Annotated in this window: 216 protein-coding genes, 1 tRNA gene, 1 pseudogene and 3 riboswitches (2 of these 221 only partly in view); of the genes and pseudogenes, 99 read left to right on the forward strand and 119 right to left on the reverse strand. The window is 74.1% G+C overall.

Annotated elements, in window-relative coordinates:
- The 11 genes from J3P32_RS06550 to J3P32_RS06600 all read right to left on the reverse strand — a co-directional run.
- A protein-coding gene (locus J3P32_RS06550; RefSeq protein WP_210439003.1) for a dipeptidase crosses the window boundary here: on the reverse strand, positions 1-535 show its 5' end (the start). Its footprint begins 830 nt before the window's first position; the window shows 535 of its 1,365 coding nt (coding positions 1-535); its start codon is at positions 533-535; its stop codon lies beyond the left edge, outside the window.
- Positions 536-579: 44 nt separating this feature from the next.
- Positions 580-1,374 (reverse strand): GntR family transcriptional regulator, encoded by a 795-nt coding sequence (locus tag J3P32_RS06555; protein ID WP_210439004.1) that lies wholly within the window; start codon positions 1,372-1,374, stop codon positions 580-582.
- Positions 1,375-1,425: 51 nt separating this feature from the next.
- Positions 1,426-2,460 (reverse strand): 4-hydroxythreonine-4-phosphate dehydrogenase PdxA, encoded by a 1,035-nt coding sequence (gene pdxA / locus J3P32_RS06560; protein WP_210439005.1) that lies wholly within the window; start codon positions 2,458-2,460, stop codon positions 1,426-1,428.
- Positions 2,461-2,470: 10 nt separating this feature from the next.
- Positions 2,471-3,574 (reverse strand): four-carbon acid sugar kinase family protein, encoded by a 1,104-nt coding sequence (locus J3P32_RS06565; protein WP_210439006.1) that lies wholly within the window; start codon positions 3,572-3,574, stop codon positions 2,471-2,473.
- Positions 3,571-4,608, reverse strand: coding sequence for a 2-keto-3-deoxygluconate permease (locus J3P32_RS06570; protein WP_210439007.1), 1,038 nt, complete (start codon positions 4,606-4,608; stop codon positions 3,571-3,573). The genes J3P32_RS06565 and J3P32_RS06570 overlap by 4 nt, the downstream gene beginning before the upstream one ends.
- A 211-nt stretch (positions 4,609-4,819) precedes the next feature.
- Positions 4,820-5,629 carry a GNAT family N-acetyltransferase gene (locus tag J3P32_RS06575; protein ID WP_210439008.1) on the reverse strand — a complete coding sequence of 270 codons (810 nt, stop codon included), beginning with the start codon at positions 5,627-5,629 and terminating at the stop codon, positions 4,820-4,822.
- Positions 5,630-5,638: 9 nt separating this feature from the next.
- On the reverse strand, positions 5,639-5,980 hold the full coding sequence (locus J3P32_RS06580; RefSeq protein ID WP_210439009.1) for a sterol carrier family protein: 342 nt from the start codon (positions 5,978-5,980) through the stop codon (positions 5,639-5,641).
- Positions 5,981-6,080: 100 nt separating this feature from the next.
- Complete coding sequence (locus J3P32_RS06585; RefSeq protein WP_210439010.1) at positions 6,081-6,815, reverse strand: alpha/beta hydrolase; 735 nt, start codon at positions 6,813-6,815, stop codon at positions 6,081-6,083.
- 34 nt (positions 6,816-6,849) lie between these two features.
- On the reverse strand, positions 6,850-9,132 hold the full coding sequence (purL, locus tag J3P32_RS06590; protein ID WP_374222527.1) for a phosphoribosylformylglycinamidine synthase subunit PurL: 2,283 nt from the start codon (positions 9,130-9,132) through the stop codon (positions 6,850-6,852).
- Between the two features lie 57 nt (positions 9,133-9,189).
- Complete coding sequence (locus J3P32_RS06595; RefSeq protein WP_210439011.1) at positions 9,190-10,419, reverse strand: hypothetical protein; 1,230 nt, start codon at positions 10,417-10,419, stop codon at positions 9,190-9,192.
- 2 nt (positions 10,420-10,421) lie between these two features.
- Positions 10,422-10,775, reverse strand: a complete 354-nt coding sequence (locus J3P32_RS06600) for a hypothetical protein (RefSeq protein WP_210439012.1) — start codon at positions 10,773-10,775, stop codon at positions 10,422-10,424.
- A gap of 205 nt (positions 10,776-10,980) precedes the next feature.
- Here J3P32_RS06600 and J3P32_RS06605 point away from each other — a divergent pair, with 205 nt between their 5' ends.
- The 3 genes from J3P32_RS06605 to J3P32_RS06615 all read left to right on the forward strand — a co-directional run bounded on the left by J3P32_RS06605 (position 10,981) and on the right by J3P32_RS06615 (position 13,968).
- Complete coding sequence (locus J3P32_RS06605) at positions 10,981-12,063, forward strand: hypothetical protein (RefSeq protein ID WP_210439013.1); 1,083 nt, start codon at positions 10,981-10,983, stop codon at positions 12,061-12,063.
- Between the two features lie 9 nt (positions 12,064-12,072).
- Positions 12,073-12,486 (forward strand): hypothetical protein, encoded by a 414-nt coding sequence (locus J3P32_RS06610; RefSeq protein ID WP_210439014.1) that lies wholly within the window; start codon positions 12,073-12,075, stop codon positions 12,484-12,486.
- An 81-nt stretch (positions 12,487-12,567) separates the two neighbouring features.
- Positions 12,568-13,968 (forward strand): glycoside hydrolase domain-containing protein, encoded by a 1,401-nt coding sequence (locus tag J3P32_RS06615; RefSeq protein ID WP_210439015.1) that lies wholly within the window; start codon positions 12,568-12,570, stop codon positions 13,966-13,968.
- A gap of 145 nt (positions 13,969-14,113) precedes the next feature.
- Here the strand turns inward: J3P32_RS06615 and J3P32_RS06620 are convergent, their stop codons facing one another.
- The 3 genes from J3P32_RS06620 to purS are packed head-to-tail and all read right to left on the reverse strand — an operon-like array spanning position 14,114 to position 15,512.
- On the reverse strand, positions 14,114-14,557 hold the full coding sequence (locus tag J3P32_RS06620; protein WP_210439016.1) for a DUF3817 domain-containing protein: 444 nt from the start codon (positions 14,555-14,557) through the stop codon (positions 14,114-14,116).
- A complete protein-coding gene (gene purQ, locus J3P32_RS06625; protein ID WP_210439017.1) occupies positions 14,554-15,234 on the reverse strand; it encodes a phosphoribosylformylglycinamidine synthase subunit PurQ in 681 nt (226 codons plus the stop codon). Before purQ ends, J3P32_RS06620 begins: the two co-directional genes overlap by 4 nt.
- Complete coding sequence (gene purS / locus J3P32_RS06630; RefSeq protein WP_210439018.1) at positions 15,231-15,512, reverse strand: phosphoribosylformylglycinamidine synthase subunit PurS; 282 nt, start codon at positions 15,510-15,512, stop codon at positions 15,231-15,233. Before purS ends, purQ begins: the two co-directional genes overlap by 4 nt.
- A gap of 142 nt (positions 15,513-15,654) precedes the next feature.
- Between purS and J3P32_RS06635 the strand changes: the two genes are divergently transcribed.
- The gene (locus tag J3P32_RS06635) at positions 15,655-16,500 is read left to right on the forward strand and encodes a DUF72 domain-containing protein (RefSeq protein ID WP_210439019.1); all 846 of its coding nucleotides are present in this window, start codon (positions 15,655-15,657) and stop codon (positions 16,498-16,500) included.
- Between the two features lie 18 nt (positions 16,501-16,518).
- Here J3P32_RS06635 and J3P32_RS06640 read toward each other — a convergent pair whose 3' ends face one another.
- The 6 genes from J3P32_RS06640 to J3P32_RS06665 form a co-directional block, all read right to left on the reverse strand.
- Entirely contained in the window at positions 16,519-16,704 is a 186-nt protein-coding gene (locus tag J3P32_RS06640) for a hypothetical protein (protein ID WP_246849954.1), read from the reverse strand.
- Positions 16,704-18,269, reverse strand: a complete 1,566-nt coding sequence (locus J3P32_RS06645) for a long-chain-fatty-acid--CoA ligase (protein ID WP_210439020.1) — start codon at positions 18,267-18,269, stop codon at positions 16,704-16,706. The genes J3P32_RS06640 and J3P32_RS06645 overlap by 1 nt, the downstream gene beginning before the upstream one ends.
- 13 nt (positions 18,270-18,282) lie before the next feature.
- Positions 18,283-18,831 carry an SRPBCC family protein gene (locus J3P32_RS06650; RefSeq protein ID WP_307807856.1) on the reverse strand — a complete coding sequence of 183 codons (549 nt, stop codon included), beginning with the start codon at positions 18,829-18,831 and terminating at the stop codon, positions 18,283-18,285.
- A complete protein-coding gene (locus tag J3P32_RS06655; RefSeq protein WP_210439022.1) occupies positions 18,720-19,613 on the reverse strand; it encodes a phosphoribosylaminoimidazolesuccinocarboxamide synthase in 894 nt (297 codons plus the stop codon). The genes J3P32_RS06650 and J3P32_RS06655 overlap by 112 nt, the downstream gene beginning before the upstream one ends.
- A 56-nt stretch (positions 19,614-19,669) precedes the next feature.
- Entirely contained in the window at positions 19,670-20,218 is a 549-nt protein-coding gene (locus tag J3P32_RS06660) for an antibiotic biosynthesis monooxygenase (RefSeq protein WP_210439023.1), read from the reverse strand.
- Between the two features lie 67 nt (positions 20,219-20,285).
- Positions 20,286-20,555: an acylphosphatase gene (locus tag J3P32_RS06665; RefSeq protein WP_210439024.1), complete on the reverse strand. Its 270-nt coding sequence runs from the start codon at positions 20,553-20,555 to the stop codon at positions 20,286-20,288.
- A 62-nt stretch (positions 20,556-20,617) separates the two neighbouring features.
- On the opposite strand from J3P32_RS06665, the gene J3P32_RS06670 reads away from it, so the two are divergent.
- A complete protein-coding gene (locus tag J3P32_RS06670) occupies positions 20,618-22,060 on the forward strand; it encodes an MFS transporter (protein WP_210439025.1) in 1,443 nt (480 codons plus the stop codon).
- A 25-nt stretch (positions 22,061-22,085) separates the two neighbouring features.
- On the opposite strand, the gene purB is transcribed toward J3P32_RS06670, so the two are convergent.
- Genes purB through J3P32_RS06690 form a run of 4 tightly spaced genes read right to left on the reverse strand, consistent with a single transcriptional unit; the run spans position 22,086 to position 26,626 of the window.
- Complete coding sequence (purB, locus tag J3P32_RS06675; protein ID WP_210439026.1) at positions 22,086-23,504, reverse strand: adenylosuccinate lyase; 1,419 nt, start codon at positions 23,502-23,504, stop codon at positions 22,086-22,088.
- Positions 23,501-24,061, reverse strand: a complete 561-nt coding sequence (locus J3P32_RS18415) for a DUF402 domain-containing protein (protein ID WP_210439027.1) — start codon at positions 24,059-24,061, stop codon at positions 23,501-23,503. Before J3P32_RS18415 ends, purB begins: the two co-directional genes overlap by 4 nt.
- On the reverse strand, positions 24,054-25,346 hold the full coding sequence (purD, locus tag J3P32_RS06685; RefSeq protein WP_210439028.1) for a phosphoribosylamine--glycine ligase: 1,293 nt from the start codon (positions 25,344-25,346) through the stop codon (positions 24,054-24,056). Before purD ends, J3P32_RS18415 begins: the two co-directional genes overlap by 8 nt.
- Positions 25,343-26,626 (reverse strand): adenylosuccinate synthase, encoded by a 1,284-nt coding sequence (locus J3P32_RS06690; protein WP_210439029.1) that lies wholly within the window; start codon positions 26,624-26,626, stop codon positions 25,343-25,345. Before J3P32_RS06690 ends, purD begins: the two co-directional genes overlap by 4 nt.
- Before the next feature lie 177 nt (positions 26,627-26,803).
- On the opposite strand from J3P32_RS06690, the gene J3P32_RS06695 reads away from it, so the two are divergent.
- Positions 26,804-27,715: a diacylglycerol/lipid kinase family protein gene (locus J3P32_RS06695; RefSeq protein ID WP_307861602.1), complete on the forward strand. Its 912-nt coding sequence runs from the start codon at positions 26,804-26,806 to the stop codon at positions 27,713-27,715.
- 49 nt (positions 27,716-27,764) lie between these two features.
- Here J3P32_RS06695 and J3P32_RS06700 read toward each other — a convergent pair whose 3' ends face one another.
- Positions 27,765-28,754 (reverse strand): helix-turn-helix transcriptional regulator, encoded by a 990-nt coding sequence (locus J3P32_RS06700; protein WP_210439031.1) that lies wholly within the window; start codon positions 28,752-28,754, stop codon positions 27,765-27,767.
- A 176-nt stretch (positions 28,755-28,930) separates the two neighbouring features.
- On the opposite strand from J3P32_RS06700, the gene lysS reads away from it, so the two are divergent.
- Entirely contained in the window at positions 28,931-30,649 is a 1,719-nt protein-coding gene (gene lysS, locus J3P32_RS06705) for a lysine--tRNA ligase (protein WP_210439032.1), read from the forward strand.
- Between the two features lie 40 nt (positions 30,650-30,689).
- Here the strand turns inward: lysS and J3P32_RS06710 are convergent, their stop codons facing one another.
- On the reverse strand, positions 30,690-31,154 hold the full coding sequence (locus J3P32_RS06710) for an acyl-CoA thioesterase (protein ID WP_210439033.1): 465 nt from the start codon (positions 31,152-31,154) through the stop codon (positions 30,690-30,692).
- A gap of 37 nt (positions 31,155-31,191) precedes the next feature.
- Here J3P32_RS06710 and J3P32_RS06715 point away from each other — a divergent pair, with 37 nt between their 5' ends.
- The 4 genes from J3P32_RS06715 to J3P32_RS06730 all read left to right on the forward strand — a co-directional run bounded on the left by J3P32_RS06715 (position 31,192) and on the right by J3P32_RS06730 (position 35,009).
- The gene (locus J3P32_RS06715; RefSeq protein WP_210439034.1) at positions 31,192-31,614 is read left to right on the forward strand and encodes a DUF3151 domain-containing protein; all 423 of its coding nucleotides are present in this window, start codon (positions 31,192-31,194) and stop codon (positions 31,612-31,614) included.
- Between the two features lie 101 nt (positions 31,615-31,715).
- Positions 31,716-31,997: a DUF3311 domain-containing protein gene (locus tag J3P32_RS06720; protein WP_307861603.1), complete on the forward strand. Its 282-nt coding sequence runs from the start codon at positions 31,716-31,718 to the stop codon at positions 31,995-31,997.
- On the forward strand, positions 31,994-33,757 hold the full coding sequence (gene mctP / locus J3P32_RS06725; protein WP_210439035.1) for a monocarboxylate uptake permease MctP: 1,764 nt from the start codon (positions 31,994-31,996) through the stop codon (positions 33,755-33,757). The genes J3P32_RS06720 and mctP overlap by 4 nt, the downstream gene beginning before the upstream one ends.
- Positions 33,758-34,013: 256 nt before the next feature.
- On the forward strand, positions 34,014-35,009 hold the full coding sequence (locus tag J3P32_RS06730) for a type IV toxin-antitoxin system AbiEi family antitoxin domain-containing protein (protein WP_210439036.1): 996 nt from the start codon (positions 34,014-34,016) through the stop codon (positions 35,007-35,009).
- Positions 35,010-35,244: 235 nt separating this feature from the next.
- Here J3P32_RS06730 and fbaA read toward each other — a convergent pair whose 3' ends face one another.
- Positions 35,245-36,279: a class II fructose-bisphosphate aldolase gene (fbaA, locus tag J3P32_RS06735; RefSeq protein WP_210439037.1), complete on the reverse strand. Its 1,035-nt coding sequence runs from the start codon at positions 36,277-36,279 to the stop codon at positions 35,245-35,247.
- A gap of 126 nt (positions 36,280-36,405) precedes the next feature.
- Complete coding sequence (locus tag J3P32_RS06740) at positions 36,406-37,050, reverse strand: TrmH family RNA methyltransferase (RefSeq protein WP_246850765.1); 645 nt, start codon at positions 37,048-37,050, stop codon at positions 36,406-36,408.
- Positions 37,051-37,169: 119 nt separating this feature from the next.
- Here J3P32_RS06740 and J3P32_RS06745 point away from each other — a divergent pair, with 119 nt between their 5' ends.
- Positions 37,170-37,931, forward strand: coding sequence for a DedA family protein (locus J3P32_RS06745; protein ID WP_307861604.1), 762 nt, complete (start codon positions 37,170-37,172; stop codon positions 37,929-37,931).
- 33 nt (positions 37,932-37,964) lie between these two features.
- Here J3P32_RS06745 and pyrE read toward each other — a convergent pair whose 3' ends face one another.
- The gene (gene pyrE, locus J3P32_RS06750) at positions 37,965-38,492 is read right to left on the reverse strand and encodes an orotate phosphoribosyltransferase (protein WP_210439039.1); all 528 of its coding nucleotides are present in this window, start codon (positions 38,490-38,492) and stop codon (positions 37,965-37,967) included.
- 193 nt (positions 38,493-38,685) lie between these two features.
- Here pyrE and J3P32_RS06755 point away from each other — a divergent pair, with 193 nt between their 5' ends.
- Positions 38,686-39,870, forward strand: coding sequence for a pyridoxal phosphate-dependent aminotransferase (locus J3P32_RS06755; RefSeq protein ID WP_210439041.1), 1,185 nt, complete (start codon positions 38,686-38,688; stop codon positions 39,868-39,870).
- Positions 39,871-39,882: 12 nt separating this feature from the next.
- Here the strand turns inward: J3P32_RS06755 and J3P32_RS06760 are convergent, their stop codons facing one another.
- The gene (locus tag J3P32_RS06760) at positions 39,883-40,677 is read right to left on the reverse strand and encodes a hypothetical protein (RefSeq protein ID WP_210439044.1); all 795 of its coding nucleotides are present in this window, start codon (positions 40,675-40,677) and stop codon (positions 39,883-39,885) included.
- Positions 40,678-40,729: 52 nt separating this feature from the next.
- Entirely contained in the window at positions 40,730-41,911 is a 1,182-nt protein-coding gene (locus J3P32_RS06765; RefSeq protein ID WP_210439045.1) for a hypothetical protein, read from the reverse strand.
- Between the two features lie 144 nt (positions 41,912-42,055).
- Between J3P32_RS06765 and J3P32_RS06770 the strand changes: the two genes are divergently transcribed.
- The 4 genes from J3P32_RS06770 (at position 42,056) to J3P32_RS06785 (ending at position 45,485) form a co-directional block, all read left to right on the forward strand.
- A complete protein-coding gene (locus J3P32_RS06770; RefSeq protein WP_210439046.1) occupies positions 42,056-42,967 on the forward strand; it encodes an ABC transporter ATP-binding protein in 912 nt (303 codons plus the stop codon).
- Positions 42,964-43,863, forward strand: a complete 900-nt coding sequence (locus J3P32_RS06775; RefSeq protein ID WP_210439047.1) for an ABC transporter permease subunit — start codon at positions 42,964-42,966, stop codon at positions 43,861-43,863. Before J3P32_RS06770 ends, J3P32_RS06775 begins: the two co-directional genes overlap by 4 nt.
- 141 nt (positions 43,864-44,004) lie before the next feature.
- Positions 44,005-44,547, forward strand: coding sequence for a cysteine hydrolase family protein (locus tag J3P32_RS06780; protein WP_210439049.1), 543 nt, complete (start codon positions 44,005-44,007; stop codon positions 44,545-44,547).
- Positions 44,544-45,485 carry a PfkB family carbohydrate kinase gene (locus J3P32_RS06785; RefSeq protein WP_210439051.1) on the forward strand — a complete coding sequence of 314 codons (942 nt, stop codon included), beginning with the start codon at positions 44,544-44,546 and terminating at the stop codon, positions 45,483-45,485. Before J3P32_RS06780 ends, J3P32_RS06785 begins: the two co-directional genes overlap by 4 nt.
- 10 nt (positions 45,486-45,495) lie before the next feature.
- Here J3P32_RS06785 and J3P32_RS06790 read toward each other — a convergent pair whose 3' ends face one another.
- On the reverse strand, positions 45,496-46,572 hold the full coding sequence (locus tag J3P32_RS06790) for a YihY/virulence factor BrkB family protein (protein ID WP_210439053.1): 1,077 nt from the start codon (positions 46,570-46,572) through the stop codon (positions 45,496-45,498).
- A 28-nt stretch (positions 46,573-46,600) separates the two neighbouring features.
- Positions 46,601-47,833 carry a cytochrome P450 gene (locus J3P32_RS06795; RefSeq protein WP_210439054.1) on the reverse strand — a complete coding sequence of 411 codons (1,233 nt, stop codon included), beginning with the start codon at positions 47,831-47,833 and terminating at the stop codon, positions 46,601-46,603.
- A 120-nt stretch (positions 47,834-47,953) separates the two neighbouring features.
- Here J3P32_RS06795 and J3P32_RS06800 point away from each other — a divergent pair, with 120 nt between their 5' ends.
- Entirely contained in the window at positions 47,954-48,544 is a 591-nt protein-coding gene (locus J3P32_RS06800) for a hypothetical protein (RefSeq protein WP_210439055.1), read from the forward strand.
- Between the two features lie 12 nt (positions 48,545-48,556).
- Here J3P32_RS06800 and J3P32_RS06805 read toward each other — a convergent pair whose 3' ends face one another.
- The 4 genes from J3P32_RS06805 to kdgD are packed head-to-tail and all read right to left on the reverse strand — an operon-like array spanning position 48,557 to position 53,307.
- On the reverse strand, positions 48,557-49,489 hold the full coding sequence (locus J3P32_RS06805; RefSeq protein ID WP_210439056.1) for an alpha/beta hydrolase: 933 nt from the start codon (positions 49,487-49,489) through the stop codon (positions 48,557-48,559).
- A 13-nt stretch (positions 49,490-49,502) separates the two neighbouring features.
- On the reverse strand, positions 49,503-50,828 hold the full coding sequence (locus tag J3P32_RS06810) for an enolase C-terminal domain-like protein (RefSeq protein ID WP_307861605.1): 1,326 nt from the start codon (positions 50,826-50,828) through the stop codon (positions 49,503-49,505).
- The gene (locus tag J3P32_RS06815) at positions 50,825-52,324 is read right to left on the reverse strand and encodes an aldehyde dehydrogenase (NADP(+)) (protein WP_210439057.1); all 1,500 of its coding nucleotides are present in this window, start codon (positions 52,322-52,324) and stop codon (positions 50,825-50,827) included. Before J3P32_RS06815 ends, J3P32_RS06810 begins: the two co-directional genes overlap by 4 nt.
- A 56-nt stretch (positions 52,325-52,380) precedes the next feature.
- A complete protein-coding gene (kdgD, locus tag J3P32_RS06820) occupies positions 52,381-53,307 on the reverse strand; it encodes a 5-dehydro-4-deoxyglucarate dehydratase (protein WP_210439058.1) in 927 nt (308 codons plus the stop codon).
- Between the two features lie 303 nt (positions 53,308-53,610).
- On the opposite strand from kdgD, the gene J3P32_RS06825 reads away from it, so the two are divergent.
- Positions 53,611-54,450 (forward strand): Rossmann-fold NAD(P)-binding domain-containing protein, encoded by an 840-nt coding sequence (locus J3P32_RS06825; protein WP_210439059.1) that lies wholly within the window; start codon positions 53,611-53,613, stop codon positions 54,448-54,450.
- A 53-nt stretch (positions 54,451-54,503) separates the two neighbouring features.
- Here J3P32_RS06825 and J3P32_RS06830 read toward each other — a convergent pair whose 3' ends face one another.
- Entirely contained in the window at positions 54,504-55,421 is a 918-nt protein-coding gene (locus J3P32_RS06830) for a glucose 1-dehydrogenase (RefSeq protein WP_210439061.1), read from the reverse strand.
- A 49-nt stretch (positions 55,422-55,470) separates the two neighbouring features.
- Here J3P32_RS06830 and J3P32_RS06835 point away from each other — a divergent pair, with 49 nt between their 5' ends.
- From J3P32_RS06835 to J3P32_RS06845, 3 genes are all read left to right on the forward strand, one after another.
- The gene (locus tag J3P32_RS06835; RefSeq protein ID WP_210439063.1) at positions 55,471-55,764 is read left to right on the forward strand and encodes a hypothetical protein; all 294 of its coding nucleotides are present in this window, start codon (positions 55,471-55,473) and stop codon (positions 55,762-55,764) included.
- Between the two features lie 176 nt (positions 55,765-55,940).
- Positions 55,941-57,047: a M14 family zinc carboxypeptidase gene (locus J3P32_RS06840; protein WP_210439064.1), complete on the forward strand. Its 1,107-nt coding sequence runs from the start codon at positions 55,941-55,943 to the stop codon at positions 57,045-57,047.
- Between the two features lie 96 nt (positions 57,048-57,143).
- Entirely contained in the window at positions 57,144-57,653 is a 510-nt protein-coding gene (locus J3P32_RS06845) for a GNAT family N-acetyltransferase (RefSeq protein ID WP_210439065.1), read from the forward strand.
- Here J3P32_RS06845 and J3P32_RS06850 read toward each other — a convergent pair.
- Positions 57,640-59,418, reverse strand: a complete 1,779-nt coding sequence (locus J3P32_RS06850; RefSeq protein ID WP_210439068.1) for a sensor histidine kinase — start codon at positions 59,416-59,418, stop codon at positions 57,640-57,642. The genes J3P32_RS06845 and J3P32_RS06850 overlap by 14 nt on opposite strands.
- An 85-nt stretch (positions 59,419-59,503) precedes the next feature.
- Positions 59,504-60,418 (reverse strand): LysR family transcriptional regulator, encoded by a 915-nt coding sequence (locus tag J3P32_RS06855; RefSeq protein ID WP_210439070.1) that lies wholly within the window; start codon positions 60,416-60,418, stop codon positions 59,504-59,506.
- Positions 60,419-60,530: 112 nt separating this feature from the next.
- Here J3P32_RS06855 and J3P32_RS06860 point away from each other — a divergent pair, with 112 nt between their 5' ends.
- Genes J3P32_RS06860 through J3P32_RS06880 form a run of 5 tightly spaced genes read left to right on the forward strand, consistent with a single transcriptional unit; the run spans position 60,531 to position 65,289 of the window.
- Positions 60,531-61,529, forward strand: a complete 999-nt coding sequence (locus tag J3P32_RS06860; protein ID WP_210439072.1) for a Bug family tripartite tricarboxylate transporter substrate binding protein — start codon at positions 60,531-60,533, stop codon at positions 61,527-61,529.
- A 25-nt stretch (positions 61,530-61,554) separates the two neighbouring features.
- Positions 61,555-62,094: a tripartite tricarboxylate transporter TctB family protein gene (locus J3P32_RS06865; RefSeq protein ID WP_210439073.1), complete on the forward strand. Its 540-nt coding sequence runs from the start codon at positions 61,555-61,557 to the stop codon at positions 62,092-62,094.
- 11 nt (positions 62,095-62,105) lie between these two features.
- Entirely contained in the window at positions 62,106-63,623 is a 1,518-nt protein-coding gene (locus J3P32_RS06870) for a tripartite tricarboxylate transporter permease (RefSeq protein ID WP_210439075.1), read from the forward strand.
- Positions 63,620-64,015 carry a universal stress protein gene (locus tag J3P32_RS06875; protein WP_210439076.1) on the forward strand — a complete coding sequence of 132 codons (396 nt, stop codon included), beginning with the start codon at positions 63,620-63,622 and terminating at the stop codon, positions 64,013-64,015. Before J3P32_RS06870 ends, J3P32_RS06875 begins: the two co-directional genes overlap by 4 nt.
- A complete protein-coding gene (locus tag J3P32_RS06880; RefSeq protein ID WP_210439078.1) occupies positions 64,012-65,289 on the forward strand; it encodes a glucarate dehydratase family protein in 1,278 nt (425 codons plus the stop codon). Before J3P32_RS06875 ends, J3P32_RS06880 begins: the two co-directional genes overlap by 4 nt.
- Before the next feature lie 249 nt (positions 65,290-65,538).
- Here J3P32_RS06880 and J3P32_RS18420 read toward each other — a convergent pair whose 3' ends face one another.
- Together J3P32_RS18420 and J3P32_RS06890 are read right to left on the reverse strand one after the other, a co-directional pair.
- A complete protein-coding gene (locus J3P32_RS18420) occupies positions 65,539-66,213 on the reverse strand; it encodes a FadR/GntR family transcriptional regulator (protein WP_210439080.1) in 675 nt (224 codons plus the stop codon).
- A complete protein-coding gene (locus J3P32_RS06890; protein ID WP_210439081.1) occupies positions 66,210-67,370 on the reverse strand; it encodes an L-talarate/galactarate dehydratase in 1,161 nt (386 codons plus the stop codon). Before J3P32_RS06890 ends, J3P32_RS18420 begins: the two co-directional genes overlap by 4 nt.
- A gap of 89 nt (positions 67,371-67,459) precedes the next feature.
- Here J3P32_RS06890 and J3P32_RS06895 point away from each other — a divergent pair, with 89 nt between their 5' ends.
- Positions 67,460-68,692, forward strand: coding sequence for an alpha-hydroxy acid oxidase (locus tag J3P32_RS06895; RefSeq protein ID WP_210439083.1), 1,233 nt, complete (start codon positions 67,460-67,462; stop codon positions 68,690-68,692).
- A 2-nt stretch (positions 68,693-68,694) separates the two neighbouring features.
- On the opposite strand, the gene J3P32_RS06900 is transcribed toward J3P32_RS06895, so the two are convergent.
- Positions 68,695-69,627 (reverse strand): 2-hydroxyacid dehydrogenase, encoded by a 933-nt coding sequence (locus J3P32_RS06900; protein WP_307807757.1) that lies wholly within the window; start codon positions 69,625-69,627, stop codon positions 68,695-68,697.
- Positions 69,628-69,719: 92 nt separating this feature from the next.
- On the opposite strand from J3P32_RS06900, the gene J3P32_RS06905 reads away from it, so the two are divergent.
- From J3P32_RS06905 to J3P32_RS06920, 4 genes are all read left to right on the forward strand, one after another.
- Positions 69,720-70,631, forward strand: a complete 912-nt coding sequence (locus J3P32_RS06905; RefSeq protein WP_210439087.1) for an AEC family transporter — start codon at positions 69,720-69,722, stop codon at positions 70,629-70,631.
- Positions 70,632-70,651: 20 nt separating this feature from the next.
- Positions 70,652-72,061 carry an FAD-binding oxidoreductase gene (locus J3P32_RS06910; protein WP_210439089.1) on the forward strand — a complete coding sequence of 470 codons (1,410 nt, stop codon included), beginning with the start codon at positions 70,652-70,654 and terminating at the stop codon, positions 72,059-72,061.
- 27 nt (positions 72,062-72,088) lie between these two features.
- Positions 72,089-73,231, forward strand: a complete 1,143-nt coding sequence (locus J3P32_RS06915) for a CDP-glycerol glycerophosphotransferase family protein (RefSeq protein ID WP_210439090.1) — start codon at positions 72,089-72,091, stop codon at positions 73,229-73,231.
- Between the two features lie 100 nt (positions 73,232-73,331).
- The gene (locus tag J3P32_RS06920; RefSeq protein ID WP_210439091.1) at positions 73,332-75,215 is read left to right on the forward strand and encodes a reprolysin-like metallopeptidase; all 1,884 of its coding nucleotides are present in this window, start codon (positions 73,332-73,334) and stop codon (positions 75,213-75,215) included.
- A 56-nt stretch (positions 75,216-75,271) separates the two neighbouring features.
- Here J3P32_RS06920 and J3P32_RS06925 read toward each other — a convergent pair whose 3' ends face one another.
- The 5 genes from J3P32_RS06925 to cobN form a co-directional block, all read right to left on the reverse strand.
- Positions 75,272-76,105, reverse strand: coding sequence for a CPBP family intramembrane glutamic endopeptidase (locus tag J3P32_RS06925; protein ID WP_307807759.1), 834 nt, complete (start codon positions 76,103-76,105; stop codon positions 75,272-75,274).
- Between the two features lie 81 nt (positions 76,106-76,186).
- Positions 76,187-77,386, reverse strand: a complete 1,200-nt coding sequence (locus tag J3P32_RS06930; protein ID WP_307861606.1) for an MFS transporter — start codon at positions 77,384-77,386, stop codon at positions 76,187-76,189.
- 75 nt (positions 77,387-77,461) lie between these two features.
- Positions 77,462-80,044, reverse strand: a complete 2,583-nt coding sequence (gene clpB, locus J3P32_RS06935) for an ATP-dependent chaperone ClpB (protein WP_210439092.1) — start codon at positions 80,042-80,044, stop codon at positions 77,462-77,464.
- A 316-nt stretch (positions 80,045-80,360) separates the two neighbouring features.
- On the reverse strand, positions 80,361-81,101 hold the full coding sequence (cobF, locus tag J3P32_RS06940; protein WP_307807762.1) for a precorrin-6A synthase (deacetylating): 741 nt from the start codon (positions 81,099-81,101) through the stop codon (positions 80,361-80,363).
- Positions 81,098-84,700: a cobaltochelatase subunit CobN gene (gene cobN, locus J3P32_RS06945; RefSeq protein ID WP_210439093.1), complete on the reverse strand. Its 3,603-nt coding sequence runs from the start codon at positions 84,698-84,700 to the stop codon at positions 81,098-81,100. The genes cobF and cobN overlap by 4 nt, the downstream gene beginning before the upstream one ends.
- 29 nt (positions 84,701-84,729) lie before the next feature.
- Positions 84,730-84,858, reverse strand: a riboswitch (cobalamin riboswitch).
- 21 nt (positions 84,859-84,879) lie between these two features.
- Between cobN and J3P32_RS06950 the strand changes: the two genes are divergently transcribed.
- The 5 genes from J3P32_RS06950 (at position 84,880) to J3P32_RS06970 (ending at position 90,257) form a co-directional block, all read left to right on the forward strand.
- On the forward strand, positions 84,880-85,707 hold the full coding sequence (locus J3P32_RS06950; RefSeq protein ID WP_307861607.1) for a nitrite reductase: 828 nt from the start codon (positions 84,880-84,882) through the stop codon (positions 85,705-85,707).
- 168 nt (positions 85,708-85,875) lie between these two features.
- Positions 85,876-85,954, forward strand: a riboswitch (cobalamin riboswitch).
- Between the two features lie 49 nt (positions 85,955-86,003).
- Positions 86,004-86,669: a precorrin-8X methylmutase gene (locus tag J3P32_RS06955; RefSeq protein WP_210439094.1), complete on the forward strand. Its 666-nt coding sequence runs from the start codon at positions 86,004-86,006 to the stop codon at positions 86,667-86,669.
- Positions 86,666-88,210: a precorrin-2 C(20)-methyltransferase gene (locus J3P32_RS06960; RefSeq protein WP_210439095.1), complete on the forward strand. Its 1,545-nt coding sequence runs from the start codon at positions 86,666-86,668 to the stop codon at positions 88,208-88,210. Before J3P32_RS06955 ends, J3P32_RS06960 begins: the two co-directional genes overlap by 4 nt.
- A complete protein-coding gene (locus J3P32_RS06965; RefSeq protein WP_210439096.1) occupies positions 88,207-88,956 on the forward strand; it encodes a cobalt-precorrin-4/precorrin-4 C(11)-methyltransferase in 750 nt (249 codons plus the stop codon). The genes J3P32_RS06960 and J3P32_RS06965 overlap by 4 nt, the downstream gene beginning before the upstream one ends.
- A gap of 200 nt (positions 88,957-89,156) precedes the next feature.
- On the forward strand, positions 89,157-90,257 hold the full coding sequence (locus J3P32_RS06970) for a carboxypeptidase regulatory-like domain-containing protein (protein WP_210439097.1): 1,101 nt from the start codon (positions 89,157-89,159) through the stop codon (positions 90,255-90,257).
- 108 nt (positions 90,258-90,365) lie between these two features.
- Here J3P32_RS06970 and cbiE read toward each other — a convergent pair whose 3' ends face one another.
- Positions 90,366-91,583, reverse strand: coding sequence for a precorrin-6y C5,15-methyltransferase (decarboxylating) subunit CbiE (gene cbiE / locus J3P32_RS06975; RefSeq protein WP_210439098.1), 1,218 nt, complete (start codon positions 91,581-91,583; stop codon positions 90,366-90,368).
- Positions 91,584-91,601: 18 nt separating this feature from the next.
- Positions 91,602-91,749, forward strand: a riboswitch (cobalamin riboswitch).
- 24 nt (positions 91,750-91,773) lie between these two features.
- Here cbiE and J3P32_RS06980 point away from each other — a divergent pair.
- The 7 genes from J3P32_RS06980 (at position 91,774) to J3P32_RS07010 (ending at position 99,640) form a co-directional block, all read left to right on the forward strand.
- Positions 91,774-93,828, forward strand: a complete 2,055-nt coding sequence (locus J3P32_RS06980; RefSeq protein WP_246849956.1) for a VWA domain-containing protein — start codon at positions 91,774-91,776, stop codon at positions 93,826-93,828.
- Positions 93,825-94,463, forward strand: coding sequence for a 5,6-dimethylbenzimidazole synthase (bluB, locus tag J3P32_RS06985; protein ID WP_210439099.1), 639 nt, complete (start codon positions 93,825-93,827; stop codon positions 94,461-94,463). The genes J3P32_RS06980 and bluB overlap by 4 nt, the downstream gene beginning before the upstream one ends.
- Complete coding sequence (gene cobO / locus J3P32_RS06990) at positions 94,464-95,078, forward strand: cob(I)yrinic acid a,c-diamide adenosyltransferase (RefSeq protein WP_210439100.1); 615 nt, start codon at positions 94,464-94,466, stop codon at positions 95,076-95,078.
- Complete coding sequence (locus J3P32_RS06995; RefSeq protein ID WP_210439101.1) at positions 95,072-97,543, forward strand: cobyrinate a,c-diamide synthase; 2,472 nt, start codon at positions 95,072-95,074, stop codon at positions 97,541-97,543. Before cobO ends, J3P32_RS06995 begins: the two co-directional genes overlap by 7 nt.
- A 67-nt stretch (positions 97,544-97,610) precedes the next feature.
- Positions 97,611-97,844: a CbtB domain-containing protein gene (locus J3P32_RS07000; protein ID WP_210439102.1), complete on the forward strand. Its 234-nt coding sequence runs from the start codon at positions 97,611-97,613 to the stop codon at positions 97,842-97,844.
- A gap of 1 nt (position 97,845) precedes the next feature.
- Positions 97,846-98,664, forward strand: a complete 819-nt coding sequence (locus J3P32_RS07005) for a CbtA family protein (protein WP_307807764.1) — start codon at positions 97,846-97,848, stop codon at positions 98,662-98,664.
- Between the two features lie 16 nt (positions 98,665-98,680).
- On the forward strand, positions 98,681-99,640 hold the full coding sequence (locus J3P32_RS07010; RefSeq protein WP_307807767.1) for a cobalamin biosynthesis protein: 960 nt from the start codon (positions 98,681-98,683) through the stop codon (positions 99,638-99,640).
- Here J3P32_RS07010 and J3P32_RS07015 read toward each other — a convergent pair.
- Genes J3P32_RS07015 through J3P32_RS07025 form a run of 3 tightly spaced genes read right to left on the reverse strand, consistent with a single transcriptional unit; the run spans position 99,637 to position 102,390 of the window.
- The gene (locus tag J3P32_RS07015; protein WP_210439104.1) at positions 99,637-100,137 is read right to left on the reverse strand and encodes a general stress protein; all 501 of its coding nucleotides are present in this window, start codon (positions 100,135-100,137) and stop codon (positions 99,637-99,639) included. The genes J3P32_RS07010 and J3P32_RS07015 overlap by 4 nt on opposite strands.
- Positions 100,138-100,165: 28 nt before the next feature.
- A complete protein-coding gene (locus J3P32_RS07020; protein WP_210439105.1) occupies positions 100,166-100,909 on the reverse strand; it encodes a cobalt-precorrin-6A reductase in 744 nt (247 codons plus the stop codon).
- On the reverse strand, positions 100,906-102,390 hold the full coding sequence (locus J3P32_RS07025) for a cobyric acid synthase (RefSeq protein WP_210439106.1): 1,485 nt from the start codon (positions 102,388-102,390) through the stop codon (positions 100,906-100,908). The genes J3P32_RS07020 and J3P32_RS07025 overlap by 4 nt, the downstream gene beginning before the upstream one ends.
- A 227-nt stretch (positions 102,391-102,617) precedes the next feature.
- Between J3P32_RS07025 and J3P32_RS07030 the strand changes: the two genes are divergently transcribed.
- The 3 genes from J3P32_RS07030 (at position 102,618) to J3P32_RS07040 (ending at position 105,171) form a co-directional block, all read left to right on the forward strand.
- Entirely contained in the window at positions 102,618-103,403 is a 786-nt protein-coding gene (locus tag J3P32_RS07030; protein WP_210439107.1) for a pentapeptide repeat-containing protein, read from the forward strand.
- A 43-nt stretch (positions 103,404-103,446) separates the two neighbouring features.
- Complete coding sequence (locus J3P32_RS07035; RefSeq protein ID WP_210439108.1) at positions 103,447-104,292, forward strand: aldo/keto reductase; 846 nt, start codon at positions 103,447-103,449, stop codon at positions 104,290-104,292.
- Positions 104,293-104,403: 111 nt separating this feature from the next.
- On the forward strand, positions 104,404-105,171 hold the full coding sequence (locus J3P32_RS07040) for a lysophospholipid acyltransferase family protein (RefSeq protein ID WP_210439109.1): 768 nt from the start codon (positions 104,404-104,406) through the stop codon (positions 105,169-105,171).
- A gap of 8 nt (positions 105,172-105,179) precedes the next feature.
- Here J3P32_RS07040 and J3P32_RS07045 read toward each other — a convergent pair whose 3' ends face one another.
- The 5 genes from J3P32_RS07045 to dnaK form a co-directional block, all read right to left on the reverse strand.
- The gene (locus J3P32_RS07045; RefSeq protein WP_210439110.1) at positions 105,180-105,443 is read right to left on the reverse strand and encodes a hypothetical protein; all 264 of its coding nucleotides are present in this window, start codon (positions 105,441-105,443) and stop codon (positions 105,180-105,182) included.
- 122 nt (positions 105,444-105,565) lie between these two features.
- On the reverse strand, positions 105,566-105,988 hold the full coding sequence (locus J3P32_RS07050; RefSeq protein WP_210439111.1) for a heat shock protein transcriptional repressor HspR: 423 nt from the start codon (positions 105,986-105,988) through the stop codon (positions 105,566-105,568).
- A gap of 106 nt (positions 105,989-106,094) precedes the next feature.
- Complete coding sequence (gene dnaJ / locus J3P32_RS07055) at positions 106,095-107,303, reverse strand: molecular chaperone DnaJ (protein WP_210439112.1); 1,209 nt, start codon at positions 107,301-107,303, stop codon at positions 106,095-106,097.
- A 50-nt stretch (positions 107,304-107,353) separates the two neighbouring features.
- On the reverse strand, positions 107,354-108,010 hold the full coding sequence (grpE, locus tag J3P32_RS17745) for a nucleotide exchange factor GrpE (RefSeq protein ID WP_210439113.1): 657 nt from the start codon (positions 108,008-108,010) through the stop codon (positions 107,354-107,356).
- Positions 108,007-109,893, reverse strand: a complete 1,887-nt coding sequence (dnaK, locus tag J3P32_RS07065) for a molecular chaperone DnaK (protein WP_210439114.1) — start codon at positions 109,891-109,893, stop codon at positions 108,007-108,009. Before dnaK ends, grpE begins: the two co-directional genes overlap by 4 nt.
- A gap of 194 nt (positions 109,894-110,087) precedes the next feature.
- On the opposite strand from dnaK, the gene J3P32_RS07070 reads away from it, so the two are divergent.
- Positions 110,088-110,381 carry a Dabb family protein gene (locus J3P32_RS07070; protein WP_210439115.1) on the forward strand — a complete coding sequence of 98 codons (294 nt, stop codon included), beginning with the start codon at positions 110,088-110,090 and terminating at the stop codon, positions 110,379-110,381.
- A 107-nt stretch (positions 110,382-110,488) separates the two neighbouring features.
- Here J3P32_RS07070 and J3P32_RS07075 read toward each other — a convergent pair whose 3' ends face one another.
- Entirely contained in the window at positions 110,489-111,304 is an 816-nt protein-coding gene (locus tag J3P32_RS07075; protein ID WP_210439116.1) for a GNAT family N-acetyltransferase, read from the reverse strand.
- A 176-nt stretch (positions 111,305-111,480) separates the two neighbouring features.
- Here J3P32_RS07075 and J3P32_RS07080 point away from each other — a divergent pair, with 176 nt between their 5' ends.
- On the forward strand, positions 111,481-112,191 hold the full coding sequence (locus J3P32_RS07080; protein WP_210439117.1) for an SGNH/GDSL hydrolase family protein: 711 nt from the start codon (positions 111,481-111,483) through the stop codon (positions 112,189-112,191).
- Positions 112,192-112,262: 71 nt separating this feature from the next.
- Here J3P32_RS07080 and J3P32_RS07085 read toward each other — a convergent pair whose 3' ends face one another.
- A complete protein-coding gene (locus tag J3P32_RS07085) occupies positions 112,263-114,206 on the reverse strand; it encodes a M3 family metallopeptidase (RefSeq protein WP_307861608.1) in 1,944 nt (647 codons plus the stop codon).
- Positions 114,207-114,288: 82 nt separating this feature from the next.
- Here J3P32_RS07085 and J3P32_RS07090 point away from each other — a divergent pair, with 82 nt between their 5' ends.
- A complete protein-coding gene (locus J3P32_RS07090; RefSeq protein WP_307861609.1) occupies positions 114,289-115,503 on the forward strand; it encodes an MFS transporter in 1,215 nt (404 codons plus the stop codon).
- Here the strand turns inward: J3P32_RS07090 and J3P32_RS07095 are convergent.
- Positions 115,490-116,023, reverse strand: coding sequence for a hypothetical protein (locus J3P32_RS07095; protein ID WP_210439120.1), 534 nt, complete (start codon positions 116,021-116,023; stop codon positions 115,490-115,492). The two genes, J3P32_RS07090 and J3P32_RS07095, sit on opposite strands and share 14 nt — an antisense overlap.
- Positions 116,024-116,127: 104 nt before the next feature.
- On the opposite strand from J3P32_RS07095, the gene J3P32_RS07100 reads away from it, so the two are divergent.
- From J3P32_RS07100 to J3P32_RS07115, 4 genes are all read left to right on the forward strand, one after another.
- A complete protein-coding gene (locus J3P32_RS07100; RefSeq protein ID WP_210439121.1) occupies positions 116,128-116,922 on the forward strand; it encodes a hypothetical protein in 795 nt (264 codons plus the stop codon).
- Between the two features lie 5 nt (positions 116,923-116,927).
- On the forward strand, positions 116,928-117,434 hold the full coding sequence (locus J3P32_RS07105; protein ID WP_210439122.1) for a DUF1648 domain-containing protein: 507 nt from the start codon (positions 116,928-116,930) through the stop codon (positions 117,432-117,434).
- 89 nt (positions 117,435-117,523) lie between these two features.
- Positions 117,524-117,823: a hypothetical protein gene (locus J3P32_RS07110; RefSeq protein ID WP_210439123.1), complete on the forward strand. Its 300-nt coding sequence runs from the start codon at positions 117,524-117,526 to the stop codon at positions 117,821-117,823.
- On the forward strand, positions 117,820-118,833 hold the full coding sequence (locus tag J3P32_RS07115) for a hypothetical protein (RefSeq protein WP_210439124.1): 1,014 nt from the start codon (positions 117,820-117,822) through the stop codon (positions 118,831-118,833). The genes J3P32_RS07110 and J3P32_RS07115 overlap by 4 nt, the downstream gene beginning before the upstream one ends.
- A 21-nt stretch (positions 118,834-118,854) precedes the next feature.
- Here the strand turns inward: J3P32_RS07115 and J3P32_RS17750 are convergent, their stop codons facing one another.
- From J3P32_RS17750 to J3P32_RS07150, 7 genes are all read right to left on the reverse strand, one after another.
- Positions 118,855-119,757 (reverse strand): sucrase ferredoxin, encoded by a 903-nt coding sequence (locus J3P32_RS17750; RefSeq protein ID WP_210439125.1) that lies wholly within the window; start codon positions 119,755-119,757, stop codon positions 118,855-118,857.
- A complete protein-coding gene (locus J3P32_RS07125) occupies positions 119,754-120,812 on the reverse strand; it encodes a JmjC domain-containing protein (protein ID WP_307861610.1) in 1,059 nt (352 codons plus the stop codon). Before J3P32_RS07125 ends, J3P32_RS17750 begins: the two co-directional genes overlap by 4 nt.
- Before the next feature lie 62 nt (positions 120,813-120,874).
- Entirely contained in the window at positions 120,875-121,156 is a 282-nt protein-coding gene (locus J3P32_RS07130) for a hypothetical protein (RefSeq protein ID WP_210439126.1), read from the reverse strand.
- 128 nt (positions 121,157-121,284) lie between these two features.
- Positions 121,285-124,215: a helix-turn-helix transcriptional regulator gene (locus J3P32_RS07135; RefSeq protein ID WP_210439127.1), complete on the reverse strand. Its 2,931-nt coding sequence runs from the start codon at positions 124,213-124,215 to the stop codon at positions 121,285-121,287.
- 439 nt (positions 124,216-124,654) lie between these two features.
- Entirely contained in the window at positions 124,655-125,830 is a 1,176-nt protein-coding gene (hutI, locus tag J3P32_RS07140) for an imidazolonepropionase (RefSeq protein ID WP_210439128.1), read from the reverse strand.
- Entirely contained in the window at positions 125,827-127,164 is a 1,338-nt protein-coding gene (locus tag J3P32_RS07145; RefSeq protein WP_210439129.1) for a formimidoylglutamate deiminase, read from the reverse strand. Before J3P32_RS07145 ends, hutI begins: the two co-directional genes overlap by 4 nt.
- The gene (locus tag J3P32_RS07150; protein ID WP_246849958.1) at positions 127,161-128,369 is read right to left on the reverse strand and encodes an allantoate amidohydrolase; all 1,209 of its coding nucleotides are present in this window, start codon (positions 128,367-128,369) and stop codon (positions 127,161-127,163) included. The genes J3P32_RS07145 and J3P32_RS07150 overlap by 4 nt, the downstream gene beginning before the upstream one ends.
- An 86-nt stretch (positions 128,370-128,455) precedes the next feature.
- On the opposite strand from J3P32_RS07150, the gene J3P32_RS07155 reads away from it, so the two are divergent.
- Positions 128,456-129,052, forward strand: coding sequence for a nitroreductase family protein (locus tag J3P32_RS07155; RefSeq protein WP_210439130.1), 597 nt, complete (start codon positions 128,456-128,458; stop codon positions 129,050-129,052).
- Here J3P32_RS07155 and J3P32_RS07160 read toward each other — a convergent pair.
- The 3 genes from J3P32_RS07160 to J3P32_RS07170 form a co-directional block, all read right to left on the reverse strand.
- The gene (locus J3P32_RS07160) at positions 128,999-129,853 is read right to left on the reverse strand and encodes a serine/threonine-protein kinase (protein ID WP_210439131.1); all 855 of its coding nucleotides are present in this window, start codon (positions 129,851-129,853) and stop codon (positions 128,999-129,001) included. The two genes, J3P32_RS07155 and J3P32_RS07160, sit on opposite strands and share 54 nt — an antisense overlap.
- On the reverse strand, positions 129,850-131,592 hold the full coding sequence (locus J3P32_RS07165; protein WP_210439132.1) for an ABC transporter ATP-binding protein: 1,743 nt from the start codon (positions 131,590-131,592) through the stop codon (positions 129,850-129,852). Before J3P32_RS07165 ends, J3P32_RS07160 begins: the two co-directional genes overlap by 4 nt.
- Positions 131,593-131,720: 128 nt before the next feature.
- Entirely contained in the window at positions 131,721-131,861 is a 141-nt protein-coding gene (locus J3P32_RS07170) for a hypothetical protein (RefSeq protein WP_210439133.1), read from the reverse strand.
- Positions 131,862-132,095: 234 nt separating this feature from the next.
- Here J3P32_RS07170 and J3P32_RS07175 point away from each other — a divergent pair, with 234 nt between their 5' ends.
- Positions 132,096-132,452, forward strand: a complete 357-nt coding sequence (locus J3P32_RS07175) for a hypothetical protein (protein ID WP_210439134.1) — start codon at positions 132,096-132,098, stop codon at positions 132,450-132,452.
- 73 nt (positions 132,453-132,525) lie between these two features.
- On the opposite strand, the gene J3P32_RS07180 is transcribed toward J3P32_RS07175, so the two are convergent.
- From J3P32_RS07180 to J3P32_RS07210, 7 genes are all read right to left on the reverse strand, one after another.
- Positions 132,526-132,768 (reverse strand): PspC domain-containing protein, encoded by a 243-nt coding sequence (locus J3P32_RS07180; protein ID WP_210439135.1) that lies wholly within the window; start codon positions 132,766-132,768, stop codon positions 132,526-132,528.
- Between the two features lie 86 nt (positions 132,769-132,854).
- Complete coding sequence (locus tag J3P32_RS07185; RefSeq protein WP_210439136.1) at positions 132,855-133,517, reverse strand: response regulator; 663 nt, start codon at positions 133,515-133,517, stop codon at positions 132,855-132,857.
- Entirely contained in the window at positions 133,514-134,869 is a 1,356-nt protein-coding gene (locus J3P32_RS07190) for a sensor histidine kinase (RefSeq protein WP_210439137.1), read from the reverse strand. The genes J3P32_RS07185 and J3P32_RS07190 overlap by 4 nt, the downstream gene beginning before the upstream one ends.
- Entirely contained in the window at positions 134,866-135,876 is a 1,011-nt protein-coding gene (locus tag J3P32_RS07195; RefSeq protein WP_210439138.1) for an acyltransferase family protein, read from the reverse strand. The genes J3P32_RS07190 and J3P32_RS07195 overlap by 4 nt, the downstream gene beginning before the upstream one ends.
- A complete protein-coding gene (locus tag J3P32_RS07200; RefSeq protein ID WP_210439139.1) occupies positions 135,873-136,850 on the reverse strand; it encodes a D-alanine--D-alanine ligase family protein in 978 nt (325 codons plus the stop codon). The genes J3P32_RS07195 and J3P32_RS07200 overlap by 4 nt, the downstream gene beginning before the upstream one ends.
- On the reverse strand, positions 136,847-138,031 hold the full coding sequence (alr, locus tag J3P32_RS07205; protein WP_210439140.1) for an alanine racemase: 1,185 nt from the start codon (positions 138,029-138,031) through the stop codon (positions 136,847-136,849). Before alr ends, J3P32_RS07200 begins: the two co-directional genes overlap by 4 nt.
- Positions 138,028-138,663 (reverse strand): M15 family metallopeptidase, encoded by a 636-nt coding sequence (locus J3P32_RS07210; protein ID WP_246849960.1) that lies wholly within the window; start codon positions 138,661-138,663, stop codon positions 138,028-138,030. The genes alr and J3P32_RS07210 overlap by 4 nt, the downstream gene beginning before the upstream one ends.
- A 103-nt stretch (positions 138,664-138,766) precedes the next feature.
- Here J3P32_RS07210 and J3P32_RS07215 point away from each other — a divergent pair, with 103 nt between their 5' ends.
- The 3 genes from J3P32_RS07215 (at position 138,767) to J3P32_RS07225 (ending at position 141,401) form a co-directional block, all read left to right on the forward strand.
- Positions 138,767-139,354, forward strand: coding sequence for a DnaJ family domain-containing protein (locus J3P32_RS07215; RefSeq protein ID WP_210439142.1), 588 nt, complete (start codon positions 138,767-138,769; stop codon positions 139,352-139,354).
- 93 nt (positions 139,355-139,447) lie between these two features.
- Positions 139,448-140,536: an HpcH/HpaI aldolase/citrate lyase family protein gene (locus J3P32_RS07220; protein WP_210439143.1), complete on the forward strand. Its 1,089-nt coding sequence runs from the start codon at positions 139,448-139,450 to the stop codon at positions 140,534-140,536.
- A 1-nt stretch (position 140,537) separates the two neighbouring features.
- A complete protein-coding gene (locus J3P32_RS07225; RefSeq protein ID WP_210439144.1) occupies positions 140,538-141,401 on the forward strand; it encodes an HpcH/HpaI aldolase/citrate lyase family protein in 864 nt (287 codons plus the stop codon).
- A gap of 52 nt (positions 141,402-141,453) precedes the next feature.
- Here the strand turns inward: J3P32_RS07225 and J3P32_RS07230 are convergent, their stop codons facing one another.
- From J3P32_RS07230 to hutH, 3 genes are all read right to left on the reverse strand, one after another.
- A complete protein-coding gene (locus tag J3P32_RS07230; RefSeq protein ID WP_210439145.1) occupies positions 141,454-142,479 on the reverse strand; it encodes a M48 family metallopeptidase in 1,026 nt (341 codons plus the stop codon).
- A gap of 78 nt (positions 142,480-142,557) precedes the next feature.
- Positions 142,558-144,276 (reverse strand): urocanate hydratase, encoded by a 1,719-nt coding sequence (gene hutU / locus J3P32_RS07235; protein ID WP_210439146.1) that lies wholly within the window; start codon positions 144,274-144,276, stop codon positions 142,558-142,560.
- Complete coding sequence (gene hutH / locus J3P32_RS07240) at positions 144,273-145,826, reverse strand: histidine ammonia-lyase (RefSeq protein ID WP_210439147.1); 1,554 nt, start codon at positions 145,824-145,826, stop codon at positions 144,273-144,275. Before hutH ends, hutU begins: the two co-directional genes overlap by 4 nt.
- 170 nt (positions 145,827-145,996) lie before the next feature.
- Between hutH and J3P32_RS07245 the strand changes: the two genes are divergently transcribed.
- From J3P32_RS07245 to J3P32_RS07255, 3 genes are all read left to right on the forward strand, one after another.
- A complete protein-coding gene (locus tag J3P32_RS07245; protein WP_210439148.1) occupies positions 145,997-146,440 on the forward strand; it encodes a hypothetical protein in 444 nt (147 codons plus the stop codon).
- 107 nt (positions 146,441-146,547) lie between these two features.
- Positions 146,548-147,045 (forward strand): hypothetical protein, encoded by a 498-nt coding sequence (locus tag J3P32_RS18425; protein WP_210439149.1) that lies wholly within the window; start codon positions 146,548-146,550, stop codon positions 147,043-147,045.
- Between the two features lie 10 nt (positions 147,046-147,055).
- A complete protein-coding gene (locus J3P32_RS07255) occupies positions 147,056-147,832 on the forward strand; it encodes an IclR family transcriptional regulator (RefSeq protein WP_210439150.1) in 777 nt (258 codons plus the stop codon).
- A 27-nt stretch (positions 147,833-147,859) separates the two neighbouring features.
- On the opposite strand, the gene J3P32_RS07260 is transcribed toward J3P32_RS07255, so the two are convergent.
- Genes J3P32_RS07260 through J3P32_RS07280 form a run of 5 tightly spaced genes read right to left on the reverse strand, consistent with a single transcriptional unit; the run spans position 147,860 to position 151,336 of the window.
- Entirely contained in the window at positions 147,860-148,621 is a 762-nt protein-coding gene (locus tag J3P32_RS07260; RefSeq protein WP_210439151.1) for a hypothetical protein, read from the reverse strand.
- A 16-nt stretch (positions 148,622-148,637) separates the two neighbouring features.
- Positions 148,638-149,366, reverse strand: a complete 729-nt coding sequence (locus J3P32_RS07265; protein WP_210439152.1) for a hypothetical protein — start codon at positions 149,364-149,366, stop codon at positions 148,638-148,640.
- On the reverse strand, positions 149,363-149,536 hold the full coding sequence (locus J3P32_RS07270; protein ID WP_210439153.1) for a hypothetical protein: 174 nt from the start codon (positions 149,534-149,536) through the stop codon (positions 149,363-149,365). The genes J3P32_RS07265 and J3P32_RS07270 overlap by 4 nt, the downstream gene beginning before the upstream one ends.
- On the reverse strand, positions 149,536-151,011 hold the full coding sequence (locus J3P32_RS07275) for a putative T7SS-secreted protein (protein ID WP_210439154.1): 1,476 nt from the start codon (positions 151,009-151,011) through the stop codon (positions 149,536-149,538). The genes J3P32_RS07270 and J3P32_RS07275 overlap by 1 nt, the downstream gene beginning before the upstream one ends.
- Before the next feature lies 1 nt (position 151,012).
- Positions 151,013-151,336: a hypothetical protein gene (locus tag J3P32_RS07280; RefSeq protein WP_210439155.1), complete on the reverse strand. Its 324-nt coding sequence runs from the start codon at positions 151,334-151,336 to the stop codon at positions 151,013-151,015.
- 137 nt (positions 151,337-151,473) lie between these two features.
- Between J3P32_RS07280 and J3P32_RS07285 the strand changes: the two genes are divergently transcribed.
- From J3P32_RS07285 to J3P32_RS07305, 5 genes are all read left to right on the forward strand, one after another.
- Positions 151,474-151,794: a WXG100 family type VII secretion target gene (locus J3P32_RS07285; RefSeq protein ID WP_210439156.1), complete on the forward strand. Its 321-nt coding sequence runs from the start codon at positions 151,474-151,476 to the stop codon at positions 151,792-151,794.
- The gene (locus J3P32_RS07290; RefSeq protein WP_210439157.1) at positions 151,791-152,090 is read left to right on the forward strand and encodes a WXG100 family type VII secretion target; all 300 of its coding nucleotides are present in this window, start codon (positions 151,791-151,793) and stop codon (positions 152,088-152,090) included. Before J3P32_RS07285 ends, J3P32_RS07290 begins: the two co-directional genes overlap by 4 nt.
- A gap of 128 nt (positions 152,091-152,218) precedes the next feature.
- Positions 152,219-155,932: a heterodisulfide reductase-related iron-sulfur binding cluster gene (locus tag J3P32_RS07295; RefSeq protein ID WP_210439158.1), complete on the forward strand. Its 3,714-nt coding sequence runs from the start codon at positions 152,219-152,221 to the stop codon at positions 155,930-155,932.
- A gap of 236 nt (positions 155,933-156,168) precedes the next feature.
- Positions 156,169-156,708: a toxin-antitoxin system HicB family antitoxin gene (locus J3P32_RS07300; RefSeq protein ID WP_210439159.1), complete on the forward strand. Its 540-nt coding sequence runs from the start codon at positions 156,169-156,171 to the stop codon at positions 156,706-156,708.
- A 157-nt stretch (positions 156,709-156,865) separates the two neighbouring features.
- Entirely contained in the window at positions 156,866-157,699 is an 834-nt protein-coding gene (locus J3P32_RS07305; RefSeq protein ID WP_210439160.1) for a DUF4097 family beta strand repeat-containing protein, read from the forward strand.
- Positions 157,700-157,999: 300 nt separating this feature from the next.
- On the opposite strand, the gene J3P32_RS07310 is transcribed toward J3P32_RS07305, so the two are convergent.
- From J3P32_RS07310 to dcd, 6 genes are all read right to left on the reverse strand, one after another.
- Positions 158,000-158,938 (reverse strand): siderophore-interacting protein, encoded by a 939-nt coding sequence (locus J3P32_RS07310; RefSeq protein WP_246849964.1) that lies wholly within the window; start codon positions 158,936-158,938, stop codon positions 158,000-158,002.
- Positions 158,935-159,870: an ABC transporter ATP-binding protein gene (locus J3P32_RS07315; protein ID WP_210439161.1), complete on the reverse strand. Its 936-nt coding sequence runs from the start codon at positions 159,868-159,870 to the stop codon at positions 158,935-158,937. The genes J3P32_RS07310 and J3P32_RS07315 overlap by 4 nt, the downstream gene beginning before the upstream one ends.
- Positions 159,867-160,949: a FecCD family ABC transporter permease gene (locus J3P32_RS07320; protein ID WP_307861611.1), complete on the reverse strand. Its 1,083-nt coding sequence runs from the start codon at positions 160,947-160,949 to the stop codon at positions 159,867-159,869. The genes J3P32_RS07315 and J3P32_RS07320 overlap by 4 nt, the downstream gene beginning before the upstream one ends.
- Positions 160,946-161,980, reverse strand: a complete 1,035-nt coding sequence (locus J3P32_RS07325) for a FecCD family ABC transporter permease (RefSeq protein ID WP_307861612.1) — start codon at positions 161,978-161,980, stop codon at positions 160,946-160,948. The genes J3P32_RS07320 and J3P32_RS07325 overlap by 4 nt, the downstream gene beginning before the upstream one ends.
- 4 nt (positions 161,981-161,984) lie before the next feature.
- Positions 161,985-163,016: an iron-siderophore ABC transporter substrate-binding protein gene (locus tag J3P32_RS07330; protein WP_210439162.1), complete on the reverse strand. Its 1,032-nt coding sequence runs from the start codon at positions 163,014-163,016 to the stop codon at positions 161,985-161,987.
- A gap of 106 nt (positions 163,017-163,122) precedes the next feature.
- Positions 163,123-163,698 (reverse strand): dCTP deaminase, encoded by a 576-nt coding sequence (gene dcd / locus J3P32_RS07335; protein ID WP_210439163.1) that lies wholly within the window; start codon positions 163,696-163,698, stop codon positions 163,123-163,125.
- A gap of 56 nt (positions 163,699-163,754) precedes the next feature.
- Between dcd and J3P32_RS07340 the strand changes: the two genes are divergently transcribed.
- From J3P32_RS07340 to J3P32_RS07365, 6 genes are all read left to right on the forward strand, one after another.
- Positions 163,755-164,516 carry an SGNH/GDSL hydrolase family protein gene (locus J3P32_RS07340; RefSeq protein ID WP_210439164.1) on the forward strand — a complete coding sequence of 254 codons (762 nt, stop codon included), beginning with the start codon at positions 163,755-163,757 and terminating at the stop codon, positions 164,514-164,516.
- 42 nt (positions 164,517-164,558) lie between these two features.
- Positions 164,559-164,634 (forward strand) — tRNA-Gly (locus J3P32_RS07345).
- A 194-nt stretch (positions 164,635-164,828) separates the two neighbouring features.
- Positions 164,829-166,067, forward strand: coding sequence for a hypothetical protein (locus tag J3P32_RS07350; RefSeq protein ID WP_210439165.1), 1,239 nt, complete (start codon positions 164,829-164,831; stop codon positions 166,065-166,067).
- Position 166,068: 1 nt separating this feature from the next.
- Entirely contained in the window at positions 166,069-167,163 is a 1,095-nt protein-coding gene (locus J3P32_RS07355) for a hypothetical protein (protein ID WP_210439166.1), read from the forward strand.
- A 9-nt stretch (positions 167,164-167,172) separates the two neighbouring features.
- Positions 167,173-167,805 carry a DUF2461 domain-containing protein gene (locus tag J3P32_RS07360; RefSeq protein ID WP_210439167.1) on the forward strand — a complete coding sequence of 211 codons (633 nt, stop codon included), beginning with the start codon at positions 167,173-167,175 and terminating at the stop codon, positions 167,803-167,805.
- Between the two features lie 95 nt (positions 167,806-167,900).
- Entirely contained in the window at positions 167,901-168,437 is a 537-nt protein-coding gene (locus J3P32_RS07365) for a hypothetical protein (RefSeq protein WP_210439168.1), read from the forward strand.
- Between the two features lie 47 nt (positions 168,438-168,484).
- On the opposite strand, the gene J3P32_RS07370 is transcribed toward J3P32_RS07365, so the two are convergent.
- Positions 168,485-168,943, reverse strand: a complete 459-nt coding sequence (locus J3P32_RS07370; RefSeq protein WP_210439169.1) for an RrF2 family transcriptional regulator — start codon at positions 168,941-168,943, stop codon at positions 168,485-168,487.
- A gap of 129 nt (positions 168,944-169,072) precedes the next feature.
- The gene (locus J3P32_RS07375; protein WP_210439170.1) at positions 169,073-169,975 is read right to left on the reverse strand and encodes a sulfite exporter TauE/SafE family protein; all 903 of its coding nucleotides are present in this window, start codon (positions 169,973-169,975) and stop codon (positions 169,073-169,075) included.
- 301 nt (positions 169,976-170,276) lie between these two features.
- On the opposite strand from J3P32_RS07375, the gene J3P32_RS07380 reads away from it, so the two are divergent.
- The 5 genes from J3P32_RS07380 (at position 170,277) to J3P32_RS07400 (ending at position 175,705) form a co-directional block, all read left to right on the forward strand.
- Positions 170,277-172,151 carry an acyl-CoA dehydrogenase gene (locus tag J3P32_RS07380; RefSeq protein ID WP_210439171.1) on the forward strand — a complete coding sequence of 625 codons (1,875 nt, stop codon included), beginning with the start codon at positions 170,277-170,279 and terminating at the stop codon, positions 172,149-172,151.
- Between the two features lie 188 nt (positions 172,152-172,339).
- On the forward strand, positions 172,340-173,251 hold the full coding sequence (locus J3P32_RS07385) for an ABC transporter ATP-binding protein (protein ID WP_210439172.1): 912 nt from the start codon (positions 172,340-172,342) through the stop codon (positions 173,249-173,251).
- Positions 173,248-174,048, forward strand: a complete 801-nt coding sequence (locus J3P32_RS07390; RefSeq protein WP_246849966.1) for an ABC transporter permease — start codon at positions 173,248-173,250, stop codon at positions 174,046-174,048. The genes J3P32_RS07385 and J3P32_RS07390 overlap by 4 nt, the downstream gene beginning before the upstream one ends.
- The gene (locus J3P32_RS18430) at positions 174,045-175,103 is read left to right on the forward strand and encodes a sensor histidine kinase (protein ID WP_210439173.1); all 1,059 of its coding nucleotides are present in this window, start codon (positions 174,045-174,047) and stop codon (positions 175,101-175,103) included. The genes J3P32_RS07390 and J3P32_RS18430 overlap by 4 nt, the downstream gene beginning before the upstream one ends.
- Positions 175,100-175,705: a response regulator transcription factor gene (locus J3P32_RS07400; RefSeq protein WP_210439174.1), complete on the forward strand. Its 606-nt coding sequence runs from the start codon at positions 175,100-175,102 to the stop codon at positions 175,703-175,705. The genes J3P32_RS18430 and J3P32_RS07400 overlap by 4 nt, the downstream gene beginning before the upstream one ends.
- Before the next feature lie 24 nt (positions 175,706-175,729).
- Here the strand turns inward: J3P32_RS07400 and J3P32_RS07405 are convergent, their stop codons facing one another.
- Positions 175,730-175,939 (reverse strand): DUF6458 family protein, encoded by a 210-nt coding sequence (locus J3P32_RS07405; RefSeq protein ID WP_210439175.1) that lies wholly within the window; start codon positions 175,937-175,939, stop codon positions 175,730-175,732.
- A 154-nt stretch (positions 175,940-176,093) separates the two neighbouring features.
- Here J3P32_RS07405 and J3P32_RS07410 point away from each other — a divergent pair, with 154 nt between their 5' ends.
- Positions 176,094-176,909 carry a maleylpyruvate isomerase family mycothiol-dependent enzyme gene (locus J3P32_RS07410; protein WP_210439176.1) on the forward strand — a complete coding sequence of 272 codons (816 nt, stop codon included), beginning with the start codon at positions 176,094-176,096 and terminating at the stop codon, positions 176,907-176,909.
- Positions 176,906-177,832 (forward strand): oxidoreductase, encoded by a 927-nt coding sequence (locus tag J3P32_RS07415; RefSeq protein ID WP_210439177.1) that lies wholly within the window; start codon positions 176,906-176,908, stop codon positions 177,830-177,832. The genes J3P32_RS07410 and J3P32_RS07415 overlap by 4 nt, the downstream gene beginning before the upstream one ends.
- A 6-nt stretch (positions 177,833-177,838) precedes the next feature.
- Here the strand turns inward: J3P32_RS07415 and J3P32_RS07420 are convergent, their stop codons facing one another.
- The 4 genes from J3P32_RS07420 to J3P32_RS07435 all read right to left on the reverse strand — a co-directional run bounded on the left by J3P32_RS07420 (position 177,839) and on the right by J3P32_RS07435 (position 182,620).
- The gene (locus J3P32_RS07420) at positions 177,839-179,335 is read right to left on the reverse strand and encodes a PQQ-binding-like beta-propeller repeat protein (RefSeq protein ID WP_210439178.1); all 1,497 of its coding nucleotides are present in this window, start codon (positions 179,333-179,335) and stop codon (positions 177,839-177,841) included.
- A gap of 92 nt (positions 179,336-179,427) precedes the next feature.
- Entirely contained in the window at positions 179,428-179,679 is a 252-nt protein-coding gene (locus tag J3P32_RS07425) for a hypothetical protein (RefSeq protein ID WP_210439179.1), read from the reverse strand.
- A gap of 543 nt (positions 179,680-180,222) precedes the next feature.
- Positions 180,223-181,461 (reverse strand): fatty acid desaturase family protein, encoded by a 1,239-nt coding sequence (locus J3P32_RS07430; RefSeq protein ID WP_210439180.1) that lies wholly within the window; start codon positions 181,459-181,461, stop codon positions 180,223-180,225.
- A 40-nt stretch (positions 181,462-181,501) separates the two neighbouring features.
- On the reverse strand, positions 181,502-182,620 hold the full coding sequence (locus J3P32_RS07435; protein WP_210439181.1) for a ferredoxin reductase: 1,119 nt from the start codon (positions 182,618-182,620) through the stop codon (positions 181,502-181,504).
- A 102-nt stretch (positions 182,621-182,722) separates the two neighbouring features.
- Here J3P32_RS07435 and J3P32_RS07440 point away from each other — a divergent pair, with 102 nt between their 5' ends.
- Positions 182,723-183,904, forward strand: a complete 1,182-nt coding sequence (locus J3P32_RS07440; RefSeq protein ID WP_210439182.1) for a PucR family transcriptional regulator — start codon at positions 182,723-182,725, stop codon at positions 183,902-183,904.
- A 326-nt stretch (positions 183,905-184,230) separates the two neighbouring features.
- Here the strand turns inward: J3P32_RS07440 and J3P32_RS07445 are convergent, their stop codons facing one another.
- The 3 genes from J3P32_RS07445 to J3P32_RS07455 are packed head-to-tail and all read right to left on the reverse strand — an operon-like array spanning position 184,231 to position 187,656.
- Entirely contained in the window at positions 184,231-184,911 is a 681-nt protein-coding gene (locus tag J3P32_RS07445; RefSeq protein WP_210439183.1) for an alpha/beta fold hydrolase, read from the reverse strand.
- Between the two features lie 7 nt (positions 184,912-184,918).
- On the reverse strand, positions 184,919-186,403 hold the full coding sequence (locus J3P32_RS07450) for an amidohydrolase (RefSeq protein ID WP_210439184.1): 1,485 nt from the start codon (positions 186,401-186,403) through the stop codon (positions 184,919-184,921).
- Between the two features lie 23 nt (positions 186,404-186,426).
- The gene (locus tag J3P32_RS07455; RefSeq protein ID WP_210439185.1) at positions 186,427-187,656 is read right to left on the reverse strand and encodes an amidohydrolase family protein; all 1,230 of its coding nucleotides are present in this window, start codon (positions 187,654-187,656) and stop codon (positions 186,427-186,429) included.
- A gap of 86 nt (positions 187,657-187,742) precedes the next feature.
- Between J3P32_RS07455 and J3P32_RS07460 the strand changes: the two genes are divergently transcribed.
- Positions 187,743-188,396, forward strand: coding sequence for a hypothetical protein (locus J3P32_RS07460; protein WP_210439186.1), 654 nt, complete (start codon positions 187,743-187,745; stop codon positions 188,394-188,396).
- A gap of 69 nt (positions 188,397-188,465) precedes the next feature.
- Positions 188,466-189,098 (forward strand): hypothetical protein, encoded by a 633-nt coding sequence (locus tag J3P32_RS07465; protein WP_210439187.1) that lies wholly within the window; start codon positions 188,466-188,468, stop codon positions 189,096-189,098.
- A 67-nt stretch (positions 189,099-189,165) separates the two neighbouring features.
- On the opposite strand, the gene J3P32_RS07470 is transcribed toward J3P32_RS07465, so the two are convergent.
- Positions 189,166-190,623 carry a serine/threonine-protein kinase gene (locus J3P32_RS07470; protein ID WP_210439188.1) on the reverse strand — a complete coding sequence of 486 codons (1,458 nt, stop codon included), beginning with the start codon at positions 190,621-190,623 and terminating at the stop codon, positions 189,166-189,168.
- A 21-nt stretch (positions 190,624-190,644) separates the two neighbouring features.
- Here J3P32_RS07470 and J3P32_RS07475 point away from each other — a divergent pair, with 21 nt between their 5' ends.
- From J3P32_RS07475 to J3P32_RS07485, 3 genes are read left to right on the forward strand one after another with little or no spacing between them, the layout of a single operon-like run.
- Positions 190,645-191,223 (forward strand): RNA polymerase sigma factor, encoded by a 579-nt coding sequence (locus J3P32_RS07475; RefSeq protein WP_210439189.1) that lies wholly within the window; start codon positions 190,645-190,647, stop codon positions 191,221-191,223.
- Positions 191,220-192,737: a M1 family metallopeptidase gene (locus J3P32_RS07480; protein ID WP_210439190.1), complete on the forward strand. Its 1,518-nt coding sequence runs from the start codon at positions 191,220-191,222 to the stop codon at positions 192,735-192,737. Before J3P32_RS07475 ends, J3P32_RS07480 begins: the two co-directional genes overlap by 4 nt.
- Before the next feature lie 40 nt (positions 192,738-192,777).
- The gene (locus J3P32_RS07485) at positions 192,778-194,250 is read left to right on the forward strand and encodes a carboxyl transferase domain-containing protein (RefSeq protein ID WP_210439191.1); all 1,473 of its coding nucleotides are present in this window, start codon (positions 192,778-192,780) and stop codon (positions 194,248-194,250) included.
- Positions 194,251-194,802: 552 nt separating this feature from the next.
- On the opposite strand, the gene J3P32_RS07490 is transcribed toward J3P32_RS07485, so the two are convergent.
- Together J3P32_RS07490 and J3P32_RS18435 are read right to left on the reverse strand one after the other, a co-directional pair.
- Positions 194,803-195,846 carry a coiled-coil domain-containing protein gene (locus tag J3P32_RS07490; protein WP_210439192.1) on the reverse strand — a complete coding sequence of 348 codons (1,044 nt, stop codon included), beginning with the start codon at positions 195,844-195,846 and terminating at the stop codon, positions 194,803-194,805.
- Positions 195,839-197,332: a coiled-coil domain-containing protein gene (locus J3P32_RS18435; RefSeq protein WP_210439193.1), complete on the reverse strand. Its 1,494-nt coding sequence runs from the start codon at positions 197,330-197,332 to the stop codon at positions 195,839-195,841. The genes J3P32_RS07490 and J3P32_RS18435 overlap by 8 nt, the downstream gene beginning before the upstream one ends.
- A gap of 235 nt (positions 197,333-197,567) precedes the next feature.
- Between J3P32_RS18435 and J3P32_RS18440 the strand changes: the two genes are divergently transcribed.
- A complete protein-coding gene (locus tag J3P32_RS18440) occupies positions 197,568-198,530 on the forward strand; it encodes an NAD-dependent epimerase/dehydratase family protein (RefSeq protein ID WP_210439194.1) in 963 nt (320 codons plus the stop codon).
- Between the two features lie 186 nt (positions 198,531-198,716).
- Here J3P32_RS18440 and J3P32_RS07505 read toward each other — a convergent pair whose 3' ends face one another.
- The 4 genes from J3P32_RS07505 to J3P32_RS07520 form a co-directional block, all read right to left on the reverse strand.
- Positions 198,717-200,324 (reverse strand): dihydrolipoamide acetyltransferase family protein, encoded by a 1,608-nt coding sequence (locus J3P32_RS07505; protein ID WP_210439195.1) that lies wholly within the window; start codon positions 200,322-200,324, stop codon positions 198,717-198,719.
- A gap of 13 nt (positions 200,325-200,337) precedes the next feature.
- Complete coding sequence (locus tag J3P32_RS07510) at positions 200,338-201,318, reverse strand: alpha-ketoacid dehydrogenase subunit beta (RefSeq protein ID WP_210439196.1); 981 nt, start codon at positions 201,316-201,318, stop codon at positions 200,338-200,340.
- Positions 201,315-202,487, reverse strand: a complete 1,173-nt coding sequence (gene pdhA, locus J3P32_RS07515) for a pyruvate dehydrogenase (acetyl-transferring) E1 component subunit alpha (protein WP_210439197.1) — start codon at positions 202,485-202,487, stop codon at positions 201,315-201,317. The genes J3P32_RS07510 and pdhA overlap by 4 nt, the downstream gene beginning before the upstream one ends.
- Positions 202,488-202,646: 159 nt before the next feature.
- A complete protein-coding gene (locus J3P32_RS07520) occupies positions 202,647-203,636 on the reverse strand; it encodes a glutathione S-transferase C-terminal domain-containing protein (RefSeq protein WP_307861613.1) in 990 nt (329 codons plus the stop codon).
- An 82-nt stretch (positions 203,637-203,718) separates the two neighbouring features.
- Between J3P32_RS07520 and J3P32_RS07525 the strand changes: the two genes are divergently transcribed.
- Together J3P32_RS07525 and J3P32_RS07530 are read left to right on the forward strand one after the other, a co-directional pair.
- Positions 203,719-204,285, forward strand: coding sequence for an ArsR/SmtB family transcription factor (locus tag J3P32_RS07525; RefSeq protein ID WP_210439198.1), 567 nt, complete (start codon positions 203,719-203,721; stop codon positions 204,283-204,285).
- Positions 204,282-205,532, forward strand: a complete 1,251-nt coding sequence (locus J3P32_RS07530) for an MFS transporter (protein ID WP_210439199.1) — start codon at positions 204,282-204,284, stop codon at positions 205,530-205,532. Before J3P32_RS07525 ends, J3P32_RS07530 begins: the two co-directional genes overlap by 4 nt.
- A 309-nt stretch (positions 205,533-205,841) precedes the next feature.
- Here the strand turns inward: J3P32_RS07530 and J3P32_RS07535 are convergent, their stop codons facing one another.
- Positions 205,842-206,936 (reverse strand): histidinol-phosphate transaminase, encoded by a 1,095-nt coding sequence (locus tag J3P32_RS07535; RefSeq protein WP_210439200.1) that lies wholly within the window; start codon positions 206,934-206,936, stop codon positions 205,842-205,844.
- 10 nt (positions 206,937-206,946) lie between these two features.
- Complete coding sequence (locus J3P32_RS07540; protein ID WP_246850815.1) at positions 206,947-207,504, reverse strand: VanZ family protein; 558 nt, start codon at positions 207,502-207,504, stop codon at positions 206,947-206,949.
- A 40-nt stretch (positions 207,505-207,544) separates the two neighbouring features.
- Between J3P32_RS07540 and J3P32_RS07545 the strand changes: the two genes are divergently transcribed.
- From J3P32_RS07545 to J3P32_RS07570, 6 genes are read left to right on the forward strand one after another with little or no spacing between them, the layout of a single operon-like run.
- Complete coding sequence (locus J3P32_RS07545; protein WP_210439202.1) at positions 207,545-207,934, forward strand: phage holin family protein; 390 nt, start codon at positions 207,545-207,547, stop codon at positions 207,932-207,934.
- Positions 207,935-207,938: 4 nt separating this feature from the next.
- Positions 207,939-208,439 carry a low molecular weight protein-tyrosine-phosphatase gene (locus tag J3P32_RS07550; protein WP_210439203.1) on the forward strand — a complete coding sequence of 167 codons (501 nt, stop codon included), beginning with the start codon at positions 207,939-207,941 and terminating at the stop codon, positions 208,437-208,439.
- Positions 208,439-209,302: a fructosamine kinase family protein gene (locus J3P32_RS07555; protein WP_210439204.1), complete on the forward strand. Its 864-nt coding sequence runs from the start codon at positions 208,439-208,441 to the stop codon at positions 209,300-209,302. The genes J3P32_RS07550 and J3P32_RS07555 overlap by 1 nt, the downstream gene beginning before the upstream one ends.
- 51 nt (positions 209,303-209,353) lie before the next feature.
- Positions 209,354-209,992, forward strand: a complete 639-nt coding sequence (locus tag J3P32_RS07560; protein ID WP_210439205.1) for a UdgX family uracil-DNA binding protein — start codon at positions 209,354-209,356, stop codon at positions 209,990-209,992.
- Positions 209,993-210,039: 47 nt separating this feature from the next.
- On the forward strand, positions 210,040-210,735 hold the full coding sequence (locus J3P32_RS07565) for a response regulator transcription factor (protein WP_210439206.1): 696 nt from the start codon (positions 210,040-210,042) through the stop codon (positions 210,733-210,735).
- 10 nt (positions 210,736-210,745) lie between these two features.
- A complete protein-coding gene (locus tag J3P32_RS07570; RefSeq protein ID WP_307861614.1) occupies positions 210,746-212,137 on the forward strand; it encodes a HAMP domain-containing sensor histidine kinase in 1,392 nt (463 codons plus the stop codon).
- Between the two features lie 269 nt (positions 212,138-212,406).
- Here the strand turns inward: J3P32_RS07570 and J3P32_RS18445 are convergent, their stop codons facing one another.
- The 9 genes and pseudogenes from J3P32_RS18445 to J3P32_RS07620 all read right to left on the reverse strand — a co-directional run bounded on the left by J3P32_RS18445 (position 212,407) and on the right by J3P32_RS07620 (position 223,598).
- On the reverse strand, positions 212,407-213,744 hold the full coding sequence (locus tag J3P32_RS18445) for an anthranilate synthase component I family protein (RefSeq protein ID WP_210439207.1): 1,338 nt from the start codon (positions 213,742-213,744) through the stop codon (positions 212,407-212,409).
- Positions 213,741-214,301: an anthranilate synthase component II gene (locus J3P32_RS07580; RefSeq protein ID WP_210439208.1), complete on the reverse strand. Its 561-nt coding sequence runs from the start codon at positions 214,299-214,301 to the stop codon at positions 213,741-213,743. The genes J3P32_RS18445 and J3P32_RS07580 overlap by 4 nt, the downstream gene beginning before the upstream one ends.
- A gap of 15 nt (positions 214,302-214,316) precedes the next feature.
- On the reverse strand, positions 214,317-215,891 hold the full coding sequence (locus J3P32_RS07585) for a sulfatase-like hydrolase/transferase (RefSeq protein WP_210439209.1): 1,575 nt from the start codon (positions 215,889-215,891) through the stop codon (positions 214,317-214,319).
- Positions 215,892-216,155: 264 nt separating this feature from the next.
- The gene (locus tag J3P32_RS07590) at positions 216,156-218,048 is read right to left on the reverse strand and encodes an anthranilate synthase family protein (RefSeq protein WP_210439210.1); all 1,893 of its coding nucleotides are present in this window, start codon (positions 218,046-218,048) and stop codon (positions 216,156-216,158) included.
- Positions 218,049-218,102: 54 nt separating this feature from the next.
- Positions 218,103-219,044: pseudogene (locus tag J3P32_RS17765) on the reverse strand (NAD-dependent epimerase/dehydratase family protein).
- A gap of 2 nt (positions 219,045-219,046) precedes the next feature.
- Complete coding sequence (locus J3P32_RS07605) at positions 219,047-219,883, reverse strand: hypothetical protein (protein WP_210439213.1); 837 nt, start codon at positions 219,881-219,883, stop codon at positions 219,047-219,049.
- Positions 219,884-220,016: 133 nt separating this feature from the next.
- On the reverse strand, positions 220,017-222,194 hold the full coding sequence (locus J3P32_RS07610; RefSeq protein ID WP_210439214.1) for a HelD family protein: 2,178 nt from the start codon (positions 222,192-222,194) through the stop codon (positions 220,017-220,019).
- 180 nt (positions 222,195-222,374) lie between these two features.
- Positions 222,375-222,803 carry a hypothetical protein gene (locus J3P32_RS07615; protein ID WP_307861615.1) on the reverse strand — a complete coding sequence of 143 codons (429 nt, stop codon included), beginning with the start codon at positions 222,801-222,803 and terminating at the stop codon, positions 222,375-222,377.
- Between the two features lie 42 nt (positions 222,804-222,845).
- Positions 222,846-223,598, reverse strand: a complete 753-nt coding sequence (locus J3P32_RS07620) for an enoyl-CoA hydratase-related protein (protein ID WP_307861616.1) — start codon at positions 223,596-223,598, stop codon at positions 222,846-222,848.
- A 73-nt stretch (positions 223,599-223,671) separates the two neighbouring features.
- On the opposite strand from J3P32_RS07620, the gene J3P32_RS07625 reads away from it, so the two are divergent.
- The 4 genes from J3P32_RS07625 to J3P32_RS07640 all read left to right on the forward strand — a co-directional run.
- Complete coding sequence (locus tag J3P32_RS07625; protein WP_210439216.1) at positions 223,672-225,213, forward strand: molybdopterin-dependent oxidoreductase; 1,542 nt, start codon at positions 223,672-223,674, stop codon at positions 225,211-225,213.
- A 149-nt stretch (positions 225,214-225,362) separates the two neighbouring features.
- A complete protein-coding gene (locus J3P32_RS07630; RefSeq protein ID WP_210439217.1) occupies positions 225,363-226,031 on the forward strand; it encodes a fasciclin domain-containing protein in 669 nt (222 codons plus the stop codon).
- Between the two features lie 25 nt (positions 226,032-226,056).
- A complete protein-coding gene (gene sigK / locus J3P32_RS07635; protein ID WP_210439218.1) occupies positions 226,057-226,671 on the forward strand; it encodes an ECF RNA polymerase sigma factor SigK in 615 nt (204 codons plus the stop codon).
- Positions 226,668-227,315, forward strand: partial view of an anti-sigma factor gene (locus J3P32_RS07640; RefSeq protein ID WP_210439219.1) — the 5' portion only. It continues 84 nt past the right edge of the window; the window shows 648 of its 732 coding nt (coding positions 1-648); it begins with the start codon at positions 226,668-226,670; the stop codon falls past the right edge of the window. The genes sigK and J3P32_RS07640 overlap by 4 nt, the downstream gene beginning before the upstream one ends.

Below are 227,315 nucleotides of genomic sequence, written 5' to 3' on the forward strand. Positions count from 1 at the left end.
CGTCGGCGGCGAGCCGCTCCTTGTGCGCCTCCAGCAGCTCGACGAGGGTGTCGGAGCCGACCTCCTCCTCGCCCTCGATGAACATGACGAGGTTGACCGGCAGGTCGTCGCCGAAGATGCGGACCGCGCCGAGGTGGGCGGCGATGCCGGCCTTGTCGTCGGCGGCTCCGCGCGCGTACAGCCGGACGTCCCCGCGCCCGTCCTCACGCTCCGTGGGCTCCCACGGCGGGGAGTCCCAGTCGGCGTGGTCGTTCTCGGGCTGCACGTCGTGGTGGGCGTAGAGCAGCACCGTCGGCGCGCCCTCGGGGCCCGCCTTGCGCGCGATGACGGCCGGGGGCGCACCGTCGTGGGCACGCACGATCTCGGCCTCGAACCCCTCGGCCGCGAACAGGTCGCGGGTGGCCTCTGCACTGCGCTCGACCTCGCCGGCCCGGGCGGGGTCGGCGGAGACGGACTCGATGCGGATCAGGTCCTCGAGGTCGCGGCGGATGCCGGGCATGACCTCGGCGAGGCGAGCGGCGATGTCGACAGTCATGCGCACACCCTAGGAGCAGGTGACGGGACGACGGCGAGGCGGGCTCAGCGGAGCGTCTCGAGCTCCTCGAGCAGCTGGCGGGCGGTCCGCGCGAGGCGGTCGATCCGCTCGTCCGCGGCATCGGGGCGCGCCGACGGCGGGACCGACTCGACGTCGAAGGCGGCCAGGTCGCCGCGGTGCCAGGTCGAGAACTCCTCGAGCGCCCGGCCCTCCCGATCCACGCTGCGACCCTCCAGCAGGAGCAGCGGGGCGCCCACGGCCACGCCGAGCAGGTCGGCCAGCGCGGCGGTCGCCGGGACCGCCCGCACCTGGTGGTGGCCGCCGACCACGTGCCGGTCGAGACGGTCGGCCAGCAGCTGGTGCAGCGAGGCGTCGACGAGGTCGTCGCGGCTCACCGCGTCGGCGACGTCAAAGGGCAGCCACGTGCGAATGTAGCTGAGCACCACCCCGCCGACCGACCGGACGCGGCCGAGCTGCAGCACCCGCTCGTCGGGGATCGACCGCAGGTGGTCGGGGCGCGCGACGACGTCGTACGACACCACGCGCGTCGACACCTCGCCGGCGCCGCCGGCCACCAGTCGCAGCCCCGGGCGCCGGACGTCGCGGTGCACCTCCCGGTGCTCGGCGACGACCGAGCCGCGCCCCCGCACCTTCCGGATCAGGCCCTCGGCCTCCAACGTGGCGAGCGCCTGGCGCACGACGGAGCGCGAGACGTCGAACTCCTGCTGCAGCGCCGCCTCGCTGGGGAACAGGTCGCCCGGGCGCAGGTCGCGGCTGTCCAACCGCTCACGCAGCGCCCGCTCGACCTGGGCGTGCAGGGGCAGGGGGCGCTCGCTCACGGCCGCAACCCTATGCGCCGTCTTGGACCCCGGCCGGGCCGAGGCCCGACCTCAGACGGTGACCCGCTGCGCGGTCCGCCACACCGAGTCCCACCCGGGCGCCAGCGCCGCAGCCCGCCGCGTCGCCAGCACGAGGCTGGCCTCGCGGGCGACGCCCGTGCCGGCGATGTCGAAGGCGGTGCCGTGGTCGACGGACACCCGCACGACGGGCAGGCCGACGGTGATGTTGACGCCGTCGTCGCCGTAGACGGCCTTGAAGGGAGCATGGCCCTGGTCGTGGTAGCACACGACCACCAGCTCCCACTTGCCTCGCACCGCCTGGGGGATCAGCGCGTCGGCCGGGAGCGGGCCGTGGGCGTCGATGCCCCGCTCCCGCGCGCGCTGCACCGCCGGCTCGAGGACGTCGGCGTCCTCGTCGCCGAAGAGACGGTTCTCCCCGGCGTGCGGGTTGAGGCCGGCGACCCCGACGGGGGTGTCGGGACGGCCCATCGCCCCGGCGAACGCGTGCACGAGGTCGAGGACGTCGTCGGTGCGCTCGGGGGTGATGCCCGCGATCGCCTCGGTGAGCGAGACGTGCGTGGTGAGGTGGAAGAAGTAGAGGTCTCCGGCCGACAGCACGAGCGAGAAGTTCTGCACGCCGAACTGCTCCGCGAGGAGCTCGGTGTGCCCGGGGTACTTGTGCCCGCCGGCGTGCATCGCCGCCTTGTTGAGCGGAGCCGTGACGATCCCGTCGATCGCGCCCTCCTTCGCGAGATCGCAGGCGGCGACGACGAAGCGGTACGACCCGTCGCCCGCCACGGCGCTGAGCTGGCCGAGCGGGACCTCCTCCATCGGCTCACCGACCTGGAACACCTCCACGAGCCCCGGGTCGTTGGTCGCCTCGGACGGGTGGTCGACGGTGACGACCACCTCGGGGTCGATGCCGACGAGCGCGGCCGCGCGTCGCAGGGCGCCGGCGTCGCCGACGACGACCGGCACGCACTCCTCGCGCAGGTCGGGGTGGTCCAGCAGGGTGCGCAGGGTGATCTCGGGGCCGATGCCGGCGACGTCGCCGAGGGTGAGGCCGAGGACGGGCAGGGTGCTCATGGTGTGCTCCTCAGGCGCCGCGCACGGCGCCGATCAGTTGGGTCAGGGTCTGGGTGTTCCCGAAGCCGCCCGCCTTCGTGGCGACGACGAGGCCCTCGCGGGGCCCGCCGACCAGCGTGCCGACGGGCACGCCCTCGACGGGCGCGTCCAGGACGCCGATGCCGGTCGCGCCGAGGGCGCGCAGGACCTGCGCCGCCCCGTCGCCGCCGACCAGCACGAGCAGGTCGTGGGACCGGTCGGCGAGGACCTCGGCGGCTCGGGCGCCGAGCTCGCGGGCGCGGCGGTCGGCGGTGCCGTCGACACGCTCGGCGGGGGTGACGAGCAGATCGACCGACGCGTCGGCCGCGCGCTCCAGCTCCGCGACCTGGTCGCGGGCCACGGGGTGGAGCGACGAGACGACGACCAGCGTCCGGCCGTCCGCCGGGACGCTCACGTGACCGAGGGTGGCCGGCGGCGGACCGGCGCGCCAGGCCCGGCCGAGGGCGCCGGCCAGGCCGGCCGAGCCGACGGGCACGGCGTCCGGCCCGATGTCGGCGATGGCGGCGGCGAGCCGGTCGAGGTCGGCCTGGTCACGCGCGTCGACGAGGACGACGTCGTGGTCCTCGGCGGCCCGGCGGATGGCCGTCCCGAGGTCGTCGCCCGTGGCGAGCGCCGCCCCCGGGACGAGCGCGCGCAGGTCGGACTGCTCCACCGGTGTGACCGGATCGTCGCCCGCGGCGCTGCGGTGGACCGGCACGCCCTCGACGAGCACGTGCCCGTCCTCGACCGTGCGGCCCATCGCGGGGTAGGCGGGGCAGAGGACGGCGTACGCCCCGGGGCGCGAGCGCCGGCGACCGGCGACCGCGCCGTGCACCTGCTCGGCCACGCGGCCCCGCACCGTCGAGTCGATCTTCAGGTAGAGCAGGTCGGGAGCGAGGTCGCCCACGGCCTGCGCCGTCACGGCGGCGGCCCGCGGGTCGCGGCGGCTGTCCAGGGTCACGGCGACGGCGTCCTGGGCAGGCTCCTGGCGCCACCCCCCGCTCAGCGAGAGCAGGGAGGACCAGCCCGACCGGGCGAACGACACCACGCTGTCGCCCGCTCCGGTCAGGTCGTCGGCGAGGACCAGGACCTTCACAGGCGAGGTTCCTTGACGCCGAGGTCCATGTCGTCGAGGCGCTCGATCTCCTCCTCGGTGAGGAGGCCGCCCTCCTTCTTGAGCACCGCGGACGCCAGCAGCGGCGCCACGATGGCGGTCACGAGCACGGCGGCCGCGACCTGGGCGGTGGCCGTCTCGACGTACGGCGCGAACTCGGGGTCGGCGAGACCGATGATGGCGGGCGTGGCGATCGCGTTGCCCGCCGTCGTGCCGGCGGCGAAGCCGATGCCGGACCGGTAGCCGCGGCGAAGCAGGAAGCGGTAGCCGAGGTAGACGAACAGGCCGGTGACCGGGGCGACGATGACACCGACGACGAGGCCGCTCAGGCCGCCCTTGACGATGTTGTTGAGGTCGATGCCGGTGCCGAGCGCCAGCGCGAAGAACGGGATCACGATGGCCGGGGTGGGACGCAGGACCTCACGCCAGTGCGGGTTCAGGTTGCCGACCAGCATGCCGAGGAGGAACGGGACGATGGCGGCGACCATGGCGCTCACGGGGATGTCCGCGAGGCCCGAGGCGCCCAGGAAGAGCATCGAGAAGAAGGGGCCGTCGTTGAGCGCCGAGGCGATGTAAGCACCGCGGTCGCGCTTGTCGCCGTAGCGGCCGGTGAAGGCCAGCCACAGCCCGCCGTTGCTGTTGTCCACGGCCACCAGCAACGCCAGGATCGAGACGCCGAGGACGCCGTCGATCCCGACGACCTGTCCCAGCAGGATCACGATCGTCGCCGGGACGATGCTCTTGCAGAGCAGCACGACGCCCGCGGTAGCCACGACCGGCCCGCTCGTCTTGAGCGTCACCTGCGTGCCGGTGGCGAAGATGAGCAGCGCGATCAGCGGCAGCGCGCTGTCCTGGAACAGGGCCGTGGTGAAGGAGCCCATCTCCAGGAAGCCGGAGGCGAACGTGCCCAGCAGCGAGCCGATCACCAGTGGGATCAGCATCAGTCCGCCGGGGATGCGCGCCATCCACTGGTAGAGCGGGGCGATCTCGCGGTCGCCGGTGGTCGGGTCGGTCATGTCGGTGTCACCTCGGGGGATCCGTCTTGTACGTACAACTTGTACGTACAAGCAGAGTCGCACGTGGACGCGACCGTGTCAACCGTCACAGGGGCACGGGTTGGGGTCAGGGCCCCCCGGGACACGGGTGCGGACCCCGGGCCGAGGCGGGCGCGGCAGGGCTGGGGCGGCAGGCGGCGGGAGCCGCGAGGGGAACGGGCGGCGGACGGCCTCAGCGGTCGTCGAGCGACGCCCACTCGCCGCCGCGCTTCTCCATCATCAGCTGCCGCTCGGCGTCGACGAAGCCCAGCCGGCGGTAGAGGCCGATGGCCTCGCCGTCGGTGTCGGCGACGATGACGAGCGTGCGTACGCCGAGGCGGTCGAGCGCGTGCCGGCCGGCCGCGTGGACGACGGCCGCGGCGAGCCCCCGGCGCCGGTGGTCGGGATGGGTCTCGACGCTCTGGAAGCGGGCGACGCCCTCCTCGGTGACGAACACGCCGGCGGTGGAGACCAGCGCCCCGTCGACGAACGCGCCGAAGCGCCGGCCGCGACCGGCGTCGACGAGCCGTCGCTCCTGGACGTTCTTGTTGCGGGCGAAGGCCAGGAACGCCTCCTCGGAGGTCTCCGGGTAGAGCTGCCGGCTCAGCGGCGCGCGCGCCTCCCAGTCCTCCTCGGACTCCAGCGGCCTGACCTCGGCCTCGACCTCGCGGGGAGCGCGGAGCTCGGTGGCGGTGAGCACGGTCGCGACGTCCACGGTCAGGCCTGCGGCCTCGAACGCGGCGCGGGCCTCCTCGGTGAGGTCGGCGGTGTCGATGCCGATGCTGACGTGGTCGGCGTCGGGGAACTCCGTGTGGAACGCCCCCACCACCTCCTTCTCGCCGCCCGGGACGGGAGGTCGGGCGAGCAGGAAGAAGTTGCCCCAGAAGTACGACGGGTTCTCGGGCGAGCGGACCACGAGGTGGGTGCCCCGGTCCTCGACGAGGCTGCCGGACGCGGTCAGCAGGGCCAGGTCGGTGCGGAAGCCGAGGGAGCCGACGTTCATGGGCGGAGGTTAGCCCGACGTCAGCGGGAGGTAGGGCGACAGGTCGGTGCGCTCGCCGCTGGCGACGGCGGCGCCCGAGCCGAGCGCCTCGGCCCACGTCGTCCGTCCGGTCGCGAGTGCGAGCCAGGTCTCCGCGTCGGTCTCCACGACGGCCGGCGGCGTGCCTCGCGTGTGCCGGACGCCGGGGACCACCTGGACGGCGGCGTAGGGCGGGACCCGGACCTCCACGGACCGTCCGGGCGCGCGCTCCTCGAGCACTGCGAGGTAGTGCTTGACCAGCGCCCGCGTGTCGGAGTCCCTCCGGGCGGCGTCGAGCTGCTCGGGGGTCAGGACTCTGAGGCGTGCGGGCACGACCCGAGGCTAGACCGGCGTCGTGCAGGCAGTTCGGACGAGGTGGGCCGGCGGCGAGCGTGGAGCCTCGGCGGCGGCACGCGAACTGCCTTCAGGGTGCTCAGCCGATCGAGTCGAGCACCTCGACGCACGCGTCCCACGCCGGGCTGCTCGGGTCGATGATCCCGAAGTGGCCGCCGGTGACCTCGACGAGGGTGGCGTCCGCACCGGCTGCCGTCGCGGTCTGGACGTAGGTCGCGGCCTGCTCGAACGGCACCGTGTCGTCGTCGCGTGCGTGCACGGCCCACAGGGGCACGTCGAGGGGGACCTGGGCCAGCGGGTCCGCCTCCGCGTACGCCGGCTCCCCGGCGTCACCGAGGAACGCGAGGGCGGCACCGTCGCCGAGGTGCTGGGCGACGGCGGAGCGCAGGTCCAGCACGCCGGCCTGGCTGACGACGTGGGTCAGGGGCGGCCCGTCGGCCCACCGCTCGAAGCGGGTGCGGGCGCCGGCCCAGGCGGCGAGGTGCCCCCCGGCGGAGTGCCCCAGGGCAACGAGCGGACCCGCGGCGCCCGTCGGATCCTGCCGGGCAGCCGCGCCGATCGCTGCATCGACGTCGTCGAGGGTCGCCGGAAAGCCGCCGCCGATGCCGACCCTGCGGTACTCCACGTTGGCCGCGGTCCAGCCGCGCCCGACCAGGTCCTTCGCGAGCGGGGCGCCGTACTCCGCGCCGTACTGCGCCTTCCAGAAGCCCCCGTGGACCACCACCACGAGGCCGCGGCTCCGACCGGCGGGGACGTGCAGGTCGAGCCACTGGCTGGGGTCCTCGCCGTAGGCGATCCTCGTCGGCGCGGTCACGCGGCGAGCCTACGGTGAGCCCACCCGTCGCCCGTCAGGAGCCGAGGACCGCCGGCAGCGTGGCCCGCCAGGCGGCCTTCGCGTCCGCCACCGGGAGGTCGAGGACGCCCTCGACGGCGAGGCTGTCGCCGCCGGTCCGCCCGAGCGGCGTGAGGGGTACGCCGTGCTGCTGCGCCAGCTCGACCAGCGCGTCGGCCCGGTCGTCGGCTACCGTGACGAGGGCGCGGGCGGTGGACTCGGAGAAGAGCGCGACGAACGGGTCGTCGGCCACGCCCGCCAGCGAGACCGAGGCCCCGATGTCGGCGCGGAACGTCGACTCCACCAGCGCCTGCGCCAGACCCCCGTCGGACAGGTCGTGGGCGCTGGTCACGACGCGGTCGCGGGCGGCGTCCTGGAGCAGCGCGGCCAGCGCCTGCTCGGCGGCGAGGTCGAGCCGCGGCGGGAGACCGCCGAGGTGGCCGTGGACGACGTGGGCCCACTCGGAGCCCGACAGCTCCTCGCGGGTCTCACCGAGCAGGAACACCCGCTCCCCCGCCGCGCCGAAGCCGGTCGGCGTACGCCGGGTGACGTCGTCGATCACGCCGAGGACCGCCACGACCGGGGTGGGCAGGATCGCGGTCTCGCCGGTCTGGTTGTACAGGCTCACGTTGCCGCCGGTGACCGGGATGCCCAGCTCGAGGCACGCGTCCTTGAGGCCGCGGCACGCCTCGGCGAACTGCCACATCACCGCCGGGTCCTCCGGGGAGCCGAAGTTGAGGCAGTCGGAGACCGCGAGCGGCCGGGCGCCGCCGGTGGCGACGTTGCGGTAGGACTCGGCCAGCGCGAGCTGGGCGCCCGTGTAGGGGTCGAGCTTGGCGAAGCGACCGTTGCAGTCGGTGGCGACCGAGACGCCGAGGTTGGTCGAGGGGTCGACGCGCACCATGCCGGAGTCGGCCGGCTGCGAGAGCACGGTGTTGCCCTGCACGTAGCGGTCGTACTGGTCGGTGATCCACGACTTGTCGCAGAGGTTGGGGCTGGCCACCAGCCGCAGCAGGGTCTCGCGGAGCTCGGCACCGGTCGTCGGCCGCGGGAGCCGCTCCGCACCGTCGGCCTGGAGCTCGTCCTGCCAGTCGGGGCGGGCGTAGGGGCGCTGGTAGGTGGGTCCGTCGTGGGCAACGGAGCGCGGGGGCACGTCGACGACCCGCTCGCCGTGCCAGTCGATCTCCAGGCGACCGGAGTCGGTGACCTCACCGATCACCACGGCCTCGACGTCCCACTTCGCGCAGATCGCCATGAACGCCTCGACGTCGGCGGGCTCGACGACCGCCATCATCCGCTCCTGCGACTCGCTCATGAGGATCTCCTCGGGCGCGAGCGTGGAGTCGCGCAGGGGCACCCGGTCGAGCTCCACGTGCATGCCGCCGTCGCCGGCCGAGGCGAGCTCGGAGGTCGCGCAGGACAGGCCGGCGCCGCCGAGGTCCTGGATGCCGGCGATCACGCCGGCGGCGAACAGCTCGAGCGTGCACTCGATGAGCAGCTTCTCCATGAAGGGGTCGCCGACCTGCACGCTGGGCCGCTTGGCGGGACCCGTCTCGTCGAAGGTCTCGCTGGCCAGCACCGAGACGCCGCCGATCCCGTCGCCGCCGGTGCGGGCGCCGTAGAGGACGACCTGGTTGCCGACGCCCGACGCCTTGGCGAGGTGGAGGTCCTCGTGGCGCAGCACACCCACGCACAGCGCGTTGACGAGCGGGTTGCCGGCGTAGGTCTCGTCGAAGACCGCCTCGCCGCCGATGTTCGGCAGGCCCAGGCAGTTGCCGTAGCCGCCGACGCCGGCCACGATCCCCGGCAGCACCCGCGCGGTGTCAGGGGCCTCGAGCGGGCCGAAGCGCAGCGGGTCCATCACGGCGACCGGCCGGGCACCCATGGCGAGGATGTCGCGGACGATGCCGCCGACGCCGGTGGCCGCCCCCTGGTAGGGCTCGACGAACGACGGGTGGTTGTGGCTCTCGACCTTGAAGGTCACCGCGTAGCCCTGGCCGATGTCGAGCACGCCGGCGTTCTCGCCGATGCCGGCGAGCATCTTGCCGACCGGGGTCTCCTGCGGGATCTCACCGAACTGCTTGAGGTGCACCTTGGTGGACTTGTAGGAGCAGTGCTCGCTCCACATCACCGAGTACATCGCGAGCTCGGAGCTCGTCGGCCGACGGCCCAGGATCTCGCGGATCCGGGCGTACTCGTCGGCCTTCAGGCCGAGGTCCGCCCACGGCTGCTCGCGCGTGGCGTCGGTGGACGCCAGGGCCACCGTGTCCAGGGTGCCGGTCGCGCCGGACGTCGTCAGTCCGGCGGTCGTCAGGGAGGGGGACTGCGGGGCGCTCGTCTCGGGCACGACCCCAATCTACCGGCGCTGTTGCGCGCGCCCCGCCTCGGGAGTCGGCTCGTGGACGCCGTCGACGACCTCGCGGCGCTCGTCATCGGCACGAGCGGCGCGGCCCACCCCGGTGCGGCCCTCCGCCCGGCCCTCCGCCCGGCCCTCCGCCCGGCCCTCCACCCGACCCTCTGCCGGGCGATCCGACCGGCCGCCCGCGAGGCGCTGCGCCTCGCGCTCGGCGCGGCGGGCAGCACGCTCCGCGCGCTTCTCCCCCAGCACCGCCCGCTTGGACTCCCTGGCCGCCTCCCTCGCTGCTTCCGCGGCCGCCTTGTCCCGGGCGGCGCGCGCGGCGGCCTGCTCCGCGGGAGCCCGCTCCGGGCGTGGCGCCGCCGTCGGTGACGGCCCGGTGCGGCCGCTCGGGGTGCCGCGCGACGTCGTCCCGGCGCGCGCGGCCACGGCGCCGGCGCCCACGCCGCCGATGGGCGGCGCGACCGTGGACGCGGGCGTGCCCCCGCGTCGCCGGGCGGGCAGCCCGCCGGCCGCGGCCGCGGCGGCGCCCAACGGCGCGACGGCAGCCGCGGAGATGCCGGTGAGGTCCGGGAGCGACGCCGCGACCCGGCCCAGGGGCGGCAGTGCGGTCGCGACGCCGCCCTGCGCAGCGCCCGGCACGGACGTGGCGACGGCCGGGGCGGTGCCGACGCCGGACGCCTCCGGCACCGGACCGGCGCCGGGGAACGTGCCGCCTGCGAGCGTCGTCAGCTCGGTGCGCACCGTGACGAGATCGGCCCGCGCCGACCGCAGCCGTGCGCCCTCCTGGTCGAGCGCCAGCGTCAGGCGGCGACGGATCTCCTCCGCCTCCGCCTCGCCGGCCGTGACGGTGCCGCGCTCGTCGTCCTCCGCGGGCGCGAAGACCAGGTGGCGCGCCTCACCGACGACCTCGTGCGGGACCATCGCGACCTTCGTCCACGCCTGGTCCAGCTCCTTCTGCGCCTCGGTGAGGAGGGAGCTCACGGCGCAGAGGAGGCGGGAGACCTGGGCGGCGAGCGTGGTGAACCGGTCCAGGTTGTCGAGCACCCGGCGGCGGTGGTCCTCGTAGCTCTCGGCGGACGACGCGTCCCAGCCCTCGGTGGTCCGCCGAGCCGCGTCGACGAGCTCGTCGCCGTGGCGCGCCATGAGCGTGCCCACCTCGGCCCACCGCCGGGCGGCGGTCTCGAGCGGCCGGACGTCGGCACGCAGCTCCCAGGGGTGGGCCGGCACGGTCAGCGACCCCCCTGCCCCGGCGGGATGGCGGGGACGTCCTGGCCCAGCAGGTGGACGGTCCGGTCGAGGTCGGACGCGACGGCGTCGTCGGCCCGTACGGCGTCCTGCGCCGCGTCGACCAGCCCGGAGACGCCGAGGTCGAGGGCGTCGGTCAGCGCGAAGACGACGTCGCCGGCGTCCGTCAGCGAGTCGAGGTAGGACGCCGTGAGGCCGGCAGCGCCCGCAGCGTCGCCGAGGCGGTCACAGGCCGCGGACAGCTCGGGGAGGGCGTCGACCCAGTCCTGGCGCATGGCCGCCAGGATGCGCTCCGACGAGGCCGCCAGCTCGACGAGCCTGGCCGGCTCGACCTGCATCAGGGAACGCCTGCCGCTTCCGCTCACCTCACCTCGATACCCGCGCGGACGACCGGCGAAACACCCACCCGGCGGTCCTGCGGACGAGTCGATCCGCAACCGTCGGTTTCGCCCGGGCGGGATCGGGGAAGTCGACCAACGACGCGCTGAGCGCCACCTCCTCGCCCAGCCACCGGAACCCCCAGGAGCCGCGATGAACGCCGTGATGACCGTCGACCTTTCGGAGCTCGACGCCTGGACCGTCCAGGTGCAGCGAGCCGGCGACGACCTGGCCGGCATCGCGCGCAACGGGGGTCACAGCCTGGTCCAGGCCGACTTCGGCCCCATCCTGGAGACCATGACGGGCGCCTACCACGCGCTCCTCCCGTCGCTGCACCAGTCGCTGGAGGACAACGGCGCCGGGATGCGCGACCACGCCGAGGCTCTGCGCGCCACCGCCCGCGACTTCACCCTGACCGAGGACGGCATCGTCCGTCGCCACCAGGCCCGCGGCGTCGACGGTCGGGACGGATCCGCCGGGTTCTGGGACGTCGCCGACACCACGATCCGCCGTGCTGCTCCGACCGAGACCAGCCTGCCCCGCATCAGCCTCGGGTTCCCCTACGACACCGTGTGCGACCTGGTGCGGATGCTCACCGGCTTCGACATCCGCGCCGAGCTGGCCGACAGGATCGGTGGTGACGTGGTCGGCGCGTCCAGCCAGGGCTCGTGCCTCGGGAACCTCGGTCAGTCGATGCAGGGTGTCGCCGCCAACCTGCAGAGCGGCGGGCAGACCATCTCCCGCACGTGGCAGGGCGGCGCCTCCGACGCGGCGATCAGGCAGATCGGCACCTGGGTCGGGTCGCTCGACGCCCAGGCCGGCCAGCTCGTCCAGATGGGTCAGACCGTCGTCCAGATCTGCCGCGACGCCTGGCAGACCGCGCTGTCGGTGGTGCAGTGCGTGCAGTCCGCGGTGCAGACCGTGTCGTCCGCGCTCGCCACCATGAGCATCCCCGGCGTCGGCTGGGCCCGCGTCGTGCAGGCGGTGTGGCAGGCGTTCGAGGCGGTGATGAAGGCGTACAAGGCCCTCGTGAAGCTCATCGACGTCCTCACGCAGGTGCGCTCGCTCATCGAGAGCGTGAAGGGCTTCTTCGACGGCGATAGGGCGCCCGTCTCCAGGCCGACCGCGCCCGCCGCGACCGGTGCGCCGAGCAGCCTCACACGCGACCCCGGCACCGTCACGACGCCGACCATCGGCCAGCGGCCGGCACCCGTCGCGCCGGCCGCCCCCGCGGCCGTCACGGCGTAGGCGCCCGGCATGGACGAGCCCCGCAGCCAGGCCGAGATCCTCGCGGCCATCGCCGCGGCCCGCGAGGACCTGACGGCCGGCCTCGCCGACCTCAGGGCGACCGTCGAGGAGCTGAACGCCCGCCCGCTGCTCACCGAGGACGAGAGGGAGGCCCTCGAGGAGCAGGCGCGGTCGGGCGAGCTCGGGGAGGACATGCAGGCGCTGGTCGCGAGGATCACGAGCGGGGAGGACACCTGGGAGCGGGTGTTCTCGGGCGAGTCCCCCAACGGCGCCCTGCTGCAGGGACACCTCTCGAGGATGGTCGAGGAGCACCAGGAGGACATCGCCCTCGCCTTCGAGGAGCTGGTCGAGCAGGAGGAGGCGAGGGGCAACTACCTCCTCGACGAGGTGCCGGACCGCGGCTCCGGAACTACCGCAGTGTAGTTCACGCGAACCACTGTTACGGCTGTGACTGGTGTGGTTTCGTGGCGCCCGCCCGCCCACACCCCGCCTGCTGGAGTCCTCATGCGACGCCTCGCCCTCGCCGCCCTCGCGCTCGTCCTCGTCCCCGTCGTCGGACCCGCTCCCGCGACCGCTGACGGAGCCGGCTCCCGCGCGGCCGGCACGCCTGCGGCCGGCGCGCCTGCGGCCGGCGCGCCTGCGGCCAGCGCCCGGAAGCTGGCCACCCAGCGCCAGATCGCCCTGGCCACCCCGGGCGACTTCACCGGTCACGGCTTCGACCAGTGCCTGGCGCCGACGCAGGCGGCGATGGACACGTGGTGGCGCACGTCCCCGTTCTCCGCGGTGGGCATCTACATCTCCGGCGACTCGCGCGCCTGCCGCTCCCAACCGAACCTCAGCCCGACCTGGGTCGCGACCCAGGTCGCGCGCGGCTGGCGGCTGCTCCCGATCGCCCTCGGCCCGCAGGCCTCCTGCCAGCCGCGGTTCCCCCGCTACAAGGACGACTTCTCGATCTCGCCGAACCCGACGGGCGGCTACGCCCAGGCGGCCCGGCAGGGGGCGGCCGAGGCCGACGAGAACGCCGCCGACGCGGCGGCGTACGGGATCGGGCCCGGCAGCACGATCTGGTACGACCTCGAGGGCTTCGACCTCGGCAACACCCACTGCCGCGAGTCGGCGCTGGTCTTCACCTCGGCGTGGGTGACGCGGATCAAGGCGCTCGGCTACGTGGCCGGCTTCTACTCCAGCGCCAGCTCCGGCATCAAGATGCTCGACGACGCGCGGCGGCTGCGGCCCGGCCGGTTCGCGCTCCCCGACCGCATCTGGATCGCCCGCTGGGACGGTGCGGCCAACACCTCCACGACGTACATCCCCGAGGACGGCTGGCGCCCGGGCGGCCGGATGAAGCAGTACCGCGGTGGCCACGACGAGACGTGGGGCGGCGTCACGATCAACATCGACAGCAACTTCATCGACCTCGGCGCAGGCTCCCAGCCCCGGCCGGAGGGCCGCTGCCCCGGCACCCGGCTCGGCTACTGGAAGTACCCGACGCTCTCGCCCGCCTCGGCGCAGGCGACGCGCGTGAAGGTGCTGCAGTGCCTGCTCGAGGAGCAGGGCACCTACTCCGGTGCGGTGAGCGGCTCGTACGACGCGGCCACGATCGCCGCCGCCCGGGCCTGGCAGGCCGCCCGCAGGTTCACCCCGACCGACACCTTCGAGAAGCGGCACTGGGTCGCCCTGCTCTCCGCGGGGGCACGTACGACGGTCAAGCGCGGCTCCTCCGACGAGGCGGTGCACCGGCTGCAGCGCGCGCTCAACGCGGCCGGCGCCGGGCGGTTCCGCGCGACCGGCGTGTTCGACGCGAAGACCGAGTCGGCGCTGCGGGCGTACCAGTCCCGCCTCCGGATCGCGGTCTCCGGGGTCGCGACGCGGCAGACCTGGAACAAGCTCCAGCGGGGGTTGTGAGGGCGGCGGCCTTCTCGAATCCCCCGCTTAAGCGGGGGATTGCGAACTTCCGGGGGCCTGCACACCCCGAGAAGTTCGCAGAGCCCCGCCTAAGCGGGGGATCAGGGAGTGGGTGGGGTGGGTGGGGCGGACCGCCGCCCGCGCGTCAGGCCGGAGGACCGACGAGGAGCGCCACGCCGGTCAGGCCGGCGACGGCGACGAGGCCGACCAGCAGGCCCTGGGCGGGGCGCCGCAGGAGCCACGCGGTGACCGTCTCCAGCGGCCCGCGGGGGTGCTCCGAGCGCAGCCGCCAGGCGTCGCCGAGCAGCCTGGAGCGCTCGGCGTACCTCTCGAACGGCACCGTCGCGAACGGCGGCACGGCGGCGACCAGGCCCAGCGCCAGGCGGCTCACCGGCCACCGCTGGTCGACCCACAGCAGCACCGTCGCCAGGCAGTACGCGATGAACACGACGCCGTGCACCATGCCGAAGACCCGGACCCCGAGCTCGGTCGTCTCGGTGACGTACTTGAGGAACATGCCGGTCAGGAGCAGCGCCCAGGTGACCGCCTCGGCGACCGCGACGACGCGGTGGAGCCGGCGTGGGGTCACGCGGAGGCTCCGGCGAAGGCGTGCTCCACCAGCGAGGTGAAGAAGCCCAGTCCGTCGGTGCCGGGGCCGGTGAGGTCCTCCACTGCGTGCTCGGGGTGCGGCATGAGCCCCACGACGTTGCCGCGCTCGTTGGAGATGCCGGCGATGTCGCGCAGCGAGCCGTTGGGGTTGCCGTCGAGATAGCGCGCGACGACGCGGCCCTCGCCCTCGAGCAGGTCGAGGGTGTGCTCGTCGGCGACGAAGCCGCCCTCGCCGTTCTTGAGCACGATGGTGACCTCCTGGCCCGGTGCGTACGCCGAGGTCCACGGGGTGTCGACGCGCTCCATGCGCAGCCGCTGGTCGACGCACACGAACCTGCGGTGGTCGTTGCGGATCAGCGCACCGGGCAGCAGGTGCGACTCGCACAGGATCTGGAAGCCGTTGCAGATGCCCAGCACCGGCATGCCCTTGCCCGCGGCCTCGATCACCGAGGTCATCACCGGCGCGAAGCGCGAGATGGCCCCGCAGCGGAGGTAGTCACCGTAGGAGAAGCCGCCGGGCAGCACGACCGCGTCGACGCCCTTGAGGTCCTCGTCGCCGTGCCAGAGGGCGACGGCCTCGTTGCCGCCGATGCTCACCGCGCGGCGGGCGTCGACGTCGTCGAGCGAGCCGGGGAACGTGACGACGCCGACCCTCATCGGCCCGCCCCCTGGGCGACCTCGGCCACGGAGTGCTCCTCGACGTGGACCTCGAAGTCCTCGATCACCGGGTTGGAGAGCAGCGTCCCGGCGACCTCCTCGATCCGGGCCAGCACGGCGTCGGTGATCTCGCCGTCGACCTGCAGCTCGAACCGCTTGCCCTGACGGACGTCGGTGACGAGGTCGAACCCGAGGCGGGGCAGTGCTCCGAGCACCGCCTTGCCCTGGGGGTCGAGGATCTCTGGCTTGGGCATGACGTCGACGACGACTCGGGCCACGAAGTGCTCCTGGGGACAGGCTGGAGGGGGCGAGCACGATTCTAGTGACCGGGCGGCCGGGTCCGAAGTCGGCGACGCATGCCCGGACGCCAGGCGGGTACGCGGGGTGCTCACCGTGCGACGGAGGTGGCAGGAGGTGCCCATGATCCGGGTCGGCATCTCCGGCTGGAGGTACGCCGGGTGGCGCGGGCAGTTCTACCCGCCGGGGCTTCCGCAGCGGCTCGAGCTGGCCCACGTCGGCGAGCGGATGACCAGCGTCGAGATCAACGGCTCGTTCTACTCGCTGCAGCGGCCGTCGAGCTGGCGGACGTGGGCCGAGCAGGTGCCCGAGGACTTCCTCTTCGCCGTCAAGGGCCCCCGGTTCATCACGCACATGAAGAAGCTCGTGGACGTCGAGGTGCCCCTCGGCACGTTCCTCGCCTCCGGCGTGCTGTCGCTCGGCGACCGGCTGGGGCCGATGCTGTGGCAGCTGCCGCCCAACCTGGGCTTCCACCCCGACCGGCTGGCGTCCTTCTTCGACCTGCTCCCGCGTCGCACCACCGACGCCGCCGCGTACGCCGCCGCCCACCACGACCCCGACCGGCTCAAGGAGCCCGCCGACCCCACGACGCCGGTCGACCGGCCGCTGCGGCACGTCCTGGAGGTCCGGCACCGCTCCTTCCGCACCCCCGAGTTCTGCGAGCTGCTCCGCGCCCACGACATCGGCATGGTCGTCGCCGACTCGGCGGGCACGTGGCCGATGTTCGACGAGGTCACGAGCTCGCTCGTCCACGTCCGCCTGCACGGTGACGAGGAGCTGTACGCCAGCGGGTACTCCGACGCCGCCCTCGACATGTGGGCCGACAAGGTCCGGGGCTGGGCGGCGGCCGGCCTCGACGTGCTCGTCTACTTCGACAACGACGCCAAGGTGCACGCCCCGTTCGACGCGATCGCGCTGCAGGAGCGGCTCGGCATCACGCCCGCGGGGCCGAGGCCCCCGCCCCGGTGACGCTCCGTCGGCCGTAGGTCACCTGGGGCGGCGCGACGCCGCGATCACCAGCGCGACGCCGAGCCCGGCGACGAGCGGCCCGATGATCGCCCACACGGCCTCGTCGGTCATCGGGCTGCCGCCGACGTAGCCGAGGCCCTGGCCGGTCCACAGCGCGCCGACGAGGACCATGAGCACACCGAGGGCGACGAGCAGTGCACGCATCAGGCCAGCTCCCGCTTGAGGATCTTGCCGGTGGCGGTCATGGGCAGCGCGTCGACGAACTCGACGATCCGCGGGTACTTGTAGGCCGCCATCTGGTCCCTGGCCCACGCGACCAGCTCGTCCTCGGTGAGGTCCGCGCGCTCGGCGCGGATGACGAAGGCCTTGATCTCCTCGCCGTGGCTCTCGTCGGGCACGCCGATGACGGCCGCCAGCGACACGCCGGGGTGGGTCAGCAGGACCTCCTCGATCTCGCGGGGGTACACGTTGTAGCCGCCGCGGATGATCATGTCCTTGGACCGGTCGACGATGTAGTACCAGCCGTCGGAGTCCTTGCGGGCCAGGTCGCCGGATCGGAACCAGCCGTCGACGATCGCCTCGGCGGTCGCGTCGGGGCGCCCGTGGTAGCCCTTCATGACGTTGGGGCCCTTGATCGCGATCTCGCCGACGACGTCCTCGCCCTCGTCGAGGTCCTCGCGCACGCCGGGCTCCGGGCTGATCAGCTTCATCTCGACCCCGGGGATGGGGACGCCGATCGAGCCCACCCGCACCGGCTCGCCGTACACCGAGAAGCTGGCCACCGGCGAGGTCTCCGATAGTCCGTAGCCCTCGAGGATCGTCACCCCGAAGCGGCGCTCGAACTCCTTGTGCACCTCCACCGGCAGCGCGGAGCCGCCGGCGACAGCGACGCGCACCCGCTCGGCCACCGTCCGCACGTCGACGCCGGAGTCGTCGAGGGCGCCGAGCAGGCCCCAGTACATCGTGGGGACGCCCGCGAAGAAGGTGACGCCCTCCTTCTCCATCAACGACAGCGCGGGGCCGGCCTCGAACCGCGGCAGCAGCACGATCGTTCCGCCGAAGGCGAACCCGGCGTTCATGATCACCGTCTGGCCGAAGGAGTGGAAGAGCGGCAGGACGCAGAGCAGGGTGTCGGGGCGCTCGGCGTCGGCGTCGAACAGCTGGTCGCTGACGAGGGCGTTGGAGATCATGTTGCGGTGCATCAGCTCGGCGCCCTTGGGCTGGCCGGTGGTGCCGGAGGTGTAGAGGATGACCGCGGTGTCGTCGCCGTCCACGTCGCGGGTCTCGAAGACCGGCGACCGGCCGACGAGCGCCTGACCGAGCGTCTGGGCCCCCGGGATCGGCGACTCGGCGGCCGGGTCGGCGGTGATGACGAAGAAGTGCTCGCAGCCTGCGGCCTGCTCGAAGCCGGCGTGCCCCTCGGCGCCGATCGGCAGCTCGGCGGTGCCCTGGAAGCAGAAGTACGCCTTCGCGTCCGAGTCGTCGAGGTGGTAGGCCACCTCGCGTCCCTTGAGCAGCACGTTGAGCGGCACCACGGTCGCCCCGGCCTTGAGGATCCCGTAGTAGACGATCGGGAAGTGCGGCAGGTTCGGGCAGCTCAGCGCCACCTTGTCGCCCGGCTCGATGCCGCGGGAGACCAGCAGGTCGGCGACCTGGTTGGCGGCGGCGTCCACCTGTGCGTACGTCAGGCGCGTGTCGCCGAGCACGAGCGCCGTGCGGTCGGGGTGGGCCTCGGCGGAGCCTTCGAGGAGCGAGGAGAGGTTCGGCATGGCGCCAACCTACTCAGGGCGCCTGCCGATCGGCGAGGATCCGGCCGGCCTTGCGCAGGTCCGCCGCGATGGCGCCGGAGGCCAGCACGCCGGCCGCCACGGCCGGCAGCGCCCACAGCCCGCGCCCGTCGACCTCGCCCTCCGCGCGCACCCGGCAGCCGCCCGGCAGCTCGGTGAAGTGCAGCGCGAGGGTGGCGGTCACCCCGCGCCAGCGGCCCCGCTCGGCCCAGACGCGGAACGGCACCAGCTCGGTCGTCTCCAGGTGGGGGCGCACGCCGACCGTGGTGGTGTCGCGCCACACCTGCCCGAGGTGCGGCTCCTCGTCGGCGGGCACGTCGACCGAGCGCAGCGAGGACTGCCACTCGGGCCGGTTGCGGGGGTCGCAGAGGTAGCGGAAGGCCGTCTCCGCCGGGACCGGCAGCCGCACGGCCGCCTCGATGCGACGGGCGCTCAGAACCGCTCCCCGGTCAGCAGCTCGTAGGCCTCGACGTAGCGGGCCCGGGTGCGCTCCACGACAGCGTCCGGCAGCGGCGGCGGCGCCTCGCCCGACGTGCGGTCCCAGCCGGACTCGCCGGTGAGCCAGTCGCGCACGATCTGCTTGTCGTACGACGCCTGCGCGCGGCCCGGCTGCCACTGGTCGGCCGGCCAGAAGCGGCTGGAGTCGGGGGTCAGGACCTCGTCGGCGAGGATCGTCGTACCGTCCGGCCGCCGGCCGAACTCGAGCTTGGTGTCGGCCAGGATGATGCCGCGGCCGCGCGCCAGCGCGTGCGCCCGGTCGTAGACCTCCATGGTGAGCCTGCGCAGCTCCGCGGCGGCATCCCCACCGACCGCGTCGACGACGGCGGCGTAGTCGACGTTCTCGTCGTGGTCGCCCAGGGCGGCCTTGGTCGCGGGCGTGAAGACGGGCTCCGGCAGGCGGCTGCCGTCCTCGAGACCCGGCGGCAGCGCGATGCCGCACACCTCGCCGGTGCGGCGGTAGTCGAGCAGGCCGGACCCCGTGAGGTAGCCGCGCGCCACGCACTCGACGGGGAACATCTCGAGCCGCTCGCAGATCACGGCACGGCCGGACACGGCGGCCGGCACGTCGGTCGAGACGACGTGGTTGCCCACCAGGCCGGACAGCTGGTCGAACCACCACAGCGACATCCGGGTGAGGATCTCGCCCTTGTCGGGGATCGTGGAGTCGAGGACGAAGTCGTAGGCCGAGATGCGGTCGCTGGCGACCATCAGCAGCCGGCCCTCGTGCTCACCGCCGTCGATGCGGTAGAGGTCGCGCACCTTGCCGGAGTGCAGGTGGGTGGTGCCCTCGACCACCGGGGCGGCGGGGATGTTCAGCTCGGCCACGCGCCGAGCCTAGTGCGCGCGGCCCGGTCAGGGGACGGCCCGCCGCCGTGCGGGACCTACCGGTGCAGCCACCAGCTCATGCGCCTGGTCATGAACGGCAGGAAGACGTAGGTCATCAGCGGCGTCATCACCGTGGTCACGAGCGCCACGCGCGGCACGAGCGGCCAGTCCGAGATGGTGCGCGAGGCGACGAAGTTGGCGAGCAGGCTCAGCGGCAGGAACACCATGAAGATGACGATCATCTGCTTCCACCGCGGGGGCGCCACCGGTGCGGCGCTGAGCATCTCGACGGACGCCGGCTCGTCGAACCAGCCCTCGATCCCCGTACGCCGCTCACGGCTCTTCTCCTCCACGCTGCCCTGGGCCGCCTCGAGCCACCACGCGCGCTGCGGGGAGGCCTCCCAGGCGGCGAGCGAGTCGGCGTCGGCGAAGCGGTAGAGCATGTGCCACTCCGAGGAGTCCTCGCTGGGACGCACCCAGCCCGACCCGAGGAAGCCGTCGAACCGCTCGGCCAGCGACGTCCCCGCCTGCACCCAGGCCAGCATCTCCGTCGTCCGCGACGGGTCGACGTGGCGGGTGACGGACACGGTGACGGGGGCGGTCATGGCGCCAGTGTCGTGGGCACGGACCGGCCGCGCGAAGCCGAGGACGACGAGATCCCGGCCACGTCGTTCAGCCGACGACCTCGAAGCCGCCGGCGCCGCCGACCTGCGCGTCGCGGACCGCGACGTGCTCCACGCGCGCCGTGGCCGGGCCGTCGTGGCACCACGCGACGAGGGCGTCGACCGCCTCGTCGTCGCCCTCCGCGTGCAGGAGCACCGAGCCGTCCGGCTCGTTGCGCACCCATCCCGCGACGCCGAGCCGGCGCGCCTGCTCCTGGGTGTACCAGCGGAAGGAGACGCCCTGCACCCGTCCGGTCACGCGCACCTGGACTGCCTTCACACCACCATGATGGACCCTCCCGGATGGTCCGCGGCGTGGCACCGGATGGAAGGCTGGCGTCGATGACCCGGAGCGAGGAGACCGACGCCGCCTCGGCGGAGGCGTCGGCGTACGAGCCGGACCCGCGCCGCTGGCGCGTGCTGGCCGTGTCGCTGGTCGTCGGCTTCATGTCGCTGCTCGACGTGACCATCGTCAACGTCGCCGTCCCCTCGATCCGCTCGAGCCTGGACACCTCGGCCGCGACCATCCAGTGGGTCGTCTCGGGGTACGCCCTCGCGTTCGGCATGACGCTGGTAGCCGGCGGGCGGCTCGGCGACGCGCACGGCCGCCGCCGGCTGATGACGATCGGCCTCGTCGGCTTCGTGGTGTCCAGCGCCGCCGTCGGGCTGGCGCCCAACGCCGCGGCCATCGTGCTCGCCCGGCTCGTGCAGGGCGCCAGCGCCGGGCTGCTGACACCGCAGAACTCCGGCCTGATCCAGCAGCTGTTCCGGGGCGAGGAGCGCGGGCGCGCCTTCGGCATGTTCGGCTTCACCGTGGCCGTCGCCTCGGCCACCGGACCGCTCATCGGCGGTGCCCTCATCGGCCTGCTCGGCGAGGAGGACGGCTGGCGCTCGCTGTTCCTCGTGAACGTGCCGATCGGGCTCGTGGCGCTGGTGCTGATCCGGCGGATGGTGCCCGACAACGACGCGGGGGCGGAGGCCGAGAAGGACCCCCGCGTCGACCTCGTCGGCGCGGTGCTGCTCGGCCTCGCGGTCCTGGCCGTGCTCTTCCCGCTCATCAGCCTCGAGGGCGGGGCCGGGCTGCCGCTGGTGCTGCTGGCGGCCTTCCCGCCGCTGGCCTGGGCGTTCGCGCGGTGGGAGCGGCGCACCGTCCGGCTCGACCGCCCGCCCCTGCTCGACGTCTCGCTGCTCAGCGGACTGCCGGGCTACGCCAACGGCCTGCTCGTCGGCACGCTGTACTTCACCGGCTTCACCGGGATCTTCCTCGTGCTGTCGGTGCACCTGCAGGAGGGCGAGGAGTTCGCACCGCTGCACGCGGCGCTGCTGATGACGCCCTTCGCCGTCGGCGCCGCCACCACGTCGCCGCTCGCCGGCCGGCTGGTCGGCCGGATCGGGCGGCGCGTGACGCTCCTCGCGCTGTCGGTGATGATGACCGGCACCGCCCTCGCCGCGTGGCTGGTCACCCAGCCCTCCGACCGGCTCTGGTGGACCTTGGCGCCGGCGATGTTCCTCGCCGGGGTCGGCGGCGGGGGTGTCATCTCCCCCAACTTCACCCTCACCCTCGCCGACGTGCCGCCACGCATGGGCGGGGCGGCGGGCGGCGCCCTCCAGACGGGCCAGCGGATCGGCTCCGCGCTCGGAGCTGCCCTGCTGATGACCGTCTACCAGGCCGTCGACGCCGTGGCCTCGGCGCCGGTCGCGGCGCGCTCGGCCCTGGTCGCTGCGCTCGCCGTGCTGTCGGTCGCGCTCGCCGCCGCTGTCCGGTCCTGGCGGCTCGGGGACTGACCGGTCCGCGCCGACCGGTCCGGCGTCAGAGGATCGCGCCGGGGGCGTACGCCGCCGCGCCGGGGTGCCGCTGCGCCAGCGCCTCGACCCGGGCCACGACCGCGCGGGTCTGGGCCACCGCGGCGCCGGTGAACTCGATCGGGTCGGCGACGAGCGTGTCGATCTGGTCGCGGGTGAGCCCGAGCCGCTCGTCGGCGGCGAGCTTGGCGAAGACGTCGTTGTCGGCCTGGCCCGAGCGCATCGCGAGGGCGGTGCCGACGGCGGCCTCCTTGATCGCCTCGTGCGCGGCCTCGCGGCCGACGCCGTTGCGCACCGCCGCCATCAGCACCTTGGTGGTGGTGAGGAACGGCAGGTAGCGGTCGAGCTCGCGCTGGATCACCGCCGGGAAGGCGCCGAACTCGTCGAGCACCGTGAGGAAGGTCTGGAAGAGCCCGTCGGTGGCGAAGAACGCGTCGGGCAGCGCGACCCGGCGCACGACCGAGTCCGACACGTCGCCCTCGTTCCACTGGTCGCCGGCGAGCTCGCTGATCATCGACAGGTGGCCGCGCACGACCACCGCGAGGCCGTTGACCCGCTCGCACGAGCGGCTGTTCATCTTGTGCGGCATCGCCGACGAGCCGACCTGGCCCTCCTTGAAGCCCTCGGTCACCAGCTCGTTGCCGGCCATCAGCCGGATCGTCGTCGCCAGGTTCGACGGGCCGCTGACCAGCTGCACCAGCGCCGACACCACGTCGAAGTCGAGCGAGCGCGGGTAGACCTGGCCGACGCTGGTCAGCACCTGCTCGAAGCCGAGGTGGCGGGCGACCCGCTCCTCCAGCGACGCGAGCTTCGCGGCGTCGCCGTCGAGCAGGTCGAGCATGTCCTGCGCCGTGCCCATCGGCCCCTTGATCCCGCGCAGGGGGTAGCGGGCGAGCAGCTCCTCGATGCGCTGGACCGCGATGAGCATCTCGTCGGCGACGGTGGCGAAGCGCTTGCCGAGGGTGGTGGCCTGGGCGGCGACGTTGTGCGAGCGTCCGGCCATCGCGGTCGTCTCGTGCTCGGCGGCGAGCCTCCCGAGGCGCACCAGCGCGGCCACCGCCCGGTCGCGCACGACCTCCAGCGAGCGGCGCACCTGCAGCTGCTCGACGTTCTCGGTGAGGTCGCGCGAGGTCATGCCCTTGTGGATGTGCTCGTGCCCGGCGAGCGCGGAGAACTCCTCGATGCGCGCCTTCACGTCGTGGCGGGTGACCCGCTCGCGGGCGGCGATCGAGTCGAGGTCGACGCGGTCGACGACGCTCGCGTAGGCCTCGACGACGCCGTCGGGCACCGCGATGCCGAGGTCGCGCTGCGCCTTCAGCACGGCGATCCAGAGCTGCCGCTCGAGGACGATCTTGTGCTCGGGCGACCAGATCTCGGCGAGGTCGGCACCGGCGTAGCGGGTGGCCAGCACGTTGGGGACGTTCACGACCCGATCCTCCCATCCTGCGGCGCCCAGCCGTCCCACGGCGCCCACCAGCGGTCGTCGCGGTCGAGCAGGTCGGCGACCTCGCTCGCGGCGGCGAGGACGGCGAGCAGCTCGTCCTGCGTGATGCGGCCCGATGCGAGCGCCGGCGCCAGGTGGTGGACGTCCTTCCACCGCCACGACCCGTCGGGGTCGATGACGACGTCGAGCTGGAGGTCGTCGACGTCGACGCCGTCGGCGGTGCGCACGACCGGTGTCTCGAAGTTGACGTACCAGGAGAGGAAGGAGAGGCCGTCGGCGCTGAAGAACTTCCACACCGAGTACCAGTCGCCCGCGCGGCGCAGCTTGAGGACGGTCGTGCCGGTCCACGCGGCGAGGTGTCCCCACGGGTGCGGGAACGGGTGGTCGGCGAACGCCAGGGGCGTGCCGTCGGCCACCACGCTCGCGAGGAGGTGACCGTCGTCGGAGACCACGCGCTCGTCCCACGAGGCCCACTCCGCGCCGTGCAGCACCTCGCGCACGTGCAGCGCGACGCAGGGCGGGAACGGGGCGTCAGCCACGCGAGGCGGCGCCCTCGACGACGCCGAGCGGCTCGGCGGCGATGTCGGAGCGTCGCTGCAGGCCGTCGAAGGAGATCAGGTCGGCGGCGGCGTACGCGCGCGCTCGGGCGTCGGCGACGTCGTACCCGACGGCGCGTACGGCGAGCACCCGGCCGCCGGCGGTGACGAGGTGGCGGTGGTCGGGGTCGCCCTCCTCGGGTGCGGCGACGATCGCCGTGCCGGCGTGGATCACGTCGACGTCGTGGACGCCGTTCGCGCTGCCGACCCCGCGGATCACGTCTCCCGTGGACGAGGTCTCGGGGTAGCCCGCGCTGGCCAGGACGACCGACACGGCCGCGCCGTCGGCGAACGTCGGCTCGGGTGCGGACGCCAGGTCGCCCTCGGCCGCCGCCAGCAGCAGCGCGCCCAGCGGGGAGGTGAGCAGCGCGAGGACCGGCTGGACGTCGGGGTCGCCGAAGCGGCAGTTGAACTCGATGACCTTCGGGCCCGCGGCGGTCAGCGCGAGACCGACGTAGAGGCAGCCGACGAAGGGCGCTCCGCGGCGCCGCATCTCCGCCAGCGTCGGGGCGACGACGTCGGCCATCACCGTGTCGACGACGCCGTCGGGCAGCCAGGCCAGCGGGGCGTACGAGCCCATGCCGCCGGTGTTGGGTCCGCGGCCGCCGTCGAAGATGCGCTTGAAGTCCTGGGCGGGCAGGAGCGGGCGGCCGACGGCGCCGTCGCAGACGACGAACAGGGAGAACTCCGGACCGTCGAGGAACTCCTCCACCACGACCCGGTCGCAGCCGGCCGCGTGGGCCAGGGCTGCCTCGCGGTCGCCGGTCACGACGACGCCCTTGCCGGCGGCCAGCGCGTCGTCCTTGACGACGTAGGGGGCGCCGAAGGCGTCGAGCGCCGCGGCGACCTCCTCGGGGGTCGTGCAGGTGCGCGAGCCCGCGGTCGGCACGCCGGCCGCGGCCATCACGTCCTTGGAGAACGCCTTGGAGCCCTCGAGCCGGGCGGCGGCGCGGGAGGGACCGAAGACGGCCGCGCCGGCCGCCCGCACGGTGTCGGCGACGCCCGCGACGAGGGGCGCCTCGGGGCCCACGACGACCAGGTCGGCACCGACGGCGGTGGCGAGGGCGGCGACGGCCTCGCCGTCCATCGGGTCCACCTCGTGGAGGGTGGCGACCTCGCCCATGCCCGGGTTGCCCGGAGCGGCGTGCACCTCGCTGCCCGGCTCGGCGGCGAGGGCGAGGACGAGCGCGTGCTCGCGCCCGCCGCTGCCGACGACGAGCGTCCTCACCCGCGCACCACCACGGTCTGCTCGCGGCCCGGGCCGACGCCCACGCCCCAGATGGGGGCACCGGACATCTCCTCGAGCGCCTCGACGTAGGCCTGCGCGTTCCTCGGCAGCTCGTCGAAGGTGCGGCAGCCGGAGATGTCGCTCTGCCAGCCGTCGAAGTACTCGTAGACGGGCGTGGCGTGGTGGAACTCGGTCTGCGTCATCGGCATCTCGTCGACCCGCTCGCCGTCGACCTCGTAGGCCACGCACACCGGGATGCGCTCCCACGCCCCGAGGATGTCGAGCTTGGTGAGGAAGAACTCCGTCAGGCCGTTGACCCGGCTCGCGTAGCGGGCCACCACCGCGTCGTACCACCCGCACCGGCGGGTGCGGCCCGTGGAGACGCCGACCTCGCCGCCGAGCTGCTGCAGGCGCGCGCCGTCCTCGTCGAACAGCTCGGTCGGGAAGGGCCCCGAGCCGACGCGGGTCGTGTAGGCCTTGATCACCCCGATCACGCGGTCGATGCGGGTCGGGCCGACGCCGGCGCCGACGCACACGCCGCCGGCGACGGGGTTCGACGACGTCACGAACGGGTAGGTGCCGTGGTCGACGTCGAGCATGGTGGCCTGCGCGCCCTCGAACAGCACGGTCTGGCCGGCGTCGAGCGCCCGGTTGAGCAGCAGCGAGGTGTCGCACACCATCGGCCGCAGCCGCTCGGCGTACGACGTCAGCTCCTCCACGACCGCGTCCACCTCGATGGCCCGCCGGTTGTAGACCTTGGTGAGCAGGTGGTTGCGCACGTCGAGGGCCGCCTCGACCTTCTGCGTGAGGATCTTCTCGTCGAACAGGTCGGCGATGCGCACGCCGACGCGGTTGGTCTTGTCGGCGTAGGCCGGCCCGATCCCGCGTCCGGTCGTGCCGATCTGGTTCTTGCCGAGGAAGCGCTCGGTGACCTTGTCGATCGTGGCGTGGTAGCTCGCGATGACGTGGGCGTTCGCGCTCACCTTGAGGTCGGCCACCTCCACGCCGCGGGCGAGCAGCCCGTCGAGCTCGCGGAACAGCGCCTCCGGCGAGACCACCACGCCGCCGGCGATGACGGAGGTGGCGCCGGGCGTGAGGATGCCGCTGGGCAGCAGGTGGGTGGCGTACTTCTCGCCGTTGACGACGATGGTGTGGCCGGCGTTGTGGCCACCGCTCGTGCGGACCACGTAGTCGATCGGGTCCGTGGTGGCCAGCAGGTCGGTGGCCTTGCCCTTGCCCTCGTCGCCCCACTGGGCGCCGAGCACGACGATCGCGGGCATCTCAGCCCTCCTCTGTCTCACGGCTCTGCCTCACGGCGGGACCACCGGATGGAGCCAGCACATGGGAACAGCCCCGGCACGAGGCACGGGGCTCTTGCGGCCCCACGCTACCGCACCCGGGCGGTGTGCCCCGGCGGGCGTCCCGGGGGCGGGGCCGCGGTGGGCTATGGTCCGGCCGTGCGATCCCTCCTCGTCATCACCAACGCCGAGGCCGGCACCTCCGACGAGGTGCGGCTCAACTCGGCGCTGTCGGTGCTGCGCGACAAGGCGTCGGTCGAGGTGGAGCGGACCTCCAACCCCGGCGAGCTCGACGGCGTGCTGCACCGCGCCGGCGGGCGCACGGTCGTGGTGGCCGGCGGCGACGGGAGCCTCCACGCGGTCGTGACGGCGCTGCACAAGCGCCACGAGCTCGCCGACGCCACGCTCGGGCTGCTGCCGATGGGCACCGGCAACGACTTCGCCCGCGGCAACGACATCCCCCTCGACATCGAGGACGCCGCGCGCCTGGTGCTGTCCGGGCGTCCGCGCCGGGTCGACCTCATCGTCGACGAGACCGGCAACGTGGTGGTCAACAACGTGCACGTCGGCGTGGGCGCGCAGGCGAGCCGCAAGGGCGCGAAGTGGAAGACCCGGCTCGGCGCCGTCGGCGTCGGCAGCGTCAACCTCGGCCGCCTCGGCTACCCGATCGGCGCGCTCCTGTCGGCCTTCCACCCACCGAGCTGGCGCCTGCGCGTGGAGCTCGACGGGAAGGTGGTCAACGACGTCGACCGGCCGGTCCTCATGGTCGCCATCGGCAACGGCGCGCAGGTCGGCGGCGGCACCGAGCTCAACCCGGACGCCGACACCGAGGACGGCCTGCTCGACGTGATGATCAGCCGGGCCGTGTCGTCGACGGCCAAGCTCGGCTACGCCGCGGGCCTGCGCAAGGGCGAGCACGACGAGCGCGACGACGTGGTCACGCTGCGCGGCACCTCGGTGAAGGTCAGCGGCGACGAGTTCTGGCTGTCCGCCGACGGGGAGGTCTCCGGCCCCGAGCGCAGCCGCAGCTGGCGCCTGGAGCGCGCGGCGTACTCGATGATCCTGCCCTGAGCAGGGGGACCCCGCCCAGGCCCGCCCGGGGCCGCCCGGGGCCGCCTGCCTAGAGCCAGCCGCGCCGGACCGCCTCGGCGCCCGCCTGGAACCGGGTGTCGACGCCCAGCTCGGTCATCAGGCTCGCGACGCGGCGACGCACGGTGCGCAGTCCGAGCCCCAGCTTGCGGGCGATGACCTCGTCGGTCGCACCGGCCATCAGCTGGTCGAGGAGGAACTGGCGCTCGTCGGGGTGCCCGGTGCCGGTCTCGAGCTCGGGGACCGGCGCGGCGCGCGACCACAGGAGCTCGAACCACATGGTCAGTGCCGCCACGATCGAGCGCTGCCTCACGTGGACGCGCGGCTCGTCGGTGTAGCCGATCGGCTCGGGCAGCACCGCGTGGGCGTCGCCGAGGATGAACATGCGCGTGGGGAGCTCCGACATCACCCGCACCTGCTCCCCGAGCCGCGCCCGGGCGCGCAGCGCCTCGGGCGCCTCGGTCAGCGCGCGGACCGGGTAGATCGCGCGCGAGCGTCGTCCGCTGGCGATCGCCTCCCCGAGCAGCTCGCCGACCCGGGACTCACGAGGCAGGGCCCACGCGTCGGGCCGCAGCCACAGCATGTCGCCCCGGCTGGTCCGCATCATGAGGTGCAGCAGCTCCAGCGGGTCGCCGCCCGAGCTCAGCTCGCCGTCGAGCGGGCGGATGTCGCTGAGGTCGCCGACGTCGGGGCGGGTCGCGGCCGCCACGAGGTGCGGCAGCGCGCGGGACAGCTCGTGCAGGCGGGACGCCGAGGTGGCGGCGAGGCGTGACTCCTGCTCGACGAGGTCCGAGAGCACCTCCGCGAGCGGCGGCACGACCAGCCTGTCCTCGTCCAGCACCACCAGGCCGAGGGCCTGCAGCGGGGCGAGCCGCCCCAGGAGGCTGGCGGGCGGCTCCTGCACGAGCCGGGCGACGCCGACGAGGGTGTGCCCCGAGACCGGCACCAGCCGGAAGTACAGCTGCTCGGCCCGCCGGTCGAGGCCCAGCGCCGCGAGGACCGAGGACGGGTCTGCTGCCATGCTGGCAGGTTACTGCCAGCGGCACTCATGACCACGGTGGCAGCGACCGGCCACTTCATACTGGTCCCGGCCGGTCGCGGACGGGGGTGCGCGGCGGCCCGCTCCCTGGAGCACAGCGTCGGAGCCGCCACGGGGGACGGCTCCGACGCCCCGGCAGCCCCGATAGCCTTGCACCCATGGCACGAGGTGGACAGCAGGGCGATCCGGTCGACTGGGTGACGCGGGCGGCGGACGACGCCGTACGCCACGCCGGCGACGGCCCGGTCACCGTCGCCTCCGGCGCCTCCCCCAGCGGCCCGATCCACCTGGGCAACCTGCGCGAGTTCATCACCCCGCACTTCGTCGCCGAGGAGCTGAGGCGCCGCGGCGTGCCGGTGCGCCATCTGCACTCCTGGGACGACTTCGACCGCTTCCGCAAGGTCCCGGCGGGCGTGCCGGCCGAGTGGGCCGACCACATCGGCCGCCCGCTGACCGCCGTGCCCGACCCGTGGGAGTGCCACGTCAACTGGGCCGAGCACTTCAAGGCGCCCCTGCAGGCGGCGCTGCGCGACCTCGGCGTCGAGATGGAGGAGATCTCCCAGACGCAGATGTACACCTCCGGCGCCTACCGCGAGCAGGTCCTCCGGGCGGTCGCGCGGCGCGACGAGATCGAGGCGGTGCTCGCCCGGCACCGCACCAGGAAGGTCACCGCCGGAGAGGACGCGTCCGCCCAGGAGGCCGCCGACCTCGCCGACTCGGTCGCCAACGAGGACGCCGAGCCGGCCGCTTCAGGCACCGGCGACGCGATCGCCCGGTTCCCCTACCGCCCCTACTGCCGCCAGTGCGGCCGCGACACGGTGACCACCACGGCGTACGACGACGCCACCACGACGCTGTCCTACACCTGCTCCTCGTGCGGCTACGAGGGCACCACCGACCTGTCCACCGACACCGACGGCAAGCTCGTGTGGAAGGTCGACTGGCCGATGCGCTGGGCCTACGAGTCGGTCAACTTCGAGCCGGCCGGGCGCGACCACATGACCCCCGGCTCGTCCTACACCGTCGGCACCGAGATCGTGTCGTCGATCTTCGACTGGCGCGCGCCGGCACGCGTCATCTACGCGTTCGTCGGGTTCGCCGGCGTGCAGAAGATGTCGTCGTCGGCCGGAGGCGTCCCGACCGCCGCCGACGCGCTGCGGATCCTCGAGGCGCCCCTGCTGCGCTGGCTCTACGTCCGCCGGGCCCCCACCCAGGCCTTCGACATCGACTTCGGTCCCGCCGTCGTCCGCCTCTACGACGAGTGGGACGCCCTCGGCCGCAAGGCCGCCGACCCCGCGAAGGCCGACGTCGCCACCCTGGCGTGGCACCGCGCCTCGGCGACCGCCTCGGCGGGGCGCCTGCCGACCCCGGCCGTCGCGGTCCCGTTCCGCACCCTGTCGTCCGTCGCCGACGTGACCGCCGGCTCGGCCGAGCTCATCTCGCGGGTCATCGAGTCCTCGGGCTTCCCCCACGACTCCGTCGCCGACCTCGAGCCGCGGCTGTCCAAGGCGATGCAGTGGACCGCCGAGCACGTGCCGGCCGACGAGCGCACCACGGTGCGCGAGACGCCCGACGCCGAGCGCCTCGGCTCGCTCACCGAGGACGAGCAGCTGTGGCTGCGGATCTTCCTCGACCGGCTCCCCTCCGAGCCGGACCTCGACAGCGTGACGTCCGTCGTCTACGGCGTCCCGAAGGTCGCCCGCGGCCTCGGGTTCGACGACGCGCCCACCGACGAGGTGAAGGCCGACCAGAAGGACTTCTTCCGCCTGCTCTACAACCTGCTGGTCTCCGCCGACCGCGGGCCGCGCCTGCCCACCCTGGTGCTGGCGCTGGGGCCGGCGAGGGTGCGGCAGCTGCTGGGCGCGCCCGAGTCCTGACCTTGCGTCGCCCGGGCCCGGGAGGGGCTCGACCGGAGGTTCAGCGGCGGAAGCCCACCGGGTCGCCGAGGTAGCGCTCGAGATCGGTGCGCACCGCGTCGCTGATCGTCCACGCGGACTGGGCGCGGTGGTCCCACAGCACGTTCACGCACTCCCAGACCGCCGCCGGACCCCCGCCCGCCTCGACGCGGAGCTCGGCGGCGACGGTGAACGACGAGCGGCCGAGCCGGGAGACCCAGAGGGAGGCGAGGAACGGCTGGTAGGGCACGAACCGCATCTCGGAGTGGTACTCGATCGTCTGCGAGGCGACGAGCTCAGAGACCCCGGGATCGGTCCCGTGGAGCAGCCCGGTCGCGCCGTCCGGCAGGCCCGGCAGGCGGGCGAACCGCAGGAACTCGTAGCGCGCCTCGTCGAGCACCCGGACCGCCTCGACGTTGTCGACGTGCCCGGCGAGGTTGATGTCGCGGTAGCGCGCCTGGATCTCGGTCGTGAAGGTCTGGCCCATGGGGGAAGTGTGTCGGACCCCCGCCTAGGGTGGGGCCATGACCTCCGCCTTCGGCCGTGACCTGATGGCCGGTCCGCCGCCCACGCACCTGCCCGCCGACCCCGCCGACGCCGAGCTGTCCGGCGGCGACGCACCGGCAGCCGTCGTACGCCGCCACCCGGCGTCGCCGGCCGCCTGGGCCGCGCTCGCCCAGCAGGCGCTGGACGCCGGGGCCGACGACGTGACCGTCTACGCCTACGCGCGCGTCGGCTACCACCGCTCGCTCGACATGCTGCGCCGCAACGGGTGGAAGGGTCACGGCCCGGTGCCGTGGGAGCACGAGCCGAACCGCGGGTTCCTGCGCGCCCTCGCCCTGCTCGCGCTCGCGGCACGCGCCATCGGTGAGACCGACGAGTGGGAGCGCTGCTCGACGTTCCTGCGCGACTCCAGCCCCGCGGCGGCCGACGCGCTGCTGGGCTGAGCCGCCGGCCGCTCGTACCGCTCGGCGCGCCGGAGCGACCGCTGGCCGCGTCACCGCTGAGGGTGGGTGACGACCGTCACGGCGGGAGTAGTGTCTCGCGCGTGAATTCCGGGAACACACCGCCGCCGCGCCCCGACCAGGGCCCACCCCCCACCGACAAGCGCAAGATGGCCCTCGCGGCCGTCCTGCTCGCGATCCCCGTCGTCGTGCTCCTCTGGGTGCCGCACTACGCCCGGGTCGAGCCGAGGCTGTTCGGCTTCCCCTTCTTCTTCTGGTACCAGTTCCTCTGGGTCTTCCTCTGCTCGGCGATGACCTACGCGGCCTTCCGCCTCACGCTCTCCGCGCGCGGCAAGACCTCGCACGAGGCCGGTGAGGACCGATGACCCCCCAGCTCACGGGGCACTCCCTCGCGGCGGCGGCCGACACCGGCGGCGTCAACGGCGTCGCGCTGTCGGTGCTGATAGCCCTGTTCCTCCTCGTCACCGTGGCCGGGTTCATGGCCACGCGGTTCAAGCGCGCGGAGTCCATGGAGTCGCTCGAGGAGTGGGGGCTCGGTGGGCGCACGTTCGGCACCTGGATCACGTGGTTCCTGCTCGGCGGCGACCTCTACACGGCGTACACCTTCGTCGCCGTGCCCGCGGCGATGTTCGCGACCGGTGCGGTCGCCGGCTTCTTCGCGGTGCCCTACACGATCATCCTCTACCCGATCATCTTCATCTTCATGGCGCGGCTCTGGTCGGTGAGCCACCGCCACGGCTACGTCACCCCGGCCGACTTCGTCCGCGGCAGGTACGACGACCGCGGGCTGTCGCTGGCCGTCGCGATCACGGGCTTCGTGGCCACGATGCCCTACATCGCCCTGCAGCTCGTCGGCATCCAGGCGGTGCTCGAGGTGGCCGGGCTCGGCGGCGGCGACAACATCGTCGCCAAGGACGCGCCGCTGTTCATCGCCTTCGCCGTTCTCGCCGCCTACACCTACTCCAGCGGCCTGCGGGCGCCGGCGGTGATCGCCTTCGTCAAGGACATCCTGATCTACCTCGTGATCATCGTCGCGGTGATCTACCTGCCCGGGCAGGTCGGCGGCTGGGAGGCGATCTTCGGCGCGGCCGAGGAGAAGATGGCCGCCAACAACGCCGCCGCGACCGAGGCGGGGCTGAGCCCGACCTCGTCGTTCGTGCCCGGCTCCGGCGCGTTCTGGGCGTACGCCACCCTGGCCCTCGGGTCGGCGATGGCGCTGTTCATGTACCCGCATTCCGTGACGGCGTCGCTGTCGTCGAGCTCGCGCAACACCATCCGTCGCAACGCCTCGATCCTGCCGGCGTACTCCTTCGTGCTCGGGCTGCTGGCCCTGCTCGGCTGGGTGGCCATCGCGGCAGGGACGCTGCCGATCGGGCTCGACGGCGAGCCCAACGCGCAGCTGGTGATCCCGCAGCTGTTCGAGGACATGTTCCCGTCGTGGTTCGCGGGCGTGGCCTTCGCCGCCATCGCGATCGGCGCGCTGGTGCCGGCCGCGATCATGTCGATCGCCGCGGCCAACACGTTCAGCCGCAACATCTACAAGGAGTGGCTGAAGAAGGACGCGACCCCGGCGCAGGAGGCGAAGGTCTCCAAGCTGATGTCGCTGCTGGTCAAGGCCTTCGCGCTGGTGTTCGTGCTGACGCTCGACAAGCAGAACGCGATCAACTTCCAGCTCCTGGGCGGCATCTGGATCCTGCAGACCTTCCCGGCCATCGTGTTCAGCCTCTTCACCCGGTGGTTCCACCGCTACGGCCTGCTGGCAGGCTGGGCCGTCGGCATCGCGTACGGCACGATCGAGGCCTACCAGGTCGTCAACCCGGTGACCGGCAAGCACTTCGGCGGCTCCACGGCGCTGATCCCGGGCATCGGCGAGCTGGGCTACATCGCGGTGACCGCGTTCGTGATCAACGTCGTGGTCGCTGCCGTGGTGAGCGCGATCCTCCACGCCACGAAGGTGTCCAACGGTCGCGACGAGACGATCCCGTTCGACTACTTCGCCGACGCCGACGACCCGCGGGTGCAGAAGGACCTCGCCGAGCACGACGCGCACGACGAGACAAGCTCCCGGGCCCCGCACCACGAGGCCGACGGCGACGACGTGACGGGCGGCGCGCCGGCGCGCTGACGTTCGGGGCTGACCCCGTCCGCCGCCCGCCGACCGCGGACTCCCCCGCCGACCGCGGGTAACGCCTCCGTCCGCGCACTCCCGCCCCCACCAGTGGGGGCGGGAGTGCCGGCGTGGTGGCGTTACCCGGGCGCAAACAAGCCGACCGGCCCCTGAGGGGGCCGAAGGACGTCCACAGGCGGTCGACCGGACGCGCCCTCCACAGCGCCGGCGCCCACCTCGGGCACGGGGTGATCGCCGGACACAGACTCCCGGGGTGGACCTCCTCAGCCACCGGACCGCTCGCACACAGCACGGCCTCCTCACGCACCAGCAGGCCGTCGCGACGGGCCTGTCCCCGCGCGACATCGCCCGGCTGGTGCGCGCCGGGGCATGGGCGAGGATCCGCAAGGGCGTGTACGCCGACGCGGAGGCGTACGCGGCCGCCGATCCCCACCGCGAGGCGCCGATGATCCGCATGCGGGCCGTGGTCCTGTCCCTCGCGCGGACCCCGGTCTTCTCCCACGACTCCGCGGCCATCGTGCTGGGCCTGGGGGTCCCCGACGCGGCGCGCGCGGCCGTCCACGTCGCCCAGCCCGAGCACCGAGCGAGCAGGAAGGCCGGCGGCGTCGTCACACACGGGGCGCCGTTCCGCGACGACGAGGTGCGGGTCGTCGACGGCCTGCGCGTGGTGGGCGCGGCCCGGACCGCTCTCGACATGGCGCGCTTCCACGGGTTGTGGCCCGGGGTGGCGGCCTGCGACGCCGCGCTGCGGTCGGGCGTCACGCGCGCCGATCTCGAGGCAGCGGCCGCGGTGATGCGCGGCTGGCCGTACAAGGCTCGTGTCGACCGAGCCGTGGGGCTGGCCGATGCCGGGTCCGAGAGCTACCTGGAGTCGCTCGCCCGAGGCCTGGTCGTCGACCTGGGCATCGGGACACCGCAGACGCAGTTCGGCCTCACCGACGGGCACCGCGTCGCGTGGTGCGACATCCGCGTGGACCGGCACGTGTTCGAGGCCGACGGCCTCCTCAAGTACGCCGCCGACCCCGACCGGGCCCTCAGGGAGGAGAAGAACCGCCAGGACTTCGTCTGCGGGTTCAAGCTCGGGGTCTCGCGCATCACCCTGCACGACTGCCTCGCTGGACGGCGGGCCGCGCTGCGCCGCCTGGCGCGGGAGTACGCCGACACCTGCGCCCGCTTCGGCACCTCCATCGACGACCTGGCCCCGTACGTCCTCCCGAGCTCGGCCCGGCTCGCCCGCCGCAGCGGCTGAGGCGTCCTGCCGCACGGCGGCGTACCTCCTCGAGGTGCCGTCCTGCGGCCCGGCCGGCGCCGGTAACGCCACCATCCGCGCACTCCCGCCCCCGTCAGTGGGGGCGGGAGTGGTCGCGGGGTGGCGTTACCGGGGAAGCCGGGTGTCGCGCGGTGGCGTTACCCGGGCAGGGGCCAGGCGGGGGCCGGGGGCAGGGACCCGGGGCCGGTCCGGCGGGACGGGAGCCGTACGCCGGTCAGCGGCCGAGCGAGGTACCCGCGGAGCGGAGGTTCTCGCAGGCCTCGACGACGCGCTGCGCCATGCCGGCCTCGGCGGCCTTGCCCCAGGCGCGGGGGTCGTAGGCCTTCTTGTTGCCCACCTCGCCGTCGACCTTGAGGACGCCGTCGTAGTTGCTGAACATGTGCGCCGCGACCGGGCGCGTGAAGGCGTACTGCGTGTCGGTGTCGACGTTCATCTTCACCACGCCGAAGTCGACCGCGTCGCTGATCTCCTGCGCGGTCGAGCCCGACCCGCCGTGGAAGACCAGGTCGAACGGACGGGCGTCGGCGCCGAGGCCGAGCTCGGAGGCGGCGGCCTCCTGGGCGGCCTTGAGGATCTCCGGGCGGAGCTTGACGTTGCCGGGCTTGTAGACGCCGTGCACGTTGCCGAAGGTGAGTGCCGTCATGTAGCGGCCGCGCTCGCCGGCGCCGAGCGCCTTGACCGTCGCGATGGCGTCCTCGGGGGTCGTGTAGAGCTGGTCGTTGATCTCGTTGGCGACGCCGTCCTCCTCGCCGCCCACGACACCGACCTCGATCTCGAGGATGATGTTGGCGGCCGCGCACTTGGCGAGCAGGTCCTCGGCGATCCGCAGGTTCTCCTCCAGCGGCACGGCCGAGCCGTCCCACATGTGCGACTGGAACAGCGGGGCCTCGCCGCGCGCCACGCGCTCGGCGGAGATGTCGAGCAGCGGCCGGACGAAGCCGTCGAGCTTGTCCTGCGGGCAGTGGTCGGTGTGCAGCGCGATGTTGACGGGGTAGTTCTTGGCGACCTCGGCGGCGTACGCGGCGAAGGCGACGGAGCCGGTGACCATGTCCTTCACGCTCGGACCGGACAGGTACTCCGCGCCACCGGTCGAGACCTGGATGATGCCGTCGGAGCCGGCGTCGGCGAAGCCCTTGAGCGCGGCGTTGAGCGTCTGCGAGGACGACACGTTGATGGCCGGGTAGGCGAAGGACTTCGACTTCGCCGCGTCGAGCATCTGCGCGTACACCTCGGGGGTGGCGATGGGCATCGGGAATCTCCTCTGAAGCGGTCAGGCGAGCGCTGCCAACCCTAGTGGCTACCCACCGGTCCGGGACGACGCGGAACGTCGTCTCACGACGTGGCAGCCGACGTGCAGCCGGTGCGGTCGCCGGCGCTAGCCGCGCCAGGCGTCCTCGCCGGTGAGGTCGGCGTGCGCCCGCACCCAGCCGTGCATCGCGATCGCGGCGGCCGAGCTGGCGTTGATCGAGCGGGTCGAGCCGAACTGCGCGATCGAGAACGTGCCGTCGCACACCTCGCGCGCCGCCTCCGACAGGCCCGGTCCCTCCTGGCCGAAGAGGAAGCACACGTCCCGCGGCACCTCGGTCGTCTCGAGGTGCATCGACCCGGGGAGGTTGTCGATGCCCAGGAGCCGCACCGGGGGGTCGAGCGCGTGGAGGTACGCCGCCAGGCTCGCCGGGTCGGGATGGTGGCGCACGTGCTGGTAGCGGTCGGTCACCATCGCGCCGCGGCGGTTCCATCGGCGGTTGCCGACGATGTGCACCTCAGCGGCGAGGAACGCGTTGGCCGTGCGCACGATCGTGCCGATGTTGAAGTCGTGCTGCCAGTTCTCGATGGCGACGTGGAACGCGTGCCGGCGGGTGTCGAGGTCGGCGACGATCGCCTCGAGCGTCCAGTAGCGGTAGCGGTCGACGACGTTGCGGCGGTCGCCCTCGCGCAGCAGGTCGGGGTCCCACTGCCGGCCCTCGGGCCACGGCCCCTGCCACGGGCCGACCCCCACCTCCGGCGGTCCGTGCGGCATCGGGTCGTACGGCGCCCGCTGCTCCTCGTCCCGCGGATCGTGCATGAGAGCACCCTAGGCACCCCCGGCGCGACGGGAGCTGTCGGGAGCCGCCGGGAGCGCTGGCTAGGGTGGCGCCCGTGAGCGCTCCGTGGGTCGACGTCCTCGCCCAAGCACCCCTGCACGCCGTCCAGCCCCTGCTGCTCGGCATCGACTGGATGGACCCCAACTGGCTGCTGGACAGGTTCGGGGCGGAGCTGTTCTGGATCAGCCTGCTGATCGTCTTCGTCGAGTGCGGGCTGTTCTTCCCGATCCTGCCCGGCGACACCCTGCTCTTCGCGCTCGGGCTCTTCATCGCCACCGGCCAGCTCGACCTGTTCCCCGGACCGCCGTTCGCCGAGCTGCTGCTGGCGATGGCGGCGCTGTCCGCGGCGGGGTTCCTCGGCAACGTCGTCGGCTACGAAATCGGCCGCAGGATCGGTCCCCCGCTCTACGAGCGCGACGGCCGCATCATCAAGCGCAAGTACTTCGACCAGACCACGGCGTTCTTCGACCGCCACGGCAGCAAGGCCCTCGTCATCGGCCGCTTCGTCCCCTTCGTGCGCACCTACATCACCGTGGTGGCGGGGGTGACCCGGATGGACCGCCGCCGGTTCTTCGTGTGGAGCCTGGTGGGCGCCGTGCTGTGGGTGCTCTCGATCTGCCTGCTCGGCTACTTCCTCGGCGACGCCTTCCCCCACCTCGGCGAGAGCATCGACAAGCTGATCATCGTCATCGTGGCGTTCTCGCTCGTGCCGATCGTCATCGAGTGGTGGCGGCACAAGCGCACGAACGCGCCCGGCGCGGAGGTGGGGCCGCACGACGGCGGCCCGGACCGGGACATCACCGGCCGCGACCTCTGACGCGGGCCTCCGGGCTCGTACGACGCCCGCGCGTCAGCGGTGGACGGCGTCCAGGTCGGCGCGGGTGAGCACCGAGCGGACCTCCAGGCCGACGTCGGCCAGGGGCTCCTCCCCCGCCGGTGAGCGGTCGATCGCGCAGACGACGACCTCGACCGTGGCGCCGGCTGCCCGCAGCTCACGGGTGGCGTCCCGCACGGCGCCGCCGGTGGTGACCACGTCCTCGATGATCGTGATCCGCCGGCCGGCCACGTCGGGACCCTCGGCCAGCTTGCAGGTGCCGTACTCCTTCGCCGACTTGCGCACGAACAGAGCGGGCAGGCCCGTCTTCGCCGACACCATCGTGGCGATCGGGATGCCGCCGAGCTCGAGGCCCCCGAGCAGCTCGGTGTCCTCGGGCAGCAGGTCCAGCATGCGGGTCGCGACCCGGTCGAGCAGCGCCGGCTGGCTCTCGAAGAGGTACTTGTCGAAGTAGGTGTCCGCGACCTGGCCGGACCTCAGGGTGAACTCCCCGGTCAGGCGGCAGGCCGCGTCGATGTCGCGTGCGAGCGTCTCGTCAACCACGACCGCAGCCTAGTCACGGCCCGCGCCGGCGCGCGTCAGCGTCCGGCGCGCTCGCGCGAGACCAGGTGCCCGAAGGTGACGAGCCGGTCGTCGGTGCGGAACAGCTCCCAGCCAGCGCGCCTTCGGGGTGTCGGCCATGCCTGCAGGGTGCAGCCCGCTGACCCGGACGGCCCTCCCGACTAGCCTCGACGGCATGCCCGCGACCGTCCCGCTGTCCGCCCGCCTGGCCCACGTCCCGCCCACCGTCTTCAGCGAGATGTCGGCCCTCGCGGTGCGCACCGGCGCGCTCAACCTCGGCCAGGGCTTCCCCGACGTCGACGGCCCCCCGTCGGTCATCGCGGCGGCGGTGGAGGCGCTCGAGGCGGGCGCCAACCAGTACGCCCCCGGCATCGGCGTGCCGGCGCTCCGGGAGGCCGTCGCGCGGCACCAGCAGCGCCACTACGGCCTCGCCGTGGACCCCGACCGCGAGGTCGTGGTGACCACCGGCTGCACCGAGGCGGTCGCCGCGGCCCTCCTCGCGCTGGTCGACCCCGGCGACGAGGTGGTCGTGCTCGAGCCCTACTACGACTCCTACGTCGCGATGCTGGAGATGTGCGGCGCCGTACGCCGCCCGGTGACGCTGCGGGCGCCGCACTTCCGGCCCGACCTCGACGAGCTCCGGGCGGCCGTCGGCGACCGCACCCGCGCGATCCTGCTCAACTCCCCGCACAACCCCACCGGCACGGTGCTGAATCGCGACGAGCTGCAAGTGGTCGCCGACCTCGCGACCGAGCACGACGTCCTCGTGATCACCGACGAGGTCTACGAGCACCTGGTCTTCGACGACGCCCGCTCCGCCGAGGGCCACGTGCCGATCGCCACGCTGCCCGGCATGTGGGACCGCACGCTGACGCTGTCGAGCGCCGGCAAGTCGTACTCCTTCACGGGCTGGAAGGTCGGCTGGGCCACCGGCCCCGCGCCGCTGGTGCAGGCGGTCCTCGCGGCCAAGCAGTGGCTCACCTTCACCTCCGGGTCCCCGCTCCAGCCCGCCGTCGCGCACGCGCTCGACCACGAGCCCGACTGGCCGCGGGCGCTGGCCCGGGACCTGCAGGTCCGGCGCGACCTGCTCTGCGAGGGCCTCACCGCCGCCGGGCTCGTGCCGCGCGTGCCGGAGGGCACCTACTTCGCCACCACCGACGTCAGCCACCTGGGCTGGGCCGACGGCCGTGAGCTGTGCCTGGCCCTGCCCGAGCGCGCCGGGGTCGTCGCGATCCCGGTCCAGGGGTTCTACGACGACCCGCACGAGGGCAGGCAGCTGGTGCGGTGGGCCTTCTGCAAGGAGCCCGACGTCATCCGCGAGGGCGTGCGCCGGCTGGCCGCGGCCGACCTGCACCCCTGACGGACCGCCCGGTCAGCGCCCCGAGCCCTCGGGGCCGTCGCCGCCCGAGGGCGGCCGGCCGTACGGGTCCTGGCCGTAGGGGTTGTCCCGCCCGTAGGGGTTGTCCTGGCCGTACGGGTCGGGCGAGGCGTCGGAGCCGGTGGCCCCGCTGCCGTGGTGGCCGGTGCCCGGGTGCTGCTGGCCCTGGTACGCCGGCACCCCGCCGGAGGCGGGTCCCCTGAACCAGTCGCCGGCGCCGCCGACGAAGAGCAGCACGATCACCGCCAAGGCGGCCACGAGCGGCACGACCGAGATGCCGCTGGCGATGCCGATGAGCGAGAAGAGCGCCGTCACGGCGCTCGAGATGACGAGCAGCACACGGGCGACGTTGGACCGGCGCAGCACGAAGACCGCGAGCACGAGGGCGATCAGCGCCCAGATCGCGAAGGCCACGAGCACCGCCACGATCACGCCGGCCAGGGACTCGGCGTCGACGTCGAGCTCGGAGGCGCCCACGCCGTTGCGCATCTCCTCCTCGAAGGCGGTGACGAAGTCCTCGCGGGCGACCACGAAGACGACGGCCACCAGGGCGAAGAGGATCGCGGTCAGCGCCGAGAAGACGATGGTGATCCACGCCGCCGCGGTGACCGTGCCGGGGCGCCGGTCACCGGCGGGCTGCTGTCCGTAGGCCTGCTGGCCGTAGGTGGGCGGCTGGCCGTAGGAGGGCGGCTGCCCGTAGGGGCTCTGGCCGCCGGTGGGCGGGACGCCGTAGGGGTCGGACTGGCCGTAGGGCCGGTGCGTCGGGCCGGGCTGCTCCTGGTCGCTCATGGCTACATCTCACCACGCCGGCCCACGGCCCGGCCCGCGTCGCGGCCGCGGCTCAGCGCGCGTCGAGGGCGAACCAGCGGCGTACGTCGCCGCGCCGCAGGCACACCACCGTCGCGACGGCCGCCGCGGCCGGGACGAGCACGATGGGCGCCGTCAGCACGAGCACGAAGCAGGTGCCGGCGCTGAAGGCCGCGCTGGCCATCAGTCCCCGCCGCGCCCACTCGCGCCGGGCCATCGCGAAGCCGGCGAGCACCAGCGCGACGGCGCACCAGACGATGAAGGCGCCGGAGACGGCGACGACCACCGCGCGCACCTCCTGTAGCGTCATGCCGTCCTCGACCAGCTGCGGCTGCTCCTGCTCCAGCACGCTCATCAAGAAGTCGGGCGACAGCCCGGCGATCGCCAGCCAGAGCAGGGACATCGCGAGCAGCCCCCCGGCGGTGACGACCGTGATCACGAAGGCGGCGACCAGCGCACCGGGACGCGCCTGCGGACGCGCGGGCTGGTGCCAGGGGGCCGCCGCGCCCTGGGCGTGCCCGGGAGGGTACGGCTGGCCGTAGGGCGAGGTCGACGCGTGGGGCGCGACCGGTCCCTGCGCCGGCGCGCCCGGCTGCCCGGGTCGGCCCGGCTCCCCCGACGGCTCCGGCTCGCCGAACGGGCGCGAGGCCGGCGGCGGGGTCGTCGGCCCCTGCGGGGCGTCCTGCGCCGGCCGGGCCCAGGGGTCCGGGGGGCTCGCCGGGTCCGCCGGCGGCGCACTCCTGCCCGCCCCGCGGCCCCGTCCGGCGGCGGGGTCGGGCGGGGTCCACCTGCCGGTGGCGAACCACTCGCGGGCGGGCTGCAGCCAGAGCATCGCGGCGCCGGCCGCGACGAAGGAGCCGGCGAGGCCCCCCGCGGCCATGCCGGTGACGAAGACCGGGACGGCGAAGAGCGTCAGTCCCAGCCGGGCGGCGCGGTCCGGCCTGCGGGCGTACCACCCGAGGATGGCGGTCGCGCACGCGCACGCCGCGGCGACCATGCACATGACCCGGATCAGGTCGGTCGTGGCGTTGACGGTGAGGTCGAGGGAGGAGAACGGCGCCTCGGCCAGCGCGTCGCGGACCGCCTCCTGCGTCTCGAGCGAGCCGAGCGTGGTCACCCGCTCCCAGACGGACAGCAGCACCACCACCGACGACAGCACGACGATGCCCACCGCCAGGGTGACCTGGGGTGGACGCTGGCTGGTCGGCTGGCTCACGCGCCCATTGTCCCAAGGTCGTCCCAACGGCCCGCGCGGGCACCCCCGAGCACCGGCTGCGGGGTTCCTCGGGGTCGACCTCAGGGGCCGGCGGGGCCCTGTCCCCGATGCGCCGGCGCCTGCCCGGCCGGGACGCTGGGACGCATGATCAGCGTCGAGCACCTCACCAAGCAGTACGGCTCCTTCACAGCCGTCGACAACGTCTCCTTCACGGCCGCGACCGGTCGGGTCACCGGCTTCCTCGGTCCCAACGGCGCCGGCAAGTCCACCACCATGCGCATCATGGTCGGCCTCACCCGCCCCGGCTCGGGCCGCGTGACCATCACCGGCCGCGACTACCGCGAGCTCGTCAACCCCGGCCTGGAGGTCGGCGTGCTGCTGGACGCCTCGGCCCAGCACGCCGGGCGCACCGGCCGCGAGATCCTCGCGATCGCGGCGCAGACGATGGGCCTGCCCAAGAGCCGCGTCGCGGAGACCCTGGCCCGGGTCGGCCTCACCGAGTCCGAGGCCGAGCGCCGCGTGCGCAACTACTCCCTCGGCATGCGCCAGCGCCTCGGCATCGCCACCGCCCTCATCGGCGACCCGCAGGTGCTGATCCTCGACGAGCCCGCCAACGGCCTCGACCCGGCCGGCATCCGGTGGATGCGCGACCTGCTCCGCGGCTTCGCCGACGAGGGCGGCACCGTCCTGCTGTCCTCCCACCTGCTGCACGAGATCGAGGTGATCGCCGACGACATCGTGGTGATCGGCCAGGGCCGCATCGTGGCGCAGGGCAGCAAGACCGAGCTGCTCGCCGCCGCCGGCACGCTGGTGCGCACCGCCGACGTCGACCGCCTCGCCCGCGCCCTCCACGAGGCCGCGGTCGTCACCACCCCCGTCGACGGCGGCCTGCGCGTCGACGCGGACCCCGAGCTCGTGGGCGCGACGGCCCAGCGCGCCGGCGTCGTCCTCCGCGAGCTGCGGCCCGCCGACGGCGCCGGCCTCGAGGAGATGTTCCTCGAGCTCACCGCCCAGACCTCCCGCGACGAGACCGCCCCCGAAGGAGCAGCAGCATGAGCACCAGCACGAGCACCGCCACCCGCACCCCCGACCACACCGCCGGCCACACCGCCGGCCACACCGCCGGCCACACCGCCGGCCCGCACCCCGCCCCGGGCGTCGCGCGGGCGAGCGCCGGGGCACCCCGCCCGGCGCGCGCCGTACGCCCCATCCCGACCACCCGCCTCGTCGGGGTCGAGCTGCGCAAGATGTTCGACACCCGCGCGGGCTTCTGGTTGATGGCCAGCGTGGGCATCGTCGCGGTGCTCGCGTCGGCGGCGGTCATCCTGTGGGCGCCCGACGAGGCGATCACCCTCGAGACCTTCGCGTCGGCGATGGGCATGCCCCTGTCGGTCGTGCTGCCGATCATCGCGATCCTGTCGGTCACCAGCGAGTACAGCCAGCGCACCGGCCTCACGACGTTCACGCTCGTCCCGTGGCGCGGCCGCGTGGTCGCCGCCAAGCTCGTCGTCGCCGTCGCCATCGGCGTGGCCGGCATGGCGCTCGCGCTGGCCGTCGGCGTCGTCGGCAACCTCCTCGCCTCGGCCGTCACCGGGCTCGACCCGGTCTGGGACGTCTCCGCCCTCGAGTTCGGGCGCATCGTCCTGGCCAACGTGCTCGGCATGCTGATCGGCTTCACCCTCGGCGTGCTGTTCCGCAGCTCGGCCGGCGCCGTGGTCGGCTACTTCGTCTACTCGCTGGTGCTGCCCGGTGCCTTCGCCGCCCTGGCTGCGTTCCAAGAGTGGTTCCGCGACCTCCAGCCGTGGGTCGACGTCAACTACGCCATCACGGGCCTGTTCAACGACACCGTGACCGCCGAGCAGTGGCAGCACCTCGGCGTGACCACCCTCGTGTGGCTCTGGATCCCGCTGGCCCTCGGCCTGCGCGCGGTCCTCCGTGCCGAGGTGAAGTAGCCGCTTCCCTCGTGCCCACCAGCGGCCGCCGGTCGGGGGACCGGCGGCCGCTGCCTGCCGTGGCGGGGGGCGGGCGCCCGCGTGCGGGTGGCCGCCGCAGGGCTGCGCACCCGACCCGCGGCTTCTGACAGGGTGGTCGCCATGCACCCCGACGCCTGGCTGGTCGTCATCGACCCGCAGCGGATCTTCGCCGATCCCGCCAGCCCCTGGGGCTCGCCGATGTTCCCCGCGGTCGTCGAGCCCGTACGACGCCTCGCCGCCGCGGCGGCCGAGCGCACCGTGGTGACGCGCTGGGTGCCGTCGGCGGAGCCGGAGGGCAGCTGGCAGGCGTACCTCGACGCATGGCCGTTCGCGCAGGTGCCGGAGGACGACCCGCTGCTCGAGGTGGTGCCGGAGCTGCATGACCTCACCGACACCGTCGTCTCGCTGCCGACCTTCGGCAAGTGGAGCGAGGAGCTGCAGGCGGTGACCGGCCCGACGCCGCACCTCGTGCTGGCGGGCGTGTCGACCGACTGCTGCGTGATCTCCACGGCACTGGCGGCTGCGGACGCCGGGGCCACGATCACCCTGGTCACCGACGCGTGCGCGGGGTCGACCCCCGAGAACCAGCGGGCCGCCCTGGACGTGATGGCGCTCTACCCGCCGCAGATCACCCTGGCCACCAGCGAGGACGTGCTGCGGTGAGCCGGGTGGTCCACACCGGCCAGGCCCTGGTCGACGTGGTGGTCGAGGTGCCCGACCTGCCCGCCCGCGGCCAGAACGTGATGGCGTCCTCGGCCACCGACTACGCCGGCGGGGCGGTGACCGTGCTGGTCGCCGCGGCGCGCTTCGGCGCGGACTGCGTGCACGCGGGAGCCGTCGGCACCGGACCGCACGGCGACCTGGTCCGCTCCGTCCTGGCCGCCGAGGGGATCGCCGCCTCCGCGGCCCCGGTGCCGGGGCTCGACACCGGCATCTGCGTCGTCATGGTCGAGCCGAGCGCCGAGCGCACCTTCGTCACCACGCTCGGGGCCGAGCGCCGGATCTCCGTCGCCTCGTTGGCGACGTCGGTCCCGCAGCCGGGAGACCTGGTCTGCGTCACCGGCTTCTCGCTCGCCCTCGCGAGCACCCGCGACCCGCTGCTGGCCTGGCTGCCGCAGCTGCACCCGGACGTGGTCGTCGTGCTCGACCCCGGCGCCGCCTTCGCCGGTCTGCCGGACGACGTGCGCCGCGAGATGCTCGAGGTGACCGACGTGTGGTCGAGCAACGCCGAGGAGGCCGAGGACCTCCTGCGCGTCACGGGCCGCACGCCGCCGGCGGGTCTGGCCGACCTCACCACCGCGGTGGCGCCGCTGCTGCGCGGCGACGCGGTCGCCGTGGTGCGCGACGGACCGCAGGGGTGCGCCGTGCGCGTCGCCGGCGCGACGACGTACGTCCCAGGGTTCCCGCAGACGCCGGTGGACACCAACGGCGCGGGCGACACCCACACCGGCGCGCTGCTGGCGGAGGTCGCCGCCGGCACGCCCTGGGTGGAGGGCTGCCGCCGCGCGAACGCCGCGGCGGCGATCAAGGTCACCCGCCGCGGCCCGGAGTCCGCGCCGACGGTGGCGGAGGTCGACGCGTTCCTCGCGGCGGCGGGCTGACCGCCGCTCGTCAGGACTCCTTGCCGCGCGACGCGCGCAGCCGCCGTCCCCGCTCGATGTCCTCCTGCTCCTTCGCCGCCGCCTTGTCGGACTTGCGCGTGTCGCGCGGCGGGAGCTGGAGCTCCTCCTCGGCAGCAATGCCGGCCTGCAGCTGCCGGCCGCGCTCGAGCTCGGCGTCGAGCTCCGCCCCGAACAGCAGGGCGAGGTTGGTGATCCACAGCCACAGCAGGAAGGCGATGACACCGGCCAGCGAGCCGTAGGTCCTGTTGTAGTTCGAGAAGTTCGCGACGTAGAAGCCGAAGGCCGCCGAGGCGATGACCCACACGATGATCGCGGCCAGGGCGCCCACGCTGATCCAGCGGAACTTCGGCTGCTTGACGTTCGGGGTGGCGTAGTAGAGCAGGGCCACGATGAGCACCACCACGGCCAGCAGCACCGGCCACTTCGCGATGTTGAACACGGTCACCGCGGTGTCCCCCAGCCCGATAGCCCTGCCGACGGCCTCGGCGGCCGGACCGGTGAGGACCAGGCCGACGGCGACCACCGCGGCGAGCAGCACGGTGACGAGCGTGATGAGCAGCATGACGGGACGCAGCTTCCAGACCGGTCGCCCCTCCTCGATCTCGTACACGCGGTTCATGCCGCGGCTGAAGGCGTTGACGTAGCCGGACGCCGACCAGAGGGCGGTCGCCAGGCCGATGACCAGCGCGAGGCCGGCGCCCTGGCTGCCCGCCAGCTGGGTGAGGGTCGGCTCGAGGGTGTCGGCGGCCGAGGACGCGCCGATGTCGCGCAGGATCTGCAGCAGCGTGTCGACGGTCTGCTGCTGCTGCCCGACGAGGCCGACGAGCGACAGCAGGGCGATCATGCCGGGGAACAGGGCGAGGACGGCGTAGTAGGTGAGCGCCGCGGCGAGGTCGGTGCACTGGTCGTCCAGGAACTCGCGCAGGGTCTTGCGCAGGGAGTAGCCCCAGGTCGGCTTGCGCAGGTCGTCGGGCGAGTCGGGCTTGCCGGCGTCCTCCGGGTCGGGGGCCGAGCGGTCGCGCTGGGCACTGTCGGATGCGGGCTCGTCCTGTCCTCGGTGCGTCATGCGTTCTCAGTGCCCGGGGCCGTCCGCGTCATGCGCTCCGGGCGACGGCCACGTCGACCGGCGTGAGCCGCACCCGGTCGCTCCCGTCGGGGAGGGTCGGCATGCGCGCGGCGTCGATCCGGACGCCCGGGAAGTGCGCGTCGAAGCCCGCGAGCACGCGCGTCGTCTCGCTCAGCAGCCGCAGGGTCAGTGACTCGCCCGGGCACCGGTGACCCGAGGGGTGCCCGCCGCCCTGCGGCACGAGCTCGAAGGCCAGCGGCGCCGGGACGGTGCCGTGGTCGAGGAAGCGGTCGGCCACGAACCGGTGCGGCTCGGGCCACCGCGACGGGTGGTGGTCGATGCCGATGACGTCGAGCAGCAGCCGGTTGCCCCGGCGCACGCGGACGCCCGACACCGTCGCCCCGCGGAGAGCCGTGGCCGTCAGGACCGGCACGAAGGGCGAGGTCCGGCGCACCTCTTGTGCGAACGCGAAGCGCTGCCGGTCGCCGGTGGCGGAGCGGAGCACGGCGCGCTGCTGCGGCGTGGTCGCGGCCAGCGCCACGGCCACGAAGGTGCCGAGCCAGCTGACGGCGACCGTCGGCCGGAGCACGTTGAGCAGCTCCACCCCGGCCGTGCGGGCGTCGAGGTCGCTGTCGGCGAACGCGCGCACCGCGGTCCCGGGCGGCGCGTCGATGCGCCCCCGCCGGGCGTCCGAGACGACCCCGCGCGCCCAGCGCTCGGCCCAGCGCCGTCCCCGCCAGCCCCGGACGTAGGCCCGGCCGGCGAAGCCGAAGCCGTCCACGATCTCGGACAGGCGCCGGCTCACCAGGTCCGCCTCCCGGCGGGGCAGGTCGAGGCCCGCCCAGCGCAGAACCGCCGAGCCGTAGACCGACACGAGCTCGCGGTGGAGGTCGGCCTCCCGGCCGGCCCAGCCGGCCGATCGCGTCACCAGCGCGCCGCGGACCTCGTCGAGGAGGAGGTCGAACCCGGCCGGGTCGAGGACGTCGAGGAAGAGCCGCTTGCGGTCGCGGTGCGGGGTGCCGTCCATCCCGTGCACGGCGCCCCGGCCGAACAGCAGCCAGGCGAGGGGCGGCGGGATGGCACGGGCGCGCCGGGCCAGCGACTCGTCGTAGAAGGCCCGCGCCCCCTCGGGCTCACCGAGGACCACCGTCCGGCGGCCGAGGAGCCGCGAGACGTAGGTGTCCCCGCCGCTGCGGGCGGCACGGTCGCGGGCGACCGCGGTGTAGCCGTGGCGGGCGAGGAGGAGTCCGAGGTCGGTCACCACCACCGGTGCCCGAGGCGGCGCCGAGCATGTGCGGAACGGCGGCCAACCTGAGGTGCGCCGGAGGTCGAGGCCCGTGAAACCCACCGCGGACCTCGAAGCACGCCGTAGGCTGCCGCCATGCCGCAGTCGCGTTCGCCGGAGTCAAGCGACGCCGACCCTCTTCCCGTCGTGGTCCACCTCAACGCGCGGGTACAGCCGGCGCACCGCGGTGAGATCTACGAGGAGCCGCTGCAGGCGGCGTTCGACCGCTACGTGCCGGGCTGCGAGGTCGTGGGCGGCGGCTCCGAGCTCGACCCGACCGACGGCGCGAGGTCCTGCGACATCGAGGTCGAGCTCCGCGGCGACCGCGACCGGGCGCTGACCGTCCTCGTCACGGCCCTCGAGCACTTCGGCGCACCGGTCGGCTCGTCGTACGCCGTCGACGAGGACGCACCGGTCCCGTTCGGCCGCACCCACGGTGTCGCCCTGTCGCTCGACGGGACGTCCCTGCCCACGGACGTCTACGCGACCAACGACGTCAACGAGCTCATCGACGGACTCGCCGCCGAGCTCGGAGACTCCGCGACCCTTCAGTCGTGGTGGGAGGGCCCGGAGCGCACCAGCCTCTACTTCTACGGCGAGGACCCCGCCCGCATCAGGGCGGTCCTCGAAGCGGCGCCGGAGCGGTGGCCGCTCGCTGAGCGCAGCCGCGTCGAGGACCTCACCTGACGCTTGCGGGCCTCAGCGCACGCGCTCGAGCAGCCGGGCGAAGCGCCGGTGCACGTCGAGGGTGGCCGCAGCGGCCGCCGCGCTGACGTGGCCCTGGTCCAGGAACCCGTGGATCATGCCGTCGTGGCGCACCGCGTCGACATGCACGCCGGCGGCGGCCAGCGCGGCGGCGTACGCCTCGCCCTCGTCGCGCAGGACGTCGCACTCGGCGGTCGCGACGACCGCCGGCGGCAGCCCCGCGAGGTCGCCGTGGAGCGGCGAGTGGCGCCAGTCGCCGGGGACCGGCTCCTCGCCGGAGAAGTAGAGGCCGTTGACGTGCTCGAGCATCGACCGCGACAGCAGGTGCCCGGTGCCGAACTCGTCCTTCGACGGGTGCTCGCCGAGCATGTCGGTGGCCGGGTAGACCAGGAGCTGGGCGGCGATCGGCACCTCGCCCCGCAGCTCCTGGGTGGCGATGGCGGCGAGGTTGCCGCCCGCCGAGTCGCCCGCGACCGCGAGGACGTCCGAGCCGCCGTAGGACCGCAGCCGCCGGGCGATCCAGCGCACCGCGCGTCCCGCGTCGTGCGTCGCGGCGGGCCACGGGTGCTCGGGGGCGAGCCGGTAGTCGACGCTGACGACGACGGCGCCGGTGTCGCGCACCAGGCGCCGCACGACCTGGTCGTGCGTGTCCAGGTCGCCGCGGAACCAGCCTCCGCCGTGGAAGTACACGACGGTGGGGACGGGACCGACCCGGCCCGTCGGCCGGTAGACGCGGACCGGCAGGTCCTCGTCGACGACGTCGTCGGCCACCGCGCCGACCGGTACGACGTCCTCCGGGCGCACGCCGTCGACGCGCAGCGCGCGCATGCCGGCGCGCGCCTCGGCGACCGTCTGCTCGGCCACCGGTCGGCCGCGCTGCCGCTCGACCTCGTCGATGAAGGCGGCGAGGTCCGGGTCGAGGGGCATCCTCAGCGTCCCGTCACCGGACCAGGCACGGCCGCTTGGGGTCGAACGCCCAGTCCTCCACGAGGTACTGCATGGCCACCGCGTCGTCGCGCGCGCCGAGGCCGTGCTCGCGGTAGAGCTCGTGCGCCTCGGCCAGCCGGTCCCGGTCGAGCGTGACGCCCAGGCCGGGGGCGGTGGGCACCTCGACCGCGCCGTCGCGGATCCGGAGCGGCTCCGTCGTCAGGCCCTGTCCGTCCTGCCAGATCCAGTGGGTGTCCAGCGCGGTGATCTCGCCGGGCGTCGCGGCACCGACCTGCGTGAACATCGCCAGCGACACGTCGAAGTGGTTGTTGGAGTGAGAGCCCCACGTCAGGCCGAAGTCGTGGCACAGCTGCGCGACCCGGACCGAGCCGGCCATCGTCCAGAAGTGCGGGTCGGCGAGCGGGATGTCGACGGCGTTGGTGCGCACGGCGTCGGCCATCTGGCGCCAGTCGGTGGCGACCATGTTGGTGGCGGTGCGCAGGCCGGTGCGGCGCTTGAACTGCGCCATCACCTCCCGACCGGAGTAGCCGCCCTCCGCGCCGCACGGGTCCTCGGCGTAGGCGAGCACGTCGTGCGTGCCCGCCAGCAGGCGCACCGCGTCCTCGAGCAGCCAGCCGCCGTTGGGATCGAGGGTGATCCGGGCGTCGGGGAAGCGTTCGTGCAGGGCGGTGACGGCCGCGACCTCCTCCTCACCCGGCAGCACACCGCCCTTGAGCTTGAAGTCGGCGAAGCCGTAACGGGCCTGCGCGGCCTCGGCGAGACGGACGACGGCCTCGGGGGTCATCGCCTCCTCGCGGCGCAGGCGCTCCCAGTCGTCGGCACCGTCCGGCTCCCGCAGGTAGGGCAGGTCGGTGCGGTCGGGGTCGCCGACGTAGAACAGGTAGCCGAGCATCGGCACGCTCGCCCGCTGCTGTCCGTCGCCGAGCAGCTCGGCGACCGGCACGCCGAGCGCCTGGCCGGACAGGTCGAGCAGCGCCGACTCGAGCGCGGTGACCGCGTGGATCGTCGTGCGGAGGTCGAAGGTCTGCAGGCCCCGACCGCCGGCGTCGCGCTCGGCGTACGCCGTGGCGACCCGCCGCAGCAGGCTGCGGAACGCCGCGACCGGCTGCCCGACCAGGATCCGCGCGGCGTCGGCGATGGTCTGCCGGATGGCCTCGCCGCCCGGCACCTCGCCCAGGCCCTCGCGGCCCTCGGAGTCGGTGACGATCGCGATGTTGCGGGTGAAGAACGGGCCGTGCGCGCCACTGAGGTTGAGAAGCATCGAGTCGTGCCCGGCGACCGGGACGACGTCGACCTTCGCGATCGTCGTGGCGCTCACTCGAGCTCTCCGTCGATCCGGCGGCGCAGGCCCCAGGGGTTGTCGTCGCTGACCGCGGCCGGCAGGAGCGCGGGCGGGACGTCCTGGTAGGCGACGGGACGCTGGAAGCGCTCGATGGCGAGGCTGCCGACGCTGGTGCTGCGACCGTCGGAGGTGGCGGGGAACGGGCCCCCGTGCACCATCGCGTGGCCCACCTCCACGCCCGTGGGCCAGCCGTTGAACAGGATGCGTCCGGCTCGCAGCTCGAGCACCGGGAGCAGCGCCGCGGCGTCCTCGCCGTCGGTGTCCGGGTCGGCGTGGACGGTGGCGGTGAGCTGGCCCTCGAGGCCCTCGAGGCGCGGCAGCAGCTCGGCGACGTCGTCGAAGCGGACCACCACGCCGGACGCACCGAACACCTCGTCGGTGACCGTGCTGTCCTCGAGCGCGAGCAGCTCGGCCGGCGCCTCGTAGATCACCGGCGCCGGGGCGTGGTCGCCGGAGGCCGTGCCCTCGCCGACCACCCGGATGCCCTCGGTGCCGCGCAGGCTGGCGGTGCCGCTGGCGTACGCCTCGGCGATGCCGGGCGTCAGCATCGGCTGCCCGGCGGCCGCGGCCACCGCGTCGCCGGCGGCGCGCAGGAACGCGTCGCCCCGGTCACCCGACGGCAGGAACAGCAGGCCGGGGTTGGTGCAGAACTGGCCGGCGCCGAGCGTCAGGCTGGCGACGTACGCCTCAGCGAGCGCGGTGACGTCGCCGGCCAGCGCGCCGGGCAGCACGACCACCGGGTTGATCGACGACATCTCGGCGTAGACCGGGATCGGGACCTCGCGGGCGGCCGCGGCCTGCACGAGGGCGAGCCCACCACCGCGGGAGCCGGTGAAGCCGACCGCGGCGATGCGGGGATCGGCGACGAGCTCCTGGCCGGCCTCGATGCCGCCGAGCACGAACGAGAACGTGCCCGCGGGCAGGCCGCACCGCTCCACGGCGCGGGCGACCGCTCGCGCGACGAGCGTGCCGGTGACCGGGTGGGCGGGGTGGCCCTTGACGACGACCGGGCAGCCCGCCGCGAGCGCGGAGGCGGTGTCGCCGCCGGCGGTCGAGAAGGCGAGCGGGAAGTTGCTGGCGCCGAAGACCGCGACCGGGCCCAGCGGCACCATCCGCTGGCGGATGTCGGCGCGCGGCAGCGGCGCCCGCTCGGGCATCGCGGGGTCGATGCGGACGCCGAGGTGGTCGCCGCGGGCCACCACGCCGGCGAACATGCGCAGCTGGCCGGTCGTGCGGCCGACCTCGCCGGCGATGCGCCCCTCGGGCAGTCCGCTCTCGCGGACGGCCTCGGGGACGATGGCGTCCTTGTCCGCCTCGATCTCGGCGGCGACCGCCTCGAGGAAGGCGCTGCGCTCCTGCGGCGTGGTCGAGCGGTAGGCGGCGAACGCCGCGGCCGCGGCCGTCGTGGCGGCGGCGACGTCGGGCTGCTCGGAGTCGGTGCCGGCGATGATGCTGGTGGCCTGATCGGTCACGGGGGTGTTCCTCCCAGTTGTCCTGCTGGTGCTGGCGGGCTGCGGGTTGGAGACGCTCAGGCCTTCGAGCCTGCCACCTTGTCCACGAGCGTCTGGAGCTCGGAGCGCTCGGCCTCGGTGAGGTCCGACAGCGGCGGGCGCACCGGGCCCGCCGGGCGGCCGACGGCGGCGAGGCCCGCCTTCACGATCGACACCGCGTAGCCCGACTCGCGGTCGCGGATCTTGGTGTAGGGGATGACGAAGTCGTTGAGCATGGCGTAGACCGTCGCCTGGTCCTGGCGGCGCACCGCGTCGTAGAAGTCGAGCGCGAACCGCGGCACGAAGTTGAAGATCGCCGAGCTGTACGTGGTGACACCGAGCTGGAGCAGCGGCAGGGCGAACACCTCGGCGGTCGGCAGCCCGCCGACGTAGACGAGGCGGTCGCCGAGCTGGGCGTAGGTGCGGGTCATCTGCTCGATCGAGCCGACGCCGTCCTTGAACCCGACGAGGTTGGCGTTGCGCGCGCAGGCCTGCTCCAGCGCGTCGGTACCGAGGACGGCGTTGGCGCGCGAGTAGTAGATGACCCCCAGGTCGGTGGCCGCGCAGACGGCGCTGATGTGCTCGACGAGGCCCCGCTGGCCCGCCTCGGTGAGGTAGGGCGGCATGAGCAGGATGCCGTCGGCGCCGGCCTCCTCGGCCGCCCGGACCTGCGCCACCGCGTTGACCGTCGAGCCGGTGGCGGGCGCGAGCACCGGCACCTTCCCGCCGGCTCCGGCGATCGCGGCCCGCACCACGCGGTCGGCCTCGTCGGCGCTCAGCGAGAAGCCCTCGCCCGTGCCTCCGGCGGCGAACAGCCCGGCGACCGGGTAGCCGCTGAGCCACTCCAGGTGCTCGCGGTAGGCCGGCTCGTCGAGCTGCAGGTCGGCGTCGAAGTGGGTGACCGGGAACGACAGCAGTCCGCCGCCCAGGGTCTCGACGAGCTCGGTGGGGCTGTACTTCGTCACGCTGCGTCCTTCGGTCCGAGGCGGGTGCACGGTGTCGTGCCACCGCCGGGATGTGGCGGTGCTCACCAACCTAGGAAGAGGTGACGATGCCTGTCCAAGCCCCATTTTGTATCTGGTGATGCTCCTCCGGCATCCAACCGCGGGTAACGCCACCAACGCCGCGCTCCCGCCCCCACCGGTGGGGGCGGGAGTGTCGGCGTGGTGGCGTTACCTGGGGGCGGGGGTACGGACGGACGGCCCGGCGGGAGCGGAGGACGCCCACGGAGGTGCGAGGTCGTGGTCGTGGGCGGGTACGTTCGCCGCATGACCACCGACGTCCTGCTCGTCGGCTGCGGCGACCTCGGGGCCGCGGTCGGGCTGCGGCTTGCCGGACTCGGCCACGGCGTGCTGGCGCTGCGCCGCAACGCCGACCGGGTGCCTGCCCCGCTGGTCGTCCGGTCGGTGGACCTCTCGCGCGAGGCGCCCGACCTGGGCGACGTACGCCCCCGCCTGGTGGTCGTCGCGCTGACCGCGCGGCCGCGGACCGAGGAGGCCTACCGGGCGACGTACGTCGAGGGGATGGCGCGCGCGCTCGACGCGCTGGCCGCCCCGCCGGAGCGCGCCGTCCTCGTCTCCTCGACCGCCGTGCACCCGAGCGGTGCACGCCCCGACCTCGAGGACGAGACGACCCCGGCCGCACCGGCCGACGGGCCCGGACGGGTGCTCGTCGAGGCGGAGGAGGCGTTCCACCGGCGCCTTCCGCGGGGCACGGTGCTGCGGCTCTCGGGGCTCTACGGCGGCAGCAGCACCCGCCTGCTCGACACGGTCCGGGAGGGGCGCGTCGACGACCCGCACCGCTGGACGAACCGCATCCACCGCGCCGACGCCGCCGCGGCGGTCGTGCACCTGCTGACGATGGACGCCGAGCCCGAGCGCCTCTACCTCGGCACCGACGACGAGCCGGCGCAGATGGGCGACGTGGCGGCGTACCTGGCGCAGCGGCTCGGGGCGCCCGCGCCCCCGCCGGCCGACCCGGAGCAGGGGCACGGCAAGCGGCTGACCAACGCCCGGCTCCGGTCGACCGGCTGGGCCCCGGGCTTCCCGACCTACCGCGAGGGGTACGCCGCGCTCACCGCGCGCCGACCCCACGCGACGACGTCATGAGGATCTCCGGCCCGGAGCGGAGATCCTCATGACGTCCGGTGCGCGGGTGGCGCTCACATCGTGACCGGCTGCCCCCCGGTGACCGCGATGACCTCGCCGGTGATGAAGCTCGACTCGGGCGAGGCCAGGAAGACGAAGGCGGTCGCGACCTCGGCCGGCTGGCCCGCCCGTCCCATCGGGGTCTGCTCGCCGAACGTCTTCACCTTCTCGGGCGGCATCGTGGCCGGGATGAGCGGCGTCCAGATGGGCCCGGGCGCGACGGCGTTGACCCGGATGCCCTTCTCGGCGACGGTCTGCGCGAGGCCGCGGGTGAAGTTCACGATCGCGGCCTTCGTCGCCGCGTAGTCGAGAAGCTCGGGCGACGGCGAGGACGACTGCACCGAGGAGGTGTTGATGATGGAGGCGCCCTTCTTCATGTGCGGCAGCGCCATCTTGGACAGCCAGAACATCGCGTAGACGTTGGTGCGCATCACCCGGTCGAGCTGCTCGGTCGTGATGTCGGCCAGGCCGCCGGGCTGCGCCATCTGGTACGCCGCGTTGTTGACGAGGATGTCGATGCGCCCGAGCTCCGCGACGGTCCTGTCCACCAGCGCCTGGCAGGCCTCCTCCTCGACGAGGTCCGTCGGCACGAGCACGGCCCGGCGTCCGGCGTCCTCGACGAGGCGTCCGGTCTCGCGGGCGTCGTCGTCCTCCCCCTCGAGGTAGGCGATCACCACGTCGGCACCCTCGCGCGCGAACGCCAGGGCGACCGCGCGGCCGATGCCGGAGTCGCCGCCTGTGATCACGGCGACCTGGTCGAGGAGCCGGTCGTGCCCCCGGTAGGTCTCCTCGCCGTGGTCGGGCTTCTCACCCATCTCCGCGGTGACCGACTGGTCGTCGCCGGGCTTCGGGAGCTGCTCGCCCTCGGTGTCGGGCTGCTCGTGCACCTGGGTGGGGTCCTGCCGGGTCTGGTCTGCCTGTCCGTCGCTCATGCTCGGCGGTACCCGGCATGGAGGAGTCGATGCGGGGCACCGGGGGCCCATGGCACCCAAGGACGCAGCGGTCGCGGCCACCGACCGGTGGACCGACCCCGACGGCTTCCGCGCCCCCGCCGGCCTCGTCCACGCGTGGCTGCGGGGCACCAACCAGACGCTGTGCGGGATCCCCCTCAGCAAGGCGCGCCTGCACCGCTTCCCGCACATCCAGTGGGTCGACGCCCAGCCCGCCACCGGCCGTGACGCCGACCGGGTCAGCGAGGTCTGCCGTCGCTGTGCCGCCGGCATGGGCGAGAAGCGCGACAGCCGGCCGTGGAAGCGGACGAACCCGCGGCCCTGACCGGATCCGGCCACGTCGGCCGGGGGGCTCTGGTGCCGTGTCGGACGATCGACGTACGGTGCGTGCACCTGTCGATCGCTCGGCTCGCCGGGCACAACTGATGTGGAGAACGCATGTCTGCACGACGTTGGACGGCCGTCCTCACCGGACTGGCCCTCCCTCTCGGGATCGTCGCCATGACCACCTCGTCACCCGCGACCGCCATCCCGCCGGAGTCGCACTGCGGCACCGAGGCCTCGGGCTCGGGCAACAACGGCTTCGTCAACCACGCGCAGCTCACCCGGACCCTCGAGGGCATCGAGCGCTCGACCAAGGGCGTCGTCGACGTCGAGGTCGTGGGCGAGAGCAACCAGGGCCGCGAGATCTACACCGCTCGCGTCGGCGAGGGCGACACCGTCGTCTTCGTCCAGTCGCAGATCCACGGCAACGAGAACCACGGCACCGAGGCGCTGCTCGACCTGCTCCGCCGCTGGGGCGGGGCGACCCCGGAGGCCGCGGCGCTGCGCGAGGAGGTCACCATCGTCGCGATCTCCCGGCTCAACGTGGACGGGGGCGAGCGCGACACGCGGCAGAACGAGATGACGTGGGCGGACGTCGTGGCGGCCTTCCCGCAGCTCGCGGGCGTCGCCCCGGCGTGGAACTACAACACCCGCGTCGGCGGCTTCGACGTCAACCGCGACTTCAACCCCGACCTCGACTACGTCCCGCAGCCGGCCGACTTCCCCGGCAACAGCGCCGACACCGGCTGGTACATCACGCCGGAGGCCCAGACGGTCCGTGACGTCTACCGCGGGCTGGAGGCGGAGTTCGGCACGGTCGACTACTTCGTCGACCTCCACAACCAGTGGTCCTGCTACGCCACCGAGGACCTCGAGAGCATGTCGCCGCTCTCGATCTCGGCGAAGTTCATCGACGACCCGAGCGAGTTCGGCACGTGGCCGGAGTTCGACATGGAGGCGTCCAAGCGCGCCAACGTCGCGGTCTACGAGGCGCTCCAGGACTACGGCCGGTCCGGCTACGGCGACCTCACGCTGTACCCGCAGGACACGAACCTGCCCGGCACCGCGCTCGGCTCGTTCGCCCTCCGGGGCAGCGCGGTCGTGCTCTTCGAGACGTCCAGCCAGACGCAGTACGACGGCATGAAGCGCAACGGCATGCTGCGCAAGCAGATCGAGATCGGGCTCGGCGGCCTGGTCGACGCCGTCGCCGACGGCTCGATCGCCACGCTCGACCCGTCCGTCTACGACACCATCCCGCAGCGGGTCTACCTGCCCGCCGACTGACCGGACGCGAGCGCGGTGGCTGGGGCGCACCACCCGGTGCGCCCCAAGCCACCGCGACGTCACCTCTGCGAAACATCGCTGTCCCACACTGGCCCCGTGCACATCTCCCGCGCCGACTTCACCGATCCGCGACTCGCCGCGTTCCTCCAGGCGCACCTCGACGACATGGAGCCGACCGCCCCTCCCGAGAGCCGCCACGCCCTCGACCTGACCGCGCTGCAGGCCGACCACGTACGGCTCTGGGTCGCGGTCGCGACGCGGGACGACGACGGGGCCGACGGGGCCGACGGTGACCGCAGCGCCGGCGCCATCGTCGGCACGGCCGCCCTCGCCGGGCTCACCGAGCGGCACGAGGAGCTCAAGAGCATGCGCACCGAGCCACGGTCGCGGGGGCGGGGCGTCGCGACCGCCCTGCTGGCGCACGTCCTGGACGACGCACGGGCGCGCGGGGTCGAGCGGGTGTCGCTGGAGACCGGCAGCATGGCGTTCTTCGAGCCGGCGCGGAGGTTCTACGCCGCAGCGGGCTTCGTGCCGTGCCCACCGTTCGGGTCCTACGTCGAGGACCCGAACAGCACGTTCATGACCCTCACGCTCAGCCGTCGCTGACGTCGCCCTCGTAGGCGGGCAGCGAGACCGTCACGGTCGTGCCCCGACCCCGCTCGGAGTCGAGCTCGATGGTGCCCGCGTGGCGGTCGACGATGCGGGCCACGATCGCGAGCCCCAGTCCGGTCCCGGGCCGCACGAGCGCGGCGGGGTTGGTGGAGCGGAAGAACTCACGGAAGAGCTGCTCCTGGTCGCGGCGGGAGATGCCGATGCCGGTGTCCTCGATGCTGATCGAGACCCGGCCGTCGCACTGCTCGACGCGGGCGGTGACCCGGCCGCCCGGATCGGTGTACTTGATGGCGTTGGAGGCGAGGTTGGTCAGCAACCGGTGCAGCTCGTCGGGCTGCCCGGCCACGAACGCCGGCTCGTTCGGCAGGTGGGCCGCGCACTCCACGCCGCCCGCCGACGCGGCGGCGTGGCACTCGTCGTAGACGTCGTGCACGACGCGGCGCAGGTCCACCGGGACGGGATCGAACTCCCGGCGCGGGTCCGACATCTGCGCCACCGTGAGCATGTCCTCGATCACCGCCCGCATGCGGGTGGCGCCGCGACTGGCGGCCGCCACCGACCGCCGGCTCTCCTCGTCGAGGTCGCCGACGTCGAGCAGCTCGAGGTTGGCGCTCATCGAGAAGAGCGGGTTGCGCAGCTCGTGGCCCAGGGTGTTGACCACCTCGACGCGGTAGCTGTCGAGCCGGCGGAGCCGGTCGGCGACCGCACGCTCGCGTTCGAGCTGCCGGGCGTTGGCGACGGCGCGACCGAGGTCGCGCCCGATGTCCATCGCCGCGTCACGTTCCACGTCGGTCCACGCACGCACGTCCGAGACCCGGGTCAGCACGAGGAAGCCCAGGCACCGCGGTCCCGCGCCCAGCGGCACGAACAGCACGGACCCGATGCCGATGCGGTCGAGGAAGGCGAGGAGGCGCTCGGCGTCCTCGGGCGGCAGGCCGGGCTGGGCCGCGTTGGCACGCGAGAAAGGGGCGACGTACTGGTCGGCCCAGTAGCGGTGCGCCAGCCGCACCACGACGTCGTCGATCTCGGAGAAGGGCGGCGCGACGTCGCTGCCGCGGGAGTAGGAGATGGTGGAGGTGGCGCCGTCGTCGTCGAACGCGGTCAGCCAGATGCCCGCGGCGCCGAAGCACGACACCAGCGTCGACCGGCAGGCCTCCAGGACCAGGTCGAGCGTCGGCTCGCCCGACGCCTGGCGGACGATCTCGCGGGCCTCGGTCGCCATCCGCACCCGCTCGGCGAGCTCCTCGCGCTCGAGCGCGAGGAGGACCAGCGTGCGGGCGAGGCCGGCGTACTTGGTGAGCACCGCCAGCTGGTCGGGGCCGGGGACGCGGCCGTTGTGCGGGCTGTCGACCGACAGCAGGCCGCGCAGCCGTCCCTCCTCGTCGTGGAGCGGAGCGGCGAGCAGGTTGTGGGGGTGCCAGGCGTCGTCGCCTTCGAGGGGCGTCACGTCCGGGACGTAGCTGTACTCCAGGACCTCCGCTGTCGTGCGGTCGTGCGGCACGAAGCGCCACACTCCCCAGTCGTCGGCGCCGGCCAGGTCCTCCTCGATGGCCCGGGTCGGCACGAGCCGTCCGACGAAGCCCTCCTCGACGCCGGCCGCGGCGACCACCTCGAAGTGCCCGTCGCGGCGCAGGCTGATGGCCGACTGCTCGAAGCCGGCGAGCGTGGCGACGCCCTCGACGAGCACCTGCAGGTGCTGGCGCGTCTGGTCGTCGGCCCACGGGACTCCCGTGTCCCGGCCTGCTGTCTGGTCCTGCATCGCACCCCCTGCCGCACCTCGGCAGACGGCACGTCCCTCCAACTGTCACACGGGAGCGGGCGCCATGGAACCGAAACGGCGCGGATCAGCGGTCCGCGGCCGTGGCCACCACGTCGAGCACGCGGCGCACGACCGGGGTGACCGCCTCGCGGGACCAGATGGCGTGCAGCTCCACGGGCCGGTCCGGGTCGGCGTCGACGCGGGTGTCCCCGCCGTGGTGCGCCAGCTCCTTGAAGACCACCCCGTCCACGTGCAAGGACTCCGCGGAGGCCGGCGCGAGGGTGACCCCGCGCTCGGCGCTGACGAGCAGCATCGCCGTGAGCACCTGGTGCACCCGCTGGTCGATGCGCGGGTGGGCGTTGGCGAAGAAGCGCACGGACAGCTCGTGGAAGTAGCGGGACTGGTCGGGGTTGTAGCCGATGACCGTCGCGCCCTCGAAGTCGTCGGGCGTGAGCGGCCGCTCCACCCCGGCCAACGCGTGCGAGACCGGCACCACCGCCATGAACGGCTCGCGCAGCACGACGCGCGAGCGCAGCAGCGAGGTGTCGAACGGCGGTCGCGCCAGGCCGATGTCGAGCTCGCCGCGGCGGATGCCGTCGACCTGTGCGTTGGTCACCCGCTCCGAGAGCACCACCTCGACGTCGGGCAGCTCGGCGGTCAGCCGGCGCAGCAGCGGGCCGAGGATCGAGATCGCCGAGACGGCGGTGAACCCCAGGCGGACGACGCCCGCGGCCCCGGCGTCGACCCGGCGGGCGAGGTCGCCCGCGCCCTCGACGAGGTTGAGCAGGCGGTAGGCCTCGTCGAGGAACGCCAGACCGGCGCCGGTCAGCTCGACGCGACGGTTGTCCCGCTCGAGCAGGCGCGCGCCGACCGACTTCTCGAGCTTCTGGATCTGCCGCGACAGCGGCGGCTGCGTCATCCGCAGGCGCTCCGCGGCGCGCCCGAAGTGCAGCTCCTCCGCGACCGCGACGAAGGAGCGGACCTGGTCCAGGGTGATCACGCGGCGAGGGTACGATGCACGGGATGGATCAGTCCATGCCGAAACGGGCTTGGACCGGCATCGTCGTCGAATCCTAGTGTCGGTGGTCACACCCCGAACAAGGAGCACCACCATGCGCAAGCAGACCCTCAGCCTGGCGGCCGTCGCCACTGGCGCCGCCCTTGCCCTGTCCGCCTGCGGCGGCGTCTCCACCACCACCGGCGGGGACGACGGCGGCGCGTATCCCTCCGGCTCGGTCGAGATGTACGTCGGCGCCGACCCGGGCGGCTCTTCGGACCTCATCTCGCGCCAGATCGCCGGCGGCCTGTCCGACGAGCTCGGCGAGACCTTCTCGGTGCTCAACCGCTCCGGGTCCAACGGCGCTCTCGCGGCGGCCGAGGTCCAGCAGGCCGAGCCCGACGGCTCCATCATCTCGATCCAGAACGCCTCGCTCTTCGCGATCACGCCCCTCGCGGTGGCCGAGGACGAGGTCACCAGCATCGACGACTTCGACGTCGTCGGCGGCGTCTCCCGCGACGACTACGTGCTCGTCACCAACTCCGAGAACCCGTGGACGAGCATCGACGACCTGAAGGGCGCCGGCAAGAAGCTCACCTACGGCACCACCGGCGTCGGCACGGGCGCCCAGCTCGCCTGCGCGCTGACCTACGAGAGCGGCGACATCGACTCCGAGGCGGTGCCCTTCGACGGCGGCGCCCCGGCCCTGACCGCGCTGCTCGGCAACCAGGTCGACACCGCCTGCCTGCAGACCGGCGAGGCCATCGAGAACATCGAGAACGGCAAGCTCACCGCCCTGTCGGTGTACGCCCCCGAGCGCATCGACTTCCTGCCCGACGTCCCGACCGCCACCGAGCAGGGCCTCGACGTCGAGGTCTACCAGTACCGCTTCATGACGACCCCCAAGGGCACGCCCCAGGACGTCAAGGACACGATCTGGGAGGGCATGCAGGCCACCTTCGAGACCGAGGACTACCAGGCGTTCAACGAGCAGAACAGCCTCACTCCGCTCGAGGTCCCCGGCGACGAGGTCGTCGAGATGCTCGAGAGCGACCGCGAGCGCTACGCCTCCCTGGTCGAGGAGTACGGCATCGACCTCGGCGACGCCAGCTGACCACCCCCACCCCGGAGGAACGACGATGAGCGACGAGCGCACCACCGCGCGGCGGGTCGGCGAGGGCGACATCCTCGCCGAGCTCGAGGCCGAGGTGGCCCACGAGCTGGAGGAGCAGCGACCGCCCGCGGGCGGCCCGGCCTATCAGGTCGTCGCCGCGCTCGTCACGCTCGGGGTCGGCCTCGCCGGCGCGGTGCTCGCCCAGGGCTACGGGCTCGGGTCGCTCGCGCGACCCGGCCCGGGCCTCTGGCCGATGGTCGTCTCGGTGGTCGTCGTCGTGCTCTCGCTCGCCCTGCTCCTCGTCGGTCGTGGCCTCACGGACAGCGAGCGGTTCAGCCGCGCCAGCGCGCTGCCGCTCGTCGGGGTCGCGACCTTCGTCGCGCTCGGCCTCCTGATCCCGACCCTCGGGTTCGAGATCCCCGCCTTCGCCCTGTGCGTGGTGTGGCTGCGCTTCCTCGGCGGCGAGTCCTGGCGCTCCACGATCGCGGTCTCGCTCGGCACCGTCGCGGCCTTCTACGCCCTGTTCCTCTACGGCCTGCGCATCCCGCTGCCGCACCTGTTCTGAGAGGCGGACACATGGACGCGTTCCTCGACGGCTTCTCCGTCGTCACCCAGCCGGGCAACCTGCTCTACTGCCTGATCGGCGTGCTCATCGGCATGCTCATCGGCGTGCTGCCCGGCCTCGGCCCGGCCGCGACGATGGCGATCCTGCTGCCCATCGTCGTGACCGTCGACCCGGTGGCGGCGGTCATCATGCTCGCCGGGATCTACTACGGCGCCCAGTACGGCGGCACCATCACCTCCGTGCTCCTCCGGCTGCCCGGCGAGGCGTCGTCGGTGGTGACCGTCTTCGACGGCTTCGCCCTCGCCAAGCAGGGCAAGGCCGGCACCGCGCTCGGCATCGCCGCGATCGGCTCCTTCGTCGGCGCCACGGTCTCCATCGTCGCGCTCAGCCTCACCGCCCCGATCGTGGCCGGCTGGGCGCTGGACTTCGGCCCCGCCGAGTACGCCGCGCTGGCGCTGCTCGGCGTCCTGCTGATCGCGACCATCGGCAGCGGCCACCCCGTCAAGGCGCTGATCGCCGCGTCGGTGGGCCTGCTCCTCGCGACCGTCGGCCGCGACAGCTTCAACAACTCCCAGCGCTTCACCTTCGACAGCCTCCAGCTCGCCGACGGGCTCGACTTCGTGGTCGTCGCGATGGGCCTCTTCGGCGTCGGCGAGATCCTCTACAACCTCGAGGAGCGGCACGGGAAGGTGCACGTGCCCGCCGCGGTCGCCAACGTCTGGCCCTCGCGCACGGAGCTCCGGCAGGCCGCCCCCGCCATCGGGCGGGGCTCGGCGCTGGGATTCTTCCTCGGCGTGCTGCCCGGCGGCGGCGCCGTGATGGCCTCGCTCGCGGCGTACGCCACCGAGAAGCGCGTGTCGAAGACGCCCGAGCGGTTCGGGCGCGGTGCGATCGAGGGCGTGGCGGCGCCGGAGACCGCCAACAACGCGGCGGCGACGTCGTCGTTCATCCCGCTGCTCACCCTCGGCATCCCGGCGAACGCCTCGATGGGCATGCTGTTCGCCGCCCTGCTCGTCCTGGGCATCACGCCGGGACCGCAGCTGCTCGAGGAGCGGCCGGACCTGTTCTGGGGCGTGGTGAACTCGATGTACATCGGCAACCTGCTGCTGCTGGTCCTGAGCCTGCCGCTGGTGGGGATCTTCGTGCGGATCCTGCGGGTGCGTCCCGCGATCCTGGCGCCGATCACCGCCCTGATCACGATCCTCGGCGTCTACACGATCAACAACTCCGTGTTCGACATCTTCGTGATGATCGTCTTCGGCGTCCTGGGCTACCTGATGAAGAAGGTCGGCTTCGAGCCCGGCCCCATGGTGCTGGCCTTCGTTCTCGGCGCGCTGCTGGAGAACAACGTCCGGCGGGCCCTGCTGATCTTCGAGGGAGACCCCACCGGCTTCGTCACCCGACCGATCTCGGGCACCATCCTGGCTCTGTTCGTCCTCGCCGCCGTGCTCCCGATCGTCCAGGCCGTGCGCCGCCGCCGCACCGCGACCCCCCACCCGAACACCCAGCGAGAGGACTCCCTGCGATGACCATCGTGATCGGCTACGTACCCAGCGCCGTCGGCGCGGCGGCCCTGGAGGCCGGGCTCGCCGAGGCCGCCGCCCACGGCGAGGAGGTCGTGATCCTCAACAGCCCGCGCCGGCGCAGCACCGTCGACGCCGACCTCATCGACACCGCCGCGGCCGACGAGCTGGTCGCCCGCGCCGCCGCGGTCGGGGTGACGGCCAGGGTCGACCACGCCGACCACGGCGACGACCTCGTCGAGACCTTCGAGCGGGTGGTGGCGGCCGCCTCCGCGCGGCTCGTGGTCATCGGGCTGCGCCGGCGCTCGCCGGTCGGCAAGCTCGTCACCGGCAGCGACGCCCAGCGCCTGCTGCTCGACCTCGACGTGCCGATCCTCGCCGTGAAGCCGGCGAAGTGACCCCCGGGGTCAGCCGCAGCCGCATCTCCCGGGTCGTCGTCACCCCGGTCGCCTTCGAGGACCCGCCGCTGCTCAACGTCGTCGGCGTCCACCAGCCGTACGCCCTGCGCGCCATCCTCGAGCTGCACACCGACTCGGGCCTGCTCGGCCTGGGCGAGACGTACGCCGACGAGACGCACCTGGCCCGGCTGCAGGCCGTCGCCGCCGCGCTGCCCGGCCACGACCCGTACGACCTGCACGGCCTGCGCCGCCTCGTCACCGACGTGCTCGGGCGGGAGACCGGCGGAGGCGGCGCGTCGTTCGGAGGCATGCTCGACGTCGGCTCCGCCGTCGACACCGTCTGCTCCCCCTTCGAGGTCGCCTGTCTCGACCTGCAGGGACGCGCAACCGGCGTGCCGGTGAGCGACCTGCTCGGCGGCGCCGTTCGCGAGCGCGTCCCGTTCAGCGGCTACCTGTTCTACAAGTGGGCCGGTCATCCCGGACGTCCCGACGACGCGTGGGGCGAGGCGCTGACGCCCGACCAGGTCGTCGCGCAGGCACACCGGATGGTCGACGGCTGGGGGTTCGGCTCGCTCAAGCTCAAGGGCGGCGTCCTCCCGCCCGAGGAGGAGTGCGCCGCCGTCGAGGCGCTGCGCGACGCCTTCCCCGACCTGCCGCTGCGACTGGACCCCAACGGCGCGTGGACCGTCGAGACGTCGGTGGCGGTCGCCGACCGGCTGACCGGCGTCGTGGAGTACCTCGAGGACCCCACGCCGGGCATCGAGGGCATGGCCGCCGTCGCCGCGCGCACCGACGTGCCGCTGGCGACGAACATGTGCGTGATCGCGATGGAGCACCTGCCGCCCGCGATCGCCCAGGACGCCGTCCAGGTCGTGCTGTCCGACCACCACCTGTGGGGCGGGCTGCGGAAGTCCGCGCTGCTCGGCGGCATCACCGAGGTCTGGGGGTTGGGGCTGTCGATGCACAGCAACTCCCACCTCGGCGTCTCGCTCGCGGCGATGGTGCACCTGGCGGCGGCCACGCCGAACCTCACCTACGCCTGCGACACCCACTACCCGTGGAAGACGCAGGACGTCGTCGCGGGCGACGCCCTGGCGTTCGCCGGAGGTTCGGTCGCCGTGCCGACCTCGCCGGGTCTCGGCGTCGAGCTCGACCGCGACAAGCTGGCCGAGCTGCACGAGCTGTACCTCTCCTGCGGCGTGCGCCGCCGGGAGGACACCGTCTACATGCGCTCGATCCGGCCGGACTTCACCCCGAACACCGCCCGCTGGTGACGAGCAGGCGCCAATGTCCCGGGATCTCCCGTCGAGTCGGCGCCAGTGTCCCGCCACCCCGGGGCGAGTCGGCGCCAGTGTCCCGCCACCTTGCGGCGAGGCGGCCCCAGTGTCCCGTAGTTCGCTGGGACACAAGCGCCCACTCGGCCCCCAATGCTGGGACGCACGCGCCCACTCGGGCCGCGATGCTGGGACGCACGCGCCCACTCGGGCCGCGATGTGGGGACGCAGGCGCCCAGTCGCCCCTGCTCAGGTGACGCGGCGGCGGGTGTTCCCCAGGTGCAGCCGCATCGCCGCCCGTGCGGTCTCCGCGTCGCCCGCGAGCACGGCTGCGGCGACGTTGTCGTGCTCACGCTGGACGCGCTCGACGTGGGTGGCGTCGGTCATGGAGTACGCCTCGCCCAGGCGGGTGCGCGGCAGCATGATCATCATCGGGCCGAGCGAGCCCATCAGGTCGACGTAGAAGCGGTTGCCGGTCGCTCGGGCGACGGCGAGGTGGAAGGCGAAGTCCGCCTCGACCGCGCCCTCGTGCCCGGAACGGACGAAGCCGGAGAGCGCCTCCTCGATCGAGGTGGCGTCGGCCGACGTGTGGTGCACCGCCGCCAGCGCGGCCGCCTCGCTCTCGACGCCGATGCGGAAGTCGAGCATCGCCAGCACGTCGGCGTGCGTGCGGATGGCGGACGCCTCGACGCTGAACGACGAGGCCTCGGGCACCGCGAGCACGAAGGACCCGCGGCCCTGCTGGGTCTCCACCAGCCCCTCGGCCCGGAGCCGGGTCACCGCCTCGCGCACCACGGTGCGGGAGACGGCGTACTCCTCGATGAGCTCGGCCTCGGAGGGCAGCTTGGCGCCCGGGGCGAGGTCGCCGGCCAGGATCTTGTCCTTGAGGCCGGCGACCACGCGCTGGGCGAGCGTGGTGGTCACGCGCCGAAGGTAGCGGTCTCCACGGTGAGCGAGCGCATCTCCTCGGTCAGCGTGAAGCCGAGGCCCGGGCGGTCCGGCACGAAGATCCGGCCGTCGCGGATGTCGATGCGCTCCTCGAAGAGCGGGTTGAGCCACTCGAAGTGCTCGACCCACGGCTCGGTGGGGTACGTCGCCGCGAGGTGGAGGTGGATCTCCATCGCGTAGTGCGGCGCGAGGTCGAGGCGGCGGTGCGCGGCGAGCGTGGCGAAGCGGAGGAACGGCGTGATGCCGCCGATGCGCGGCGCGTCGGGCTGCACGATGCCGCGGTAGCCGGCGTCGACCAGGCCCATGTGCTCGTCGACCGAGGTCAGCATCTCACCCGTCGCGATCGGGGTGTCGAAGGCCTGCGACAGGTCGGCGTGGCCGGTGTGGTCCCAGGCGTCGAGCGGCTCCTCGATCCAGACGAGGTCGAACCGCTCGAGCTCGCGGCACATCCGGCGGGCGCGGGCGCGGTCCCACTGCTGGTTGGCGTCGACCATGAGCGGACCGTCGCCGAGGTGCTCGCGCAGGGCGGCCACCCGGCGCAGGTCCTCGCGCCAGTCGGGTTGGCCGACCTTGATCTTGATGCCGCCGATGCCGGAGGCGAGCGAGGCGGTGGCCTTGTCCTTGATCTCCTCGACCGAGGCCTGGAGGAAGCCGCCCGAGGTGTTGTAGACGCGGCACGAGTCGCGGTGCGCCCCGAGCAGCTTGGCCAGAGGCAGGCCGGCACGGCGGGCCTTGAGGTCGTGGAGCGCCACGTCGAGCGCAGCCACGGCCTGCGTCGCGACACCCGAGCGGCCCACCGAGGCCCCGGCCCACATCAGCGACTCGTAGATCTTCGCGATGTCGCTCGGGTCCTGACCGATGGCGACGTCGACGACCTCCTTGAGGTGGGCGTACTGCGCGCGGCCGCCCGCCCGCTTCGAGTAACTGAACCCCATGCCCTCGAAACCCTGCTCGGTGGTGAGCTCGACGAAGAGCATGACCGTCTCGGTGAGTGGCTTCTGGCGACCGGTGAGCACCTTGGCGTCGCTCACCGGGGTCGGCAGGGGGAGCACCACGTGGGAGAGCGTAATGCTCCGGATGCGGTCACCGGTGCCGGTCGGGGTCGGTGCCGGCGGGGTGGCGGTCTGGGTCATGGGGGTTCCTCGGGTCGAGCCTGACTTGTATGATGAGTGTGCAACTTGTTACATGAGTCAGTCAACCCCGTCCCGCGAGGAGCCCACCGATGACGCAGCTCAGCAGCCGCCGCCAGGTCCCGCGGTGGCGGGACCTCGAGCCCTTCCTCCGTCCGCGACCGCTCGAGCGCGACGTCGTACGCCGCCGGCTCGCGCGCTGCCTGTCGGTCGACGACGTCGAGCGCCTCGCGCGCCGCCGGGTGCCCGGCGCGGTCTGGGACTACGTCGCCGGCGGGTCGGACTCGGAGATCGCCATGCGCCGCAACCGCGACGCCTTCGACCGCGTCGAGCTCCGCCCGACCGCCTTCAGCCAGGTAGCCGAGCCCGAACTCGCGACCACGCTCCTCGGGCGCCCGGCAGCGGCCCCGATCGCGCTGGCCCCGACCGGGTACACGCGCCTGGGCCACCACACCGGGGAGCGGGCCGTCGCGGCTGCGGCGGAGCGCGCCGGGCTGCCGTACACCCTCTCGACCTACGCCACGACCTCGATCACCGACGTCGCGCGGGCCGCACCGGGCGGTCGCAACTGGTTCCAGGTGTACCTGATGAAGGACCGCGCGGTCACCGGGGCGCACCTCGACGAGGCGCGCGCCCAGGGGTTCGAGGCGCTGGTGCTCACCATCGACACGACGGTCACCGGGATGAAGCGCAAGGACAAGCTGAACGGCTTCGCGATCCCGCCACAGCTCACGGCGCGCACGATGGCCGGGATGGCCAGGCACCCTCGCTGGGTCGCCGACATACTCACGACCGAGCCGCTGAGCTTCGCGACCTTCCCGGCGGGCTCGGAGTACGCCCGCTGGGGCATGTCCAACCAGCTGCGCGAGCAGCAGATCCGCCCCGCGGATGTCACGTGGCTGCGCGAGCGGTGGGATGGCCCCGTCGTGGTCAAGGGCGTCCAGTCGGTCGGCGACGCTGTCGCCGCGGTCGACGCCGGGGCGGACGCCATCGTGCTGTCCAACCACGGCGGACGCCAGCTCGACCGCGCCCCGGTTCCCCTGGAGCTGCTGCCGCAGGTCGTCGAGGCGGTCTCAGGCCGCACGGAGGTCTGGCTGGACTCGGGCGTGCGCAGCGGGGGCGACGTGGTGGCGGCGGTGGCCCTCGGCGCCACCGGCGTGATGGTCGGCCGGGCCTACCTCTACGGCCTGATGGTCGGTGGGGAGCGCGGCGTGACCCACGTGCTCGACCTGCTCGCCGAGGAGATGCGCCGCGCGATGTGCATGCTCGGCACGCCCACGATCGCCGACCTCACGCCCGAGCACGCACGGCTGCGGGACCGATGAGCTCATCCGACGGGGGTGACCAGCTCGCCGCGCTCGAGGAAGGCGTCGATGTTGGCGAGCACGAGCCGGCCCATCGCCTCCCGGGTCTCGGTGGTCGCACTGCCGACGTGCGGCAGCAGCACCACGTCGTCGCGCCGCAGCAGCGCCTCGGGCACGTGCGGCTCGTCGGCGAAGACGTCGAGCCCGGCCCCGGCGATCCGGCCGTCCTCGAGCGCGGCCACCAGCGCGTCCTCGTCGACGACCGAGCCCCGCGCGACGTTGACGAGGTAGCCCTCGGGGCCCAGCGCGTCGAGGACCGCTGCGTCGACGAGCTTGTCGGTACCCGCTCCGCCGGGCGTGAGGACCACCAGCACGTCGCTCGCGGCGGCGAGCTCGACGGGGCTCGGGTGGTAGGCCCACGCGACGGCCTTGCGGCTGCGGGAGTGGTAGTGGATCTCGGCCCCGAAGGCCTCCAGCCGCTCGGCGGCGGCGGTGCCGATGCGGCCGAGGCCGAGCACGCCGACCACCGAGCCCCGCACGTCCCGGGTCAGCGGCACCCGCTCGCCGCGCGACCACGCGCCGCTGCGGACGAACCGGTCCGCCGCGGTGATCCCGCGCAGCACGTCGACGACCAGGGCGGCCGCCAGGTCGGCGACGGCGTCGGTCAGCACGTCGGGGGTGTTGGACACGACGATGCCGCGGCGGGTCGCCTCGGCCACGTCGACGTTGTCGTAGCCGACGCCGAAGTTGGCGATCGCCCGCAGGTCCGGCAGCGCGTCCAGCTCGGCCGCGCCCACCTTCGCGCCGCCGCCCACGACCGCGACCTCGACGCCTGCCGGGTCGGCGAGGTCGGCGAGCCGCGGGGCGGCGTACCGCTCCGTCAGCCACTCGCGCACGAACGGCATGAGCCCGCCGAGCTGGACGACGCGGACCTGGTGCGTGGTGTCGGTGGTCACCGCGCCATCCTTGCCGTGCGGCGGTCGTCGCGTCCAAGACGAGCTCGACATCGCGCGATACCCCGTGCGGCGCAGAGGGAGAGGGAGCCCGCGTGGGTCTGCTGATCGGCTTCACCACGATCCTCCTCGTCATCGCCGCCGGCGCCGCCCTGGCCCACGTCGGCGTGCTCGACAGCCGCTCGCAGCGCACCCTCGGCGAGATCGCGTTCTTCGTGGCGTCGCCGGCCCTGATGGTGGTGACGATCAGCGAGGTCCACCTCGAGGCGGCCGCGGCCAACCTAATCGCCTCGAGCGTCTCGCTCGGCGCGTGCTTCTGGGCGTACGTCGCCATCGCCCGGCTGCGGTGGCGCCTCGACACCGGCGCGCTGCTCATCGGGGCGCTGTCGGCGTCCTACGTCAACGCCGGCAACCTCGGCATCGCGATCGCGGCCTACGTCGTCGGCGACATCACGGTCGTCGTGCCGACGCTGCTGGTGCAGATGCTGCTCGTGCAGCCCGTCGCGCTGGTCGTCCTCGACCGGGTCACCGGCCGCGGCGACGGCGTGCGCGCCGCCGTCCGCCGCCTCGTCACCAACCCCCTCACCGTCGCCGCCCTCCTCGGCCTGGTGCTCGCGGTCACCGGGTGGCGCCTGCCCGCCCCGGTGCTGTTGCCGCTCGAGCTGCTCGCGGGCGCGGCGATCCCCCTCATGCTGATGTCGTACGGCGCTGCGCTCCGGCTGAGCCCGCCCGTCGGCAGGGCCGGCCACAACGGCGAGGTCCTCCTCGTCACAGGCCTCAAGATGGCGGTCATGCCGGTCGTCGCCTGGCTCGTCGGCGTCGGCCTCGGGCTCGACGGCCCGGTCCTGCTCGGCGTGGTCATCACCGCCGCCCTGCCCACCGCGCAGAACATCTTCCTGCACGCCACCCGCTACCGCGTGGGCGAGGACGTCGCACGCGAGACCATCCTGATCACCACCCTGGCCTCGCTGCCCACCGCGCTGCTCGTCGCGGTGCTGCTGGGCTGAGACCCACCGAGGAGACCACCGTGACCGACCTGCTCGAGCAGCTGCGCGCCGCTGTCGGCGACGCCCACGTCCTGACCGACCCCGAGGACGTCGCGGCGTACGTCGTCGACTGGACCGGCGTCCACACGGGGCGCGCGCTCGCGGTCGTGCGCCCCGGCTCCACCGACGAGGTGGCGGCGGTCGTGCGCGCCTGTCGCGGGGCACGCGCGCCGATCGTCCCGCAGGGCGGCAACACCGGACTGGTCGGCGGCGGCGTGCCGGACGGCTCCGGCAGCCAGGTGGTGCTTTCCCTCGGCCGGATGCGGACCGTCCGTGCCGTCGACCCGGTCGCGGGCACGGTCACCGTCGACGCCGGGGTGGTGCTGGCGGACGTGCAGGCCGCGGCGGAGGCGGCCGGTCGGCTCTTCCCGATGTCACTGGGCTCCGAGGGCAGCTGCACGATCGGCGGCAACCTCGCCACCAACGCGGGCGGCACCGCGGTGCTGCGCTACGGGATGACCCGCGAGCTGGTGCTGGGCCTGGAGGTCGTGCTCCCCGACGGGCGGGTGTGGGACGGGCTGCGAGGCCTGCGCAAGGACAACACCGGCTACGACCTCACCCAGCTGTTCGTCGGGTCGGAGGGCACGCTCGGCGTGATCACCGGGGCGGTCCTCCGGCTCTTCCCGGCCACCCCGCGGCACGCCACCGCCTGGGTGGCGGTACCCGACGTCGCGGCCGCGGTGGCGCTGCTCGCGGTCGCCCAGGAGCGGGCGGGGGCCCACCTCACCACCTTCGAGATCGCCAACCGGCAGGCCCTCGACCTCGTCCTCGCCCACCTGCCGGGCGCCGTCGACCCGCTCGACGAGCCGAGCGACTGGTACGTCCTCGTCGAGCTCGCCGCGACCGAGGCGGACCACGGGCTCGACGACACCCTCGAGGCGGTCCTCGGGGAGGCGGTCGAGACGGGGCTGGCCACCGACGCCGCGATCGCCGGCAGCCGCGCGCAGCGCTCGGCGCTCTGGTCGCTGCGCGAGGGCATCTCCGAGGTGCAGAAGGTCGAGGGGGCCACCCTGAAGCACGACGTCACCCTGCCGATCGCCGACCTCGCCGCCTGGACCGACGCCATGGGCCCGCGGCTGCAGCAGATCCTGCCGGGTGTGCGGCCGGTGACCTACGGCCACGTCGGCGACGGCAACCTGCACTACAACCTGAACGCGCCGGTGGGTCGCGACGACGACCTCCGGGCGGCGGCCGCCCAGCTGTCCACGGCGATCTACGACGCGGTGGCCGCGGCCGACGGCTCCATCAGCGCCGAGCACGGCCTCGGCCGGACGAAGGCGGCGGCCGCGGCGTCGTACAAGTCCGACGTCGAGGTCGACCTGATGTGGGCGGTCAAGCGGGCGCTCGACCCGGAGGGCCTGATGAACCCCGGGGTCCTGGTTCCGGACTGATCCGCGCGCCCTCCTAGGATTCGCGCCGTGAACGACGCGCACGTCCTGGTCTACTTCGGCGAGGACCCCTCCCGGGCCTACCAGCTCGTCCAGTGGCTCGACGTGCTGGCCGTGCTCGACGCCACCCGCCCGGTCACCGTCGTGCTGCGCGACCCCGCCGTCGCCAGGCTGCTCGACGGCAGCACCCGCCTGCCCGTGGTCACCGCGGAGTCCTACCCCGAGCTGATGGAGGCCTACGCCGAGCTCGACGCGAAGGTGGTGCTCTACGTCAACAACTCCCCCACCAACTTCGCCTCCCTCGTCGACAGCCGGATGCTCCACGTGCACATCAACCACGGCGAGAGCGACAAGCACAGCATGGCCAGCAACAACGCCAAGGCCTACGACCGCGTGCTGGTCGCCGGCGAGGCGGCCGTGCGCCGGCACACCGAGGCGCTGATGGAGCTCGACACCTCCCGGCTGGTGCGCGTGGGCCGACCGCAGCTCGACCTGCCCCGACGGCCGCTGATCGAGCGCTCGGACCGGCGCACGATCCTCTACGCACCGACCTGGGAGGGGGACGCCGACTACAACGACTACACGTCGCTCGACGTGCTCGGCGTGGAGATCGTCCGGGCCGCGCTCGCGGTGCCCGGGGCCCGCCTGGTCTACAAGCCGCACCCGAAGATCGTCACCAGCCTCACCCCCGCCGTCGCCGAGGCGCACCTGGCCGTCCTCGAGCTCGTCGAGCAGGCCGCCGCCGCGGACCCGGCCGCCGGGCACACCGCCGTCGTGTCGGGCGACATCCTGGCCGTGATGTCGGACTGCGACCTGCTCGTGTGCGACGTCTCCTCGGTGGGGCTCGACTGGCTCTACCTGTGCACGGACCGGCCGCTGGTGCTCACCGACCGGCACGACGACGCCGCCCTGTTCGCGCGCGACGTGCCGGTGAGCCGAGGAGCCGACGTGGTCACGGCGCGGACCGTCGCCGACCTCGCCGACCTCCTGGCCGACCGCCTGGAGCAGGACGAGCACCTGCTCGCCCGCCATCAGCTGCGCCGCTTCTACTTCGACGACCTGGCGGTGGGCGAGAGCACGGTGCGCTTCGTGCGCACCGTCTCCGACCTGTGCGACCGGCGCGACCGGCTGCAAGGGCTCGGCACCGACGAGGCGCTGCCCGTCCCGTCCTAGCCGGCCGCACGACCAGCAGGACCGGCAGGACCGGCAGGACCGGAGGGTTTGGGCCCGCCCACCGGGGGCACGAAGGGCCCGAGAGAGAAGGGGGACTCCCATGTCCAGCACCACGAAGCTGTCGGTCGGCGTGGCCGGCCTGTGCGCCATCGCACTGGCCGCCACCACCGCACCCGTCACCACGGCCACCGCATCGGCCGACGAGGACGCCCGTCCCGTCGCGCTGCTCAGCGCCGCGCCGGCCGCGCGCGCCACACCGGGCGCCGCGGGTGAGCGGTCCCGGGCCGTCCGCATCGACACCGCCGCGCTGCGCGGCGTGCGAGCCGGCGACCAGGTCAGGCTCGACCTGTTCGGCGACGCCAGCGTCGTCGCGGCCGTCGCCGACCGCGACACCGCGGACGGCGTCACCTCGTGGACGGGCGCGCTCGTCGGCACGGCCGGCACGTTCAGCGCCGTCGAGGTCGACGGCGTCGCGCACGTCAGCGTGACGTCCGCCGAGGACGGCTCCTTCGAGGTGCGCAGCACCGGCAGCGGCGGCTACGAGGTCGTCGAGGTCCCGGCGAACCCGGCGGCCGGTGACGACGCCGTACGACCGGGCGACGAGCACGCGCTCCACGCCGCCGAGGACGCCGGGCACGCGGGGCATGCCGGGCACGCAGAGGACACCGGGGACGCCGGCGCGCCGGACGGTCGGGCCGCGCGCAGCACCGACGCCTCCGAGGCGCCGGTCGCCGCGGACGCTCCGTCGGTGATCGACGTGGCCATCGTCTACCCGGCCTCGCTCCCCGCGCAGTTCGGCACCCCCGCCATGGAGGCGATGTTCGCCCAGGGCATCACCCAGACCAACCAGGCCCTCGCCGCCTCGGGCGTCGGCACCACGGTGCGCCTCGTCGGGACCCGCCAGGTCGCCGCTCCGCAGGCGTCGACCCTGATGGCCAACTACACGGCGCTCGGGACGCCCCGTGACGGCGTCTTCGACGAGGCGCAGGCACTGCGCGAGGAGACGCACGCCGACCTCGTGAGCCTCTGGCTCGGCGGCACCTACCCCTCCGGGACGTCCTGCGGGCTCGGGTCGCTCGGCGGCTCCAGCCCCCAGCACGACCCCGAGCGCGCCGCGTGGACGGTGGTGTGGGCCGACAGGTGCGCCGTCGGCAACCTCACCTTCGCGCACGAGATCGGCCACAACCTCAGCGCCGACCACGACGCCAGCGCCTCCGCTCCTCCCACCGGCGGCAAGCCGTACGCCCGCGGCTACGTCGACGTGGCGGGGAAGTTCGTGACGGTGATGGCGTACCAGAACAGCTGCAGCGACTGCACCCGCATCGGCTACTTCTCGAACCCCGGCGTGTCCTACGGCGGCCGGCCCACCGGCACCCCCGCCGCACACAACGCCCTCGCCATCAGCGAGCAGGTCGGTGCCGTCGCGAACTACCGGCAGTCGCAGATCTACCCGGGGCAGGTCAGCATCGCCGGGCGCGCCCGCTTCAAGGGCACCGCCTCGGCCGCCTCGACCCCCTGGGCGCCCGCCGTCACGCTGGGCTACCAGTGGCTGCTCGACGGGGTCGCCGTCCCGGGCGCCACGGGCAGCACCTTCAGGCTCTCGCGCCGCGACATCGGCAAGGTCCTCACCCTCCAGGTGTCCGGCTCGGCGCCCTGGTACCAGACCGTCGCGGTCACCACGCCGCCCGTCGTCGTCGGCAAGGCTCAGTTCAGGACTTCGCGACCCAGGCTGAGCGGCGTGCCCCGCGCCGGGCGGGTCCTGTCGGTGACGGTGAAGGGCTGGAAGCCCAAGCCGGCCAAGAAGAGCGTCAAGGTGCGCTACCAGTGGCTGAAGAACGGGAAGAAGATCAAGGGCGCCAGGAAGGCGGCCTACCGCGTCCGCGCCAAGGACCGCGGCAAGAAGATCTCCGTCCGCGTCACGACCAAGGCCACCGGCTACGAGAAGGCCTCACGCACCTCGAAGAAGGTCAAGGTCCGCCGCTGAGACGCGGACGTCCTACGGACGCGCGAGGCATCGCGCGTCCGTGGGACGTCCGGACATCACAGGGTCGGCAGCCAGTCGACCCGCCCGGCGAGCGCGGCGTACCCCACGAACGCGCCCACGTCGAGCAGCGTGTGCGCCACCACGAACGGCAGCACCCGTCCCCAGCGCCGGAAGAGCCAGCCGAAGAGCAGCCCCATCGCGAGGTTGCCGACGAAGCCGCCGAGCCCCTGGTAGAGGTGGTAGCTGCCGCGCAGCAGCGCCGCGAGCCCGATCGCCGCGGAGTCGCCGAAGCCGATCTGGCGCAGCCGCACCTGCACGAAGCCGAGCACGACGAGCTCCTCGAGCACCGCGTTCTCCGCGGCCGCGAGCACCAGCACCGGCACCTGCCACCACTCCCCCGGCAACGACTGGGCGACGACGGTGAGGTTGGTGCCGAGCGCGAAGGTCGCGAGGTAGAACACCACGCCGAGCGACCCGACGCCCGCGGCCAGCAGGGCCCCGCGGCCCCAGTCGGCCCCCGTGCTCCAGCCGCCGTCGCGGGCCCAGACGTCGCGCAGACGGGTGCCGGAGCGCACGAGGAGGTACGCCGCCAGGGCGACGGGCACGAGCGCGAAGGCGATGCGCAGCAGCTGGTAGGTCAGGTCGAGCCACGGCCGGTCCGGCGCGAGCGAGTTGTTGAGGGTCGCCGCCTGCGCGGACAGCGGCCCGGGCGCGGTGAGCGCCGAGACGATGCTGACGACCGAGTAGACCGCACTGCGGCCGAGGGAGAGGAGCAGCACGAGCGCCAGCTCCGTCCAGAGCAGCGCCTTAGCGAGGTCGGGCACGCCGCCCGGCACCGGCGTGTCCCGCAGCTTCCACCACGGGCGCGCGGCGTCGGTCAGGGTGCTCACCGGGACAGCATCCCCCAGCGGCCAACTGCGCACCGGCCGCCCCGGCACGCGCCCGCGCCCGACTGCACCGCTCGAGGGGCTTCAGCCCAGCGGTCGCTCGTGGACCACGGGCACGAGGGCCACCGCCACCAGCGGGAAGAGCGCCGCGAGCGCGAAGGTGCCGGCGTACCCCGCACTCGCGACGGCGAGCCCGCCGATCGGCGGCACGAGCGCCGCCGCGAGGAACTGGGCGGTGTTCTGCACGCCCAGCGCGCGACCTGACCAGCTCGGCCCGGCGCGCTCGGCGACGGCCGTGAACGCCAGGCCGTTGTCGGCGACGGTGATGATCGTGGCGACGACGAGGAGCGGCACGGCGACCGCTGCGTCGACGCCGGCCGCGAGGCCGAGCAGCGCCATCGACAGGCCCGCTGCGATCGCGACCCACCGCAGCGGGCGCATCCGCGACGCCACGTGGTCGGAGAGCTGACCCGCCCCGATGCGGCCGAGCGCCGCGAGCAGCTGGGTGCTCGCGACGAGCGACCCGGCCGCGGCGGGCTCCCAGCCGCGCTCCTGGATGAGCCACACCAGCGCGAAGGTCCAGACGACGAACTGGGGCACCACGAGCAGGACCGAGACACCGTGGATCCGGGCGAGGTAGCGGTCGCGCTGGTAGGGATTCGGGGCGGCTCCTGCCTCCGGAGCGGTCCGCGGCGGATCCAGCACGACCAGCGCGACGACGACGGTCGCGGCGGCGCAGGCGATCGTGGGCACCCAGAGCGCGGCACGCACGCCCTCGGCATGGGCGACGACGGGCACGGTGAGGGCAGCGACGCCCACGCCGACCGGCTGGGCCATCTGGCGGATGCCCACCGCCAGCCCGCGCCGCCGCGGCGGGAACCAGCCGACCACGACGCGTCCCGACGCGGCGTTCGTCGAGGCAGCGGCAGCCCCGCCGAGGAAGAGCGCAGCGGCGAGGAGCGCGCCGTCGGACGCCGCGACGGCCAGCAGGCCGGCCAGCGTCGCGAGGCCCAGGCCGGCGAGCAGTGCCAGCCGTTCACCGCGCCGGTCGGTGAACCAGCCCCAGGCGACGAGCGTCAGCATCACGCCGACCATCGGAGCCGCCGTCACGAGGCCGGCCTCCGCGATGCCCATGCCGCGCTGGTCGTGCAGCGCCGGGATGAGGAAGACCGCGCCGTTGGTCATCACGGCTGCGGCTGCCTGCGCCACCGTGCTCGCCGCGAGCATCGCCCATCGCCGGGCGGTGCCGACCGGGCTGCGGTCGACCAGCCTGCTTCCCGTCACGGCTGCACGCTAGGCGCCGGCGCGGACCGGCGCCCAGCGTGTTCCACCGCCCGAGACCCGGACGGCGACCCGGGATCAGGTCAGGACCAGGCCCTCGTCCCCGACGTCGACCGTGACGGAGCCTCCGTCCGTCACCGTGCCGGCGATCAGCATCCGGGCGAGCGGGTCACCGATCGCGGACTGGATCAGCCGCCGCAGCGGCCGGGCGCCGTACGCCGGGTCGTAGCCCGTCTCGGCCAGCCACGCCCGCGCCGCGTCGGTCACCGAGATCGTGATCCGCCGGACGGCGAGGCGCTTCTCCAGCAGCGCGAGCTGGAGGTCGACGATGTGGGCGAGGTCGTCCTTGGTCAGCGCCTCGAACATCACGACCTCGTCGAGCCGGTTGAGGAACTCGGGCTTGAAGTGCGCCCGCACCACGCCCATCACCGACTCCTTCTTCACCGTCGGCTCCATCAGGGGGTCGACGAGGAAGTTCGAGCCGAGGTTGGAGGTCAGGATGAGCAGCGTGTTGCGGAAGTCCACCGTGCGGCCCTGGCCGTCGGTGAGCCGGCCGTCGTCGAGCACCTGCAGGAGGATGTCGAAGACCTCCGGGTGCGCCTTCTCGACCTCGTCGAGCAGCACCACGCTGTAGGGCCGGCGCCGCACCGCCTCGGTCAGCTGGCCGCCCTCGTCGTAGCCGACGTAGCCGGGCGGGGCGCCGACGAGCCGCGAGACCGAGTGCTTCTCGCTGTACTCGCTCATGTCGATGCGCACGATGGCGCGCTCGTCGTCGAACAGGAAGTCGGCGAGCGACTTGGCGAGCTCGGTCTTGCCGGTGCCGGTGGGTCCGAGGAACAGGAAGGACCCGGTCGGCCGGTTGGGGTCGGAGATGCCGGCGCGCGAGCGGCGTACGGCGTCGCTGACGGCCTCGACCGCCTCGCGCTGCCCGATCAACCGCTGGCCGATGACCTTCTCCATCTCGAGCAGCTTGGCGGTCTCGCCCTGCAGCATCTTGCCGGTCGGGATGCCGGTCCACGCCTCGACGACGTCGGCGATCTGCTCGGCGCCGACCTCCTCGCCCACCAGCGGCTCCAGGTCGGCCTGCTCATTCTTCTCGACCTCGGCGATCTGCTTCTCGAGCTCGGGGATCTTGCCGTACTGGATCTCGGAGGCGCCCGCGAGGTCGCCCTCGCGCAGCTTCTTCTCGGCCTCGATCTTCAGCTGGTCGAGCTGGCGGCGCAGCTCGCCCTCGCCCTGCAGCTGGTCCTTCTCGCGCTCCCAGCGGGCCTCGAGGCCGCGCAGCTCCTCCTCGCGGTCGGCGAGGTCCTTCTGCAGGACCTGCAGCCGCTCGACGGACGCGGGGTCGGTCTCCTTCTCGAGCGCGAACTGCTCCATCTTGAGCCGGTCGACCTGGCGGCGCAGCACGTCGATCTCCTCGGGCGAGGACTCGTGCTCCATCCGCAGCCGCGACGCGGCCTCGTCGATGAGGTCGATGGCCTTGTCGGGCAGCTGCCGGCCGGTGATGTAGCGGTCGGACAGCGTGGCGGCGGCGACGAGCGCGGCGTCGGTGATGCGCACGCCGTGGTGGGCCTCGTACTTCTCCTGGATGCCGCGCAGGATCTGGATGGTGTCCTCGACGCTGGGCTCGCCGACGAAGACCTGCTGGAAGCGGCGCTCCAGGGCGGGGTCCTTCTCGATGCGCTCGCGGTACTCGTCGAGCGTCGTCGCGCCGATCATGTGCAGCTCGCCGCGGGCGAGCATCGGCTTGAGCATGTTGCCGGCGTCCATCGCGGAGTCGCCGCCGGCGCCCGCGCCGACGACCGTGTGCAGCTCGTCGATGAACGTGATGACCTGACCGCCGGCGTCCTTGATCTCCTCGAGCACGGCCTTGAGCCGCTCCTCGAACTCGCCGCGGTACTTCGCGCCCGCCACCATCGCGGCCAGGTCGAGCGCGAGCACGCGCCGGCCCTTCAGCGAGTCGGGCACGTCGCCGGCCACCACGCGCTGGGCGAGGCCCTCGACGACGGCGGTCTTGCCGACGCCGGGCTCGCCGATGAGGACGGGGTTGTTCTTGGTGCGTCGCGACAGCACCTGGATGACCCGGCGGATCTCGGCGTCGCGACCGATGACGGGGTCGAGCCGGCCGTCCTCCGCCGCCTGGGTGAGGTCGACGGAGAACTTCTCCAGCGACTCGTACGACGCCTCGGCGCTCTCGCTGGTCACCCGCCGGCTGCCGCGCACGGCGGTGATCGCCTCGCGCAGCCCGGCGGCGGTGAGGCCCGCGTCGGTGAGCACCCTCTGCGCCGGCGACTCGACGGTCGCGATGGCGACGAGCAGGTGGTCGGTGGCGACGTAGTCGTCCTTCATCGACCCCGCGAGGTCGAGCGACGACGCGAGCACACGGGTCAGGGCAGCGGACGCGGCGGGCTGCTGGACGGTCGAGCCGGTCGCGCGGGGCAGCTGCTGCTGGACGCCCTCGGCCTGCGCGAGCAGCGTGGCCGGGTCCACGCCGGCCTTCTGCACGAGGCTGCGGGTGGCGCCGTCCTCCTGCCGGAGCAGGGCGACGAGCAGGTGGATCGGCTCGGTGGTGCTGTTGCCGCCGGTGGTGGCGGCGAGCTGGGCAGCCTCGATGACCTCGCGGCTGCGGGTGGTGAACTTCTCGGCACCGAACTGGCTCAACTCAGTCTCCTGGGTCACGGACGGATCTGCGGGGACCACTCTGGTCCCACCTCGGTCAACGCGCCAGGAGTTGAGTCGATTCCCCTCAACTTTGAGAATTTGGGCGAGCTCGGGCTGCCGGCCCCCCTGCCGCCGCCGCCCCCTGCGTCATACGAACCCGCACGCATAGGTGCCGATCCGCATGACGCTCGCCCCGGGTACGGCCCAGCGTCATACGAACCCGCACCCATAGGTGCCGAACGGCATGACGCTGCGCCCCGGGCCCCCTGCGTCATACGAACCCGCACCCATAGGTCCCGGTCCGCATGACGCACGGTCACCGGCGCCGGAGCAGGTAGGTGTCCATCACCCAGCCGTCCGCGTCCTTCGCGCGCCGGCGGGCGGCGCGGACGTCGTCCACCACGTCGCCCAGCCGCCCCGCGACGAGCTCCTCGTGCGGGCTGCCGAGGTTGGCACCCCACCAGATGTCCCACGCGCCGGGGAGGGAGGCCGCCTGCAGCCCGCCGTCGAGCATCACGACCAGGTTGTCGTGGCCGGCCGCGACCTCGCCGTGCAGGCGCCGGCCGGTCGTCACCAGCACCGGCCGGCCGACCTCGTGCAGCACGATCCGGTGCCGGGCCGCGAGGAGCGAGAGCGCGGAGACCCCAGGCAGCACGTCGTACGGCAGGTCGAGGCGGTCGACGACGCGGATCGTCGAGTCGTAGAACGCCGGGTCGCCCCAGACCAGGAACCCCACCGTCCCGGGCCGACTCGCGATGAGGCTGCCGTACGCCGCCGCGCGGGCGTCGTGCCAGTCGAGGACCGCGCCGTCGTAGTCGGCCGGGTCGTCGCGGTCGCGCGGGGGGTCGGGGACGGCGACCAGCTCGACGCCGAGGTCCGCGCAGACGGCGCGGCGCAGCGCGAGCAGCGGGTCGTCCGGACCGTCGCCGGAGCCCTTGTCGGCCGCGATGACGTAGTCGCACGCCGCGATCGCCTCGCGCGCCTCGGCGGTCAGCTGACCGGGATGGCAGCCGATGCCGACGATGCGGATCCGCGACACCGCGCCGACCTCGATCACCGGTCCTCCAGCTCGCCCTCGACGTCGAGGTAGACCTGCTGCAGCGCTGCCATCACCTCGGCGTCCGGGTGCTCCCACAGCCCCCGCTCGGCCGCCTCGTGCAGCCGCTCGACGATGCCGCGCAGCGCCCACGGGTTGGAGGTGCGCAGGAACTGCTGGGTGGTCTCGTCGAGGACGTACTCCCTGGCCAGCGCCTCGTACATCCAGTCGTGCACGACCCCGGCGGTGGCGTCGAAGCCGAAGAGGTAGTCGACGGTGGCGGCGAGCTCGAAGGCACCCTTGTAGCCGTGGCGCTGCATCGCGCCGATCCAGCGCGGATTGACCACGCGAGCGCGGAAGACGCGGGTGGTCTCCTCCTGCAGCGTCCGGGTGCGGACCGCGTCGGGCGTCGTCGAGTCGCCGACGTACGCCCTGGGGTCGCTGCCGGTCAGCGCGCGCACCGTCGCGACCATGCCGCCGTGGTACTGGAAGTAGTCGTCGCTGTCGGCGATGTCGTGCTCGCGGGTGTCGACGTTCTTGGCCGCGACCTTGATGCGCCGGTAGTTGGTGCGCATGTCGTCGGCGGCCGGCGCCCCGTCGAGGTCGCGGCCGTAGGCGAAGCCGCCCCACGTCGTGTAGACCTCCGCGAGGTCCTGGTCGCTGCGCCAGCTGCCGGACTCGACGACCTGCAAGATGCCGGCGCCGTACGACCCGGGCTTGGAGCCGAAGATGCGGGTGGTCGAGCGCCGTTCGTCGCCGTGCTCGGCGAGGTCGGCGCGCGCGTGCGCCCGGACGTGGTTGTGCTCGTCGGGCTCGTCGAGCCCGGCGACGAGGCGCACGGCGTCGTCGAGCATCGCGACCACGTGGGGGAAGGCGTCGCGGAAGAAGCCCGAGATGCGCACGGTGACGTCGATGCGGGGGCGGCCGAGCTCGTCGAGCGGGATGACCTGCAGGTCGTTGACCCGGCGGGAGGCCTCGTCCCACACCGGGCGTACGCCGAGCAGGGCGAGCACCTCGGCGACGTCGTCGCCGCTCGTGCGCATCGCGCTCGTGCCCCACACCGACAGCCCGACGGACTCTGGGTAGCCGCCGGTCTCGGCGACGTACTTCGCGACGAGCGACTCGGCCATCGCCTGCCCGGTCTGCCACGCCAGCCGCGACGGCACCGCGCGCGGGTCGACGGTGTAGAAGTTGCGGCCGGTCGGCAGCACGTTGACCAGCCCGCGCAGCGGCGAGCCCGACGGCCCGGCGCTGACGAAGCCGCCGTCGAGCGCGTGGAGCACGGCGTCGAGCTCGTCGGTGGTGCGCGCGAGGCGCGGCACGACCTGGGTGGCGGCGAACTCCAGCACCCGCCGGACCTCGAGGTCGTCGTGGAGCTCGGCGGCGCGTGCCGGGTCCCAGTCGGCCTTGTCCATCTGCTCGACCAGCTCCCGCGCGAGTGCCTCGACCCGGTCCACCTCGCCCGTGCCCTCGGTGGTCGTGTCGAGCCCCAGGCCCAGCGCGGAGCGCAGCCCCGGCACCGCCTGCGCCTGTCCGCCGAACACCTGCGCGGCCCGCAGGATCGCGAGCACGAGGTTGACCCGCGCCTCACCTTCCGGGGCCTGGCCGAGCACGTGCAGGCCGTCGCGGATCTGCGCGTCCTTGATCTCGCACAGCCAGCCGTCGACGTGCATGATGAAGTCGTCGAAGTCCTCCGCGTCCGGCTGCTCCTCGAGCCCGAGGTCGCGGTGCATCTTCGCGGCGTGCATCAGCTGCCAGATCTCCCCGCGGATCGCCGGGAGCTTGGCCGGGTCCATCGCGGCGATGTTGGCGTGCTCGTCGAGCAGCTGCTCGAGGCGGGCGATGTCGCCGTAGGACTCCGCGCGCGCCATCGGCGGCACGAGGTGGTCGATGATCGTCGCGTGCGCGCGGCGCTTGGCCTGCGCGCCCTCGCCCGGGTCGTTGACGAGGAACGGGTAGATGAGCGGCAGGTCGCCGAGCGCCGCGTCGGTGCCGCAGCTCGCCGAGAGCGCGGCGTTCTTGCCGGGCAGCCACTCCAGCGACCCGTGCTTGCCGAGGTGCACGACCGCGTCGGCGCCGAAGCCGCCCTCCTCGACGGGACTGCGGAGCCACCGGTAGGCGCCGAGGTAGTGGTGGGTCGGCGCGAGGTCGGGGTCGTGGTAGATCGCGATGGGGTTCTCGCCGAACCCGCGCGGCGGCTGGATGAGCAGCACGACGTTGCCGGCGCGCACGGTCGCGAGCACGAGCTCGCCGGCGTCGTTGACGAACAGCGACCCGGGCGCCTCGCCCCAGGCCTCGACCATGTCGGCGCGGAGGTCGGCGGGCAGGTCGGCGGTCCACGCGGCGTACTGCTCCGGGGTGATCCGCGCGTGCGCGTCGGTCAGCTGGGCGTGGGTGAGCCACTCCTCGTCCTGGCCGCCGGCCGCGATGAGGGCGTGGATGAGCGCGTCGCCGGCCTCGGTCTCGTCGGCCATCTCGAGGATCCGCGTCACCTCGTTGTCGCCGCCGAGGTCGTAGCCCTCCGCCCGCAGCCGCCGCAGCAGCCGGACCGCCGAGACGGGGGTGTCGAGGCCGACGGCGTTGCCGATGCGGGCGTGCTTGGTCGGGTACGCCGACAGCACCAGCGCGAGCCGCTTGTCCGCGTTCGGGACGTGGCGCAGGCGCGCGTGCCGCACCGCGATGCCCGCGACGCGGGCGCAGCGCTCGAGGTCGGGGACGTAGTGCGGCAGCCCGTCGGCGTCGACCTCCTTGAACGAGAACGGCGCGGTGATGATGCGGCCGTCGAACTCCGGGATCGCGATCTGGGTGGCGGAGTCGAGCGGGCTGACGCCGTCGTCGGACGACTCCCACTCCGCGCGGCTGCTCGTCAGGCAGAGCCCCTGGATGATCGGGATGTCGAGGGCGGACATCCGTGCGACGTCCCACGACTCGTCGTCGCCACCGGCGCCGGCGCCCGCCGGGACGCTGCCGCCCGCGGCGAGGACGGTGACGATCAGCGCGTCCAGCGTGCCGAAGGCGTCGTACAGCTCGTCGGGCGCGGCACGCAGCGACCCGGCGAAGATCGGGACGCCGACCGCCCGGCCCGTCGCGTCGACGGCGTCGGCCAGCGCGTGGACGAAGGCGGTGTTCCCGCTGGCCTCGTGGGCGCGGTAGTAAAGGACACCGATGCGCGGCAGGTCGCTCGTCGCCGCCGGCCTCGCGGCGTACCCCCACTGCGGCAGCACCGTCGGCGCCTCGAACCCCTCGCCGGTGAGCAGCACCGTGTCGCTGAGGAACGCGTGGAGCTGGCGGAGGTTGTCCGGCCCGCCCTCGGCGAGGTAGCGGTGCGCCTCCGCGGCGACCCCCATCGGCACCGACGACAGCTCCATCAGCTCGGCGCTCGGCGTCTGCTCGCCGCCGAGCACGACGACGGGCGTGCCCGTGGCTGCGATGCGGGTGAAGCCGGAGCATAGGTCCTGCGGCGAGCCCAGCAGCCGGCCGACGACGAGGTCGCAGCCCTCGAACACCTCGGCCATCGACTGGTGGCCGGGCCGCGCCGGGTTGGCCAGGACGTAGTCGGCGCCGGACGCTCGCGCGCTCAGCAGGTCGGTGTCGGACGTGGACAGCAGCGCGATGCGCACGGTTTCCTCCCGGGGGTTCTCGCCCCTCGTCGTCGGATCCCGCGTGGACCAGTGTCTGGCTGGGACCGGTGATGCTGGCCCTCACAGTGGCGGAACCGCCCCGGACTCGCACCGGGTTCCTGGGTTCCACGCAGGTGGCCCGCGCAGCCTAGCGGGTCGCTCGTGCCAAGATCGCCGTCGTGACCGCGCGGACCCGAGGCGACCTCTGCCCGGGCGTCTTCCGTCCCTGGCCGGCCGACGACGGAGCGCTCGTCCGCCTCCGCATCCCCGGCGGCCACCTCACCCGGACGACGCTCCTGGCGCTCCTCGACGTCGCCGAGACGTACGGCGACGGCCGGGTGCACCTGACCAGGCGCGCGAACCTCCAGCTCCGCGGCCTTCCTCTGTCAGACGGTGCCGTCCCCGCCGAGGTCGTGTCCGCGGTCCGCGGCACCGGACTCCTCCCGCACCCGGACCACGAGCTGGTCCGCAACATCCTCGTCTCACCGCTGACGGGGCTGGCCGGGGGCCGCGCCGACCTGCGGCCGGTGACCGCCGAGCTCGACGAGCGCATCTGCGCGACCCCGTCGCTCGCCGCGCTGCCCGGCCGCTTCCTCGTCGTCCTCGACGACGGTCGCGGCGACGTCGCCGGGCGCTCGTGCGACCTCGGACTGGTCGCCCTGTCACGCGACGAGGCCCAGCTCCGCATCGGCTTCACCGGCTGGGGACCGGTGGTCGCACTGCACGAGGCCGCCGCCCGGCTCACCGGCCTGGCTCGCGCGTTCCAGCAGGTTCGCGGCCGCGGCGACGACGCCGCCTGGCACGTCGACGAGCTGCCCGTCCCGCCGGCCTGGCAGCCGCCGGACCCGCGCGCCCTGGTCGGCTCTGCTCCGCCGGCGTACGGACACCTCACGGGGGACGTCGTGCACCTGGAGGTCCCGGGCGGGGTCCTGGACCGCGGACGTGCGGCCGACCTGCCCGAGCAGCTGGTCGTCACACCCTGGAAGTCCCTCGTCACCACGGGTTGACCACCGACACCGGGAAGGCAGTTCGGGTGCCGCCGGGCGACGGCGACGCTCAGCCCGCACGCTCGCGCCGCGAGCTGCCCGCCGTCACGCCAGCGCGTACGGCGGGACCAGCAGCGCCGTGTCGGCCGCGCGGACCCGCCTGCCCTAGGCTGCCCCCGTCACGCGACGCAGGAACCCGGTGCGAGTCCGGGGCGGTTCCGCCACTGTCAGTCCCTCCAGCCGGATCGGAGGGGCGAGCCAGACACTGCGCGCGCGGCGTACCTGCCACCCAGGGGCGCGAACCCCGAGGAGCCGTGATGACCCTGCTTGCCCGCCCGACCCGGCGCTACGACTACGTCGCCGACGGGGCCGCGATCTACGACGAGTCGTTCGCGACCATCCGCCGCGAGGCCACCTTCGACCACCTGCCGGCCGACGCCGAGCGCGTCGCCGTCCGGATGGTGCACGGCACCGGCCAGACCGACCTCGCCCACGACCTGGTCGTCCACCCGGGCCTGGTGGCCGCGGCCCGTACGGCGCTCGAGGCGGGCGCGCCGATCCTCACCGACGCCCACATGGTCGCCAGCGGCGTGACCCGCGCCCGCCTCCCCCGCGACAACGAGGTGCTCTGCGCGCTCCGGGACCGGCGTACCCCCGAGCTCGCGCTGGCGTTGGGCACCACCCGGTCCGCCGCCGCGCTGTCGCTGCTGGCCGACCGCCTCGAGGGCTCGGTCGTCGCCATCGGCAACGCCCCCACCGCGCTCTTCCACCTCCTGGAGATGCTGCTCGACGGCGCGCCGCGACCGGCCGCGATCATCGGGGTCCCCGTCGGCTTCATCGGCGCCGCCGAGTCCAAGCAGGCGCTGGAGGACGCCCCGGCAGACTGGGGGCTCGACATCCCGTTCCTCACGGTGCGCGGCCGCCGCGGCGGCTCGGCCATGGCCGCCTCCGCCCTGAACGCCCTCGCCCAGGAGCGGGAGTGACCGGGCGGCCGGAGGGCCGGCTCTACGGGGTGGGCCTCGGCCCCGGCGACCCCGAGCTGATCACCCGCAAGGCCGCGCGGCTCATCGGGTCGGCCGACGTGGTCGCCTTCCACGCCGGCGTCGGCAAGACGTCGAACGCCCGCACGATCGCCGCCGACCTCGTCCCGGCCACGGCGATCGAGGAGGAGCTGCGCTACCCCGTGACCACGGGCACCACTGCGCACCCGGGCGGGTACGCCGGCGCGATGGCGGAGTTCTACGAGGAGTGCGCGTCCCGGCTGGCCGCCCACCTGTCGGCCGGGCGCACGGTCGTGGTGCTGGCCGAGGGCGACCCCCTCTTCTACGGCTCGTTCATGTACCTCCACGACCGGCTCTCGCCGCGCTTCGAGACCGAGGTCGTGCCCGGCGTGCCGGCCTTCGCCGCCGCGACCGCCGTCCTCGCCTCGCCGCTCGTGCGGCAGACCGACGTGCTGACCGTGCTGCCCGGCACCCTGCCGGTCCCCGAGCTCGCCCGCCGCCTCGCCGACACCGACGGCGCGATCATCATGAAGCTCGGCCGCCGCTTCCCCGGCGTCGTCGACGCCCTGCGCCAGGCCGGCCGCCTCGAGCACGCGCTGTACGTCGAGCGCGCCTCGATGCCCGCCGAGCGCTGGATGCCCGTCGTCGACGTCGACCCCGCGTCCGTCCCGTACTTCTCGCTGATCGTCGTCCCCGGCGACTCCAGGGCCGCCCACCCCCACGGCCGCCGCCGATCCGGGTCGAGTGCGCGCGCGGTAGCGGTCGACGCGGAGCCGCGCACTCGACTCCTCGTCGTCGGCCTCGGCCCCGGACCCGACCGCTGGCTCACCCCGGAGGCGGCCGAGGCGCTGCGCACCGTCGACCACGTCGTCGGCTACGCCCCGTACGTCGACCGCGTCCCGCAGCGCGAGGGCCTCACCCAGCACGCCTCGGGCAACACCGTCGAGGTCGACCGCGCCCGCCTCGCCCTCGACCTCGCGAGCGCGGGCGAGCGCGTGGCCGTCGTCTCCGGCGGGGACGCCGGGGTCTTCGGGATGGCCAGCGCGGTGTTCGAGGCCGCCGCCGCCCGAGCAGAGGAGGGGCTGCCGGACGTGCCCGTCGAGGTCCTTCCCGGCGTCAGCGCGGTCCAGGCCGTCGCGGCCCGCGCCGGCGCCCCGATCGGCGCGGACTTCGCAGTGGTGTCGCTGAGCGACCGGCTCAAGCCGTGGCCGGTGATCGAGAGGCGCCTGCGCGCGATCGCCGAGGCCGACCTCGTGCTCGCGGTCTACAACCCCGCCTCGCGCAGCCGCACGACCCAGGTCGCCGACCTGCAGAAGCTGTTCCTCGAGCACCGCAGCCCCGACACGGTCGTGGTGGTCGGTCGCGACGTCGGCCGCGCCGAGGAGTCGCTGACCGTGACCACCCTCGCCGAGCTCGAGGCCGACACCATCGACATGAAGTGCCTGCTGATCGTCGGCGCCTCGTCGACCGCCGTGACCGCGGCCGGCCGGGTCTGGACGCCTCGCTTCGTGGAGGAGCGGTGAGCGTCCACTTCGTCGGCGCCGGCCCGGGCGCGGCCGACCTGATCACCCTGCGGGCGGCGTCGCTCCTCGCCGCCGCCGACGTCGTGCTCTACCCGGGGACCTACCTCGACGCCGAGGTCCTCTCCCACTGCCCGGACGCCCGCCTCGTCGACACCCAGACCCTCGACCTCGACCGGATCACGTCGGTGATGGTCGACGCCTCGGCCGAGGGCTTCGAGGTCGTCCGCCTCACCTCCGGCGACCCGTCCCTCTACTCCGCCCTCGCCGAGCAGACCGCCCGCCTCGACGCCGCCGGGGTCGCGTGGGACGTGTGCCCGGGAGTCCCGGCGTACGCCGCCGCTGCCGCCGCGGTCGGCCGCGAGCTCACCGTCCCGCTGGTCGCGCAGTCGGTCGTGCTGACCCGCACGCAGGCCCGCTCCACCGCGATGCCGGAGTCCGAGTCGCTGGCGGCCTTCGCCGCCACGCGCGCGACGCTCGTGCTCCACCTCGCGATCACCAGGACCCGCGAGCTCGCCGCGTCGCTGGTCGACGAGTACGGCGCCGACTGCCCCGCCGTCGTCGTCCACCACGCCTCGCAGCCCGACGAGCTCGTCCTCCGCGGCACGCTCTCCGACATCGCCGAGCAGGTGGAGGCGGCCGGCCTCAGGCAGGCCGCCGTGATCCTCGTCGGCCGGGCGTTGGCCCGCGACGGCGCCGAGTCCTGGCTCTACCAGGCCGACCGCCCGCGGGCGTCAGCGGAGTCCTGAGCCGGACCTCCGACGGAGCCGAGCGGCGTAGCGGCGGCGGCATGGTCTGGTCCAGTTCCCAACCACTCGGCAACAGGACAGCCACCGCGCGGCGCGCAACGGACACAAGAGATCCATTCGTCGTGGGTGGGAGTCCCCGCCGACCGAGTGTGCGGACATACGCATCGTGTCGCGATGCCCCGCACTCCTTCGGAGGAGACATGCACAAGCACAGCAAGCTGGGAGGCGCCGCACTCGCCGTCACCGTGGGGATCACGTCGGCGCTTCTCGTCGCCGCGCCGGCGGAGGCCGCCAAGCCGACCCGCATCAAGGGTCTCGTCGCCACGGCGGACGGGGTCGGCCTCGCCGGCATCGTCGTGACGACCCTCGCCGACCCCACGGGCACCGGCCAGTGGGTGCCGGTGGACGACGCGGTCACCGGCATCGACGGGAAGTACAACGTCGGCAAGCTCGACGACGGCTGGTACCGCGTGCGGTTCGACGACCCCACCGGCGCCTACGCCACGGAGTTCCACCACGACGCCACGCGCATCGAGTCCGCGACGCCGGTGGACCTGACGAACGGCGGCATGCCGACGCTCGCCACGGCGTACCTCGACGGAGCGGCCCACCTGCTCGGGACGGTGTCCGGCAGCGACGGCAACCCCGTCGCCGGCGCCGAGGTGACGGCGTACGTCGTCCAGGGCGCCGCCTGGACGTCCTTCCGAACCGTGGTGGCCGGACCCGACGGCGCCTACGACGTGGGCGGCCTCCCGGCGGGCGACTACACGCTCGGCTTCCGCGACCCGGCCTCGGGCGTCACCGAGTACTGGAACGACCGGCACACGATCAGCGAGGCCGACCCGGTGACGGTCCCCAGCGTCGACCGCTACGACGTCGAGCTGGCCACGCCGGGCACGCCGCAGGAGCCCACGCCGGAGCCGGACCCCGCGCCCACGACGCCGGACCCGGCGCCCGCGCCGACCGTCGCGGCGACGCCTATCACGACGACCACCGCGACGCCCGCCACCACGTCCCCGGCCCCCGCCGCGTTGAGCGTGGTCAGGAAGCCGCGGATCAGGGGGCTGGTCAAGGTCGGCCAGCGCCTGCGGGTCACCAAGGGGACCTGGAACGCCCCCTCGGTCACGCGCAAGGTGCAGTGGCTGGCGAACGGCAAGGTGATCACGAAGGCGACCAAGACCCGCCTGCGCCTCACTCGCAAGCTCCTCGGCAAGCGGATCTCCGTGCGCGTGGTCGCCACGGCTGCCGGGCACACGCCCGTCACCGTCACGACGCGGCGGACCAAGAAGGTCGCGGGCTGACACCGACGAGCTGCCGTCCCGCCGTCCCGCCGTCCCGTTCCCGGGGAGCGGGACGGCGGCGACGCGGACACCTCTCGCCGCCCCGAGGCGGCGGCGTGCCGCTGCCGGTCATCGGCCAGGCGTGCCGGTCCAGGCCCACTGCGTCACCGTCCGGGCGGGCGTCCAGCCGGTGAAGGTGCCGATGGGAGCGGCGGTCTCGACGCCGATCCGGGTGAGCTCGCCGCCGTGGTCGGCGTACGCCTGGGCCAGCAGTGCCTCGGTCTCCACCGTGACGCCGTGGACCACCAGGCGGCCACCGGGCCTGATCGAGGCCAGGCAGCTCTCGAGGACGCCCTCGCGTGTGGCGCCGCCCCCCACGAACACCGCGTCCGGGCGTTCGAGGCCGGACAGCGCCGAGGGGGCACGGCCCTGCACGACCTGGAGGTCGGGGACGCCGAGGGCTGACGCGTTGCGGGCGATCCGGGCGGCTCGTCCCGGGTCGGACTCGATGGCGATCGCGCGGCAGGTGGGGTGCGAGCGCATCCACTCGATGCCGACCGAGCCGGCTCCGGCGCCGACGTCCCAGAGGAGCTGGCCGGGGGCGGGCATGAGGCGGGCGAGGGCGGAGGCTCGCAGGTCGCGCTTGGTGAGCTGGCCGTCGTTCTCGTAGGCGTCGTCGGGGAGTCCGGGCGACCAGGAGGCGAGGCCGTCCCCGGAGACCTCGACGGCGACGACGTTCAGCGCCGGGGAGTCCAAGGACCACGAGGACGCGACGCCCGACACCGAGGCTTCCGACGACGAGCCGAGGTCGCCGAGCACGGTCATCCGTGACGCACCCCAGCCGGAGGACGTCAGCAGCGCAGCCACCGACGCGGGGGTCGAGGCGTCCGACGACAGCACCAGGACCCGGCGGCCCGGCGCCAGGGCCGGCACCAGCCGCTCCAGGGGCCGGCCGACCAGCGACACGACCTCGCACGACTCCGCCGACCACCCCATCCGCGCCCGGGCCAGCGCGACCGACGACACCGCCGGCACCACCCGCACCGGCGCGCCGAGGGCGAGCAGGGTCGAGGCGATCCCCGACACCAGCGGGTCGCCCGACGCCAGCGCGACGACGCGACGCCCGGCGTACCCAGCGAGGAGGCCGGGGAGAGCCGACGACAGCGGCGACGGCCACGGCACCCGCTCCTGTCCGTCGACGGACGGCACCAGCGACAGGTGCCGCGCCCCGCCCCACAGCACCGGCGCCTCCAGCACCAGCGAGCGCGACGACTTGGGGAGGCCGGCCCAGCCGTCGGCGCCGATCCCGACGACCACGACCTCGCTGGGCACCCCGCTGGCGGACATGGCCGCAGACGCTATCGTGACGCGCACCAGGCGAGAGGTGCCCCGAACTCTGGGGAGAATCTGGGAAGCCGGTGAGAATCCGGCACAGGGCCCGCTGCGGTGACTCGCGACGTCGAACATGGCGATGACGAGAAGTCCGAAGACCGGCCTCCCGCCGTCCATGAAGCTGGCAACGAGAGCGGGAGCCCCCATGCCACTGCAGTACCCCCTGTCCGCCGTCGTCCCCTCGCGGGACACCGGGGACGACATGACCCTCGCCCTCGTGCTCACGACCATCTCCCCCGAGGTCGGCGGCGTCCTCGTGCGCGGCGAGAAGGGCACGGCGAAGTCCACGACCGTCCGGGCCCTCGCGTCCGTGCTGCCGCCGATCGAGGTGGTCGCCGGCGACCGGTTCTCCAGCGCGCCCGGCGAGACCTCGCCGGACGGCCCGGCGCCCGATCAGGCATGGCCGCTCGACGCCGAGACCGAGACCCGGCCCGTACGCCTCGTCGAGCTGCCCGTCGGCGCCACGGAGGACCGGGTGCTCGGCTCGCTGCACCTCTCCAAGGTCCTCGCCGACGGCGTCGCCGAGTACGAGCCCGGCCTGCTGGCCCGCGCCCACCGGGGCATCCTCTACGTCGACGAGGTCAACCTGCTGCACGACCACCTCGTCGACCTGCTGCTCGACGCCGCCGCGATGGGCCGCTCCACCGTCGAGCGCGACGGCGTCTCGGTCGCGCACGCCGCCCGCTTCGTCCTCGTCGGCACGATGAACCCCGAGGAGGGCGAGCTCCGCCCCCAGCTCCTCGACCGCTTCGGCCTCACCGTCGAGATCGCCGCGCCGCGCGACCCGCGGCTGCGCGCCGAGGTCGTGCGCCGCCGGCTGGCCTTCGACGCCGAGCCCGAGGCCTTCGTCGCGTCGTACGCCGACGCCGAGCGCGCGCTGACCGACCGCATCGCGGCCGCCCGCACGCTGCTGCCCGAGGTCGCGCTCACCGACGCGGTGCTCACCAAGGTCGCCGAGGTCTGCGCCGCCTTCGAGGTCGACGGGATGCGCGCCGACATCGTCACCACGCGTACGGCGATCGCGCACGCCGCCTGGAACGGACGCACGCACGTCACGAGGGCCGACATCCGGCAGGCCGCGCTGCTCGCGCTGCCGCACCGGCGACGGCGGAACCCGTTCGACGCGCCGGGACTCGACGAGGAGCTGCTCGACGAGGTGCTGGGCGACGAGGAGCCGGACCCCGAGCCGCCTGCACCGGACCCGGAGCGTCACGAGGACGGGTCGTCCGAGGAATCGGGCTCCCCGACGTCCGAGGGTCCCGCCGACGGCAGCCGAGCCGACAGCGACCCGGGACGTCCTGAGGATCCGCGGTCCGAGCCGGATCCCATGACGTCCGGCGAGCCCCGCGACGTCGAGCCGCCGAGCGAGCCCCGTGCGGGCTCGCCTGCGCCGACGTCGGTCATCGGGGTGGCCGATCCGTACAAGGTCCGCCGGCTCGAGGTCACCGGCACCGGAGCCGGGGAGGCCGGCAGGCGGAGCCGCGCGCTCACCACGAACGGCCGCCGAGCCGGCGTCGACCCCACCGGCACGGGCGGGCTGCACCTCGTCGAGACGATCCGCGCCGCCGCGCCGCACCAGCCGAGCAGGGGCCGGAGCGACGGCCGACTGAGGTTCGAGACGAGCGACCTCAGGACCGCCCGGCGCGAGGGCCGCGAGGCCAACCTCGTCCTCTTCTGCGTCGACGCCTCCGGATCGATGGCCGCGCGCAAGCGGATGGAGCAGGTCAAGACCGCCATCCTCAGCCTGCTGCTCGACGCCTACCAGCGCCGCGACAAGGTCGGGCTGGTCACCTTCCGCGCCGACTCGGCCGACGTCGCGCTGCCGCCGACCCACTCGGTCGACATCGCAGCGTCGCGCCTCGCCGAGCTGCCGGCGGGTGGGCGTACCCCCCTCGCCGAGGGCCTGCTGCGGGCGGCGGAGGTGCTGCGCGTGGAGCGGGTCCGTGACCCGAGGCGCCGTCCCCTGCTGATCGTCGTCACCGACGGGCGGGCGACGCACGGCCCGGACGCGGTCGGACGGAGCCGGCAGGCAGCCGCCTGGATCGCCGAGCAGCAGACCACCACCGTCGTCGTCGACTGCGAGCAGGGCCCGATGCGGTTGGGTCTCGCCGGACACCTCGCGGCGACCATGCGGGCCACCCACCTGCCGCTCGCCGACGTCAGCGCCGACGCCCTCACCAGCGTGGCGCGTGTCGCATGAGCTTCCCCCCGAGCACGGACCTGTACGACGTCATCGCCCGCCGGCGCGACGTACGCGCCGAGTTCAGCGGTGAGGCGATCGACTGCGACGTCCTGCGGCGCGTGCTGGACGCCGCGCACAGCGCACCGAGCGTCGGGCACTCCCAGCCGTGGGACTTCGTCCTCGTCGCCGACGAGGGCAGGCGGAGCACGTTCGCCGAGCACGTCGAGACCGAGCGGCGGGTCTTCGCCGACCAGCTGGCGGGCGAGCGGCGCGAGAGGTTCGAGCGGATCAAGGTCGAGGGCATCCGCGAGTCCGGCCTCGGTGTCGTCGTCACCTACGACAGCAGCCGCGGCGGGCAGCACGTGCTCGGCCGCCACGCGATCGCCGACACCGGCCTCTACTCCACCTGCCTGGCCATCCAGAACCTCTGGCTCGCCGCGACCGCCGAGGGCCTCGGCGTCGGGTGGGTGTCGTTCTACCGCGAGGAGTTCCTCGCCGACCTCGTCGGCCTGCCCGACGGCGTACGCCCCGTCGCCTGGCTCTGCCTCGGGCCGGTCACGCAGCTGCAGGACGTCCCCGACCTCGTGCGCCACGGCTGGCGCACGGGCCGGTCCCTCGACGACGCCGTCCACCTCGAGACCTGGAGGTCCTGAATGCCGCAGGGAGTGCCGACCACCGTCCCCGACGACGGCCTGACCACCCGCCAGCGCCGCAACCGCCCGCTGCTCGCCGTCCACACCGGCGACGGCAAGGGCAAGTCGACCGCTGCCTTCGGCCTCGCGCTGCGCGGCTGGAACCAGGGCTTCGACATCGGGGTGTTCCAGTTCGTGAAGTCGGCGAAGTGGCGCATCGGAGAGCAGACCGTCCTCGAGCGCCTCGGCCGGCTCCACGAGGAGACCGGCGAGGGCGGGCCCGTCGCGTGGCACAAGATGGGCTCCGGCTGGTCGTGGTCGCGCAAGGGCGGCACCGACGAGGACCACGCCGCCGACGCCGCCGAGGGCTGGGCCGAGATCACCCGCGCGCTCGCCGAGGAGCGGCACGACCTCTACGTGCTCGACGAGTTCACCTACCCGATGAAGTGGGGCTGGGTCGACGTCGACGAGGTCGTGGCCACGCTGACCGACCGGCCCGGGCGGCAGCACGTCGTGATCACCGGCCGGTACGCCGACCCGCGCCTCCTCGACGCCGCCGACCTCGTCACCGAGATGACCAAGGTCAAGCACCCGATGGACGTCGGGCAGAAGGGTCAGCGGGGCATCGAGTGGTGACCCGCCTCCCCCGGCTGGTCGTCGCCGCGCCCGCCTCCGGACACGGCAAGACCACCGTCGCCACCGGGCTCATGGCCGCGCTCGCCCGCGCCGGTCACAAGGTGAGCGGCCACAAGGTCGGCCCCGACTACATCGACCCCGGCTACCACGCGCTCGCCACCGGCCGCCCCGGCCGCAACCTCGACCCGCACCTCGTCGGCGAGGAGCGGCTCGTGCCGCTGCTGCTGCACGGTGCCGCCGGCGCGGACCTCGCGATCGTCGAGGGGGTGATGGGGCTGTACGACGGCCGGATCGGCGGGGACGGGTTCGCGTCGACGGCGCACGTCGCGGCGGTCACCCGCACGCCGGTCGTGCTGGTGGTCGACATCTCGTCGGCGTCGCGCACCATCGCCGCGACGATCCACGGTCTCTGCACCTGGGGCGCGCCCCCGGTCGACGTCGTGGGGGTGGTCCTCAACAAGGCCGGCTCCGAGCGGCACGCGCAGGAGGTCGTCCGGTCCATCGGCGACCGGGTACCGGTGCTCGGGATCCTGCAGCGCGACGACGGCATCGAGGCGCCGTCGCGGCACCTGGGGCTGGTGCCCGCCGCGGAGCGGGCCGACGCGGCGGCGGCGCTGGACCGGCTGGCCGCGCAAATCGGCGAGGCCGTCGACCTCGAGCGGGTCGTACGGCTGGCGTCCGCCGCGCCGGACCTCCCCGAGGCCCCGTGGCACCCCTCGGTAGTCCACCGGGAAGTGGCTGCCAGCGAGGGTCCGGGACGACCGTCTCCCGGTGGACTACCCGGGAGGGGGGCGAGGATCGCGGTCGCCGGCGGACGCGCGTTCACCTTCCGGTACGCCGAGACCGTCGAGCTGCTGGAGGCCGCCGGGGCGGAGGTCGTCGACCTCGACCCCCTCACCGACACCCGGCTGCCGGAGGGCACGACCGGGCTCTACCTCGGCGGCGGCTTCCCCGAGATGCACGCCGTCGAGCTGGGCGCCAACGAGCGCCTCCGGCGCGACATCCGTACGGCGATCGCGCGGGGCCTGCCGACCGTGGCCGAGTGCGCCGGGCTGCTCTACCTCTGCGAGTCGGTGCAGGGCCCCGACGGCCCGCCCGTGCCGATGGTCGGCGCGATCGACGCGACGGCCGCGATGGCGCCGCGGCTCACGCTGAGCTACCGCACCGCCACCGCGCCGGCCGACAACCTCCTGGCCCGCGCCGGCGACGTGGTCACCGGTCACGAGTTCCACCGCACCCACCTCACCCGTCTCCACCAGGGCGACCCGGCGTGGCTGGTGCCCGACCCGGCGGGCGTCGCGACCACCCGCCTGCACGCGTCGTACCTCCACACCCACTGGGCCGGCCATCCCCGCCTCGCGCGGCGGTTCGTCGAGGCGGCCGCCGCGTTCCGGGGCCCCGACCTCCGCCACCACGGCGACAGGGACGCCGCGCCCGGACTGGTCGACCTCGCCGTCAACGTCTTCGACGGTCCGCGCCCCGCCTGGCTCGACCGGGCCCTCGCCGACAGCCTCGCCGAGGCCGGGTCCTACCCCGACGCCCGCGACGCCGAGGCGGCGGTCGCGCGGCGCCACGGCCGGAGCGCCGACGACGTCCTCGCCACCGCCGGCGCCGCGGAGGCGTTCACCCTGCTCGCCCGGCTCCGCGAGTGGCGCCACCCGGTCGTCGTGCACCCGCAGTTCACCGAGCCCGAGGTGGCGCTCCGCAGCGCCGGACACACGCCGGGCCAGGTCCTGCTGACCCGGAAGGACGGCTTCCGGCTGCGGCCCGAGGAGGTCCCCGACGACGCCGACCTCGTGGTCATCGGCAACCCGACCAACCCGACCGGCGTACGCCACCCGGCCGAGGCGATCACGGCGCTGGCGCGGGACGGCCGGCTGGTCGTCGTGGACGAGGCCTTCCTCGACGACGACGTCGAGACGCTGGCCGACCGGCGGCTCGAGGGGATCGTGGTCCTCCGCAGCCTCACCAAGCTGTGGTCGATCCCCGGGATCCGCGCCGGCTACGTCCTGGCCGAGCCGGCGGTCGTACGCCGGCTGCGCGACCTCCAGACGCCGTGGTCGGTCTCCGCGCCGGCGATCGCCGCCCTCGTCGCGACGAGCACCCCGCACGCGCAGGACGAGGCCCGCAGGAGGGCCGACGAGCTGGCGACGCGACGCGCGCACCTCGAGGCCGGGCTCCGCGAGCTCGGGATCGAGACCGTCGCCAGCACGGCGCCGTTCGTCCTCGCCCGCACCGGTCCGGGCAGCCGGGAAGCCCTGCTGCGCCGCGGTCTCGCGGTCCGCAGGGCCGACACGTTCCCCGGGCTGGGCGAGGAGTGGGTCCGCATCAGCGCCCGCCGGGCGGCGGTGACCGACGAGCTCCTCGGTGCGCTACGCTCGCTCCACCCAGTCCCGAGGAAGCCGGTGGGAATCCGGCGCAGTGGCGCTACTGTGACATCGCTCCGAGGCAACGCGGAGCGGTGAAGTCAGACCCGACGGACTGGAAGTCACTCCCATCGACCCGGGACGCTTTCATCCCGAAGGAGGAACCATGGCGCACGCCATCTCCAGCCCTGCCTCGATCTCCGGTGCGGGCTCCGCGCCGTCCGACCTCGCCATCCCCGTCCGCGAGCTGGCCCCCTGGCTGGTCCTGGGCGCCCTGCTCGCCCTGTCGGTCCTCGTGCTGATCAGCTCGGTGCAGGGCGCGATCACGATCCCCGAGGGCACCGCGATCCACGAGTGGGTCCACGACGGCCGGCACCTGCTCGGCTTCCCCTGCCACTGACGTGCGCGGGTTGAGCACCCGGACCTTCCTGGTCCACGGTCTGCTCGCTGGTCTCCTCGCCGGTCTCGCCGCGTTCGTCGTGGCGTACGCCGTCGGCGAGCCGCACGTCGACAGGGCCATCGCGCTCGAGACCGGTGCCGCCGACGAGGCCGCCGGCGCCCCGGCGCCCGACGGGCACGACCACACGCACGAGCACGCCGCCGCGGACGGCCACTCCCACGGCGAGGACGCCGCGGTGTCGCGCACCACCCAGTCGACCTGGGGCCTGGCCACCGGCACCCTCGCCATCGGCGTCGTCCTCGGCGGCCTCACCGGCCTCCTGTCCGCAGCGGGGCTGGGCCGCCTCGGCTCCCTGCGGCCGGCGGCCAGCACCGCGCTGGTCGCCCTGCTGGGCGCGGTGTCGTTCAGCCTCGTGCCGTTCCTCAAGTACCCCGCCACCCCGCCCGCCGTCGGCTCCGGCGAGACCGTCGACAGCCGCACCGCGCTCTACTTCGGGTTCGTCGCGGTGTCGCTGGTCGCGGTCGTCGCCGCCGTCGCCGCCGCCCGGCGGGCGATGCACCGGTGGGGCGCGGTCCCCGCCGTCGTCGCGGGCCTGGCGACGTACGTCGCTGCGGTGACGGTCGCGGCGCTCGCGTTCCCGAAGGTCGACGAGCTGGGCACCTTCCCGGCCGGCGTCCTGTGGGACTTCCGCGTCGCGTCGCTGCTGACGCTGCTGGCGACGTGGGTGGTGATCGGCGCGGCGCTCACGGTGCTGGTCGACCGCACGTGGCGGCGGCAGGCCGCGGTGGAGGCGCAGCGCGCGTTCGCCGCGTCGCTCTGACGGCGGGCTGAGAAAGGTGAGCCGCGCGCCAGCCGGCCGGGCCGTCGGCATCGTGCTCGGCCACCTCGCCGACCGGCGCTTCGGCGACCCGCGCCGCGGGCACCCCGTCGCGCTCTTCGGCCGGGTCGCGACCGCCCTCGAGGAGCGGACGTACGCCGACGCGCGCGGCCGTGGCGCCGTCCACCTCGCCCTCCTGGTCGGGGCCGTCGCGGGAGGCGGCCTCGTCCTGGAGCGGCGAGTGGCGGAACGCCCGCTCACCCACGCGCTGGTCACCGCGGCGGCGACGTGGACGGTCCTCGGCGGCACGTCGCTGGGGCGCGAGGCCCGAGCGGTCCACGGCCACCTCGACGCCGGCGACCTGCCGGCCGCCCGGCGGCGGCTGACGCACCTCGTCGGCCGCGATACCTCCGTCCTCGACGAGGCCGAGGTCAGCCGGGCGGCCGTGGAGTCCGTCGCGGAGAACACCTCCGACGCCGTCGTCGCCCCGCTGGTGTGGGGAGCGGTGCTCGGCGTGCCCGGCCTCCTCGGCTACCGCGCCGCGAACACCCTCGACGCCATGGTCGGCCACCGCGGGGCGCGCTACGGCCGCTTCGGGTGGGCCTCGGCGCGCCTCGACGACCTGCTCAACCTGCCCGGGGCGCGGCTCAGCGGCCTGCTGGCCGCGGTGCTCGCCCCGGTCGTGGGCGGGCGACCGGCTGCCGCCGTCACCGCCTGGGCCCGCGACGCGCGGCGCCACCCGAGCCCCAACGCCGGCGTGGTCGAGGCCGCGTTCGCCGGCGCGCTCGGCGTACGGCTCGGGGGGCGCAACCACTACGCCCACGGCATCGAGGACCGCGTGCTGCTCGGCGACGGGCCGGCGCCCGGCCGGGACGACATCGCCCGCGCGGTGCGGCTCGCCGACGCGGTGGGCGCCGCGGCCGTGGCGGTCGCGGCGCTGGTCGCGTGGCGGGCCCGACCGGGTCGGGTGCGCGTCTAGGCGAACGGGTTCGGCAGGGCTCCCGGCAGCCCGGCGAGCAGCTCGCGCGCCCGCGCGGCGTGCTTGTTCTCGACGAGCACCTCGTACTTCGTCGCGACCACCTGGGTGACCGAGGAGAAGTCGCGCTGCCCGCGGGTGAAGGCGTAGCCGATGAGCGCCCAGACCAGGCCGAAGGTCGCGCCCATGAAGGCGGTGCTCAGCAGCACCTGCCACAGGTCGGAGGTGGTGAACAGCGCGAAGATCAGCCCGACGAAGACGCCGAACCAGAGGCCGGACAGGATGCCGCCGACCGCAATCCGGGCCCACGTGAGCCGGCCGGTGATGCGCTCGATGCGCTTGAGGTCGGTGCCCACGATCATCAGCTGGTCGACGGGGAACTCCGCGTCGGCGAGGAAGTCGACGGTCCTCTGCGCGGCGGCGTAGTCGTCGTAGACCGCCAGCGACTGCGGGAACTGCAGCTTCAGGGGCGAGGCGGGGGTGAGGCCCGGTGTCGACATGTCACCACGATACGTGCGGCACGCAGGCTCAGGACGTCCGGCGCAGGACCCACTCCGCGGCGGCGGCCGCGTCGGGCACGGTCGCCACGCCGGGCACCTCCGGCTGCCGGCGTACGACGACCACGGGCACGCCCAACTGCCCGGCCGCCTCCATCTTGGGCCAGGTGTGGCGGCCGCCGGAGTCCTTGGTCACCAGCACGTCCACCCCGTGCTCGCCGAACAGCTCCAGCTCCCCGGCGAGGTGGTACGGCCCCCGGTCCAGCAGCACCAGCCACGACGCCGGCACCTCGACCTCCGGCGGGTCGACCACACGGGCGACGGCGCGGTGCCCGGCCAGCGGCCCGACGAGCTCGGCCAGGGGCTGGCGCCCGACGGTGAGCAGCGGGCGGCGGCCCAGCGACGCGGCGAGCGCGGCCGCGGTCGCGTGGTCGTCGACCCAGTGCCAGTCCTCCGCGCCGGGCGCGTCGCCCCAACCCGGTCGCGCCAGCCGGAGCAGCGGGACGCCGGAGGCCGCGCACGCCGCGGCGGCGTTGGCGGAGATGCCCTCGGCGAACGGGTGGGTCGCGTCGACCACCGCGGTGGCGCGGTGCTCCGCGAGCCACGACCTGAGGCCGTCGACCCCGCCGAAGCCACCCGAGCGCACCTCGCCGACCGGCAGCCGCGGGCGCTCGACCCGACCCGCGAGCGACGACACGACGCGCACGCCCGCCTCGTCCAGGAGCGCCGCGAGCTCGCGCGCCTCCCCCGTGCCGCCGAGCAGCAGGACCGTCATCGCGACGCCCCCGGCTCGAGCGCCGGCAGCCCGGCAGGCGCTCCGGACGTCGCGAGGTCGAGCAGGGCGTCGAGGTCGAGGTGCTCCTCGGCCAGGTCGCCGAGCAGGTCGAGCCGGCGCTCGCGCATCTCCGCGAAGCCGACGTCGCCCGGCTCGTACGCCGCCCCGGCCGCGGTGGCGACCTCGGTGAGCAGCGCCCGGCGGAAGTCGTCGCCCTCCAGGCTGCCGTGCCACATGGTCCCGAAGACCGCACCGGCCCGGGCGCCGCCGAGGAACTCCTCGCCGCCGTGGCGGGTGGTCCGGCCGTGGTGGATCTCGTAGCCGTGGGCGTCGGCGCCGAGCGCGGTGCCGGTCGGGAGCCGCAGCACCTTGTCCGCCGCGAACGTCGTCGTCACGTCGAGCAGGCCCAGGCCCGCCTCGTCCGCGCCCGTCGCGCCCTCCACGCCGTCGGGGTCGAGGATCCGCCGCCCGAGCATCTGGAAGCCGCCGCAGATCCCGAGCACCGGCCTGCCCGCGCGGGCGTGGTCCGCGACCGCGCGGTCGAGTCCGCGGGCGCGCAGCCACTCGAGGTCCGCCAGCGTGGCACGCGTGCCCGGCAGGACGACGAGGTCCGCGCCGGCGAGCGCGCGGGCGTCGGACGCGAACGTGACGTCCACCCCTGGCTCGATGCCCAGCGCGTCGACGTCGGTGAAGTTGGAGATCCGCGGCAGGCGGACCACCGCGACGCGCAGGCGCGCGTCCGCATCGGTCGCGCGGCGCCCGCCGAGGTCGAGCGCGTCCTCGGAGTCGAGCCAGAGGTCCGGGTGCCAGGGCAGCACGCCGTACACCTCGCGCCCGGTCAGCGACGTGAGCTCCTCGAGGCCCGGGCGCAGCAGTCCCACGTCGCCGCGGAACTTGTTGACCACGAAGCCGGCGACGAGCGCCTGGTCGGCCGCGGACAGCAGGGCGAGGGTGCCGAACATCGCCGCGAACACGCCGCCGCGGTCGATGTCGCCGACGACCACCGTGGGGACCGCGCCGTGCCGCGCCAGCCCCATGTTGACGTAGTCGCCGGCGCGCAGGTTGATCTCGGCCGGGCTGCCCGCCCCCTCCACGACGACGAGCTCGTGGCGCGAGCGCAGGTCGTCGAAGGCGGCGTACGCCGCGTCGCGCAGGTGGGTGCGTCCACCGACGAAGTCCGTGGAGTCGATCGTGCCGGCCGGCCGGCCCATCACCACCACGTGGCTGCGCCGGTCACCGCCCGGCTTGAGCAGCACCGGGTTCATCGCGGCCTCGGGCTCGGCGCCCGACGCGACGGCCTGGACCCACTGGGCGCGGCCGATCTCCGCGCCGTCGGCACAGACCATCGAGTTGTTCGACATGTTCTGCGCCTTGAAGGGTGCGACGGCGAGCCCCCGGCGCGCGTACGCCCGGCACAGGGCCGTGGTGACGATGGTCTTGCCGGCGTCCGACGTCGTCCCGGCGACCAGCAGCGCACTCACGCCGCCAGCCTAGGCGTCCCCAACGCGGGCGAAGTTTTACCTCCGAGCTGTTTGATTCCGCGGACGAGCGGGCACAGTGGGTGCTATGAGCAAGCTCCTCCTCGACAACCGGTTCGTGGGGGCCGCGTTCGTGTTGCTGCTGGTCGTCAACGCGTTCGCGATCCAGCACGGCTGGTACGCCTGACGCCTCGTCCGCGAGGCGCCCACGTCCGTGCGACGATGCCCGCGTGGCGACACCCGGGCTGACTTCCGACTGCGCACGGTGCTTCGGCCTCTGCTGCGTGCTGCTCCCGTTCTCGGCGGCGTCGGGCTTCGGGGTCGACAAGCCGGGCGGGCGGGCGTGCCACCACCTCGCCGACGACGACGGCTGCCGCATCCACGCCACGCTGCGCGAGGACGGCTGGCCCGGCTGCACCGTCTTCGAGTGCTTCGGCGCCGGCCAGCAGGTCTCGCAGGTCACCTATGGAGGGGTCTCCTGGCGGGAGCAGGGCAACCTCGGTGAGATGGCCGCCGTCCTGTCGGTGATGCGCCAGCTCCACGAGATGCTCGCGCACCTCGTCGAGGTCGCCCGTCGCTGCCCGGACGCCGTGGCGGCCGCGGTCCGCGCGGACGTGGAGGACCTCACCGGTGCCGATCCGGAGACGCTGCTCCTCGCCGACGTCGACGACCTGCACGCGCGGGTGGGCGGGGTGCTGGCCGACGCCAGCGCCCGGGTACGCCGAGGGTGGCCGGCCGCGCGGGACTCCTCGCGGGCCGACCTGGCCGGGCGGCGGCTCGCGGGCGACCACCGCGGCTGGACGTTCCGCGGCGCGCTCCTGCTCGGCGCGGACCTCCGTGAGGCCGCGCTCGCCGACGCCGACCTGCTGGGCGCCGACCTCCGCGGGGCCGACGTACGCGGCTGCGACCTCTCGAACGTGCTCTTCCTCACCCAGCCGCAGGTCAACGCCGCGAACGGCGACGCCACGACCGTGCTGCCGGCGGGACTGGACCGTCCCGGCCACTGGACGGGCTGAGCCCGGCCGGAATACGTCCCGGCCGCCCTGCGCTGTGCCTGGCATGACCGTTCCCACCATCAAGCTCCACGACGGCACGTCCATCCCGCAGCTCGGCTTCGGGGTGTACCAGATCCGTCCCGCCGAGACCGCCGAGGCCGTGACCCAGGCCCTCGAGGTCGGCTACCGCCACATCGACACCGCCGAGATGTACGGCAACGAGAAGGAGGTCGGCGAGGCGCTGCGCGCCGCCGGCCTGCCGCGCGAGGAGGTCTACGTGACCTCCAAGCTCAACAACGGGTTCCACCGGCCCGACGACGCCGAGCGCGCCTTCGAGCAGACCCTCACCGACCTCGGCCTGGACCGCATCGACCTCTTCCTCATCCACTGGCCGCTCCCGACGCGCTACGACGGCGACTTCGTCTCCACCTGGCGCACGCTGGCGTCCTTCGTCGAGGACGGCCGGGCCGCCTCGGTGGGCGTCTCGAACTTCCAGCCGGCCCACCTGCAGCGCATCGTCGACGAGACCGGCGTCGTGCCGGTGATCAACCAGGTGGAGGTGCACCCCTACTTCACCAACGAGGCCGTGCGCGCCGCCAACGCCAGGCACGGCGTGGCCACCGAGGCGTGGTCGCCCATCGCGCAGGGCGCGGTGCTCGACGACGCGGTCCTGACCGAGATCGCCGAGGCGACGGGCAAGTCGACCGCCCAGGTCGCGCTGCGCTGGCACGTGGAGCGCGGCGACATCGTCTTCCCGAAGTCGGTGAACCCGGGCCGGATGAAGGAGAACTTCGACATCTTCGACTTCTCCCTCAGCGACGACGACGTCGCCCGCATCTCCGGCCTCGACCGCGGCGAGGCGGGCCGCACCGGCCCGAACCCCGACACCTTCGACTGGATCCCCGCCTGATCCACGCACCCGCACGGGCCCGGCTCCTCGTAGGAGCCGGGCCCGTGGCGTGTGTGGCAACACGGTTCGCGTACTCAGGCGCGCCCTCGCCCGGTGCCCCACACTCGGCGCATGGACACCAGCACCTGGCAGCGCCCCGGCCTGCGCGCCGCCCTCCTCTACGCCGTCGCCGCCGGCCTCCTCGGCGCTGTCGTCTCCGCCGTCAGCCGGCTCGAGCTCACCCGCCGCGGCGTCCCGGACGGGGAGCTGCCGGACGGCCCCGTCATCGTGGTCGCGAACCACACCAGCTTCGCCGACGGCGTCCTGCTCGCCCTCGTCGGGCGCCGCCTCGGCCGCTCGCTGCGGCTGATGGCGACCGGCGGGGTGTTCCGCTCCGGCCTCGTCGGGCCCGTCGTGCGACGGCTGGGCTTCATCCCGGTGCTGCGCGGCACCAGCTCCGCGGCCGGCTCCCTCGACGCCGCGGCCACGGCCCTCGAGGCGGGCGAGGCCGTCGGACTGTTCCCGGAGGGACGGATCACCCGCGACCCGCAGCACTGGCCCGAGCGCTCGAAGACCGGCGCCGTGCGTCTCGCGCTGCGCACCGGGGCCCCCGTCGTCCCGGTCGCCCTGGTGGGAGCGCAGCAGGTCGTGGGGAGGACCGGCATCGTGGCGAGGCTCCTGCGCAACACCGTGCTGCGCCCGCGCGTCGCCGTCGCTGTCGGGGAGCCGATCGACGTACGCCGGCTGGCGGGCGTCGTCGGCGACGCTCCCGTCGACGAGGCGACCGTACGCCGCCTGGCCGACGAGGTGATGTCGGCGCTGGTGGCGCAGGTGGCCGAGCTGCGGCAGGAGCCCGCGCCGTACGCGGCCGGGGTGCCGGAGGAGGCGCTCAGCGCCTGAGCCGGGCGTCAGGAGTAGCGGTGGGTCTTCGCCGCGTGGCCCCGCTCGCGGGTGCACGTGCGCCCGCCCATGTTGCGGTGCCCGCAGAGCTCCTCGGCGGCGGGGGCCTCGCCCCGGGCGGCCCGGCCGGCCGGGGCTGCCGTGCTCGCGCTGCCGCCGGCAGCCGGTGGCGCCACCGGGGCCTTAGGCCGTGCCGGCGCCGAGGCCGCGCGCTTCTGCGCCTCGGCGTAGCGGGCCTCGCGCATCGCCCGCAGGTTGTCCATCTTGCTCATCGCTCACTCACGCCCCCGACCCTAGGCGGCGGGACGGACATCCGCAGACTCAGCGCCCGAGCCGGGACGCCGGTCGGGCGAGCCAGGGGCCGGACCCGCCGCCGGCGGGTCCTCGGCGTCGGTCAGCGACCTCGCCGCCAGACGACCAGGGACTGGCCGGCGGCCTGGTGCAGCACCGGCAGCTTGTTGGCCGGCTGCGCCGCGGCGGCCCGGGCGGCCAGTCCGCGACGGACGGCGTCGAGCTCGGCGACGAGCTCCTCGTTGCGGGCGCGCAGCGCGTCGACCTGGTGCTCGAGCTCCATGATGCGCCGCACCCCCTCGATGCCGATGCCGGCGCTGGTGAGGTCGGCGATCTCGCGCAGCCGCTCGATGTCGCGGTGGGAGTAGCGGCGACCGCCGCCGCCGGTGCGGCCGGGCTGGATGAGGCCCATCCGCTCGTAGGCCCGCAGCGTCTGCGGGTGCAGGCCGGTGAGCTCGGCGGCGACGGAGATGACGTAGACGGCCGCTTCCGGATTCGGTTCACGTGAGAAGTGGGATCGACTCATGCGACGGCCCCGCGGCGTCGTCCGGCGGAGGAGCGAAGCGGAGACGGGGAGCGTCGTGGGGTGCACTGGACGGCCGCGTCGGGGGACGGCGCTCCGAACGGGCTGCTCATTCGAACAGCCCTGCCCGCAACGGCTTGCCGGCCGTCGCCGCGCGGTAGGCCTCCAGGGCCTCACGGGCGGTCTGGTCGAGGCTCGCCGGCACCTGCACCTCGACGGTGGCCAGCAGGTCGCCCTTGCTGCCGTCGCGCTTGGTGGCGCCCTTGCCGCGGACGCGGAAGGTGCGCCCGTTGGGCGTCCCCGGCGGCAGGCGGAGCGTCACCGGCGCGCCGCCGAGCGTGGGGATCTTCACCTCGGCACCGAGCGCGGCCTCGTCGAAGGAGACCGGCACGGTGAGGGTGAGGTTGTCGCCGGACCGGCCGAAGATGCGGTGCGGCGTGACCTTCACCGTGACGAACAGGTCGCCGGCCGGTCCGCCGTTCTCGCCGGGCGCGCCCTTGCCCTTCAGGCGGATCCTCGCCCCGTCCTTGACCCCGGCCGGGATCCGGGCCTGGATGGTGCGCGCCGACGTCCCCCGGCCGCTGCCGTGGCAGGTCGGGCAGGCCTCGTCGTAGACGAGCTGCCGGCCGCCGCAGGACGGGCACGTCTCGTTGATCGAGAAGGCGCCGCCCGTGCCGGACACGACGAAGCCGGCGCCCTCGCACTCGGGGCAGATGTGCGGCCTGGTGCCGGGCTTCCCGCCCGTGCCGGAGCAGGTCGGACAGGCCGTGTCGGACGTGAGCCGCAGCGACACCGTCACGCCCTCGAGGGCGTCGGTGAAGCCGATCGTGGCCGAGCTCTCCACGTCGGCGCCCCGCCGCGGGCGTCCCTGTGTCTGCGTACGCCCGCGCTGGGCGCCGCCGAAGAGGTCGCCGAACATGTCGCCGAGGCCGCCGCCGCCCGCGCCGCGGTCGCGGAGCAGGTCGTCGAGGTTGAACCCGCCCCCGCCGGCGCCCCCGCCGCCGAAGCCGCCGCCGAAGCCGCCGCCCATGCCGGGTCCGAAGCCGCCGCGCGCCGAGAGCGAGCGGAGCTCGTCGTACTTCGCGCGCTTGGCCTCGTCACCGATCACGTCGTAGGCCTCGGCGACCGCCTTGAACCGGTCGTGCTTGGCGTCGTCACCGGGGTTGGAGTCGGGATGGTTCTCCCGGGCGAGCTTGCGGTAGGCCTTCTTGATGTCGGCCGCGCTCGCGTCCTTGGCGACCCCGAGGACCTGGTAGAAGTCCTTGGTCGCCCAGTCGTTGCGCCAGCCGTCGTTCCGCTGACCGTCGTTGTCAGCCATGGGTGAACCCCCTCTCCAAGATCGGCGTGGTCATCGCTGCGCGGCGGGCGTCAGGCGTCGGCCGGGTCGACCACGAGCACCTGGGCGGCGCGGACGACGCGCTCGCCGAGGCGGTAGCCACCCTTCGCGACGTGCTTGACGGTGGTCACCTCGACCTCCGGGTCGGTGCCGAGGTGGCTCAGCGCCTCGTGCAGCGTCGGGTCGAAGGCGTCGCCCGGCTCGCCGAAGCGGACCAGCCCGGCGGCCGTGACGACCCGCTCGAGCTGGTCGGCGACGGCCTTGAAGCCGCCCTCGAGCTCGCCGTGCTCCTTGGCCCGGTCGATGGTGTCGAGCACCTCGACGACCGGGGTGAGCGCCTTGTAGGCGGCGGTCTCCGCGACCAGCTGGCGGTCCCGGTCGACGCGCTTGCGGTAGTTGGCGTACTCGGCCTGGAGGCGCTGGAGGTCGTTGGTCAGGTCGGCGATCGCGTTCCTCAGCGAGGACTGCTCGTCGTCCTGGGGGCGCTCCTCCGGGGTGCCGGGCTCGTCGCCCGCGACGGCGTCGCCGGCGACCTGCTCCTCGACCTCCGTCTGGGCCGGTGCCTCACCGGCGGCCTCGCCGAACCCCTCGGCGGGACCGCCCTCCGGAGAGGGAGCCGCGGTGGGCTCCCCCTCCGGGAGGTCCTGCGCCTCGGCGCCCGTGGTGGGCTCGTCGGGGCGGTCGGTCACTTGGACTCACCCTCCGAGCCGGCCGTGCCGGTCGCGTCGCCGGAGCCGTCGACCGTCTCGTCGACGATCTCGGCGTCGACGACGTCGTCGTCGGCCTCGCCCGTGGCGCCGGTGGCACCGCCCGCAGCGGCCTGGTCGGCCTCGGCGGCGGCGTACATCGCGGCGCCCATCTTCTGGCTGGACTCGTTGAGCTTCGCCACCGCGGTGGTGATCTCCTCCGCCGAGGCGTCCTCCTTCTCGAGGACGGCCTTGAGGGCGTCGACGTCGGTCTGGACCTCGGTCCTGACGTCCTCGGGGAGCTTGTCGGCGTTGTCGGCGAGGAACTTCTCGGTCGTGTAGACCACCTGGTCGCCCTGGTTGCGGGCCTCGACGGTCTCGCGGCGCCGCGCGTCCTCCTCGGCGTACTGCTCCGCCTCCTTGACCATGCGGTCGATCTCGTCCTTGCCGAGCGCGGAGCCGCCGGAGATGGTCATCGACTGCTCGCGGCCCGAGGCCTGGTCCTTGGCGGAGACGTGCACGATGCCGTTGGCGTCGATGTCGAAGGTGACCTCGATCTTCGGCACGCCGCGCGGGGCCGGCGGGAGGCCGGTCAGCTCGAAGTTGCCGAGCGGCTGGTTCTGCGACCACATCTGGCGCTCGCCCTGCGCCACCTTGATCTCCACCGACGGCTGGTTGTCGTCGGCGGTGGTGAAGATCTCCGACCGCTTGGTGGGGATGGTGGTGTTGCGCTCGATGAGGGTGGTCATCACGCCGCCCTTGGTCTCGATGCCGAGCGAGAGCGGGGTGACGTCGAGGAGCAGCACGTCCTTGACCTCGCCCTTGAGGACACCGGCCTGGAGCGCCGCGCCGACCGCGACGACCTCGTCGGGGTTGACGCCCTTGTTGGGCTGCTTGCCACCGAGCAGCTCGGTGACGAGCTCGGTGACCGCCGGCATGCGGGTGGAGCCACCGACGAGGACCACGTGGTCGATGTCGGCAACCGCGACGCCGCCGTCCTTGAGCACCGACTGGAACGGGGCCTTGGTGCGCTCGAGCAGGTCGGCGGTGAGCTTCTGGAACTCGCTGCGGGTGAGCCTCTCCTCGAAGTGGAGCGGACCGGACTCGCCGTGGGTGATGTAGGGCAGGTGGACGGTGGTCTCGCTCGAGGAGGACAGCTCGATCTTGGCCTTCTCCGCTGCCTCCTGCAGCCGCTGCTTGGCGATCTTGTCGGCGCCGAGGTCGACACCGTTGTTGTCCTTGAACTTCTTGACCATCCACTCGACGACGCGGTTGTCCCAGTCGTCGCCACCGAGGTGGTTGTCACCGGAGGTCGCCTTGACCTCCACGACGCCCTCACCGATCTCGAGCAGGGACACGTCGAACGTGCCGCCACCGAGGTCGAAGACGAGGATCGTCTGGTCCTCGCCCTTGTCGAGGCCGTAGGCCAGGGCGGCCGCGGTCGGCTCGTTGACGATGCGGCTGACGTTGAGACCCGCGATCTCGCCGGCCTCCTTGGTGGCCTGGCGCTGGGCGTCGGAGAAGTACGCCGGGACCGTGATGACGGCGTCGGTCACGGTCTCGCCGAGGTAGGCCTCCGCGTCCCGCTTGAGCTTCTGCAGCACGAACGCGCTGATCTGCTGCGGGGTGAAGGTCTTGTCGTCGATGTCGACCTTCCAGTCCTCGCCCATGTGGCGCTTGACGGACCGGATGGTGCGGTCGACGTTGGTGACCGCCTGACGCTTGGCGACCTCGCCGACGAGGACCTCGCCGGACTTGGTGAAGGCGACGACGGACGGGGTGGTCCGGGCGCCCTCGGCGTTGGCGATGACGGTGGGTTCGCCACCTTCGAGGACGGCGACGACGGAGTTCGTCGTACCGAGGTCGATGCCGACGGCTCGAGCCATGGTGTGTTCCTCCTGCTGGGATCTCGCGTGGATGCCTGGGTTGTCGCCATCCTGCCGCGCTGCGGATCAGGAGGCAAAACAGTTGAGTCGATCTGACTCAAGTCTGCTCATGGGGTTCAACGCAGGGGCGGTCCGGATGTTCCCGGATCCGGACACTTTTTCCGACGAGTTCGCCCGCGCCCTAGCCTTGCCGCATGATCCGGCACACCGTCGCCTTCCGGCTGCACCACGCCCCCGGCTCGAGCGAGGAGCAGGACTTCCTGACCGCTGCTCGCGCGCTGGCCGACATCCCCGGTGTCGAGGCGTTCGAGCAGCTGCGGCAGACCAGCCCGAAGAACGACTTCGCCTTCGGCTTCTCGATGGAGTTCGCCGACCAGGCGGCGTACGACGGCTACAACGAGCACCCGGTGCACACGGCGTTCGTCGCCGAGCGCTGGGTGCCGGAGGTCGCCGACTTCCTCGAGATCGACTACACGCCGCTGGGCTGACGCCGACTTCCCGAGGGTTGTCGGAACTTCCGGGGGCGTGCAGGCCCCCGGAAGTTCGCAATCCCCCGCTTAAGCGGGGGATTCGCGACAGGCACAGACGGCAGAAGTCAGGAAGAGGCGGCCGACCGCTCCCACACGTACGGCGTCGTGGTCGTCACGGCCCGCAGGCCCGCGCGCTGCAGGATCGGACGCGACATGTCGGTGCAGTCGGAGTGGATCAGCCGGATGCCGCGCGACACCGCGGAGCGGGCGCGCGCGGCGACGAGGGCCCGGTAGATGCCGCGGCCGCGGAGCTCCGGCAGCGTCGAGCCGCCCCAGATGCCGGCGAAGTCGGTGCCCGCGACGGGCGTGAGCCGGCCGCCGGAGACCACCCGGTCGCCGACCTCGGCGATCCAGAACTCCGACTCGCCGGCCTCGAGCTCGGCCAGCGAGGAGCGGACGGAGGGTCCGCGACCGGTGCCGAAGACCGCCTCCTGCGCCTCGAGCATCCGGGTCACGTCGGCCTCCGCGCCCGGACCGGGCTCGATGCGGCGTACGACGACGGGGCCGGCCGGGGTGTCCTCGAGGGGCACCTCGACCGCGAGCTTCGACGCCTCGCCGACCATCACGGTCTCGACCGGCTCGGGGACCAGCCCGTGGGCGACCAGCCGGTCGCCGAGGTCGGCGGGCCGGTCGTGGCCGCGGGTCTTCCACTCGAACGACGCCACGTCCGTGTCGTCGCGGTAGTGCGCGACGGTGCGCGCGACGAGGTCGTCGAGCTCCTCGCCCTCGAGGCCCCCGAGGTCGCGGTAGGACACGAAGCCACCGTGGTCGAACACGCCCCACAGCAGCGGCCCCTCCCGCCGCACGTCGAGGGCGCGCGCCATCTCGGCGTCCGTGCGCAGCTGCTCGTCGTAGGCGGCCAGGAGGGGGTCCGACGTCATGGCGGGGAGCCTAGGACGAACCGGCTCCCGGGCGCCGCCGGTTTTGTCCGCACCGCCTCGCCCGTGCGCGGGTCCCCTCACGCGGGGCGGGCGCGGGACCACCGCCGCCGGATGTCGGGGAAATCTCAGGGGGATTCCCCTGCCAGGGGCGAGGCGCAGGCCGCACACTTCTTCTCGTGGTCCTTCGGGGAGACGTGCGCCGGGTCGTCGGCGCCGCAGCGGTCGTGACGCTGCTCGCTGCCCTGATGGCCTTCTACGTCGCCGGCACCGCCGACGCCGGCCCGACGCGGTGCCAGCAGCACCGCCTCGACGCGCGCGAGCGCGCCGGCACCGTCACCGGTGAGGGGGCGCCGGTCCTCGTCATCGGCGACTCGTGGTCGGTCGGCCTCGGGCAGGACGACCTGGCACGGTCGTGGCCCAGCCGGCTGCCGGGCGCCGTGCACGTGCTCGGCTTCTCCGGCTCGGGATTCAGCGCCGGGGCGAGCCGCTGCGGCGCCGTGTCGTTCCACGACCGCGCGCCGACCGCGGTCGGCGTGCGGGCCCGGCTCGTGGTGGTCCAGGGCGGGCTCAACGACTACGACCAGCCCGGAGCGGCGATCGACCACGGGTTCCGGTCCCTCATGGCCGACCTCGCGGGTCAGCGCGTGGTGGTCGTCGGCCCCGCCGACGCACCCGCTCGCTCCGGCGCCGTGCCGCGGGTGGACGCGCAGCTCGAGGTGCTCTCCGAGCTCTACGGCGTTCCCTACGTCCGCACCAGCGACCTCGACCTCGACTACCTCCCCGACCGGCTGCACCTGACCGAGGAGGGCCACCGCGCGTTCGGCGACGCCGTGGCGGCACGTGTCGCCGAGGCCGTCCCGGCCCGCCCCGCCGCCCTCGGTCGCTGAGCCGCACCACGGAGAGCCCGGCGCCCACCGGACGGGGGGCCGTCCGCGCGGCGGGGGCCGGTGCCGGTCCGCTACTCCGCGAGCCAGGCAGCCCAGCTGTCGAAGGAGTAGGGCCGGCCCAGGAAGTCGGCGACGAGGTCGGCGGCGTCCCCGCGACCGCCCATCGCCAGCACCTTGTCGCGGTACGCGTGGGCCACCTCGGGGGCGAACAGGTCGTCGGTGTCGAAGGCGGAGAACAGGTCCTTCGCGATGACGAGCGACCACATGTAGGTGTAGTAGCCCGACGAGTAGCCGTCGAGGTGCCCGAAGGCGCAGTGCATGTGCGCGCCGTCGAGCGGCGGGAACACCGAGTAGCGCCGCTGGAGCTCGTCGCCGTAGGCGGTGAGGTCGTCGTGCGGGACGGCGTGGAACCAGTAGGACCGGGCGGCGTACGACATCTGCTGCACCGCGTAGGTCCCCTTGCCGAAGTGGTCGGCCCGGCGCATCCCCGCGACCAGCTCGGCGGGGATCGTCTCGCCGGCGCCGTTGCGGGCGAAGGTCGCCAGGACGTCGGCGTCCCAGGCCCACTCCTCGAGCATCTGGCTGGGTGCCTCGACGAAGTCCCACTCGGTGGCCACGCCGGAGAAGCGTGCCCACTCGCCCTGGCCGGCCAGGACGTGGTGGACGAGGTGGCCGAACTCGTGGAAGAGGGTCACCACCTCGTCGTGCTCCATCAGGCCCCGGCTGAAGTTGCACACGAGGACGCCCTCGGGCAGCTGCGCACCGGCGATGCCCTTGACCAGGTCGAACTGCGCGGCGTGCTTGTACTTCCCCTCGCGCGGGTGCAGGTCGAGGTGGATCCGGCCGATCCTCCTGCCCTCGAGGCCGACGTCGTAGCTGGCGACCTCCTCGTGCCAGGTGCGCGCGTCCTGGGGCGACACGGGCGTCCACTCGAGGCCGAAGAGGCGACCCGTCACGTCGAGCAGGCCCTGGCGGACCTGCTCGAACGGGAAGTAGGTGCGCACGACCTGCCCGTCGACGTCGTACTGCTCGCGGCGGACCAGCTCGGAGTAGTAGCGCGCGTCGTAGGTGGCGACCGAGTCGGCCGACGGGTCGTCGCGGCGCTTGCGCTCGAGCAGCACGGCGACCTCCTCGGCGGCGCGCTCCTTGGCGGCCTCGCCGACCCGGTCGATGAAGTCGGCCACCGCCTGGCCGGTGCCGATCATCTTGACCTCGGTGTCGTAGTCGGGCCACGAGTCGTAGCCGAGCAGGCCCGCGGTCTCCCGGCGCACCGCCAGCAGGTCCTGCAGGACGCCGTCGTTGACCGGCCACGCGACGTTGTTCTGCGCGAGCGCGAGCTCGTGCCGGGCCTCGGCGTCCGAGCCGAAGGTGAGGAACGGCACGAGGTCGGGGTAGTCGGTGGTGATGGTGACCAGGCCGTCGTCGTCGGGCCGGTGGGCGTCGCGGTAGTCGTCGGGGAGCCCGGCGAGCCGCTCCGGGGCGATCCGGATGGAGCGCACGTCGTCGCGGATGTTGCGGCCGAAGTCCTGCGACAGCCGGACCCCGCGCTCGCTCAGCTCCCGCAGGCGGTCCCGGGTGGCCTCGTCACGGTCCACGCCGGAGCGGCGGAAGTCGCGCAGCGTGTGCTCGAGGACGCGGCGGCCGTCGTCGTCGAGGCCGGTCGTGTCGCCGGACAGGGAGTCGAACGCCGCGTAGAGGTCACGGTCGAGTCCCAGCTCGGTGACGTACTTCTGCACCTGCTGGCTGAGGTCGTCGGCCCGGTCGCGCACCCCCGCGTCGGGGTGGACCTCGGCCCACAGCGCGACGGCCTCCGCGTTGGCGAGGGCGGTCTCCGCCTTGTTCCACGCCGCGAGCACCACCGGCGCGTCGGAGGAGCCGGCCTTCACCAGGCCGACCTGGCGCCGTGCCTCCGCGAGCTGGCCCTCGCAGTGCTCGGAGACCCAGGCGAGCCAGTCGCCGGTCCCCGGCAGGTCGAGGGGTGCGGGCTGTATGTCGGTGCGGGGTTCGGAGGCCACGCCCGCGAGCCTACGGGCGAGCGGTGTGGCGCTCCACCGGGTTGCGCGTCGAGCGGTCGGCCGGCGCCCGTAGCGTGTGTCCGTGAGCACCTCGGGGGACGCCGCGTTCCGCTTCCGCGACATCTGGCTCGTGGCGTACGGCCCCTCCATCGTCTCCGCCGTCGGGCACGGCGCGATCATGCCGGTGCTCGCCATCCGCGCGCGCGACCTCGGCGCGGACGTCAGCACGGCGGCCGCCGTCGTCGCGCTGACCGGGGTCGGGATGCTGCTGGCGAGCCTGCCGTCGGGCGCGCTGGTCGCCCGGATCGGCGAGAGGCGGGCCCTGGTGGCGGCCGGCCTCGTGGACGCCGTGGCGATGGCCTTCGCGGCGCTGACCGACTCGGTGCTCGGCCTCGCCGTCGGCGTCCTGCTGAGCGGGGTCTGCTGGACCCTGTTCCTCATCGCCCGGCAGGGCTTCATGATCGACGTCGTCCCGGCCACGCACCGCGCCCGCGCCATGTCGCTGCTGGGCGGGTCCTACCGCGTCGGCGTCCTCGTCGGGCCGCTGATCGGCGCGGGACTGATCCACCTCACCGACCTCACCAGCGTCTTCTGGCTGGGCGCCGCGATGTCGGTCCTCGCCTCGATGCTCGCCGCCACGATGCCCGACCTCGGCGAGGAGAAGCGCGCGGCGGCCCGGGCGAGCGGTCACCTCCGCGTGTGGGCCGTGATCGCGGCGCACCGCCGGGTGCTCGCCACGCTCGGCTCCGCCGTGGTCATCCTCGGCACGAGCCGCTCGCTCCGGCTCAGCCTGCTGCCGCTGTGGGCCGACCACCTCGGGCTGGCGGCGTCGACGACCTCGCTCATCTTCGCCGGCGCCGCGGCCCTCGACGTGGCCTTCATGTGGCCGGGCGGGTGGCTGATGGACACGCGTGGGCGCATGGTCGTCGCCGTGCCGGTCGTCCTCTCGATGGCGGTGGCGTGCCTGCTGCTGCCGCTGGCGACGGACGCCGTCTCGGTCGCCCTCGTCATGGCCCTCATCGCGTGCGGCAACGGCCTCGGCTCGGGGATCGTGATGACGCTCGGCGCCGACGCCTCACCCAGCGACGGACGGCCGCAGTTCCTCGGCGCCTGGCGACTGTGCGGCGACATCGGCAACACCGGCGGCCCGCTGCTGGTGGGCGCGGTCGCTGCCGTCGCACCGCTCGCGACGGCCTGCCTGGTCGTCGGCGTGCTCGGGCTCGCCGGAGCCGCGTGGGTGGGCTACTGGACGCGACGCGTCGACGTGGCCCGCGAGCAGCAGCTCAGCCGACGGTGACCGTGACCTCGTTGGAGACCACGTCGGAGTCGGTGTCGACGACGCGGAACTTGTTGGGTCCCGTGCGGCTGGTCTGGACGTACGTGGCGAACGTGCCGCCGCTGACCGACATGGTCACCGGGAAGTCCGACCACGTACCGTTCTCGAGGCGCTGCACCTGCAGGATCGCGCCCTCGCCGGCCTGGTAGGTGCCGGTCAGGTCGATCTGCTGCATCGGGCTCACCGACTGCTGCGTGGCCGACAGCGAGATGCCCTGCGCGGGGGCGGCCTCGGACGAGGTCTCGGTGCCGGGACCGGGCTCCACGGGGTCGGTCGGCACGGTCTCGGTGCTGGTCTCGCTCGGCTTGGGCAGGCTGAAGGTCGCGGGCGTGCCGCCGCCACCCCCGGCCGACGAGGTCTCGCCGATGCCCGTGGCCTTGACCCCGACCAGCACGGCGAGCCCTGCGAGCAGGCCGATGGCCACGGCGACGCCGACCAGGGCGACGAGCCCGGTCAGGACGGGGCGGTTCTCGGTGTCCATGGAGACCTCTCACGCGGGTGCTGGGGCCCGAGGTGCTGGGCCCGGCCATTGTCCAAGACGGGTGGTGAGGAGGCCAACCGAGGCCCGTCGGGGAGGATGGGCGCATGCAGTCCCCGTTGCGACACGGCAAGGCCGCCCTCGGCACCACGATCGCCGGCGGTGCGCTCGCCGCGCTGTCCCAGGCCCCCGAGCGCGCGTCCCGCCTGCTCCGGCACCGCTACCCGACGGTCGCGGTCACCGGCATGACCGGCGTCGGGAAGACCCGCCTGGCCGACCGGCTGTCCCGCCGTGCCGGGTCGCAGGCGGCCGCCGGCGGCGGGCCCGACGTGGGTTCGGCGGTGATGGAGCGGCGTACCCGCCGCACCTCCCGGTTGCGCGGCTACCGGTTCCGCGTGGTCCCGGGGGAGAACGCCGCGACCCGCCTCGGAGCGCTCGACGAGGTCTTCCACGACGAGCCCGTCGACGGCGTGCTGCACGTCGTGGCGTACGGGCACGCGACGCCCCGGCGCACGGCCGGCACCACCGGCGCGGCGGTCGCCTCGCGTGAGGAGCAGCTCGCCGCCGAGCTGGACGACTGGGCCATCACGGCCCACCGGATCGCGAGCATGGCGGTGCGGCGCGAGCGCCCGACGTGGTTGGTGGTCGCCGTGACCAAGGCCGACCTCTTCGCCGACGACATCGACGCGGCCGTGCGCTACTACTCCCCCGGCAGCGGGTCGCCGTTCGGCGACAGGCTCGACGAGCTGCGCGCCCTCGCCGGCGGGGCGAAGCTCTCGATCGACGTGCTGCCCGTGTGCGCGCAGGGCGGCGACAAGCGGTCCGCCATGCCGGAGAAGGGGTGCACCGACCTCCTCGACCGGCTCGAGCTGCGCCTGGCGCAGCTCAGCGGCCACGTGTGAGCGCCGTGCGACGAGGCCGTCTCGCACTGCTCGTCGTGGCAGGGACGTACGCCGTCGCGCTGGCGTGGGCGGCCGCCGTCCTGCCCGCCCGCGCACCCGCGCACTTCGACGCCGCGGGGCGGGTGGACGACTGGTCCAGCCGCGGCGGCCTGCTGGCGCTGTGGACCGTCGTCGGCCTGGTCGTGCTGGTCGGCGTGCCCGTCCTGACCCGCCTCGGGCTGCGCGGCGACGGCACGTGGGTCAACCTGCCGCAGGCCACGAAGGACCACTGGCTCGCCCCCGAGCGGCGTGCGGAGCTCCGGGCGCGGTTCCAGGACGACATGGAGGAGTTCAGCGCCCTCACCGGCGGGCTCCTGCTGGCCGTCCTGGCGGTCACGACGTGGGTCGGCACCACCGGGCGCGACGACGCGCCGTGGTGGGTCCTCGCCGGGCTCGTCGGCGGCTACCTCGTCATGGCGGGGGTGTGGGCGGTGAAGACGCGCCTGGCGTACCGGCCACCTGGCGCGGGCTGACGCACCGCGCGGTCCAGACCAGCGCGCGAAGTGGTTCACAACTTCACCACTTCGGGTTTCGGCTCCGTACATCGGGGCAGGAGGTCGCCATGAGGCCGATCGCGATCAACCAGCGGGCGCTGCGCGGCGCCAAGGAGGAGCTCGACTCCGCCCGGGAGGCGCTGCGGGCCGCCCTCGGCGAGATCGACCACCCCGCCGACGACTTCCCCTGGCGCGACCTCGTGGTCGAGGGCGTCCGCAAGCTCGTCGAGGACGCCGAGCAGGTCGCAAAGCGGTGCCGCACCATCGCCAGTGCCATCGACGACTCGGTCGTCGACTTCGACGAGCTCGACGTCATGGTGGGCGAGGCTGCGCGGGCGGCCGCGCGGCTCGACCAGGTGACGCCATGACGAGGACCGCGGCCGACCGTCTGGAGACCCAGCGCGACCAGCTCCGGTTCGGCGACCCGATCGGCTGTCACTACCACTGGCTCGAGCCGAGCGCGATCGAGGGCTACGGAGACTCCGTGCGCCGTCTCGCCGGCAAGGTCGACGGCGCCGCCGACGGCTTCGAGCGGACCGCGACGATCTCGGAGGAGGTCTTCGCCGGCGAGGCGGCCGACGCCCTGCGCGCGCGAGCCGCCCGGCGCCACGAGGAGTCGGTGACGGTCCGTGACGACCTCCGCGGCCTCGGTCGCGCGATCATCGCCTACGCCGACGTCCTGCGGCAGCACCGCGAGGGCCTCGAGCAGCTGCGCGCGTTCGCCACCGGCCAGGGCCTCGAGGTGCGCGACCACCGCATCTGGCCGCCGGTCGCCTCGTTGCCGGGCGACGCCACGCAGGGCCAGGCCGATGCGTGGGAGGCCGACTGGAAGGCCTACCAGGCGTGCTTCGAGACCAAGGTCGAGCTGCGCGACACCCGCCGGGCCGGCACGCGTGAGCTGGTCGAGGCGCTCGCCGAGCACGCCGGCGTACACCCCGACGAGGCCGAGAGGAGGCTCGTCGCGGTCGGCGCCGGCCAGGTGCGCTTCGGCGACCTGCGGCGGGAGGCCGCCGAGGAGGCCAGGGAGGCAGTGGACGCCGCTGGTGCCGCCGACGCCGCCCGGCGCACGGCCGAGGGGCTCAAGCGCCGCGAGCTGGCCGCGCTCGACGGCCTCGAGGCCCTGGTGATCGCCGAGGCGCCCGCGGAGGAGATCCAGGCGCAGGCCGCCCGGGTGCAGGCGCTGCACCGCGAGCTCACCGAGGCGCGCGTCGAGCTGTGCGACGCCGAGGCGGTCGCCGAGCGTGAGCAGGCCCAGGCCAACCGCGCGGCGCGCCACCTCGAGGCGGCCCAGGAGGGCGGTCCGCGGGAGCGGGTCGCCTGGCAGCAGGCCCCCGAGACGGCCTCGCGTCCTGTCGACCTCCGGCACCGGCTGGGCTGAGCCCGACGGCCCACGCTCGGCTCAGGGCACCTCGCGGACCTCGACGACCTCGTGGCGCCACACGGCGCTCTCGCGGCGCGCCGAGCAGGTGAGCTGGTACGTCGCCTCGTCCGGGACCCGGCGCACGACCACCTCGCGCCGGCCCAGGCCGCGCACCTCGAACCGGGCGGTCGTGAGGTCGCCGTCGGAGCGCACCGCCTCGGGACGTACGTCGTCGAACCCGGTCAGTCCGTGCTCGCGCCGCACCGCGATGTCGGCGGCCTGCGCCGCCATCGGCAGGTCGGAGCGGCCCCGGAGGTGGTCCAGCAGCAGCTCGTCCGCGGCCGTGGCCGCCGCGACGCCGAGAGCGGTCTCGGGGTCGAGGCCGCCGTAGTAGTAGCCGCGCGGCAGCACGACCAGGTTGCCGGCGAACCGGTCGCCCCCGACGTGCGAGACCTCCCACACCGCGGCGGCGTGGGGGCCATCGGCCAGTGCCCGGGCCACGGGGCGGCCGAGCTCGGCGCAGCAGGCGTCGTGACGGCCGTGCGTGCAGACCGCCATCAGCGGAGCGTCGTGCCGCTCCAGGCCGGGCGAGCGTCCGGCGCCCAGCGCGGCCAGGTCGAGGTCGCGCACGTCGTCGATCCGGTCGAGCAGCGCCGTCTCGAGCCACGAACCCGCCCCTGCTGCCCGCGCCGCGAACACGCGGGTACCTCCGCCGGCGGCCTGGCGCCCCGGGCGTCGCACGAGGAGGACGCGGACCCGGTGGCGGCCGGCCGCCTCGCGCAGGTGGGCGCCGAGCCCGTCGGGCATCCGGGCGTCACGGAGGGCCTCGGCACCCCACGGTCCCGGGTGCTCGACGAGCAGGAAGCTGCGCACGGTCGAGGCGGTGCCGGCCAGCTCGTCGGCGCGCGCCCGGCTCGCGACCGCACAGCGGAAGTCCGTCACCGGGCGACCTCGAGCAGCCCCTCCCGGACCAGTCGGCGACACAGCACCACCGCGCTCTCGGCGTCGGTCGAGGGGAGCTCGCCCGGCGTCAGCCGGGTGTGCGTCGCGACGTGCTCCAGCGCGGGCCGCACCCGGGAGGGGATGCGCAGGACCCGGTCGCCGATCAGCACCCGGACGGCGTCGCCGTCGTCGAGCAGCACGCACGGGTGCCCGGACCGACGCCTCAGCGCGGTGTCGGCGGTGATGCCGGTCGTCAGGGCGTCGCGGTCGAGCAGCGCGCCCGCCACGCGCGGCGGGCGCCCGCTGAGGAACGCCTCGGCCTGGCCCGCCGCCAGCCCGGCGGGGTCGAGTCGGCGTACGTCGCCGGCGAGCGCGGCGAGGTGGTCGGCGAGCCCGTCGGCCAGGCGGGCCGGGTCGTCGAGGTAGCCCGCCGGGAGGTGCTCGTCGGGCACCTCGGCCAGCAGGCGGCCGACCTCGCGCTGCAGCAGCGTCCGCCACGTCAGCTGGTTGATGCCGATGGTCAGGTGCAGGGACACCGATTCCTGCGCGCGGGCGGCGTGCGGCGTGCCGGTCGGGAGGTAGGCCACGACGCCCGGCTCGAGGAGCAGGTCGCCGGGGCCGCCGTCACCGTGGACCTCCCACATCTTGGTGCCGTGGGTCTGCATCACGAAGACGTCGTGGGAGTCGGAGTGGACGGCGAATCCCTGGGCTCCGGGAGGGGTGAGGTAGGCGTTGGCCTGGCACGGGTGGCCGAGCTCGAGCTCCAGCTCCGCGACCAGGTCGCCGACGGGAGACCAGTAGCGCTGCAGCCCCTGGAGCACGATGGTGGCGCCCTCGTCGAGCAGGCGCATCAGCTTGACCGGGTCCACCAGGCCGGTCAGCGGCTTGCCGGCGAGGCTGCCGCCGCGGGTGTACGACGCCTCCGGCAGCACCGACCCGTCGCGCGCCACGCGGACGGCGGGCGTCCGGATCGCGGTCTCGGTCAGCAGGTGGTCGACGTGCGCGAGGGACAGGACCTCGGCACCGTGGCCCGGGTCGGTGCGGTGCACGTGCACGCGCGACGCCCAGACCTTGTCGAGGAAGGTCTGGGCGTCGCCCGTGAGGCGGTCGAGAGCGCTCAGAGCGCGGTCCCGTCGGTGCCGTCGGCGTCGGTGGAGTCGCCGTCGGTGCCGTCGGCGTCGCTGCCGTCGGCGTCGGTGCCGTCGGCGTCGGTCGAGTCGCCGTCGCTGCTGTCGGTCGAGTCGCCGTCGGTGGAGTCGCCGTCCGTGCCGTCGGCGTCGCTGCCGCTCGCGTCGGTGCCGTCGGCGTCCGTGCTGGGCCCGGCCGACACACCGGTCGGGTCGACCCCCTCGGTGGTCATCTCGTCGTCGCCGAGGGGGTTGTCAGGAGTCGTCGTCATGGATCCTCCTTGTCGTGCCGCGACGGACCGTCCGTCCCGGGTGCGCCTCGAGTCTGGTGGCGTGGCACCCACGGTCCCACACCCCTGGGGACGGGTCGCCCGCCGCCCGCGCGGCTGCGCGGCGGACCTCAGACCAGGCCGCGCCGACGGGCGACCGCTGCCGCCTCGGTGCGCGAGGCGGCGGCGAGCTTGGTCAGGATGTTGGAGACGTGGACCGATACCGTCTTGGTGCTGATGAAGAGCTGTTTGCCGATCTCGCCGTTGGAGCGCCCCTCCGCCACGAGCGCGAGGATCTCGGACTCGCGCGGCGTCAGCGCGGCGACCTCCGACACGGCGACCGGAGCCGGGGCCGAGCCCTGGGCGGTCAGCTCGGCCAGGAGCGCGCGGGACCGCAGCGCGTGCGCCGCCTCGCGCGCCTGGTCGCCTACGGCTCGAGCGGCCGCGGCGTCGCCGGTCGCCCGCAGGACGCCCGACAGGCGCACCCGCACCTGGGCGACCTCGGGGACGCTGCCGTAGGCCACCGCCGTCTCCTCGGCGGCCCGCCACGCCTCCACGAGCTCGTCGGAGGACGGCGGGTCGACCTGGGCGAGCCACCGCCACCGCAGGTGCTCGGCGGTGCGGCGGGCGACCCACATGCGGTACTCCGGACCGTGGCTGCCGTCGTAGGGGGCGTAGAAGTCGACCACCCGGGCACCGTCGGCCATCATCCGGTCGACGACGGCGGCGGACGCCTCCCGCTCCTCCACGGACTGGTGCGGCGCCGCTGCGGCGAAGGCACTCACGACGATGGTGGCGAGACGCATCCGGGCCTGGAACCACTCGTGCCAGAGGGGTACGACGGCCGCGAGCACGTCGTCGTAGACCGAGACGGCGGTGGCCGCGTCGCCGGCCGCTGCTGCGCGCAGCAGCTCGGCGGTGCCGGCCGAGATCGCGGTCAGGCCGTCGGTGCCCCAGTAGTCGCGGAGCCGCTCGAGGGCCTTGGGCTTCGCCTCGCCGCGGATGCCGATGGTGATGAGCATCTGGTGGGCGAAGTAGAGCCACTCGAAGACCATGGGCGGGTTCTGTCCGCTGACGTCGAGCAGCTCCCACGCCTCGTCGAGCAGCCCCTGGTGGGTCAGCGCGACGGCGAGCAGCAGGCGCGCCTCCGCCGGGTAGGGCGACCACGTGAGGCCGCCCACCTCGCTGCGGGCGATGACCTCGCGGTAGACCGCGACGGCCGCCCCCAGGTCGCCCTCGTCGTGGTGGAGGCGGCCCAGCAGGTAGAGGGCGCGCAGCTCCGGCTCGATCAGTCCCGCGCGACGCGCCCGGTCGGCGGCGGCCCGCCATCCCGCCACCGGGCTGGAGCCCGACGTGGGATCGAGGCCGGCGATCGTCGTGTGCAGCTCGACGGCGAGGCTCTGGAGGTCGTGGCGCTCGGCCAGCTCGAGCGCCTGCAGCGCGACGCTCCGCGCCTCGTCGCCGTGCCAGCTCCCGAGGCTCTGGGCCAGCACGAGGAGCGCCCGGGCCAGCAGCTTGGGCGGCCCGTCCTGCAGCAGCGCGACGGCCTCCTCCGCGGCCTCGCGCGGCGAGTCCGTGGTGTCGGTGAGCAGCAGCGCCGACGCCAGGGCGGTCAGCAGCTGGCCGCGGTCGACGTCGGACGCCCCCGGCGGGAGGGTCGCGAGCCGGGCGCGGAGCACCTTGACGGCCTTGGGGACGCGGCCCGCCGCGATGAGCGCCTCCGCGCACCGGCGGGCGAGGGCGTGCACGTCGACGTCGGTGACCGGGGTGCGCGCGGTGTCGATGAGCTCCAGGGCGTCGAGGAAGTGCGTCGAGGCCTCCGACGGCCCACCCACCGCCAGCGCCTCCTCGCCGGCCTCGATCGAGGCGCGGATGGCCACGGGACGGTCGTCGGCGCGGCGGGCGTGCTGGGCGAGCTCTGCCGCCGTGCCCACGGCCCGGCCCTCCCCGAGCGCCGCCACGAAGTCGGCGTGCAGGCGCATCCGCTCGCCGGGCAGCAGGTCGTCGTACACCGCCTCGCCGAGCAGCGCGTGCCGGAAGGCGTAGGTGCCACCGCGCGAGGCGACCAGCACGTGGGCGTCGACGGCCGCGCGCAGGGCGGCCTCGAGCTCGGTGGAGCCGAGGTCGGAGACCGCGGCGAGCAGCGCGTGGCTCACCTGGCGTCCGGCGACCGACACGAGGCGGACCACCTGGCGGGTCGTCTCGTCGAGGCGGTCGAGGTGCACCAGCAGCACGTCGGCGAGCTCGCCGGGCACCTGTCCCGACCACGTCGCGCCGACGAGCTCCTCGATGAAGAACGGGTTCCCCTCCGCGCGGTCGACGATCGAGACGTACTCCGCCTCCGACAGCGTGGTGGGGTGCAGCGCGCGGACGAGGCGGCGTACAGCGTCCTCGGCGAGCGGCTCGAGCTGGAGGCGGTCCACGCCGCGCAGCCGCATCCACTCCGCGACCTGGCGGCGCAGCGGGTGGCGACGGTGGAGGTCGTCGGCGCGGTAGGAGACGGCGAGGGAGACGCCGGGCAGGGGACGGGAGAAGAGGAAGCTGAGCATGTCGCGCGTCGACTCGTCGGCCCAGTGGGCGTCCTCGACGACGACGAGGAGCGGCGCCTGCTCGGCGACGGCGGAGAGGAGGTCGCCGACCGCGTCGTAGACGTTGCCGCGGTCGAGGGCCTGGTCGCCCGACGCGGTCTCGCTGGTGCGGATCCGGCGGCCCGGCTGGAGGCGGGCCAGCGTGGGGTGCACGTCGAGCACACGGCCGGCGACGTCGGGGAGGTCGGCCATGACGCGGCCGAGGATCTCGGAGAAGGGGAGGTAGGGCAGGGAGGAGTCGGCGAGGTCGAGGCAGTGGCCGGCCACCACCTGCCAGCCGGCGTCGAGGGCGGCGTCGCGCAGCGCCATCAGGACGCGGGTCTTGCCGACTCCGGCGTCGCCGGCGACGAGCACCGCCCGGGCGGTCGCCTCATGCGGGTGGCCGGCCCCGGACGTGCGGATGCCGAGCTGGGCGGTGAGCTGCTCCAGCTCGGCATCGCGTCCGATGAGATCGGTGGTCCGCAGCGCCGGCACGGACGACATTGTGTCGTGCGCGTCGGACGACGGCGGGTCGATCGCGGTGCGGGTCACTTCTGGGTGGCGTCGGAGCGGACGCGGGTCCAGCGGCGGAGCCCGTAGTCCTTCCTGATGCGGTCCTGTCGGTAGGCGATCTCGGCACCCAGGAAGCTGTCGGTGGTGAACATGTCCTTCTCCTCTTCTCGGCACGGTCCTCGTCGACCGTGGGACGAGGTTCCGTCCGTGAGGTAGGGGCGGACATCGGGCGGGTGCCCTATTCGCGCGCGGGCGGCTACCTCAGACGCGCGCCCGGCGGCGTACGACGCCCGCCTGAGGTAGCCGGTAGTCCACCGGCAGACGGTCGTCCCGCGGCCGCCGCGGCAGCCACGTGCCGGTGGACTACCGGGGGACGGCCGGGGACGACCGGGGGACGGCCGGGCAGCCACATCCCGGTGGACTACCGCGAGACGACCGGGCGGCCGGCCTGCCACACCCCGGCGACGAGCGGGACGCCGGGCCGGTAGGCGAGGTGGAGGTACGACGGCGCGTCGAGGAGGACGAGGTCGGCGGCCTTGCCGGGGGCCAGCACGCCGACGTCGTCGCGGTCGAGCGCGGCCGCGCCCATGGCGGTGGCGGCGTGGAGGGCCTCGGCCGGGCTCATCCGCATCTCGCGCACGGCGAGCGCGATGCACAGCGCCATGGAGGAAGTGAAGCACGAGCCGGGGTTGCAGTCGCTGGCGAGGGCGACCCGGACGCCGGCGTCGACCAGCCGGCGGGCGTCGGGGTAGGGCTGCCGCGTGGAGAACTCGACGCCCGGCAGGAGCGTCGCGATGGTGCCGCTGGCCGCCAGCGCGGAGACGTCGTCGTCGGCGAGGAACGTGCAGTGGTCGACCGCCACGAGACCGAGCTCGCAGGCCAGCCGCACGCCGCCGCCGTAGGTCAGCTGGTTGGCGTGCAGCCGTCCGCGCAGCCCGCTGGCGGACCCGGCCGCGAGGATGGCGCGCGCCTGGTCGACGCCGAAGGCGCCCTGCTCGCAGAACACGTCGATCCACCGGGCGTGCGGTGCCGCCGCCGCGAGCATGGGGCCGGTGACGAGGTCGACGTAGTCCTCGGGGGTGGCGCCGGCGGGGACGACGTGGGCACCGAGGAACGTCGTCTCGTCGGTGAACTGCCGGGCCACCGCGAGGCTGCGGGCCTCGTCGTGGACCGTCAACCCGTAGCCACTCTTGATCTCCAGCGAGGTGGTGCCCTGTGCCCGCATCTCGGCGACGAGCCGGGCGACGTGGGAGGTCAGCTGCTCGTCGGTGGCGGCGCGGGTGCGCGCGACCGTCGTGCGGATGCCGCCGGCGGTGTAGGGCTCGCCGGTCATCCGCGCCTCGAAATCGGCGGCCCGGTCACCGGCGAAGACGAGGTGGCTGTGGGAGTCGACGAAGCCCGGGATGACGGCCCGGCCCCCGGCGTCGACCTGCACGTCCGCCGCGGGGGCGTCCGCGGCGGGCCCGACCCAGGCGACCCGGCGGCCCTCGACGACCACGGCCGCGTCGCGGACGAGGCCCAGCAGGCCGCCCTGCTCCGCACGGGCGGGGTCGTTGGTGACGAGCTCGCCGATGCCGGTGATGACGGTGCTGCTCATGCGAGGGCCTCCCAGGTGCGCGTGACGGCGTCGTCGAGCTCGCGCCCGATGGCGGCGCGGTCACCGTCCTCGACGATCCAGCGTCCGTCGGCCATCACGCGCCGGACGTCCTCGGCCGCGGCGGCGAAGACCGCGGTGAACTCGTCACGGCCGGTGCCCGCCGTGCGCGGGGTGCCGGGGTCGATCACGACCAGGTCGGCGCGCCGTCCGACCGCGATCGCCCCCGCGTCGGGCCAGCCGAGCGAGGCGTGCCCGTCGGTGGTCGCCGCGGCGAGGAGCTCCGCGGCGGTCCAGTGCCCGCGTTGCTGGGTGGCGAGCCGCTCGTCGAGCTCGACGGCGCGCATCTCCTCGAAGGGGTCGATCACGGCGTGGCTGTCGCTGCCGAGGGTGAGCCGGGCGCCGGCGTCCCGGAGCCGGCGGCTGGGACCGATGCCGTCGCCGAGGTCGCGCTCGGTGGTGGGGCAGAACGACACGTGGGCGCGCGCCGCGCCGATGAGGTGGATGTCGTCGTCGGTCAGGTGGGTGGCGTGGACCAGCGTGGTCCGGTCGTGGAGCAGGCCGTGCCGGTCGAGCAGCCGCGCCGGGGTCACGCCGGAGGCCGCCAGGCAGCCCTCGTTCTCGGCGACCTGCTCCGAGAGGTGCACGTGGAACGGCTGCGAGGGCTGGTCCCTCATCGTCGCGGCCACCGCGGCCAGCTCGGTCTCGGCGACGGCCCGCACCGAGTGCACCGCTCGTCCGACCCGCGCGGCGGCGGGGTCGACGCCCGCCTCGAGCCCGGCCACGCGCGCGGCCCAGCGGGCGACCGAGCCGTCGCTGTAGCGCACCTGCACGCCCTCCGCGGGCGCGCCGAAACCCGACGACAGGTAGAGCGTGTCGAGCACGGTGACGCGGATCCCCGCCTGCCGGGCCGCCTCGACCAGCGCCAGCCCCATCGCGTTCGGGTCGTCGTAGGGCGTGCCGTCCGGCCGGTGGTGGAGGTAGTGGAACTCCCCGACGCAGGTGATCCCGGCCGCCGCCATCTCGCGGTACGTCGCCCGCGCGAGCGCGAGGTAGGCCTCCGGGTCGAGCCGCGCGGCGACGTCGTACATCTGGTCGCGCCAGGTCCAGAACGTCCCGCGCCCCCGCTGGGTGCGACCCCGCAGCGCACGGTGGAAGGCGTGGCTGTGGGTGTTGGCGAGGCCCGGCACGACGAGGCCGCGGACCGGCACCGCGCGTGCCGGGTCGGCGTCCGGCGTGACCGCGGTGAAGCGACCGTCCTCGACCTCCACCAGCACGTCGTCGCGCATGCCGCCGGACTCCGGCAGCCAGGCCCGTTCGAGGAGGTACGCCGTCACGCCGGGGCCCCGGTCAGCTCGGCCAGCACGTCGGCCAGGGCCTCGACGCCGGCCAGGCAGTCGCCGGCCTCGGCGTGCTCGTCGGGCGAGTGCGAGACGCCCGTGGGGTTGCGGACGAAGACCATCGCGGTGGGGATGCCCGCGGCGGAGAGGATGCCGGCGTCGTGGCCGGCCTGCGTGGGGATGACCGGCCAGTCGCCGAGCGCCGCGAGGCGGGCGGCCAGGCCCGGGTCGAAGGCGACGGACCCGGACACCGACTCGGCGGTGACCGCGAGCGAGGTGCCGTCGCGGCCCGCGCGATCACCGGCCTGCCGCTCGATCGACGCGACCAGCTCGGCGAGCGCGTCGTCGGACGACGCGCGGGCGTCGAGCCACGCCGTCACGAGGGACGGCACGGCGTTGGTGCCGTTGGGCTCGACGGCGAGCCGGCCGAACGTGGCGCGCTCGCCGGACAGCCGGGCCTGCTTGTTCGCGGCGAGGGCCGTCATGGCGTAGGTCAGCATCGGGTCGTGCCGGTCCTCCATGCGGGTGGTGCCGGCATGGTTCGCCTGGCCGCGGAAGTCGAAGCGCCACCGCCCGTGCGGCCAGATCTCGCTCGCGAGTCCGACGGCCGCGCCCCGGTCCACGAGGTCGCGACCCTGCTCGACGTGGAGCTCGACGAACGTGCCGACCCGGTCGAGCGACAGCAGGCCCCTCGACGGGTCGAGCCCGGCGTCGGCGACGGCGTCGGCGAGGAAGACCCCGTCGCGGTCGCGGAGCTCCTTCGCCTCGTCCCACGTGGTCGCGCCGGTCACGAGGCGCGAGCCGAGGCAGGCCCGGCCGAAGCGGGAGCCCTCCTCCTCGACGAAGACGCCGATGCCGAGCGGCCGGGCGGGCGTGACGCCGCGGTCGCGCAGGACGTCGACCGCCGCCAGCGCGGAGGCGACGCCCAGCGGACCGTCGTACGCCCCGCCGTCGAGGACGGAGTCGAGGTGCGAGCCGGTGAGCACGCCGGGCACGTCGGCGTCCCCCCACCAGGCGACCTGGTTGCCCAGCCCGTCGGTCTCGACGGCGAGGCCGCGCGTGGCGCACTGCTCGGCGAACCACGAGCGGAGCTCGGTCTCCGCCGAGGTCCACGGCTGACGGAAGTATCCGCCGGAGGAGGCCGACCGGCCGACCGGGGCCAGCTGGCGCCACATGTGCTCGAAGTCGGGTGGCGCGGGCATGCGAGCAGTCCACCGGGATCGCCCCGGACGGTCAACGCGCCGCGGCGGCGAGTCGTCTCGGATCCGAGACGTGGTTGGCTCGGCGCATGGAGTTCCGCGAGGTCGTCCGCCGCCGCCGGATGGTGCGCCGCTACTCCGGCGACCCGGTCGACCCCGCCGTGGTCGACCGGATGCTCGAGCACGCGCAGCGCGCGCCGACTGCCGGGTTCACCCAGGGATGGGCGTTCCTCGTGCTCGACAAGGCCGAGGACGTCACGCGCTTCTGGGAGTCGACGGGCGCCGACCCGGAGACCCACAACGCCTGGCTCGACGGCATGCGCACCGCCCCGGTGGTGATCGTCCCGCTCGCGTCCAAGGCGGCCTACCTCGAGCGCTACGCCCAGCCCGACAAGGGCTGGACCGACCGCAGCGAGGAGCGCTGGCCGGTGCCCTACTGGTACGTCGACGCCGGGATGGCGGCGCTGCTCGTGCTGCAGACCGCGGTGGACGAGGGCCTCGGGGCCTGCTTCTTCGGCATCCCCGGGGAGCACCTGGCGTCGTTCCGCGCCGCGTTCGGCGTCCCCGACGACCACGCGCCGGTCGGCGCGATCACCGTGGGCCACCGGGTGCCCGACGCCGGCGCGGCGGGGTCACCGGCGCGCCGCGAGCGACGCACGGACGTCGTCCACCGCGGGCGCTGGTGAGCACAGCGGCTCGAGCGCCGAGCGCACCTGGCCCAGCAGCGGACGCGCGGACGGGTCGAGGTTGACGCACGCGGTCAGCACCTCGCGCACCTCCTCGGGCAGCTCGTCGACGCCGTCCGGTGTGCGCGGCATCCGGCGGTGCACGAGGGGCCAGCGGCGGCGACTCTCCCACGTCGCCTCGTCGCCGTACGGCGCCGTCCGGGCGAGGGCGTCGATGAGCGTCATGCCGAGCCCCCAGACGTCGGTGGCGGGCGAGAGCCCTCGGCCCGTCGCCTGCTCCGGCGCCAGGTAGCCCCGCGTCCCGGCGCCCGGGCGACCCCGCCCGGGGCGGCCGGCGAGGCTGAGGTCGATCAGCACCGCCAGGCCGTGGTCGACGACGACGTTGTCGGGCTTGAGGTCGAGGTGCAGCCAGTCGTGCCGGTGCAGGTAGCCGAGCACCGACGCGAGCTGGCAGCCGAGCTGCGCGACGTCGGACAACCCGAGCGGCTCCTCCTCGACGAGGGCCGAGAGGGTGGCACCGCGCAGCGTCTGGAGGACCACCGCAGGAGGGTCGTGGAGGACGTCGTAGCCGCGCACGAGGTGCGGGTGGGCCAGGGTGGTCGCCAGGTGTCCCTCGAGCAGCACCGCCTGGCGCACCCGCGGGTCGTGGCGGCGGTCGGCCCGCAGCAGCTTGACGACGCAGCGGGTGCCGCGCGCCTCGTCCCAGGCGTCCCACGTCTCGAGCCGCCGCCCGTCTGCGAGCAGCGCCAGCGGCCGGTAGCCGGCGGGGAGGTCGCCGGTCGGCGTACGTCGCCGGGTCACGCGGTGACCTCCGCCGGGGTGCGGTCCAGCGACACCACGCGGTCGACGTGCTGGAGGACGGCCGGGTCGTGCGTGAGGACGAGGACCGTGCGGTCGCGCGGCCCGGTCGTCAAGGCGACCATCAGCCGCCGCGCGGCTTCCGGGTCGAGGCCCGTCGTCGGCTCGTCGAGCACGAGCACCCGTCCCGGGCGCAGCAGCGCCCGCGCGAGCGCCAGCCGTTGGCGCTGTCCGCCCGAGAGGGACCGGCCGCGCTGGCCGATGCGTGTCTCGTAGCCGCGCGGCAGGGCCTCCACGAACTCGTGCGCACCGGCGTCGCGCGCGGCCGCGCGCACCTCGGCGCGGGTGGCGTCCGGACGGCCGAGGACGAGGTTGTCGTGGACCGAGGCGTCCAGCATCAGCTGCTCCTGGTGCACGACGGTGACCGCGTCGCGCACCGATGCGGCGGTGTGCCCCGCGACGTCGTGCCCGTCGACCGCGACGACGCCCGCGTCGGCGACGAGCTGTCGCGACAGCAGCCGGCCGAGGGTGGACTTTCCCGAACCGCTCGGTCCCACCAGGGCGACCACCTCGCCGGCCGCGACGTCGAGGGAGAAGCCCGCGAGCGCGGGAGCGGCCGCGCCGGGATAGGCGTACGACACCTCGCGCACCGAGACGGCACCGGGCCCGGGGGGCAGCGGCGCGGCACCGTCGCGGTCGCCGCCGGCCGGCTCGTCGAGGAGCTCGACGACCCGCTCCACGCCGGCGCTCGCGGAGTAGAGCGCCGGCACCAGGTCCGCCAGCGTCCGCACGGGTCCGAAGCACTGCAGGAGCAGCGTCAGGAACGCGAGCAGGCCACCGAGGGTGAGCCGGTCGGTCGCGAGCGACCAGACGCCGAGGCCCACGACGAGGAGCACGCCGACGAGCTCGGCCAGGTCGACGAGGGGCAGGAACAGCGCGCGGATGCGGCTGGCGGCGAGCTCGGCGCCGGCGATCGCGCGGTTGTGCCGGTCGTACGACGCCACCGCGGCGTCCTCCCCGCCGTAGGACTGGACGAGTGCGGCGTTGCCGAGCGCCTCCTCGGTCACGCTGCCGAGGGAGCCACCACGGCGGCGACGTTCCCTCGAGACGTCGCGGGTCAGCCGGGCGAACCGGGTCGAGACCCACCAGAACAGCGGCGCCACCACCAGCGAGGCGAGCGCCAGCTGCCAGTCCATCCAGACCAGCGCCCCGACGAGGACGAGCAGGCGCACGAGCGCGCCCACCCCGTCGCCGACCTGGGACACCATGAAGCGCTCGACCGCGGCGACGTCGGAGGTCAGCCGGGTGAGCGTGTCCCCGAGCCGTCGGCGGTCCGAGGCGGCGGCCGGCAGGGACAGGACGTGGGCGAACACGTCACGGCGCAGGGCGACGAGGAAGCGCTGCGAGACGTACGTCCCGAGGTAGTCCTCGGCGCCCGACACCACGCCGCTGACGAGGTTCAGCCCGATGTAGAGGAGCGCGAGGAGGACCAGCGGCTCGAAGGCGGCCGGGACGAGCACGTCGTCGACGAGCCGCTGGTAGAGCACGGCCTCGGCGACCGAGACGGTCGGGGCGGCGAGGAGGAGGACCAGGCCGAGCAGGAGCCAGCCGCGCAGGGGGCGCAGCCGCGGCCAGAAGCGTCGGGCGATGTCGACCAGCCGGAGCGTCGCGGCGACGTCGACGAGCGCCGACTCCTCCGGGGCGGCGCGCAGTGCCTCGGCGAGGCGGCGGCGTACGGACATCGGCTCTCCCCCTGGGCTCGTCGGCGGGTGGTCGGCGGGTGGCGCGGGTGGCGCGGGTGACGCGGGTGACGCGGGGACGGGTGGGCAGCCCGGGCGGGCGCCCACCCGTCGTGGTGGCGCTGCTCGGCTCAGTCGGTGCGCGAGCGCGAGCGGCTGCGGTTCCGGCGCCGACGACGGCGACGGCGACGGCGGCCGTCGTCGCTGGAGGAGTCGTTGCGACGAGCCTGGACGGCCGGCGCGAGGGCGGTGAGGATTCCGGAGCGGGCCATGGCGGCCTCCTTCGGTCTCGGTTCCCGGGTCTTCCCGGCTGACGTCGATGACTCTGGTCCCCCGACGTGATGCGGGGATGAGCTGCTCGTGAGAGCGCCCTCATGGACCGGCGGGCGACGTCACCGTGTCGCCCGGGAGCGACGCACCGGCCGGCTCGCGCACCCGCGCGCCCCGGCGCGTCTAGTGTCGGGGCAGGCTCCGGCGACCGGCCGGACGAGCAGGCGGGGGACCAGATGAGCGAGACGACGACCGGACCGGGCACGACTGCGGCAGTCGACGACGGCGCGAGGTTCCGGGCCTTCACCGGGCTGGGCCTGGCACTGCTGGCGCTCACGGGTGGCGGCGTGGTCGCCAACGGCGTCCAGTGGCTGGTCATCGGCCGGTTCCCGGCCGGCGACGACCTGACCTACTGGTCCGTGGTCGGTGGCGTGCCGCTGCTGATGGGCCTCGTGGGGCTGTGGCTGGGCACCGGTGCGGCCTCCTCCGCGGACGCGCTCGCCCGGCCGCTGGGCCGAGCGACCCAGGCCCTGTCCGCCCTCGCTGTGCTCGGCGCGGTCGTGCTGGTCGTCGCGCTCGTCCTCGGGCAGTGAGCGCGCGCACCCGCGGCTGCTCGTACGCCCGCTCCGTCGACGTCACGCCGGCGCCGACCGCGGCCCTCGCCCCTCAGCGCGTCGGGTACGCAGCCGCCGCCGGGCTGTCCTCGCTCGGCATGAGGAACCACAGCAGCGGATAGACCAGCAGCTGGCTCCCCGGGATGGCGAAGAGGGTGACGACGAAGAGCAGCCGCGTCGTCCACGGCGTGAGCCCGAGGCGCCGGCCGACGCCGGCGCAGACCCCGCCCAGGACGGCACGGTCGGCGGGGCGGACGAGTCCCTGGCGGGCGAGCGAGGTGCGGATCTTCTCCATGCCCCCAGCCTGCGCCGTCCACGTCCTGGCGACCATGGGGATCGACCCCGGCCCGACCCCGAGCCGCCCCGAGCCGCCCACGGGTGCTAGTCGGCGCCCACCAGCCCGTGCTCGTGCGCGAAGACCACGATCTGCACCCGGTCGCGCAGCGACAGCTTCCGCAGCACCGAGCCGACATGGGTCTTCACCGTCGACTCGGAGGCGAAGACCAGCCCGGCGATCTCGGTGTTCGACAGCCCGCGGGCGACGGCGGCGAACACCTCGCGCTCCTTGTCGGTGAGGGAGAGGTACACCGCGGGGGCGGGCGCCCGTGCGACGAACTGGCCCTGCAGCAGCAGGGACAGGTCCGCGGGGGCGAGCACCGCGTTGCCGGCGTGCACCGTGCGGATGGCGTCGCGCAGCATCACCGGGGTGGTGTCCTTGAGCAGGAAGCCGCTCGCGCCGTAGCGGATCGCCGTGGCCGCGCGGTCGTCGAGGTTGAAGGTGGTGAGGACCACGACGCGCAGGGGGCTCTCGCGCCTCGACACCCGGTCCGGGGCGAACAGCTGGCGCGTGGCCTCGACGCCGTCCATCTCGGGCATCCGGATGTCCATCAGCACCACGTCGGGCTGCAGCTCGTCGCAGACCGACACCGCCTCGAACCCGTCGCCGGCGACGCCCACGACCTGCATCCCGTCCTGGGCGTCGATGATCGTGCGCACGCCCTCGCGGAACAGCTCCTGGTCGTCGACCAGCACGACGCGGATCACGCGCCGCCCCGCACGGGCACCCACGCGGTGGCGGTGAACGTCTGGCCGCCCGCCTCGTCACGACGACGTACGTCGAGCCTGCCGCCCACCGCCTCGAGCCGCCGGCGCATGCCCTCGACGCCCTGCCCGGCCGCCGGGGCGGTCGCGGAGGACGCGTCGGCGGGCACGGCGCGGATCGGCTGGGTGACGTCCTGGACGGCGTCCTGGGTGACGGCCTGGGTGACGGTCGGGGTGGCGTCCTGAGTGGCGTCCCTGCCGGCGTCCCGGGAGGCGTCCGGTCGGACCACGTTGCGCACCTCGAGGCGCAGCTCGCCCTCCCAGTGGCGCTCGACGGCGACCGGGGTGTCGCGGCGGCCGTGCTTGATGGCGTTGGTCAGCATCTCCTGGAGCACCCGGTAGGCGACGGTCTCGAGCTCCGGTGGCAGCGGCTGCGGCCGGCCCACGACGGTCGACACCACCTCGTGCCCGCTCGTCCGCACGCCCTCCACGAGGCTGTCCAGGCTGCCGCTGCGCCCGGACGACGTCGCGCCCTGCGTGGTGGTGAGCACCTGCCGGACGTCCTGCAGCGAGGTCCGGGCGGACGACGCGATGGTCGCCATCGTCGCCTTCAGCCTCTCGGTGTCGGCGTCCTCGATGTACTGGGCGGACTCGGCCTGGGCCAGGATCACCGCGAGCGAGTGGCCCACGACGTCGTGCACGTCGCGCGCCATCCGCGTCTGCTCCTCGCGCAGCCGGGCGATCTCGCGGGCCTGCTCCGACTCCTGCACCGCGCGGGCGGCATCCTGCTCGGCCGCGACCTGCGACACCCGCGACTGCTCGGCCCGCGAGCCGAAGCGCAGCGCCAGACCGGCCAGCCACGGCGCGCCGAGCACGAGCATGCCGAGCACCGCGGCCCCCACCTGCCAGGTGGGACCGAACCGGTAGGCGTTGTTGATCACGCTGTTGTAGTCGATGACGTCGGTGACGACGCCGAAGATCTCGAACGCGGCGAAGCCGACGGCGACCACCGCGGCGGCCGGGATGGAGAGGGCGCTCAGCCACAGCGTGGCCGTGCTGCCCCACCGGGCGGTGCCGAAGGCGACGAACGCGACCGTCAGCTGGGTGATGAGCACCGGGGTCCCGCTGGCGACCTGGAGCAGGCACGTCACCCACACGATCGCCAGGGACACGCCCGGCGCCCGCCGGCTCAGCCCGACGGCGCCGGCGAAGGCCAGGACGACGAGCACCAGCGGGACCTGGCTGCCGTACGCCTGCACCGTGTTCACGCCCTCGAGGAACCCGAGGAGCAGCACCAGCCCGGCCAGGGCGAGGTCGGGCGCCGAGGCCCGCAGGCGCTCGAGGTCCGGGCTCATGCCGCCACCGCCTCGGGCGTACGCCGGACCGGCTGCGCGCGGACCTCCACGAGGTGCCAGCTGACTGCCGCCATCACGAGGGTGAGCGCGGCGGAGACCGGGCCGGCGAGGCCGTCGAGCGACGGGCGCAGCCACAGGGTCAACGGGTAGTTCCACAGGTACGCGCCGTAGGACACCGTGCCGAGCACGACGAGGGCCCGCAGCGGTCCGGTGACCGTCGTCCAGGTGCGCCACGACAGCAGCAGGACCACGGTCAGCGCGGCGATGGCGGGGCCTCCTGCCAGGTAGGTGAGGGCGTGACCCCGCAATGGAACCACGCTCAGGACCGCGAGCCCGACCAGAGCAGCGGCTGCCGGCCACGTGCCCCGGACCGGCGCGGCCTCGCCCGCCGGCCGGGCGAGGAGCCGGGCCGCGCCCCCGACCACGAAGCAGAGCGCCCACGAGGTCGGCAGAACGTACGCCAGGTCGGGATCCTCGCGCAGCCACAGCACGGTCGCGACACAGGCGAGCAGGCAGGCCACGCCCGCCGCGAGCAGCGCGAGCCGCACCCGTCCGCGGACCAGCGCCAGCACCAGCACCGCGGGCCACAGCAGGTAGAACTGCTCCTCGGTGGCCAGCGTCCAGAGGTGGAAGGTCGCCTCGCTCGTGTGCCCGACGGGCAGGTTGGCGGTCCAGGTGAGCGCCACCAGCACGGTGCGGCCGAGCTCGTCGCGGTCGCCCAGCGGGTCGAGGAGCAGCGTCACGACCACCACGCCGGCGACCAGGAGCAGCAGCGCGGGCACCAGCCGCCGGGCCCGGCGCGCGTAGAAGCGGCGCAGGTCCACCCGGCCGGTGCGAGCGGCCTCGTCGGCCAGCACCCCGGTGATCAGCCAGCCGCTCAGGGCGAAGAACATCACGACGCCGACCACTCCGGCGCCCGGGAACAGCGACGGCCAGGCGTGCCGCAGCATCACCAGGCCGACGGCGATCCCGCGCAGCAGGTCGACGCCCTCGATGCGTGCGCTCACCGGGGCAGGACGTCGCGGACGAGCCGGTCGAGGAGCTCGGCGTACGACAGGCCGGCCGCGGCGAACATCTTCGGCACCTGCGACTGCGCGGTGAAGCCGGGCATCGTGTTGACCTCGTTGAGCACCGGCCCGTCGGGGGTCACGAAGAAGTCCACGCGGGCGACCCCGGCGCAGCCGAGGGCGTCGTAGACGGCGAGCGCGGCCTCCTCGAGGGCCTTGCGCTCGACGTCCTCCAGAGGCGCCGGGATCCGGAAGTCCGCTCCCCCGCCGTACTTCGCCTCGTGGTCGAACCACCCGTCGACGACCACCTCCAGGGCCGGCGGGACGAGCCGGCCGCCGTCGGCCGTGCCCAGCACGGCGACGTCGACCTCGCGACCGATGACGACGTCCTCGACGAGGACCCGGTCGTCGAGCGCGAGCGCGGCCTCGAGGGCGTCAGGCAGCTGCGCGGCCTCGCGCACCATGCTCACGCCGTGGCTCGACCCGGCGGCGACCGGCTTGACGACGACGGGGTGGGTCCACGCGTACGTCGCCGCGCCGGCCGCGGTGAGCAGCACCGCAGGGGCGGTGGCGATGCCGAGCGCCTGCGCCACGAGCTTGGTCGCCCACTTGTCCATCGCGAGCGCGCCGGCCGCGACCCCGGAGCCGACGTAGGCGACCCCGGCCAGCTCGCAGAGCGCGGCCAGGGTGCCGTCCTCGCCGCGGGGTCCGTGCACCACGGGCAGCACCGCGGCGCAGGACTGCAGCACCGCGACGGCCTCCCCGAGCGGGAGCGCGCGGTCGCCGACGCGCCAGGCGCCGTCCGGCCCGATGGTCAGCCGGACGACGTCGTACGACGCGGGGTCGAGGGCGTCGGCGACCGCGACGGCGGACGCGAGCGACACCTCGTGCTCGCAGTTCTGCCCGCCGCCGACCACGGCGACGCGGGTGGGAGCCGGCGGCGCGGTGGCGGCGGTGGCGGCGGTGGCGGTCATGGCAGGCTCCTGAGACGAGGGGACGGGCTGGGGGCGGGGGCGGGGGAGGTGGCGCGTCGCACGCGCGAGCCGATGCCGGTGACGACCTCGTGCTCGATCGTCCCCGCCCAGGCGGCCCACTCGGCCACCGTCGGCTCGCCGGCGTCGCCGGGGCCGAAGACGACCGCGACGTCGCCGGGGTCGACGTGGTCCTCGCCGAGGTCGACCACGAGCTGGTCCATCGAGATGCGGCCGACCACCGGCCGGCGGCGACCGCGGAGCAGCACCTCGGCACGGCCGGCGGCGGCGCGCGGGACGCCGTCGGCGTACCCGAGGGGCAGGAGGGCGAGGTTCGTCGCGGCGGGCGCGGTCCACGTGTGGCTGTAGCCGACGCCCGACCCCGCTCGAACCCGCCGCACCGTGACGACGGGCGCGGTGAGGGTGAGGGCGGGGCGCAGCGGCGTCGTGCGGGTCGGGTCGATGCCGACGAGGCCGGCCCCCAGCCGGACCGTCGTGTGGTGGCTGCGGACGTCGAGGAGCGTCGCGGCGGTCGCCGCGAGGTGACGCTGCGCGGGCCGGAGACCGGCCGCACGGGCGGTCTCGACGCCCCGCGCGAAGCGGCGGCGACCCAGCACGTTGCACACGTCGGCGGGGTCGTCGGCACAGCCCAGGTGGCCCATCACGCCGACGACCCGCACCAGGCCGGCCCGCTCCGCCCGGCGGGCCGCCCGGCAGAGCGCGGGCCACGCGGCTGGTTCGGCACCGTCCCGGGACATGCCGACGTCGAGGTGCAGGTGCACCCGGGCGGAGCGCCGGCGCGGCTTCGCCTGCTGGGCCCGCACGACGGCGTCGAGGTGCTCGCGGGAGGGAACGGCCAGCTCGACCCGGGCGGCCAGGGCGGCGTCGTACGCGGCTCCGAGCGGGTTGAGCCAGCTCAGCACGGGGGCGCCCACCCCCTCGCTGCGCAGGGCGAGCGCCTCGTCGATGCTGGTGACGCCGAGCGACGTCGCGCCGTGGGCGAGGGCGGTGCGCGCCACGTCGGCGGCGCCGTGCCCGAAGCCGTCGGCCTTGACGACCGCCATCACCTGAGCCACGGTGCGGGAGGCGAGCCTGCGGGTGTTCGCGGCGACGGCCGAGAGGTCCACCTCGAGCCGCGGGCCGGTCGCGGTCGACCGGGTCGCGACGGCGGCGAGCGCGCTCACGCCGCCGTCTCCGCGTCCACGCCCGGGTCGACCGGTCCGTAGCACGCCGCCTCGGCACCGGTCGTGAGCGCCCAGTAGCGGTCCCCGTGGCTCCAGTGCCACCACTCGGTCGGGTAGTTCACCAGTCCGGCACCGGTCAGGGCGCGGGCGAGGAGGTCGCGGTTCGCGCGCGCGTCGGCGCTGATGCCGGTGGCGGCAAAGTAGCAGGCACCGGCGGACTGCTCCGGTGTCGCGTCGATCGGCGTGCCCATGTCGAGCTCGTGGCCGCACGCGTCGACCAGCGTCAGGTCGACGGCGGCGCCGGCGACGTGGGGCGCGACCTCCACCGGCGAGACGAAGCGGCTGGTGAGGCGGTGCAGGTCCGCGGGCGAGATGCCGGGATGGGCGGCGCACACCTCGGCGGCGTAGGCGGCGATGATCGCGCGCTGGTCGGCCACCGACCGGTGTCCCTCGACCACCCGCAGCCGGACACCCGCCGGGAGTGCGAGCTGCGCCGCGGCGAGGCGGTCGGCCAGGCCGAGCCGCACCACGACCCGCTCCGGGCCGAAGGAGGCGTCGAGGCGTGTCAGGGCCTCGCCGGACTCGCGGACGGGGACCGCGGCGACGCGCGGGTCGGAGAGCAGGATGACCATGACCACGAGGTTCGTCGTCCGTGAGGTGCCTGCACCTCCACCTCAGGTGCCGGACCGCTGTCCTCGAGGACGAGACGTCCTGGCCCTCCGTAGACTCGGGGCCATGCCGGAGCGAGACCGGGACGACGCCTTCGACGTCGCGGACACCGAGTCCGTGCGCCGCGAGGCCGAGCGCGACGACCGCACCGGACGCTCGGCCGCCGCGGCCCGCATCGCCCATCAGGCCAGCTGGGTCGACCTGCAGGTCCGGCAGGCGATGGAGCGCGGCGAGTTCGACGACCTGCCCGGGCAGGGGAAGCCGATCGCCGACCTCGGGGTCGAGCACGACCCGGACTGGTGGGTGAAGAAGCTCGTCGAGCGGGAGAACATCGCGCTGCTGCCGCCCGCCCTCGCCCTCCGCAAGGAGGACGCGGAGCTCCACGACCGGCTCGACGCGATCACCGTCGAGGCAGAGGTGCGGCGCGAGCTCGAGGACTTCAACCGCCGCGTGGTCGAGACGCGCAGGCAGCTGCAGGGGGGTCCTCCGGTGATCACGCCGGTGCGCGACGTCGAGGCCGAGGTCGCGGCGTGGCGCGAGCGCCGCACGGCCAGGATCGAGGCGCAGCGCGCGGCACTCGCCGCCGAGGGCGAGCGGCCCGCCGCCGTGAAGCGGAGCTGGTGGCGACGACGGCCCGGCGCCCGGCGCGGGTGACGTCCGCGGCCCCTCTCCCCTTGCCGGTGGCCGGCCGCGGCGCGAGACATGCGTCATATCCGCTGCCCGCTACGCGGCGGTAGTTTGCGGGCCATGACTCGTTCCGCCAAGGACTTCTTCGCTCCCCTGGCCGTCGGAGCACCGGCGCCGCTGCGGGAGATCCCGGCCCGGCCGAGCCGTGCCATCCACTTCTTCGACCCGGGCAACCCGAAGATGGCCGCCAAGGTCCCGGGCATGGTGGGCACGGTCGACGTGCTGCTCGGCAACCTCGAGGACGCGGTCAAGGCGGAGAACAAGGAGGCGTCGCGCCAAGGCCTGGTGGAGATCGCGCGCAGCACCGACTTCGGGCCGACGCAGCTCTGGACTCGGATCAACTCCCTGGACAGCCCGTGGGTGCTCGACGACCTCACCACCCTCGTACCGGAGATCGGCCACAAGCTCGACGTCATCATGGTCCCGAAGGTGCAGGGCGCCGAAGACATCCACTACGTCGACCGGCTGCTCGCGCAGCTCGAGGCGAAGGCCGGGCTCGACCGGCCGCTGCAGGTGCACGCCATCTTGGAGACGGCCCGAGGAGTGGCCAACATCGAGGAGATCTGCGCGGCCAGCCCGCGGATGCAGGGCCTCTCCCTCGGCCCGGCGGACCTCGCGGCCGACCGCCGCATGAAGACCACCCGCGTCGGCGGGGGCCACCCCGGCTACCTCGTCCGGCAGGACGCCCCGCGGGACGAGGCCGGTGGGACGCGGTACGACGCCGCGCGGGCGACGTACCAGCAGGACCTGTGGCACTACACGATCGCCCGCATGGTCGACGCGTGCGCGATGCACGGCATCTACCCCTACTACGGGCCCTTCGGCGACATCGCCGACACGGTGGCCTGCGAGGACCAGTTCCGCAACGCGTTCCTCCTCGGCTGCGTCGGCGCGTGGAGCCTGCACCCGGTGCAGATCGCGATCGCGAACAAGGTCTTCTCCCCCAGCGTGGAGGACGTGGCCCACGCGCGTCGCGTCATCGCGGCGATGGGCGACGGCACCGGTGCGGTGATGATCGACGGCAAGATGGAGGACGACGCCTCCGTCAAGCAGTGCCGGGTGATGGTCGCCCTCGCCGACGAGCTCGCCGCGATCGACCCCGACCTGAGGAAGGCCTACGACGCCATCCCCGACCAGCCGGAGGCCTGACATGAGTGACTTCACCCCCCTGCGCTCCGTGCTCTACATGCCGAGCTCCAACGAGCGGGCGCTGGAGAAGGCCAAGACCATCGCCTGCGACGCGCTCATCCTCGACCTCGAGGACGCCGTCGCGCCCGACGCCAAGCCGGCGGCCCGCGACGCGGCCGCCGCCGCAGCCGCGAGCGGCGCGTACGGACGGCGCGCGGTCACCATCCGCGTCAACGGCATCGGCACCGAGTGGCACGACGACGACATGGTCGCCGCCAGCCAGGCCGGGCCGGCCGCGATCGTGGTGCCGAAGGTGAGCAGCGCGGAGCAGGTCGCCGGGCTGGTCGCGGCGATGGAGCGGGCGGGCGCCCCGGACCACACCCGGCTGTGGGCGATGGTCGAGACCCCGGTCGCGGTCCTCGACGCCCTCGCGATCGCCCGCGCGTCGGAGCGTCTCGGCGCCTTCGTGCTGGGCACCAACGACCTCGTCAAGGAGCTGTACGCCGAGCACGTCCCGGGCCGCGCGCCGATCCTGCCGAGCCTCCACACCGCGCTGCTGGCGGGGCGCGCCGCGGGGATCGCGGTGATCGACGGCGTCTACAACGACGTGTCGGACGTCGAGGGGTTCCTCGCGGAGTGCGAGCAGGGCCGCCAGATGGGCTTCGACGGCAAGACCCTCGTCCACCCGCGCCAGGTCGAGGGCGCCAACGCCGCGTTCGCGCCGAGCGAGCGGGCCGTCGCCGACGCGGAGGGCCTGATCGCGGCGTTCGAGGAGGGCAGCGGCGCCGGCGTCGTGACCTACAACGGCCGGATGGTGGAGAACCTGCACGTCGAGTCCGCCCGCCGGACCCTCGCCATCCACGAGGCGATCCGCGCCCTCGGCTGACCTCGCCGCCCCCTCGGCCCACCGGCAGGGCCGCGCCACGTCCCGCCGGGGCTCAGGCGCTCTCGCCGCGGCGGAACCGGTCGTTGAGCCAGGTGCTCGCGGTGCCCATCCAGCCGGCGAGGTCGTGGACGAGCCGGCCGAGGGTGTCCTGGGTGCGCTCGAACGCCACCGCGTAGCTCGCGGCTGCCTCCTGCGCGGCCTCGCTGACGGAGGCGCTGTCGTCGTCGGCCCGGCGCGGGTAGTCGCCGCCGAGGATGGCGGTGTAGGCGCCGGAGTCGATCCAGCGCCGCAGCTCCGTGGCCTGGACGACCGCGAAGGGGTGCGACTGCTGCTGGAGCAGGGACAGCTTGATCAGCGACTCGCGGACGTCACCGCCCTCGTCGTACTCCGCACCCTGCGAGAGGAACGAGGTGACGTCGAGCTCCTCGAGCGTGCCGCCGCTGGCGATCTTCATGTGCGTGCGCAGCACGGCGGTGGGGTCCTGGGTGGCGAGCAGGCCGGCGCGGTCCGCGGACAGCTCGGCCTTGCGCGACCACTCCAGCAGCGCGACGGTCACCATCCGGATGCCGAGCGCTCCACCGGGGACCGCGTTGAGGAGCCCGCCCAGCCCGAGCAGCCGCAGCAGCAGGGTGCGGTAGACCGCGTGCCCGCTGACGGCGTGCCCGAGCTCGTGGCCGATGACGAACCGCAGCTCGTCGTCGTCGAGGTGGTGCACCAGGCCGGACGACAGCACGATGATCGGTCGGTCCATGCCGATGGTCATCGCGCTCAGCGCCGGGTCCGCCTGGACGTACATCTCGGGCAGGTCGGTGGCGTCGAGGCTCCGGCCGACCTCGGCCAGCAGCCGGTGCAGCCGCGCGAACTGGCGCTCGTCGACGCGGACCGCGGAGCCGAGCAGCGTCAGCCGCCAGGCCCGCTCGCGGAAGACCCCCGACATGGTCTTGAGCAGCACGTCGAAGCCCTTGAGCTTGCGAAGCGCGACCAGTGCGCCCTTGTCGGCGGGGTGCTCCCACGCCCGCGAGCTGATGTCGGTCAGCACGACGCGCGAGCGCGCCGGCTTGTTCTCCCCCGTGGCCATGGAGGGATCCTGACCTACGGGGCCGGGATTGTCAGCCGTTCGAGAGTCTCCCCCGCGCCACCGACCCGCGGCCCGGCCTCAGCCGCGCCGCATCGGGATCGGCACCCCGCGCTCCTCCGCCACCTCGACCGCGCGGTCGTACCCTGCGTCGACGTGCCGGATCACCCCCATGCCGGGGTCGTTGGTGAGGACCCGCTGGATCTTCTCGGCGGCGAGCTCGGAGCCGTCGGCGACGGTGACCTGGCCGGCGTGCAGCGAGCGGCCGATGCCGACGCCTCCGCCGTGGTGGAACGACACCCACGTGGCGCCGGAGGCGGTGTTGACCAGGGCGTTGAGGATCGCCCAGTCCGCGATGGCGTCGGAGCCGTCGAGCATCGCCTCGGTCTCGCGGTACGGCGAGGCGACCGAGCCGCAGTCGAGGTGGTCGCGGCCGATGACGATCGGCGCGGACAGCTCGCCGCTGGCGACCATCTCGTTGAACCTCGCGCCGGCCTTCGCCCGGTCGCCGTAGCCCAGCCAGCAGATGCGCGCCGGCAGGCCCTGGAACTGCACCCGCTCGGCCGCCATGTCGAGCCACGTGTGCAGCCGTGCGTACTCCGGCTTCTCGTCGGCCGGGAAGAGCTCCTTGATCGCCCGGTCGGTGGCGGCGATGTCGGCCGGGTCCCCGGAGAGGGCCGCCCAGCGGAAGGGACCCTTGCCCTCGCAGAACAGCGGCCGGATGTAGGCCGGCACGAAGCCCGGGAACTCGAACGCCCGGTCGTAGCCGCCCTTGCGCGCCTCGTCGCGGATCGAGTTGCCGTAGTCGAACACCTCGGCGCCGGCGTCCTGGAGCTCCACCATCGCCCGGACGTGGCGCGCCATCGACTCCTGGCTGCGCTTGGTGAAGCCACGCGGGTCCTCGGTGCGCTCGCGCTCCCAGTCCTCGTACGCCGTGCCGGACGGCAGGTAGAACAGCGGGTCGTGCGCCGAGGTCTGGTCGGTGACGATGTCGACGAGCGGGCCTCCGCCCTCCTCGCCGGCCCGGCCCGCGCGGTCGAGGTGCCGCTCGAGGATCTCGGGCAGCACGTCTGCGGCGTTGCCGAGCAGGCCGATCGAGAGGCCGCGGCGGGCCTCGCGCGCCTCCAGGGCCAGCTCGATCGCGTGGTCGAGGTCGCGGGCCTGGACGTCGAGGTAACGCGTCTCGAGGCGCCGGTCGATGCGGTGCTGGTCGCACTCGACGCAGATCGCGACCCCGTCGTTCATGGTGACCGCCAGCGGCTGCGCACCGCCCATGCCGCCGAGCCCGGCGGTGACGGTGATGGTGCCGGCGAGGGTCCCCCCGAACCGCTTGTCCGCGATCGCGGCGAAGGTCTCGAACGTCCCCTGCAGGATGCCCTGGGTGCCGATGTAGATCCACGAGCCCGCCGTCATCTGGCCGTACATCGTCAGGCCGAGGTCCTCGAGGCGGCGGAACTCCTCCCAGTTGGCCCAGTCGCCGACGAGGTTGGAGTTGGCGATCAGCACGCGCGGCGCCCACTCGTGGGTGCGCATGACCCCGACCGGCTTGCCCGACTGCACGAGCAGCGTCTCGTCGTCCTCGAGGTCGCGCAGGGTGCGCACCAGCGCGTCGTACGCGTCCCAGCTGCGGGCGGCCTTGCCCGTGCCGCCGTAGACGACGAGGTCCTCGGGACGCTCGGCGTTGTCGGGGTCGAGGTTGTTCATCAGCATCCGCAGCGGCGCCTCGGTCTGCCACGACTTCGCGGTCAGCCCGGTGCCGCGCGCGGCGCGGATGGGCAGGCGGGGGTTGGTCTCGGTCACTTGAGCTCTCCGATCACGGACTCGGCGGCGGCGAGCACCGCGCCTGACTGGACGAGGTCGACGGTCGCCTCGATCTCGGGTGAGAGGTGGCGGTCGGGGCCGGGGCCGGCGACCCCGTTGCTGCGCAGCAGCTCCACGACCGCGCCGGTGGCGGGTGCGGGGGTGAGCGGCGCGCGCAGGTCGAGGGCACGGGCCGCGGTGAGCACCTCGACGGCGACCACGCGGGAGAGTCCGTCGACCGACCGGCGCAGCTTGCGGGCGGCGTTCCAGCCCATCGACACGTGGTCCTCCTGCATGGCGCTGGAGGGGATCGAGTCGACCGAGGCCGGCACGGCCAGCCGCTTGAGCTCGGAGACGATCGAGGCCTGGGTGTACTGCGCGATCATCAGGCCGCTGTCCACGCCGGGGTCGTCGGCCAGGAACGGCGGCAGCCCGTGATTGCGGGCCTTGTCGAGGAAGCGGTCGGTGCGGCGCTCGCTGATGGAGGCGACGTCGGCGGCGACGATCGCGAGGAAGTCCAGGACGTAGGCCACGGGCGCGCCGTGGAAGTTGCCGTTGGACTCCACCCGGTCGCCGACGACGACCGGGTTGTCGATGGCGCTGGCGAGCTCGCGGCCGGCCACGAGCGCCGCGTGCTCGACGGTGTCACGGGCGGCGCCGTGCACCTGCGGCGAGCACCGCAGCGAGTAGGCGTCCTGGACGCGGTTGCACTCCACGGTGTTGCCGGGCCCGGTCCGGTGCGAGGCGACGACCGCCGAGCCGGCCATCAGCGCGGTGAGGTTGGCCGCCGACAGCGCCTGTCCGGGGTGCGGGCGGATGGCCTGCAGCTCGGGTGCGAAGACGCGGTCGGTGCCGAGCTGGGCCTCCACGCTCATCGCCGCGGCGATGTCGGCGGTGCGCAGCAGCATCCGCAGGTCGGCGATCGCCATCACCAGCATCCCGAGCATGCCGTCGGTGCCGTTGATCAGCGCCAGTCCCTCCTTGGCCGCCAGCTCCACGGGCTCGAGACCGGCGGCGGCGAGCGCCTCTGTGGCGGGCAGGAGGGTGCCCGACGCGTCGCGGACCTCGCCCTCGCCCATCAGCGCGAGCGCGCAGTGCGACAGCGGCGCGAGGTCGCCGGAGCAGCCGAGCGAGCCGTGCTCACGGACCACGGGCGTGATGCCGTGCGAGAGCAGGTCGGCCAGCAGCATCGCGGTCTGCCGGCGCACGCCGGTGTGCCCGGTCGCGAGCGTCGACAGGCGCAGCAGCATCAGGGCGCGGACCACCTCGCGCTCCACCTCGGGGCCCGAGCCGGCGGCGTGCGAGCGGACGAGCGAGCGCTGGAGCTGGGCGCGCATCTCGGCCGGGATGTGACGTGTGGCGAGCGCGCCGAAGCCGGTGCTGACGCCGTACGTCGGCGTCTGCGCCGCCGCGAGCGACTCGACGACGCCGCGGGCGCCGTCGATCGCCGACAGCGCGTCCTCGGCGAGGCTCACGGGAGCGCCCTCGCGGGCGACGCGGACGAGGTCCTCGAAGGAGACGGGGCCGACCCCGACCTGGATCTTCTGCATGCCTCCATGCAACACGCGCCCGAGCCGGTCCACCAGCGGTCCGCAGCCCAGAAGGGTCTCACATACGAGACACCGCGCTCACCCGTTCGGAGGGCACCCGTCGCGCCCCGGTTGTGGCACCGTGGACGGAGGAGCGACCCGCCCCGGGTCGCCGGAGGAGGGAGGTCCCCATGGACACGACAACCTGGATCATCGTCCTGGTCGTCGTCCTTGTCGTGGCGGCACTCGTCGCCTGGCTCGTCGTGCAGCAGCGCAAGAAGAAGCAGCACGAGCACGCCGAGCGGCTGCGGACGGAGGCTCAGGAGCACGCGAGCGGGATCCCGGAGGCGCAGGTGCGCGCCAAGGAGGCCGAGGCCGAGGCCGAGCGGGCCCGGCTCGAGGCGGAGCGGGCCCGGGAGCGTGCGCAGGAGGCCCAGGTGGCCGCCACCCAGCAGGAGGCGGTGCACGAGGACCGCCTCCGCACCGCGGACCGGGTCGACCCGCACGTCGACACCTCGTCCGACGACTACACGCCGGGCAGCACCGGCGACCCGGACACGGTGCTCGATGCCGACGACCCCCGTCGCACCGGCGGCGGCGGCACCGGCGGCACCGGCGGAGCGCACTCCGCCTGACGCCGAGCCACCCGAGGGAGCGGCCGTCCAGCACCGCGACGCGGTGCTGGACACCGCCGCGCCCACTGACACACTGAACGCTCTCCCTGCCCTACGAGAGGTGCCTCGTGACCGCGCTCATCATCATCGTCGTCGTCCTCCTCGTCCTGCTCGCCGCCGGGGCCCTCGTCGTCCGGCGCAGGAACAGGGAGGCGAACATCCAGCGGGCCGACGAGCTGCGCCAGCAGGCCGCGTCGCGCGCCCAGGCGACGATCGCGCCGGCGCAGGAGCGGGCGGCGGCCGCCGAGGCGCAGGCGGCCCAGGCCCGCGCCGCCGCGGAGCGGGCCGAGGCCGAGGCGGCCGAGGCCCGCGTGGCGGCCCAGCAGGTCGAGGCGTCCCACGAGGGCCAGCTGCGCGCCGCCGACCGGCTCGACCCGCGGGTGGACCACACGGCCGACGACTACTCCCCGCAGGTCCCCGGCACGGCCGACCAGCAGCCAGCGGCTGGCCAGCCGCCGCTGCCGCGCCGCACGCCGGGCGCCAACGAGATGCCGGGCAAGCCGATCGAGAAGACCGACGGCGGCGGGGGCTGGTTCACCAAGGGCTCGGACCACGACCGGTCGTGACCGGGCGCCGGTGAGCCACGTCCCGGCGGCGACGCGCGCCCTGCGGGTGCTGCGGTTCCTCGCCACCCAGGCCGACCCGGTCCCGCTCGACCGGATCTCGCGCGCGTGCGACCTGCCGCGCAGCACGGCGTACCACCTGCTCAACACGATGATCGACGAGGGCTTCGTCGTGCACCTGCCCGACGAGCACCGCTACGGGCTGGGAGTGGCGGCGTTCGAGGTCGGCAGCGGCTTCACCCGCCAGGAGCCCCTCGCCCGCCTGGCCCGGCGGCCGCTCGCCGAGCTCGTCGACCGCACCGGCCACGGCGCGCACCTCGCCGTGCTGCACGGCCGCGACGTGCTCTACGTGATCGAGGAGCGGGCTCCGGGTCGACCGCCGCTCGTCACCGACGTCGGCGTCCGCCTCCCCGCCCACCTCACCGCCTCCGGCCGGGCGATCCTCGCGGCGCTCCCGGCCAGCCAGGTCCGGGCGCTCTATCCCGACCGCGCCGCGTTCGTCGACCGCCACGGCAAGGGGCCGGCCTCCCTCAGCGCACTGCGCACGGTCCTCTCCGCGACCCGGCAGCGCGGTCACGCCACCGAGGACGGCGAGGTGACCCCGGGCCTGCGCAGCGTGGCCGCCGCCGTGCTCGACCACAACGCCCACCCGGTGGCCGGGGTGGCCGTGACGTTCCCGGGCGAGGCCGGCGACGACGACGCGACGGCTCAGGCGATCGCGGCAGCCGTGACGGCGACGGCCCAGCGGCTGACCCGGCGGGTCAGCGGCGCGGCCGCGTCGTCGCGCTGAGGCGCCGGCGGTGCCCGAAGGCCCGGCTCAGCCGGCGCTCGCGGCGGCGTCCAGGACGGCGAGGTCGACCGCGTGGGCGTCGAGGTGGAGCACCTCGGCGAGACCGGCCGGACGGCCGTCGACGAGCAGGACCAGCGGCACCCCGGCCGCGCGCTGCACCGCAGTGCTCAGCACGATCGGGTCCGGGCCCCCGCCGAGGACCGAGTAGACGGGCCACGTGCGGCCGCCGATGCCGACGAGGGTCGCGACGGCGCGCCGCACGACCGCGCCGTCGCCGTGCTCGAGCACGGCCACGCGGACGCGCCGGTCCAGGTCTGTCATCGACTCCGGCCCTGCCTCCACCCGCAGCTCCTCGCCCTCGGCCGCGGTGAGCGCGGCCGGCACGGGAAGGCCGTCGGCCACCGCGAGCACCTCGCGCACCATGGCCGGCGGGACGACCTGCTCGGACGCCAGGCCCGGGTCGATCCTCACCCCGAGCGGCCCCTCGACGCGGTGGACGAGGTCGGCGACGAAGGCCTCGCGGATCGTCAGCTCCTCGACGTCGGCCCCGACCCCGGCCGTGAGCCGCACGGGCGTGGAGTACGCGTGGACGTAGGACTCGCCGTCGGCGCGCGACGTCTCGGCGCGGCCGCCGTCCCCCACCCGGAGGTAGACCGGCGTGACGGCGAGCGCGCGCACGAGGATCGGCCACGGGGAGGTCGCGGCGGCCACGTTGCGCACGACGTCGAGCATCGAGGCGGTCGTCGACGACGTGGCGAGCGCCTGCCAGCGGGCGTACGCGTCGCTCACCGGCGCCCCGGTCGCGTCACCCAACGGCCGGCCCCCGGTGCGCCTCCACCGCGAACCGCATCGAGGACAGGCGCCAGGAGAGTGCGTCCACGCCGCTCCGGACGAGGTCGGCTGCCGGCCGCAGGGCCTGCCACTCGACCTCGGAGTAGCGGTGCTCCTCGACCGCCCGCTCGACCATGCCCAGGCCGAGCGGGTCGGCGTAGCCGACGGAGGCTCTGGTCTCGCAGCCGGGGTACCAGCGGACCTGGCCCAGCGCGCGGCCGGGGTGCAGCTGCACGGCGCGCCAGGGCTGGACCGCACCGGCCGCGGCCCGCCACGCCCGCTCGGCCGCCAGGTGGCGCTCGTCGCGCTCGGGCAGCACCTCGCGGGCCGCCGGGTCGGTCAGCGCCGCCTCCACCAGCCGACCCCACCGCGCGCGGGTGCCGGCGGCCGGCTCCCCCGGACGGCGACCGGACAGCTGCGCCTCGGCGTCGAGCAGCGGCGCGGCGGCGGAGGGCTCCTCCCCCAGCGCCGTGAACAGGTCGTCGAGGCCCGTGGGCGTCGGCTCGTGGCCGAACCACGGCGAGGTCGGCCCGTCGACGAGCGACTCCCCGAGGAGGGCGACCGCGAGCCGGCCCCCGGGACCCAGCCCCGCGGACACCGCCTCCGCGGTCGCGGCCCAGCGCTCGAGCGCCTCGTCGGCGGGCGCTGCCTGCGGCGCGGGCGGCCGGGCGGAACGACCGAGCAGCCGGTCGACCAGGCTCACGGGCCGCCGTCCTCGGCGGCGGCACCGACCAGCAGGCTTCCGCCGAGGCCGGCGGCGGCCCCGTGGCCGAAGCCGGCCCACGCGCCGTCCGGGACCGCGCTGACCCACGGAGCGGGCCCGGTCCACTGCGACGCCTGCCCCTGGGAGTAGAACGGCTCGTCGAGACCCATCACGTGCTGGGTCGCCCCGCCAGGGGTCGTCGGCTGGGGCCCGATCGTGCCCTCCTGGACCCGCATGCCGTCCCCCTCGGTGAAGTCGCGCACGGTGATCTCGTCACGCGGCTTGTAGGTGCCGTCCCCATTGTCGTACCAGCTCTTCTCGAGCGCGAGCCGGTCCATCGCCTGGGCCTCGGTGCGCAACGACGCCGCCTCGCGGGTGTCGGTCCAGAACGTGCCCGACCCGGGGTCGCCCGCGCCGTGCAGGTTGACCAGGGTCTCGCTGCGCGGGACCGCGTCGTACGACGTGACGGGTCCGTCGAACGTGTCCGCCACGCGGCCGTAGTCGGTGTCCCACCTGTGCTCGCCGAAGACGTCCTCGAACGTCCCCAGCTGCGGCTCCGACCCGCGGCGCAGCAGCCGCGCCTGGTCCTCCGGGAGAGGGAGTCGAGGTGGCGCCCCAGCTGCACGTCGTCCATCCGCGACAAGCCGGTCAGGTCCCCGAGGTCCATGCCGCGCAGCGACCGCAGCCCGTGCAACGGGCGGGCGAGCGTGGAGATGTCGTGCAGTCCGTCGAGACCGCGCAGCGCCTTGAGGCTGGCGCCGGCACCGCCCGTGGCGATGGTCGCGATCGCGTCGGGGACCAGGTGACCGATCGCGCGGGCAGGGTCGTCGGCCCAGGTGTCCCAGTCGAGCAGGCTCTTGCCGAGGTTCTTGCCGAAGCCCACGGGGTCGGTGGTCAGCCCGGTGTAGATGGCCTGCGCCATCGTCCAGGCGTTCTCGGCGGAGAGCTCGTACTTGGTGCTCAGCTCCTCCGGCGTGATGTCGCCCGTCGCGAGCCGGTAGGAGTCGATGACCAGGTTCACGGGACTGAAGGGCACCATCGTGAGCAGGTCCCAGACGGCCTCGCCGGCTCCCTCGAGGATGCCGCCGACGAACTTCAGGCCGGACTCCAGCCAGTTGGGCTCCTCCGGCGCGTCGGCGCACCCCGCGCGCACCTCGCCGGCGCAGGTCGCGGCGGCGACGTCGAGGTCGGCGCGGGCGGAGGCGAGCGCCCGCAGCGCCTCCTGCTGGATGGGCTCGCCCCAGTCGACGAACGGCTCCGCCTGCTCGGTGCCGCCGCTGCTCCAGTAGGAGCGCATCCGGTCCATGTAGGTGCCGTACTGCGCCCGGGCGTTCTCGGACTCGCGCCGCCCACGCTCGTGCTCGGCGCCGGCCTCGGCGGCGCGCCGCTGGACGTCCTCCAGCACGCCGGCGTACGCCGTGAGGGCGGCGGCGGCCCTCTTGAAGCCGTTGCCGGACGCGACCCAGCGCTCCGGCTCGAGGTCGTGCGCCTCCCGGAACTCGTCGGCGGCGCGGCCCATCCAGCCCGAGACGTCGATCCTGCCGAGCGCGTCGCCGGTGTCGTAGAAGAGCTGGCCCTTCTGCTCCAGGGTGAGGGCCTTGGCCCGGATGTTGCCGGGACTGCCCTCGATCTCGAAGTCCGGCACGTCACATCACCCTGATCGCGGCGATGGTGCCCTTGAGCGCCGAGAGGGCGTCGTGGCCGGCCTTGTCGGTCTCGAAGTAGTTCATCGCGATCTTGCCGAGCCGCCCGGCCATCTCCTCGACGTCCTGGCAGAGGTTGTTCACGCCCTCCTCCCAGCGGTTCTTGAACTCGTCGAGCGCGTCCCACACGACGTCGCTGCCGACGTCGCCGCGGGACGGCACGAGGTCCTCGACGTCCTTGTCCTTGAAGAGCTGGAGCGTCTCGCTGAGCCCCTGGGCCGCCTTGCCCATGCTCTCGAGGTCGACTTCGTAGTCGTAGGACGGCATGGCAGGAGGCTTCCCCAGCGGCTGCGCCCTCAAACTGCGGAGTTTCCTCCGCGGCACGCGTGTAGATGGCCGGCGCGGAGGGTAGGAGGGCGCCGATCGACCAGCGAAAACCCAGCGACCCGAGGAAGGGGGCGGCCGTGGCCGTCGGACTTGTCTACGCCGAGGTGCAGGCGGCGGCCCAGGCCGCGGCCGAGGCTGTGGAACCGCTGCAGGAGACCCTGCGCACGCTCGGGGCCACGATCGAGTCCGAGGCCGGCACCGGGTTCCGGGGGCAGGCGGCCGCAGGCTTCGGCGAGGCGATCAACGCCTGGTTCGACGTCGCCGTCACCCTCGGCCCGATCCTCGAGGCCTACTCGCAGGACCTCGTCCACCTCGCCCAGGAGCACGCCACGAACGACGTCGCGCAGGCCGAGCGCGCCGGACTGCTCGCCGACCGTCTCGGAGGCGGTGCCCGGTGAGCGAGCGCGGACTCGTCGTCCACCAAGGCTCCCTGTCGAGCATCGAGTCGGCGCTCGCCGACGCGACCACGTCGATCACCGGCCAGGTCCAGGACCTCCTCGAGCGGGTGGAGGCGCTCACGCCCGGGTGGGACGAGACCAGCGACTCGCACGCGGCCCACCTCGAGCACCAGCAGAAGCTGCGCGACGGCGTCGAGCGCCTCACCGACGCGCTCGACCAGCTGCGCACCCGGCTCGCGGCACACCGGGAGGACGCCCGGGAGATCGAGGTCGAGAACGTCGCGCTCGTGAACTGACCCTCACCGCGTCCCGGTCACAAGTTACCTGCGGGTAGGATCTTTCTCACTCGGCAGAGCCCTGCCGTCGGTCCGTGGGGCCGACCTATGCTCCGGCTCTGTACGCCCCGACCGAGGAGCCGCACCTCATGCAGACATTCGCGATCGTCGTCTCGTTCGCACTGACCGCCGTCGCCGTCGCGATGCTGGTGCCGGCCGTGCGCCGGATGCTGGGCGTGATCCGCGCGGCCCAGCCGGCTCCCGGCCGCGCGGACAACCCGGTCGGGCGCACCGCGACGATGCTCAAGGAGACCTTCCTCCACACGCGGATGCTGCAGCGGCCGTGGATCGGCGTCATGCACTGGTTCGTCTACGCGGCGTTCCTGTTCCTCAGCACCGCCGTGGGAGCGGCGTACTTCCAGCTCTTCGAGCCGTCGTTCGCGTGGCCGCTGATCGGCCACTGGTACCCGTACGAGTGGTTCAGCGAGCTCATCGGCGTGCTCAGCACCGTCGGCATCGTCTTCCTCATCCTCGTCCGCCAGCGGCACCACCCCCGCACCGAGGGACGGGGCAGCCGCTTCTTCGGCTCGACCTTCTGGCAGGCCTACTTCGTCGAGGCGCTGGCCCTGCTCGAGGGCGCAGCGATCCTCTTCGTGCGCGCGGCGGAGTGGAAGCTCGACGAGGACGCCGGGCGCAGCCACTACCCGGTCGCGTCCTGGATCGGTGACGCGTTCTACCCGAGCTCGACCGAGGCCCTCGAGAACACGATCTACGCCATCGCCGCCTTCAAGATCGTGCTCGCGATGATCTGGCTGATGGTGATCGCCCGCAACCTCACCATGGGCATCGCCTGGCACCGCTTCACCACCTGGTTCAACATCTGGTTCAAGCGCGAGGCCGACGGCAGCACCGCCCTGGGCGCGATGAAGCCGCTGACCTCCGACGGCAAGCCGGTCACCCTCGACGACATCGACGACCTCGACGAGGAGTCGGTCCTCGGCGCCGGCAAGGTGGAGGACTTCTCGTGGAAGGGCATCCTCGACTTCACCACCTGCACCGAGTGCGGCCGCTGCCAGTCGCAGTGCCCGGCGTGGAACACCGAGAAGCCGCTGTCGCCGAAGCTCGTGATCACCAGCCTCCGCGACCACGCGTACGCCAAGCACGACGGCGACCCGGCGCACGCCGAGCGGCAGCTGGTCGGGGCCGGCTCCAAGGGCGAGACCCACGGCGCCGGCACCGACGTGCTCGACTACTTCTACAACCCCACCGACGGCGACTTCGTCATCGACGAGGACGTGCTTTGGAGCTGCACGACCTGCGGCGCCTGCGTCCAGCAGTGCCCCGTCGACATCGAGCACGTCGACCACATCATGGACATGCGGCGCTACCAGCTGCTGGTGGAGTCGAACTTCCCCGCCGAGCTCAACCAGCTGTTCAAGGGCCTGGAGAACAAGGGCAACCCGTGGAACATGTCGGCCTCGGCCCGCATGGACTGGGCCAAGGGCCTCGACTTCGACGTGCCGGTCGTCGGCGAGGACCTGGAGTCCCTCGAGTCCGTGGACTGGCTCTTCTGGGTCGGCTGCGCGGGTGCCTACGAGGACCGCGCGAAGAAGACCACGCGTGCGGTGGCCGAGCTGCTCGACATCGCCGGCGTCTCCTTCGGGGTGCTGGGCAACGGCGAGACCTGCTCCGGAGACCCTGCCCGGCGTGCCGGCAACGAGTTCGTCTTCCAGGGCCTCGCGCAGCAGAACGTGGAGACCTTCAAGGAGTACAAGGTCAAGAAGGTCGTCTCGACCTGCGCCCACTGCTTCAACACCCTCAAGAACGAGTACAAGGACTTCGGCATCGAGCTCGAGGTCGTGCACCACACCCAGCTGCTCAACCGCCTCGTGCGCGAGGGTCGCCTGACCCCGGTCAAGGACGGCGCGGGCGCCGCGAAGCGCTCGATCACCTACCACGACCCCTGCTACCTCGGTCGCCACAACCAGGTGTACGAGCCCCCGCGCGAGCTGCTCCAGGTGCTGCCCGGCGCGGAGGTCGTCGAGATGGAGCGCAACAGCGAGCGCTCCTTCTGCTGCGGCGCCGGCGGCGCGCGCATGTGGATGGAGGAGAACCTCGGCGAGCGCATCAACGTCAACCGCACGAAGGAGGCCGTCGGCACCGGCGCCGACCAGATCGCGGTCGGCTGCCCGTTCTGCCGGGTGATGCTCTCCGACGGGCTCACCGCCCAGCAGGCCGCGGGCGAGGCGCGCGAGGAGGTCGAGGTCCTCGACGTCGCGCAGATGCTGCTCGCATCGGTCAAGGGCGAGCAGGCGACCAAGGCCGCGCCGGGCTCCGCTCCGACCGCAGCTCCGGCCGCAGCTCCGGCTGCCGCCTCCGGCGCCGCTGCCGCTGCTCCGGCCGGCGACGTGGCCACCAAGGACGAGCCGGAGGCCGGCGACGTCACCGTCACCGACGACACCGTCACCTCGACCGCGGACGCCGGCCCCGCCGCCAAGGCGTCCGGCGGGACCTCGCTCTTCGACACCCCGGCCGACTCCGCCGGCTCGTCCGACACCACCCCCGCTGACTCCGCCGGCTCGTTGTTCGACACCCCGGCCGACTCCGCCGGCTCGTTGTTCGACGTGCCGGCGCCCGAGGCCGCGGCGACGACGGACGCCGGAGCGCGGGCCGGGTCCTCCGCCGAGGCGACCCCCGGGCCGGCGTCGGGCGGCTCGCTGTTCGACGTACCCGCGCCCGAGCCGGAGCCGGCGCCCGAGCCGGCGCCCGAGCCGGCTGCGTCCGTGGACCTCGGCGCGGGCGGCTCGCTCTTCGACCTCGGCACGCCCAGCGAGCCCGAGACCGCTCCCGCCGCGGAGTCCGCTGCTGCCGCGACGGTCGGCGAGCCCGACGAGGCAGCTCCTCCTGCCACCCCGGCCCCTGCGCCGACCGCCGGCCTGGGTGGCGGCGGATCGCTCTTCGACATCGCAGCCCCCGAGCCGACCTCGTCGAGCACTCCCGCAGACGCACCGGAGGCCTCTTCGGCAGCGGGGACGCCCGTATCGGGACCGGCCGCTGAGCCGGAGGCCGAGGCCAGGGCGGGCGCTGCGGAGGCTGCCCCGCAGGTCGCACCCGCACCGGAGGCGGCCGCGACCGGCACGACGTCGACACCCACCACGGACGCCGACATCTCGAGCCTCGGCTCGCTGTTCGACCTCGAGGCGCCAGCCGCCGACGCCACGCCGGCCGCCGGTCAGCAGCCCGAGTCGGCCCATGCGCCCGCAGCCGCCCAGCCGGAACCGGTCGCCGAGCCGGAGGCCCTGCCGACGGCCGCGGAGGTCCGAACCCCGGCCGCACCGCAGCCTGCGACCGGCCCGAGCGCCGGGGCGACCCCGACGCCTCGGACGGACACCGACATCTCCAGCCTCGGCTCGCTGTTCGACCTCGAGGCTCCGGTTGCCGAGCCCGAGCCGGTCTCCGCCGCCGCCGACCCGTCGGTCGAGGACTCCGGGGTCGAGGACTCGCGGGTCGAGGACTCCGGGCCGGCGGGGCCCCCGAGCGGCGCCGACCTGAGCCAGGCGGCGACGTTCAGCGACGCGGAGCCGGACGGCGAGGCGGCGGTGAACGGCGAGGCGGCGGTGAACGGCGAGCCGGAGGCCGAGGTCGGGTCGGCGCAGGAGGCCGAGCCGGAGCAGGAGGCTGAGTCGGAGCTCGAGCCGGAGGCCGAGTCGGAGGCCAAGCCGGAGGCCGAGTCGGAGGCCGAGTTCGAGGTCGAGGACCGAGAGGAGCCGAGGACGCCCAGCGCCTCGTCGCCCGACGCCCCCGCGCACACGCCCAGGACCGACGCGGACATCAGCGGAACCGGTTCGCTCTTCGACCTCTGAGGGGTCGGGGACCGGCGACGAGGGGCAGCCCCGCCGCCCATCCGACGTCCCTGCGCCTCGTACGCCCCGGCCCGTTCAGCGTGGCCCGGCCTGCCCCTCCCGCCCCGAGCGTCATACGGACTCGCGCCAATAGGTGCGGGTCCGTATGACGCACGCCCCGGAGGGCCCGCGGCGCGGCACCGCGTGACGCCACTCCGCCCTTGACGTGATGTCACGATGATGTCATCGTGGTGCACATGGACATCACGCCGTACGTCGACTCCCTCCGTCGCGACCTCGTCGCGGCGGCCGAGGCCGGGGGCGACGAGCTGAAGCAGGCGGCCGAGCGCCTCGCCTTCGCCCTCGACCCCAGCGCCCGGCTGGCGCTGATGGAGGCCATCTCCCACGCCGCGGCCGAGATCACCGCCGAGCTCCCGGACGGCAGCGTCGACGTACGCCTGGCGGGCCGCGAGCTCGACTTCGTGGTCGAGGTCGCCCCGCAGGCCGCCATGCCCGCGCCGCCCCCGCCGCCGGCACCGCCGGCTCCCCCCGAGGAGGACGGCGAGCTGGCCCGGATCACCCTCCGCATCCCGGAGGCCGTCAAGGCCCGTGCCGAGGAGAAGGCGGCGGCCGCCGGGCAGAGCCTCAACACGTGGATGGTGGCGGTCGTGCGCCAGGCCACCAGCGAGCACGCCGTGAACATCGACATCGACCTGAGCAGCGTGCCCTTCGTGAGCTACGACCCGTTCGCCGCCACCCGCAAGCAGGGGAGCCGCCGGATGACCGGCTGGCTGTGACGCCCAGAGGCTGACCGGCCCGGCCGCCCGGCCCGAGTCCCGCCCGCACCCCCCCAACGCACCGGCCGCGCCGGCGCGTCGGACGAGCACACCCTCGACGACTCACCTGCACCCCCACCCGCCCCCGACCTGCACCCGACCACGACTGGAGACCCGGATGAGCAACCAGCTCGACCTCACCTTCGACACCCCCGAACCGGTCGACCTCTACGTCGAGAACCGCCGCGGAACCGTCGACGTGACCGCCACCGACACCACCGAGACGACCGTGCGCATCACCGGCGAGCGCGCCGAGGAGTTCGACGTCCGCGACCTCGGCGACCGGATCGCGATCATCGCCCCGCCACGCTCGAGCGGGCTCCTGGGCAGGGACCCGCACGCCACGATCGCCGTGGAGGTGCCCGTCGGCAGCGGCCTCACCGCGAAGGTCGGCAGCAGCGACGTCGTGGCACGCGGCCGCTTCGCCGACAGCCGCGTCGACAGCGGGTCCGGCGACGTCACCCTCGACGTCGTCGAGGGTGACGCCGTCGTCCATTCGGGCTCCGGCGACCTGGTCGTCGAGCACCTCGTCGGCGAGGCGCAGCTCAAGTCCGGCTCCGGCGACGTCGTCGTGCGCCGCGCGGAGTCGTCCCTCGTGGTCGCGACCGGCAGCGGGGACGTACGCGTGGAGTCCGCCCGCGACGACCTGGCGATCAAGACCGGCTCCGGCGACGCCATGGTCCGGTCGCTGGGCGGCGAGGCCGTCTTCACCACCGGCTCGGGGGACCTCGTGGTCACCGAGGTCGCCTCCGGGCGGATCACCGCCAAGACCGCCAGCGGCGACGTCCGGATCGGCGTGGTGCCGGGCACCCCGGTGTGGACCGACGTGCGCACCGCCAGCGGCCGCCTGGCCTCCACCCTCCCGAGCACCGGCGAGCCCGCACCCGACCAGCCCTACCTGGAGGTGCGCGCCACCACCGCATCAGGCGACGTCACGCTCCACCAGAGCTGACCGCACCGCGACATCCCCACCGCGACATCCCCACCGCGACACCCACCACCGCGACGCCGAACTGAAAGGAGAAGGCCGTGCACGACTCGTTCACCGACCTCGAGCTGATCGCCCGCCACCGCATCGCGGAGCGCGTGCGCTACTCCCCGCGCACCCCGAAGCGCCGCTGACCGCGACCCTCGACCTGCCCCACCGCCGCCGGTAACGCCCCGGAACCGGCACTCCCGCCCCCGTCAGTGGGGGCGGGAGTGCCGGTTTCGGGGCGTTACCTGCAAGGGGCCGGGCGGGAGGGGTCGGGCGTCAGGACCTCATCGCGACGCCGCGGCGCCAGTAGCCCATGAACGCCACCTGGCTGCGGTCGAAGCCCAGCTCCTTGACCAGGTGCCGGCGCAGTCCCGTCACCACCGTGGACTCCCCCGCGATCCAGGCGTACGTCCCGCCCACGCCCGTCACGTCGCCGGGCACCTCCTCGCCCGACGAGGAGTAGAAGGGCGTCTCCCACAGGTCGGGGTCGACCTCGTCGGCGGAGACCTCGACCCGCGCGCCCGGGATGCCGAGGTGCGCGACGACCGCGTCGTGCAGGCCCTGCCCGAGCTCGGCCCCCTCGCGGGCCAGCCACACGACCTCGAACCCGGCGGGCGCGCGTACGTCCTGGACGTCGCCGGCCTCCGGCACCTCCATGAACGCCGTGCCGCGGGCGTCGGCCGGCAGCTGCTCGAGCACGGTGCAGATCGCGGGGACCGCCGTCTCGTCGCCCACCAGCAGCAGGTCGGCGCCCGGGGCGGGCCTGAACTCGATCCCGCCGTAGGGGTAGCCGCGGCGCGGCGCGAGCATCACGATCCGGTCGCCCACGGCCGCCCGCGAGGCCCAGGTCGAGCCCGGCCCGACGAGCTCGCCCTCGAGGTGCAGCACGATGTCGACCACGAACCGGGTGTCCGCGCCCGACCCGACGACGTCGCGGATCGTGTACGTGCGCATGTGCCCCCGCTCCTCGGCCGGCTGCTCGAGCCAGGTGGCGAGCCACGAGTCGTCCGCACCCTCGGTCGAGGTGATGCCGCCGGTCACGGGGTCGGGGAAGATCAGCTTGATCCGCTGGTCCCACCGCTGGCCGTCGACACCGAACTCGGCGAGCTCGGCGCTGCCGAGCTCGAGCCGGACGAAGCTGGGCGAGATCCGCTCCACGGAGACCACCTCGACCTCGGTGAACAGCATGGGCAGGACGGAGGTGGTCACGGTCATCGGGTCTCCTGGAGCGGGGCGGGATGCTGGTCGGTGGGCGGCTGCGGTGCGGACGGCTGCGCGCCGGACCGGCGCCGGAGCCGGGGCTGGTGGCGGCCGACGGGGACCACCATCGGCGTGTGCGAGACGGGGTCGTCGATCACCCGGTTCTCGAGGCCGAAGACGGTGCGGACGAGCTCCTCGGTGACCACCTCGCGCGGCGTCCCCTCGGCGACGACGCGGCCGGCGTGGAGGGCTACGAGGTGGTCGGCGTAGCGGGCGGAGAGGTTGAGGTCGTGCAGCACCATCACGATGGTGGTGCCGCGGCGGGCGTTCAGCTCGGAGAGGAGGTCGAGCATCTCCACCTGGTGGGCCACGTCGAGGTACGTCGTCGGCTCGTCGAGCAGGAGGAGGTCCGTGCCCTGCGCCAGCGCCATCGCGATCCACACCCGCTGGCGCTGGCCGCCGGAGAGCTCGTCGACGACGCGGTCGGCGAGACCGAGCGTGTCGGTGAGGGTGAGCGCCTCGGCCACGGCGTCGTCGTCGGCGCTGGTCCAGCGGCCGAACGTGCCGTGGTGGGGGTGCCGGCCCCGGGCCACGAGGTCCGCCACCGTCACGCCCTCGGGGGCGACCGGGTTCTGGGGCAGCAGCCCGAGCGTGCGGGCCACCTGCTTGCTCGGCAGCCGGTGGATGGCCTCGCCGTCGAGCAGCACCGCCCCCGAGGCTGGGCGGAGCAGCCGCGCCATGCCGCGCAGCAGCGTCGACTTGCCGCAGGCGTTGGCCCCGACGATCACCGTGACCTGTCCGTGCGGCACCTCGAGGTCGAGGCCGTGGACGACCGCCGTGTCGGCGTAGCCCAGCGTCAGGTCGCTCGCAGCCAGCCGGGTGGTCGGGGTCGGGCCACCGGTGCCGGTCGTTCCGGCGGAGCCGGTCCTGCCATCGGTGACGGTCATGCCACCCTCCTTCCGGTGTGGCCGCGGGCGAGCAGCCAGAGCAGGAACGGCGCGCCGAAGGCGCCGGTGACGACGCCGACGGGCAGGTTGAGGTCGGCGAAGGCGTAGGCGCCGACGTGGTCGCCGACCAGGACGATCACGGCACCGACGAGGCCGGCGGCCAGCAGCGTCGTGCGCCCACGGTTCAGCGCGCGGGCGATGGGACCGGAGAGGAACGCGACGAACGCGATCGGTCCCGCGGCGGCGACGCCCACGGCGACGAGGAGCACGCCGAGCAGCATCAGCACGTCGGTGCGGCCGCGACCCACGCCGAGTCCCGCGGCGGTGTCGTCGCCGAGCTCGGTGGCCGGCAGCGACCGGGCGGCCCACGCCGTGGCGGGCAGCAGCACGGCCAGGGAGAGGGCGAGCAACCCGATGCTCGGCCAGGCCACGCCGTTGACGCTGCCGGTCAACCAGCGCAGCACCAGCTGGACGTCCCACTCGTCGACGCGGGTGAAGACGTACTGGATCACCGACTGCATGGCGGCCGCGAGCCCGATCCCGGCGAGGACGAGGCGGAACCCGCCGTGGTCGCCGGCCACGCCGCGCACCGCGAGGGCGACGCCGAGCGCGCCGACGACCGCCGCGGCCGACACCGGCCAGCCGGACCACCCGGCCAGCGTGATCGCGGAGACGGCCGCGGCGCTGGCGCCCAGGCTGACGCCGACGATGTCGGGGCTCGCCAGCGGGTTGCGCAGCGTGGTCTGGAAGATGGCGCCGCCGATGCCGAACGCCAGGCCCGCCAGCACGGCGAGGACGGCGCGCGGCAGCTTGGACTCCATGACGATGTAGGTGGCACCCGGGATCTGCTCCCCGCCGAGGATGCGGACGAAGTCGGGGATCGTGACCGTGTAGTCGCCGAGCAGCACCCGTGCCGCGAACGCGCCGACCAGCACGACGACGAGCACGCCGACGAGCCGGAGGAGGTGGCGTCGGGGCGCCCGGCGCGCGCGTCGTACGACGGCGCGGGCCTCGGCGGCGTCGGCCGCCCCGCCGGGCGCGGGGGAGGCGGTGACGGGGCGGTGCACCGTGAGGCTCACAGCGCCCTCCCGGTGCGGCGGACCAGGGCGAGGAAGACGGGGACGCCGACGGCGGCGGCCATGATCCCGACCTGCACCTCCGAGGGCGGCAGCACGACGCGGCCCACCGTGTCGGCGACGACGACCAGTGCGGCGCCGGCCAGCATGGAGAACGGCAGCACGCGGGCGTGGTCGGGCCCCACGAGCCCCCGGACGACGTGGGGCACGACCAGGCCGACGAAGGCGATCGGCCCGGCCAGCGCGGTGGCGGTGCCGGCCAGCAGCACGATGGCCAGGGCGATCACGAGCCGGTCGCGGGTCGTACGACGCCCCAGGCCGCGTGCCAGGTCGTCGCCGAGCGCCAGCGTGTTCAGCAGCCGGGCGCCCGTCAGCGCCAGCAGCGTGCCGGCGGCGAGGAAGGGCAGCCCGGAGAGGAGGACGTCGAACCCGCGCCCCCCGATCGTGCCGACCTGCCAGTAGCGGAAGGACTCCATCGTCCGGCGGTCGGCCAGCAGCAGGCCGGTGGTCCAGCTCGACAGGCCCGCGGTCAGGGCGGCGCCGGTGATCGCGAGCTTCATCGGGGTGGCGCCGTCACGGCCCAGCGAGGCGATCGTGTGCACGAGCACGGCGGCCAGCGCCGCGCCCGCGAAGGCCATGGGCAGGAACTGGCCCATGGTGGCGAGGCCGAACGTCGACATCCCGACGACCATCGCGAACGTGGCGCCGGCGTTGACGCCGAGGATGCCCGGGTCGGCGAGCGGGTTGCGGGTGAGCCCCTGCATGAGGGCGCCGGCCAGGCCGAGCGCCGCCCCGACGGCGAGGCCCAGGACGGTGCGCTCGAACCGTGCCTGCACGACCGGGGCCAGCGGGTGGCCCGGGTCCCAGAGCGCCTCCAGCGGCACCGCCCGAGCCCCGACGACCAGCGAGAGCACGCCGGCACCGGCCAGCACCGCGACCGTGATCGCGGCGCTGGCCGGCAGGGCGAGCCGTCGCCTCGGACCTCCCCCCGGAGGGTCCGTGGCGGCGTCCCGCGTCGGAGCGAGGGCGGACACGGGCCTAGCCCTCGAGGGCCTCGACGACGTGGGGCACGAAGTCGCTGATGATCGTGGGGATCGAGAGCGGCGTCGGGTTGGTCGACGCCATGGCCGTGGCCTTGTCGGTCTCGGCGTACCAGTGGCCCTCGGCGATCGCCGGGATCCTGCCGAGCAGCTTGTCGTCCTCGATGGTCTCGACCGCGTCGGCGGAGTCGACCCAGGTGAGGAAGACGTCGGAGTCCAGCTCGCTGGACTGCTCGGCCGAGACGCTGCCGTAGAACGCACCCGGCTCGATGGCGCCGGCGACGGCCGGGGCGTCGACCATGCCGAGGTCGCGCAGGAACGCGACGCGCGGGTCCTCCGGCGCGTAGATGCCCACCGACGAGAGGTCGGCGGGGGTGAGGTAGCCGTAGATGAGCTCGGCGCCGTCCAGCTGCGGGTTGGCGGCCCTGGCCTCCTCGATCGCCGCGTCGGTGTCGGCGAGGACCTCCTCGGCCAGGGCGGTGCGCCCCAGTGCCTCGCCGACCATCTCGAGCGAGGTCTGCCACGGGGTGGTCCACGGGTCCTCGGGGTAGGCCACGACCGGCGCGATCTTGGAGAGCTTGGCGTACTCGGCCTCGGTGATCCCGGAGTTGGTCGCCAGGATCAGGTCGGGGGCGAGCTCGGCGATCTCCTCGACCGGCGCGCCGTCGGCGTCGTCGTACCGGACCGGCGCCTCGGCACCGGCCTCCTCGACCGCGGCGTCGAACCACTCGGTGGAGCCGCCCGCATTGCCGCCCCACGCGATCTTGGTGGCGCCGACCGGCACCACGCCGAGGGCCAGCGCGTGGTCCTGGTCGGTCCAGCCGAGCGTCGCGACGCGGGTGGGCTCGGACTCGATCGTCGTCTCGCCCAGCGCGTGCTCGATGGTGACGGGGAAGGCGTCGGCGTCGGCCGTGGTCGTGGCCGTCGGCTCCGATGCGGTGTCGCCGGTGGTCGAGCCGGTGCTGCAGCCGGTGAGGGCGGAGAGCAGCAGGGTGGCCGCGGCGACGGGCGCGGCGAGACTTCGCTTCATGAGGACTCCGTGTGCGGGGGTGACGTCAGGCTTACTTAGGACAGCCTAACCACACATCGTCCGCATTAGGTCATGCGGGTGTGCCGTAATTCGGGCGACCGCGCCCTCAGATCTCCGTGCGGTGGAAGCCCTGGAAGGACCTGCTCGGGGTCGGCCCGCGCTGGCCCTGGTAGCGCGAGCCGTACCTCTCCGAGCCGTAGGGGTGCTCGCTCGGCGAGGTGAGCCGGAAGAAGCAGAACTGACCGATCTTCATGCCCGGGTAGAGCTTGATGGGCAGCGTCGCGACGTTGGCCAGCTCGAGGGTGACGTGGCCGGAGAAGCCCGGGTCGACGAAGCCGGCGGTCGCATGGGTGAGCAGCCCGAGCCGGCCGAGCGACGACTTGCCCTCCACGCGAGCCGCGATGTCGTCGGGCAGGGACACCACCTCGTACGTCGAGCCGAGGACGAACTCCCCCGGGTGCAGGATGAACGGCTCGTCGCCGACCGGCTCGACCTCGCGGGTGAGGTCGGACTGGTCGGCCGCCGGATCGATGTGGGGGTAGCGGTGGTTCTCGAAGACGCGGAAGAAGCGGTCGAGGCGCACGTCGACGCTCGAGGGCTGCATCATCTGCGGGTCCCACGGCTCGAGGGCGATCCGGCCGGCGTCGATCTCAGCGGTGATGTCGCGATCAGAGAGCAGCACGCGGCCGACCTTAGCCCTCGTGCCGGGTCGCGTGGCGCCCTGATCACAATGGACCGGTGACCTTCCACCGCTACGTCGCCCTGGGCGACTCGTTCACCGAGGGCGTCGGCGACCCCGACCCCGCGCGCCCCAACGGCCTGCGCGGCTGGGCCGACCGGGTCGCCGAGGTCCTCGCCGTCCAGACCGACGACTTCGGCTACGCGAACCTCGCCATCCGGGGCCGCAAGCTCGGAGCCATCGTCGCCGAGCAGCTCGAGCCGGCCATCGCGCTGGAGCCCGACCTCGTCACGATCCACGGCGGCGGCAACGACGTGCTCCGACCCCGGGTTGACCTCGATGCGCTCGCGCGGACGTACGACGACGCCGTCGCGCGGCTCGCGGCGACGGGCGCCCGGGTCGTGATGTTCACGCTGTTCGACCCCGGCGCCGGCGGCATCTACGGTCCGGTCCGCGGCCGGATGGCCATCTTCAACGAGTGGGTCCGCGAGGTCGCCGACCGGCACGGCGCCACGATCGTGGACATGTGGCGGATGCGCGACGTCGAGATCGACGGCGCGATGGACACCGACCGCATGCACCTCAACCCTTTCGGCCACGCCTACATCGCGCGCGCCGTGCTCGAGGCCGTCGGCGTCGAGCACGGCCTGGGGGACGTGGCCATCGAGCCGCTGCCGGTCCTCGGCCGGCGCCAGGCCTGGGCGGCGAACGCCCGGTGGACCCGCGAGTTCCTCGTGCCGTGGGTGCACCGTCGCGTCACCGGCCGCTCCTCTGGCGACATGGTCTCCCCCAAGCACCCGAGCCTGTCGCGGCTCCGGTAGCCCGGTCCGGTAGCATCGCCCTCGCCGTCTCCGGACGGCACTGCGGATGTAGCTCAGTTGGTAGAGCGCGACCTTCCCAAGGTCGATGTCGCGAGTTCGAGTCTCGTCATCCGCTCCACCTGCTCGACTGCTGCCCACTGCCGCTTGCGGCCGCTCCTCGACGAGCACACCCGCCGTCCAGGTGGCGCGTCCCTCACCTCGCCGGTTCGCCCCGCCGCCCGCCCGTGCGCGCCGGATGGGGGACTTGCATACTCCTGTGACCAGAGGGGACAGTGGGACGTCCGTCTGACTCGGATCGAAGGTTCCTTCCCCATGCCCGCTCCCCGTTTGCTGCGCCGTTCGGTCGCCCACCGCATCGCCACCGAGGACGGCTCGCGTCCGCTGTGGCGCCACCCCGCCGCCATCGCCCTCGCCGCGCTGGCGCTGGTCCTCGGCACCGGCCGGCTCCTGCCCGACGCCCCGCAGGAGCCGGACCGCGACGACCACGGCGCCATCGCGCCGGCCGCCACGTCCGCCGCCGCGCCGCGCGCGGTCGCCCGCGGTGGGCTCACCCCCGCGATGCAGGCGGAGATCGACCGCGTGCTGGCCGAGGGTGCCGCGCTCGACCGCGCACAGGGGCGAGCGGCGCTCGCGCGGTCGTCCGTGCGGTGCGCCGTCTTCGAGGGCCAGCGCTACTGCCTCGGCTTCGGGTGGACCGACCAGTCGCGCGAGGACCTCGCGGCGCGCCTGGCGAGCCGTCCGCCGCGCCAGCTCGAGCGCACCGGCGACCTCGACGCCGGCGGCCTGCTCGCCCGTGCCGAGCGGCGGACGCCTGCCGCGCGCACCGAGGCCGAGCGCGCCGAGCTCGAGATGGCTGCCCGCTCGGTCGACAAGGTCTGGCTGCTCCGCCACGAGATCCAGGGCGTCCCGCTGCCCGACGGCTTCACCGAGCGCCACCCCGAGGCCGCGGCCGGCCTCGACGCCCGCGGCGGGTTCGGCGCGTCGTACCCGACCCGGTCGAAGATCCTCACGAGCACGGTGGCCCGCGCCCAGCGCCGGACCTGGTGGTGCGGACCGGCCACGATGCAGGCGATCGGCTGGTCCGCGCAGGGGGAGCGTCGCACGCAGTCCTACTGGGCGCGCCGCCTCGGCACCACCACCGCCGGGACCGCCATCACCGACATCGTCCGACAGGTCAACGAGACGACCGACTACGACGACGAGTCCCACGCCGGGCCCTACGTCGTCCTCGACATCGGCGACTTCACCTTCAAGCAGTGGTACCGCCTGATGATGCGCCACGTGCACGACTACCGGGCCCCGGTGGTGCTGCACCCGGTGCTGCTCAAGCAGTACTACCCCTACCTCGACGACGACGCGAGCGGGCACTTCCAGGTCGGCCGCGGCTTCGACCAGGACCCGGGCGGGAACCGCAGGATCGGCTACTTCGAGCCGTGGGACCAGTCGCGGTTCGACCCCAGCGAGCCGGCCATCGGTCGCGTCCAGTGGCGCAACGCGTACCGGTCCTACCGCGCCAACCTCGACCACTTCCAGCACAACGTCGGGGTCTGAGGTGCGGACGCGTACGGCGGTCGCACTGGCGCTGCTGCTCGCGCTGGCCGCCTGCGCCGACGGCGACGAGCGGCCCGAGCTGCAGCCGGACGGGCCCTCGCCCACCAGCGAGCCGGCGCAGCCGCCGACCGACGGACCGGAGACCCCCGGGCCGACCCCCGAGCCGACCGTCGCGCCGCTCGACTGGCGAGACACCGGCGTCGAGGCCGGCACGAGGTACGTCCGGGGCACGGACTGGGAGGCGGTCGTCGACGCCGGCGGGAGCCGCGTGGAGCTGCGCGACGGCGACCGCTCCGTCACCGTCGCCGCCGGCCGGGGCCGCAGGATCTCCGAGGTCCTGATGAGCGAGGACTGGGCGGTGGTGGTCCGGCAGGACCGGGCCGAGACCGCGCCCAGCCTCGTGGTCGCGGTCGACCTCGCGACCGGCGAACGACGCGACGTCACCACGCCGCCCGCCGCGAGCGGCGGCTCGTGGGCGCTGAGCGGCGGTGACCTCCACTACCCGACGTACGGCGACGACGGGGCGTACTGCCTCGCGACGGCCGCGCTCGCCGACAGCAACGGCGAGGACGGCTGGTGCGCGCCCAGCCGGTCAGGCTTCTCGGGCCTCACCGCGAGCGAGCACGGTGTCGGGCTGATGACCTTCGACGACGCGCGACCGGTCGCCTGCCGCACCGTCAACCTCCTGCAGGCCGGTGTGCCGCAGCCGGTCGAGGGGCCGAGCGGCTGCCTCGCCTGGGACGTCGCCGCCACGGCCGACGGCGCGGTGTGGTCGGAGGTCCCCCGGCCCCGCCGGCAGGAGGAGGCGGTCGTCCACGCCGACGCCGACGGCACGGTCGTCGACCTCGGCCCCGGCACCACCGGCACGGTGACGCCCTGCGGCGACTCCGTCTTCTTCGTCCGCGATCCCCAGTCCGCTGACGAGCCGGCGCGCCTGATGCGCTGGACGCCCGACCACACGCTGGAGGTCGCCTACGAGTCCTCCTCCACGGGCAACGCCTTCCTCGGCGAACCGACCTGCGGCGGCGGCGTGCTCACCGTCGCCTCCTTCGGCGACGAGGGCGACGAGCACGTGTGGGCGCGCGTCATGCCCTAACGTCGCGGCGTGAGCTTCACCGGATTCCCCGTTGCCGCGCTGGACTTCTACGACGACCTCGAGATGGACAACTCCAAGTCGTTCTGGGAGGCCCACCGCCAGGTCTACAAGGACGCCGTCGAGGCACCGATGAAGGCGCTGACCGCCGAGCTCGAGCCCGAGTTCGGTCCGGCGAAGGTCTTCCGTCCCTATCGCGACGTCCGGTTCGCGAAGGACAAGACGCCGTACAAGACGCACCAGGGGGCGTTCGTCGCGGCGGGGCCACGCACCGGGTGGTACGTCGAGATCTCCGCGCGCGGCACCCGGGTAGGCGCCGGCTTCTACGACGCGGACGGCCCCACGCTGGCGGCCATCCGCGCAGCCATCGCCGACGACACCACGGGCACGGCGCTCGACCGGCTGCTGAGGCGGCTCGAGAGGGACGGCTTCGAGGTGGGCGGTGAGCAGCTCAAGACGTCGCCGCGTGGCTACGACGCCGCTCATCCGCGCATCCACCTGCTGCGCCGCAAGCAGCTGTTCGTCGGTCGGTCCTACGGCTTCGAGCCCGACGCCATCGACGCCGGCCTGGTCGACCGGGTCCGCGCCGACTGGACGGCCCTGCGCCCGCTCGTCCGCTGGATCGCCGCGGTCGAGGTCGACTGAGCCGGCGGTCGGCGGCGGCCTGCGGACCGGCGGAGTTCCGCGGGACGACAGCCCGGGTTCACGCGCCCGACGCCCGGCCGCAGCAGGCTGGCGCCATGGCCAAGAGACTGTTCCTGCTCCACCTCGGCCCCGGCGCGGTGGACGTGTCGGCGATGACCGAGGCGCTGGCCCTGGGCGGCGTCACCGTCCCGACGGCCGACTCCGAGGTCTTCGAGCACGCGGAGATCGAGATCCTCCGCTCCCACAAGGCGGCCGGACTCAAGCGCAAGCCGGTCGAGGGCGCCTGGGCACGGGTGTGCCGTCGCGCGCGCAAGACCAGGTCGCACTGCTTCGTCAGCATGCCGGCGCTCTTCACCGCCACGCCCGAGCAGGCCGCGCTGGCCCACGACGCGCTCGCCGAGTTCACCGTCGTGCTCGTGGTGACCAGCGGCTTCACGGTCGAGCCGCCGGCGGCGTGGACCTCGCTGGTGAAGGAGGGGCGCACGCACGTGCTGCCCTCGCGCCTCGACGCCGAGAGACTGGCCGCCCAGGTCGCCCGGATCGCGCTGATCGAGGAGGAGGCGCGCCTCGACAAGCGGCTGGCGAAGCTCGGCCGACGGCGCACGCTCGTCAACCGCAGGCTCGCTGCCTGAGCGCGGACGGCGCCGGTGCCGGCCTCGGCCGGACGGCACGGTGGGCGTCAGTGCGGCTGCCAGGCGTCGTCGTCCTCGGTGAGGGCCGCGACGCCGCTCGGCAGGGTGCCGTCGGCGAGGTCCTGGATGGTGACCTGCTCGAAGACCCCTCGCAGCGAGCTGCGCGCTGCGATCCACACGTGCTGCAGGACCTTCGCCGAGTCGTCGTACTCCACCGCCTCGGGGCGCAGGCCGTAGACCGAGACGAGGGGGCCGTCGACGGCGCGGATCACGTCGGCCACGCTCACGGCCTCGGGCTTGCGGGCGAAGCGCCAGCCGCCCGACTGGCCACGCTGCGACACCACGACGTCGGCGCGACGCAGGTCGGCGAGGATGGCCTGGAGGAAGCCGTGCGGGATCCCCTGCGCCTTGCCGAGCTGCTCGGCGCTCACGGCCGCCCCGTCGCTGCGCACCGCGATCTCGATCAGTGCCCGGAGGGCGTAGTCGGCCTTGGCGGAGACGCGCATATGGCCAGTTTGTCAGATATGTCGGCAGAGTCAGTGCTCTTGGGGGGCGGCGGCCCGGGACGGGCCGAGGCGGCTGCGCGCCGCCGCGCCGGCCGAGGAGAGGCCGGGGCGGCGGCGTGCGACGCGCGATCAGGCGGTGGCGGGCTCCATCTCGGGCTCCTCGAGGCGGGCCGCCCTGGCGGCGCGCTCCTGCTTGACGGCCCACGTGATGGCCGAGATCCACAGCACGAAGACGACTGCAGCGGTCACCGCGACGCCGATGCCCGGCACACCGACGGCCTCGAGCAGGGTCTTGGAGTTGGTCAGGATGATCAGGCCACCGGCGGCGGTGCCGAGGACGCGGGCGGCGAGGTGCTTGACCAGCCACGCGGCGATCGGGGCGGCGACGACGCCACCGGCGAGGAGGGCACCGGCGTACCCCCAGTTGATGCCGGCCGCGCCCAGCCCGAACAGGAAGCCCAGCGAGCCGCCGACGGCGACGACGAACTCCGAGGTGTCGATCGAGCCGACGACCTTGCGGGGCTCGAGGCGGCCGCTGGAGAGCAGCGACGTCGTGCCGACAGGACCCCAGCCGCCGCCACCCACGGCGTCGAGCGTGCCGGCGACGAGGCCCATCGGGGCGAGGAACGCGGCCGACGGGTGGCCCTTGAAGCTCGGTCGGGCGCCGCCGAGGCGCAGGAAGCGGTAGACGACGTAGAAGCCGAGGCTCAGCAGGATGACCGCGACGACGGGCTTGGCGACCGCGGCGTCGAGGTTGGAGAGCAGGGTGGCGCCGAGGAACGCGCCGACGAAGCCGGGCACGGCGAGGATCGACACGGTGCGCCAGTCGACGTTGCCGAGCTTGTGGTGCGAGGCGCCGGAGACCAGCGACGTGCCGATCTCGGAGAAGTGGACGGCGGCGGACGCGGCGGCCGGGGCCACCCCGGCGGCCAGGAGGAGCGTCGAGGACGTCACGCCGTAGGCCATGCCCAGGGATCCGTCGATGAGCTGGGCGATGAGGCCCACGACACCGAGAACGATGAGCTTGCGCATGGGGGTCCTTCCGGGGTTCCTCCGGCGCTCGCGCCGGGTAGTCATGTGACTGCGGTATGTCGCGTCAAAGAGTAGACATACTCTGGGTGATTGACAAAACCGACGAGATGGTCGGCGTGTCCTGCCACCTCGTTTCCGCTTCCTCGGACCCTCGTCGGGAGAAGCCGTGATGCCTCGCCACCGGCGACATCCCCGAGTCCGTGTTGCGCGCACGTCCGCGCCGAGGCATGATTTGTTACCGGCGAGTAGCCGCACCGCCCCTCGCCCCTACGACCGCCCGCACACGGAACAGGTGGAAGCTGTGAGCCACTACAAGACCAACCTCCGCGACATCGAGTTCAACCTCTTCGAGGTGCTCGACCGGGACGCCGTGCTCGGCACCGGCCCGTTCGGCGAGGTCGACGGTGAGAGCGCGCGCGAGATCCTGCGCGAGGTCGAGCGCCTCTCCCGCGAGGACCTCGCGTCGTCCTACGAGGACAGCGACCGCAACCCGCCGGTCTTCGACCCCGCCACGCACACCGCCCCGGTGCCGCCGTCGTTCAAGGCCAGCTACCAGGCGTGGATGGACTCGGAGTTCTGGCGCCTGCAGGTGCTCGAGGAGATGGGGGGCACGCCGGCGCCGTCGTCGCTGATCTGGGCGATCGGCGAGATGGTCCTCGGCGCCAACGCCCCGGTCTGGATGTACGCCGCCGGACCGGCGTTCGCCAACGTCGTGCACCGCAACGGCAACGAGCGCGACAAGCGCATCGCCCAGCACATGGTCGAGCGCCAGTGGGGCTGCACCATGGTCCTCACCGAGCCCGACGCCGGCTCCGACGTCGGCGCCGGCCGCGCGAAGGCCGTCGCCAACGACGACGGCTCGTGGAGCATCACCGGCGTCAAGCGCTTCATCACCAGCGCCACGCACGACATGAGCGAGAACATCATGCACCTCGTGCTCGCGCGCCCCGAGGGTGTCGAGGGCGCCGGCGGTCCGGGGACCAAGGGCCTGTCCCTGTTCTGGATGCCCGAGCACCACTTCGACCACGAGACCGGCGAGCTGACCGGTGAGCGCAACGGCGTCTACGTCACCAACGTCGAGCACAAGATGGGCATCAAGGTGTCCAACACCTGCGAGGTCACCTTCGGCGACCCGCAGGTCGGCGGCGGCGAGCCGGCGCGCGGCTGGTTGCTCGGCGAGGTCCACGACGGCATCGCGCAGATGTTCCAGGTCATCGAGAACGCCCGGATGATGGTCGGCACCAAGGCCATCGCCACGCTGTCCACCGGCTACCTCAACGCGCTGGACTACGCCAAGGAGCGGGTGCAGGGCGCCGACCTCACCCAGGCCGCCGACAAGACCGCGCCGCGCGTGACGATCACCCACCACCCCGACGTACGCCGCTCGCTGATGACGCAGAAGTCCTTCGCGGAGGCCATGCGCGCGCTGGTGCTCTACACCGCCACCTGGCAGGACCAGGTCATGCTCGCCGAGCACGCGGGCACCGCCGACTCCGACGAGGCGCGGCTCGCCGCGGCCGTCAACGACCTGCTGCTCCCGATCGTCAAGGGCTACGGGTCCGAGCGTTCGTGGGTGCTGCTGGGCACCGAGTCGCTGCAGACGTTCGGCGGCTCCGGCTTCCTGCAGGAGTACCCGATCGAGCAGTACGTCCGCGACGCCAAGATCGACACGCTCTACGAGGGCACGACCGCCATCCAGGGCCAGGACTTCTTCTTCCGCAAGATCGTCAAGGACCAGGGCCGTGCCCTGGGCCACCTGGCGAAGGAGATCGAGGCGTTCATCGCCTCGGAGGGCGGCAACGGGCGCCTCAAGAACGAGCGGGCCCTGCTCGCGACCGCGCTCGAGGACGCCAACGCCATCGTCGGTCACATGATCAACGACCTGATGAGCTCGCAGGACGACGTGCGCAACATCTACAAGGTCGGCCTCAACACCTCGCGCCTGCTCATGGCGCTCGGCGACGTGGTCTGCGGGTGGCTGCTGCTGCGCCAGGCCGACGTCGCGCTGGGCAAGCTCGCCGGCGAGGTGTCGGCGAAGGACAAGGCGTTCTACGAGGGCAAGGTCGCCGCCGCGCAGTTCTTCGCGCAGACGAACCTGCCGCGGATCAGCGCCGAGCGCGCGATCGCCGAGGGCACCGACCTCGACCTCATGGACCTCGACGAGTCGGCCTTCTGACAGCCGTCCTCCGGGTAACGCCCCGATCCAGGCACTCGCGCCCCCACCAGTGGGGGCGGGAGTGCACTTTTGATGGCGTTACCGGGAGCGGGGGCCGGTGTCGCCGGATGACGGGGATGACAGGTGTCACGGGGAGGTCGTGACACTTCCGTCAGGGACCGGGGGCCGTACGTCGGCAGGCTGGGCGCATGACCTCCCCAGCCGCCGTGCCGGCGATCCGCGCGACGGGGCTGCGGAAGCAGTTCCGCGGCTCCGACCAGAGCACCGTCGTCGCCGTCGACGGCATCGACCTCGTCGTCCAGCCGGGCGAGATCGTCGCGTTCCTCGGCCCCAACGGGGCCGGCAAGACGACGACGGTCGACATGATGCTCGGGCTCACCCGGCCCGACGCCGGCAGCCTGGAGGTCTACGGCACCTCCCCCGGCGAGGCCGTGCGCCGGGGCCTGGTCTCCGCGGTCATGCAGACCGGCGGGCTGCTCAACGACTTCACCGTCGAGGAGACGGTCCGCGCCATCGCGGCCCTGCACGGCCGGACGGACCGGGTCGAGGTGGTCCTCGAGCGTGCCCGGCTCACCGACCTCGCCCGCCGCCGCGTCGAGGCGTGCTCGGGCGGGGAGCAGCAGCGGCTGAAGTTCGCCCTCGCGCTGCTGCCCGACCCGGACCTCGTCATCCTGGACGAGCCCACCACCGGCATGGACGTCGGCGCCCGCCAGGAGTTCTGGCAGGCGATGCGCGCGGACGCCGCCCACGGCCGCACGATCGTGTTCGCCACCCACTACCTTGCCGAGGCCGACGAGTTCGCCGAGCGCACGGTCTTGATGAACCGCGGGCGCATCGTCCACGACGCGGCGACGACCGACGTGCGAGCGGCGTACGGCGGACGCACCGTGACCTTCCGGCCGCCGCCCGAGGTGGAGCGGGCCGGCGGCATCGACCCGGCCTGGCTGGCGCAGGTGCGCCGGGTGCTCGAGCCGCTCGGCGCCACCGATGTGGAGGTCTCCGCCCCCAGCCTGGAGGCGGCGTTCCTCGCGCTGACCTCGGGAGCCGGCCACCCCGACCGCCCCGGCCACCGCGACCACCTCGCCGGAGCCACCCGATGACGACCAGCAGCCTCCGCGCCGCGCGGCCGGCCGCCGGCCCACGACCGGTGCCCCGCCCCGCGATGCTGCGCTACGCCCGCCTCGACCTGCGCCGCCAGCTGCGCGAACGCATCGGGATGTTCTTCATCGTCGGGCTGCCGACGTTCATGTACCTCGTCTTCGGCCTCGGGTCGCAGGACCCGGTCGGCAGCGGCAACGTCGCCATGTACGTGATGATCTCGATGGCCTGCTACGGCGCCGTCACCGCGACCACCGGCGTGGCCGGCAGCGCGGCCACCGAGCAGGTGATGGGCTGGGGGCGCCAGCTCGGCCTGACGCCCATGCGCCCGCTCGCGTTCGTCGCGGTCAAGGCGGCGCTGGCGATGGTCGTCGCCGCCCTGCCCGTCGCGCTCATCTTCGCGATCGGCGCGGCCACCGGCGCCCGCGGCGCGTGGTCGGACTGGCTCACCTCGGCCGTCGTCGTCTGGGCGGGGTCCGCGCTCTTCGCGGTCTACGGGCTGGCCGTCTGCCTGGTCCTCCGCGGTCCGAACGCACCCGGGATCGCCTCCGGGATGATCGTCGTGATGGCCTTCCTCGGCAACGTCTTCACGCCCATGAGCGGGTTCATGCTCGACCTCGGCCGGCTGACGCCGCTCTACGGGTACGCCGCCCTCGCGCGGTTCCCGCTCACCGACGGCTGGCTCCCGTCGGGCGTGCGCGACCCCCTGTGGCTGCCGGTCGCTAACGTGCTCGCGTGGACGGTGATCTTCGCGCTGCTGGCGCTGTGGGGCGTACGCCGGAGCCGGGCGCGCACGTGACCACCGACCCGGCCGGGGCCGCGCTGCCCGCGAACCCGTGGGAGAAGTGGGGGTGGGCGTTCGCGTCCGTCTGGCTGTTCTTCCTGGTCTTCCCGATCGTGGCCGTCGCCGAGTCCGCCGTCCCGACCTGGGCCAAGGCGGCCGCGCTGCTGTGCATCGTCGGCTTCGCTGTCGCCAACGTCCTGGGCTACTCGCAGCGGCACAGCACCTGGCTGTCCCTGGGTGCGATGCTGCTGCTGGCCCTCGCCACGGTGCCCGTCATCGGCATCGGGGTCATCTCGTTCACCCCGTACCTCGCGATCCTCTCCGCCCTCGAGCTGCCGGCCCCCGCCTGGAAGTGGGCCGTCGGGTTCTGGGCGGCGGTCCCCCTGCTGTCGCTGCTGGGCATCGACGGCTTCCCGACGTACTTCTTCCTCATGCTCTGGCCGATCATGATCGGCGGCGTCATGCTGCGCATCTTCGGCGAGCGCGAGCACGCGGCCCACGAGGCGCGCCGCTCGTACGCCGTCGTCGCCGAGCGCGAGCGGGTGGCGCGCGACGTGCACGACGTCCTCGGCCACTCCCTCACCGCGCTCTCGGTGAAGGCCGAGCTCGCGGCGCGCCTGGTCGACCTCGACCCCGAGCGCGCCAAGGCCGAGCTGGAGTCCATCCAGGCCACGGCGCGCCAGGCGCTCGCCGAGGTGCGCGCGACCGTCGGCGGCCTGCGGGCCGGCAACCTGGAGGCCGAGCTCGCGGCGGCGCCCCGGGTGCTGGCCGACGCCGGGATCTCCACGACCGTCGTCGGCGGCATCGCCGACACCGACCCGCGCCACCGCACGCTGCTGGCGTGGGTGCTGCGCGAGTCGGTGACCAACGTCGTGCGCCACGCGCGGGCGCACACGGTCGTCATCGAGCTCGGCCCGCACGGCATCACCGTCACCGACGACGGCACCGGGTGCTCCGGCGCCGAGGGCAACGGCCTGCGCGGGATGCGCGAGCGGGTCGCCGGGGTGGGCGGCACCCTCCACGTCAGCGCGGCCGGGCCCGGCACCCGGGTGGAGGTGGCCCTCCCGTGATCCGGCTCCTGCTGGCCGACGACCAGGCACTCGTCCGTGGGGCGTTGGCCGCCCTGCTCGACCTGGAGTCCGACCTCGAGGTCGTCGCGCAGGTCGGACGCGGCGACGAGGTGGTCACCGCCGCGCGGGACTCCGGCGCCGAGGTGTGCCTGCTCGACATCGAGATGCCCGGCCTCAACGGCATCGACGCCGCGGCCGCCGTCCGGCGGGAGCTGCCCGGGGTGCGCTCGCTGGTCGTCACCACGTTCGGGCGGCCCGGCTACGTGCGGCGGGCGATCGAGGCGGGGGCGTCCGGCTTCGTCGTCAAGGACACCCCCGCCCGCCAGCTGGCCGACGCCGTGCGCCGCGTGCACTCCGGGCTGCGGGTCATCGACCCGGACCTCGCGGCGGAGTCGCTCGTCGACGGCCCCAGCCCGCTCACCGGTCGGGAGCGGGAGCTGCTGACGCACGCCCTCGACGGGTCGCCGGTAGCGACGATCGCGGCGCGCGTGCACCTCTCGGAGGGCACGGTGCGCAACCACCTGTCGGCCGCGATCGGCAAGACCGGCGCCACCACCCGCAGCGAGGCGGCCCGGATCGCGCAGGAGCGCGGCTGGCTGTGAGCCGCCGGGAGCCCGTCGGCCCGCTCAGATGTCCCGCCGCTCCTCCACGTGGGTGGTCCGCGCCCGCTGGTTCATCACCAGGGCCAGCACGAGCGACAGCACGCCCGCGATGACGAGGATCCAGCCGACCGTCGTCGGGTCGACGACCTCCTGCACCGAGGCCGGGAACTCCTTGATGGCGAACAGGAGGATGAGTCCGATGACGAGCAGCAGGATGCCGATTCCGATACCCATGACGACTCCTTTGTCGGGTGGTGCGGCCCGGGTCGGGTCCGGGCCGTCCCGAGCAGGGTAGGCCCGCCCGGCCGGGGATCGGCGTACCTGCGGGTCGGCGCCACCCGTACGGGTGCGCGGCGCGGCGACGACTCCGAGCCCTACGCTCGGCACCATGACCGAAAGGGAGCGGCTCGCCGCGCTCGTCGCCGTGTGGTGGGAGGCCGTGGACTCGTTCACGCGCGTGCTCGAGCACGTCGAGGTGGACCAGTGGAGGACTCCCACCGACCTCCCCGGCTGGGACGTGCACGCGGTGGCGGCGCACACCGCCCACCTCGAGGCGCTCCTGGCCGGGCGGGACCACGAGGAGGTCGAGATCGGGCAGGTCCCGCACGCCCGGGGCGTGATGGGCCGGTTCACCGAGCAGGGGGTGGTCGCCCGTCGCACGATGACGCCCGACGCGCTGATCACCGAGATCCGCGAGTCGACGACCGCTCGGCACACGCGGCTCCTCGCCGACCCGCCGACCGACCCGTCGGCGCCGGCGCCCGGCGTCTTCGGGGCCCTCGGGTGGACCACCGGGCTCCTGCTGCGCAACCGGCCGCTCGACGTGTGGATGCACGAGCAGGACGTCCGCCGCGCGCTCGGGATGCCGGGCAACCTCGACTCGGCGCCGGCGGTCCACAGCGCCGACTACCTGATGGAGAGCCTGCCCTACGTCGTCGCCAAGCGCGCGCAGGCGCCGGCGGGCAGCGTCGTCCGCGTGGAGGTGGCCGGTCACGAGCCGGCGACCGTCGTGGTGGGCGACGACGGCCGCGGGCGCCCCGGCACTGCGGAGGACGGGGAGCCGGCGGTGGCCCTGGCGATGGACCGGGAGACCTTCGTGGTGCTGGCCGGTGGTCGGCGGCCGGTGGAGCCGGGCGTCGTCGCGGTGGACGGTGACGCCGCGCTCGGCGAGCGGGTCCTGGCGTCCATGGGCGTCACGCCGTGAGCGTCGCGTGGACGACCTCCGACATCGGAGACCTCACCGGGCGGACCGCGGTCGTGACCGGCCCGACCCGCGGCGGCCTCGGCTTCCACACCGCGCTCGAGCTGGCCCGCCACGGCGCCCGGGTCACCCTCGCGGGACGGACGCCGGCGAAGCTCGACGGGGCAGCCGAGGCGGTCCGCGCCGAGGTGCCGGGCGCCGCGCTGGAGACCCTGGTGGTGGACCTGTCCGACCTCGCCTCGGTGCGGTCGGCCGCCGAGGCGGCGAGGGGTCTCGGCCCGATCGACCTGCTGGTGAACAACGCCGGCATCATGGCCCCTCCCCTCCGCCGGACGGCGGACGGCCTCGAGTCGCAGATGGCGACCAACCACTTCGGACCCTTCCTGCTGACGGGCCTGCTGCTCGAGCAGCTGGTGGCCTCCGGTCGGGGCCGCGTCGTGACCCTCTCCTCCCAGATGCACCGGGTGGCGCGCTCGGCCCCGGTGGGCGACCCGCGGGAGCGGCGGCGCTACCGGCGGTGGCGGGTCTACGGCGAGACCAAGCTCGCCAACCTGCTCTTCACCTTCGAGCTCGACCGCCGGTCGCGGCAGGCGGGGCTGCCCGTCACGGCGCTCGCCGCGCACCCGGGCCTCGCCGGCACCCACCTCGTCGTCAACGGCCAGGTGGGCACCAGCCGGGGGCGCCGCGCGTCGATCCTCGACGCCGCCGTCAAGGCGGTCTCGCAGCCTGCGGCTGCCGGTGCGTGGCCGACGCTCATGGCCGCCACCGCCGACCTGCCGGGCGGGACCTACGTCGGCCCCGGCGGTCCCGCACAGGCGACAGGGCGCCCCCGCGTCGTCGACACGGCGCCTCTCGCCCGGGACGAGGTGGCGCAGCGGCGCCTGTGGGAGACCAGCGAGGCCACGGTCGGGCTCGCCTGGCCGTGAGCGTCGTCAGCTGCGGTCGCGCACCCGGACCAGCCCCGCCGCCGTGCCGACGAACGCGGAGCCGTCCCTGCCGAGGGTGATGCGCGACCCGCCGCTGCGGGCGAGGGAGCCGGTGCCGGTCCGCACTCCCCACATGGCGCGCCCGGAGGACGCGTCGATCGCGGTGAGGTACCACGCGCTGACCCCGGTCAGCGAGGGCCGCTTGGTCCACGCGTAGACCAGGCCGTTCGGGCGGCTGGCCACGGCGCCGGAGCCCGGCGAGACGGTGTCGCTGGTCCAGGCGACGACGCACCCGCCGTCGGCGAGGTCGACCCGCGCGACCCCCGGGGCGGGGGTGAAGCCCAGCAACGTGCGGCGTGGTGAGGCGTACCCCCCGTCGTTGGTGACGACGACACCGCCGCCGAGCGCGGCGAGGTCGCTGTCGGTCGAGCCGCCGTCGTCGAAGACCGGCTGGCGGCACAGCTCGCGGCCGTCGTCGCGGGCGAGGAAGAGGACGCCGAGCCGGTCGTCCGCCTCGTCGGTGATCGCCACGGCCCCGCCGTCGAGGAGGACCGGGGCGGAGCCGCTGGAGCCGGTGTACGCCGTGCGCCAGACGGGCTGCGGCGTGCCGTCCTCGGCGGCGACCAGGCGGTGGAGCGCCTCGTCGGTGACGACGTACGCGCCGGCCTCGTCCGTGGCGATGCCGCGACGGACCTGCTCGCCGAGGTCGGCGACGCCCACCTGCCCGCTCGCCGGGTCGAGGGTGCCGACGAGCCCGGCGCGCGACGCCCACCAGACCCGACCGGACCATCCCGGGGCCAGCGCCACCAGGCAGTCGCCGTAGGGCACGTAGGGCTTGAGGTCCCAGGTGGCGTCGGGCGCGAGGTCCGGCTCGCCCTTGCTCGCGGTGCGCACGGCCAGCACCTGCCGGTCGCCGGCGGCGACGACGGCCCGGTCGGCGGCGTCGAGGTAGACCACGTCGCCGGGGCAGGCGGAGCCCTCGGGGCGTTCGGGCAGCTCGTGCGTGGCCGTCGGCCGCAGGGAGTCGGGGTCCACGACCCGCAGGCTCTGGCCGCCGCGTCCGGTGCAGAGCGCGACGAGGCGGTCGGCCGAGGTCACCTCGAGCCGGCCGCACCGCTCGAGGCCGTACCAGGCGGTCGCGACCTCGGGCTGGCGCCCGAGCGGGCCGGGCCGGTCCGCGGGGTCCTCCGCGGCGAGGTGGGGGTTGCGGGTCGGCGCTGCGGCGACCGGACTCGGCACGGCCGGGCGGCCGACGTAGGACGGACCGGCCCACACCCCCGGCGCCGGCGGGATCGGGAGCCAGCCGTCGGGCACCGCCACGACGGCGGCTGCGAGGACGGCGGCGGCGCCCGCCAGCCGGGCGGCGCCGCGGCGGCTGACGTACGCGCGGTCGCGGGCCCACCAGCGGACGCGGGGGACGCAGAGCGCCGCGGCGGCGACGAGCAGGACGACCGGCCCCCAGGCGAGCCAGAGCAGCAGGAGCGCGCCGACCAGCCAGACCACCGGGCGACTGTAGGCGAGGCGCGACCCCGCTCAGCGGAGGCGCATCGGGCCGCTTCGCGACGCGTGCGTCACACGACGCCGTGCCGCTCCGGTCAGTCGGCGCTCGCGCGGGGCCGTGGCGCGGTGACGGTGAGCTCGGCGAAGGTGCCCAGTCCCCCGCCGCCGCGCAGGAAGACGCGCGCGCGGCGAGGTCTCAGCACGCGCGAGGGCGGCGCGTCGTCGGCCGGTGCGTCGTCGTGGCCCGCGCCGGTCCGCGGCCGGGCGACCAGCGACCCGCGGAACTGCTCGAGCGAGGTGATGCGCGCGCTCAGGTCGATCGACCCGTCGCCCGTGTGGTTCTTCATCGTCGGGCTCCTCTCGTCCCCACGCGGCGGGCCCCACGGACCGCCTGGACGCAGACTAGGAGCGGATGCGGGGACGCAGCCCCGGCTGCGAGAAGCCTGCGGGAAGTCTGCGGAAGACGGTCCAGACCAGCCGGGTCCTTCCTCGGTCCCGCGCGGACCCGCGGGACGCCCGTCCGGGAGACGGCAGAGGGCCGGACGCCGGCGTGGACCCCTCCCACGCGGACGTCCGGCCCGGTGACGGACCGGCGACCCCCTGCGCTGCCGGTCTCGCGTACCTCAGCCGGCCTGCGCGCGCGCCACGGACCCCACGTCCGCAGCGGCACGCGGCCGTGGCAGTGACGGCCGCGCCACCTCGGGGCGGGCGTCGTGCGCCGGCTCCCCCACGGAGCCGATGCGGATCATCGGGACGCTCCCGACGTGCCTGCCGTGCTCGTGCTCATCGCTGTCTCCCCGTGTCGGATGCTCACGACTGGAAGGATGCGCGCGAGGCGGTCCTGATACATCCGTGTTTTCACGGAGGTCCAGACCGCTGGCCGGTCGGAGTCAGGCGGCCTTGGCCCGCGCCTCGCTCTCGAGCTTGCGGCCGAGCAGGCGGCGCGTACGACGGTCGCCCGTGGCCATCTTGTAGAGGATGCCGAGCTGCTGCGGCACGTTCTTCTTGTTCGTCGTGGCGAGCCAGCCGTTGGGCAGGGAGAGCCGGATGACCTTGTGCCAGGCCGAGGCGACCTGCGGGACCAGCGGACGCGCGCAGTAGGTGAGGTCGTACTTGTCGAACAGCGCCTGCACCTTGGGGGCGATCTCGGCGTAGCGGTTGGACGGCAGGTCGGGGAAGAGGTGGTGCTCGATCTGGTGCGACAGGTTGCCGGTCATCAGGTGGAGGAACTTCGAGCCGGAGATGTTGGCGCTGCCGAGCATCTGGCGCACGTACCACTCGCCCTTCGTCTCGCCCTCGATCGAGCGCTTCTCGAAGGTCTCCACGCCCTCGGGGAAGTGACCGCAGAGGATGACCGAGTTGGACCACAGGTTGCGCACGACGTTGGCGGTGAAGTTCGCCGCGAGCGTCGGGAGGAACGAGCCGGTCGGGATCGACAGCGCCGGGTGCACGACGTAGTCCTTGGTGGCCTGGCGGCGGATCTTGCCCAGCACCTGCTTGGCGCGGCGACGGAACTCCGGGTCCTTGGTCTGCTTCTTCGCGATGACCGCACCGAGCTCGAGGTCGTAGGCCGCGATGCCGTACTCGAAGAACACGGCGTTGATGAAGCACCACAGAGGCTGGCCCAGGTGCGCCGGCGTCCAGGTCTGGTCCTCGTCGACGCGCATGATGCCGTAGCCGAGGTCGTTGTCCTTGCCGATGACGTTGGTGTAGGTGTGGTGGAGCTCGTTGTGGCTGTGCTTCCACTGCTCGGCCGGCGAGGCCATGTCCCACTCCCAGGTGCTGGAGTGGATCTTCGGGTCGCGCATCCAGTCCCACTGGCCGTGGAGGATGTTGTGGCCGATCTCCATGTTGTCGAGGATCTTGGAGATGCTCAGGCCCAGGGTGCCGAGCACCCACGCGGGCGGGAAGGCGCTGAAGAGCAGCACCGCGCGCGAGCCGAGCTCGATCTTGCGCTGGGTGTCGATGACGCGCCGGATGTACGCCGCGTCGCTCGCGCCGCGGGTGTCGATGACCTCCTGGCGGATCGCGTCGAGCTCGTAGCCGATCTGCTCGATGTCGGCCTCGGTGAAGTGCGCGATGGGGTTGGACTGGCCGGGGAGCGCGGCCTTCTTCTGGATGGTCGTCATGGCGATCTCCTGGGGGGTGTCGGGGAGGTCGGGCGTCTGGTCAGTGGTCGATGTGGCAGGGGCCGGCGGCGGCGTTGATGCAGGTCTGCACCTTGAGGTCGCCGGTCTCGCCGGGGACGGCGGTGGTGATGGCGCCGTTGCGCAGGTCGCGGACGCTGCCCTCGCGGAGCGGGATCACGCAGCCCATGCAGATGCCCATGCGGCAGCCGCTGGGCATGAGCATCCCGGCCTCCTCGGCCGCGTCGAGGATCGGCGTCGCGCCGTCGAGCTCGAGGGTGGTGCCCGAGGTGAAGGTGACGGTGCCGCCCTCGCCCGGCTCGACCCGCGCGGTGCGGAACTGCTCCGTGGTCAGGCTGAGCCCGGCGGCCTCGTGGTGCGCGGCGAGCGCGTCGAGCAGACCGGCCGGCCCGCACGCCAAGGTCGCCCGCTCGGCGATGTCGGGCACGAGGTCGCCGAGCCGGTCGACGTCGAGGACGCCGTGCTGGTCGTCGTACCGCGCCACGAGCCGGATCGCCCCCGCGGCGTCGAGGGCCTCGAGGTCGCGGATGAAGATCGAGTCGGGGTGGCTGGGCGCCACGTGGACGACGACGATGTCGTGGTCGGCGCTGCGTGCCGGGCGCAGCACGCCCTCGTCGGTGCTCGGGAAGAGGTTGCGGAGCATGCCGATGACCGGCGTGATGCCGGACCCGGCGGTCACCATGAGGAACTTGCCGCCCTCGGGCGGCAGGACGAACTCGCCGGCCGCCTGCTCGAGGTGCACGAGGGTGCCGGGGCGGGCCTCGCGCACGAGGTGGTTGCTCACCATGCCGTCGGGCACGGCCTTGACGGTGATGGAGATGCGGCCGTCGCGGCGCGGGCCGTGCGTGAGGGAGTAGGCGCGCCACTGGCGCACCCCGTCGACGTCGATGCCGATGCGGAGGTACTGGCCCGGCACGTGGCCGGCCCAGTCGGCGCCGGGACGGATCACGATGGTGGCGGCGTCGGCGGTCTCGGGGATGACCTGCTCGATGCGCCCGCGCAGGTCGGCCCCCGAGCGGAGCGGGGCGAAGATGTCGAGGAAGTCGGCCGGCAGGTAGGGGGTCGTGGCAGCCTCGGCGACGCGGACCAGGTGGTCGCGCATGCGGCTGCCGCGCACCGGCGGCTCGAGAGTCGTGCTCATGACACCAATCTCCCCGAACCGGACGCCGCATTCATGGTCCCGGCACGTGAATCGGGCCTAGACTCTTGTTCGTCACGAACAAAACCGACCACAGGAGACGCGATGCCCAGTCGTGACGTGCGCCCGGCCACACAATTGCCCACCGTCGTCGCGTTGGAGGCGCAGGTGGCCGAGGCGTTGCGCGCGCAGCTGGCCGAGGTCGCCGACCGCGCCGTCCTCACCATCATCGACGAGGTGCCCAGCTATGCCGGCGCGTTGAGCGGCCGGATGGGCGAGGTGATCCGCAACGCGGTGCAGCTCGCGCTCGGCGGGTTCCTGACGCTGGCCACCCGCCAGCACGGCAACGCCCCCAAGGCGCCGGCGATCGAGGGCGCCTACCAGCTCGGCCGCGGCGAGGCGCGCAGCGGCCGGACCGTCGAGGCCCTGCTCGCCGCCTACCGCGTCGGTGCCCGGGTGGCGTGGCGCGACATGGCCGACGCAGCGGTGGGGGCGGGCATCGCTCCCGCCCAGCTGGCCCGCTTCGCCGAGCTCGTGTTCGCCTACATCGACGAGCTCTCCGCCGCCTCGGTCGCGGGGCACACCGACGAGCTGGAGAGCAGCGGGCGGGTGCGCCAGCGCAACCTCGAGCGCCTCGCCCGCGCCCTGCTCACCGGCGCGCCGGCCGATGCCGTCAACGCCGCGGCCGAACGCGCCGACTGGGTGCCGCCCGGCGCCCTGACGGCGGTGGTGCTGCCGGAGTCGCAGGTGTCCCACGCCCTGACCGCGCTCGACCCGCTCACCCTCCAGCCCACCGACGACGTGGCCGGCCTCCCCGATGGCCACGCACTGCTGCTCGTCCCGACCACCGGGTCGGCCACCGCCCGTCGCACGCTGCTGCAGTCGCTGCGCGGCACCGACGCGGTCGTGGGCCCGGGTGTGCCCTGGCTGGAGGCCGCGGCGTCGTACCGCCGGACGCTGCGCTGCGCGGCGCTCGGCCTCGACGGCCTGGTCGACTCCGACGACCACCTCGCCGCGCTCGTGCTGTCCGCCGACCCCTCGGCCCGCGAGGACCTCCGCGCCCGCGTGCTGGCACCGCTGGCGGACCTGCGGCCCGCCACCGCCGAGAAGCTCACCGACACGCTGCGCAGCTGGCTGCTCCACCACGGGCGCCGGGAGGCGGTCGCCGAGGAGCTGTTCGTGCACGCGCAGACCGTCCGCTACCGGGTCGGGCAGCTGCGCGAGGTCTACGGCGACCGGCTCGAGGACCCGGCGTTCGTGCTCGACGCGACCCTGGCGCTGGCGTGAGCGGTGCGTGAGACAGCTTCTGCCGCCGTAAAACCTGCGTCGCGCACCGCCGTACGACCCACGCCCGGCCCAGCGGTGCGTGAGGCAGTTCTGCAGCTCGAAAACCTGCGTCACGCACCGCCGCTCGCGCAAAGCCCGGCCCAGCGGTGCGTGAAGCACCTTCTGCAGCTCGAAAACCTGCGTCACGCACCGCCGCTCGCGCAAAGCCCGGCCCAGCGGTGCGTGAGGCAGCTTCTGCCGCTCGGAAACCTGCGTCACGCACCGCCGTACGACCTCCGCCCGGCCCAGCGGTGCGTGAGGCACCTCCTGCAGCTCGAAAACCTGCGTCACGCACCGCTCGCGCGGAGCCACGACGCGACGGCGTCCGACAGCAGGTCGGGATGGGTGAGGGGCACCATGTGCCCGCCGCGCGCGAGGGTCACGGCGCGCGACCCGTCGGGCGCGAGGGAGGCGAGGTGGCCCGACCAGTCCTCGGGGCAGATGCGGTCGTGCCGTCCGCGCACCACCAGGACGGGGCACGTCAGCGACCGGAGGTCGGCGCGGACGTCCTCGCGACGGGCGGCCTCCATCGCCCGGGCCATCCACCCGAGCCCGGTGCGCGAGTAGCTGCGGGTCAGGACCGGGACCTGGTGCGGGCGCTCCCACGCCGCCGTGCGCAGCCAGCGCGCGGCCAGGCGGGGCCAGGAGGCGGCGCGGGGGTCGGTCGTCGGGCCGACGAGGACGAGCGCGGAGACGCTCCCGGGTGCCAGCGCGGCCGCCCGGGTGACGACCTGGCAGGAGGCGGAGTGGCCGAGCAGCACGGCGCGCTCGGGGAGCTCCGCGGCGAGCCGCTGCGCGAGGGCGCGCGGGCGGAGGTCGTCGCCCACGCCCGGGCGCAGGCCGTAGCCGGGCAGCGGCCGCAGCGTCGTACGCCGAGCGCCGACGCGCCGGCCGATCGCGTCACCGGCGGCTCGCCACTCGGCGGCCTCCAGCCCCAGACCGGGGACGCACAGCAGCTCGACGGGCATCTCGAGTTCAGTCGCGCGCGTACGCCGTCGACCCGGCGACCCAGGTCGCCACGACGTGCTCCGCGAAGGACCTCAGCCGCAAGGCGTGGTCGCGGTCGGACCCGCCGTCGAGCGGGTCGGCGTCCAGCAGGACGAGGTCGGCGGGGTGGCCGACGGACACCGTGCCGCGGCCGTCGGTCGAGGCGGCGAGCGCCTCGCGGGCGGTGATCGACTGCTCGGGGTGCCACGGCTCGCGGTCGCCCGCGGAACGGTGGACGGCGCAGGCCACGGCCAGCCACGGGTCGAGCGGCGAGACCGGGGCGTCGGAGCCCAGCACGACCTCGACCCCCTCGTCGAGCATCCAGCGCAGCGGGAAGCAGCGCTCGGCGCGACCCGGCCAGAGCCGCTCGGTGACGTCGCGGTCGTCGAGCAGGTGCGCCGGCTGCACGCTGGCACGGACGCCGAGCCGCGCCATCCGGCGTACGTCGTCGCGGGTCGTGAGCTGCACGTGCTCGATCCCGCCACGAGCGCCGGTCTCCTCGAAGGCGGCGAGCGCCTCGGTCACCGCGCGGTCCCCGATGGCGTGCACGGCGACCTGGAGTCCTCCCGCGGCGGCGCGCGCCAGGAGGGTGCGCAGCTCCTCGGGCGTCTGGTTGGGCTGGCCCTCCTCGAAGCCGGGCATGGCCTTCTCGGCGTAGGGCTCGCAGCACCAGGCCGTCCGGGTGTTGAGCGAGCCGTCGCTGATGATCTTCAGCGGTCCCATCGTCAGGCGCGGGTCGTCGCCGAGCGGGTCGCCGGTGCGCAGCCCGCGCGCGAGCACGTCGTCGAGCCCGTCGGCGTAGCAGGCGTGCCGGACGCGGATGAGGTCCGCGCCGCCGGACCACCGCTCGAGCCAGTCGGCGACGCCGCCGCTGAACTCGAGGTCGGCCACCCCGACCACCCCCTGCGCGGCGGCCGCCTCCATCGAGCGGCGGTAGGCGTCGGGGCCGGTGCCGTCGGTGCCGAGGACGCTGGCCAGCCGGCCGTAGGCCATGAACCACTCCACCTCGCTCACCACGCTCTCGCGGATGGGCAGCGCCAGGGCGTGCAGCGCGACGGTGTTGAGCCAGCCGTGGTGGCCGTCGCCGGCGATGAGCACGATCGGCTGGTCGGTCGCGATCGCGTCGAGGTCGGACACCACGGGGTTGTCGGGCCAGGCGGTCGGCCGGTGGCCCCAGCCGATGACGGGCAGGTCGGGCCACTGAGCGAGCCGCTCACGCACGAGCGCCACCGCCTCGGCGCTGGACCGGGCGGAGCCGAGGTCGAGCCGCGCGGACGCCAGCGTCCACTGCCCGAGGTGGACGTGCTGGTCCCAGAGGCCGGGCATGAGCCAGCGCCCGCCGGCGTCGTGGACGGCCTCGTCGCCCGCGAGCCGCGGGCCGACCTCGACGACGCGACCGTCGTCGACCCGTACGTCGACGAGCCCCGGCACGGCGTCGGTGAGGGCCACCAGGCGGGTGTTGCGGATCAGCACGGGACCACCGTAGGAGGTGCCCGTCACTGCATGACGGCGACCCCGCCCACCCACACCGCGGACGGCCGGGACAGCGCGGTGACGTCCGCCGCGACGTCGCCGTCCACCACGAGGAGGTCGGCGAGCCGGCCCGCCGCCAGGCGTCCGGCCTCCACCCCGCAGTCCGCGGCGGCGACCGACGTCGCCGTGGCGAGCGCCTCGTCGACCGGCCAGCCGCCGCGGACCAGCTCGGCCACGGAGCGCCACAGGTGCCCGTGCGGCTTGGCGGGCATCGCCCCCGCGTCGAGGCCGGACACCACGCGGATGCCGTGCTCGCGCAGCCGCAGCGAGCCGGCCGCGACCCGGGCGAAGTGCTCGTCGCGGTCGGAGATGCCGAGCCGCTCGAGCATCTGCAGGATGTGCGGCGGCATCGCGGACACGGGCGGGAACCGCGAGGGGTCGTTGCCCAGGGTCGGGCAGACCGTCACATCCGCTGCGGCGACCCGGTCGAGCAGCGCCTCGGGCGCGTGGGCGCCACCGGGCGCCAGGCAGGTGAAGTGCTCGATCCCGTCGACACCGGCCGCGAGGGCGACCTCCGCACCGACGACCGAGTGGCTGTGGGCGACGACCCGCAGGCCCGCGGCGTGGGCGCGGTCGACCAGGCGGCGCAGGTGGGCGGCCTCGAACTGGGCACCCAGCTGGTCGCTGCCGGGCGTCAGGAAGCCGCCGCTCGCCATCACCTTCACCAGGTCGACACCGCGCTCGACCCGCTCCGCGACCGCCCGGTCCAGCGCACCGGGGTCGTGGACGTCGACGGCGCCGCCGAGGAACCAGCAGTGCCCCTGCGGGGTCGTCACCGGCGGCCCGGCCGCCACCACGCGCGGCAGGCCCTCGGCGTGGCGACCGCGGTGGGACAGCGCCCGGTACGCCACGTCGCCGAGGTCGCGCACGGTCGTCACACCGGCGGCCACCTGCTCGCGGAGGCTGGCGACGACGACCGCGTCGACGGCGTCGGCGGCCGCCCCGCCGGCCCACTCCAGGCTCCCCGGCGTACCGGGGAAGGAGCCGGACCCGACGAGGTGGACGTGGCAGTCGACGAGCCCGGGCAGGAGCGTCCCCGCGACGTCGGTCACGGGCACGTCCCCGGGCAGGGCGAACGACGCCTCCTCCACACCCACGACGCGCTCGCCCTCGACCACGACCGTCGCACCGCCCGGCCGGAACCGCGCCCCGTCGAAGGCACGGCCCACCCGGAGTGCCCACCGCGACCGCATCCCCCGATGGTGCGCCCACCGGCGCAGCGGCGCACCCGTCGTCGTCCGTGGACCAGACCATCCGGGCGGACTGACATGATGGGCGCGTGGAGTGGCGGGGGCCCGCGGTGCTGGTGGCGCTCCTGGCGGTGGGCGCCGGGAGCGGGTACGCCGCGTCCGCGCAGAGCCGCGACACCACGCTCGGCACCGGCGTGCCCGCACCGGTCCCGGCGCAACGGCCCGAGATGCCGGTCGAGGCGCCCCGGCCCTACAGGACCGACCCGGACGACCCGCCGCTGCGACCCGGCATCCCGCTCGCACCCGAGACCGTCGGCACGGGCAAGTTCGAGATCTCCTTCCCCGCTCCGGTCGGGTGGAGCACGAACGCCAACGCCACCAACGAGTGGAAGTGGAAGCAGCCCGGCACGTCCAACAACACCTACGTGATGCGCGTGGAGCAGATCCAGAGCCAGGACATCACCATCGAGGACGCGATCGACATCCGCATCGACCGCCTGGGCGCCGAGCAGGAGGACGTCGTCATCGTCGACCGCGGCGCCGACTCGCTGGAGTACACCTACCGGAGCAACGAGGGCAACGCCCGCCACAGCTTCATGCGCTGGCTCGACCTCGACGCCAGCGGACAGGCCGACGTCGAGATCGTCGTCCACGGCCGCGAGCGCGACGTCCCGGGCACCCGGGACCTCATCCGCCGCGTCGCCGAGGGCATGGGGGGCGCCGGCGGACGTCCTGTCGACTGATCCGTCCGCTGCCCAGTCGGCTGGCGCACCCACCCGCCGGCACGGCGAGGATGGCCTAGATTGGCGGCCGTGACGTGGCGGGGGACGGCCGTGCTCGCGCTGCTGCTCGTCGTCGGCGCAGCGGGCGGCTTCGGTGCGTCCCTGCTCGCCGGGGAGAACCCGCGTGCCGAGGGCAGGGCCGCTCCGGTTGCGGCCGCCTCGCCGAGCCTGCCCGTGGACCCGGTGCCTGACCTCCTCCCCGACCCGCCCACCCCTCCGCTCGCCCCGGGCCTGCCGCTCGAGCGGCGGGTCGTCGGCAGCGGGGACTTCCGGATGACCCTGCTCGCACCGGTGGGCTGGGACTTCTCCGAGAACTCGCTCAACGAGTGGCAGTGGCGCCCGCCGGACCAGCCGGACTTCGGCTACGTCATGCGGGTGGAGCAGGTGCTGAGTAGCCGCCGCTCGATCGACTGGACCCTGGACCGACGGATCGACGAGCTGCGCGAGGACGAGAGCAACGTGGAGGTCCTCGGCCAGACCGCCGACAGCCTGCACTTCTCGTACGTCACCTCGAACCACCTGCGCCACGGCTACCTGCGGTGGGTGGACCTCACCGGCTCCGACAACGCTCAGGTCGAGATCGCGGTGACCGGGCGCGAGGTCGACGACGCCGGCATGGCCGACCTCGTCGCGCGGGTGGGCTCGGGGATCAGGCTCGGCTGACGGCGACTGCCGGGCGGCTGACGGGTCGGCGACTGGCGGCTGAGGGGTGACGGGCGGCGCCCTGCACTCAGATGCCGAAGGTGTCCACCGACTCGAGCACCCGGTTGGCGGTGCGGGGGTCCTCGCTGCGGACCTGCACCCAGAGCAGCTGGCTCTGGTTGACCCGGATCACGCGCTCGACGGTCACGTCGGCGCCGGGACAGCCGGTGAAGACCACCGTCATGGAGCTGTCCCCCTCCTTCTCGTCGTAGATCGGCGAGCGGGACTCCGCGCAGTCGGCGTGCTGGGGCACCCGCGAGGGGAGCTCGTCGCCGGCGAGCACCCCGATGAAGACCCCCGGCGCCGGGTCGTCGGCGCTGTTCCAGCCGGGCCGGGTGCCGGCCGCGAGCGACGGCTGCTCGCGCTGGCCGTCGACGGGGGTCCACTGCTCGGGGTCGACCTGGGTGGTCCAGTCCTCCGGGACCGTGACGGCCAGCGTCCCCGTGGCGTCCTCGACCGTGCGCTCCGCCGTCACGGCGCGCTCGACCGACCAGCCGGCGCCGGCGCCGACGGCGAGCGCGAGGACCGCTGCCACCGCGGCGGGCCACCTGCGGCGGCGCCGCGGCGGGCCCGGCGGGTCCGGCAGGCCGTCGGCCACACCCGTCCCCTCGGGGCGCGGAGCGGTGCGGGTGAGGTCGGGATCGACCGGGATCCACGCCTGCGGTGCCTCGTCGACCGGGCCGCCCATGGCCTCGGCGAGCGCCGCGGTGAAGGCCTCGACGTCCTCGAACCGGCACTCCCGGTCCTTGGCCAGCCCCCGCAGGACGACCGCCTCGACGGCCGGGTCGACGCCCATGGGCGGCGGCGGTGCGGGGTCCTCGGCCGCGGCCAGCGTCTTGTGGTCGAACGGCTGCCGCCCGGTCAGCAGGTGGTAGGTCAGGGCCGCGAGGGAGAACTGGTCGGCCCGCGGGTCGAGACCCTCCCCGAGCGCCTGCTCGGGCGCGACGTAGGTCGGGGTGCCACCGACCATGGTGAGCCGCGACGACATGTCCATCGCCTTGCCGAGGCCGAGGTCGCCGAGCATCGCGACGACCCGCGACCCGCGACCGTTCTCGACGGTGCGGAACAGCACGTTGGCCGGCTTCACGTCGCGGTGCAGCACGCCGCGGTCGTGCAGGGCGCTCAGTCCCCTCCCGACCTGCACGAGCACGGCGAGCGCCTGCGAACGCTCCAGGGCGGACAGCTCGAGGCGGTCGGCCAGCGTGCCCTGGTCGGCGTACGCCATCACGAGGTAGGGGCGGTCGTCGGCCAGCTCCCCGGCGTCGTAGACGGGCACGACGTGCGGGGACTCGACCTTGCGCAGGAAGCGCCCCTCCTCGAGGAAGCGCTGGCGGATGTGGAGGTCGGTCGTCCAGTTGTCGGCGAGCACCTTGATCGCCACCGGGCAGTCGAGGTGCTCGTCGTGGGCGAGCCACACCGTCGCGAACGCCCCCGACCCGATGCGGCGGCGCACCGGGTACCGACCGAGACGAGAGGGAGCGGACACCCGGGCATTATCGTGCAGTCCGTGAGCTATTCGGGGGACCACGGCGACGCGCTGGGGCCGGACGACATCGACGACCTCGCCCGGCGCGCCCGCGACGGGGACCGGGACGCCCTCGAGCTGCTGCTCGCCGCCGTCCGCAGCCGGGTGCTCAACATCTGCCGCGGCGTGCTCCCCTACTCCGGCGACGCGGAGGACGCCTGCCAGGAGGCGTTGCTCAACGTCGCGACCAAGATCGGCACGTGGGGCGGTCGCGGCCGGTTCACCACCTGGCTGCACATCGTCGCGGTCAACAGCGCCCGCTCGACGTACCGCCGGCTGCGGAACCTGGCAACGCCGACGGACTTCGAGGACGGCTCGCACGATCGTCCGGACCCGCGCACCACCAGCGTCATCGCCGGCACCCGGCTCGACCTGCTCGAGGCGATGGAGACCATCGAGAAGGACCACCCGCAGTACGTCGAGCCGCTGCTGCTCCGCGACGTCTACGGACTCCCCTACGACGAGATCGCGGACCTCGTCGACGCACCCCTCGGCACCGTCAAGGCGCAAATCCACCACGGCCGCAAGCTGGCCCGGCCGCTGCTGCGGGGCGAGAGATGACCCGTCGGCGGGCCCTCCCGGCGCTCGCCGTGTGCCTCTCGCTCGCTGTCGCCGGGTGCTCCGAGGACGCCGCCGACCCCGCACCGGCCCGGCCGGCAGGCTCACCGAGCGGCGCGGCGCCCGCCGACGATGCGGCGTCCGGCGCGCCGTCGCGCGGACCGGTGGTGGGCGACCGGGTCGAGCCCGACCTCGACCTCGCCCGGTCCACGCCGGTCGAGGACAGCGTCTACCCCGACGTCGGCGACCCCCGCGTCGACGCCCTGCACTACGACCTCGACCTGACCTGGGACCGCGACGCGCGGCGCCTCACGGGGCGGGCGGTCGTCACCTTCCGGGCGGCCCGCTCGGCGCCGCGCTTCCAGCTCGACCTCGGGGCACCGCTGCGCGTCGGCGAGGTGACGCTCGACGGACGTGCCGTCCGCACCGCCCACCGCGGCAAGGACCTCGTCGTCCGCGCGCCCATCGAGGAGGACCGGCACTACGAGTTGGCCGTCGCCTACGCCGGCACGCCCGAGCCGGCGGCCGCGCCGACCACGCGCAGCGACCTCTCCGAGACCGGCTTCACCGTGACCCGCACCGGCGAGGTGTGGACGATGCAGGAGCCCTACGGCGCCTTCACGTGGTACCCCGTCAACGACCAGCCGGCCGACAAGGCGCTCTACGACATCACGGTGCACGCGCCGCCGCGCTGGACCGGCGTCGCCAACGGCACGCTGACCGAGCTCGCCACGGACGACGAGGGCACGACCACGTCCTGGCAGCTCGTGGAGCCGGCGTCGTCGTACCTGATCACCCTCGCGATCGGCGCCTACGACCACAGCAGCAACACCTCGCGGAGCGGCCTGCGCGTCGACTACTGGACGCCACGCCGCTTCACCCGGCCGCTCCAGGGCGTCCGGACCGCCGCCGACACGGTCGACTGGATCGAGTCCCGGCTGGGCGACTACCCCTTCGACACCCTCGGCCTCGTCGTCACCGACTCGATGAGCGCGATGGAGACGCAGACGATGATCACGCTGGGCAGCAACGACTACGTGCTCTCCCCCCAGGTGGTCGCGCACGAGCTCGTGCACCAGTGGTACGGCGACCAGGTCTCGCCGTCGGACTGGCGCGACGTGTGGCTCAACGAGGGCATGACGATGCTCCTGCAGTGGATCTACGAGGACGAGCACGACATCCGGCCGCTGCGGCAGAGCCTGCGGGCGGCGCGTGCCGCCGACCAGCAGCTGCGCGACCAGTACGGCCCGCCCGGCGCGTACGACCGCCGTCAGTTCGGCAGCTCGAACATCTACTGGACGCCGGCGTTGATGTGGGACGAGCTGCGGGTCGAGCTGGGCGACGAGGAGTTCTTCCGCATCGCCCGCTCCTGGCTGGAGGCGAACGACAACGCGTCGGCCTCGCGCGAGCAGCTCTACGAGCACTGGGAGCGGGAGACCGGCCGCGAGCTGTCGGCGTTCTTCGACGGGTGGATCACCGGCGACCGCACCCCCGAGCCGGGGGTGCCGGCGCGCTGACGCGCCGTCCGCGGCGACGCGCCGCGGCTACCCTGCCCGCATGACCCGCCTCTCCGCGCGCGAGCTCATCGACCTGGTCCTCGACGAGGGCTCGTGGTCGTCCTGGGACAGCCCGCCGTCGCGCGAGGACATCAGCGAGGCGTACGCCGCCGAGCTGGCCGCCGCCGAGGAGCGCTCGGGCGTCGACGAGTCCGTGCTCACCGGCGAGGCCCGGATGCACGGGCGTCGGATCGCCGTGCTCGTCGGGGAGTTCGGCTTCCTGGCCGGCTCGATCGGCCGGGCCGCCGCCGACCGGATCGTGGCCGGCATCGAGCGTGCCACCCGGGAGGGGCTGCCGCTCGTCGCCGCCCCGGTCAGCGGCGGCACGCGGATGCAGGAGGGCACCCCCGCCTTCGTGCAGATGGTCCGGATCTCGGCCGCCGTGGCGGCCCACCGCACCGCGGGACTGCCGTACCTGGTCTACCTGCGCCACCCCACCACGGGCGGCGTCATGGCGTCGTGGGGCTCGCTCGGGCATGTCACCGTCGCCGAGCCCGGCGCGCTCGTGGGCTTCCTCGGGCCGCGCGTCTACGAGGCGCTCTACGACCGGCCGTTCCCCGCCGGCGTGCAGACCGCGGAGAACCTCTACGCCCGCGGCATCATCGACGCGGTGCTGCCGCCCGAGGAGATCGCCGCGATCCTGGACCGCGCGCTGACCACGCTCATGGCCGCCCGCGAGGGCGTCGACGCGGTGCCGGACCCCGGCCACGAGGACGTGCCCGACGTCGACACCTGGGAGTGCGTGACGCGCTCCCGGCGGCCCGACCGACCCGGCGTACGCCGGCTGCTGCGGTACGCCGCGAGCGACGTCGTGCCGCTCAACGGCACGGGGCAGGGCGAGTCCGACCCCGGCCTGCTGATCGCGCTGGCCCGCTTCGGCGAGGCGCCGTGCGTGTTCCTCGGGCAGGACCGGCGCGGGCAGACCACCGACCATCCTCTCGGCCCCGAGGCGCTGCGGGAGGCACGGCGCGGCATGCGCCTGGCCTCGGAGCTCGGACTGCCGCTGGTGACCGTCATCGACACCCAGGGCGCCGCCCTGTCGGCGGACGCGGAGAACGGCGGGCTGGCCGGCGAGATCGCCCGGTCGCTGGCCGACCTCGTGACGCTCGACGCGCCGACCCTGTGCCTGATGCTCGGGGAGGGCAACGGCGGTGGGGCGCTGGCGCTGCTGCCGGCCGATCGGGTCGTCGCCGCCCAGCACGCCTGGCTCTCGCCGCTGCCGCCCGAGGGTGCGTCGGCCATCGTGCACCGCGACCTCGACCACGCCGCGGAGATGGCGCGGGCGCAGCAGGTGCGCGCCCTCGACCTGCACCGGCGCGGGATCGTCGACCGGGTCGTGGCCGAGAAGCCGGACGCGGCCGACGAGCCGGAGGCCTTCTGCCGCCGGGTCGGCGCCGTGCTGGAGCACGAGCTCAGCACGCTGCTCGCCGCCGGCCCGGGGTCCCCGGAGGAACGCGCGCGCCGCTACGTGTGAGTGCGCCCCGCCTCTCCTCGGGTTCGAGCGGTGCGTGAGGCAGGCTTCGTACGCGCAGAACCTGCGTGGCTCACCGCCCCTGACCAGCGGTGCGTGAGGCAGGTTCCGGACGCCGAGAACCTGCGTGGCTCACCGCCGCCTCTAGCGGTGTGTGAGGCAGCTTCGTACGCTCAGAACCTGCGTGGCTCACCGCCGCCCGGGCCAGCGGTGCGTGAGGCAGCTTCCGGACGCGCAGAACCTGCGCGGCTCACCGCCGCCCGGGCCAGCGGTGCGTGAGGCAGCTTCCGGACGCTCAGAACCTGCGTGGCTCACCGCCGCCCGGGCCAGCGGTGCGTGAGGCAGGTTCCGGACGCTCAGAACCTGCGTGGCTCACCGCCGCTCGCACCGGCGGTGCGTGAGGCAGGTTCCGGACGCTCAGAACCTGCGTGGCTCACCGCCCCCCTGGCCAGCGGTGCGTGGCGCAGGCTTCGTACGCTCAGAACCTGCGTGGCTCACCGCCGCCCGGGCCAGCGGTGCGTAAGGCAACTTCCGGACGCGCAGAACCTGCGTGGCTCACCGCTGCTCGGGAGACTCCTCGGCCTCGCGCGACGCGTCCGCAGCGGGCTTCGCGTCGGACTGCGCCGCGTCGGACTCCGCAGCCTCGGCCGGGACCGGCTCGTCGACGGGCTCGTCGGCGGGTACGGCGGCCGCGGCCGGCTCCGCGACGGGCAGCGCGACACCGGGCACGGTGCCGGTGAGCGTGGCGAGCATCTGGCGGACGTTGGAGAGCTGGGCGTTGATGCTGTCGCGACGCTGCGCGGCGGCGGCGAGCTCGCGCTCGGACTCGGCGCGGACGCGGTCGGCGGAGGCGCGCGCCTCCTCGACCATCGTCGTCGAGCGCTGCTCGGCGTCGGCGAGCATGCGGGCGATCCGCTCCTCGGCCTCGGCCCGGTTGCGCTCCATCGTCGCCTCGGTGTCCTTGTTGCGCGCGGCCATCGCGTCGAGCTCGGCCCGGATCGCGGCCTGCTGCGCCTGGAACTCGGCCGTGGCCTTCTGGCGACGCTCGGCCAGCGTGGTCTCGAAGTCGGCGGCGGCCTGGGCGGCCTTGGCGCGCTGGTCCTCGTGCAGCGCCTCGGCCTCGGCCCGGCGGGCGGAGGCGTCGCGCTCGGCCGCGTCGCGCTCGCTGTCGGCGGCCTTGCGCGCGTCGGCGAGCACCCGGGCACCCTCGGCCTCGGCGTCGCGGCGGGTCTCCTCGGCGTAGCGGTCGGCGTCGGCCCGCAGCGCGCCGGCCTCCTGCTCGGCCTCCTTGCGCAGGGTCTCGACCTCGCCCTTGACCCGGTCGCGGATCTCGGCTGCCTCGGCCTCGGCGAGGGAGAGGATCTGGCCGACCCGCTGCCCGAGGTGCTCGTACGTCGGCAGCTCGGGCGCCTGAGCCTCACGCGAGACGAGCGCCTCGCGGGCCGCGGCGGCCTCGCCGCGAGCCTGCCGGGCGGCGGCCTCGGCGGCCTCGAGCCGCCGGCGGAGGTCGGCGACCTCGCTCTGCGCCTGCCCGACGGCACGCTCGACCTCGGTCGGGTCGTAGCCGCGGCGCACGGTCGTGAACATCTCTTCAGGCATCGGTGCTCTCCTGCTGGTGTGGCGGGGCGTGGGGTGGCTGGGCGTGGGGTGGCTGGACTCGCGGTGGCTGCGCGTGGGCGTCGCCTGCGGCGGTGCCGGCGGCGGAGGCCTGCTGGCGCTCGGGCACGGAGAGCGCCTCGATGACCCCGGAGAGCTGGCCCAGCTCGGCGGCGATGCCGTCGCGCCGCGCCTGCAGCTGCGCGACCTCGGCACGGGCGCGCTCGAGCGCGCGGCGGGCGCTGTCGCGGAGCTGGTCGGCCTCCGCCCGGCCCTCGGCGACGAGGGCGACGGACTCCTCCCGGGCGCGGCGCCGCTCCTCGGCGGCCTCCGCCCGGATGCGGGTGACCTCCTCGGCGACCAGGGAGCGGAGGCTCGCCGCCCCCGCCTCGGCCTGCGCCCGACGGCGCTCGAGGCGATCGACGGCGCGCTGCGACTCGTCGGTCGCGTCGGCGAGGATGCGGGCCGCCTCGGCCTCGGCGCGGGCGAGCGCGGCCTTGGCCTCGCTCTCCATCTCCGCGGCCGCCAGCGCGGCGGTGCGGGTGATCTCGTCTGCGCGCTGCTGCGCGTCGGCCAGCTGCAGCGCCATGCGCCCGGCGACCGCGGCGATGACCGCCTGGAGCCGGCGGCGCACCACCCGGGCGTGATCGCCGACCTCGACGTGGCCGGCCCTGCGGATGGCGTCCGCCTCCGTCGCCGCGCCGTCGAGCACCGAGCGCACGGTCCGCGTGGCCCACTCGGTCTGCTCGGCGGCCTGGCGGAGCTTCTCCTCGCTCTCGGCGCGAGCGGCGGCGAGCGTCTCCGCGGCTGCCTGCCGGACCTGCTCGGCCTCCGCGCCGGCGGTGCGGCGCAGCTCCTCGACGTGGGCGGAGGCCTCGTCGCGCATCCGCGCCGACTCGGTCGAGGCGCTGGCGCGCAGGGACTCCGCCTCGGCCATGGCGGTGTCGAGGTGCCGCTGGCCGCCTGCGCGACCCTCCTCGACCAGGTCCGCGGCCCTCTGCTGGGCGGCGGTGACGACGGCCTCGGCCTCGGCTCGCGCGGCGTCGAGCAGGGCAGCCCCCTCGGCGGCAGCGGCGTCGCGCAGCTCGCGGGACTCCCCGCGGAGGGCGGCCGCCTCCTCCTGCGCCTCGGCGCGCAACCGGTCGCCCTCGACGCGTGCGGCGGCGACGTGCTGGTCGCGGGCGTCCTCGGCGGAGGACATCAGCAACGCGGCCTGCTCGTTGGCGTCGACGACGATCGTGGCGGCCTCCTCCGACGCGCCGGCGAGGACCTGCTCGGCCTGCCGTCGTGCCCGTCCGGCCTCGGCCCGGTCCGCCTCGGCCTCGGCGTGGAGCCGGCGGAGCTCCTCACGCAGCGTCGCCAGCTGGGCGGTCAGCCTCTCGGCCTCCAGCCGCGCCTCGTCGACGAGCTGGTCGGCGACCTGCTGCGCCCGGGCGAGGAGGGCGGCGGGGGTGGTGTCGCCGGTAGCAGTGGAGGCTTCGAACGCCACCCGCCAGCTCCTTCCACGCGATCCGAGGGCGCCATTGTCGCAGCGCCGGAGCGATGGTGCCAAAGAGCCGGGCTCCTGTCTGCCGAACGCCCATCCCGCGGTCGCGCGGCGGTCGCAGCCGGGTCGCGGACCGCGTCACGGCGCCCCCGGCCCGTCGGTCACAGGTGCAGCGCGAGGGTTGCGCCCACCGCGAACAGGGTTGTGGTGCGTGCCCGGACGGCCGTGTAGTGGTCCCGTGGAGCTCCTCGTCCTCGGTGGCACCCGGTTCCTTTCGCGCGAGGTCGCGGCCCAGGCGGTCGACGCCGGCTGGGACGTCACCTGCGCCTGCCGCGGCGAGTCCGGGCCGCTCCCGGCAGGTGCGACGCACCTTCCCTGGGATCGCGCCGAGCCCGTGCCGGCCGGTGTCGCCGAGGGCCGCTGGGACGCCGTCGTCGACGTCACCAGGCTGCCCTCGCACGCGCGCCGGGCCGTCGAGGCGACGGCCGGGGCGCACTGGGTGTTCGTGTCGACGATCAGCGTCTACGCCGACGACTCCTCGCCGGCGATGGCGCCGCTGGTGGAGCCCATCAACGACGACGTCGACCTGGCGGTCGACCCGGGGGCCTACGGCGGCATGAAGGTCGCCTGCGAGCAGGCGGTCCAGGCGGGCGCACGGTCGTCGGTGGTCGTCCGACCGGGGCTGATCGTCGGTCCCGGCGACCCGACGGGACGATTCGCCTACTGGCCGCAGCGGCTGGCGCGGGGCGGCGAGGTGCTGGCGCCGGGCCGTCCCACGGACGTCGTGCAGGTGATCGACGTACGCGACCTCGCGGCCTGGCTGCTGCGGCTGGCGCAGACACGGACTCCGGGCGTTCTCGACGCGGTGGGCCGGCCGACGTCGTTCGAGGACCTGCTGACCGCCGTGGCGGCCGGTGTCCGCGACGACGCCCCGACGCTGACGTGGGTCGACCAGGGCTTCCTGCAGGAGCACGGCGTCCAACCGTGGGCGGGCGAGGACTCGCTGCCGCTGTGGCTCCCGCGACCGGAGCACGACGGCATGCTGGCCCACGACCCCGCGCCGGCGATCGCCGCCGGGCTCACCCTCCGCCCTGTGGCCGAGACCGCGCCCGACTGCCTCGACTCCCCCGTCACCGCGCTCTCACCCGAGCGCGAGGCCGAGGTGCTCGCTGCCTGGCACGCCCGCCCGAGCGGGCGCTAGCGCACCCGGAGAGCACGTCGAGTCGGCGCTCGTGCGCCACGAGCGCACCTCGAGCCGGCGCCAGTGTGCTGGGAAGCAGGCCGAGTCGGCGCCAGTGTGCTGGGGACACCAGCGCCGACTCGACGCAGATCCTCGGGACACCAGCGCCGCCTCGACGCCGACTGGCGGGACACTCCCGCCCACTCGTCAGAACAGCAGCGCGGTGCCCGGGTCGGAGAGCACTCCGGCGACGTCGGCGAGGAACCGCGAGCCCTTCTCGCCGTCGATGTGCCGGTGGTCGAACGACAGCGCGAGCGTGGTGACATCGCGGACGACGATCTCGCCGGTCTCCTCCTCGACCCACGGCCGCTTGTTGATCGCGCCGAAGCACAGGATGGCGGACTCGCCGGGGTTGATGATCGGCGTGCCGGCGTCGACGCCGAACACGCCGACGTTGGTGATCGTGAACGTGCCGCCGGCCATCTCCGCGGGCTGGGTCCTGCCCTCGCGCGCCGTGGCCGTCAGCTCCCCGAGCGCCGCCGCCAGCTCGGTCATCGAGAGCGCGTCGGCGTCCTTGATGTTGGGGACCACCAGCCCGCGCGGGGTGGCGGCCGCGATGCCGAGGTTGACGTAGTGCTTGTAGACGACCTCCTGGGCGGACTCGTCCCAGGTGGAGTTGATCTCCGGGGTGCGCTTCATCGCGAGGATCACCGCACGGGCGAGGACCAGCAGCGGGCTGACCTTGGTGTCGCGGAACTCCGGCCGCTTGCGCAGCCGCGCGACGAGCTGCGTCGTCGCCGTCACGTCGACGGTGATCCACTCGGTGACGTGCGGGCTGGTGAAGGCCGACTGGCTCATCGCCGACGCCATCATCTTGCGCACGCCCTTGATCGGCTCGCGGGTCTCGCGCTCGCCGGACGGCGTCGAGCCCGACAGGCCGCGCTGCGCAGAGCCGCCGTAGGAGGCGCCCGGCACGTCACCGCCGCCGCTCGGGGCGACGGGAGCAGGCACGGGCGCGGCGGAGCCGTTGGCCGCTCCGTGCACGTCGTCGCGGGTGATCGAGCCGGACGGGCCCGAGCCGGTCAGCGTGGTGAGGTCGACGCCGAGGTCCTTGGCGAGCTTGCGGACCGGAGGCTTCGCCAGGGCGCGCACGGCGCCGGGCTCACCCTGCGCGGCGGCCGGGACGAGCGCCTCGGCGGGCGCCGCCTGCGGCGCGGGCCGCTGGTCGACGGCCGGCACCGGGGACTCGTCGGCCGGCACCACCTCGTCGGACTGCGCGCCGCCGGGCGCGAAGGCGCCCTGCACCTGCATCTGCGTCTGGGCGCCGGCCACCGTGCTCGGGGAGGCCGAGCCGCGCCGGGCGCGGCGCATGGGGCCGCGGTCGGCCTTGATGCGGCCGACGAGGGACGCCCCCTCCATCGATCCGGAGGCGGCCGGGTTGGACAGGTCGATCTCGGTCGGGTCGACCTGCGCGGCCGCCGGCCCCGCGTCCTCGGCGCCGGCCTTCTGGGCCATGCCGAGGTAGGGGTCGGACTCGGTCTGGGGGGCGGCGCCGCCGGCAGGCTCGGCAGGCGCCTCGCCGGCCGCGCCGATGGAGATGATCGGCGTGCCGACCGGGACGGTCTCGCCCTCGGGGACGAGGAGGGCCAGCACGATGCCCTCGAACGGCGAGGGCAGCTCGACCAGCGACTTCGCGGTCTCGATCTCGACGATCACGTCGTTGATCTCGACGGTGTCGCCGACCTTGACCTTCCACGCGACGATCTCGGCCTCGGTGAGGCCCTCGCCGACGTCGGGGAGCAGGAACTCGGACATCAGGGGACTCCTCTCAGTAGGCGAAGGTGCGGTCGACGGCGTCCAGCACCCGGTCGAGGTCGGGGAGGTACTCCTCCTCGATCCGCGACGGCGGGTAGGGCGTGTCGAACGCGCCGACGCGCAGCACCGGCGCCTCGAGCGAGTAGAAGCACTGCTCGGTGACCCGGGCGGCGAGCTCGGCGCCCATGCCGAGGTTGACGTGCGCCTCGTGGGTGACCACGCACCGGCCGGTGCGGCGCACGGACTCGTAGACCGGCGCCATGTCGAGCGGCGACAGGGTGCGCAGGTCGATGACCTCGAGGCTGCGGCCCTCGGACTCGGCGGCCTCGGCGCACTTGAGCGCGGTCTTCACGGTCGGGCCGTAGGCCAGCACCGTCGCGTCGGACCCGGCGCGCACCACGCGCGAGGTGAACAGCGGCTCCGGCGTCGCGGACTCGTCGAGCTCCGCCTTGTCGGCGTGGTACTGCCGCTTCGGCTCGAGGAAGATGACCGGGTCGTCGTGGGCGATCGCCTGCTGGATCATCCAGTAGCCGTCGACGGGGTTGGAGCAGGCCACCACCTTGAGGCCGGGGGTGTGCGCGAACTGCGCCTCGGGGCTCTCGGAGTGGTGCTCGACCGCGCCGATGCCGCCGCCGAAGGGGATGCGGATGACGATCGGCATCTTCACCTTGCCCTGCGAGCGGTAGGTGTACTTGGCCACCTGGCACACGATCTGGTCGTAGGCGGGGTAGACGAAGCCGTCGAACTGGATCTCCACGACGGGGCGGTAGCCGCGCAGCGCCATGCCGACCGCGGTGCCGACGATGCCGGACTCCGCCAGCGGGCTGTCGATGACGCGGTCCTCGCCGAAGTCCTTCTGCAGCCCGTCGGTGATGCGGAAGACGCCGCCGAGCTTGCCGACGTCCTCGCCCATGAGGAGGACCTTGTCGTCGTCCTCCATCGCCTTGCGCAAGCCCATGTTGAGGCCCTTGGCGAGCGTGATCTTGCTGGTCACGAGTGGCTCCCCTCGAAGGACGCGAGGTAGGCGGCGAACTCGTCGCGCTGGGCGGCGATCTCGTCGGTCATCTCGCTGAAGACGTAGCCGAACTGGTCCAGCGGCTTGGGGTCGGGCAGCGCCTTGCAGCCCTCGCGGAGGTGGTGGCCCAGCTCCTTGGCCTCGGCGTCGAGGTCGTCGAAGAACTCCTGGTCGACCAGGCCGTTGCGGCGGAGGTACACCTTGAGCCGCTCGATCGGGTCCTTGAGCTTCCAGTGCTCGAGCTCGTCGTTGAGCCGGTAGCGCGTGGGGTCGTCGGTCGTGGTGTGCGCGCCCATCCGGTAGGTGTAGGCCTCGACGAAGGAGGGGCCGTTGCCCTCGCGCGCCCGCTGGAGCGCGGCCCTGGTGACGGCGTACGTCGCCAGCACGTCGTTGCCGTCGACGCGGATGCCCGGGAAGCCGAAGCCCAGCGCCCGCTGGTAGAGCGGGATGCGGGTCTGCCGCTCGATCGGCTCGGAGATCGCCCACTGGTTGTTCTGGCAGAAGAACACGACCGGGGCGTTGTAGGACGCGGCGAAGATGAACGCCTCGTTGACGTCGCCCTGGGAGGACGCGCCGTCGCCGAAGTGGGCGATGACGGCCGCGTCGCGCTCGGGGTCGCCGGTGCCGACGACGCCGTCGCGCTGCATGCCCATGGCGTAGCCGGTGGCGTGGAGCGTCTGGGCGCCGATGACGATCGTGTAGAGGCCGAAGTTGTTCTCGGTCGGGTCCCAGCCGCCCTGGTCGACGCCGCGGAACAGGCCGAGCAGGCGCAGCGGGTCGACGCCGCGGCAGTAGGCGACACCGTGCTCACGGTAGGTCGGGAAGACGTAGTCCTGGGGACGCAGGGCGCGGCCGGCGCCGATCTGCGCGGCCTCCTGGCCGAGCAGCTGGGCCCAGATGCCGAGCTCGCCGTGGCGCTGGAGGGCGGTGGCCTCGACGTCGATGCGCCGGGTGAGGACCATGTCGCGGTAGAGCCCGCGGAGCTCCTCGGCGGAGAAGTCGTGGTCGAACTCGGGGTGGTGGACGCGCTCGCCCTCGGGCGTCAGCAGCTGGACGAGGTCGGGGCCGCCGTCGGAATGCGAGGGTCCGAAGACCTCCGCCAGGTCGGGGCCGAAGGTGTCACTCCGGGGGAAGGCAGGATCGGACAACGCAGTCTCCTTCTACAGCTAGCGGCAGTCACGGGATCGCCGGACGCCGACGGCGTGCAAGCGTGGCCGCCGGCGTGTGTGACCCCGACCACATGGTGGTGCTCAAGGTATCGGCCGCAGCCTGACAGCACCAATCTGGCGGTCGGCGCGAGCGCGCGCTCAGCCGCGGCCGTGCGGCGTGTGCCAGCCCGCCTCGTCGGGGCCGGCCGGGACGATCTGCGTGGGGTTGATGTCGGTGTGCACGACGTAGTAGTGACGCTTGATCTGCTCGAAGTCGACCTCGTCGCCGAACCCCGGCGTCTGGAAGAGGTCGCGCGCGTAGCCCCAGAGGTTCGGCATCTCGGTCAGCTTGTTGCGGTTGCACTTGAAGTGTCCGTGGTAGACCGCGTCGAAGCGGACGAGCGTGGTGAAGAGCCGCACGTCGGCCTCGGCGAACGCCTCGCCCATCAGGAAGCGACGGTCGGCGAGCCGCTCCTCGAGCCAGTCCATCGTGGTCCACAGCCGCGCGTACGCGTCGTCGTACGCCTCCTGGGAGCCGGCGAAGCCGCAGCGGTAGACGCCGTTGTTGATCTCGGTGAAGACGCGCTTCATCACCGACTCCATCTCCTCGCGGACGTCCGCCGGCCACAGGTCCGGCGCGTCGGGGCGCTGGTGCTCGCGCCACTCGAAGAAGAGGTCGTGGGTGATCTGCGGGAAGTCGTTGGTGACGACCTCGCCCGACTCGACGTCCACGATCGCGGGCACCGTGATGCCGCGCGGGTAGTCGGGCTGACGGGCGAAGTAGGCCTGCTGGAGGCGCTCGATCCCGAGCACCGGGTCGACGCCGCCGGGGTCGAGGTCGAAGGTCCAGCTCCGGGCGTCGTGGGTGGGACCGGGCGCGCCCCAGGAGATCACGTCCTCGAGGCCGAGCAGGGTGCGCACGATGATCGAGCGGTGCGCCCAAGGGCAGGCGCGGGCGGCGACGAGGCGGTAGCGCCCGGGCACGGCCGGCCACACGGGGACGTCGCGCGGGCTGTCCTTCGACCCGCTCGGGAAGTCGTCGTCGAGCGGGTCGGCGGAGCGCTCGCCCGCCAGGATCCGGTCGGGCAGGTAGGACATGTCGCGCTCGAAGGGCTGTCCCTTGGTCGTGTAGCTCGCCGTGTCGTTCACCCTTCAACCGTACCCATCCCACTGCATCCCAATCGGCAGCGAACTCTTTGCAAACGGTCGTTTGCAGTCCTACGATCCCGGCATGGGCTCCTCGATCACCCCGGACATCGCCGGCCTCCGCGCACTGAGCCACCCGGTGCGGCTGCGGATGCTGACGCTGCTGCGCGGCGAGGGGCCCGCGACCGCGACCACCCTCGCCCAGCGGCTCGGGCTCAACACCGGCGCGACGTCGTACCACCTGCGCCAGCTCGCGCAGCACGGCTTCATCGAGGAGGACGCCGACCGGGGCAACGCCCGCGACCGCTGGTGGCGGGCCGCGCACGCCAGCACCCGCACCGACTTCCGCGCCCGGGGCGTCGTCGACAGCGACGTCGAGGCCTACCTCACGACCGTGGTCCTCCTCTACGCCGACCGCATGCGGGCGGCGGTCTCGGAGATGCCGTTCCTGCCGCCGCCGTGGCGCACCGTCGGGACGCTCAGCGACTGGGAGGTCCGCCTCACGCCGGCTCGCGCCGAGGCGCTGGTGAAGAAGCTGGCCGAGGTCATCGAGGAGGCCGAGGACGCGGACTCCGACGACGCGCGGCCGTTCGTGGTGAACCTCAACGCCTACCCGCGTCCGGGCCAGCCCTGGGGCGAGGAGGAGCAGTGACCACGCGCAGGCCGCTCGTCGGCGGGCTCGTCGCGGAGGGCATCTCCTTCGTCGGCACCCGGATCTCGATGATCGCCATCCCGTGGTTCGTGCTGTCGACGACCGGGTCGGCGACCCAGACCGGGCTCGTCGCCGCCGCCGAGATCACCCCGCTGGTGGTCTTCAAGGCGCTCGGCGGCCCGCTCCTCGACCGGCTCGGCCCCCGCCGGGTCACCCTGGCGTGCGACCTGACGTCGTCCATCGTGGTGGCCGCGATCCCGCTGCTGCACGGGCTGGGCCTGCTGTCCTTCCCGTTGCTGCTGGTCCTCGTCGCCGTCGCGGGCGCCCTGCGGGGCCCGGGCGACGCGGGCAAGGCAGCGATGAGCCCCGAGCTCGCGCGGGTCGCGGGCTGGTCGCTCGAGCGGGTCTCCGGCCTGGCCGCGGCGGTCGAGCGCACCTCCTCGATGGGCGGCGCCGCGCTGGCCGGCCTGCTCGTGGCGTCGTTGGGGGCCGCCAACGCGCTCTACGTCGACGCCGCGTCGTTCCTGGTCTCCTTCGCCGTCTTCGCGGTCGCCACGGCCGGTCTCGGGCGGCCGGTCCCGCCGGAGCCCGACGCCGCCCCCACGTCGTACGGCCAGGAACTGCGGCAGGGGTGGGACTTCCTGCGCACCGAGCCGGTGCTCATCGCGACCTGCGTCATGGTCGCGGTCACGAACCTCGTCGACCAGGCCTACAGCGCCGTGCTCGCGCCGGTCTGGGCCAAGGAGTCGGGCGCCGGCGTCGCGGTCCTCGGCACGCTCTTCGCCGCGATGAGCGGCGCGTCCGTGCTGGGCGCGCTGGCGGCAGCGCGATGGGGCGAGACGCTGCCGCGGTTCCGGACCTACGTCGTGGCCTTCCTCGTCGCAGGGGCGCCGCGCTACGTCGTGATGGCGCTGGAGTCCCCGGTGTGGGCCGTCTTCGCGGTCACGGTCCTCGCGGGGGTGGCCTCGGGGTTCCTGAACCCCATCCTCGGCGCGGTGATCATGGAGCGGATCCCCGCGCACCTGCTGGGCCGGGTCTCCTCGCTCAACACCGCGATCTGCTGGTCGTTGATGCCGCTCGGCGGCGTGCTGGCCGGCGTCGCCGTGGCCGGCCTCGGGCTCTCCCCGGCCCTGCTCGTGGCCGGCGCGGTCTACCTCGTCACGACGATGGCGCCGACGCGGGTGCCGTCGTTCCGGCAGATGGAGCGGGCTCCGGTCGTGGACGCCCGCACGCCGAGCGGTGCGTGACGCAGGTTTCTGCGGTCCGGAAGCTGCGTCACTCACCGCTCAGGACGACGTCCGCCCCCGACCGGTGCGTGGGTCAAGTTCGTGGAGTCCGAAACCTGCCTCACTCACCGCTCAGCACGACGTCCAACGCCGAGCGGTGCGTGAGACAGGTTCCTGCGGTCCGGAAGCTGCGTCACTCACCGCTCAGCACGACGTCCGCCGCCGAGCGGTGCGTGAGACAGGTTCCTGCGGTCCAGAAGCTGCATCACTCACCGCTCGACGCCCAGGACGAGCTCCGCTCGACGCTCAGGACGACGCACCGCTCGACGCTCAGGACGACGGGACGGCGAAGCGGGCAGCGACCTCGACCACCCGGTCGAAGGCCTCGACCTCGCCGATGCTGACGCGGACGCCGTCGCCGGCGAAGGGACGCACCGAGATCCCGACCTCGCCGCAGGCCGCGGCGAAGTCCAGGGCCCGGTCGCCGAGCGGGAACCACACGAAGTTGCCCTGGGCGTCCGGGAGCTCCCAGCCGACCTCGCGCAGGCGGGCGACCAGCCCGGCGCGACGCGCCACGAGGTCCTCGACGCGGGCGAACAGCTCGTCGCGTGCCTCGAGGGAGGCGATCGCCGCGGCCTGGGCGACGTGGCTGACGCCGAAGGGCAGCGACACCGCGCGCAGCGCCGCCGCGAGCGGGGCCGGCGCGACGGCGTACCCGACCCGGAACCCGGCGAGCCCGTAGGCCTTGGAGAAGGTGCGCGTCAGCACGACGTTGTGGTGGCGGCGGTAGGTCGCGATGCCGTCGATGGCGTCGTCCATCCGCACGAACTCGAGGTATGCCTCGTCCACCACGACGACCACGTGCGGGGGCACCTTCGCGATGAACGCGTCGAGCTCGGACTGCGTCACGGCCGGCCCGGTCGGGTTGTTGGGCGTGCAGACGATGACGACCCGGGTGCGGTCGGTGACCGCCGCCGCCATGGCGTCGAGGTCGTGGCGGCCGTCGGCGGTCACCGGCACCTGGACGCTCGTCGCGCCGCCCGCGGTGACCGCGATCGGGTAGGCCTCGAACGAGCGCCAGGCGTAGACGACCTCGTCGCCGGGCCCGCAGAACGCGTTCACGAGCTGGTAGATCAGGCCCACTGAGCCGGTCGCCGCCGCCAGGTCCTCCACCGGCACGCCCATCGCCTCCCCCAGCGCCGCGTAGAGCGCGGTGCTGCCCATGTCGGGGTAGCGGTTCATCGAGGCCGCCGCCTCGGTCGCCGCCTCCAGCACGCCGGGCAGCGGCGGGTAGGGGTTCTCGTTGGACGACAGCTTGTACGACGTGAGCCCGGGTCGGGCGACGGGCGGCTTGCCGGCGACGTACGCGGGGATGGCGAGCACGTTGGGCCGGGGCTGCGGGGCGGAGCCGGAGGGGGTAGCCATGGCCCGCACCCTAGTGAGGCGCGCGACGGCCCCGCCACGGCCGCACCGCCGGCAGCAGCGCCAGGCCGAGGAGGAAGCCGATCCCGGCGCCGAGCACGTTGTCGACCAGGTCGGTGACGTCGCAGGCCCGGTCCAGCCGGGCGAGCTGCAGCTGGACGAGCTCGATGGCGAGGCTGTACGCCGCCAGCAGGCCGAGGCCGGCGGGCGCGAGCACCAGCGCCGAGCGCCAGCGGCCGACGGCGAGGACCAGGAACACCCCCGCGGGCACGAACAGCAGCACGTTGAGGGCGCGCTGGTCGAGGCCGAGGACCTCGAACGCCGCGCCGGTGGGCCCGCCGTAGTCCCACGAGCACGACTCGCTGCGGCCCTCCGCGGGGACGACCCCGACGTCGGGGCGGGTCGGCACCAGGGTGACCAGCGCGATGGCCGCGAGCGACCAGCACAGGCCGCCGATCGAGACCGCCGAGGCGGTGCCGAGCCGGCGGCGGGTGGCAAGCACGAGCAGGACCGCGAGGGCTCCAGCCACCAGCCCACCGAGCACCATCACGCCCGCGCCGCCGGTGCTCATCACGTCGGCGAGGGTACGCGGGAGGGATAACCTCGCCCGCATGCGCTTCGTGACCTGGTTGCTGACGTACGCCGCCGGGCTGGCCGTGGCGGCCCAGCTGCTGGCGGGCATCTCCTTCGAGGGGCCCGACTCCGGCCAGGCGGAGCTGCAGGAGAAGATCGTCCCGCTGCTCCTCGTCGCCCTCATCCTCGGCCTGGTGTCGACCTTCGTGGAGCCGGTGGTCAAGCTCGTCTCGCTGCCCTTCATCATCCTGACGCTCGGCCTGCTCCTCCTGGTCATCAACGCGCTGATGCTGCTGCTCACCGCCCGGCTCGCGGACGCGTTCGGCCTCGGCTTCGACGTCGACGGCTTCTGGAGCGCGCTCGTGGGGGCTCTGGTCGTCACCGTCGTCGGCTGGGGCGTCCGGATCGCCCTGCCCTCCCGGGACTGACGGGGTGCCGGCCCTCCCCGCCGCCCGCGTGCCCGGCCGCTACCGGGTGGCGCTCGTCTGCCTGGGCAACATCTGCCGCTCGCCGACCGCGCACGTCGTCCTCGAGCACCGGCTCCGGGACGCCGGCCTGGCCGATCGCGTGGAGGTCGCCTCCTCGGGCACGGGCGGCTGGCACGTCGGCAACCCCATGGACCCGCGCGCCGCCGCGACGCTGAGCGCGGCGGGCTACGACCCGACCCGGCACCGTGCCCGGCAGTACGACGCGACCTGGCCCGACGCGTACGACCTGGTCCTGGCCATGGACGAGACCAACCTCCTCGACGTGGGCGGGCGCACGGACCGGGTGGGCCTGTTCCGCGACTTCGACCCGGTCGGTCCGGGCGGGGAGGTACCGGACCCGTACTACGGTGGAGCCGACGGCTTCGAGGAGGTGCTGGCGATGGTGGAGCGCACGAGCGACGCGATCGTCGCGGCCCTGCCGCGCGCGCTGGAGGGCAGAGCCTGATGGCTCGCCAGCCGATCGTGGCCCGGCGCGCCGAGGAGCTGCTCGGCACGTCGGTTGTCGCGACCTCCCCCGTGGCCGGCGGCGACGTCGCGACCGCCACCCGGCTGCGCCTCTCGAGCGGCCAGACGGCGCTCATGAAGACGCTCCCCCACGCCCCGGAGGGCTTCTTCGAGGCCGAGGCCGCCGGACTGCGGTGGCTGGCCCAGGTCGAGGGCGGCGTGCCGCTGCCCGAGGTGCTCGCCGCCGCCAGCGACTGCGTGATCCTGGAGTGGATCGAGCCGGGCTCGAAGACGCCGGTCGAGGCGGCCGTGGCGTTCGGCCAGCAGCTCGCCACCACCCATGCCGCGGGCGCCGACGGCTGGGGCCTCGACCACGACGGCTACATCGGCCGGCTGCCGATGCCCAACCGGAGCGCCGACTCCTGGCCGGAGTTCTACGCCGTGCGCCGCGTGCTGCCCTACCTCAAGCTGGCCCGCGACCGCGGCGCCATCACCGACGCCGACGCCGCGGCCGTCGAGGCGGTGGTGGGCCGGTTGACCGTGCTGCTCCCGGAGGAGCCGCCCGCCCGGCTGCACGGCGACCTCTGGAACGGCAACTGTCTCTGGGGGCAGGACCTCGCCATCCACGTCATCGACCCCGCGGCCCACGGCGGCCACCGCGAGGTGGACCTGGCGATGCTGCACCTCTTCGGGCTCCCGCACCTGCCGCGGGTCGTCGCGGCGTACCACGAGGCGTACCCGCTCGCGGAGGGCTGGGAGGACCGGCTCGGGATCCACCAGCTGTTCCCGCTGCTGGTGCACGCGTGCATGTTCGGCGGCGGCTACGGCGCGCGCGCCGGCAGCATCGCCGCGCGCTACGCCTGACCCACCCGTCGGGCTGGTCCGCGCGCCGCCGCCGCGCGGCAGGGTGGAGCGATGGCCGAGCCCACCGACGCGACGCCCTGGGTCCCCGACTCGCGCGAGCTGGAGGACCTGGAGTCCGCCGCGCACGAGTGCCGCGGCTGCGAGCTGTGGCAGCCCGCCACGCAGGTCGTGTTCTCCAGCGGCGACCGGTCCGCGAGGATCATGCTCGTCGGCGAGCAGCCCGGCGACCAGGAGGACCGGGCGGGCGAGCCGTTCGTCGGGCCCGCCGGGCGGGTGCTCGACGAGGCGCTGACGGAGGCCGGCATCGCGCGGGAGGCGGCGTACCTCACCAACGCGGTCAAGCACTTCCGCTTCGAGCAGCGCGGCAAGCGGCGCATCCACGCCAAGCCCGAGGTGCGCCACGTCGGCGCCTGCCGCCCCTGGCTGGACGCCGAGCTCGAGGCGGTCTCGCCCGGGGTCGTCGTCGCGCTTGGCGCCACGGCGGCGCGGGCCGTGCTGGAGCGGCCCGTGAAGATCGGCGAGGTCCGGGGCACGGTGCTGGACGAGGCCGGTCCACCCGACCGACCGCGTCCACCCGTGGTCGTCACCACGCACCCGTCGGCGGTCCTGCGGCTGCGCGGGCGCGACGGGTACGACGAGGCGTTCGCCGGCCTCGTCGACGACCTCCGGCTGGCCGCGCCCTTCGCCTGACCCGCCGATCTCAGGATCGCCTCAGGCGTGGCTGGCATCCTTGCCGCGTGAACGAGTCGAAGCCGCGCGTGCTCGTCGTCGACGACGACCGTGCCGTGCGCGACTCGCTGCGCCGGTCGCTGGAGTTCAACGGGTACGACGTGGTGCTGGCCGCCGACGGCGCCGAGGGCCTGGTCGCCGTGGGTGCCCAGCACCCCGACGTGGTGGTGATCGATGTGATGATGCCGCGGCTCGACGGCATCGAGACCACCCGGGCGCTGCGCGCCGCCGGCAACGACGTACCCGTCCTCGTCCTGACCGCGCGCGACGCCGTCGGCGACCGCGTCGAGGGCCTCGACGCCGGCGCGGACGACTACCTCACCAAGCCCTTCGCGCTCGAGGAGCTGCTGGCCCGGCTGCGCGCCCTGCTGCGAAGGGTCGTCCCCGGCGCCGACGGCGAGAGCGAGGTGCTGTCGTTCGCCGACCTGCGCATGGACGTCGCGAGCCGCGACGTGTCCCGCGGCGGCCGGCCGATCGAGCTCACCCGCACGGAGTTCACGCTCCTCGAGATGTTCCTGCGCCGGCCGCGGCGCGTGCTCGACCGCTCCTTCATCCTCGAGGAGGTGTGGGGCTACGACTTCCCGACCAGCGCCAACTCGCTCGAGGTCTACGTCGGCTACCTCCGGCGCAAGACCGAGGCCGAGGGCGAGCCGCGGCTGATCCAGACCGTGCGCGGCGTCGGCTACGTGCTGAAGGAATCATGAGGTCGGCACCGTGAGGTCGACCGCCTGGCCCGAGGGGGCCTGGCCCGACGGGCGCTGGCACTACCGCCGGTCCCTGGCGTCGCGGGTCGCCGTGCTGACCACGCTCGCCGTCGGGCTGTCGATCACGATCATGGCGTTCACCGCGTTCGTCGTGATGCGCCAGCAGCTCATGAGCTCGCTCGACCAGTCGCTGCTCAACCGCGCCCACAAGGCCACGGCGATCTCCACCCTGTCGGACCTCACCGTCCAGGGCTTCCCGCCGTGGGTCCTCGGCGCCGCCGACGTCCGCGTCATCTTCGTGACCGCCGACGGCCCCCCGAGCGGCACCGACATCCCGAACTTCCGGCTGGGGCGGCCCGAGTACGACGTCGTGACCGGCCGGCGCGAGTCCGTCGTGCGGACCCTGGTCACCGCGGAGGGCGAGCGGTTCCGGGTCGCCACGGTGCCCGCCGGCAGCGGCCAGGCGCTGGTGCTCGCCCAGCCGCTCGCCGCCAACGACCGGACGCTGGAGAAGCTCGGCGGCGTGCTGTTCGTCTTCGGCGCCCTGGGCGTGCTGGCAGCGCTGCTGGCCGGCTGGCTCGTGGCCCGCAACGGCCTGCGCCCCGTACGGCGCCTCACGTCCGCGGTGGAGCGGATCGCGGTCACCGAGGACCTCACGCCGCTGCGGGTGGAGGGCGACGACGAGGTCGCGCGTCTCGCGACCGCGTTCAACCAGATGCTGCTCGCGCTGGGAGCGTCGCGGGACCGGCAGCGCCGGCTGGTGGCCGACGCGAGCCACGAGCTGCGCACGCCCCTCACGTCGCTGCGCACGAACCTCGACCTGCTCCGGCAGGCCGAGGGCAACGCGGCGCTCCCGCCCCAGGCGCGGCTCGAGCTGCTCGACGACGTGCGCGGCCAGATCGAGGAGCTCAGCGCGCTCGTGGGCGACCTCGTGGAGCTGGCCCGCGACGAGCCGACGAGCCGCGTGGTGACGCAGGTCGACCTCGCCGAGGTCGTCGAGCGGGCGGTGACGCGCGTACGTCGCCGCGCGCACGGCGTCACGTTCGAGGTGTCCCTGGACGAGTGGCCGGTCGTGGGCGACGGCAACAGCTTGGAGCGCGCCGTGACGAACCTGCTCGACAACGCCGCCAAGTGGAGCCCCTCGGAGGGCACCGTCACGGTGCGCCTCGCCGACGGTGTGCTCACCGTCGACGACGAGGGCAGCGGGGTCGCGGAGGCGGACCGGCCGCACGTCTTCGACCGGTTCTACCGCGCCGAGGAGTCACGCGCCATGCCCGGCTCCGGGCTGGGCCTCGCGATCGTGCGGCAGGTGGTGGACCGGCACGGCGGACGCGTCGAGGTGTCGCAGGCACCGGGCGGCGGGGCGCGGTTCTCGCTGTGGATCCCCGCGGCACCCGGGTGAGTGGGCGCTGGTGTCCCGCGCTGGCGCGTCGAGTGGGCGCTGGCGTCCCGCGCTGGCGCGTCGAGTGGGCGCTGGCGTCCCGCGCTGCCGCGTCGAGTGGGCGCTGGCGTCCCGCGCTGCCGCGCCGAGTGGGCGCTTGTGTCCCGATCGGAGCGCATTAGCGCCGACTCGACGGGAACTCCCGGCGCACTAGCGCCGACTCGACGGGAACTCCAGGCGCACCAGCGCCGACTCGACGGGGACTCCCGGCGCACTGGCGCCGACTCGACTCAGTCGAAGACGCGCAGCAGCCGCTCTGCCTTCCACTGCGACTCGGCCCACTCCTCGGCGAGGTCGGACCTCACGGTGATGCCACCGCCGGTGCCGAGCGACCAGGTCCCGCTGCCGTCGGTGGTGAGGGAGCGGATGACGACCCCCAGGTCGGCGGGGCCGTCGCCGCTGATCCAGCCGAAGGCGCCGGCGTACACGCCCCGCGGCGTCGACTCAACCTCCTCGACGACCTGCATGGTGCGCAGCTTGGGCGCACCCGTCATCGAGCCGGCGGGGAACAGCGTCCGCAGCGCCGCGACGGTGCTGACGTCGTCGCGCAGGCGGCCGCGGACGGTCGAGACCAGCTGGTGGACCGACTCGTAGGTCTCGACCTGCATCAGCGCCGGCACCTCCACGCTGCCGACCTCGCAGACCATCGAGAGGTCGTTGCGCAGCAGGTCGACGATCATCAGGTTCTCCGCGCGCGTCTTGGGGTCGCTCGCCAGCCGGTCGCGGTGCGCACGGTCCTCCTCCGGCGACGCGCCGCGCGGGGTCGTGCCCTTGATCGGCTTGGTCTCGAGGTGCCGGTCGGCGCTCACGAGGGCGTACCTCTCCGGCGAGCTGCTGAGCAGCCAGGCGCGCGCGCCCGCGACGTCGTGCTGGAGGAAGCCGGAGTACGGCGCGGGGTTGAGCCGGCGCAGGCGGAGGTACGCCGTCACCGGGTCGAGGTGGGAGGTGCGGGTCAGGCGGTGGGTGAGGTTGACCTCGTAGGAGTTACCGGCGTGGAGGTGCTCCTGCACGCGGGCGAAGGCGTCGGCGTACTCGGCGGGAGGTGCGGACATGGCGGGCGGCGCCGAGGGCCGAGCCTGCGGACTTCCTGGGGTCTGCGTGAACTTCCCTGGGTGTGCAGGCCCCCTGAAGTTCGCAATCCCCCGGGTAAGCGGGGGATCAGGGGAATCGGGGGGATCCTGGGGCGGGCGGGACGGAGCGGCGACCGCGTGCTCGAACACCCGCACGGCCCGGGGCCGCATCCACACCGCGTCGGGCAGCAACGGGTCGGGGGTGGCGGGCAGGTCGGTGCGGGCGGCGTACCCGAGGTAGCCGAACCACTGCTCCCCCGCGCGGATCCGTTCGCCGAGCACCGTGAAGACGTCGTCGCCGACGACCGTCGCGGACCCACGGGCGTGCTCGGTCACCTCGCGGGTCGTCGCGGACCACGACAGCGAGACGTCGTCGGGGTCGAGCCAGCCGATGATCGAGCGCCGGCCCGACCACTCGCGCGCGCCGCCCCCGTCGAGCCAGAAGCAGCGCGCGTGGCGGGCGGCGACGTCGCGGAAGAAGGCGACCGGGTCCGTCACGACAGGAAGTTCCGCACGAGGTCGTCGCCGTGCGACGACAGGACCGACTCGGGGTGGAACTGCACCCCGTGCAGCGGCAGGTCGCGGTGGCGGACGCCCATCACGACGCCGTCCTCGCTCCACGCCGTCGCGACGAGGTCGTCGGGCAGCTCGAGCGCGCCCAGCGAGTGGTAGCGCACCGCCGCGAACCCCTGCGGCAGCCCGGCGAACACCCCGCGGCCGTCGTGGCGCACGGACGCGACCTCCCCGTGCGCCGGGGGCAGCCGCTCCACCGTGCCGCCGTACGCCGCCACCAGGCCCTGCATGCCCAGGCACACGCCGAGCACCGGCCGGGACCCGTCGCGCAGCACCGCGGTGCCGACGGTGAAGTCCGCGGGCGACCCCGGGTGCCCCGGGCCCGGTGACAGCACCACGTGGGAGTGCCGCAGCACGTCGGCGGCCGTCACCTCGTCGTGCTGGACCACCCGCGGCAGCACCCCGGTCACGCGAGCCACCAGGTGCACGAGGTTCCACGTGTAGGAGTCGTGGTGGTCGACCACGATCACGTCCGGCGTCACGCCGCGAGGCTAGTCCTAGCGACGGACTCCGCGACACGCCGCGGACACCGGCTGGTCCCCGCTCTCGCGACAGGTGTCGAAGACGGCGAGCTTCGCCATCAGGGCCGCGACCTCGTCGCGGTGCTTCCTGCTCGCGAAGGTGTTGCGCTCCTCCCACCTGTGGCGCTGGTAGCTGTAGAACTCGTAGCCCCACACCACCTGGTCGCGCCGCGGGTCGAGGTCGAAGCGCGCGAGCAGGCCCGTCCGGCTCCGCACGGCCGTGAACGACGGGATGCGGTCCAGCTCGGAGCCGCTGAACGCCGCGTCGGGGTCACCGCCGGTGAGCGTCTGCTGGGTGTGCTCGAGGAAGGCGTGGGACTGGCGCACCAGCCGGGGGTCGGTCAGCGTCGGCACCAGCGAGAGCCCGCTGCGGTAGGGCACCGGGGCGAGCCCGGCGAGCTCCTCGAAGGTGGGCGCGAGGTCGATGTTGCTGGTGACCTCCTTGCGCGCGCCGGGCACCACCCCGGGGCCGGTGACGAGCAGGGGGACCCGGGCGTCGGTGTCGTACGGCGTGCCCTTGCCGCGGCCCATGCCGTTCTGGCCGAGGTGGAACCCGTTGTCGGAGGTGAGCACGACGTAGGTGTCGGGACCCACGCCGCGGAGGATCCGCTGCACCAGGCGGTCGGCCGAACGTGCCATCCGGGCGCGGTCGCGCAGGTCGCGCACCGCGAGCGGCGCGGCGAGCGTGCGCACCGTGTTCCACGCCCGCGCCGGCCTGCCGTCGGCCAGGCGCGGCCGGTTGTCCTTGCGGGCGTCGCGGAAGCCGGGCAGGTCGTCGACGGTGAGCTTGCGGCAGGCGACGCGCCCGCAGCCGCGCCGCCCGGTGCGGTCCCGGAACATCGGGGGGAAGAGCGGGTCGCCGGCGTAGTGCGGCTGCGGGTTGGTGCGGTTGTGCGGGGCGTAGAGCGCCACCTCGAGGAAGTACGGGGCGTCCGAGGCCTCCCGGTCGGCGATGAGGTCCATGGCCAGGTCGCCGATGACCGCACCGGCGTACGCCTTGTCCTTGGCACGGTCGCTCGCGCTCGCCGGCGGCGCCGGGTGCTGCACCAGCTGGAGCCGCTGGTCGCGCAGGGTGGTGCTCGCGAAGTCCCAGCCGTCGTAGGCCGACCCGAACACCGTGTTGAACGTCGTCCAGCCCGGCACGACCGGCGGCAGCGCCCGGCCGGGCTGCCACTCGTACTCGTTGAGGAACTTGCCGACGAACGCCGTGTGGTAGCCGGCCTGCTGCAGCCGCACGTTGAAGGCGCGCTCGGGGTTGCCGTGGGTGTCGTAGGCGGGCCAGCCGCCGAGCATCGCCGAGCCGCCGTGCGAGGTGTTGGTGCGCACCCCGGTCTGGTGCGGGTACTGCCCGGTGAAGAAGCTCGACCGCGACACGCAGCACAGCGAGTCGGTGACGAAGGAGTACGGATAGCTGGCTCCGCTCCTGCGCATCGTCTGCACCGACCGCATCGTCTGCACGAGGTCCATCGAGAAGTCGTCGAGCATCACCACGACGATGTTGGGCCGCTCGGCCGGCGCCGCGGCGGCCCGCAGGTCCGCGACCGTCGACACGGCCCTCGCCGCGGCCGGCGGGTCCCCGCCACCCGGCCGTGGCGGTCCGTCGCCCGCCGCCGTTCCTGCGCCCGTGCCCGCGCCGCCGGCGCCACAGGCCATCAGGGCCAGCAGGCAGACGCCGGCCCATGCTCCCTTGAAGTTCCGCACTGCTCCCCCGGTCGTGTCGAGCTGGCTACCAAGGGTGACGCGGTGCGCCCCGGTTCGGTTGCCTCCCCCGCTGGAATGGACGTCCAGCCTGCGGCTCGAGGTCAGTGTGCACGATCAGGTGAGCAGGTCGCGCACCGCCTCGTGGAGCAGGTCGTAGCCGTGCTCGGTGAGGATCGACTCGGCATGGAACTGGATGCCGCGGTAGTGCGGGCCGACGACCGCATGGATGTCGCCGGTCGCCTCGTCGGCCTCCACGCGTACGCCGTCGGGCAGCGCGACGCCGTCGGGCACCCGGCCCACGAAGGTGTTGTAGAAGCCGACCCGCTCGGTGCGGCCGTCGATGCGCACCGGCGACTGCGTCCCCTGGAAGACCACGTCCTTGTAGCCGAGCTCGAGCCCGAGCCGGTCGCAGAGGGTCTGGTGCCCCAGGCAGACCGCGAGGAACGGCCGGGCCGACGCCAGCAGGTCGTCGACGGCCCGCCGGAACGCCGCGATCTTGGGGTGGTCGCCCTCCCGCGGGTCGCCGGGTCCGGGGCCGACGACCACCAGGTCGGCGCCGTCGAAGGCGTCCGGGGCGTAGTCCTCGTGGCGCAGCACGCGGGAGGTCATCCCGAAGACCCCGAACACGTGGACGAGCATGTTCACGAAGTCGTCCTCGCCGTGCAGGATCACCACCTCGCGGCCCGCCAGCCCGGGGTCCGCGGGCTCGCCGGCCTGGTCGGTCAGCCAGAAGCGCGACAGCCGCTGGTTGCGCGACCCCAGTGCCAGCACCACGTCCTCGTCCCGTGCGAGCTCGGCGATGTCCGTGCCGTCGGAGGACGCCGCCGGCGCGAGGCCGAAGGCGCTGAGGATCCCGCCTGCCTTCGCCCGGGTCTCCGCCACCTCGTACGCCGCGTCGGAGTCACGCACCAGCGTCGCTCCGGCGGTCACCTTGAGCTCGCCCGCGGGGGAGACGTCGGCGGTGCGGATGAGGATCGGGCTGTCCATGGTGGGCGTGCCGTCGGGTGCGCGCCCGAAGAGCGCGAGGGCGGCGCCGTAGTAGCCGCGGCCCTCGGGCTCGTAGTCGGCGATCAGCCGGCAGGCGTTCTCGACCGGCGCACCGGTCACCGTCGCGGCGAACATCGTGTCGCGCAGGATCTCGCGGTGGTCGCGGTCCGAGCGGCCGGCGAGGAGGTACTCGGTGTGGATGAGGTGGGTCATCGGCTTGAGGAACGGGCCGAGCACCTGCCCGCCCTCCTGGCAGATGTCGCACATCATCTTGAGCTCCTCGTCGACGACCATGAAGAGCTCGAAGATCTCCTTCTCGTCGGCCAGGAACTCCAGGAGGCGGTCCTTGAGTCCGTCGCCGTGCCCGGCCACGCGGAACGTCCCCGAGATCGGGTTCATGCGCACGTCGCCGGAGCGCACCGACACGTGCCGCTCCGGGCTCGCGCCGATGAGGAAGCGCTCGCCGGTGTAGAAGCAGAAGGTCCAGTACGCCCCCCGCTCCCGCTCGAGCAGCCGACGCAGCACCGTGAGGGCCTTCGTGGCGTCCCAGTCGGCGACGACGGCACGGTAGTGCCGGCCGATGACGAGGTTCGCGCCCTCGCCCTGCCCGATCTCGTCGCGGATGATCGCCTCGACGACGTCGCCGTAGTCGTCGTCGCTGGTCGCGAACCCGCCGCGGTCCGCGAACTCCACGGGGACGTCCGGCAGCGCGGCGAGCAGGTCGTCGACCGAGACCTCGTGCTCGGCCTCGATGTCGACCACCGTCAGCGGTGTCCCGTCGTCGATGGCCGCGAAGCCCCGCTCGCGGACCTGGCGGAACGGGACGGCCACGAGCCGGTCGGCGCTGCGACCGGGGTCGGGGACCCCGGTCTCGAGCGGGATGTCGAGGAGCGAGGCCACCTCGTGCGGCGTGCCGCCGACGATCCCCGCGGTCGGTGCGGCCTTGCGGCGGATGACCGCCCACGCGCCGTACCCCTGGGCCTGCTCCAGGAGGTCGCGGACGGTTGGGGTCTGGGCCATGCGCAGCACCCTACGGCGGTGGGGTCGACGCTCCGGCGGGCGTCTCAGCCCGGGTCAGCCCAGCTGGGTGGCGATCCACTCCTGCAGTCCGGCGACGCCCTCGCGGAGGCTGACCCGCGGCTGCCAGTCGAGCTTGCGCAGCGTGACCTCGACGTCGCACGACGCGTGACGGACGTCGCCGTCGCGGCACTGGCCGGTGACGTGCGGCTCCGGCGCCGAGTGGTAGGCCGCGATCTCGCGCGCCAGGTCACCGATGGTCGTGCGCACCCCGCTGCCGACGTCGACGGTGCGGACGTGGTCGGCGGGCTTGTGGGCCATGGCCGCGGCGATTGCGCCGACCACGTCGTCGACGTGGACGAAGTCGCGGGTGATCTCGCCGTCCTCGTAGAGCGGGATGGACCGCCCCTCGCGGGCCAGCCGGGAGAACAGCGACACGATGCCGGTGTAGGGATTGGACAGCGACTGGCGCGGGCCGTAGACGTTCTGCAGGCGCAGGATCGACAACCGGGTGTCGTGCGAGCCGGTCCACGCCGAGAGGATGTGCTCCTGCGCGAGCTTGGTCGCGCCGTAGACGTTGACGGGGTTCGGATGGGTGCCGGCGACGGTGTTCGGCACGTTGGCGGCGCCGTCGCCGTGGTCTCACCTCCCCGCCTCGAGCTGGACGTGGGTGCGCAGGCCGGGCTGGAACGTCGAGCCGTCGATGTTGCGCCACACGCCCTCGCCGTAGACGGCGCGCGAGCTGGTGAGCACGACGTGGCTCGGCACGTGGCCGGCGCGGGTGAGCGAGTCCAGCAGCTGGGTGATGCCGACGACGTTGACCATGCCGTGGCGGGTGCTCTCGGAGAGCGACTGCGCGGTGCCCGTCTCCGCCGCGAGGTGGACGACGGTGTCGGGCCGCAGGTCGGCCACGACGGCGTCGAGGTCGTCGGCGCTCGTCACGTCGCCGACCCGCAGGTCGACCGACTCCGGCAGTCTTACCGGTCCCGACCGCTCCACGTCTACGGGTGCTTCACCTCGACGCTGACCCAGTCCACGAGCATGCTGTGGCGCTCTCCGCCGGGCAGGGCGTGCTGGGGCTCGACGTCCTTGTTCGACAGCCGCAGGTGGAAGGGCACCGTGTCGCTGGGCACGCGCCGGGGGTCGGGGGTGGAGGTGACGCTGTAGAGCCGCTGGCCCCCGCCGTCCGCGGCCGAGTACTGCACCGTGTCGGCGCCGATGGTGAACTCGGCGGCGTACTGCCAGTAGGCGTTCCAGGGCTCCGCCCCGGCGGGGAAGGCGTGCGACACCGGCCACAGCTCGGCCGGCATGCCCGAGACCTCACAGGCCTCCGTGCCGACGCCGACCATCTCGTCGTAGCAGATGTGCGAGCCGACCTGGGCGCCCGTCGGCTTGAGGGGTCCGTAGCTCTCGATCACGTCGATCTCCCGTGGCTCCGCGCCGTTGGGGTGCTGCAGCCATAAGGCGGCGTAGTTGGTGCCGGTGTCGGGCATCATGAGACTGACGGTCGCCCGTACGCGGGTCCCGACCGGCAGCGTCCACCCCTCGTGGGTGCGCACCTGCGAGAGGTGGCCGACGTCGAGCTGGCCCTGACCGGTCTGGGCAGCGCCGTTGAACCCCACCATGCTGTGCCACTGCTCCGGCGAGGCGCCGGCCGGTCCGTCGAAGCCGTCGAAGAACACCCGCTCCCAGAGTCGGGGCGACGCGGGGTCGGCGCCGCGGGAGTCACCGCGCGGAGGAGCCGAGACGTCGGGTCCGGTCCCGATCCCCGAGGCGGGCGCGACGACCAACGCCACCGCCAGGAGCAACGCCCACACGAGCAGGGCCGGCCGTCCCACGTCCGGACGGCGTAGGCGGTGCATCAGCCTCCCCAGCTGTCGGCACGAGCGGGTCCTGCGTCGGTCGCCGCCCATCGTACGAGGCGGGCGCACGGCCCCGAGCCGGCACGCTCCCCGCCCACGGGTGCAGGCCTCAGCCGACGGTGGTCAGCAGCTGCGTCGCGCGGGTCAGGACGACGTAGAGGGTGGCGCGGCCGGTCGCCGACTCGTCCTCGATCTCCTGCGGGGACACCACGACGATGCCGTCGAACTCCAGGCCCTTGGTGTCGAGGCCGGTCAGCACGACGACGCGGTCCTCGCCGCTCGGGGTCACCCGCGAGTCGACGGCGGCGCGCGCACCGGGCGCGTCCTCGGCGAGCTCGGGCCACGAGGCGAGCCAGGCGTTGACCTCCGAGCGCCGGGCGACGGGCACCACGATGCCGACGGTGCCCTCGACCCGGCCGGCGATCGTCGTGACGGCCTCGCGCACGGCGGCCTCGAGGTCGTCGACGGGACCGACGACCGTCGGCTCCTCGCCGGTGCGGCGTACGGCGTCGGGCAGGTCGGCGTCGAGGCCGACGCGCTGGGCGTAGTCGGCCGCGAAGGCGTAGATCTCCGCGGAGTTGCGGTAGTTGGTGGACAGGTGGAACTCGTGGAGCTCCTTGCCCTCCAGCGCCTCCGCGCGCGCGGCCGCGGCCTCGGGGGCGTCGGGCCACGACGACTGCGCCGGGTCGCCGACGATCGTCCAGCTCGCGGTGCGGCCGCGACGGCCGACCATCCGCCACTGCATGGGCGTGAGGTCCTGCGCCTCGTCGATGAGGACGTGGGCGTAGCCGTCGTCCTCGATGCGGTGCGTCGGCGGTGCCCACTGGCGCCCGCCCGGCGCGTAGTCACGCTCGGAGACGGTCGTGATCTCCTGCAGGTCGATGCCGCCCTCGAGCAGTCCGGTCTCGTCGAGGTCGCGCTCGTCGTCGGTGCGCTGCGGGACGTCGCCGAGGGCGTAGCGCAGCTCGTCGAGCAGCGGCACGTCCTCGATGGACAGGTCCGCCGCGTCCCACGACTTCAGAAGCAGCAGCTGCTCCTCGCGGGTCACCACGCCCTCGCCGACGCGAGCCAGGAACTCGGGGTCGCGCAGCCAGCGGAACACGGTCGGGGCGTCGAGCGGCGGCCACCAGGCACTGGCGAACTCGACGAACCCCTCGTGGCCGAGCATGTCGTCGTCGAAGGCCTCGCGGCCCCGCTCCCGGCCGCGCTCGCCGGTGACCTGGCGCCACATGGCGTCGAGGAGGGTGCGGGCCACCCGCGGCAGCTGGCGGTTGCGCCGGCCCTGGGACAGGAGCTGGCGCCGCAGCCGGCCGAGCAGCCCCGGGTCGAGCACGATCGTCTCGTCGCGCCAGTAGATGCGGAAGCTGGTGGGGGCGCCGGGGGCGTGCTGGCGAGCGGTGCGCCGCATCAGCTCGGCCATCGTGGTGGCGCCCTTGACGTCGGCGACCGCCGGCTCGTCGTGGCGGGTCGCGCGGACACCGCCCACGACCTCGCCGAGCGAGCGCAGCGCGACGGCGGTCTCGCCCAGGCTGGGCAGCACCCGTTCGATGTAGCGCATGAAGACGCCGCTGGGTCCGACGACCAGCACGCCGCCACCCTCGTAGCGCCGGCGGTCGGAGTAGAGGAGGAAGGCCGCCCGGTGCAGCGCCACCACGGTCTTGCCGGTGCCCGGTCCGCCCGAGATCGACACGACACCCTTGCCAGGGGCCCGGATCGCCTTGTCCTGCTCGGCCTGGATCGTCGCGACGATCGAGTGCATGGAGCGGTCGCGGGCCCGCGAGAGCTGCGCCATCAGCGCACCCTCGCCGACGATCGGCAGGTCGGTCTCGACCTGGTCGTCGAGCAGCTCGTCCTCGACCCCGATGACCGTGCGGTGCTGCGAGCGCAGCACGCGACGACGCACGACGCCCGACGGGCTGGCGGCCGTCGCCTGGTAGAAGACCCCGGCGGCCGGCGCGCGCCAGTCGATGAGCAGGACGTCGCGGTCCTCGTTGCGCACGCCGATGCGGCCGATGTAGCGCGGCTGCGGGTCGATCGAGGGGTCGAGGTCCAGGCGGCCGAACACCAGCCCCTCGTGGGCGGCGTCGAGCTGGGCGATGCGCTTGGCGGCCTGGAAGACCATGGCGTCGCGCTCGACGAGGCCCCCCTCGTGCTCGAGCTTGCCGCGGCTGTGGCCCTCCGCGGCCAGCGCCCGCGCGCTGCGCGTCGACGCCTCGAGCTGGACGTAGACCTCGTCGACGTACTGCTGCTCCGCCGCGATCTCCCGCGCCTCGAGCTCCTCGCTCACACCTGCTCCTCATCCCCCGTGCACCCGGTGCCCACCTCCCGCGGGCAGACCGACAAGCGTACCGGCGGGCACCCACGACCGCCGACTTACCGGCATTCCGTGGCCCCGATCCGTGCGCCGTCACCGAGCCGGCGTGGCCCTGTCGTGCTTCGGTGCCGGGTCCGCCTCGGATGGGGCCCTTCAGGCGCCCAGCAGGAGGGCACCGAGCGCGCAGACGGCGGCCCCGGCCGTCCGGACGCGGTCGGCGCGCACCAGCCGCAGCACGAGCGCCGGTCGCTCCTCGGGCGGGGCGGACGCCAGGCGCCGGTGGGCGGGTGCGGCGACGAGCGCCGTGGTCCCCGCCGCCACCGCGGCACCGAGCAGCGCCATCCACGTGCCCGCCTCGAGCGGTCCGGCCACGGCCGTCCAGCCGAGCAGCCCCACCAGCGCCGGGTAGAGCACTGCGACCACGGGCGTGATGCGCCGCGAGTGCCGCGCGTGGGCCTCGGCCCACCGGTCGTCGGGCACCTCGGCGAGCGCGGGGTAGACGACCAGGTCGACGGTCACCTGGAAGCCGAGGTGCACGCCCGCGACGAGCAGCAGCCACGGCCCGGGATCGGACAGGTCCACGGCTGCTCCTCTCCTCCCGACGACCCGGCCGACGCAGCCGGACTACCGTGCCAGGAACGCGGTCATCGCCTGACGGGCCTCCTCGGAGGCGAAGAGGCGCGCGCTGGTCGCGGCCATCTCCTCGCCCAGCTCGTCGATCCGGGCGACGAGGTCGCGGTTGAGGATCCGCTTCGACTCGCGCAGGCCCTGGGCCGTGCCGGTCGCCAGGCTCGCGCACACCGCCGCCACCTCGTCGTCGAGGGCGTCAGCCGGCACCGCCCTCGTCACCAGTCCGTACGCCGCCGCCTCGGCGCCGCTGAACACCTCCCCGCCCAGGGTGGCGAGGGCGGCGGCCCGGGGGGTCATCCGGTGGTGGACGGTCAGGCTGATGATCGCCGCCGCGAGGCCGAGCTTGACCTCGGTGAGGGCGAAGGTGGCGTCGTCGGCGCTGATCGCGACGTCGGCGGCCGCGACGATCCCGATGCCCCCGGCCCGCACCGCCCCGAGGTTCTTGGTGACGACCGGCTTGTCCAGGGTCGCGATCAGCCGCTGCAGGTCGACGATGCGGCGGGCACCGACCTCCATGCCCTCCGTGGACGCCTCGGTGAGGTCGGCGCCGGAGCAGAAGACCTTGGCCGAGCTCTCGATCAGCACCACGCGCACCTCGTCGTCGGCCCCGGCACGCTCGAGGTGGGCGAGCAGCCCGCTCACCAGCCGGCGGCTCAGCGCGTTGCGGTTGGCCGGGCTGTCGAGGGTGATCGTCGCGACGGCGTCCGCCACCGCGTAGCGGACCAGCTCTGAGGGGGCGTCGGTCATGGCGGCCATCCTGCCGCACCGCGGCGGCACGCCCGCGACCCATCTCCCGCGCCCGCCGCTCCGAACACCGCGCATGGACACCCCCGACGCGCGGTCCCGGTCACGCACGCTCCGCCACGCGGCGTACGGCGTGCTGGCCACCCTCGTGGGCCTCGCCGCCGCGCACCTCGTGGCCGCGGTGACCGTGCCCGCCGCCTCGCCGGTGCTCGCGGTCGGGTCGACGGTCATCGACCTCACCATGACGCCGCTCAAGGAGTGGGCGATCCGGCAGTTCGGCACCGCCGACAAGCTGGTGCTCGTCGGCTCGGTGACGCTCGTCGTGCTGGTCCTCGCCGCGCTCGCCGGCGTCGTCGCGGCGCGGCTCGAGACAGTGGGGCTGCTCCTCCTCGTGGGCCTCGCCGGCGTCGCCGGCGTGCTCGCCGTCCTGCGGCCCGGCGCCGGGCCGCTGGACCTCGTACCCGCCCTGGTCGCCGCGGCCGTCGGCGCCACGTCCCTGTGGTGGCTGCACCGTGTGGACGACCGGGGCGCTGGGGAGCCGTCGCCCGGGGTCGACGGTCCGAGTCGGCGCGGGGTCGTGCTGGCGTCCGGCGGCCTCGCCGCGGCCGCGGTGGCCATGGGGGCGCTCGGCCGGTGGGTGACGTCGTACCGCCTCGGCGGCACCGACGTCGCGCTGCCGGCCGCCACCGACCCCGCGTCGTCCTTCCCCACCGGCCTCGAGGAGCGGTACGCCGGCATCACGCCGCTGCGCACCCCCACCGCGAAGTTCTACCGGGTCGACACCCGGCTCACCGTGCCGGCCGTCGACGTCGACTCGTGGACCCTCACCGTCGACGGCGACGTCGAGCGCGAGGTCACCCTCACCTTCGACGACCTCGCCGGCATGCGCACGATCGAGCGCGACATCACCCTCACCTGCGTCTCCAACGAGGTCGGCGGGCCGTACGTCGGCGGCGCGCGCTGGCTCGGCGTACCGCTCGCCGACGTGCTGGACCGGGCCGGCATCGGCGCCACGGCGGCCGATCAGGTGCTGTCCACCGACGTGGACGGGATGACGATCTCGACGCCGCTCGCCGTGGCCCTCGACGGCCGCGACGCGATGATCGCGATCGGGATGAACGGCGGGCCCCTGCCCCGCGAGCACGGGTTCCCGGCGCGGATGGTGGTGCCCGGCCTCTACGGCTTCGTCAGCGCGTGCAAGTGGATCAGCCGGATGACGCTCACGACGTACGACGCCGAGCAGGCGTACTGGACCGAGCGGGACTGGGCGACCGACGCCCCGATCAAGATCTCCAGCCGGATCGACACGCCGAAGCCGCTGTCGAGGACCGCGGCCGGGAAGGTCGTCATCGGCGGGATCGCCTGGGCGCAGGGCGTGGGCATCGACACGGTCGAGGTGCGTGTCGACGGCGAGGCCTGGCGGCCCGCGCGGCTCGGCCCGCAGGTGAACGACGACTACTGGCGGCAGTGGTACCTCGAGTGGGACGCCGAGCCCGGCCAGCACTTCATCGCCTGCCGGGCGACCAACAAGGACGGCGACGTGCAGTCGGACGTGCGGATGACGCCGTTCCCCGAGGGGTCGAGCGGCCTGCAGGAGATCTCCGTCTCCATCACCTGACCGGCTTCCCCCATGAACCTGCACGTGCCGTCGAGGTTCTCGTCGAGATTTCCGAGGAATCGACCCATCCGCCGACCGACCGGCGCCGAACACCTCCCGACAGCAGGCCCCCACGGCCTACCGATCCCCCCGACCGAAAGGCACACGCCATGAACACGCTCCGCACCCGCACCCTGGGCATCGCCGCCCTCGCGCTGACCGCCTCCATGAGCCTGGCTGCCTGCAGCAGCGAGGAGGACGCCTCGTCCGCCACCGACACGACCAGCTCCGAGACGTCCGAGACCACGGAGTCCGAGACCCCGACGGAGTCGGAGTCGCCGATGGAGTCCGAGGAGCCGATGGCCGCCGACGCGCCGTTCGGTCCCGGCTGCGCCGGTGTCCCCACCTCCGGCGAGGGCTCGGTCGAGGGGATGGCCGACGACCCGGTCGCCACCGCCGCGTCCAACAACCCCCTCCTCAAGACGCTGGTCGCCGCCGTGACCGAGGCCGGTCTGGTCGACACCCTGAACTCGGCGGAGAACCTCACCGTCTTCGCGCCGACCGACGACGCGTTCGCCCAGATCCCGAAGAAGGACCTCAAGGCGCTGCTGGCCGACAAGGAGGCGCTGACCACCGTCCTGACGCACCACGTCGTGGGCGAGCGCCTCAGCCCCGAGGACGTCGCGGGCGAGCACGAGACGCTCGCCGGCGACATGATCACCGTCGAGGGCTCCGGGGAGGACTTCACCGCCGAGGGCGCCGCGGTGGTCTGCGGCAACGTGCAGACCGCCAACGCCACCGTGTACGTCATCGACTCGGTGATGATGCCGCAGATGTGAGCGTGCACCGGCGAGCACTGCGAGGATGACTGACGTGGACCACGTGAGGCCCGTACCGGACGGGACGCCCCAGGGCGTCCCGTCCGCGGGCGACGCCGCCCGGCTCGCCGACCTGCTGCACCGCGCAGGACTCGGCGACGAAGCCGCCTTCGCCGAGTTCTACGACGCCACCTCGGCGCGGGCGTACGGCCTCGCGCTGCGGGTGGTGCGCAACCCGGCGCACGCCGAGGAGGTCGCCCAGGAGGCCTACCTCGACGCGTGGCGCTCCAGCACCAGGTACGACCGCTCGAAGGGCAGCGCCGCCGGGTGGCTGCTCACGATCGTCCACCGCAAGGCGGTCGACCGGGTCCGGTCGGTGGAGGCGGCGACCGCGCGCGACGAGACCTGGAACCGCGAGACCGCACCCACCGAGCACGACCAGACCGCCGAGGAGGCACACGCCTCGCTGGACGCCGCGCGCGTCCGCAGCGCGGTCGCCACCCTGACCGACGTCCAGCGCCGGGCCGTCGAGCTCACCTACTTCGGCGGCTACACCCACACCGAGGTGGCCACCCTGCTCGACGTCCCGTTGGGCACGGCGAAGACACGAATACGCGACGGACTGATCCGCCTGCGAGACCTGATGGGAGTTGCGTCATGAGCGAGCGCATGAGTGACCTGCACAAGCTCACGGGCGCCTACGCCCTGGACGCCCTCGACGACCTCGAGCGCGCCCGGTTCGAGCAGCACCTGGCCGGGTGCGACGACTGCCGTGCCGAGGTCGCCGAGCTGCGGGAGACCGCGGCCCTGCTCGCCGGCTCCGTCGCCACGCCGGCGCCCGCGTCGCTGCGCGACTCCGTGCTGGCCGGCATCTCCCAGGTGCGGCCCCTGCCGCCCGAGGTGCCGGAGCAGGCACCCGGCTCGACGCACCGGGGCCGGCGATGGATGCCCTTTCTGGTCGCGGCGGCGCTCGCGCTCGTTCTCGGCGTCGGCGCGGCGCTGACCCGCCCCTGGGTGAGCGACGACGCTCCGCGGCTCACCGTCGCCGAGCAGGTGCTGCAGGCTCCCGACGCCCAGGAGGTCTCCGTCGACCTCGGGGAGGCCGGGCGCGCGACCGTCGTGCGGTCGAGGTCGGAGGACCGTGCGGTCATCGTCACCGAGGACATGGTGGCGGCGCCCGACGGCAAGGACTACGAGCTCTGGCTGCAGACTCCCGACGAGGAGATGGTCCCGGCCGGCCTGATGCCCGACGACCCCGACCAGACCGTCGTCCTCGACGGGTCCGCCGCCGAGGCGATCGCGGTC

The sequence above is a fragment of the Nocardioides xinjiangensis genome (assembly GCF_017916385.1).
GTDB lineage: Bacteria > Actinomycetota > Actinomycetes > Propionibacteriales > Nocardioidaceae > Nocardioides > Nocardioides xinjiangensis.

Coding starts and splice junctions, on each gene's coding strand:
- J3P32_RS06865 (WP_210439073.1), top strand. CDS start 61,555: ATGAGCGACGAGCGCACCACCGCGCGGCGGGTCGGCGAGGGCGACATC.
- J3P32_RS06615 (WP_210439015.1), top strand. CDS start 12,568: ATGCGACGCCTCGCCCTCGCCGCCCTCGCGCTCGTCCTCGTCCCCGTC.
- J3P32_RS07305 (WP_210439160.1), top strand. CDS start 156,866: ATGAGCAACCAGCTCGACCTCACCTTCGACACCCCCGAACCGGTCGAC.
- J3P32_RS07050 (WP_210439111.1), bottom strand. CDS start 105,988: ATGAGTCGATCCCACTTCTCACGTGAACCGAATCCGGAAGCGGCCGTC.
- J3P32_RS07295 (WP_210439158.1), top strand. CDS start 152,219: ATGCAGACATTCGCGATCGTCGTCTCGTTCGCACTGACCGCCGTCGCC.
- J3P32_RS07040 (WP_210439109.1), top strand. CDS start 104,404: ATGGACACCAGCACCTGGCAGCGCCCCGGCCTGCGCGCCGCCCTCCTC.
- J3P32_RS07330 (WP_210439162.1), bottom strand. CDS start 163,016: ATGAAGCGAAGTCTCGCCGCGCCCGTCGCCGCGGCCACCCTGCTGCTC.
- J3P32_RS06600 (WP_210439012.1), bottom strand. CDS start 10,775: ATGCAGGTCGAGCCGGCCAGGCTCGTCGAGCTGGCGGCCTCGTCGGAG.
- J3P32_RS07095 (WP_210439120.1), bottom strand. CDS start 116,023: ATGGACACCGAGAACCGCCCCGTCCTGACCGGGCTCGTCGCCCTGGTC.
- J3P32_RS07110 (WP_210439123.1), top strand. CDS start 117,524: ATGAGGCCGATCGCGATCAACCAGCGGGCGCTGCGCGGCGCCAAGGAG.
- J3P32_RS07230 (WP_210439145.1), bottom strand. CDS start 142,479: ATGGCCACGGGGGAGAACAAGCCGGCGCGCTCGCGCGTCGTGCTGACC.
- J3P32_RS07245 (WP_210439148.1), top strand. CDS start 145,997: ATGGACACGACAACCTGGATCATCGTCCTGGTCGTCGTCCTTGTCGTG.
- J3P32_RS07385 (WP_210439172.1), top strand. CDS start 172,340: ATGACCTCCCCAGCCGCCGTGCCGGCGATCCGCGCGACGGGGCTGCGG.
- J3P32_RS06835 (WP_210439063.1), top strand. CDS start 55,471: ATGGCACCCAAGGACGCAGCGGTCGCGGCCACCGACCGGTGGACCGAC.
- J3P32_RS07590 (WP_210439210.1), bottom strand. CDS start 218,048: ATGGCCCAGACCCCAACCGTCCGCGACCTCCTGGAGCAGGCCCAGGGG.
- J3P32_RS07535 (WP_210439200.1), bottom strand. CDS start 206,936: ATGGCTACCCCCTCCGGCTCCGCCCCGCAGCCCCGGCCCAACGTGCTC.
- J3P32_RS07280 (WP_210439155.1), bottom strand. CDS start 151,336: ATGCCGTCCTACGACTACGAAGTCGACCTCGAGAGCATGGGCAAGGCG.
- sigK (WP_210439218.1), top strand. CDS start 226,057: ATGACTGACGTGGACCACGTGAGGCCCGTACCGGACGGGACGCCCCAG.
- J3P32_RS06610 (WP_210439014.1), top strand. CDS start 12,073: ATGGACGAGCCCCGCAGCCAGGCCGAGATCCTCGCGGCCATCGCCGCG.
- J3P32_RS06640 (WP_246849954.1), bottom strand. CDS start 16,704: ATGCGTGCACTGCTCGTCGCCCTCGGTGTGCTCATGGTCCTCGTCGGC.
- J3P32_RS06570 (WP_210439007.1), bottom strand. CDS start 4,608: ATGACCGACCCGACCACCGGCGACCGCGAGATCGCCCCGCTCTACCAG.
- J3P32_RS06830 (WP_210439061.1), bottom strand. CDS start 55,421: ATGAGCGACGGACAGGCAGACCAGACCCGGCAGGACCCCACCCAGGTG.
- J3P32_RS07485 (WP_210439191.1), top strand. CDS start 192,778: ATGACCCGCCTCTCCGCGCGCGAGCTCATCGACCTGGTCCTCGACGAG.
- J3P32_RS07435 (WP_210439181.1), bottom strand. CDS start 182,620: ATGAGCACGACTCTCGAGCCGCCGGTGCGCGGCAGCCGCATGCGCGAC.
- J3P32_RS07155 (WP_210439130.1), top strand. CDS start 128,456: ATGGAGTTCCGCGAGGTCGTCCGCCGCCGCCGGATGGTGCGCCGCTAC.
- J3P32_RS06635 (WP_210439019.1), top strand. CDS start 15,655: ATGATCCGGGTCGGCATCTCCGGCTGGAGGTACGCCGGGTGGCGCGGG.
- purQ (WP_210439017.1), bottom strand. CDS start 15,234: ATGAGGGTCGGCGTCGTCACGTTCCCCGGCTCGCTCGACGACGTCGAC.
- J3P32_RS07170 (WP_210439133.1), bottom strand. CDS start 131,861: ATGGCCCGCTCCGGAATCCTCACCGCCCTCGCGCCGGCCGTCCAGGCT.
- J3P32_RS07220 (WP_210439143.1), top strand. CDS start 139,448: ATGACTCGTTCCGCCAAGGACTTCTTCGCTCCCCTGGCCGTCGGAGCA.
- J3P32_RS07480 (WP_210439190.1), top strand. CDS start 191,220: ATGACCCGTCGGCGGGCCCTCCCGGCGCTCGCCGTGTGCCTCTCGCTC.
- J3P32_RS06740 (WP_246850765.1), bottom strand. CDS start 37,050: ATGCCGCACGGACCGCCGGAGGTGGGGGTCGGCCCGTGGCAGGGGCCG.
- pdxA (WP_210439005.1), bottom strand. CDS start 2,460: ATGAGCACCCTGCCCGTCCTCGGCCTCACCCTCGGCGACGTCGCCGGC.
- J3P32_RS07350 (WP_210439165.1), top strand. CDS start 164,829: ATGCCCGCTCCCCGTTTGCTGCGCCGTTCGGTCGCCCACCGCATCGCC.
- J3P32_RS06895 (WP_210439083.1), top strand. CDS start 67,460: ATGACGCAGCTCAGCAGCCGCCGCCAGGTCCCGCGGTGGCGGGACCTC.
- J3P32_RS07190 (WP_210439137.1), bottom strand. CDS start 134,869: ATGAGCCCGGACCTCGAGCGCCTGCGGGCCTCGGCGCCCGACCTCGCC.
- J3P32_RS06805 (WP_210439056.1), bottom strand. CDS start 49,489: ATGCCCCTCGACCCGGACCTCGCCGCCTTCATCGACGAGGTCGAGCGG.
- J3P32_RS06775 (WP_210439047.1), top strand. CDS start 42,964: ATGAGCACCAGCACGAGCACCGCCACCCGCACCCCCGACCACACCGCC.
- dnaK (WP_210439114.1), bottom strand. CDS start 109,893: ATGGCTCGAGCCGTCGGCATCGACCTCGGTACGACGAACTCCGTCGTC.
- J3P32_RS07000 (WP_210439102.1), top strand. CDS start 97,611: ATGGCGCACGCCATCTCCAGCCCTGCCTCGATCTCCGGTGCGGGCTCC.
- J3P32_RS07560 (WP_210439205.1), top strand. CDS start 209,354: ATGGCCGAGCCCACCGACGCGACGCCCTGGGTCCCCGACTCGCGCGAG.
- J3P32_RS07440 (WP_210439182.1), top strand. CDS start 182,723: ATGCCCAGTCGTGACGTGCGCCCGGCCACACAATTGCCCACCGTCGTC.
- J3P32_RS07545 (WP_210439202.1), top strand. CDS start 207,545: ATGCGCTTCGTGACCTGGTTGCTGACGTACGCCGCCGGGCTGGCCGTG.
- J3P32_RS06715 (WP_210439034.1), top strand. CDS start 31,192: ATGACCTCCGCCTTCGGCCGTGACCTGATGGCCGGTCCGCCGCCCACG.
- J3P32_RS07490 (WP_210439192.1), bottom strand. CDS start 195,846: ATGCCTGAAGAGATGTTCACGACCGTGCGCCGCGGCTACGACCCGACC.
- J3P32_RS06840 (WP_210439064.1), top strand. CDS start 55,941: ATGACCACCTCGTCACCCGCGACCGCCATCCCGCCGGAGTCGCACTGC.
- J3P32_RS06645 (WP_210439020.1), bottom strand. CDS start 18,269: ATGCCGAACCTCTCCTCGCTCCTCGAAGGCTCCGCCGAGGCCCACCCC.
- J3P32_RS07045 (WP_210439110.1), bottom strand. CDS start 105,443: ATGAGCAAGATGGACAACCTGCGGGCGATGCGCGAGGCCCGCTACGCC.
- bluB (WP_210439099.1), top strand. CDS start 93,825: ATGAGCTTCCCCCCGAGCACGGACCTGTACGACGTCATCGCCCGCCGG.
- J3P32_RS07225 (WP_210439144.1), top strand. CDS start 140,538: ATGAGTGACTTCACCCCCCTGCGCTCCGTGCTCTACATGCCGAGCTCC.
- J3P32_RS06770 (WP_210439046.1), top strand. CDS start 42,056: ATGATCAGCGTCGAGCACCTCACCAAGCAGTACGGCTCCTTCACAGCC.
- J3P32_RS07100 (WP_210439121.1), top strand. CDS start 116,128: ATGCAGTCCCCGTTGCGACACGGCAAGGCCGCCCTCGGCACCACGATC.
- J3P32_RS07555 (WP_210439204.1), top strand. CDS start 208,439: ATGGCTCGCCAGCCGATCGTGGCCCGGCGCGCCGAGGAGCTGCTCGGC.
- J3P32_RS06920 (WP_210439091.1), top strand. CDS start 73,332: ATGTCCAGCACCACGAAGCTGTCGGTCGGCGTGGCCGGCCTGTGCGCC.
- J3P32_RS07035 (WP_210439108.1), top strand. CDS start 103,447: ATGACCGTTCCCACCATCAAGCTCCACGACGGCACGTCCATCCCGCAG.
- cobO (WP_210439100.1), top strand. CDS start 94,464: ATGCCGCAGGGAGTGCCGACCACCGTCCCCGACGACGGCCTGACCACC.
- J3P32_RS07620 (WP_307861616.1), bottom strand. CDS start 223,598: ATGACCGACGCCCCCTCAGAGCTGGTCCGCTACGCGGTGGCGGACGCC.
- hutH (WP_210439147.1), bottom strand. CDS start 145,826: ATGCAGAAGATCCAGGTCGGGGTCGGCCCCGTCTCCTTCGAGGACCTC.
- J3P32_RS07165 (WP_210439132.1), bottom strand. CDS start 131,592: ATGTCCGTACGCCGCCGCCTCGCCGAGGCACTGCGCGCCGCCCCGGAG.
- J3P32_RS06660 (WP_210439023.1), bottom strand. CDS start 20,218: ATGACCGCCCCCGTCACCGTGTCCGTCACCCGCCACGTCGACCCGTCG.
- mctP (WP_210439035.1), top strand. CDS start 31,994: ATGACCCCCCAGCTCACGGGGCACTCCCTCGCGGCGGCGGCCGACACC.
- J3P32_RS06670 (WP_210439025.1), top strand. CDS start 20,618: ATGACCCGGAGCGAGGAGACCGACGCCGCCTCGGCGGAGGCGTCGGCG.
- J3P32_RS06790 (WP_210439053.1), bottom strand. CDS start 46,572: ATGACGCACCGAGGACAGGACGAGCCCGCATCCGACAGTGCCCAGCGC.
- hutI (WP_210439128.1), bottom strand. CDS start 125,830: ATGAGCAGCACCGTCATCACCGGCATCGGCGAGCTCGTCACCAACGAC.
- J3P32_RS07540 (WP_246850815.1), bottom strand. CDS start 207,504: ATGAGCACCGGCGGCGCGGGCGTGATGGTGCTCGGTGGGCTGGTGGCT.
- J3P32_RS06800 (WP_210439055.1), top strand. CDS start 47,954: ATGCCGCAGTCGCGTTCGCCGGAGTCAAGCGACGCCGACCCTCTTCCC.
- J3P32_RS07370 (WP_210439169.1), bottom strand. CDS start 168,943: ATGCGCGTCTCCGCCAAGGCCGACTACGCCCTCCGGGCACTGATCGAG.
- J3P32_RS07270 (WP_210439153.1), bottom strand. CDS start 149,536: ATGGGTCTCGACGAGCCGTTCTACTCCCAGGGGCAGGCGTCGCAGTGG.
- J3P32_RS06825 (WP_210439059.1), top strand. CDS start 53,611: ATGACCACCGACGTCCTGCTCGTCGGCTGCGGCGACCTCGGGGCCGCG.
- J3P32_RS07525 (WP_210439198.1), top strand. CDS start 203,719: ATGGGCTCCTCGATCACCCCGGACATCGCCGGCCTCCGCGCACTGAGC.
- J3P32_RS06870 (WP_210439075.1), top strand. CDS start 62,106: ATGGACGCGTTCCTCGACGGCTTCTCCGTCGTCACCCAGCCGGGCAAC.
- J3P32_RS06850 (WP_210439068.1), bottom strand. CDS start 59,418: ATGCAGGACCAGACAGCAGGCCGGGACACGGGAGTCCCGTGGGCCGAC.
- J3P32_RS06690 (WP_210439029.1), bottom strand. CDS start 26,626: ATGCCCGCGATCGTCGTGCTCGGCGCCCAGTGGGGCGACGAGGGCAAG.
- J3P32_RS07410 (WP_210439176.1), top strand. CDS start 176,094: ATGACCGAAAGGGAGCGGCTCGCCGCGCTCGTCGCCGTGTGGTGGGAG.
- J3P32_RS07130 (WP_210439126.1), bottom strand. CDS start 121,156: ATGACGACGACTCCTGACAACCCCCTCGGCGACGACGAGATGACCACC.
- J3P32_RS06970 (WP_210439097.1), top strand. CDS start 89,157: ATGCACAAGCACAGCAAGCTGGGAGGCGCCGCACTCGCCGTCACCGTG.
- J3P32_RS06890 (WP_210439081.1), bottom strand. CDS start 67,370: ATGACCCAGACCGCCACCCCGCCGGCACCGACCCCGACCGGCACCGGT.
- lysS (WP_210439032.1), top strand. CDS start 28,931: ATGGCACGAGGTGGACAGCAGGGCGATCCGGTCGACTGGGTGACGCGG.
- cbiE (WP_210439098.1), bottom strand. CDS start 91,583: ATGTCCGCCAGCGGGGTGCCCAGCGAGGTCGTGGTCGTCGGGATCGGC.
- J3P32_RS07630 (WP_210439217.1), top strand. CDS start 225,363: ATGAACACGCTCCGCACCCGCACCCTGGGCATCGCCGCCCTCGCGCTG.
- J3P32_RS07375 (WP_210439170.1), bottom strand. CDS start 169,975: ATGCGCAAGCTCATCGTTCTCGGTGTCGTGGGCCTCATCGCCCAGCTC.
- J3P32_RS07070 (WP_210439115.1), top strand. CDS start 110,088: ATGATCCGGCACACCGTCGCCTTCCGGCTGCACCACGCCCCCGGCTCG.
- J3P32_RS07445 (WP_210439183.1), bottom strand. CDS start 184,911: ATGCCCGTCGAGCTGCTGTGCGTCCCCGGTCTGGGGCTGGAGGCCGCC.
- J3P32_RS07505 (WP_210439195.1), bottom strand. CDS start 200,324: ATGTCCGAGTTCCTGCTCCCCGACGTCGGCGAGGGCCTCACCGAGGCC.
- J3P32_RS06700 (WP_210439031.1), bottom strand. CDS start 28,754: ATGGCAGCAGACCCGTCCTCGGTCCTCGCGGCGCTGGGCCTCGACCGG.
- J3P32_RS07625 (WP_210439216.1), top strand. CDS start 223,672: ATGGACACCCCCGACGCGCGGTCCCGGTCACGCACGCTCCGCCACGCG.
- J3P32_RS06575 (WP_210439008.1), bottom strand. CDS start 5,629: ATGAACGTCGGCTCCCTCGGCTTCCGCACCGACCTGGCCCTGCTGACC.
- J3P32_RS07150 (WP_246849958.1), bottom strand. CDS start 128,369: ATGCCCGCGCCACCCGACTTCGAGCACATGTGGCGCCAGCTGGCCCCG.
- J3P32_RS06710 (WP_210439033.1), bottom strand. CDS start 31,154: ATGGGCCAGACCTTCACGACCGAGATCCAGGCGCGCTACCGCGACATC.
- J3P32_RS07115 (WP_210439124.1), top strand. CDS start 117,820: ATGACGAGGACCGCGGCCGACCGTCTGGAGACCCAGCGCGACCAGCTC.
- J3P32_RS06860 (WP_210439072.1), top strand. CDS start 60,531: ATGCGCAAGCAGACCCTCAGCCTGGCGGCCGTCGCCACTGGCGCCGCC.
- J3P32_RS07020 (WP_210439105.1), bottom strand. CDS start 100,909: ATGACGGTCCTGCTGCTCGGCGGCACGGGGGAGGCGCGCGAGCTCGCG.
- J3P32_RS07425 (WP_210439179.1), bottom strand. CDS start 179,679: ATGAAGAACCACACGGGCGACGGGTCGATCGACCTGAGCGCGCGCATC.
- J3P32_RS06955 (WP_210439094.1), top strand. CDS start 86,004: ATGACCCTGCTTGCCCGCCCGACCCGGCGCTACGACTACGTCGCCGAC.
- J3P32_RS07315 (WP_210439161.1), bottom strand. CDS start 159,870: ATGACCGTCACCGATGGCAGGACCGGCTCCGCCGGAACGACCGGCACC.
- J3P32_RS07075 (WP_210439116.1), bottom strand. CDS start 111,304: ATGACGTCGGACCCCCTCCTGGCCGCCTACGACGAGCAGCTGCGCACG.
- J3P32_RS06780 (WP_210439049.1), top strand. CDS start 44,005: ATGCACCCCGACGCCTGGCTGGTCGTCATCGACCCGCAGCGGATCTTC.
- J3P32_RS07200 (WP_210439139.1), bottom strand. CDS start 136,850: ATGACCGCCACCGCCGCCACCGCCGCCACCGCGCCGCCGGCTCCCACC.
- J3P32_RS07390 (WP_246849966.1), top strand. CDS start 173,248: ATGACGACCAGCAGCCTCCGCGCCGCGCGGCCGGCCGCCGGCCCACGA.
- J3P32_RS06755 (WP_210439041.1), top strand. CDS start 38,686: ATGCCCGCGACCGTCCCGCTGTCCGCCCGCCTGGCCCACGTCCCGCCC.
- J3P32_RS07310 (WP_246849964.1), bottom strand. CDS start 158,938: ATGACCGTGACCACCTCCGTCCTGCCCATGCTGTTCACCGAGGTCGAG.
- J3P32_RS07215 (WP_210439142.1), top strand. CDS start 138,767: ATGCCGGAGCGAGACCGGGACGACGCCTTCGACGTCGCGGACACCGAG.
- J3P32_RS07210 (WP_246849960.1), bottom strand. CDS start 138,663: ATGGTCATCCTGCTCTCCGACCCGCGCGTCGCCGCGGTCCCCGTCCGC.
- J3P32_RS06875 (WP_210439076.1), top strand. CDS start 63,620: ATGACCATCGTGATCGGCTACGTACCCAGCGCCGTCGGCGCGGCGGCC.
- J3P32_RS07365 (WP_210439168.1), top strand. CDS start 167,901: ATGGCCAAGAGACTGTTCCTGCTCCACCTCGGCCCCGGCGCGGTGGAC.
- J3P32_RS07455 (WP_210439185.1), bottom strand. CDS start 187,656: ATGCGGTCGCGGTGGGCACTCCGGGTGGGCCGTGCCTTCGACGGGGCG.
- dnaJ (WP_210439112.1), bottom strand. CDS start 107,303: ATGGCTGACAACGACGGTCAGCGGAACGACGGCTGGCGCAACGACTGG.
- J3P32_RS07175 (WP_210439134.1), top strand. CDS start 132,096: ATGAGCGAGACGACGACCGGACCGGGCACGACTGCGGCAGTCGACGAC.
- J3P32_RS07180 (WP_210439135.1), bottom strand. CDS start 132,768: ATGGAGAAGATCCGCACCTCGCTCGCCCGCCAGGGACTCGTCCGCCCC.
- fbaA (WP_210439037.1), bottom strand. CDS start 36,279: ATGCCCATCGCCACCCCCGAGGTGTACGCGCAGATGCTCGACGCGGCG.
- J3P32_RS06605 (WP_210439013.1), top strand. CDS start 10,981: ATGACCGTCGACCTTTCGGAGCTCGACGCCTGGACCGTCCAGGTGCAG.
- J3P32_RS06760 (WP_210439044.1), bottom strand. CDS start 40,677: ATGAGCGACCAGGAGCAGCCCGGCCCGACGCACCGGCCCTACGGCCAG.
- J3P32_RS07300 (WP_210439159.1), top strand. CDS start 156,169: ATGGACATCACGCCGTACGTCGACTCCCTCCGTCGCGACCTCGTCGCG.
- J3P32_RS07015 (WP_210439104.1), bottom strand. CDS start 100,137: ATGTCGACACCGGGCCTCACCCCCGCCTCGCCCCTGAAGCTGCAGTTC.
- J3P32_RS06980 (WP_246849956.1), top strand. CDS start 91,774: ATGCCACTGCAGTACCCCCTGTCCGCCGTCGTCCCCTCGCGGGACACC.
- J3P32_RS07405 (WP_210439175.1), bottom strand. CDS start 175,939: ATGGGTATCGGAATCGGCATCCTGCTGCTCGTCATCGGACTCATCCTC.
- J3P32_RS07430 (WP_210439180.1), bottom strand. CDS start 181,461: ATGACGACCATCCAGAAGAAGGCCGCGCTCCCCGGCCAGTCCAACCCC.